206 protein-coding genes, 4 tRNA genes and 1 pseudogene (1 of these 211 only partly in view) are annotated in these 229,532 nt (G+C 64.1%); 113 read left to right on the top strand and 98 right to left on the bottom strand.

Going from position 1 to position 229,532, the window contains the following annotated elements; translation table 11 throughout:
- On the top strand, positions 1–14 hold the final stretch of the coding sequence (locus tag AC3WLX_RS02150; protein ID WP_492334508.1) for a hypothetical protein. 751 nt of this gene lie to the left of the window's left edge; 14 of the gene's 765 nt are visible here — the last part of the coding sequence; the start codon falls outside the window, past its left edge; its stop codon occupies positions 12–14.
- Positions 15–87: 73 nt separating this feature from the next.
- Here AC3WLX_RS02150 and AC3WLX_RS02145 read toward each other — a convergent pair whose 3' ends face one another.
- The gene (locus tag AC3WLX_RS02145) at positions 88–249 is read right to left on the bottom strand and encodes a hypothetical protein (protein WP_291623292.1); all 162 of its coding nucleotides are present in this window, start codon (positions 247–249) and stop codon (positions 88–90) included.
- A gap of 392 nt (positions 250–641) precedes the next feature.
- Between AC3WLX_RS02145 and AC3WLX_RS02140 the strand changes: the two genes are divergently transcribed.
- Entirely contained in the window at positions 642–1,001 is a 360-nt protein-coding gene (locus tag AC3WLX_RS02140) for a hypothetical protein (protein WP_492334507.1), read from the top strand.
- A 125-nt stretch (positions 1,002–1,126) separates the two neighbouring features.
- On the opposite strand, the gene AC3WLX_RS02135 is transcribed toward AC3WLX_RS02140, so the two are convergent.
- Positions 1,127–1,354 carry a DUF2171 domain-containing protein gene (locus AC3WLX_RS02135; protein ID WP_291631769.1) on the bottom strand — a complete coding sequence of 76 codons (228 nt, stop codon included), beginning with the start codon at positions 1,352–1,354 and terminating at the stop codon, positions 1,127–1,129.
- A 113-nt stretch (positions 1,355–1,467) separates the two neighbouring features.
- Here AC3WLX_RS02135 and AC3WLX_RS02130 point away from each other — a divergent pair, with 113 nt between their 5' ends.
- Positions 1,468–2,748 carry a hypothetical protein gene (locus tag AC3WLX_RS02130; RefSeq protein ID WP_492334506.1) on the top strand — a complete coding sequence of 427 codons (1,281 nt, stop codon included), beginning with the start codon at positions 1,468–1,470 and terminating at the stop codon, positions 2,746–2,748.
- Positions 2,749–2,773: 25 nt separating this feature from the next.
- Here the strand turns inward: AC3WLX_RS02130 and AC3WLX_RS02125 are convergent, their stop codons facing one another.
- Positions 2,774–3,013 (bottom strand): hypothetical protein, encoded by a 240-nt coding sequence (locus AC3WLX_RS02125; protein ID WP_492334505.1) that lies wholly within the window; start codon positions 3,011–3,013, stop codon positions 2,774–2,776.
- Between the two features lie 114 nt (positions 3,014–3,127).
- Entirely contained in the window at positions 3,128–3,736 is a 609-nt protein-coding gene (locus tag AC3WLX_RS02120; protein ID WP_492334504.1) for a hypothetical protein, read from the bottom strand.
- Between AC3WLX_RS02120 and AC3WLX_RS02115 the strand changes: the two genes are divergently transcribed.
- Complete coding sequence (locus tag AC3WLX_RS02115) at positions 3,722–3,955, top strand: hypothetical protein (RefSeq protein WP_291621232.1); 234 nt, start codon at positions 3,722–3,724, stop codon at positions 3,953–3,955. The genes AC3WLX_RS02120 and AC3WLX_RS02115 overlap by 15 nt on opposite strands.
- A gap of 471 nt (positions 3,956–4,426) precedes the next feature.
- On the top strand, positions 4,427–4,552 hold the full coding sequence (locus tag AC3WLX_RS02110) for a hypothetical protein (RefSeq protein ID WP_492334503.1): 126 nt from the start codon (positions 4,427–4,429) through the stop codon (positions 4,550–4,552).
- A gap of 40 nt (positions 4,553–4,592) precedes the next feature.
- Here AC3WLX_RS02110 and AC3WLX_RS02105 read toward each other — a convergent pair.
- The 3 genes from AC3WLX_RS02105 to AC3WLX_RS02095 all read right to left on the bottom strand — a co-directional run bounded on the left by AC3WLX_RS02105 (position 4,593) and on the right by AC3WLX_RS02095 (position 7,442).
- Positions 4,593–4,669, bottom strand: a tRNA-Arg gene (locus tag AC3WLX_RS02105).
- Between the two features lie 212 nt (positions 4,670–4,881).
- Complete coding sequence (locus AC3WLX_RS02100) at positions 4,882–6,315, bottom strand: amidase (protein ID WP_492334502.1); 1,434 nt, start codon at positions 6,313–6,315, stop codon at positions 4,882–4,884.
- 125 nt (positions 6,316–6,440) lie between these two features.
- Positions 6,441–7,442, bottom strand: coding sequence for a helix-turn-helix transcriptional regulator (locus AC3WLX_RS02095; RefSeq protein WP_492334501.1), 1,002 nt, complete (start codon positions 7,440–7,442; stop codon positions 6,441–6,443).
- Between the two features lie 547 nt (positions 7,443–7,989).
- Between AC3WLX_RS02095 and AC3WLX_RS02090 the strand changes: the two genes are divergently transcribed.
- The 6 genes from AC3WLX_RS02090 to AC3WLX_RS02065 all read left to right on the top strand — a co-directional run bounded on the left by AC3WLX_RS02090 (position 7,990) and on the right by AC3WLX_RS02065 (position 19,177).
- A complete protein-coding gene (locus AC3WLX_RS02090) occupies positions 7,990–13,191 on the top strand; it encodes an alpha-2-macroglobulin family protein (protein WP_492334500.1) in 5,202 nt (1,733 codons plus the stop codon).
- A gap of 100 nt (positions 13,192–13,291) precedes the next feature.
- Positions 13,292–15,400 (top strand): penicillin-binding protein 1C, encoded by a 2,109-nt coding sequence (gene pbpC / locus AC3WLX_RS02085; RefSeq protein WP_492334499.1) that lies wholly within the window; start codon positions 13,292–13,294, stop codon positions 15,398–15,400.
- Between the two features lie 50 nt (positions 15,401–15,450).
- Entirely contained in the window at positions 15,451–17,193 is a 1,743-nt protein-coding gene (locus AC3WLX_RS02080) for an ArnT family glycosyltransferase (protein ID WP_492334498.1), read from the top strand.
- Position 17,194: 1 nt separating this feature from the next.
- Complete coding sequence (locus AC3WLX_RS02075; protein WP_492334497.1) at positions 17,195–18,040, top strand: phosphatase PAP2 family protein; 846 nt, start codon at positions 17,195–17,197, stop codon at positions 18,038–18,040.
- A gap of 64 nt (positions 18,041–18,104) precedes the next feature.
- On the top strand, positions 18,105–18,842 hold the full coding sequence (locus tag AC3WLX_RS02070; protein WP_492334496.1) for a glycosyltransferase family 2 protein: 738 nt from the start codon (positions 18,105–18,107) through the stop codon (positions 18,840–18,842).
- Entirely contained in the window at positions 18,839–19,177 is a 339-nt protein-coding gene (locus AC3WLX_RS02065) for a lipid-A-disaccharide synthase N-terminal domain-containing protein (protein WP_008559030.1), read from the top strand. Before AC3WLX_RS02070 ends, AC3WLX_RS02065 begins: the two co-directional genes overlap by 4 nt.
- 24 nt (positions 19,178–19,201) lie before the next feature.
- Here the strand turns inward: AC3WLX_RS02065 and metC are convergent, their stop codons facing one another.
- Positions 19,202–20,386, bottom strand: coding sequence for a cystathionine beta-lyase (gene metC / locus AC3WLX_RS02060; RefSeq protein ID WP_492334495.1), 1,185 nt, complete (start codon positions 20,384–20,386; stop codon positions 19,202–19,204).
- 394 nt (positions 20,387–20,780) lie between these two features.
- On the opposite strand from metC, the gene AC3WLX_RS02055 reads away from it, so the two are divergent.
- From AC3WLX_RS02055 to AC3WLX_RS02025, 7 genes are all read left to right on the top strand, one after another.
- Positions 20,781–21,797: an amino acid ABC transporter substrate-binding protein gene (locus AC3WLX_RS02055; protein ID WP_492334494.1), complete on the top strand. Its 1,017-nt coding sequence runs from the start codon at positions 20,781–20,783 to the stop codon at positions 21,795–21,797.
- 25 nt (positions 21,798–21,822) lie between these two features.
- Positions 21,823–23,028, top strand: coding sequence for an amino acid ABC transporter permease (locus AC3WLX_RS02050; RefSeq protein WP_492334493.1), 1,206 nt, complete (start codon positions 21,823–21,825; stop codon positions 23,026–23,028).
- Positions 23,025–24,545 carry an amino acid ABC transporter permease gene (locus AC3WLX_RS02045; RefSeq protein WP_492334492.1) on the top strand — a complete coding sequence of 507 codons (1,521 nt, stop codon included), beginning with the start codon at positions 23,025–23,027 and terminating at the stop codon, positions 24,543–24,545. Before AC3WLX_RS02050 ends, AC3WLX_RS02045 begins: the two co-directional genes overlap by 4 nt.
- An 11-nt stretch (positions 24,546–24,556) precedes the next feature.
- Positions 24,557–25,294 (top strand): amino acid ABC transporter ATP-binding protein, encoded by a 738-nt coding sequence (locus AC3WLX_RS02040; protein WP_492334491.1) that lies wholly within the window; start codon positions 24,557–24,559, stop codon positions 25,292–25,294.
- A gap of 94 nt (positions 25,295–25,388) precedes the next feature.
- A complete protein-coding gene (locus AC3WLX_RS02035; RefSeq protein ID WP_492334490.1) occupies positions 25,389–27,620 on the top strand; it encodes an O-linked N-acetylglucosamine transferase family protein in 2,232 nt (743 codons plus the stop codon).
- Between the two features lie 120 nt (positions 27,621–27,740).
- Entirely contained in the window at positions 27,741–30,011 is a 2,271-nt protein-coding gene (locus AC3WLX_RS02030) for an O-linked N-acetylglucosamine transferase, SPINDLY family protein (protein ID WP_492334489.1), read from the top strand.
- Between the two features lie 117 nt (positions 30,012–30,128).
- Positions 30,129–32,372: an O-linked N-acetylglucosamine transferase family protein gene (locus AC3WLX_RS02025; RefSeq protein WP_492334488.1), complete on the top strand. Its 2,244-nt coding sequence runs from the start codon at positions 30,129–30,131 to the stop codon at positions 32,370–32,372.
- A 13-nt stretch (positions 32,373–32,385) separates the two neighbouring features.
- Here the strand turns inward: AC3WLX_RS02025 and AC3WLX_RS02020 are convergent, their stop codons facing one another.
- Positions 32,386–33,420 carry a cysteine synthase A gene (locus AC3WLX_RS02020; RefSeq protein ID WP_492334487.1) on the bottom strand — a complete coding sequence of 345 codons (1,035 nt, stop codon included), beginning with the start codon at positions 33,418–33,420 and terminating at the stop codon, positions 32,386–32,388.
- Between the two features lie 711 nt (positions 33,421–34,131).
- On the opposite strand from AC3WLX_RS02020, the gene AC3WLX_RS02015 reads away from it, so the two are divergent.
- From AC3WLX_RS02015 to AC3WLX_RS01985, 7 genes are all read left to right on the top strand, one after another.
- On the top strand, positions 34,132–35,616 hold the full coding sequence (locus tag AC3WLX_RS02015; protein WP_492335898.1) for an efflux transporter outer membrane subunit: 1,485 nt from the start codon (positions 34,132–34,134) through the stop codon (positions 35,614–35,616).
- Positions 35,606–37,009, top strand: a complete 1,404-nt coding sequence (locus AC3WLX_RS02010) for an efflux RND transporter periplasmic adaptor subunit (protein ID WP_492334486.1) — start codon at positions 35,606–35,608, stop codon at positions 37,007–37,009. Before AC3WLX_RS02015 ends, AC3WLX_RS02010 begins: the two co-directional genes overlap by 11 nt.
- Positions 37,010–37,046: 37 nt before the next feature.
- Positions 37,047–40,196 (top strand): efflux RND transporter permease subunit, encoded by a 3,150-nt coding sequence (locus tag AC3WLX_RS02005; protein ID WP_492334485.1) that lies wholly within the window; start codon positions 37,047–37,049, stop codon positions 40,194–40,196.
- The gene (locus AC3WLX_RS02000; RefSeq protein ID WP_492334484.1) at positions 40,196–43,300 is read left to right on the top strand and encodes an efflux RND transporter permease subunit; all 3,105 of its coding nucleotides are present in this window, start codon (positions 40,196–40,198) and stop codon (positions 43,298–43,300) included. Before AC3WLX_RS02005 ends, AC3WLX_RS02000 begins: the two co-directional genes overlap by 1 nt.
- A gap of 37 nt (positions 43,301–43,337) precedes the next feature.
- A complete protein-coding gene (locus tag AC3WLX_RS01995; protein WP_492334483.1) occupies positions 43,338–44,078 on the top strand; it encodes a tRNA-uridine aminocarboxypropyltransferase in 741 nt (246 codons plus the stop codon).
- Positions 44,079–44,172: 94 nt separating this feature from the next.
- Positions 44,173–44,246: transfer RNA gene (locus tag AC3WLX_RS01990), tRNA-Cys, on the top strand.
- Positions 44,247–44,900: 654 nt separating this feature from the next.
- Positions 44,901–45,047, top strand: a complete 147-nt coding sequence (locus tag AC3WLX_RS01985; protein ID WP_492334482.1) for a hypothetical protein — start codon at positions 44,901–44,903, stop codon at positions 45,045–45,047.
- 51 nt (positions 45,048–45,098) lie between these two features.
- Here the strand turns inward: AC3WLX_RS01985 and AC3WLX_RS01980 are convergent, their stop codons facing one another.
- Positions 45,099–45,293: a hypothetical protein gene (locus tag AC3WLX_RS01980; protein ID WP_291618827.1), complete on the bottom strand. Its 195-nt coding sequence runs from the start codon at positions 45,291–45,293 to the stop codon at positions 45,099–45,101.
- 252 nt (positions 45,294–45,545) lie between these two features.
- Here AC3WLX_RS01980 and AC3WLX_RS01975 point away from each other — a divergent pair, with 252 nt between their 5' ends.
- The 10 genes from AC3WLX_RS01975 to AC3WLX_RS01930 all read left to right on the top strand — a co-directional run bounded on the left by AC3WLX_RS01975 (position 45,546) and on the right by AC3WLX_RS01930 (position 56,908).
- The gene (locus tag AC3WLX_RS01975; protein ID WP_025036239.1) at positions 45,546–45,806 is read left to right on the top strand and encodes a hypothetical protein; all 261 of its coding nucleotides are present in this window, start codon (positions 45,546–45,548) and stop codon (positions 45,804–45,806) included.
- A gap of 418 nt (positions 45,807–46,224) precedes the next feature.
- On the top strand, positions 46,225–47,388 hold the full coding sequence (locus AC3WLX_RS01970) for a PspA/IM30 family protein (protein WP_492334481.1): 1,164 nt from the start codon (positions 46,225–46,227) through the stop codon (positions 47,386–47,388).
- Positions 47,389–47,399: 11 nt separating this feature from the next.
- Positions 47,400–48,059: an OB-fold-containig protein gene (locus AC3WLX_RS01965; protein ID WP_492334480.1), complete on the top strand. Its 660-nt coding sequence runs from the start codon at positions 47,400–47,402 to the stop codon at positions 48,057–48,059.
- Positions 48,060–48,083: 24 nt separating this feature from the next.
- A complete protein-coding gene (locus AC3WLX_RS01960; RefSeq protein ID WP_291618819.1) occupies positions 48,084–49,778 on the top strand; it encodes a flotillin family protein in 1,695 nt (564 codons plus the stop codon).
- Between the two features lie 206 nt (positions 49,779–49,984).
- Positions 49,985–50,059, top strand: a tRNA-Asn gene (locus AC3WLX_RS01955).
- A 210-nt stretch (positions 50,060–50,269) separates the two neighbouring features.
- The gene (locus AC3WLX_RS01950) at positions 50,270–50,449 is read left to right on the top strand and encodes a hypothetical protein (protein WP_492334479.1); all 180 of its coding nucleotides are present in this window, start codon (positions 50,270–50,272) and stop codon (positions 50,447–50,449) included.
- Positions 50,450–50,580: 131 nt separating this feature from the next.
- A complete protein-coding gene (locus tag AC3WLX_RS01945) occupies positions 50,581–51,243 on the top strand; it encodes a protein-L-isoaspartate O-methyltransferase family protein (RefSeq protein WP_291618815.1) in 663 nt (220 codons plus the stop codon).
- A gap of 205 nt (positions 51,244–51,448) precedes the next feature.
- Positions 51,449–52,834, top strand: a complete 1,386-nt coding sequence (locus AC3WLX_RS01940; RefSeq protein ID WP_291618833.1) for a TolC family outer membrane protein — start codon at positions 51,449–51,451, stop codon at positions 52,832–52,834.
- 305 nt (positions 52,835–53,139) lie between these two features.
- Entirely contained in the window at positions 53,140–53,904 is a 765-nt protein-coding gene (locus AC3WLX_RS01935; RefSeq protein WP_492334478.1) for a PopZ family protein, read from the top strand.
- A gap of 127 nt (positions 53,905–54,031) precedes the next feature.
- On the top strand, positions 54,032–56,908 hold the full coding sequence (locus AC3WLX_RS01930) for a valine--tRNA ligase (RefSeq protein ID WP_492334477.1): 2,877 nt from the start codon (positions 54,032–54,034) through the stop codon (positions 56,906–56,908).
- Between the two features lie 88 nt (positions 56,909–56,996).
- Here AC3WLX_RS01930 and AC3WLX_RS01925 read toward each other — a convergent pair whose 3' ends face one another.
- Positions 56,997–57,599, bottom strand: coding sequence for a DNA-3-methyladenine glycosylase (locus tag AC3WLX_RS01925; protein WP_492334476.1), 603 nt, complete (start codon positions 57,597–57,599; stop codon positions 56,997–56,999).
- 130 nt (positions 57,600–57,729) lie between these two features.
- On the opposite strand from AC3WLX_RS01925, the gene lipA reads away from it, so the two are divergent.
- Together lipA and AC3WLX_RS01915 are read left to right on the top strand one after the other, a co-directional pair.
- Positions 57,730–58,686 carry a lipoyl synthase gene (lipA, locus tag AC3WLX_RS01920; protein ID WP_492334475.1) on the top strand — a complete coding sequence of 319 codons (957 nt, stop codon included), beginning with the start codon at positions 57,730–57,732 and terminating at the stop codon, positions 58,684–58,686.
- A gap of 6 nt (positions 58,687–58,692) precedes the next feature.
- A complete protein-coding gene (locus AC3WLX_RS01915) occupies positions 58,693–59,163 on the top strand; it encodes a type II toxin-antitoxin system RatA family toxin (protein WP_492334474.1) in 471 nt (156 codons plus the stop codon).
- 20 nt (positions 59,164–59,183) lie between these two features.
- Here AC3WLX_RS01915 and AC3WLX_RS01910 read toward each other — a convergent pair whose 3' ends face one another.
- Genes AC3WLX_RS01910 through AC3WLX_RS01885 form a run of 6 tightly spaced genes read right to left on the bottom strand, consistent with a single transcriptional unit; the run spans position 59,184 to position 64,321 of the window.
- Entirely contained in the window at positions 59,184–59,999 is an 816-nt protein-coding gene (locus AC3WLX_RS01910) for a c-type cytochrome (RefSeq protein WP_492334473.1), read from the bottom strand.
- Complete coding sequence (locus tag AC3WLX_RS01905; protein WP_291618802.1) at positions 59,999–61,621, bottom strand: b(o/a)3-type cytochrome-c oxidase subunit 1; 1,623 nt, start codon at positions 61,619–61,621, stop codon at positions 59,999–60,001. Before AC3WLX_RS01905 ends, AC3WLX_RS01910 begins: the two co-directional genes overlap by 1 nt.
- Positions 61,608–62,171, bottom strand: a complete 564-nt coding sequence (locus AC3WLX_RS01900) for a cupredoxin domain-containing protein (protein ID WP_291618800.1) — start codon at positions 62,169–62,171, stop codon at positions 61,608–61,610. Before AC3WLX_RS01900 ends, AC3WLX_RS01905 begins: the two co-directional genes overlap by 14 nt.
- Positions 62,168–62,344, bottom strand: coding sequence for a hypothetical protein (locus tag AC3WLX_RS01895; RefSeq protein ID WP_291618798.1), 177 nt, complete (start codon positions 62,342–62,344; stop codon positions 62,168–62,170). The genes AC3WLX_RS01900 and AC3WLX_RS01895 overlap by 4 nt, the downstream gene beginning before the upstream one ends.
- 7 nt (positions 62,345–62,351) lie before the next feature.
- A complete protein-coding gene (locus AC3WLX_RS01890) occupies positions 62,352–63,605 on the bottom strand; it encodes a cytochrome c (RefSeq protein ID WP_492334472.1) in 1,254 nt (417 codons plus the stop codon).
- Between the two features lie 8 nt (positions 63,606–63,613).
- Positions 63,614–64,321: a c-type cytochrome gene (locus tag AC3WLX_RS01885; RefSeq protein WP_492334471.1), complete on the bottom strand. Its 708-nt coding sequence runs from the start codon at positions 64,319–64,321 to the stop codon at positions 63,614–63,616.
- Positions 64,322–64,848: 527 nt separating this feature from the next.
- Between AC3WLX_RS01885 and AC3WLX_RS01880 the strand changes: the two genes are divergently transcribed.
- Positions 64,849–65,628, top strand: a complete 780-nt coding sequence (locus tag AC3WLX_RS01880) for a mechanosensitive ion channel family protein (RefSeq protein ID WP_291618793.1) — start codon at positions 64,849–64,851, stop codon at positions 65,626–65,628.
- Between the two features lie 21 nt (positions 65,629–65,649).
- On the opposite strand, the gene AC3WLX_RS01875 is transcribed toward AC3WLX_RS01880, so the two are convergent.
- Both AC3WLX_RS01875 and AC3WLX_RS01870 read right to left on the bottom strand, forming a co-directional pair.
- The gene (locus tag AC3WLX_RS01875; RefSeq protein ID WP_157284384.1) at positions 65,650–66,258 is read right to left on the bottom strand and encodes a CinA family protein; all 609 of its coding nucleotides are present in this window, start codon (positions 66,256–66,258) and stop codon (positions 65,650–65,652) included.
- Between the two features lie 3 nt (positions 66,259–66,261).
- Entirely contained in the window at positions 66,262–67,443 is a 1,182-nt protein-coding gene (locus AC3WLX_RS01870) for a bifunctional 2-C-methyl-D-erythritol 4-phosphate cytidylyltransferase/2-C-methyl-D-erythritol 2,4-cyclodiphosphate synthase (RefSeq protein ID WP_291618781.1), read from the bottom strand.
- Positions 67,444–67,723: 280 nt separating this feature from the next.
- On the opposite strand from AC3WLX_RS01870, the gene dusB reads away from it, so the two are divergent.
- Genes dusB through ntrC form a run of 3 tightly spaced genes read left to right on the top strand, consistent with a single transcriptional unit; the run spans position 67,724 to position 71,349 of the window.
- Positions 67,724–68,725, top strand: a complete 1,002-nt coding sequence (gene dusB / locus AC3WLX_RS01865) for a tRNA dihydrouridine synthase DusB (protein ID WP_492335897.1) — start codon at positions 67,724–67,726, stop codon at positions 68,723–68,725.
- Positions 68,722–69,897: a two-component system sensor histidine kinase NtrB gene (locus AC3WLX_RS01860; RefSeq protein WP_291618779.1), complete on the top strand. Its 1,176-nt coding sequence runs from the start codon at positions 68,722–68,724 to the stop codon at positions 69,895–69,897. The genes dusB and AC3WLX_RS01860 overlap by 4 nt, the downstream gene beginning before the upstream one ends.
- 9 nt (positions 69,898–69,906) lie before the next feature.
- Entirely contained in the window at positions 69,907–71,349 is a 1,443-nt protein-coding gene (gene ntrC / locus AC3WLX_RS01855; RefSeq protein WP_131868637.1) for a nitrogen regulation protein NR(I), read from the top strand.
- A gap of 219 nt (positions 71,350–71,568) precedes the next feature.
- On the opposite strand, the gene AC3WLX_RS01850 is transcribed toward ntrC, so the two are convergent.
- Entirely contained in the window at positions 71,569–71,715 is a 147-nt protein-coding gene (locus AC3WLX_RS01850) for a hypothetical protein (RefSeq protein ID WP_291618771.1), read from the bottom strand.
- Between the two features lie 177 nt (positions 71,716–71,892).
- On the opposite strand from AC3WLX_RS01850, the gene AC3WLX_RS01845 reads away from it, so the two are divergent.
- The 4 genes from AC3WLX_RS01845 (at position 71,893) to hflX (ending at position 77,650) form a co-directional block, all read left to right on the top strand.
- Positions 71,893–74,301 carry a sensor histidine kinase NtrY-like gene (locus AC3WLX_RS01845; protein WP_492334470.1) on the top strand — a complete coding sequence of 803 codons (2,409 nt, stop codon included), beginning with the start codon at positions 71,893–71,895 and terminating at the stop codon, positions 74,299–74,301.
- A gap of 17 nt (positions 74,302–74,318) precedes the next feature.
- Positions 74,319–75,689, top strand: a complete 1,371-nt coding sequence (gene ntrX / locus AC3WLX_RS01840; RefSeq protein ID WP_025036297.1) for a nitrogen assimilation response regulator NtrX — start codon at positions 74,319–74,321, stop codon at positions 75,687–75,689.
- A 306-nt stretch (positions 75,690–75,995) separates the two neighbouring features.
- A complete protein-coding gene (gene hfq, locus AC3WLX_RS01835; protein WP_007591126.1) occupies positions 75,996–76,244 on the top strand; it encodes an RNA chaperone Hfq in 249 nt (82 codons plus the stop codon).
- An 11-nt stretch (positions 76,245–76,255) separates the two neighbouring features.
- Positions 76,256–77,650 carry a GTPase HflX gene (gene hflX / locus AC3WLX_RS01830; RefSeq protein ID WP_492334469.1) on the top strand — a complete coding sequence of 465 codons (1,395 nt, stop codon included), beginning with the start codon at positions 76,256–76,258 and terminating at the stop codon, positions 77,648–77,650.
- A gap of 146 nt (positions 77,651–77,796) precedes the next feature.
- Here the strand turns inward: hflX and AC3WLX_RS01825 are convergent, their stop codons facing one another.
- Both AC3WLX_RS01825 and mazG read right to left on the bottom strand, forming a co-directional pair.
- Positions 77,797–78,825, bottom strand: a complete 1,029-nt coding sequence (locus AC3WLX_RS01825; RefSeq protein ID WP_492334468.1) for a DUF2278 family protein — start codon at positions 78,823–78,825, stop codon at positions 77,797–77,799.
- A gap of 188 nt (positions 78,826–79,013) precedes the next feature.
- Positions 79,014–79,832, bottom strand: a complete 819-nt coding sequence (gene mazG, locus AC3WLX_RS01820) for a nucleoside triphosphate pyrophosphohydrolase (protein WP_492334467.1) — start codon at positions 79,830–79,832, stop codon at positions 79,014–79,016.
- 126 nt (positions 79,833–79,958) lie between these two features.
- On the opposite strand from mazG, the gene queC reads away from it, so the two are divergent.
- Positions 79,959–80,672 (top strand): 7-cyano-7-deazaguanine synthase QueC, encoded by a 714-nt coding sequence (gene queC, locus AC3WLX_RS01815; protein ID WP_492334466.1) that lies wholly within the window; start codon positions 79,959–79,961, stop codon positions 80,670–80,672.
- Positions 80,673–80,779: 107 nt separating this feature from the next.
- On the opposite strand, the gene AC3WLX_RS01810 is transcribed toward queC, so the two are convergent.
- Positions 80,780–83,152 (bottom strand): TonB-dependent receptor, encoded by a 2,373-nt coding sequence (locus tag AC3WLX_RS01810; RefSeq protein WP_492334465.1) that lies wholly within the window; start codon positions 83,150–83,152, stop codon positions 80,780–80,782.
- Between the two features lie 90 nt (positions 83,153–83,242).
- A complete protein-coding gene (locus AC3WLX_RS01805) occupies positions 83,243–83,431 on the bottom strand; it encodes a hypothetical protein (protein ID WP_492334464.1) in 189 nt (62 codons plus the stop codon).
- A 63-nt stretch (positions 83,432–83,494) separates the two neighbouring features.
- Between AC3WLX_RS01805 and AC3WLX_RS01800 the strand changes: the two genes are divergently transcribed.
- From AC3WLX_RS01800 to AC3WLX_RS01790, 3 genes are read left to right on the top strand one after another with little or no spacing between them, the layout of a single operon-like run.
- Positions 83,495–84,562, top strand: coding sequence for an ABC transporter substrate-binding protein (locus tag AC3WLX_RS01800; protein ID WP_492334463.1), 1,068 nt, complete (start codon positions 83,495–83,497; stop codon positions 84,560–84,562).
- Positions 84,563–84,582: 20 nt separating this feature from the next.
- The gene (locus AC3WLX_RS01795) at positions 84,583–85,620 is read left to right on the top strand and encodes a FecCD family ABC transporter permease (RefSeq protein WP_492334462.1); all 1,038 of its coding nucleotides are present in this window, start codon (positions 84,583–84,585) and stop codon (positions 85,618–85,620) included.
- Positions 85,617–86,393 (top strand): ABC transporter ATP-binding protein, encoded by a 777-nt coding sequence (locus AC3WLX_RS01790; protein ID WP_492334461.1) that lies wholly within the window; start codon positions 85,617–85,619, stop codon positions 86,391–86,393. Before AC3WLX_RS01795 ends, AC3WLX_RS01790 begins: the two co-directional genes overlap by 4 nt.
- Positions 86,394–86,395: 2 nt before the next feature.
- Here AC3WLX_RS01790 and AC3WLX_RS01785 read toward each other — a convergent pair whose 3' ends face one another.
- The 6 genes from AC3WLX_RS01785 to nthA all read right to left on the bottom strand — a co-directional run bounded on the left by AC3WLX_RS01785 (position 86,396) and on the right by nthA (position 90,027).
- Positions 86,396–87,043, bottom strand: coding sequence for a hypothetical protein (locus tag AC3WLX_RS01785; RefSeq protein ID WP_492334460.1), 648 nt, complete (start codon positions 87,041–87,043; stop codon positions 86,396–86,398).
- On the bottom strand, positions 87,040–87,642 hold the full coding sequence (locus tag AC3WLX_RS01780; RefSeq protein ID WP_492334459.1) for a hypothetical protein: 603 nt from the start codon (positions 87,640–87,642) through the stop codon (positions 87,040–87,042). The genes AC3WLX_RS01785 and AC3WLX_RS01780 overlap by 4 nt, the downstream gene beginning before the upstream one ends.
- Positions 87,643–87,645: 3 nt before the next feature.
- Entirely contained in the window at positions 87,646–88,137 is a 492-nt protein-coding gene (locus tag AC3WLX_RS01775) for a hypothetical protein (RefSeq protein ID WP_492334458.1), read from the bottom strand.
- Positions 88,138–88,367: 230 nt separating this feature from the next.
- Positions 88,368–88,745: a nitrile hydratase accessory protein gene (locus AC3WLX_RS01770; protein WP_291629187.1), complete on the bottom strand. Its 378-nt coding sequence runs from the start codon at positions 88,743–88,745 to the stop codon at positions 88,368–88,370.
- The gene (nthB, locus tag AC3WLX_RS01765; RefSeq protein WP_492334457.1) at positions 88,745–89,404 is read right to left on the bottom strand and encodes a nitrile hydratase subunit beta; all 660 of its coding nucleotides are present in this window, start codon (positions 89,402–89,404) and stop codon (positions 88,745–88,747) included. The genes AC3WLX_RS01770 and nthB overlap by 1 nt, the downstream gene beginning before the upstream one ends.
- Positions 89,401–90,027 (bottom strand): nitrile hydratase subunit alpha, encoded by a 627-nt coding sequence (gene nthA / locus AC3WLX_RS01760; protein ID WP_291625263.1) that lies wholly within the window; start codon positions 90,025–90,027, stop codon positions 89,401–89,403. The genes nthB and nthA overlap by 4 nt, the downstream gene beginning before the upstream one ends.
- Positions 90,028–90,164: 137 nt before the next feature.
- Between nthA and AC3WLX_RS01755 the strand changes: the two genes are divergently transcribed.
- From AC3WLX_RS01755 to AC3WLX_RS01740, 4 genes are all read left to right on the top strand, one after another.
- A complete protein-coding gene (locus tag AC3WLX_RS01755) occupies positions 90,165–90,971 on the top strand; it encodes an enoyl-CoA hydratase/isomerase family protein (protein ID WP_492334456.1) in 807 nt (268 codons plus the stop codon).
- A gap of 258 nt (positions 90,972–91,229) precedes the next feature.
- Positions 91,230–92,354 carry a methionine ABC transporter ATP-binding protein gene (locus AC3WLX_RS01750; protein WP_492334455.1) on the top strand — a complete coding sequence of 375 codons (1,125 nt, stop codon included), beginning with the start codon at positions 91,230–91,232 and terminating at the stop codon, positions 92,352–92,354.
- Positions 92,344–93,009 carry a methionine ABC transporter permease gene (locus AC3WLX_RS01745; RefSeq protein WP_492334454.1) on the top strand — a complete coding sequence of 222 codons (666 nt, stop codon included), beginning with the start codon at positions 92,344–92,346 and terminating at the stop codon, positions 93,007–93,009. The genes AC3WLX_RS01750 and AC3WLX_RS01745 overlap by 11 nt, the downstream gene beginning before the upstream one ends.
- A gap of 28 nt (positions 93,010–93,037) precedes the next feature.
- The gene (locus AC3WLX_RS01740; RefSeq protein ID WP_291625253.1) at positions 93,038–93,811 is read left to right on the top strand and encodes a MetQ/NlpA family ABC transporter substrate-binding protein; all 774 of its coding nucleotides are present in this window, start codon (positions 93,038–93,040) and stop codon (positions 93,809–93,811) included.
- Positions 93,812–93,874: 63 nt separating this feature from the next.
- Here the strand turns inward: AC3WLX_RS01740 and AC3WLX_RS01735 are convergent, their stop codons facing one another.
- Complete coding sequence (locus tag AC3WLX_RS01735) at positions 93,875–94,864, bottom strand: helix-turn-helix domain-containing protein (RefSeq protein WP_492334453.1); 990 nt, start codon at positions 94,862–94,864, stop codon at positions 93,875–93,877.
- Positions 94,865–95,046: 182 nt separating this feature from the next.
- Between AC3WLX_RS01735 and AC3WLX_RS01730 the strand changes: the two genes are divergently transcribed.
- Both AC3WLX_RS01730 and AC3WLX_RS01725 read left to right on the top strand, forming a co-directional pair.
- The gene (locus AC3WLX_RS01730; protein ID WP_492334452.1) at positions 95,047–96,237 is read left to right on the top strand and encodes a serine hydrolase domain-containing protein; all 1,191 of its coding nucleotides are present in this window, start codon (positions 95,047–95,049) and stop codon (positions 96,235–96,237) included.
- A 16-nt stretch (positions 96,238–96,253) separates the two neighbouring features.
- Complete coding sequence (locus AC3WLX_RS01725; RefSeq protein WP_492334451.1) at positions 96,254–98,272, top strand: primary-amine oxidase; 2,019 nt, start codon at positions 96,254–96,256, stop codon at positions 98,270–98,272.
- A gap of 190 nt (positions 98,273–98,462) precedes the next feature.
- Here AC3WLX_RS01725 and AC3WLX_RS01720 read toward each other — a convergent pair whose 3' ends face one another.
- Positions 98,463–98,783 (bottom strand): cupin domain-containing protein, encoded by a 321-nt coding sequence (locus AC3WLX_RS01720; RefSeq protein WP_492335896.1) that lies wholly within the window; start codon positions 98,781–98,783, stop codon positions 98,463–98,465.
- A gap of 422 nt (positions 98,784–99,205) precedes the next feature.
- Here AC3WLX_RS01720 and fsrB point away from each other — a divergent pair, with 422 nt between their 5' ends.
- Both fsrB and AC3WLX_RS01710 read left to right on the top strand, forming a co-directional pair.
- A complete protein-coding gene (gene fsrB, locus AC3WLX_RS01715) occupies positions 99,206–100,498 on the top strand; it encodes a siderophore utilization protein FsrB (RefSeq protein ID WP_492334450.1) in 1,293 nt (430 codons plus the stop codon).
- 88 nt (positions 100,499–100,586) lie between these two features.
- On the top strand, positions 100,587–101,420 hold the full coding sequence (locus tag AC3WLX_RS01710) for a hypothetical protein (protein ID WP_492334449.1): 834 nt from the start codon (positions 100,587–100,589) through the stop codon (positions 101,418–101,420).
- Between the two features lie 106 nt (positions 101,421–101,526).
- Here the strand turns inward: AC3WLX_RS01710 and AC3WLX_RS01705 are convergent, their stop codons facing one another.
- Positions 101,527–102,504 carry a LysR family transcriptional regulator gene (locus tag AC3WLX_RS01705; RefSeq protein ID WP_492334448.1) on the bottom strand — a complete coding sequence of 326 codons (978 nt, stop codon included), beginning with the start codon at positions 102,502–102,504 and terminating at the stop codon, positions 101,527–101,529.
- Positions 102,505–102,730: 226 nt separating this feature from the next.
- On the opposite strand from AC3WLX_RS01705, the gene AC3WLX_RS01700 reads away from it, so the two are divergent.
- The 4 genes from AC3WLX_RS01700 to AC3WLX_RS01685 all read left to right on the top strand — a co-directional run bounded on the left by AC3WLX_RS01700 (position 102,731) and on the right by AC3WLX_RS01685 (position 105,947).
- The gene (locus AC3WLX_RS01700) at positions 102,731–103,939 is read left to right on the top strand and encodes an ABC transporter substrate-binding protein (protein WP_492334447.1); all 1,209 of its coding nucleotides are present in this window, start codon (positions 102,731–102,733) and stop codon (positions 103,937–103,939) included.
- Positions 103,915–104,685, top strand: coding sequence for a nitroreductase (locus tag AC3WLX_RS01695; protein WP_492334446.1), 771 nt, complete (start codon positions 103,915–103,917; stop codon positions 104,683–104,685). Before AC3WLX_RS01700 ends, AC3WLX_RS01695 begins: the two co-directional genes overlap by 25 nt.
- The gene (locus tag AC3WLX_RS01690) at positions 104,664–105,203 is read left to right on the top strand and encodes a 4-hydroxylaminobenzoate lyase (protein WP_291619756.1); all 540 of its coding nucleotides are present in this window, start codon (positions 104,664–104,666) and stop codon (positions 105,201–105,203) included. Before AC3WLX_RS01695 ends, AC3WLX_RS01690 begins: the two co-directional genes overlap by 22 nt.
- 429 nt (positions 105,204–105,632) lie before the next feature.
- On the top strand, positions 105,633–105,947 hold the full coding sequence (locus AC3WLX_RS01685; RefSeq protein WP_151650248.1) for a hypothetical protein: 315 nt from the start codon (positions 105,633–105,635) through the stop codon (positions 105,945–105,947).
- Here AC3WLX_RS01685 and AC3WLX_RS01680 read toward each other — a convergent pair.
- From AC3WLX_RS01680 to AC3WLX_RS01625, 12 genes are all read right to left on the bottom strand, one after another.
- Positions 105,868–106,923: a TniQ family protein gene (locus tag AC3WLX_RS01680; protein WP_028136468.1), complete on the bottom strand. Its 1,056-nt coding sequence runs from the start codon at positions 106,921–106,923 to the stop codon at positions 105,868–105,870. The two genes, AC3WLX_RS01685 and AC3WLX_RS01680, sit on opposite strands and share 80 nt — an antisense overlap.
- Positions 106,924–106,933: 10 nt before the next feature.
- Positions 106,934–107,929 (bottom strand): ATP-binding protein, encoded by a 996-nt coding sequence (locus AC3WLX_RS01675; RefSeq protein WP_028136467.1) that lies wholly within the window; start codon positions 107,927–107,929, stop codon positions 106,934–106,936.
- 6 nt (positions 107,930–107,935) lie between these two features.
- Positions 107,936–110,293 (bottom strand): integrase catalytic domain-containing protein, encoded by a 2,358-nt coding sequence (locus AC3WLX_RS01670; RefSeq protein WP_028136466.1) that lies wholly within the window; start codon positions 110,291–110,293, stop codon positions 107,936–107,938.
- Positions 110,287–111,051 carry a hypothetical protein gene (locus tag AC3WLX_RS01665; RefSeq protein WP_028136465.1) on the bottom strand — a complete coding sequence of 255 codons (765 nt, stop codon included), beginning with the start codon at positions 111,049–111,051 and terminating at the stop codon, positions 110,287–110,289. Before AC3WLX_RS01665 ends, AC3WLX_RS01670 begins: the two co-directional genes overlap by 7 nt.
- On the bottom strand, positions 111,044–111,250 hold the full coding sequence (locus tag AC3WLX_RS01660; protein WP_028136464.1) for a hypothetical protein: 207 nt from the start codon (positions 111,248–111,250) through the stop codon (positions 111,044–111,046). The genes AC3WLX_RS01665 and AC3WLX_RS01660 overlap by 8 nt, the downstream gene beginning before the upstream one ends.
- A 487-nt stretch (positions 111,251–111,737) precedes the next feature.
- Positions 111,738–112,613 (bottom strand): tyrosine-type recombinase/integrase, encoded by an 876-nt coding sequence (locus AC3WLX_RS01655; protein ID WP_028136463.1) that lies wholly within the window; start codon positions 112,611–112,613, stop codon positions 111,738–111,740.
- A complete protein-coding gene (locus AC3WLX_RS01650; protein ID WP_028136462.1) occupies positions 112,614–112,880 on the bottom strand; it encodes a hypothetical protein in 267 nt (88 codons plus the stop codon). It abuts the gene before it with no gap.
- Positions 112,877–114,952, bottom strand: coding sequence for an AAA family ATPase (locus tag AC3WLX_RS01645; RefSeq protein ID WP_162006318.1), 2,076 nt, complete (start codon positions 114,950–114,952; stop codon positions 112,877–112,879). Before AC3WLX_RS01645 ends, AC3WLX_RS01650 begins: the two co-directional genes overlap by 4 nt.
- Positions 114,949–115,536 (bottom strand): hypothetical protein, encoded by a 588-nt coding sequence (locus tag AC3WLX_RS01640; protein WP_028136460.1) that lies wholly within the window; start codon positions 115,534–115,536, stop codon positions 114,949–114,951. Before AC3WLX_RS01640 ends, AC3WLX_RS01645 begins: the two co-directional genes overlap by 4 nt.
- A gap of 83 nt (positions 115,537–115,619) precedes the next feature.
- Positions 115,620–116,408, bottom strand: coding sequence for a metallophosphoesterase (locus tag AC3WLX_RS01635; RefSeq protein WP_291619769.1), 789 nt, complete (start codon positions 116,406–116,408; stop codon positions 115,620–115,622).
- A gap of 19 nt (positions 116,409–116,427) precedes the next feature.
- Positions 116,428–116,922 (bottom strand): hypothetical protein, encoded by a 495-nt coding sequence (locus AC3WLX_RS01630; protein ID WP_151650246.1) that lies wholly within the window; start codon positions 116,920–116,922, stop codon positions 116,428–116,430.
- A 49-nt stretch (positions 116,923–116,971) separates the two neighbouring features.
- Positions 116,972–117,577 (bottom strand): hypothetical protein, encoded by a 606-nt coding sequence (locus tag AC3WLX_RS01625; RefSeq protein WP_028136457.1) that lies wholly within the window; start codon positions 117,575–117,577, stop codon positions 116,972–116,974.
- A 208-nt stretch (positions 117,578–117,785) separates the two neighbouring features.
- Here AC3WLX_RS01625 and AC3WLX_RS01620 point away from each other — a divergent pair, with 208 nt between their 5' ends.
- The 23 genes from AC3WLX_RS01620 (at position 117,786) to AC3WLX_RS01510 (ending at position 142,103) form a co-directional block, all read left to right on the top strand.
- Entirely contained in the window at positions 117,786–118,115 is a 330-nt protein-coding gene (locus AC3WLX_RS01620) for a hypothetical protein (protein ID WP_245269408.1), read from the top strand.
- 213 nt (positions 118,116–118,328) lie between these two features.
- Positions 118,329–118,712, top strand: coding sequence for a hypothetical protein (locus AC3WLX_RS01615; RefSeq protein ID WP_028136456.1), 384 nt, complete (start codon positions 118,329–118,331; stop codon positions 118,710–118,712).
- Positions 118,713–118,906: 194 nt separating this feature from the next.
- Complete coding sequence (locus tag AC3WLX_RS01610) at positions 118,907–119,257, top strand: hypothetical protein (RefSeq protein ID WP_028136455.1); 351 nt, start codon at positions 118,907–118,909, stop codon at positions 119,255–119,257.
- A gap of 235 nt (positions 119,258–119,492) precedes the next feature.
- On the top strand, positions 119,493–120,446 hold the full coding sequence (gene ihpB, locus AC3WLX_RS01605; RefSeq protein WP_028136454.1) for a divalent metal ion exporter adaptor subunit IhpB: 954 nt from the start codon (positions 119,493–119,495) through the stop codon (positions 120,444–120,446).
- Positions 120,436–123,684 (top strand): efflux RND transporter permease subunit, encoded by a 3,249-nt coding sequence (locus AC3WLX_RS01600; RefSeq protein ID WP_049820124.1) that lies wholly within the window; start codon positions 120,436–120,438, stop codon positions 123,682–123,684. Before ihpB (AC3WLX_RS01605) ends, AC3WLX_RS01600 begins: the two co-directional genes overlap by 11 nt.
- Positions 123,681–124,055 carry a hypothetical protein gene (locus AC3WLX_RS01595; RefSeq protein ID WP_028136452.1) on the top strand — a complete coding sequence of 125 codons (375 nt, stop codon included), beginning with the start codon at positions 123,681–123,683 and terminating at the stop codon, positions 124,053–124,055. Before AC3WLX_RS01600 ends, AC3WLX_RS01595 begins: the two co-directional genes overlap by 4 nt.
- Before the next feature lie 191 nt (positions 124,056–124,246).
- Complete coding sequence (gene flgF, locus AC3WLX_RS01590) at positions 124,247–124,981, top strand: flagellar basal-body rod protein FlgF (protein ID WP_028136451.1); 735 nt, start codon at positions 124,247–124,249, stop codon at positions 124,979–124,981.
- 771 nt (positions 124,982–125,752) lie between these two features.
- Entirely contained in the window at positions 125,753–126,283 is a 531-nt protein-coding gene (locus AC3WLX_RS01585) for a MarR family winged helix-turn-helix transcriptional regulator (RefSeq protein ID WP_151650245.1), read from the top strand.
- Positions 126,280–126,927: a class I SAM-dependent methyltransferase gene (locus AC3WLX_RS01580; RefSeq protein ID WP_028136450.1), complete on the top strand. Its 648-nt coding sequence runs from the start codon at positions 126,280–126,282 to the stop codon at positions 126,925–126,927. Before AC3WLX_RS01585 ends, AC3WLX_RS01580 begins: the two co-directional genes overlap by 4 nt.
- Positions 126,928–127,188: 261 nt before the next feature.
- Entirely contained in the window at positions 127,189–127,497 is a 309-nt protein-coding gene (locus tag AC3WLX_RS01575) for a hypothetical protein (RefSeq protein WP_151650244.1), read from the top strand.
- A 54-nt stretch (positions 127,498–127,551) separates the two neighbouring features.
- Positions 127,552–128,823, top strand: coding sequence for a divalent metal ion exporter subunit IhpA (ihpA, locus tag AC3WLX_RS01570; RefSeq protein WP_028136448.1), 1,272 nt, complete (start codon positions 127,552–127,554; stop codon positions 128,821–128,823).
- Entirely contained in the window at positions 128,820–129,809 is a 990-nt protein-coding gene (gene ihpB, locus AC3WLX_RS01565) for a divalent metal ion exporter adaptor subunit IhpB (RefSeq protein ID WP_028136447.1), read from the top strand. The genes ihpA and ihpB (AC3WLX_RS01565) overlap by 4 nt, the downstream gene beginning before the upstream one ends.
- Complete coding sequence (locus tag AC3WLX_RS01560; RefSeq protein WP_049820121.1) at positions 129,802–133,023, top strand: efflux RND transporter permease subunit; 3,222 nt, start codon at positions 129,802–129,804, stop codon at positions 133,021–133,023. The genes ihpB (AC3WLX_RS01565) and AC3WLX_RS01560 overlap by 8 nt, the downstream gene beginning before the upstream one ends.
- Entirely contained in the window at positions 133,020–135,230 is a 2,211-nt protein-coding gene (locus AC3WLX_RS01555; protein WP_028136446.1) for a heavy metal translocating P-type ATPase, read from the top strand. Before AC3WLX_RS01560 ends, AC3WLX_RS01555 begins: the two co-directional genes overlap by 4 nt.
- A complete protein-coding gene (locus AC3WLX_RS01550) occupies positions 135,227–136,402 on the top strand; it encodes an OpgC domain-containing protein (protein ID WP_049820120.1) in 1,176 nt (391 codons plus the stop codon). The genes AC3WLX_RS01555 and AC3WLX_RS01550 overlap by 4 nt, the downstream gene beginning before the upstream one ends.
- A gap of 1 nt (position 136,403) precedes the next feature.
- Positions 136,404–136,718 carry a ferritin family protein gene (locus AC3WLX_RS01545; protein ID WP_028136445.1) on the top strand — a complete coding sequence of 105 codons (315 nt, stop codon included), beginning with the start codon at positions 136,404–136,406 and terminating at the stop codon, positions 136,716–136,718.
- A 25-nt stretch (positions 136,719–136,743) separates the two neighbouring features.
- Positions 136,744–136,983, top strand: a complete 240-nt coding sequence (locus AC3WLX_RS01540) for a PilZ domain-containing protein (RefSeq protein ID WP_028136444.1) — start codon at positions 136,744–136,746, stop codon at positions 136,981–136,983.
- A 25-nt stretch (positions 136,984–137,008) separates the two neighbouring features.
- Positions 137,009–137,503: a hypothetical protein gene (locus AC3WLX_RS01535; protein WP_028136443.1), complete on the top strand. Its 495-nt coding sequence runs from the start codon at positions 137,009–137,011 to the stop codon at positions 137,501–137,503.
- On the top strand, positions 137,500–138,360 hold the full coding sequence (locus AC3WLX_RS01530) for a hypothetical protein (RefSeq protein ID WP_028136442.1): 861 nt from the start codon (positions 137,500–137,502) through the stop codon (positions 138,358–138,360). Before AC3WLX_RS01535 ends, AC3WLX_RS01530 begins: the two co-directional genes overlap by 4 nt.
- 3 nt (positions 138,361–138,363) lie before the next feature.
- Complete coding sequence (locus tag AC3WLX_RS01525) at positions 138,364–139,263, top strand: cation diffusion facilitator family transporter (RefSeq protein WP_028136441.1); 900 nt, start codon at positions 138,364–138,366, stop codon at positions 139,261–139,263.
- Complete coding sequence (locus AC3WLX_RS01520; protein ID WP_028136440.1) at positions 139,256–140,269, top strand: cation diffusion facilitator family transporter; 1,014 nt, start codon at positions 139,256–139,258, stop codon at positions 140,267–140,269. Before AC3WLX_RS01525 ends, AC3WLX_RS01520 begins: the two co-directional genes overlap by 8 nt.
- A 312-nt stretch (positions 140,270–140,581) precedes the next feature.
- Complete coding sequence (locus tag AC3WLX_RS01515; RefSeq protein WP_162006317.1) at positions 140,582–141,820, top strand: tetratricopeptide repeat protein; 1,239 nt, start codon at positions 140,582–140,584, stop codon at positions 141,818–141,820.
- Positions 141,821–141,923: 103 nt separating this feature from the next.
- On the top strand, positions 141,924–142,103 hold the full coding sequence (locus AC3WLX_RS01510; protein WP_028136438.1) for a hypothetical protein: 180 nt from the start codon (positions 141,924–141,926) through the stop codon (positions 142,101–142,103).
- A gap of 100 nt (positions 142,104–142,203) precedes the next feature.
- Here AC3WLX_RS01510 and AC3WLX_RS01505 read toward each other — a convergent pair whose 3' ends face one another.
- Both AC3WLX_RS01505 and flgK read right to left on the bottom strand, forming a co-directional pair.
- On the bottom strand, positions 142,204–142,446 hold the full coding sequence (locus AC3WLX_RS01505; RefSeq protein ID WP_028136437.1) for a DUF2171 domain-containing protein: 243 nt from the start codon (positions 142,444–142,446) through the stop codon (positions 142,204–142,206).
- Between the two features lie 259 nt (positions 142,447–142,705).
- Positions 142,706–144,586 (bottom strand): flagellar hook-associated protein FlgK, encoded by a 1,881-nt coding sequence (gene flgK, locus AC3WLX_RS01500; RefSeq protein ID WP_028136435.1) that lies wholly within the window; start codon positions 144,584–144,586, stop codon positions 142,706–142,708.
- Positions 144,587–145,002: 416 nt separating this feature from the next.
- On the opposite strand from flgK, the gene flgB reads away from it, so the two are divergent.
- Positions 145,003–145,404 carry a flagellar basal body rod protein FlgB gene (flgB, locus tag AC3WLX_RS01495; protein ID WP_151650756.1) on the top strand — a complete coding sequence of 134 codons (402 nt, stop codon included), beginning with the start codon at positions 145,003–145,005 and terminating at the stop codon, positions 145,402–145,404.
- A gap of 159 nt (positions 145,405–145,563) precedes the next feature.
- Here flgB and AC3WLX_RS01490 read toward each other — a convergent pair.
- Positions 145,564–145,801 (bottom strand): annotated as a pseudogene (locus tag AC3WLX_RS01490) (DUF2171 domain-containing protein).
- 182 nt (positions 145,802–145,983) lie between these two features.
- Between AC3WLX_RS01490 and AC3WLX_RS01485 the strand changes: the two are divergent.
- Positions 145,984–146,214, top strand: a complete 231-nt coding sequence (locus AC3WLX_RS01485) for a hypothetical protein (RefSeq protein WP_028136434.1) — start codon at positions 145,984–145,986, stop codon at positions 146,212–146,214.
- 319 nt (positions 146,215–146,533) lie between these two features.
- Here the strand turns inward: AC3WLX_RS01485 and AC3WLX_RS01480 are convergent, their stop codons facing one another.
- The 5 genes from AC3WLX_RS01480 to AC3WLX_RS01460 form a co-directional block, all read right to left on the bottom strand.
- Positions 146,534–148,549, bottom strand: coding sequence for a carbohydrate porin (locus AC3WLX_RS01480; protein WP_151650755.1), 2,016 nt, complete (start codon positions 148,547–148,549; stop codon positions 146,534–146,536).
- An 898-nt stretch (positions 148,550–149,447) separates the two neighbouring features.
- On the bottom strand, positions 149,448–150,236 hold the full coding sequence (qatD, locus tag AC3WLX_RS01475; protein WP_049820119.1) for a Qat anti-phage system TatD family nuclease QatD: 789 nt from the start codon (positions 150,234–150,236) through the stop codon (positions 149,448–149,450).
- A complete protein-coding gene (gene qatC, locus AC3WLX_RS01470) occupies positions 150,233–151,507 on the bottom strand; it encodes a Qat anti-phage system QueC-like protein QatC (RefSeq protein WP_028136432.1) in 1,275 nt (424 codons plus the stop codon). The genes qatD and qatC overlap by 4 nt, the downstream gene beginning before the upstream one ends.
- A complete protein-coding gene (qatB, locus tag AC3WLX_RS01465) occupies positions 151,504–152,136 on the bottom strand; it encodes a Qat anti-phage system associated protein QatB (RefSeq protein WP_244626175.1) in 633 nt (210 codons plus the stop codon). The genes qatC and qatB overlap by 4 nt, the downstream gene beginning before the upstream one ends.
- 217 nt (positions 152,137–152,353) lie before the next feature.
- The gene (locus AC3WLX_RS01460; protein WP_028136430.1) at positions 152,354–154,234 is read right to left on the bottom strand and encodes a KAP family P-loop NTPase fold protein; all 1,881 of its coding nucleotides are present in this window, start codon (positions 154,232–154,234) and stop codon (positions 152,354–152,356) included.
- A gap of 395 nt (positions 154,235–154,629) precedes the next feature.
- On the opposite strand from AC3WLX_RS01460, the gene AC3WLX_RS01455 reads away from it, so the two are divergent.
- Positions 154,630–155,016: a hypothetical protein gene (locus AC3WLX_RS01455; RefSeq protein WP_028136429.1), complete on the top strand. Its 387-nt coding sequence runs from the start codon at positions 154,630–154,632 to the stop codon at positions 155,014–155,016.
- Positions 155,016–155,642, top strand: a complete 627-nt coding sequence (locus AC3WLX_RS01450) for a DUF6036 family nucleotidyltransferase (RefSeq protein WP_049820117.1) — start codon at positions 155,016–155,018, stop codon at positions 155,640–155,642. Before AC3WLX_RS01455 ends, AC3WLX_RS01450 begins: the two co-directional genes overlap by 1 nt.
- Before the next feature lie 622 nt (positions 155,643–156,264).
- Here the strand turns inward: AC3WLX_RS01450 and AC3WLX_RS01445 are convergent.
- Together AC3WLX_RS01445 and AC3WLX_RS01440 are read right to left on the bottom strand one after the other, a co-directional pair.
- Positions 156,265–156,810 (bottom strand): hypothetical protein, encoded by a 546-nt coding sequence (locus AC3WLX_RS01445; RefSeq protein ID WP_028136427.1) that lies wholly within the window; start codon positions 156,808–156,810, stop codon positions 156,265–156,267.
- Positions 156,811–156,828: 18 nt separating this feature from the next.
- Complete coding sequence (locus AC3WLX_RS01440; protein WP_028136426.1) at positions 156,829–158,403, bottom strand: phospholipase effector Tle1 domain-containing protein; 1,575 nt, start codon at positions 158,401–158,403, stop codon at positions 156,829–156,831.
- Positions 158,404–158,687: 284 nt separating this feature from the next.
- Here AC3WLX_RS01440 and mblB point away from each other — a divergent pair, with 284 nt between their 5' ends.
- The 4 genes from mblB to AC3WLX_RS01420 all read left to right on the top strand — a co-directional run bounded on the left by mblB (position 158,688) and on the right by AC3WLX_RS01420 (position 164,823).
- Positions 158,688–159,839 carry an anti-phage 6A-MBL system MBL-fold protein gene (mblB, locus tag AC3WLX_RS01435; RefSeq protein WP_028136425.1) on the top strand — a complete coding sequence of 384 codons (1,152 nt, stop codon included), beginning with the start codon at positions 158,688–158,690 and terminating at the stop codon, positions 159,837–159,839.
- A gap of 6 nt (positions 159,840–159,845) precedes the next feature.
- A complete protein-coding gene (gene cap2-3, locus AC3WLX_RS01430) occupies positions 159,846–162,158 on the top strand; it encodes an anti-phage 6A-MBL system cap2_3 protein (RefSeq protein WP_049820115.1) in 2,313 nt (770 codons plus the stop codon).
- 61 nt (positions 162,159–162,219) lie between these two features.
- Positions 162,220–163,113 (top strand): hypothetical protein, encoded by an 894-nt coding sequence (locus tag AC3WLX_RS01425; protein WP_028136423.1) that lies wholly within the window; start codon positions 162,220–162,222, stop codon positions 163,111–163,113.
- A 75-nt stretch (positions 163,114–163,188) separates the two neighbouring features.
- Positions 163,189–164,823 carry a hypothetical protein gene (locus tag AC3WLX_RS01420; RefSeq protein ID WP_151650242.1) on the top strand — a complete coding sequence of 545 codons (1,635 nt, stop codon included), beginning with the start codon at positions 163,189–163,191 and terminating at the stop codon, positions 164,821–164,823.
- Positions 164,824–164,888: 65 nt separating this feature from the next.
- Here AC3WLX_RS01420 and AC3WLX_RS01415 read toward each other — a convergent pair whose 3' ends face one another.
- The 4 genes from AC3WLX_RS01415 to AC3WLX_RS01400 all read right to left on the bottom strand — a co-directional run bounded on the left by AC3WLX_RS01415 (position 164,889) and on the right by AC3WLX_RS01400 (position 169,396).
- Positions 164,889–166,268 carry a transposase gene (locus tag AC3WLX_RS01415; protein WP_151650241.1) on the bottom strand — a complete coding sequence of 460 codons (1,380 nt, stop codon included), beginning with the start codon at positions 166,266–166,268 and terminating at the stop codon, positions 164,889–164,891.
- Between the two features lie 264 nt (positions 166,269–166,532).
- Positions 166,533–167,624 carry a ComEC/Rec2 family competence protein gene (locus AC3WLX_RS01410; protein ID WP_151650240.1) on the bottom strand — a complete coding sequence of 364 codons (1,092 nt, stop codon included), beginning with the start codon at positions 167,622–167,624 and terminating at the stop codon, positions 166,533–166,535.
- A 52-nt stretch (positions 167,625–167,676) separates the two neighbouring features.
- Positions 167,677–168,960, bottom strand: a complete 1,284-nt coding sequence (locus tag AC3WLX_RS01405) for a type II toxin-antitoxin system HipA family toxin (RefSeq protein WP_049820109.1) — start codon at positions 168,958–168,960, stop codon at positions 167,677–167,679.
- A 133-nt stretch (positions 168,961–169,093) separates the two neighbouring features.
- On the bottom strand, positions 169,094–169,396 hold the full coding sequence (locus AC3WLX_RS01400; protein WP_028136420.1) for a helix-turn-helix domain-containing protein: 303 nt from the start codon (positions 169,394–169,396) through the stop codon (positions 169,094–169,096).
- A 292-nt stretch (positions 169,397–169,688) separates the two neighbouring features.
- On the opposite strand from AC3WLX_RS01400, the gene AC3WLX_RS01395 reads away from it, so the two are divergent.
- The 5 genes from AC3WLX_RS01395 (at position 169,689) to AC3WLX_RS01375 (ending at position 176,423) form a co-directional block, all read left to right on the top strand.
- Positions 169,689–170,192, top strand: coding sequence for a DUF29 domain-containing protein (locus tag AC3WLX_RS01395; protein ID WP_049820108.1), 504 nt, complete (start codon positions 169,689–169,691; stop codon positions 170,190–170,192).
- A gap of 482 nt (positions 170,193–170,674) precedes the next feature.
- Entirely contained in the window at positions 170,675–171,106 is a 432-nt protein-coding gene (locus AC3WLX_RS01390; RefSeq protein WP_028136419.1) for a hypothetical protein, read from the top strand.
- Between the two features lie 695 nt (positions 171,107–171,801).
- Complete coding sequence (locus tag AC3WLX_RS01385) at positions 171,802–172,833, top strand: TRAP transporter substrate-binding protein (protein WP_492334445.1); 1,032 nt, start codon at positions 171,802–171,804, stop codon at positions 172,831–172,833.
- A gap of 30 nt (positions 172,834–172,863) precedes the next feature.
- Positions 172,864–174,753 carry a TRAP transporter large permease gene (locus AC3WLX_RS01380; protein ID WP_492334444.1) on the top strand — a complete coding sequence of 630 codons (1,890 nt, stop codon included), beginning with the start codon at positions 172,864–172,866 and terminating at the stop codon, positions 174,751–174,753.
- Between the two features lie 20 nt (positions 174,754–174,773).
- The gene (locus tag AC3WLX_RS01375; protein WP_492334443.1) at positions 174,774–176,423 is read left to right on the top strand and encodes an acyl-CoA synthetase; all 1,650 of its coding nucleotides are present in this window, start codon (positions 174,774–174,776) and stop codon (positions 176,421–176,423) included.
- Positions 176,424–176,440: 17 nt separating this feature from the next.
- Here the strand turns inward: AC3WLX_RS01375 and AC3WLX_RS01370 are convergent, their stop codons facing one another.
- From AC3WLX_RS01370 to AC3WLX_RS01345, 6 genes are read right to left on the bottom strand one after another with little or no spacing between them, the layout of a single operon-like run.
- Positions 176,441–177,238, bottom strand: coding sequence for an MBL fold metallo-hydrolase (locus tag AC3WLX_RS01370; protein ID WP_291621758.1), 798 nt, complete (start codon positions 177,236–177,238; stop codon positions 176,441–176,443).
- A 13-nt stretch (positions 177,239–177,251) separates the two neighbouring features.
- Positions 177,252–178,028, bottom strand: coding sequence for a TatD family hydrolase (locus AC3WLX_RS01365; RefSeq protein WP_492334442.1), 777 nt, complete (start codon positions 178,026–178,028; stop codon positions 177,252–177,254).
- Positions 178,029–178,038: 10 nt separating this feature from the next.
- Entirely contained in the window at positions 178,039–179,964 is a 1,926-nt protein-coding gene (gene metG, locus AC3WLX_RS01360; protein ID WP_492334441.1) for a methionine--tRNA ligase, read from the bottom strand.
- A 45-nt stretch (positions 179,965–180,009) separates the two neighbouring features.
- Positions 180,010–181,053, bottom strand: a complete 1,044-nt coding sequence (locus AC3WLX_RS01355) for a DNA polymerase III subunit delta' (RefSeq protein WP_492334440.1) — start codon at positions 181,051–181,053, stop codon at positions 180,010–180,012.
- Entirely contained in the window at positions 181,050–181,736 is a 687-nt protein-coding gene (tmk, locus tag AC3WLX_RS01350; protein ID WP_492334439.1) for a dTMP kinase, read from the bottom strand. Before tmk ends, AC3WLX_RS01355 begins: the two co-directional genes overlap by 4 nt.
- 2 nt (positions 181,737–181,738) lie before the next feature.
- Positions 181,739–183,010 (bottom strand): D-alanyl-D-alanine carboxypeptidase family protein, encoded by a 1,272-nt coding sequence (locus AC3WLX_RS01345; protein ID WP_492334438.1) that lies wholly within the window; start codon positions 183,008–183,010, stop codon positions 181,739–181,741.
- 154 nt (positions 183,011–183,164) lie between these two features.
- Between AC3WLX_RS01345 and AC3WLX_RS01340 the strand changes: the two genes are divergently transcribed.
- Positions 183,165–184,121, top strand: a complete 957-nt coding sequence (locus tag AC3WLX_RS01340) for an alpha/beta fold hydrolase (RefSeq protein WP_492334437.1) — start codon at positions 183,165–183,167, stop codon at positions 184,119–184,121.
- Here AC3WLX_RS01340 and AC3WLX_RS01335 read toward each other — a convergent pair.
- The 6 genes from AC3WLX_RS01335 to AC3WLX_RS01310 all read right to left on the bottom strand — a co-directional run bounded on the left by AC3WLX_RS01335 (position 184,115) and on the right by AC3WLX_RS01310 (position 189,774).
- Positions 184,115–185,050: a septal ring lytic transglycosylase RlpA family protein gene (locus AC3WLX_RS01335; RefSeq protein ID WP_492334436.1), complete on the bottom strand. Its 936-nt coding sequence runs from the start codon at positions 185,048–185,050 to the stop codon at positions 184,115–184,117. The genes AC3WLX_RS01340 and AC3WLX_RS01335 overlap by 7 nt on opposite strands.
- 705 nt (positions 185,051–185,755) lie before the next feature.
- Positions 185,756–185,992, bottom strand: coding sequence for a hypothetical protein (locus tag AC3WLX_RS01330; RefSeq protein ID WP_492335895.1), 237 nt, complete (start codon positions 185,990–185,992; stop codon positions 185,756–185,758).
- A gap of 198 nt (positions 185,993–186,190) precedes the next feature.
- Entirely contained in the window at positions 186,191–186,382 is a 192-nt protein-coding gene (locus tag AC3WLX_RS01325; protein ID WP_492335894.1) for a hypothetical protein, read from the bottom strand.
- A gap of 226 nt (positions 186,383–186,608) precedes the next feature.
- The gene (locus AC3WLX_RS01320) at positions 186,609–187,298 is read right to left on the bottom strand and encodes an endonuclease/exonuclease/phosphatase family protein (RefSeq protein ID WP_492334435.1); all 690 of its coding nucleotides are present in this window, start codon (positions 187,296–187,298) and stop codon (positions 186,609–186,611) included.
- A complete protein-coding gene (locus tag AC3WLX_RS01315; RefSeq protein WP_492334434.1) occupies positions 187,298–189,331 on the bottom strand; it encodes a VTT domain-containing protein in 2,034 nt (677 codons plus the stop codon). Before AC3WLX_RS01315 ends, AC3WLX_RS01320 begins: the two co-directional genes overlap by 1 nt.
- 146 nt (positions 189,332–189,477) lie before the next feature.
- Positions 189,478–189,774 carry a hypothetical protein gene (locus AC3WLX_RS01310; RefSeq protein ID WP_291621736.1) on the bottom strand — a complete coding sequence of 99 codons (297 nt, stop codon included), beginning with the start codon at positions 189,772–189,774 and terminating at the stop codon, positions 189,478–189,480.
- A 389-nt stretch (positions 189,775–190,163) separates the two neighbouring features.
- Between AC3WLX_RS01310 and AC3WLX_RS01305 the strand changes: the two genes are divergently transcribed.
- On the top strand, positions 190,164–190,775 hold the full coding sequence (locus AC3WLX_RS01305) for a sll1863 family stress response protein (RefSeq protein ID WP_492334433.1): 612 nt from the start codon (positions 190,164–190,166) through the stop codon (positions 190,773–190,775).
- A gap of 132 nt (positions 190,776–190,907) precedes the next feature.
- On the opposite strand, the gene AC3WLX_RS01300 is transcribed toward AC3WLX_RS01305, so the two are convergent.
- Positions 190,908–191,297, bottom strand: a complete 390-nt coding sequence (locus AC3WLX_RS01300; RefSeq protein ID WP_492334432.1) for a hypothetical protein — start codon at positions 191,295–191,297, stop codon at positions 190,908–190,910.
- A gap of 52 nt (positions 191,298–191,349) precedes the next feature.
- Here AC3WLX_RS01300 and AC3WLX_RS01295 point away from each other — a divergent pair, with 52 nt between their 5' ends.
- Positions 191,350–191,691, top strand: a complete 342-nt coding sequence (locus tag AC3WLX_RS01295; RefSeq protein ID WP_492334431.1) for a hypothetical protein — start codon at positions 191,350–191,352, stop codon at positions 191,689–191,691.
- Positions 191,692–191,738: 47 nt separating this feature from the next.
- On the opposite strand, the gene AC3WLX_RS01290 is transcribed toward AC3WLX_RS01295, so the two are convergent.
- The 16 genes from AC3WLX_RS01290 to pncA form a co-directional block, all read right to left on the bottom strand.
- Positions 191,739–191,828, bottom strand: a tRNA-Ser gene (locus AC3WLX_RS01290).
- A 143-nt stretch (positions 191,829–191,971) separates the two neighbouring features.
- Positions 191,972–192,121 carry a hypothetical protein gene (locus AC3WLX_RS01285; RefSeq protein WP_492334430.1) on the bottom strand — a complete coding sequence of 50 codons (150 nt, stop codon included), beginning with the start codon at positions 192,119–192,121 and terminating at the stop codon, positions 191,972–191,974.
- Between the two features lie 51 nt (positions 192,122–192,172).
- The gene (locus tag AC3WLX_RS01280; RefSeq protein WP_492334429.1) at positions 192,173–192,310 is read right to left on the bottom strand and encodes a hypothetical protein; all 138 of its coding nucleotides are present in this window, start codon (positions 192,308–192,310) and stop codon (positions 192,173–192,175) included.
- A gap of 122 nt (positions 192,311–192,432) precedes the next feature.
- On the bottom strand, positions 192,433–192,756 hold the full coding sequence (locus tag AC3WLX_RS01275; RefSeq protein WP_291621762.1) for a hypothetical protein: 324 nt from the start codon (positions 192,754–192,756) through the stop codon (positions 192,433–192,435).
- Between the two features lie 219 nt (positions 192,757–192,975).
- Positions 192,976–194,826 (bottom strand): dihydroxy-acid dehydratase, encoded by a 1,851-nt coding sequence (gene ilvD, locus AC3WLX_RS01270; RefSeq protein ID WP_492334428.1) that lies wholly within the window; start codon positions 194,824–194,826, stop codon positions 192,976–192,978.
- 284 nt (positions 194,827–195,110) lie between these two features.
- Positions 195,111–195,971 carry an ABC transporter permease gene (locus tag AC3WLX_RS01265; RefSeq protein WP_492334427.1) on the bottom strand — a complete coding sequence of 287 codons (861 nt, stop codon included), beginning with the start codon at positions 195,969–195,971 and terminating at the stop codon, positions 195,111–195,113.
- Positions 195,968–196,897 (bottom strand): ABC transporter permease, encoded by a 930-nt coding sequence (locus AC3WLX_RS01260; RefSeq protein WP_492334426.1) that lies wholly within the window; start codon positions 196,895–196,897, stop codon positions 195,968–195,970. The genes AC3WLX_RS01265 and AC3WLX_RS01260 overlap by 4 nt, the downstream gene beginning before the upstream one ends.
- Positions 196,897–197,883, bottom strand: a complete 987-nt coding sequence (locus AC3WLX_RS01255) for an ABC transporter ATP-binding protein (protein ID WP_492334425.1) — start codon at positions 197,881–197,883, stop codon at positions 196,897–196,899. Before AC3WLX_RS01255 ends, AC3WLX_RS01260 begins: the two co-directional genes overlap by 1 nt.
- The gene (locus AC3WLX_RS01250; RefSeq protein ID WP_492334424.1) at positions 197,880–198,863 is read right to left on the bottom strand and encodes an ABC transporter ATP-binding protein; all 984 of its coding nucleotides are present in this window, start codon (positions 198,861–198,863) and stop codon (positions 197,880–197,882) included. Before AC3WLX_RS01250 ends, AC3WLX_RS01255 begins: the two co-directional genes overlap by 4 nt.
- 2 nt (positions 198,864–198,865) lie before the next feature.
- On the bottom strand, positions 198,866–200,503 hold the full coding sequence (locus tag AC3WLX_RS01245) for an ABC transporter substrate-binding protein (RefSeq protein ID WP_492334423.1): 1,638 nt from the start codon (positions 200,501–200,503) through the stop codon (positions 198,866–198,868).
- 29 nt (positions 200,504–200,532) lie between these two features.
- Positions 200,533–201,348 (bottom strand): sugar phosphate isomerase/epimerase family protein, encoded by an 816-nt coding sequence (locus AC3WLX_RS01240; RefSeq protein ID WP_492334422.1) that lies wholly within the window; start codon positions 201,346–201,348, stop codon positions 200,533–200,535.
- Positions 201,349–201,807: 459 nt separating this feature from the next.
- A complete protein-coding gene (locus AC3WLX_RS01235) occupies positions 201,808–203,058 on the bottom strand; it encodes a DUF1236 domain-containing protein (protein ID WP_492334421.1) in 1,251 nt (416 codons plus the stop codon).
- A 107-nt stretch (positions 203,059–203,165) separates the two neighbouring features.
- Positions 203,166–203,549, bottom strand: coding sequence for a GrlR family regulatory protein (locus AC3WLX_RS01230; RefSeq protein WP_492334420.1), 384 nt, complete (start codon positions 203,547–203,549; stop codon positions 203,166–203,168).
- A 30-nt stretch (positions 203,550–203,579) separates the two neighbouring features.
- Positions 203,580–205,613: an NAD(+) synthase gene (locus tag AC3WLX_RS01225; protein ID WP_492334419.1), complete on the bottom strand. Its 2,034-nt coding sequence runs from the start codon at positions 205,611–205,613 to the stop codon at positions 203,580–203,582.
- A gap of 139 nt (positions 205,614–205,752) precedes the next feature.
- Positions 205,753–206,868 carry an alpha/beta fold hydrolase gene (locus AC3WLX_RS01220; protein WP_492334418.1) on the bottom strand — a complete coding sequence of 372 codons (1,116 nt, stop codon included), beginning with the start codon at positions 206,866–206,868 and terminating at the stop codon, positions 205,753–205,755.
- Between the two features lie 16 nt (positions 206,869–206,884).
- Positions 206,885–207,511, bottom strand: coding sequence for a bifunctional nicotinamidase/pyrazinamidase (pncA, locus tag AC3WLX_RS01215; RefSeq protein ID WP_492335893.1), 627 nt, complete (start codon positions 207,509–207,511; stop codon positions 206,885–206,887).
- 265 nt (positions 207,512–207,776) lie between these two features.
- On the opposite strand from pncA, the gene glk reads away from it, so the two are divergent.
- Together glk and AC3WLX_RS01205 are read left to right on the top strand one after the other, a co-directional pair.
- On the top strand, positions 207,777–208,748 hold the full coding sequence (gene glk / locus AC3WLX_RS01210) for a glucokinase (RefSeq protein ID WP_492335892.1): 972 nt from the start codon (positions 207,777–207,779) through the stop codon (positions 208,746–208,748).
- Between the two features lie 138 nt (positions 208,749–208,886).
- A complete protein-coding gene (locus AC3WLX_RS01205) occupies positions 208,887–209,090 on the top strand; it encodes a hypothetical protein (RefSeq protein ID WP_492334417.1) in 204 nt (67 codons plus the stop codon).
- Between the two features lie 42 nt (positions 209,091–209,132).
- Here AC3WLX_RS01205 and AC3WLX_RS01200 read toward each other — a convergent pair whose 3' ends face one another.
- A complete protein-coding gene (locus AC3WLX_RS01200) occupies positions 209,133–209,510 on the bottom strand; it encodes a response regulator (protein ID WP_291628477.1) in 378 nt (125 codons plus the stop codon).
- Between the two features lie 111 nt (positions 209,511–209,621).
- Positions 209,622–210,428 (bottom strand): Spy/CpxP family protein refolding chaperone, encoded by an 807-nt coding sequence (locus AC3WLX_RS01195; protein ID WP_492334416.1) that lies wholly within the window; start codon positions 210,426–210,428, stop codon positions 209,622–209,624.
- 473 nt (positions 210,429–210,901) lie between these two features.
- Between AC3WLX_RS01195 and AC3WLX_RS01190 the strand changes: the two genes are divergently transcribed.
- The 6 genes from AC3WLX_RS01190 to AC3WLX_RS01165 all read left to right on the top strand — a co-directional run bounded on the left by AC3WLX_RS01190 (position 210,902) and on the right by AC3WLX_RS01165 (position 217,059).
- Complete coding sequence (locus AC3WLX_RS01190; protein WP_492334415.1) at positions 210,902–212,242, top strand: ABC transporter substrate-binding protein; 1,341 nt, start codon at positions 210,902–210,904, stop codon at positions 212,240–212,242.
- 139 nt (positions 212,243–212,381) lie between these two features.
- Positions 212,382–213,320, top strand: a complete 939-nt coding sequence (locus AC3WLX_RS01185) for a carbohydrate ABC transporter permease (RefSeq protein ID WP_492334414.1) — start codon at positions 212,382–212,384, stop codon at positions 213,318–213,320.
- On the top strand, positions 213,320–214,231 hold the full coding sequence (locus AC3WLX_RS01180) for a carbohydrate ABC transporter permease (RefSeq protein WP_025036339.1): 912 nt from the start codon (positions 213,320–213,322) through the stop codon (positions 214,229–214,231). The genes AC3WLX_RS01185 and AC3WLX_RS01180 overlap by 1 nt, the downstream gene beginning before the upstream one ends.
- Before the next feature lie 20 nt (positions 214,232–214,251).
- Positions 214,252–215,352 (top strand): ABC transporter ATP-binding protein, encoded by a 1,101-nt coding sequence (locus AC3WLX_RS01175; protein WP_492334413.1) that lies wholly within the window; start codon positions 214,252–214,254, stop codon positions 215,350–215,352.
- Positions 215,353–215,388: 36 nt separating this feature from the next.
- Complete coding sequence (locus AC3WLX_RS01170) at positions 215,389–216,378, top strand: hydroxyacid dehydrogenase (RefSeq protein ID WP_492334412.1); 990 nt, start codon at positions 215,389–215,391, stop codon at positions 216,376–216,378.
- Positions 216,379–216,546: 168 nt separating this feature from the next.
- The gene (locus AC3WLX_RS01165) at positions 216,547–217,059 is read left to right on the top strand and encodes a hypothetical protein (RefSeq protein WP_492334411.1); all 513 of its coding nucleotides are present in this window, start codon (positions 216,547–216,549) and stop codon (positions 217,057–217,059) included.
- 66 nt (positions 217,060–217,125) lie between these two features.
- Here AC3WLX_RS01165 and AC3WLX_RS01160 read toward each other — a convergent pair whose 3' ends face one another.
- Positions 217,126–217,623, bottom strand: coding sequence for a DUF1993 domain-containing protein (locus tag AC3WLX_RS01160; protein ID WP_492335891.1), 498 nt, complete (start codon positions 217,621–217,623; stop codon positions 217,126–217,128).
- A gap of 379 nt (positions 217,624–218,002) precedes the next feature.
- On the opposite strand from AC3WLX_RS01160, the gene AC3WLX_RS01155 reads away from it, so the two are divergent.
- Both AC3WLX_RS01155 and AC3WLX_RS01150 read left to right on the top strand, forming a co-directional pair.
- The gene (locus AC3WLX_RS01155) at positions 218,003–218,860 is read left to right on the top strand and encodes a DUF2147 domain-containing protein (RefSeq protein ID WP_492334410.1); all 858 of its coding nucleotides are present in this window, start codon (positions 218,003–218,005) and stop codon (positions 218,858–218,860) included.
- Positions 218,861–219,038: 178 nt separating this feature from the next.
- Positions 219,039–219,395, top strand: coding sequence for a hypothetical protein (locus tag AC3WLX_RS01150; RefSeq protein ID WP_492334409.1), 357 nt, complete (start codon positions 219,039–219,041; stop codon positions 219,393–219,395).
- Between the two features lie 140 nt (positions 219,396–219,535).
- On the opposite strand, the gene AC3WLX_RS01145 is transcribed toward AC3WLX_RS01150, so the two are convergent.
- Positions 219,536–219,940 carry a (R)-mandelonitrile lyase gene (locus tag AC3WLX_RS01145; RefSeq protein ID WP_492334408.1) on the bottom strand — a complete coding sequence of 135 codons (405 nt, stop codon included), beginning with the start codon at positions 219,938–219,940 and terminating at the stop codon, positions 219,536–219,538.
- A 16-nt stretch (positions 219,941–219,956) separates the two neighbouring features.
- Positions 219,957–220,655: a ribonuclease activity regulator RraA gene (locus AC3WLX_RS01140; RefSeq protein WP_194475873.1), complete on the bottom strand. Its 699-nt coding sequence runs from the start codon at positions 220,653–220,655 to the stop codon at positions 219,957–219,959.
- Between the two features lie 260 nt (positions 220,656–220,915).
- Here AC3WLX_RS01140 and pxpB point away from each other — a divergent pair, with 260 nt between their 5' ends.
- From pxpB to AC3WLX_RS01125, 3 genes are read left to right on the top strand one after another with little or no spacing between them, the layout of a single operon-like run.
- Entirely contained in the window at positions 220,916–221,647 is a 732-nt protein-coding gene (pxpB, locus tag AC3WLX_RS01135) for a 5-oxoprolinase subunit PxpB (protein ID WP_492334407.1), read from the top strand.
- Entirely contained in the window at positions 221,644–222,681 is a 1,038-nt protein-coding gene (locus tag AC3WLX_RS01130) for a 5-oxoprolinase subunit C family protein (protein ID WP_492334406.1), read from the top strand. The genes pxpB and AC3WLX_RS01130 overlap by 4 nt, the downstream gene beginning before the upstream one ends.
- A 32-nt stretch (positions 222,682–222,713) precedes the next feature.
- Entirely contained in the window at positions 222,714–223,481 is a 768-nt protein-coding gene (locus AC3WLX_RS01125) for a LamB/YcsF family protein (RefSeq protein WP_492334405.1), read from the top strand.
- A gap of 104 nt (positions 223,482–223,585) precedes the next feature.
- Here the strand turns inward: AC3WLX_RS01125 and AC3WLX_RS01120 are convergent, their stop codons facing one another.
- The 5 genes from AC3WLX_RS01120 to AC3WLX_RS01100 form a co-directional block, all read right to left on the bottom strand.
- On the bottom strand, positions 223,586–223,738 hold the full coding sequence (locus AC3WLX_RS01120; RefSeq protein WP_275520394.1) for a hypothetical protein: 153 nt from the start codon (positions 223,736–223,738) through the stop codon (positions 223,586–223,588).
- A 200-nt stretch (positions 223,739–223,938) separates the two neighbouring features.
- Positions 223,939–225,555 carry a sulfite reductase subunit alpha gene (locus tag AC3WLX_RS01115; RefSeq protein WP_492334404.1) on the bottom strand — a complete coding sequence of 539 codons (1,617 nt, stop codon included), beginning with the start codon at positions 225,553–225,555 and terminating at the stop codon, positions 223,939–223,941.
- Positions 225,552–227,333 carry a NirA family protein gene (locus tag AC3WLX_RS01110; protein ID WP_492334403.1) on the bottom strand — a complete coding sequence of 594 codons (1,782 nt, stop codon included), beginning with the start codon at positions 227,331–227,333 and terminating at the stop codon, positions 225,552–225,554. Before AC3WLX_RS01110 ends, AC3WLX_RS01115 begins: the two co-directional genes overlap by 4 nt.
- 333 nt (positions 227,334–227,666) lie before the next feature.
- Positions 227,667–228,830, bottom strand: coding sequence for a CmpA/NrtA family ABC transporter substrate-binding protein (locus AC3WLX_RS01105; protein ID WP_492334402.1), 1,164 nt, complete (start codon positions 228,828–228,830; stop codon positions 227,667–227,669).
- On the bottom strand, positions 228,827–229,417 hold the full coding sequence (locus AC3WLX_RS01100; RefSeq protein WP_492334401.1) for an ANTAR domain-containing response regulator: 591 nt from the start codon (positions 229,415–229,417) through the stop codon (positions 228,827–228,829). The genes AC3WLX_RS01105 and AC3WLX_RS01100 overlap by 4 nt, the downstream gene beginning before the upstream one ends.
- Between the last annotated feature and the right edge of the window lie 115 nt (positions 229,418–229,532).

The raw sequence follows: 229,532 nt of genomic DNA, 5'->3' as shown, positions 1-229,532 counted from the left end.
GCGCATGCTACTGAGTCTTCAGGGGCGGATTGCAGCACCGAGGCGGGCTTAGGCCCGCCTTGTTTTTCGAGCGGGGCGACTCGTGCGTCAGGACACGAGCCAGCTGAAGAACGCGATCGTGCCCCAGACCAGGCCGCTGATCCAGGCCACCATCACGACGCCAATTGTGCCGAGACAGGCGACGCGGAGCATGCTCGTGCGATGTCGTTGCGTCGGGACGATGATTTCGGTTGCTGCTTTGCGCGTCATCACCGGACATCACCCATGAAGGCTCGCCGTGACTTTAGCGGACATGGCCGTGGGCAGGCTATGACATGGTTCACACATCGGCCTGCCGGCCTGACGGAGACCCCGCAATCTTACGGATGAAATTGCCACGCGCTTGTCCAGATGGCCGGCTAAGCTCTGCCTCATGTGCATCAAGTACGATCCACAGCATGAGGCCGAGGCCGCAATGAAGCGCGCCGCGGAGGCTGACGGTGCCGACAGGCAACGGCTGATCCAGCTGGCCTTGGCTTGGTACGAACTCGCCCGCGATCCGCGCGATGAGCCGACCGACCTCTGTGATGCAGCTGGGCAAACGCCTCCGGTCCGATAGCGGCGGCACGAGAAAACCCCGTGCTCGGGGGACGAGCACGGGGTTGTTCAAGGCCGATCGCGGCTGGCGGATCGGCACCACTGAAGCCGGTTACTCAACGCTCTCGCCGCGCCTTCGTTCCGTCTCGATGCGCAGGCGCTGCAAGGACCGGCGGAAGGAACCTACGTTCCGCGGCAAACGTTGTTCGGCTATGACCGACCCCGAATTACGTGCGCAGTCCTTCGAGATCGCCTGGCGATATCTCGACCAGTCCGGCCTGCTCACGGGTGAGCACAAGGATTCCGCCCGCTTCATTCTGAACCGGATCGATCGCATGATGCTGCGCGGCGAGCGACGCAGGCTGCTGTTGTCGAATGCCGCGATCGATGCGTATCGGCTGCGGCCCGTGCTTGTGAGCGCATGATCGATCCGGCAAGCCATTCTTAACAAGTGCTCGGTGCGTCGATCTGAGGTCGCGATTCGTGCCTTGTGAACGAAGCGGAGTCGGATCGTGAACAAACAAAAGGCCCCCGAAGGGGCTCGAGTTTTTCAGGCGGCTTCCGACTTCGGGACCGCGTCGGCATTCACCGACAGCTTGACGACATCGCCTTCGACGGCGCCGACATATTTCGTATCGATGTAGTGGTGATGGTCCTTGTGACCCTCCGGGCTGTCCTTGCGCGTCAGCTTGATCCGGTTGCCCTCGACGCGATCGACGGTGCCGACATGTGCGCCGTCCTTGCCGATGATTTTCATGTGCTCTTTGATGTCAGCCATTCTGTTCTCCTTGCAGGGATTCAACGGCGACGACGCCTGTTCGTTGCAGCAGGCGTTTTGGACCCTCGGCCTTTGCCGGACGTTGACGTCCAACAGGATCTATCAAGACTCCCATGGAGAGCATTCGAACCTATCTGGAGCGCAAGCATGAGGAACTCAGGCTGTTGAACGACTGCCTGAGAAAGCCGCTCGATATGGCGCGACCTCGGTCCGTCGACGACCTCGTCAGGTCCAAGTTCCAGATCACGGCGGCGCTGAGGGCGGAACACGAATTGTTGGGATGGAAGGCGACGGAGACCGCCTGGTCGCAGACGGCCGACACTGCCAGCGGCCCGTTCGCGTTCAGTTACGACTACCAGCGGGCGGATCTGACGGTCCGCGGTCCTCCGTTCTACGAGTTGGACGGCGCAAGCGCGAGCACGGCGATTTACACCGCCTCGGGAATGGCGGCGATCTCGGCTGTGCTGCTCGCGTCTGCGCAAATTCTCGAGAAGGCTGACATCCTGGTGCTTCCCGGCTCCTACGGAGAGACGCTGGAGCTGATCCAGGGCTTCATTCCTCAGCTGCGCATCGAGGCCTTGAAGCTGCCGCTGGGCGAGGCGTTTGCGGCGGCGAACTCGCCGCGGATCCTTCTGTTGGATTCCTGCTCCTTCGCCGGCGCTTTCGAGGCGGCCCTGCGCTGTGACGGCTCGGGCCTCGATCTCCTGGTTTTCGACACGACATGTTTCGCCGGCCGGTCAGGCCGCATCAGGCGTGTCCTGAGATGGGCCCGCCGATGCAACATCCCGCTGGTCCTGGTGCGAAGCCACAACAAGCTCGATTCGCTCGGAGCGGAATACGGCAGGCTCGGCTCGGTCGTCTTCGTGCAAGGGAACGAGCAGCAGCGGGCAGGGGGCGCAGACTGGACACGTCTCGCGTCCGAAACGCGAAATGCGGTTCGGCTGCTCGGCGGCGCGGCGTTGCCGGCCCACTTCCCGCCCTTCGCGGGCAGCGCGGCGTATTGGACTCTAACAAAAAAGCGCGTTGCGGCTATCCTGCGCAACGGCCGAAGCGCGGCCCGATATTTTGCCGCGACGCTGCCGACGCTCTCGGCCGAGCTTCATTTCGCCCACGGTCTGTATGTCACCCTGCGCGGCAAGCGCCCGCTCGACGAGGCGGCGGCGCGGCAGGCTGCCGAAGACATGAGCTGCGAGTTGCGCCGGCAGGGTTTTCCCATCCGTCACGCCGGCAGCTTCGGCTTCGATTTTGCGGCGACGGAGTGGTTTCACGACGCGACCACTGACCAGTACAGCGTCCGGGTTGCCGTCGCTGATCTTCCAACGGAGCTTTGGAACGAGCTGGCCGCCGCAATTGCGCGCTGGTGGCAGGCGCATCAGGGGGCAGATGGCGAGTAAACGGGCTGCCGCGCGCGCGTCCGCATCAGTCCGTCGCGAGGCACTGCTCCACGGCGGGCTTCTCGGCCCCTCGCGTCCACTCCTGAACGGCAAGGGCAAGGTGATTTTGACCCATCGCGGCGCCGACGATCGATGCCTGCGCCACCTGAACCGGCCGTTTGACCGCGTTGATATTCAGGACGCCTGCGTCGATGGCCAAATACGACATCGCGACAATCGCCACCGCAGATGCGATGGCCATTCTCGTCAAATCGGACTGCTGCATTCACGAAACCTATCGGGCACATCCTCGCCCGGCGCATACATAGTGCCGATCGGCGCCGATCAAAGGCCGGACTATGGTTACCCACGCGTTCGTGAAGCCTGGCGGATTTTTGGCTTAAGCAGCCGATGCTGTCTTGCGTCGGCGCCATGCCACGATACCCCCGACTGCCATTAAGAGGCCCGGAATGCCCGCGCCCACGGCTGGACCAGGAACAGGCGCGGCATTAACGGGGATGTTCAGTGACAACAGGTCGCCCGTTTTTCTCGTGTCGGTATCGTTGACGAGAAACGAGACCTTTAAATGTGGATTGCTGAAGTCGAGACCAGCCCCAGCCGGAACAAAATCGATATTAAACACCATGTGGTTGGTGATCGACAGATTTGGACCCCAATTGAAACAGGCCGAAGCTCCGCCGCCGCTGTTACAACCAACGCCCGAACCGTTTGCTTGTTGGCCCAACAGCCCGCTCACAGAGGTTACCCCGTAAGTCGCGGTTGCAGACGAAAACGACCCTACGTCTCGAATGTCGAAAGCGTCGAAGAAATTAACAGGGCCCCAGTTGCCGGTGGCGTTCGGCAGGTTATCAACCGTCAGCCTTAGCGTGTCAGCATCCACCGCTTCGAATGTGAATGTAACGCCCTGACTGATGATTGAGGCGGAGGCGCTGAGGGTGGTCCCAGCAAGCATTAGACTCGCCACGAGCGAGGTATGAAACGCTTTCATGAAAAGGCCTCCCAAACAGTTAAATTAAATATTTGGAACCCTTTTAATCAAAGAGCGCGAACATTGTCAATTGCTGCGGTCAAGAATGGGAAAAATAGGAAAGGTTCGGACCGCCCCCGTGATTGCGCCGATGCCTTCCCGACCATTGAAATGGCCGGCGAAAAGAATGGCGGGAAGGGCGTGATGAGCGGGCCGCGACAAGAAGGCGTTTGCGGATAAAAGTGGCTGCCGACTGCAGGGGCCCCTTGAAATCGACAATTTTAGGGTGCTCAGAAGGACAAGAGAGCTATCGCTGCGAGTGCTTGTTGACGGCGCCAACTGCAATGATGGCGGCCGTGACGATCCGGTCATTGCTCATTGCACTCCCCCGCTACTCAAGCGGGGAATGTCAAAGCATACTTATCTAAACGGGAAAATATGGTAATGCCGACTTACGCCACTCGGCCCGATTAAATGCCGCCTCACGCAAATTAAATCTACGCCTCGCATCATTTGAGATTACCCGAACGAAGCTGATCGCGACCATTCCAGCTGACGGCCGGCCTGAGTCGGCTCGTCGGCGGCCCCGGTGCGTCTCGGCCCAGCCCCGGGGATGCCCGGGGTCGTTCCGCCTTGGTTACGTAGGCATTCCCTGGTGCCCCTTTTACCCGGCGCGCGCTGGCTGAGGCGGGATGCAGCGCGCTGGAGATCATGTCCATCACCGGCCATACCGATATCCGCGAGATCGAGCGTTATTGCCGCGAAGCCGCGCGCAAGAAGGTTACCGTTGCAGCGATGACAAAGCTCGAAGGCATCGCCCGACGAGTTAGGCAATAGTGACGACAACTCTTCAAATTCGTTTGTGGCAGAAACAGTCTGGCGATCCCGGCAGGACTCGAACCTGCAACCCGCGGAGTAGAAATCCGCTACTCTATCCAGTTGAGCTACGGGACCGTCGCCGTGCCGGCCTCGGTTAAGGCCTGCCGGACTTCTATCACGGCAAATATGAAAAATCCGCGGCCACGCCAAGCCCGAACCGAGCCCTATCCGCCGCAAACGTAAGCAACGCGGCGCCTAATCGTCGTTGGGCGTCGGCAGGGGAGGCGTGGTGAGCAGGTTTCCTGCCCACCGGATGGTTGCGCGACGACCTCGGCCCTGTGGGAGGACTATACCCTCCCGACGTGGACGGCTGGATGACGTCCCGCCCATGGCAGGGCTTGCTCGAGCTGGGCCGCCAGCCTCAGCAGAATATCCTCGGCGCCAAAACGGCTGACGAACTGCATGCCGAGGGGCATTCCTTCCGAGTCGGTCGTCAGGGGCAGGCTGATCGCGGGCTGGCCCGTCATGTTGTACAGGGCCGTGTAGGCGGCGTGATTGAACAGGCGATCGTACCAGCCTTGCGCATCCAGCGATGCGTCATTTGCATCGATGTGTCCAAGGGCGACCGTTTGCTCTCCAAGGGTCGGCGTGAGCAGCACGTCGTAGGCGTTGAAGAAGGGCGCCACCGATCGGCAGACGATGTTGGCGAAGGCGTCGGCCATCTCCAGATCGACGAGCTTCAGGCCTAACCCATATTCGTAGCAGGCGAGCGTGGTCGCCTCGAGCGTTTCCAGCGACGGTTTGCGTCCATTGAGCTGGGCGGTGCCGAGAACCCCCGCGGCCAGGAAGCCGCACCAGTAAACGATATTTGCACGGTGGAACATCTCTTCATCATAGTCAGGAGAGGCTTCGCTGACCTCGTGACCGAGACTTTCCAGTTCGCGTGCGACCCGCATCACGGCCTCGCGCACTTCGCCTTTGGCGCGCGCACCCTTCATGCCCGCCAGTGACACGGCGATGCGCAGTCGGCCGGGTGCAGTGGCGGTTTCGCTGGCATAGCTACGCGGTGGCGGAGGAATGATGAAGGGGTCGCCGATTCCCGGGCCCTGCACCGAATCGAGCACCGCCGCGCAATCGCGCACGGTCCGTGTCACGACGTGTTCGATGCCGAGGCCGTGGAGCGGTTGGCCGAACTCGGGACCGGTCGGGGTGCGTCCCCGCGTTGGTTTCAAGCCGACGACGCCGCACATCGCCGCCGGGATCCGGATCGACCCGCCTCCATCATTGGCATGGGCGATCGGGACGATGCCGGCCGCAGCCGCGGCGCAGGAACCTCCGCTGGAGCCACCGGGGGATCGCTCGACATTCCAGGGGTTGCGTGTCGGACCGTAGAGAACCGGTTCGGTCGTGGATGCAAATCCGAATTCCGGGGTATTGGTGCGACCGATCGCGACGAAGCCTGCAGCCTTGAACCGGCGCATCAGCTCCGTGTCGTGCGGCGAGACGAAGCTGTTGTCGACGAGCCTGCTGCCCATGTCGCAGCGGACGCCTTCGGCGTGCATGACGAGGTCCTTGATCAGGAACGGCAGCCCCGCGAACGGACCGGTGGCCGACGCAGGCGGTTGCGCGTCGATCTCGCCGATGACGGCGTTGAGGGTGGGGTTGACCTTTTCGATGCCCAGGCGGGCGGCAGCCGCCAGCTCTGCTGCGCTGACCTCACCCTTGCGGACCAGTGCGGCGAGGCCCAATCCGTCGTAACGGGCATAGTCGTCGAGGTTCATCTCTGTCTCCTGACATGCTGGCTCTCGTTCCAAGAGCCTCGCAGCAGGAAACCGGGATCGCGGGCGAGGTGCCATCGACCAGATGTTCCACCCCTCGCGGTTTTCGTCGGAGGTGACCGGCGGCGTCAGCTCCTCACGGCGGGGCTGATGCCGCTCGTGCGATGCAGGAGGGCAACCTTGTTGCGTACGCCCAGCTTGTCGTAGATGGCGCGAAGATGGTGGCGTACCGTATAGGGCGAGCAGCCAAGATGCACCGCGATCTCCTTGTAGGAACGGCCATCGCGGTACAAGGCGACAATTTCCGTTTCGCGCGGCGACAGGCGGTCGGTCGCATCGCGGGGACGGGCGCGAAGCACGGCCAGATCACGGTGGCGGACGACATCGATGCTTATGGCGCGGCCATCATATCTGTGACCGGCGTTCACCGTATCGCGCAGCAGGCGGGGCAATTCGGGCCCGCGCCAACGCGGCCATTCGAGGCTCAGCAACGTGGCGAATGTCGCTTCACTTGCGTGCATGAGGCCGTGCCGGTCGGCAACGGCAAAGCCCTCCTGCAAGCGATCCAAGCCGGCCCGCAGGCCCTCGACATGATGCAGGCGGTTCGTATGCCAGGCAGCCGCGATATGCGGCATGACGATTTCCTGAAACGTCCGGTCGGCATGGTCGAACTGCGGGGCATCGGCTGGCCGATAGAGCGACAGAAAAGCGAGCAGGCAGGGGACGGGGGTGGCAACCGCCACCGAGATTGCGCTGGCGATGCCGAACCGCTCTCCCATGGCGACGAATTCGGCATGTCCCATGGAATTCGCACTGACACTGGCCGCGATGCCGGGAGCGGCGACCACCTTTGCGGCGAGGACGTCCTTGTGCTTGACGGCCTCCCAGTCGCGCACGAAGTCGTGCGGCAGAACGTCGACGTAAGAGCAGTGTAGCGTGAGCCCGCCGCGCGGCTGCGCCCGCAGCATACCCCAATAGGCAGACCGAAACGGCAATTGGTCGCGCAGCCGGGAAAGCGTGGCTTCCTGAAAGCGATCGAGCGGCAGTGCGCGCGCCATCGCGTAAAGGTCGAGCAAAAGGGCGCCGGCGCGCCGGGCAAGATCAGTGCCGGGCGGGTCACGGACGGTCATGTCAGCCGTGCACCAGGCCGGCCGGTCCGTGCGCCGGGACGCGGATGATGGCTCTTTCCTCGCAGCTGCGCACTTTGCGACACGGCGGTCCCAAGTTGAACTGTCTCAAGCTCGTATCATGTCAGTGTCACACAGAGGCGGCCTGGATTCCAGCGGGATTGCTGATCTCAGACGTCGCGCAGGGCCCGGCCGAAGACCGCCGATCTCGGGGGAGAAATAATGGGACATCGCTCAAGCTTGACCGAACCGATTTGCTCGTCGCCGCGACAAAGCGGGACGGTGGTGTGTCAGGGCGCCCGGTCAAGGTGGCAACGAATTGGACGAGGGATCACGTTGCCGGGAACGCTGCCAAGGGCACGGCCGCTCGATGGATCATGTTAGTGCCATCCGAACGGTGCGCGCTGGTGTTTCGATCGGTTCTGCTTGGGCTTGCCTTGTCATGGCGAATGCGACGATTTTCACCTCTGGTTCCATCGCCTTGAGTCCGTCACCTTTCCGCGCATTTCATCTGCCTTCGCGGTTCGTCCGCGATTTCCGGGAGTCCTCCATGATCGGTCTTGTTCGCGCCGTCACAATCTGCGCCGCCCTGGCGCTCGGCCTTGTTGTTGCGCAGGCCGCCGACAAAGCCTTCAAGCGCGACGACCTCGCCGATTCCGCGATCAAGCTGGAGGCTCAGATCAAGAGCGAGGCGGGGCCGATCGCCAAATCCAACGCGACGCTGAAGACGGACGCCGACGCCGCCTTCCGGCGCAATGATTACCGCACCGGCCTCACGGTGCTCGGCCAGATCGCCGCGACCACGCCCGAGGATGCCGGCAACTGGCTGCGGCTCGCCAGGGTCATCTTCCAGATCTCGCCGAAGAGCTCGAGCGAGCAGACCTTCCTGCTGGAACGCGCCTCGACTGCGGCTTACATCGCCTATCTGCGCGCCGGCAATGCGGGCGAGGAGGCCGACGCGCTCGCCGTGCTCGGCAAGGCGCTGGCGGAACGCAAGCTGTGGCGGCCGGCGCTGGACGCGCTGCGGCTGTCGCTCGACATGCGCGAGGTCGCCGACGTCCGCGGCCAATATGAGAAGATGCGCGACGAGCACGGATTCCGGCTGCTCGACTACACCGTGGACTCGGACTCGGCGAGCCCGCGCGCCTGCTTCCAGTTCTCGGAAGAACTCGCCAAGCGCACCGACTTCGCGCCGTTCCTGGCGCTGGCGGGCCAGGACAAGCCGGCGCTGTCGGCCGAAGGCAAGCAGCTCTGCGTCGACGGGCTGAAGCACGGCGAGCGCTACAACATCAATCTGCGCGCCGGCCTGCCTTCCACGGTGAAGGAGGGCCTGCCGAAATCGGCCGAGTTCAACGTCTATGTCCGCGACCGCAAGCCGTTCGTGCGATTCACCAGCCGTGCCTATGTGCTGCCCAGGACCGGCCAGCGCGGCATTCCCGTGGTCAGCGTCAACACGCCCGCGGTCAACATCAACGTGTTCCGGATCGGCGACCGCAATCTGATCAACACGGTGGTCGACAGCGACTTCCAGAAGACCCTGTCGAAGTACCAGCTGTCGGATCTCGGCGGCGAGCGCGGCGTCAAGGTCTGGTCCGGCGAGCTCGCGACCGCGATGACGCTGAACCAGGACGTCACCACGGCATTCCCGGTGGACCAGGCAGTGGGCGAGCTCCAGCCCGGCGTCTACGTCATGACGGCCGCGGCCAAGGGCCCGGGCTCCGACGACGAGTCCCAGCTTGCCACGCAATGGTTCATCGTCTCAGATCTCGGCATTTCCGCTTACTCCGGCAATGACGGCATCCACGTCTTCGTCAATTCGCTGGCGTCGACCGACCCTATCGTCAAGGCCGAGGTGCGGCTGATCGCCCGCAACAACGAGATCCTGGCGACGCGCCAGACCGACGGTGCCGGCCACGCGGTGTTCGAGGCCGGGCTTGCGCGTGGCGAGGGCGGCCTGTCGCCGGCGATGCTCACGGTCACTGCCGAGAAGGCCGACTACGCGTTCCTGAGCCTTAAGTCCTCCGCCTTCGACCTGTCCGACCGCGGCGTCTCCGGTCGCGCGGTGCCCGCTGGCGCCGACGCCTTCGTCTATGCCGAGCGCGGCGTCTACCGGTCCAGCGAGACGGTCTATCTCACCGCGCTCTTGCGTGACGGGCAGGGCAATGCCGTCACGGGCGGGCCGATGACGCTGCTGATCGAGCGGCCCGACGGCGTCGAATATCGCCGCGCTGTGCTGGCCGACCAGGGTGCCGGCGGTCGCACGCTGGCCGTGCCGCTCAACTCGGCCGTCCCGACCGGCACCTGGCGCGTCCGCGCCTTCACCGATCCGAAGGGCGCCTCGGTCGGCGAGACCACCTTCATGGTCGAAGACTACGTGCCCGATCGGATTGAATTCGACTTATCGGCCAAGGACAAGGTGATCAAAGCTAACGCTCCAGTGGAGCTTAAGGCTGACGGTCATTTTCTCTACGGCGCACCGGCCTCGGGCCTTCAGCTCGAAGGCGACATGCTGATTGCGCCCGCGAGCGAACGTCCGGGCTTTGCCGGCTACAAGTTCGGCGTGGACGACGAGGAGAGCACCTCGAACGAGCGAACGCCGCTCGAGAACCTGCCCGAGGCCGACGCCAATGGCGTTGCCACCTTCCCGGTGACGCTGGACAAGCAGCCGGCTTCGACCCGCCCGCAGGAGGCGCAGATCTTCGTCCGCATGGTCGAGACCGGCGGCCGCGCCGTGGAGCGCAAGATCGTGCTGCCGGTCGCGCCCAGCGCGGCGCAGATCGGCATCAAGCCGCTGTTCGGCGACAAGAACGTCGCCGAGGGCGACAAGGCCGAGTTCGATGTGGTGTTCGTTTCGCCCGAGGGCGAGAGGCTGCGCCGCGACGGCCTGCGCTACGAGCTCCTGAAGATGGAATCGCGCTACCAATGGTATCGCCAGAACAATTATTGGGAGTACGAGCCGGTCAAGTCGACCTCGCGCGTCGCCGACGGTGACGTCGTAATCGCCGCCGACAAGCCGGCGCGGATCTCGCTCAGCCCGCAGCCGGGCCGCTACCGGCTCGACGTGCGGACCAACGATGCCGACGGCCCCGTGACCTCGGTCCAGTTCGACGTCGGCTGGTATTCCGACGGCAGCGCCGACACGCCGGATCTCTTGGAGACCTCGATCGACAAGCCGCAATACGGCTCCGGCGACACCATGACCGTGTCGGTCAATGTCCGCAGCGCCGGCAAGCTCACGATCAACGTGCTCGGCGAGCGGCTGCTGACGACGCAGACCATCGACGTCAAGGAAGGCACCGCCCAGGTGAAGCTCCCGATCGGCAAGGATTGGGGCACCGGCGCCTATGTGGTGGCGACGCTGCGTCGTCCGCTCGATGCGGCGGCCCAGCGCATGCCGGGCCGCGCGATCGGGCTGAAATGGTTCGGCATAGACAAGCAGGCCCGCACCTTGCAGGTGAAGTTGACGCCGCCGGCGCTGATCCGCCCCAATGCGGCGTTGAAGATCCCGGTCAAGCTCGACGGGCTCAACCCGGGCGAGGACGCCAAGGTCGTCGTCGCCGCGGTCGACGTCGGCATCCTCAATCTCACCAATTACAAGCCGCCGGCGCCGGACGACTATTATCTCGGCCAGCGCCGTCTGTCCGCGGAGATCCGCGATCTCTACGGGCAGCTGATCGACGGCATGTCGGGCACGCGCGGCCAGATCAAATCCGGCGGCGACGCCGCTGGCGAGCTCCAGGGTTCGCCGCCCGCGCAAAAGCCGCTGGCGCTGTATTCGGGCATCGTCACGGTCGCCGCCGACGGCACGGCCGAAGTGAGTTTCGACGTTCCGGAGTTCGCGGGCACTGCGCGCGTGATGGCAGTGGCGTGGACCGCGACCAAGCTCGGCCGCGCCAACACCGACGTCGTGATCCGCGACCCCGTGGTGCTGACGACGACGCTGCCCCGCTTCCTGCTCAACGGCGATCGCGGCACCGTCAATCTCGAGATCGACAATGTCGAGGGTCCGGCTGGCGACTACGTCATCAACGTGAAGACCGGCGGCCCGGTGAAAATGACCGGCAATCCCGCCACCACGGTGAAGCTCGCCGCCAAGCAGCGCAATTCGTTCGCCCTGGCGATCGACGCAAATGCGGCGGGGCAGGCGACGCTCGACGTCGACATCAAGGGCCCGAACGGCCTTGCCCTCGCGCGGCACTATGCGCTCGACGTCAAGGCGGCGACGCAGGTGCTGGCACGGCGCTCCATCCGCACCCTGGCGAAGGGCGAGAGCCTCACGCTGACCGCCGACATGTTCTCCGACCTCGTGCCGGGCACCGGCAGCGTCTCGGTTTCGGCGAGCCTGTCGACCGCACTCGATGCGGCGACGATCCTGAAAGCGCTCGATCGCTATCCCTATGGCTGCTCGGAGCAGATCACGAGCCGGGCCATGCCGCTGCTGTATGTCAACGACCTCGCCGCCGGCGCGCATCTGGCCATGGACACCGAGGTCGACCAGCGCATCCGCGACGCCATCGAGCGGCTCCTGGCGCGCCAGGGCTCGAACGGCTCGTTCGGGCTGTGGTCGGCCGGCGGCGACGATGCCTGGCTGGACGCCTATGTCACGGACTTCCTGACCCGCGCCCGCGAGAAGGGGTTTGCGGTCCCGGACGTGCTGTTCAAGAACGCGCTCGACCGCATCCGTAACTCCGTCGTCAATGCCGACGAGCCGGAGAAGGATGGCGGCCGCGAGCTCGCCTACGGCCTCTACGTGCTCGCACGTAACGGCGCGGCCCCGATCGGCGATCTCCGCTATCTCGCCGACACCAAGCTGAACAACCTCGCAACGCCCATTGCGAAGTCGCAGCTTGCGGCGGCGCTGGCGCTGGTCGGCGACCGCAACCGCGCCGAGCGGGTCTATGGCGCGGCGCTCGACAGCCTCGCGCCGAAGCCGGCGCTGGAGTTCGGCCGCACCGACTACGGCTCGCAGCTGCGCGATGCCGCAGCGCTGGTCTCGCTTGCCAGCGAAGGCAATGCGCCGAAGGCGACGCTGACCCAGGCGGTGTCGCGGGTCGAGACCGCGCGCGGGCTCACGCCCTACACCTCCACGCAGGAGAATGCGTGGCTGGTGCTGGCGGCGCGGGCGCTCGCCAAGGAGAACCTCTCGATCGAGGTCGACGGCCAGCCGGTCAAGACCGCGCTTTATCGCAGCTACAAGGCGGATACACTGAGCGGCAAGCCGATGAAGATCACCAATACCGGCGACGCGCCGGTGCAGGCGGTGGTCTCGGTATCCGGCTCGCCGGTGACGCCGGAGCCTGCGGCATCGAACGGCTTCAAGATCGAGCGGAATTACTTCACGCTCGACGGCAAGCCGGCCGACATCAGCAAGATCAAGCAGAACCAGCGCTTTGCGGTGGTGCTGAAGATCACCGAGGCCAAGCCGGAATACGGTCACATCATGGTGGCGGACTATCTGCCGGCCGGCCTTGAGATCGACAATCCGAGGCTGGTCTCCTCCGGAGACAGCGGCACGCTGGACTGGATCGAGGACGGCGAGGAGCCCGAGAATACCGAATTCCGCGACGACCGCTTCACGGCGGCCGTCGACCGGGCCTCGGACTCCAAGTCGGTGTTCACCGTCGCCTATATCGTGCGCGCGGTCTCGCCGGGCAAATACGTGCTGCCGCAGGCTTATGTCGAGGACATGTACAATCCCTCGCGCTATGGCCGGACCGGCACGGGCAGTGTCGAGGTGCGGGCGGCGAAGTGAGCGAGAAGTAAGTGAGATGAGCGATGTCGAGCCACATACACCGTCGTCATGCCCGGGCTTGACCCGGGCATCCACGGCCGCGCCGGCGGTGGGTGTTGGCGTGGATGGCCGGGTTAAGCCCGGCCATGACGGAGCAAGGAGCGGGGGGCTTCGCATCCTCTCCGCCCTCGCACTCACTTTCATCCTCGCCATCATCGGCTTCGTCGGCTGGGTCTACTCCCTCGGCCCGCTCCCGCTCGACGAAGCCCGGCAAGTCTCCACCACCATCGTCGATCGCAACGGCAAGCTGCTGCGCGCATATGCCATGGCCGACGGGCGCTGGCGGCTGCCGGTCGATGCCAAGGTCAACGTGGATCCGACCTACCTGAAGCTGCTGTTCGCCTATGAGGACCAGCGCTTCCACGCCCATAACGGTATCGACCCCTTGGCGCTCGGGCGCGCGGCGTTGCAGCTCGGAACGCGCGGACACATCGTCTCGGGCGGCTCCACCATCAGCATGCAGCTGGCGCGGCTGATGGAGCCGCGGCGGCAGCGTTCGCTCTATGCCAAGCTCCGGCAGATGGTGCGCGCGATCGAGCTGGAGCGGACGCTGAGCAAGGAGCAGATCCTCGATCTCTATCTCGCGCTCGCGCCCTATGGAGGCAATCTCGAGGGCATTCGCGCCGCCTCGCTCGGCTATCTCGGCAAGGAGCCGAAGCGACTGTCGCTGGCGGAAGCGGCGCTCCTGGTCGCACTGCCGCAATCGCCGGAGACGCGCCGCCTCGACCGTCATCCCGAGGTCGCGCGCAAGGCTCGCGACCGCGTGCTCGACCGCATGGTCGAGGAGAAAATCGTCAGCGCAGAAGACGCCAGGCAGGCGAAGGCCGTGCCCGTGCCGAAGCTGCGCAAGCCGATGCCGATCCTTGCCCCACATGCGTCGGACACCGCGCTGTCGGTCGTGAAGGACAAGCCGGTCATCAAGCTGACGCTCGATGCGAACCTGCAGAAGGTGCTGGAGCCGCTGACGCGCGACCGCGCCCTTGCGCTCGGGCCCAACATCTCGGTCGGCATCATCGTTGTCGACAACGAAAGCGGCGACGTGCTCGCCCGCGTGGGCTCGGCCGATTATTTCGACGAGAGCCGGGCGGGGCAGGTCGACATGACGCGCGCGGTGCGCTCGCCGGGCTCGACGCTGAAGCCCTTCATCTACGGGCTCGCCTTCGAGGACGGCTTCGTCCATCCGGACAGCCTGATCGACGACCGGCCGGTTCGCTTCGGCTCCTACGCGCCGGAAAATTTCGACATGACTTTCCAGGGGACGGTGCCCGTGAGGAAGGCGCTGCAATTGTCGCTGAACGTGCCTGCCATCGTGTTGCTCGATCGCGTCGGCTCCAGCCGGCTGACCTCGCGGTTGCGGCAGGCCGGCGGCAATATGGTTTTGCCCAAGGACGAGACGCCGGGCCTTGCCATGGGCCTCGGCGGCGTCGGCGTCACGCTCCAGGACCTCGCCCAGCTCTATGCGGGTTTCGCCCGTCTCGGCACCACCAAGCCGCTGCGTGAGGTCGTGACTGAACAGGACGACCGCGAGCCGCTCCGGCTGCTGGATCAGGTCGCGGCCTGGCAGGTCGGAAACGTGCTGCTGGGGACGCCTCCCCCGGAGAACGCCGCCCATAACCGCATCGCCTTCAAGACCGGCACGTCCTACGGCTATCGCGACGCCTGGTCGGTCGGCTTCGACGGCCGTATGACCATTGCCGTCTGGGTAGGCCGTCCGGACGGCGCGCCGGTTCCCGGCCTGATTGGGCGCGTCGCCGCGGCGCCCATCCTGTTCGACGCCTTCGCGCGGACCGGCAAAACGCTCGCCCCGTTGCCGAAGCCACCAAGGGGAACCCTGGTGGCAAGTAATGCCAAGCTGCCGCTGCCCCTGAAGCGGTTCCGCCCGGTCGGGGAACTGGTACGCACCGGGGGCGAGCAGGCGCTGCACATTCAGTTTCCCCTCAACGGCTCGCGGATCGACGTCGATCGATCGGGTGGCCGGGAGAGCGCAGCCATGCCGGTCAAGGTCGCCGGCGGCGTGCTGCCCATGACCATCATGGTTAACGGCACCGCGCTCGGCGAGATCGACGGACGGCGCCAGCGGCTGATCGATCCGCCGGGTCCGGGCTTTGCCCGGCTCACCGTGATCGACGCCACGGGCGCGGCGGACACAGTCGTCATTCGAATTCAATGACCCTGCCTCAAGCGGTTGTGGCGATGACGGTTTCAGCGTAAGCGGAACCAATGGCCGAGACCTATCCAAGCCCCCGTTTTGGAGCCCCCCGCGAACCGAAATCCCCCGCAAATCCGGGCAGCGGGCTCGTGCGCATGCTCGACATCGTCACGGCCAGCCATGCGCGCGCGGTCGCCTTCCTCGTGCTGTGTGCGCTGCTGCTGTTCCTGCCGGGCTTTTTCACCATCCCGCCGATCGACCGCGACGAAGCACGCTTCGCCCAAGCCACCAAGCAGATGGTGGAGAGCGGCGACTACGTCGATATCCGCTTCCAGGAAGACGTCCGCTACAAGAAGCCGATCGGCATCTACTGGCTGCAATCGGTGGCGGTCGAAGCCGCCACGGCGCTGAAGTTGCCCAAGGCGGAATTGCGCATCTGGGTCTACCGGCTGCCGTCGCTAATGGGCGCGATCGGCGCCGTGCTCATGACCTATTGGGCCGCGCTCGGCTTCGTCACGCGGCGCGCCGCGGTGCTGGCCGCGCTGATGATGTGCGCCTCCGTGCTGCTCGGTGTCGAGGCGCGGCTCGCGAAGACCGATGCAACGTTGCTGCTCTGCGTCGTCGCTGCGATGGGCGCGATGGCGCGGGCCTATCTGTCCTGGCAACGCGCCGAGGACGAGGTCCGTCCGCCATGGAGCTGGCCGGCGATCTTCTGGACCGCGCTGGCTATGGGCATCCTGATCAAAGGTCCGCTGATCCTGATGTTCGCGGGGCTTACCATCGTGGTGCTCGCGATCCAGGACCGCGATGCTTCGTGGCTGTGGAAGCTGCGCCCGGTCTGGGGCCTGATGTGGATGCTGGTGCTGGTGCTGCCCTGGTTCGTTGCGATCTTCTGGCGCGCCGGGGAAACCTTCTTCACCGACTCCGTCGGCGGCGACATGCTCAGCAAGCTCGGTGCCCAGGAATCCCACGGTGCCCCGCCAGGGCTGTATCTGGCGCTGTTCTGGATCACCTTCTGGCCCGGTGCGCCGCTCGCGGCGATGGCGGCGCCCGCGGTGTGGCGGGCGCGGCGCGAGCCGGGCGCGCAGTTCCTGCTGGCCTGGCTGATCCCGTCCTGGATCGTGTTCGAGGCGGTGCTGACCAAGCTGCCGCATTACGTGCTGCCGCTCTATCCGGCGATCGCGATCCTGACCGCAGGCGCGGTCGAGCGACGTGTGCTGTCGCGGTCCTGGCTGATGCGCGGCGCGGCCTGGTGGTTCGCGATTCCGGCGGCGGCCTCGATCATCGCGGTGGTCGGCGCGGTGATACTGACGCGGCAGCCGGCCTTCGTGGCCTGGCCCTTCATCGCGGCATCGCTGATCTTCGGCCTGTTCGCCTGGTGGCTCTACGACAACAATCGCGCCGAGCGCTCGCTGCTCAACGCGCTGGTCGCCGCCTTGATGCTGGCGGTGGTGGTCTACGGCATCGTGCTGCCGTCCCTGACGCCGCTGTTTCCGAGCATCGAGATCGCGCGCGCGCTGCGCAACGTCACCTGCGTCGGACCGAAGGCGGCTGCGGCGGGTTATCACGAGCCGAGCCTCGTCTTCCTGGCGGGGACGAAGACGCTGCTGACCGACGGTTCCGGCGCGGCGGACTTCCTGCGGCAGGGCAGCTGCCGCTTTGCGCTGATCGAGCAGCGCTCGGAGCGCAGCTTCGTGCAGCGCGCCGAGGCGATCGGGCTGCGCTACAAGGTCGGCACGCGCATCGACGGTTATAATTTCTCGCAAGGGCGCGCGATCTCGATTTCGATCTTCCGCTCGGAAGGCACCGAATAGGATGCGGGCGCCGACCGAATCCGAGCCGCCTGGTGGCTATCTTGCGCAATTGCTCGCCGTGTCCCGGCGCGCGCTGGCGCAGCTCGTGCGATCGCCGTCCCATTCGCGCCGCGCAGAGGCCGCACGGAAGCTGGCGCGGCATTCGCTGTGGCTTGCCGTTGGGGGAGCGGTGCTGGTCATCGTCCTGATGATCACGTTCGACCAGACCGGGATCCTGCTGATGCCGCCGCGCGGCACGCCCAGCCTGTGGCCGATCCGCATCCTCACCGATTTCGGCAAGGACGAGTATCTGCTCTCGGTGCTGGGCGCCGCGCTGGTGGTTCTGGCGTTCGTTGCGGCGGGAGTGCATGGACCTCGCCGGGCGTTGCTGCTCGGCCTCGGCACGCGACTGCAATACGTGTTTCTTTCGATAGCTGTGTCGGCGCTCGTCGCCGAAATCCTGAAATACGTCATCGGTCGCGGGCGTCCCTTCGTTGGTGGCAAGGCAAATCCGTTCAACTTCGTCCCGTTCGAGGGGACGGGGGCCTATGCCAGCCTGCCCTCGGGGCATGCGGTGGCGGCGTTCGCGCTCGCGTTTGCCGTATCGGCATTGTGGCCGCGCATTCGCGTGGTCATGTTCACTTACGCGATCGTGATCCTGCTGACGCGCCTGGTGCTGCTGGCGCATCACCCGAGTGACGTGGTCGCCGGCGCCTTGGTCGGAACGGTCGGCGCCATGGCCGTCCGTTACTGGTTCGCGGCCCGAAAGCTCGGCTTTGCCATCCGAGCCGACGGCACCATCGTGCCGCTTGCGGGATCAATCCCGGGCCGGCTCAAAAGGGTTGCCCACGGGGCATCCGCCCCATAAAAGCGGCTGCCTGCCGAGGCCCTCGGTTCCCTCAAGGGCAGGTCATTCAACCACGAGCCTTGATTTGTCGACGTCCCAGCCTTCGGTTTCCATCGTCGTTCCCGTGCGCAACGAAGCCGACAACATCGCCCCGCTGATCGTCGAGATCGGTGCGGCGCTCGATGGCCGCTGGGACTACGAGATCATCTATGTCAACGATGGGTCGACCGATGCGACCGGCGAGAGGCTTGCGGCGATCATGGCACAGCGGAGCAATCTGCGGCAGCTCCGCCACGCCCGATCGGGCGGTCAATCCGCGGCGGTGCGCAGCGGCGTGCGTGCGGCGCGCGGAGCGATCGTGGCGACGCTCGACGGCGACGGCCAGAACAATCCGGCCTTCCTGCCGGACCTGATTGCGGCAGTGGAGAAGGGAGCAGGGCGCGTCGGCCTCGCTGCCGGGCAGCGCGTCGGTCGCAAGGATACCGGGTTCAAGAAATTCCAGTCGCGCGTGGCCAATGGGGTTCGCAACGCGATCCTGAAGGACGGGACGCGCGACACCGGCTGCGGCTTGAAGGCGTTCCGGCGCGACGTCTTCCTGATGCTGCCCTATTTCGACGGGCTGCATCGCTTCCTGCCGGCGCTGGTCCGCCGCGAAGGCTACGACGTCGCCTATGTCGACGTGGTCGACCGGCCGCGCCATTCCGGGGTATCGAACTACGGCTTCTTCGACCGGCTGTGGATCGGCATCATGGATCTCGCCGGCGTGTGGTGGCTGATCCGCCGCAAGAAGCCGACCCCCGAAGTCACCGAGGTGAACGCATGATCATTCAATACGGTCAGGCGCTGAGCAACTATCTCTACGACGTCTTCGTCGCCAAGTTCGACTTCTGGCTCGCGTTCGGCCTCGTCGCGCAATTGTTCTTCACGGCGCGCTTCCTGGTGCAGTGGATCGCGAGCGAGCGCGCCGGCAACAGCGTGGTGCCGATGGCATTCTGGTTCTGCTCGATGGGCGGCGGGCTGATGACGCTGGTCTACGGCGTCGTGAAGCGCGAGCCCGTCATCATCCTCGGGCAGTCGCTCGCGACCGTCATCTATATCAGAAACATCATGCTGATCTGGAAGAACCGCGGCACCGCCTCGAAGACGCTGGACCGCTGAGCTGAGGCACTGGCGGCGGCGGGCTCACATCGCCGCCTTGAGGGCTGCGAAGCCGCGGTCGAGATCGGTCTTGAGGTCGTCGACGCTCTCGAGCCCGATGTGAAGGCGCAACGTCGGTCCGCCCGGCGCCCATTTGGTCGCGGTGCGATAGCCGTCGCAATCGAAGGGGATCGCAAGGCTCTCGAACCCGCCCCAGGAGAAGCCCATGCCGAACAGCTTGAGCGTGTTGAGCATGGTGTCGACGGCCTGCTGCGGCGCCGGCTTCAGCACGATGCTGAACAGGCCGGATGCTCCTGTGAAGTCGCGCTTCCAGATGGCGTGACCGGGATCGGTCTCAAGCCCGGGATGCAGCACCCGCGCAACCTCAGGCCTCTCCGCCAGCCAGCGCGCCATCTCGAGCCCGGAGCGATGATGCTGCGCCAACCGCACCGACAACGTGCGCAGGCCGCGCAGGGCGAGGAAGACGTCATCGGGCCCGGCGCAAACGCCGAGCAGGCGGATGCCTTCGGCAATCATCGGCCAGGCCTTGGCGTTGGCCGAAATGGTCCCGAACATGATGTCGGAATGGCCGCCGATATACTTGGTGGCGGCCTGCATGCTGATGTCGACACCCTGTTCGAGCGAGCGGTGGTAGAGCGGGGTTGCCCAGGTGTTGTCGTCGATGACGAGCGCCCCTTTCGCATGCGCGACCTCGGCGATGGCGCGGATGTCCGGCATCTCGAACGATTGCGAGCCCGGAGCTTCCACCAGCACCGCGCGGGTGTTGGGCTTGAACAGCTTGTCGACGCCCGCGCCGATCAACGGATCGAAATAGGTGGTCTCGACGCCGTAGCGGGCGAGCATGCCGTTGCAGAAATTGCGCGAGGGCCTATAGACGTTGTCGACCACAAGGATATGGTCGCCTGCCTTCAGCACCGAGAGCAGGGTGGTGGAGATCGCCGACAGCCCCGACGGCACGATGCCGACGCCGGCGCATTGCGGCCCCTCCAGCGCCATCAGCGTCTCCTGGAACGCCTTGGTGGTGGGGGAACCGTGGCGGCCATAGGTGAACTCGCCGCGATGGGCGTGCAGGTCCTCGGCGGTTGGATAGAGCACGGTCGAGCCGTGGAAGACAGGTGGATTGACGAACCCCTTCTGCGCCTTGGTGTCGCGGCCGGAGGTGACCAGCCGGGTCTCGGCGTGCTGCTGGGAGGGGTGCGAGGAATCCATGCGTCTGCCTTCAAAACCGCGTTTCCGCGGGACGCAAGCGCGCCCGCGCGACGGCCGAAAGGCCGTCATCGTTAATAACAGAACACAGAAGACTCCCGTCAACCCCTTGACCCGGCAAGCCAGTCGTTCTGTGATGCGCAGGTGCTATTCAGTCGCCGCATGTTGAGGGGCCTGCCGCGATCTTCGTTCCATCGTCCGACCGGACCGCGCGCCGCAGCCGCAACGGCGGGCGCCTTTCGGAGGGATGAAGGTATGGCCTCCCGAGATTGGCGAGTGTTCGGCAAGGTTTCCCAGCATGACTCTTGCAAGGCCAGATCTTAGAAGACCTGGCCTGGCGGAACGATCCTGAGACAACATTCCTGACCTTGAGACGACCTTGAAAGGCCCAAAGCCCATGAAACGCGTAGCCCTGGCTCTCACTCTTGCTCTCGCCGCCGGCCTCACTGCCCAAGCCGCTAATGCGCAAACGCTCAAGACCGTCAAGGACCGTGGCATGCTGTCCTGCGGCGTCAGCCAGGGCCTGCCTGGTTTCTCCTCGCCCGACGACAAGGGCAACTGGACCGGTCTCGACGTCGACGTCTGCCGCGCCATCGCCGGCGCGATCTTCAACGATCCGGCCAAGGTCAAGTTCGTGCCGCTGTCCGCCAAGGATCGTTTCACCGCGCTGCAGTCCGGCGAGATCGACGTGCTCTCGCGCAACACCACCTGGACCATCTCGCGCGACACCTCGCTCGGCGCCAATTTCACCGGCGTGACCTACTACGACGGGCAGGGCTTCATGGTGAAGAAGTCGCTCAAGGTGAATTCGGCGCTCGAGCTCAACAGCGCATCGGTCTGCGTGCAGACCGGCACCACCACCGAGCAGAATCTCGCCGACTACTTCAAGGCCAACAACATGAAGTACGAGGTGATCGCGTTCGCCACCAACGACGAAACGGTCAAGGCCTATGAAGCCGGGCGCTGCGACGTCTTCACCACGGACCAGTCGGGCCTGTACGCCAACCGCCTCAAGCTCGCCAGCCCCAACGACCACATGGTGCTGCCCGAGATTATCTCAAAGGAGCCGCTCGGCCCGATGGTGCGCCACGGCGACGACCAGTGGTTCGACATCGTGAAATGGACGCTGTTCGCGATGATCACCGCCGAAGAGCTCGGGGTGACCTCGAAGAACGTCGACGAGAAGGCGAAGCTGGAGAACCCGGAGATGAAGCGGGTTCTCGGCAGCGACGGCAATTTCGGCGAGCAGCTCGGCCTGACCAAGGATTGGGTGGTGCGGATCGTGAAGACGGTCGGCAATTACGGCGAGGTGTTCGATCGCAACGTCGGCGCGGGCTCGCCGCTCGCCATCAACCGCGGTATCAACAATCTCTGGAACAAGGGTGGTCTTCAGTACGCGCCGCCGATCCGCTGATCACGCCTGATCGGCTGCCGGCGGCATGAGCACCGAGGCCCGAAAACCGCCGCTCCAGATCGCGCTGAAGATTCGGCGCATTCTGGGCGGCAAGGCAGGCTGGAACGGCGTCGCCGTCCAGTTTGCCTTCGCGGCGATCCTGGGCTGGATCGGCTACGAGATCGTCTCAAATGCGCGCGCCAATCTCGAAAACCAGCACATTGCCGCCGGCTTCGGGTTCCTGCGCAACAACGCCGGTTTCGACGTCAACCAAACCCTGATCCCCTATACCGGCTCGGACACGTTCCTGCGCGTGTTCGTGGTCGGGCTATTGAACACGCTCGTGGTCTCGGTCGTCGGCATCGTCTTCGCCACCGTGTTCGGCTTCGTCGTCGCGCTGTGCCGGCTGTCGCCGAACTGGCTGCTGTCGCGCATCGGCGAGATCTATGTCGAGGTCATTCGCAATCTGCCGCTCTTGTTCCAGATCCTGTTCTGGTATCTGGCGGTGCTCGCGGCATTGCCCAATCCGCGGCAGAGCATCTCGTTGTTCGGCATCGCCTTCATCAGCAATCGCGGCCTCGTCGTGCCCAGTCCGATCGGCCAGAGCGGTCTCGAACCGTTCCTTGCGATGCTGGGCCTCGGCATCGTCGCCTCGCTGGCCCTGCGTTTCTACGCAAGGCGAGCGCTGTTTCAGCGTGGCCAAGTGATCCGCATCTGGCCTTACGTGCTTACCCTGCTGGTCGGACTGCCGCTCGCCACCGTGCTGATATTTGGCCTGCCCCTCACCTTCGAGCTGCCGCAGCTGAGGGGATTCAATTTCGCCGGCGGCTCGCGCATCATCCCGGAATTCGTGGCGCTGACGGTGGCGCTGTCGACCTATACCGCGGCCTTCATCGCCGAGATCGTGCGCGCCGGCATCCTGTCCGTCCACAAGGGGCAGATGGAGGCGGGGGCCTCGCTGGGCCTCAGCCGCGGCGCCACGCTCCGCCTGATCGTCGTGCCGCAGGCGATGCGCGTCATCGTGCCGCCGCTGACCAACCAGTATCTCAATCTCACCAAGAACTCCTCGCTGGCGGTCGCGATCGGCTATCCAGACCTCGTCTCGGTGTTTGCCGGCACGTCGCTGAGCCAGACCGGGCAGGCGATCGAGATCATCGCCATGACGATGGGCATGTACCTCCTGATCTCGCTCGTCACCAGTGCCATCATGAGCGTCTATGGCTGGCGCGTCAGCCGGAGCCTGGGCGCATGAGCGATGTCGTCTCGTCCGGCTTCGTCCGCAGTGACCTGATTGCCGAGCGCCCCGCGCCGGTGAAGACCACCGGCTTCATCGGCCTGATGCGCACGCGCCTGTTCAACTCGCCGACCAATATCCTGCTGACGATCCTGGGCGCCTTGCTGCTCTGGTACACGATCGTCCCGTCCGTCAAGTTCCTGATGGTCGATGCGGTGTGGAGCGGCAAGGACCGCACCGCGTGTCTTGCCGAGAACGCGGGTTTTGCGGTCGGCGCCTGCTGGCCCTACATCCAGGCCAAGCTCCCGCAGCTGATCTACGGCTTCTATCCAGAAGCCGAGCGTTGGAGGGTCAATCTCACGTTCCTCCTGGCTGTGGTCCTGCTGGTGCCGATGCTCGTGCCGCGGCTGCCGGCGAAGGGCCTGAACGCCGGCCTGTTCTTCGTCGCGTTTCCGGTGGTCGCCTTCTTCCTGCTGCACGGCGGCGGCATCAAAGGCTTCGGCCTGAGCTGGACGGCCGGTGTCCTGCAGCTGTTCGACGAAAGCATCGTCGGTGCCGGACAGGCGCTGCTCGGTCTCAGCAAGAACTCGGCGATCGGTCCGCTGCTGTGGGGCCTCGGAAACCTTATCGTGCTGTTCGGTACGGCGGTCCATTGGCTGATCTTTCCGCTCACCTGGCTGCGCGATTACATCCAGGGGACGGGCCAGCCGGTTTGGGCCGATTTCGCGGTGACGGCCGCGATCACGTGCCTGATCGCTTTCGTTCTTGGCGGCGGCGTTCGCACCGGTGGACGGGCTCTGGCATCGAGCATCGCCACCTTCATCGGCATCGCCGTCGTCATCAAGCTGATGGATCTCGATCACGGCGGATTGCCGATCGTAACGACGAATCTTTGGGGCGGACTGCTGGTGACGCTGGTGGTCTCCGTCACCGGCATCGTCACCTCGCTGCCGATCGGCATCGCGCTTGCGCTCGGCCGCCGCTCGACTATTCCCTTGATCCGGATCTTCTCGATCGCGTTCATCGAGTTTTGGCGCGGCGTGCCGCTGATCACCGTGCTGTTCTTCGCCACCTACATGCTGCCCTTGTTCCTGCCCGGCAATTTCACCGTCGACGGTCTGGTGCGCGCGCTGATCGGCATTGCGCTGTTCACCGGCGCCTATCAGGCGGAGAACGTCCGCGGCGGGCTTGCCGCGATCCCGCGCGGGCAAACCGAGGCGGCGGCCGCCCTCGGGCTCTCCTGGTGGAAGACGACTTCGCTGATCGTGCTGCCGCAGGGGTTGCGCCACGTCATTCCAAACCTCGTCAACAGCTTCATCTCGCTGTTCAAGGACACCTCGCTGGTCTCGATCGTCGCGCTGTTCGATCTCTTGGGCTCGCTGCGCGCCTCGTTCTCGGATCCGAAATGGTCGACACCGTCGACCGCGTTCACGGGCTTTGCCTTTGCCGGGATCGTCTATTTCATCTTCTGCTTTGGAATGTCGCGCTACTCGCTGTTCGTCGAGCACCGCCTCAATGCCCACCGCCGCAGCTGATCGAGGCCGCCATGTCCGACCCCATCGTCAAGATTTCCGGACTGAACAAATGGTACGGCGAATTCCACGTCCTGCGTGACATCGACCTTTCGGTCCGCAAGGGCGAGCGCATCGTGATTTGCGGTCCCTCCGGCTCGGGCAAGTCGACCCTGATCCGCTGCATCAATGCGCTGGAGGAATTCCAGGAGGGCGAGATCGTCGTCGACGGCATCGAGCTTGGGCCGAACCTCGCGCACGTCGACGCGGTGCGTCGTGAAGTCGGCATGGTGTTCCAGAGCTTCAATCTGTTTCCGCACCTGACCGTGCTCGACAATTGCACGCTGGCGCCGATCTGGGTCCGCAACATCCCCAAGAAAGACGCCGAGGCGACCGCGATGAAGTTCCTGGAGCGGGTCAAGATCCCGCATCAGGCCAACAAGTTTCCTGGCCAGATGTCTGGCGGCCAGCAGCAGCGCGTCGCGATCGCGCGGGCCCTGACCATGAATCCGAAAGTCATGCTGTTCGACGAGCCGACCTCGGCGCTCGACCCCGAGATGGTCAAGGAGGTGCTCGACACCATGGTCGACCTCGCAGAGGAGGGCATGACCATGCTTGTCGTCACCCACGAGATGGGTTTCGCCCGCGAGGTGGCCAACCGCGTCGTGTTCATGGACGCCGGCCAGATCATCGAGGCCAACACCCCGAACGAATTCTTTGCAGCTCCGCGGCACGCCCGCACCAAGCTGTTCCTGAGCCAGATTTTGCGGTGAGACCTATTGCGGGCCGCGCTGGTCCAGCAGACCGCAAGCTTGGCACCATCCGAATCAGCTCGTCTGTTTCCGGGCCATCCTCCGGAGAAAGACCTTGCAGAGCAGTGCCGGCGCGCGCGCCTACCAGACGGGGCGACTGGAAAAGAAGCTGAAGAAGCAGGCGGACGCCGTCATGGCGTTTGCGATCGAGGCGCTCGGGCAGGGCAGGCTTGATGAGGCCGAGCTGCTCTGCCGCGAGATCCTGAGAGAGGTTCCGGACCATTTCCATGCCACGCATTTGCTCGGCCTGCGCGCTTTTGACGGTGGGCGGTTGCAGGAGGCCGAATTCCTGCTCCAGCGTGCGACCGCGCTCGATCCGCGCTCGCCCGATGCACATGGCAATCTCGGGGCCGTCTATTTCGCGCTCGAGAAATTCAGCGATGCCCGCGCATGCCAGGAGAAGGCCATCGCGCTGAAGCCGGATTGTCCGATCACCCTGACCAATCTCGGCAACACGCTGCTGCACCTCGGCCTCGGTCAAGAGGCGGTCGGGCTGCACGAGCGTGCGATCAGGCTGAAGCCGGACTATGCCGATGCGTTCTGCAACCGCGGCATGGCGGAATTGATGACTGGCCAGTTGGGGCGCGCCAAGGACAGCTTCGATCGCGCCATGTCGTTGCAGCCGCATCATGCGGAGGCGATCGCCGGCAAGGGCATGGTGAGCCTGGAGCTCCGGCACTTCGAGGAGGCGGCCGCCGCCTTCGACGCGGCGCTCGCGATCAAGCCGGGCTCTCCGCGGATCCTGCTGCAGCGCGGACGGCTCAATTTGAGCCTGTCCCGGCTGGAGCAGGCTGCCGCGGACCTCGATGCGGCGCTGGCGCAATCGCCGCGGCTCGAGCTCGCACTTTGCTGGCGGGCGCAGATCGACATTCTCGCGGGAAACACGGCGCGGGCGATGGCGGGCGTCAAGACGCTGCTCGAGGTCAACCCGCGATCCGAGATGGGCTTGGCGCTTCTGGCGGCTTGCCACGTGAACCAGGGCGACATCGCCGCCGCGCTCGGGCACCTCGACGCGGCGCTCGAGATCGCGCCGGACTTTCCGGAGGCCATCGGATACAGGATCTTCGTGCTGGACTACCTGCCGGAGGCCGATTTCGCGGCCCAGCAGGCCGCGCGAAAATACTGGTGGGACGCCATTGGCGCGAAGCTCACGCAAAGGACGCTGTTGCCGCGCAAGCTCGATCCGGACCGGCGGATCGTGATCGGTTATGTCGCGTCCGAATTCAGGAACCACTCGGCGGCGTACTCTCTGCTGCCGGTGCTGACCCATCATGACCGTACCAAGTTCAAGATCGTCTGTTATTCCTGCTGGCCGTTGCAGGATGAGATGACCGAGCAGTTCAAGTCTCTCGCCGATGTCTGGGTCGATGCCGCGCAATTGTCAGACGACGAACTGGCCGATAGTATTCAGGCGGATGGGATCGACATTTTGATCGATGTGTCCGGGCACACGACCGGCAGCCGGCTTCACGTCTTCGCCCGCAAGCCGGCGCCCATCCAGGTCACGGGCTTTGGGCACGCGACGGGGACGGGCCTCAAGACCATGGACTACGTGCTCGCGGATCCGATCTTCATTCCGCAATCGGCCCGGCACCTGCTGGCCGAGAAAGTCCACGATCTGCCCTGCCTGATCACGATCGATCCGATCCTGGACGTGCCGCCGTCGGAGCCTCCCATGCTACGCAACGGCTACGTGACGTTCGGCGTGTTCAACCGCATCTTCAAGATATCGGACGAAGCCATCGGCGTGTGGTCGAAGGTAATGGGCGCAGTGAGCGGATCAAAGATCGTCGTCAAGAACGGCATGCTCGACGATCCCCTGTTGCGCGAGCGCCTGGTGGCACGGTTCGCGGCCCAGGGGATCGCCGAAGACAGCGTTATCTGCATGGGTTCGACCTCGCGCCAGGAGCATCTGCGGGCCTTTGAGAACGTCGATATCTCGCTCGACACCTTCCCGCAGAACGGCGGGATCAGCACCTGGGAATCCCTCTATGCCGGCGTTCCGGTCGTGGCCAAGCTCGGTAACGGCGCCTCGTCGCGTGCGGGGGGCTCGATCGTGGCCGCCGTCGGCCTCGGGGACTGGGTCGCCGCCGACGACGAGGGTTACGCCGCGATCGCGTGCAAATATGCGGCGCAGCCCGCCCATCTGGCAAAGTTGCGGGCGGATCTGCCGGCGCGGATCGCAGCCTCGCCCGCCGGCAACGTCGAATTCTACACGCGTGAGGTCGAAGCGGCCTATCGCCGGTTCTGGCACGATCATTGTGCGGCGGCCCTGGAGCCGGCGTAGGAAGGCGGATCTTGCGCCGAGCCCCCGGGGAAACCCGGAGGCGATGGAGCTCCGGCGACCGGCCGGCCCGTGCTGCGAATCAGCTAGACTCTGCATCGGGCACCCTTCCGGAGAGACACCTTGCAGAAGAGCGGCGGCGCGCGCGCATTTCAGAATGCGCGATTGCAGAAGAAGTTGATGAAGCAGGCCGACGCCGTCCTCTCTGCCGCGGCGAGCGCCTATGGCCAGGGCAAATATGCCGAAACCGAGGCGCTTTGCCGCGAAATCCTGAAAGCTCTCCCTGACCATGTCGACGCCATGCATCTGCTCGGCATGTGCGCCCATGACGGCCGCCGTCTCGAGGAGGCGAAGGAGCTGCTGGAGCGCGTGATTGCGCTCGATCCCCGCCTGCACGATGCCCATAACAACCTCGCGACCGTGCATTTCGACCTCGGCAATTACGAGGAGGCGCGGCGGTGCCAGGAGAGGGCGATCGCGCTGAAGCCGAACTTCGTCGTCGCGCTGACCAATCTCGGCAACACGCTGATGCATTTGGGGCAGTACGCGAAGGCGCTCGAGATGCACGAGCGCGCCATCAAGATCAAACCCGATCATGCCGACGCGTTCTGCAATCGCGGCATGATCGAGATCTTGCTGGGACAGCTCACGAAGGCCAAGGAGAGTTTCGACCGCGCCCTGCTGTTTCAGCCGCGTCATGCCGAGGCCATCGTCGGGAGTGGCATGGTCAGCATGGAACTGCGGCACCACGAAGAGGCGGCCGCCAAATTCGCCATGGCGCTCGCGATCAAGCCGGGTGCGCCGAGGATCCTGGCCCAGCGCGGGCGGCTCAGCTACGAGCTGCAGCGTCTGGAGCCGGCGCTTGCGGATTTCGATGCTGCGCTGGCGGTCTCGCCCAAGCTCGAACTGGCGCTTCGGGGCAAGGCGCAGGTCTGCCTCGTCATGGGAAAGACCGCGCCGGCGATCGCGGCGGCCACGGCGTTGATCGAGCAGAATCCGCGCTCCGAGATCGGGCTGGCGATGATGGGCTTCGCGTTTTCAACCCAGGGCGACATGGACGCCGCCATCGAATATCTCGATCGCGCGCTGGCGATACGGCCGGACTATGGGGATGCGATCAGAGGCAAGATCTTCCTGGAGGACTACCGCGCCGAGGCCGATTTCGTCGTCCAGCAGGCGATACGAAAAACCTGGTGGGATCAGATCGGCTCCAAGCTACCGCAACGGACGCTGCCCAGGCGGCCGCTCCATCCGGAGAAGCGGATCGTGGTCGGCTATGTCGCCGCCGAATTCCGGCAGCACTCGGCGGGACTCACCCTGCTGCCGGTGCTGCGCAACCATGATCACGCCAGGTTTGAGATCATCTGCTATTATTCCTGGCCGGGAGAAGACGAGTACACCGCCAAGTTCAAGCAGCTGGCGGATGTCTGGGTCAACGCCTGGGGGCTCTCGGACGACGAGCTTGCCGACCGCATCCAGGCCGACAATGTCGACATCCTGATCGACGTGTCGGGCCACACGACCGGCAACAGGCTGCAGGCTTTCGCGCGGAAGCCGGCTCCGATCCAGGCCACCGGCTTCGGCCACGCGACGGGCACGGGCATGCCGACCATGGACTACGTGCTCGCCGATCCCATCTTCATACCGCCGTCGGTCCGCCACTTGTTTGCCGAGAAGATCCACGACCTGCCGTGCCTGATCACGATGGAGCCGGTCACCAATTTGCAGCCCTCCGAGCTGCCGATGCTGCACAACGGCTACGTCACCTTCGGCGTCTTCAACCGCATCTACAAGATCTCGGATGATGCGATCCGCGTGTGGTCGCGCATCATGCGGGAGGTGCCGGGATCGAAGATCATCCTCAAGCATGGTTTGCTTGATGATGCCCTGCTGCGCGACAGCCTGATCGCACGCTTCATCGCGCAAGGTATCGCCGAGGAGAACATCACCTGTCTCGGCACCACTTCGCGCGACGACCATCTGAGGGCGTTCGACAAAATCGATATCTCCCTCGACACGTTCCCGCAAAACGGCGGCATCAGCACCTGGGAATCCCTCTACAAGGGTGTTCCCGTCGTCGCCAAGCTCGGCATTGGAGCCTCCTCGCGTGCCGGCGCCTCCATCGTGACGGCCGTCGGACTCGGCGACTGGGTCGCCGAGGATGACGATGGCTATGTCGAGATCGCGCGCAAGTTTGCCTCGCAGCCCGAACATCTGGCGAAGTTGCGGGCGGGCCTGCCGGCTCAGATCGCAGCCTCGCCCGCCGGTAATGTCGAGATCTACACGCGGGAGCTCGAAGCCGGTTACCGCAAGTTCTGGCGTGACTATTGTGTCGCGGCCGCTGAAGGCGGCGAGGCTGCGGTCAGTGTGGCGGACGCACGCAGCGATGCCTGAACCCGCTCCTTCACGCGAGCCCCGGGACATCACGGACGCATTTCTGGTCCCGGACCCCGGCCGGGCCGGTGCGCGAATCAGTTAGACTCGCCGCGGGCCATCTTCCGGAGAGACACCTTGCAGAGCAGCGGCGCCGGCGCGCGCGCATTCCAGAATGCGCGGTTGCAGAAAAAATTGAAGAAGCAGGCCGACGCCGTCATTGCCGCCGCCGCGAGCGCCTATGGGCAGGGCCGATATGCCGAGACCGAGGCGCTCTGCCGCCAGATCGTGCTGGCCGTTCCGGATCATTTCGACGCGACGCATTTTCTTGGCCTGAGCGTGCAGCAGGGCGGCCGCCTCGACGAGGCGCAGCAGCTGCTCGAACGTGCGACCGCGCTCGATCCGCGGTCGCACGAGGCCCAGAGTAATCTCGCGGTCGTATATTCTGCGCTTCAGAAATTCGAAGCGGCCCGCGCCTGTCAGGAGAAGGCGATCGCGTTGAAGCCGAACTTTACGCCGGCTCTGGCCGGCCTCGGCAACACCTTGCTCCAGATGAACCGGCCCGACCAGGCCATCGCGTTTTATGACCGCGCCATCGCTCTGAAGCCCGACTATGCCGATGCGCTCTGCAATCGCGGCCTGGCCGAGTTGGCGTTGGGCCGGTTTGACCGCGCCGGGCAGAGTTTCGAGCGAGCGCTGTTGTTTCAGCCCCGTCACGCCGAGGCCCTTGTCGGCAAGGGGGTGGTCGCTACCGAACTCAAGCATTACGACAAGGCGGAAGCAGCGCTCGCAGCGGCGCTCGCGATCAGGCCCGGTTCGCCGAAAGTCCTCGCGCACCGCGGGCGGCTCAATTTTGCGCTGTCGCGGCCGGAGCAGGCGGCGGCGGATTTCGATGCCGCGCTCGCGCAGTCACCGAAGCTCGAAGTGGCGCTGCGGGGGAAGGCCGAGGTCGCGCTGAGCGTGGGGAATACGGCCCAGGCGATCGTGGCCTGCACGGCATTGCTCGAGGAGAATCCGCGCTCGCCGATCGCCTTGGCGCTGCTGAGCGCCTGCTTTGCCAACCAGGGCGAGACCGCAGCCGCGATCGAGCATCTCGATGCGGCGCTTGCAATCGCCCCCGACCAGCCTGACCTGATCGCGCGGAAGATCTACCTGCTGGACTATCTCTCCGAGGCTGATTTCGCGGTCCAGCAGGCGGCGCGCAAATCCTGGTGGGATGCGATCGGCGCCAGATTGCCGCGAAGGACGCTGGCGGCCCGGCCGCTCGATCCCGACAGGCGGATCGTGGTCGGCTATGTCGCTGCCGAGTTCTGGTACCACTCAGCGGCGTTTGGCCTGTTACCGGTGCTGCGCCATCATGACCGCACCAAATTCGAGATCGTCTGCTATTCGTGCTCGCCGCAGCGGGACGAGATGACGGCCAGATTCAATTCGGTGGCCGACGTCTGGGTCGACGCCTGGCAGCTGTCCGACGACGAACTGGCCGATCGCATCGAGGCCGACAAGGTGGACATCCTGATCGACGTATCAGGGCATACGACCGGCAACAGGCTGCCGGTATTCGCCCGCAAGCCGGCGCCGGTCCAGGTCACGGGATTCGGGCACGCCACCGGCACCGGCCTGCAGACCATGGACTACGTCCTGGCGGACCCGATCTTCATTCCGCAATCGGCGCGACATCTGCTGGCCGAAAAGGTCTATGACCTGCCGTGCCTGATCACGACCGATCCCATCCTGGATGTGCCGCCTTCGGAGCTTCCCATGCTCCGCAACGGCCATGTGACGTTCGGCGTGTTCAACCGTATCAACAAGATCTCGGACGAGGCCATCCGCGTCTGGTCGAACGTGATGCGGGAGCTGATCGGATCGAGGATCGTCATCAAGCATACGCTGCTCGACGATCCCATGGTGCGCGATGGTCTTCTTGCGCGATTTGTGGCGCATGGAATTGCCGAAGAGAACATCATCTGCATGGGCTCGTCCGAGCGCGCCGAGCATCTGCGGGCCTTCGCGAAGGTCGATATTTCGCTCGATCCATTCCCGCAGAATGGGGGCGTCAGCACCTGGGAATCCCTCTATGCGGGCGTTCCCGTCGTCGCCAAGCTCGGCCACGGCGCATCCTCGCGCGCCGGCGGGTCGATCGTGGCGGCCGTCGGCCTCAATGACTGGGTCGCCGAGGACGACGAGGGCTACGCTGCGATCGCATGCAAATTTGCGGCGCAGCCCGCCCATCTGGCAAAGTTACGCGCGGAGTTGCCGGCTCGGATCGCAGCTTCGGCCGCCGGCAATGTCGAAATCTACACGCGCAGGGTCGAGGAGGGGTACCGCCAGTTTTGGCGCGATTATTGTGCCGCGGCCGCAGAACGCGGCGAGACCGCGTAGCCGGACGAGGCAATCATACGAAGGGCGGCTTGATGTTGCTGCGCTTCTCCAGCCACTCCGGCACCGGCAGGTTCTTGGCGCGCATGAAGTCGGCGTTGAACAGCTTGGACAGGTAGCGGCTGCCGGAATCGCACAGCACGGTGACGACCGTCTTGCCGGGTCCTAACTGCTTCGCAAGCCGCATCGCGCCGACGACGTTGACGCCGGTCGAGCCACCGAGGCACAGGCCCTCCTGCTGGAGCAGCTCGTAGATCGCGCTGACGGCCTCAGTGTCGGGAATGAGGTAGGCGTCATCGACCTTGGCGGTCTCGACGATCGCAGTGGCGCGGTTGAGGCCGATACCTTCGGTGATCGAGCCGCCGGGCGTGGCCTTGGGATCGCCGGTCCTGAAATACTCGTACATGCCGGCGCCGTGCGGATCGGCGCAGGCGATGCGGATGTCCTTGTTCTTCTCTTTCAGATAACGGCTGACTCCGGCGATCGTGCCGCCGCTGCCGACCGAGCAGACGAAGCCGTCGACCTTGCCGCCGGTCTGCTCCCAGATCTCGGGCCCAGTGGATTCGTAGTGTGCCTTCGCGTTGTCGAGGTTGTTCCACTGATCGGCAAACAACACGCCGTTGGGCTCGGTCTTGCGCAACTCGTCGGCGAGACGGCGACCGACGTGCTGGTAGTTGTTGGGATTGGCGAACGGAAGGGCCGGCACCTCGATCAGCTCGGCGCCGCACAGCTTCAGAAAGTCCTTCTTTTCCTGGCTCTGCGTCTCCGGGATCACGATGAGCGTGCGGTAGCCGCGCGCGCTGGCGACGACCGCGAGTCCGATGCCGGTATTCCCGGCCGTCGCTTCCACCACGAGACCGCCGGGCTTGAGCTCGCCGCGCTTCTCCGCCTCCAGGATCATCCATTTGCCGGCGCGGTCCTTGACCGACTGACCAGGATTCATGAACTCGGCCTTGCCCAGGATGGTGCAGCCGGTCAATTCCGAGGCGCGCTTGAGCTTGATGAGGGGGGTGTTGCCGATGGCTTCGACAACGTCGTTACGAATGGTCATGTCAGGGGAAATCACTACCAAAGGGGTTGATCAGCTTTGGCTTAAACCTAGTGCTTGGCAGGCCAAAGGGGAAGGCTTTTGCGCTGCGGCGAACGCGGCCGAAATGTCAGTCCAAACAGTCATATGCCGAGGACAGAGGGCCGATGAGGCGCTCGGCCGCGAGGCGGGATATCGGTAGGATGAAATGACCAAACCCGGTCAGCTCAGGAAAAGATAACGCTCGTCATGAGTGACCCTGCGAGCAAGTCTTGCCAGGTGCGACATGGATCGGCTTAGAGGGGGCGCGAAGCCGAGGAGATTTGGTCACGATAGGCAGCGGCGCAGACGGCAATTGACGGTCTCGTGAGTTGGCCAGCTGCCGCGATTGAGCTCAAGACGCCCGGATGCGGCCCCTCGAGGGCTCAGCAGCCGGTGTGGCCGCAATATCACATGAAATCTTGGTAAGCTTGATCGTGTTTCCGGATGTTTTTTTGATCAGAGAAGTCACTGCGAGACAGGTAGATCTGAGATTTTCGCCAGTTCGCTGCCAGCGCACCGGCATGGGGATCTCGCAACCGCGGCACTGTCCCGTCATGCCGCGCCCGGCTAGTATGGGTCAGGTTCCGCAGAAAGCATCACGGCCGTGAACGCGTCGTCCAAAGCCTCCCGACCCTCCCGTCGCGAATCGGTTAATCCGGCCGCGCGGCGGCTCCAGGGTCTGCCCGGCAGGGGCTGGATGTGACACAAAAAATTCCTGCGATCGCCACGCGGCGGTCTGTCGGTTCTGCATCGCGGACGCGGCGCTTGGCGCGTTGGCTTGCGGCGCTGTGCCTCTCCGCCGGTTCCGGTGCCTGCGTACTGACCCAGGATCTGCCCGATCCTGCGCTCGACGTTCCCACCCAGTACAAATATGCCGGCAAGGGCGATGCGCCGCCCTCGCTGGATTGGTGGCGCGGCTTCCGCTCAGCTGAGCTGACGCAGTTGATGCAGGAGGCGCAGACCGTCAATCTCGACATCGCCGCGGCCGTTGCGCGCATCGTCCAGGCCGACGCCCAGGCGCGACAGGCGGGCGCGGCGCTGCTGCCGAGCGTGTCGACGGGCGGCTCGGAAACCTATTCACGCACCTCGGGCTCCAGCGCTTCTGGCCTGTCGATCGGCGGACGCGAGGTCGTCAACTATTCGGCTTCGCTCAGCGCGAGCTACCAGCTAGACTTCTGGGGCCAGAATCGTGCCGCGTTGCAGACCGCCGAAGAGACGGCGAACGCCAACCGGTTCGATCGCGACACGGTCGCGCTGACGACGCTGGCGGCCGTCGCCAATGCCTATTTCCAGGTGCTGGCCTCGCAGGACCGCATCAGAACCTCGCAGCGCAATATCGCGAGCGCGCAGCGTATTCTCGACGCGGTCAGGGAACGGCGCAGCGCCGGCACCGGTACCGATCTCGACGTCGCCCAGCAGGAGAGCGTGCTTGCGAACCAGAAGGCCCTGGTTCCGCCACTTCGGCAGACGCTCGACCAGAACGTCAACGCGCTGGCCGTGCTGATCTCGCGGCCGCCGGAGAGCGTGCGCGTGCATGGCGGCTCCCTGGACCGGATCGCGATCCCGCGTGTCGCGCCCGGCTTGCCGTCGGAACTGCTGACGCAGCGGCCCGACATCCGCCGCCAGGAGGCGCAGCTTGCCTCTGCGACCGCCAATATCGGCAATGCGCGCGCGCAGTTCTTTCCGACCATCCAGCTCACCGGCAATGGCGGCTATCAGAGTTCGGCGCTGGTCTCGCTGTTCCAGCCGCATGCGGCGTTCTTCCAGCTCGTCGGCAGCGCGACCCAGCCGATCTTCGACGGCGGCCGGATCCTCGGCAATTTCGAGTTCGCCAAGGCGCGGCAGGACGAACTGCTCCAGACCTACCGCAAGACCATCATCCAGGCTTTTGCCGACGTCGACAACGCACTGTTCTCGATCAAGCAGACCACGATCCGGCTGCAATTGCAGCGTGTCGTCGTCGCCGCCTCGCGCCGCGCCTTCGATCTGTCCGAGCAGCAATTGCGCGCCGGCACCGCCGACATCGTCACGGTGCTCAACACCCAGCTGACGCTGTTCCAGGCGGAAGACGCGCTGTTGCAGGCCCAGCTCGCACGGCTTCTTGCCATCGTCAGCCTGTACCAGGCGCTCGGCGGCGGCTGGGAGCCGCGAATGGAGAAACCGGTCAATGCTCTTTAAGCCCGACACGAAACAAGGGGCGGGAGAGGGGGCGGCGAAGAGATCGCGCGGCCGGGGCTTCGTCATGAGCTTGGTCACGCTCGCGATCCTCGGGGGCCTCGGTTACGTTGCCTGGTTTGCGATGCAGCAGCAGCAGGCGAACAATCGCAATCAGCGCCCCGATCTGCCGGTGCCGGTGCTGGCGGCCACCCCGCGCATCCAGGACGTGCCGGTCTATCTCGACGGCGTCGGCGCAATCCGCGCGCTCAACACCGTAACGGTGCGCTCGCAGGTCGATGGCAAGCTGATCGCGGTCAATTTCACGGAAGGCCAGGACGTCAAGAAGGGCGACGTGCTCGGCGAAATCGATCCGGCGATCTATCAGGCGCAGTACGACCAGGCCGTGGCCAAGAAGGCGCAGGATCAGGCGCAACTCGCCAACCAGCGCATCGACCTTGCGCGTTACGAGCAGCTCGCCGCGTCCAACGCCGGTTCGAAGCAGCAGGCCGACACCCAGCGCGCGCTCGTGGCGCAGACCGAGGCGCTGGTCAAAGCCGACCAGGCAGCGATCGACAACGCGGCGGCGACGCTGAGCTACACCAAGATCGTAGCGCCGATCTCGGGTCGCGCCGGCCTGCGCCAGGTCGACCAGGGCAACATCATTCATGCCTCCGACACAACGGGCCTCGTGGTGATCACGCAATTGCAGCCGATCGCGGTGTGGTTCAGCCTGCCGCAGCAGCAGATCATGCGGGTCAATGCCGCCGCTGCAAAAGGCCCGCTCGCGGTCGACGTGTTCGGCAATGACGGCATCACGGTGATCGACACCGGCAAGCTCACCGGCATCGACAACCAGGTCGACCAGACCACCGGCACGCTCAAGCTCAAGGCCGAATTTCCCAACGCCAATTACCAGCTCTGGCCGGGCCAGTTCGTCAATGTCCGCCTCAAGGTCGAGACATTGAGGCAGGCGCTGGTGGTGCCAACCTCGGCCGTGCAGCGCGGCCCGGTCGGGACCTTCAGCTATGTCATCGGCGAGGACAACATCGTCTCGGCGAAGCCCGTGACGGTGACTCAGCAAAATGAGCACGAGGCGGTGATCGCCAGTGGCCTGTCGGCAAGCGACAAGGTCGTCACGACGGGATTTGCCAATCTGTCCGACGGCTCCAAGGTCATCATTGGCCGCGACGACCAGACCCCGTCGGCGGATATTGCTCCGCGCAAGCGCTCGCGCGGGCCGGACGCCCAGAAGAAGGATGGGGCGAGGGAAGGCCAGAACGACGGCCAGAAGGACGGCCAAGCCAAGGACGGCGAGTTTCGCGCCAAGCGCAAGAGCAGCGAGGGCGACCAGAAGGGACAGACCGGGCCGGCACCGGGGCCGGGGGCATCCGGAAGCGGAGCCAAGCAGCCATGATCCCGACAACAGCCGCATGAAGCGGCAGGCGTAACCCATGGGCGTCTCCGAACCCTTTATCCGCCGGCCCATCGCGACCTCGCTGCTTGGCATCGCGCTGATGATCGGCGGGCTGCTGGGCTATTTCGCGCTGCCGGTCTCGGCGTTGCCGCAGGTCGATTTCCCGACCGTGCAGGTGTCGACGCGGCTGCCCGGCGCCAGCCCCGACGTGATCGCCTCGCTGATCACCGCGCCGCTGGAGCGCCAGCTCGGCCAGATTCCGTCGCTGACGTCGATGAACTCGACGAGTTCGTTCGGCCTCAGCCAGATATCGCTTCAGTTCGACCTCAACCGCGACATCGACGGCGCGACCCAGGACGTGCAGGCCGCCATCAATGCAGCCGCAGGCGTGCTTCCCAAGACGCTGCCCTATCCGCCGACCTACGCCAAGGTCAATCCAGCGGACGCGCCGGTGATGACACTGGCGCTGCGCTCGGACACGATCTCGCTGCGGGCAATGAGCGACATTGCCGACACCATTCTGGCCCAACGCTTGAGCCAGATTTCCGGCGTCGGACGCGTCTCGGTGCTCGGCGGGCTGAAGCCGGCCGTGCGCATCCAGGCTGATCTTGCACGCCTTGCTGCCTACGGCATCGCCATGGAGGATTTGCGCACCGCGATCGCCAATGCCAATGTCTCGGGGCCGAAGGGCTCGCTCGACGGCGCGCAGCAATCCTACATCATCGCGGCCAACGACCAGATCGCCGCGGCCGACGCCTACAAGCCCGTCATCATCGCCTATCGCAACGGTTCGCCGGTCACCATCGGCGATGTCGCGCAGATCGTCGACGGCCTCGAAAACGACCGCACCGCCGGCTGGTACCAGGGCACGCCGGCCGTCATCATCGACATTCAGCGCCAGCCCGGCGCCAACGTCATCGACGTCGTCAGCCAGATTCGCGCGGAAATCCCGAAGGTGCAGCGCGCGATCCCGGCCGGCGTAAACCTCACCATCGTCTCCGATCGCACCGTGACTATCCGCGCCTCGGTGCGCGACGTGCAGTTCACGCTGGTCCTTGCCGTCGTGCTCGTGACGCTGGTCGTGCTGCTGTTCCTGCGCTCGTTGCGCGCCACCGTGATCGCGGGCGTCGCCCTGCCGCTGTCGCTGATCACGAGCTTCGGCATCATGTATTTTGCCGGCTTCAGCCTCGACAATCTGTCGCTGATGGCGCTCACGATCGGCACCGGCTTCGTCGTCGACGACGCCATCGTCATGATCGAGAACATCGTCCGTCACATGGAGAACGGCGACAGCGCGATGGAGGCCTCGCTGAAGGGCGCCAGCGAGATCGGCTTCACCGTGATCTCGCTGACGGTGTCGCTGATCGCGGTTTTCATTCCGCTCTTGTTCATGTCGGGTCTCGTCGGGCGCATGTTCCGCGAATTCGCGTTGACGCTGACGATTGCGGTCGTGACCTCGGCCGTGGTGTCGCTGACGCTGACGCCGATGATGTGCTCGCGCCTGCTCAAGCATGCCCACGAGGAGCTGGCGGTGCCGGGACTGGCCGCGGTCAGCCGCTTCATCGACCGCACGGTCGAGGCCTATCACAGATCGCTTCTGTGGGTTCTGGAACGCCAGCGCGCCACGCTGGTCGTGACCTTCGTGACGCTGATCGCAACGCTTGTACTCTATGTCGTGGCGCCCAAGGGCTTCCTGCCGCTGCAGGACACGGCCTCGATCACGGCCGTGACGGAGGCGGGGCCGGACGTGTCCTTTGCGGAGATGACGAGACGGCAGACGGAGGTGGCGGAGGCGATCAGGGCTGACCCTGATGTGCTCGGCGTGGTCTCGGTGATCGGTGCCGGCTCGGTCAACCCGACCACCAATGTCGGCCGGCTCGTCATGAGCTTGAAGCCGCGCGGCGAGCGGCCTGACGATGTCGCGGGCGTCGTCGCCCGGTTGAAGCAGCGGGTCTCGGACATCCCCGGCATGACCGTCTATTTCCAGCCGGTGCAGGACGTGCAGATCTCGACCCAGTCGAGCCGCTCGCAATACCAGTACACGCTGACCGGCACCGATGCGGCGCTGGTCTCGGAATGGTCGCGCAAGCTGGTTGCGGAGATGCGGCGCGATCCCCTGTTTCGCGACGTCTCCTCCGAGGCGCAGGAGGGCGGCCTGCGCGCGCAGCTCGATGTCGACCGCACTCGCGCCGGCCAGCTCGGCGTCAACCTCCAGGCCATCACCGACACGCTGAACGACGCCTTCGCGCAGCGGCAGATCTCGACCATTTACGGGCAGGCCAACCAGTACCGGGTGGTGCTGGAGGCGCTGCCGATGTACCAGCGCGATCCCTCGATCCTGTCCAAGCTCTATCTGCCGGGCGCTGCCAGCACCACCGCCGGCGCACCCGCCGCTCAGGTGCCACTGTCCGCCGTGGCGACGCTGAAGCGGACCACCGCGCCGCTTGCGATCTCGCACCAGGCGCAATTCCCGTCCGTCTCCCTCAGCTTCAACCTGGCGCCCGGCGCGGCGCTCGGTGACGCCGTCGAGGCGGTCAAGACCATCGAGACGCGGATCGGCATGCCCAACAGCATCGTGGGCATCTATGCCGGCGATGCCGCCGAATTTGCCAAGGCGCTGGCCGGCCAGCCTTGGCTGCTGCTCGCCGCGGTGATCACGATCTACATCGTGCTGGGGGTGCTCTACGAGAGCTACGTCCATCCGATCACGATCCTGTCGACGCTGCCATCGGCCGGCGTCGGCGCGATCCTCGCGCTGATGCTGTGCGGTCAGGATCTCTCGGTGATCGGTCTGATCGGCATCATCCTCTTGATGGGCATCGTCAAGAAGAATGCGATCATGATGATCGACTTCGCGCTCGAGGCCGAGCGCCGGCAGGGCATGTCGCCGAACGAGGCGATTGTGCAGGCGTGTCTGTTGCGCTTTCGTCCCATCATGATGACCACGCTTGCGGCGCTGTTCGGCGCGCTGCCGCTCGCGATCGAGAGCGGCACCGGCGCCGAGCTGCGCTTCCCGCTCGGCGTCTCCATCATCGGCGGCCTGCTGCTGAGCCAATTGCTGACGCTCTACACCACGCCCGTGATCTATCTGGCACTCGACCGCATCAGCCGCCGGCTCGAACAGGCGGTGCCGCCGGCTGAATCCGGCGGCCCGCCGGTCGCCGGCGCCACCGAGGGCATGCAGTAATGCCATCGATCTCGGAGCCCTTCATCCGCCGCCCGGTTGCGACCACGCTGCTGTCGATCGGGTTGTTCCTGCTGGGTGCCGTCGCCTATCATTTCCTGCCCGTCGCCTCGGTTCCGAATGTCGATTTCCCCGCCATCTTCGTCTCGGCCAGCCGGCCCGGCGCCGACCCGTCCGTGATGGCGGCCACGGTCGCCTCGCCATTGGAGCGGCGGCTGGGTGAGATCGCGGGCATCAACCAGATCACCTCGACTTCGACCCTCGGCACCACCAGCATCCAGCTTCAATTCGACATCGGCCGCAACATCGACAAGGCGGCTCGCGACGTGCAGGCGGCGATCAACGCCGCGATGGTCGACCTGCCGAGCGACCTGCCGACGCTGCCGCGCTTCCGCAAGGCGAATACAGCCGGCGCGCCCGTCTTCGTGCTGGCGCTGACCTCGAAGACACTGTCGGCGAGCGCCATCTACGACGTCGCCGACACCGTGCTGGCGCAGCGCATCTCGCAGGTGCCGGGCGTCGGCGACGTCACCGTATCCGGGGCCGACCAGCCGGCCGTGCGGGTCCAGCTCAATCCGGTCGCCCTGTCAAACGCCGGCATCGCCACCGACGACGTACGGACCGCGATCATCAACGCCAACCCGCTTGGACCGGTCGGAATCTTCGAAGGCGAACGCCAGAGCGAGACGCTGGGGCTCAATCGGCAGATGCGCACCGCGAAAGAGTTCCGCGACATCATCGTCAAGAGCTCCAACGGCAATTTCGTGCGGCTCTCGGATGTCGCCGACATCGAGGATTCCGTCCGTAACGCCCGCTCGATCGCCTGGTTCAACAAGCAGCCCGCGGTGCTGATCCAGATCACCAAGCAGGGCGATGCCAACGTCATCGACACCGTCGACAGGGTCAAGGCGCTGATCCCGGCGCTGAAGCAGTGGATCCCGGCCGGTGTCGAGATCTCCACCCTGGTCGATCGCACCGGCACGATCCGCGCCAGCGTACTCGACATGCAATGGACCCTGCTTGCAACGTCGTTGCTGGTGATGGTCGTGGTGTTCGTGTTTCTGCGCCGGCTGACCCCGACGATCGCGGCCGGGATATCGGTGCCGTTGGCGCTGGCCGGCACTTGCGCCGGCATGTGGGTGGCGGGCTTCTCGATCGACAATCTGTCGCTGATGGCGCTGGCGATCTCCGTCGGGTTCGTGGTCGACGATGCCATCGTCATGATCGAGAACATGTATCGCAACCTCGAGCATGGCATGCGGCCGTTGCAGGCCGCGCGGGAAGGCGCCAGGCAGATCGGCTTCACGGTGGTCTCGATCAGCCTGTCGCTGATCGCCGCGTTCACGCCGCTGATCTTCATGGACGGCATCGTCGGCCGTCTCTTGCGCGAGTTCTCGCTGACGCTGACCTTCGCCATCCTGGTCTCGACGCTGGTGTCGCTAACGGTCACGCCGATGATCTGCGCTCATTACATCCGGCAGACCACGTCCAGCACCGCGACGTTGTTCGACCGCATCATCGAGGGCTCGCTGTCGCGCATTGTCGCCTTCTACGCCCGCACCCTGCGCACCGTGCTGGAGTTCCCGCTGCTGACGCTGCTGGTATTCTTCGCCACGATCGGCCTCACCGTGACGCTCTACATCAAGGTGCCCAAGGGCTATTTCCCGACCGACGATTCCGGTTTCGTCATCGGCGCGACGCGCGCCTCGGCCGACATCTCGTTCCAGTCGATGCTCGGACTCCAGCAACGGCTGGCCGACATCGTGATGCAGGATCCGGCCGTGGCCGGCATTGGCTCGACCGTCGGCAGCAGCGGCGGGCCGGGCGGGGCGACCTCGAACCGCGGCACCATGTTCATCAGCCTGAAGCCCCCGGAGGAGCGCGGCCACGTCTCGACGGAGGTCGTGATCGACCGTCTGAGAAGGGCGCTTTATCCCGTGCCGGGCATCCGCCTCTTCATGTTCGCGGCCCAGGACGTCCGTGCTGGCGGCCGGCAAAGCGATTCCAATTACCAATACACACTGACCAGTACCGACCTCGGTCTTCTCCAGAAATGGGCTCCGATCGTGGCCAAACGGCTGGAAAGCGTCGAGGGCATCACCGACATCTCCAGCGATCGCGATCCGGGCGGGCTTCAGCTCACGCTTTCCATCGACCGCCAGAAGGCGTCGGCGCTCGGCGTCAGGGTCCAGGACATCGACAACGCACTCAACAATGCGTTCGCGCAGCGGCAGATATCGATCATCTATACCCAGCGCAACCAGTACATGATCGTGCTGGAGATCGATCCGAAATTCCAGGTCGATCCCTCCAACCTCGACCGCATCTTTGTCGCCGGCGCCGGCGACGTCCAGGTGCCGCTTTCCGCGGTGGTGCATGCGACGCGCGGGGTCGCCCCGCTCGCCGTCTATCACTCGCAGTCGTTCCCCTCGACCACGGTGTCGTTCAACCTGCTGCCGGACACGCCGCTGCAGACGGCGACGCAGAACGTTCAGCGCGCGGTCGAGGAATTGCACATGCCTGAGGGCATCCGAGGCAGTTTCGACGGCAATGCCGGCGACTTCGCCAGGACCAGCGGCCGGCAGCCGCTTCTGATCCTCGGCGCGCTGGTTGCGATGTATATCGTGCTGGGCGTGCTCTACGAGAGCCTTGCCCATCCGCTCACGATCATCTCGACACTGCCCTCGGCCGGATTGGGTGCGCTGCTCGCATTGCAGCTCACCAACACGCCGCTGACGGTGATCGCCTTCGTCGGCATCATCCTGCTCATCGGCATCGTCAAGAAGAACGGCATCATGATGGTGGACTTTGCGCTCGACGCCGAGCGCCGGCGCGGCCTGTCCTCGGCCGAGGCGATCTTCGAGGCCTGCCAGGCGCGCTTTCGCCCCATCCTCATGACGACCATGGCGGCGCTGTTCGCCGGCATTCCGCTGGTGGTCGCGACCGGCCCCGGCACGGAGCTGCGCCGCCCGCTCGGCATCACCATCATCGGCGGCCTGTTCGTCTCGCAGATCCTGACCCTCTACACCACGCCCGTGATCTACCTCCTGATCGACCGCCTGCGCCGCCGTTCCGAGCCGCGTCCGCTGGCCGTACCCGCGGAATAGGTTGGCGAGGCGCTGCTTCAAGCGTATAGCGGCCCCCATGTCCAAGCCGTCCGAGACCGCCGCCGCGCCGGCCGAACCGATCCCCGAATGCCCTCATTGCCAGAAGCCGATGCCTCTCTGCATCTGCGACAGCGTCACGCCCATTGAAAATCGTCTCTCGCTGTTGATCCTCCAGCATCCGCAGGAGCAGGACAGGGCGCTCGGCACGGCGCGGCTGCTTGCCAGGCATTTCGCCGATGCGACGTTGCGGGTCGGCCTGTCCTGGCCGAGTCTGTCCAAGGCGCTCGGGCGCCCGGTCGACAACGCCACCCACTGGGCCGTGCTCTATCTCGGCTCGGCCCGCGCGGCCGATCTCGATGCGGAAGGCGAGATCGTCGCGCTCAACCGCAAGGGCGAAATCGCTGAGAACCAGCGCGCGATCCTCGGCAAGCTCGAAGGCGTCGTGCTGCTCGACGGTACCTGGAGCCAGGCCAAGGCGTTGTGGTGGCGCAATCCCTGGATGCTCAAGTGCCAACGCGTGATCCTCAACCCGAAACACCCCTCGCGCTATGGGCATCTGCGCAAGGAGCCGCGCCGCGACGGCCTGTCGACCATCGAGGCCGCGGCGACGATCCTCGCCGGTCTCGAGCGGCGTCCCGACATCGCCGAGACGTTGCACGCGAGTTTTGAACGGCTGTTGACGCGCTACCGCGAGGTCCAGGCCGAGATGCCGGAATTGGCGCCCAAACCTGTCCGGAAGGGCGGCCGGCGCGACTTCCGGCGTCGTAAACGCGCCTGACGCCGATCCACGCTGGAAAACCCCTGCCGCCGCCAAGGTCGGACGAAGGCGGTTGCCTAAACGCTTCATCCCCTATATTGGTCCGCGCTTACGGGGCCACGTGGCGGAGTGGTTACGCGCCGGTCTGCAAAACCGTTTACTCGGGTTCGAGTCCCGACGTGGCCTCCATCATAAAGTTCTGGAACTGCTAGCTTAAGTTGTTCGTTGGCTGTTCTGGTAATTCCGACTTGCCACGGGATTGCAACCTTCGCTCCCCATTTTTTGAGCGGCTCCTTCAAGGCGGCGTCGACCATCGCCGCAGTGCTCTCCTCTGCCCCCATCGAGGCTGGTCACGCTGACGGCAGCGGTTATCCGCCGCACTTGAACGGTTAAAAGCGAGGCCTCCCGATTAACGTTGGCGTGTATTGCCATGGAACCGGAATAGATCCATCATGGTTCCGTCATGGTTCCGTCATGGTTCCGTCATCGGTTCGAGTTGCGTCAGGTGAAGCAGCGTCGCCCCCTTTTCATCAAGCTTGACAGGATCGCGCTTGCGATCGTCGGGGCCGTGGCCGCGTTAGCGGTGTTCTGGGGAGCGGCAAATTCGGGGCTCGAGCCCGCGAAGGGCGCGCCAATCAAAGTCGCTGCACCCACGTGCTACGCGATCGGTACCTCGGTTGCGTCCGGGTGTACTGAAAGAGCCAAGTGACCCAACGAAGCAGCTGCGGCAGGGCGAGCACACCGGGTTTGTCCGGGTCCACCCAAGTTAGCGATTAAGGCGCGCTGGCATGCAGTTCGCATCGGTCAGGTGAGATGTCCCAACCACCGAGCGCTGGAGAACACGTGGGCGAGATTGTCCGGCTTGTACCGAAATCCGAACAGGAGCGCGCTCGTCTCATTCGCGAGGCGCGCGCGATCTATGACAGCATCTTCCCGCCGGCTGTCCCCGAGCGGGCGCCCCGAGATGGCGACGAACGCGCCAAGAATTGATTATTGTTGCGCCTGGCTCGGCAGCCCGATGATGTCGGGCCGAAGCCGGCCTCAGCAGGCGGCGTACCAGCCGTCGGGAAAGGGCAGGAGAGGCCAGGCGCCCTCGTTGTCGTTGGCTGCTTTGGCCGGCGCGTCGAAACTCCACGAGCGGGGCACAAAGGCCTGCTCCGGCAAGGACGCGAGGTCTTCAAAGTCCATGGCGTCCCGGACAGCATCCAGCAGCAAGTTGAATTCGGCTTCGCTCATCACACCCTCGCAGAACGCGATGGCGCAATCTCGCAAAACCGCTTTGTTTCCCGATTGACCCGATCGTTCGCATTTTAACGATCGGGCGATCGGGACTAGATTGGTTAGCAATTCCTAAACGATCGCCGTGGCGTCCCGCGGGCTGCGGGCCAGCTTGTGTGCGAGAAATCACATCCCCCTCGGTCCACTTCTCCTACCTCTTCCACCACGCCGGCCAATGCAGGCCGGGGCGGGCAGAGCGGGAGACCGGGCATGAAGGCGAGGTTCTTGCGGTTTGCGGGCGTGAAAAGCCGGGCGCGTGGCGCTTCAACGGTCGGGCTGTTCCTGACGCTGTTTGCCTCCGCCGCTCACGCACAGGGAACGGCGGAGCAGCGGCGGGCCTGCACGCCTGACGTCTACCGGCTCTGCGCCGGCGAGATCCCCAACGTCCGCGCCATCACCGCCTGCCTGCGCCGCAACCGCGCCAGCCTCAGCGAGGCCTGCCGGTCCGTGTTCGATCAGGCCGGCGGCTGAGCCACTCTCCTTGTGGGTTTGTGCGCAGCAAGTAGTAGCACTGCCTCGCGAATCCGTCCTCGCCGCTCTGTGGATATGCTGCGGACAGGTTGTGGAGAAACGGTTGATGCGCTGCGGAGACCGGCCCGGCCGCCCGTCATATCCATGTCTAGAACGACCTGGTCTGCCAACAGCCCTTACCGTCGTTGACATGCGGTCGCGGCTCTCCACCGTCACGCCTACAGCTCGGGATGGAAGAGCTTGCATTTCGCGTCAAATTGCAACCCCGACGTGCAAGAAGTCTTGATTGGCCGTAATCTAGGATGATCGGGGCGGCTTGAACGCAGTCCCGGACTGCGGCGACTAACCGATAGAGTGCACAGGGATCAGTTGAACGTGATCGCATCTCCTCTTCCTAAAGCACTAAAATGGTGCTTTAGTGCTTTCCATGAGCTCGTCGCCCAAGAATGCTCCATCCGCGCTGCGATACAGGCTTGCCCCTGATCCGGCCGCCAATGACGCCATCGAGGCGACGTTCAAGGGTTACGACCGCATGATGGAGATCCTCGACGAGGTCGCGCGGACCCACAATGTGGGCTCCAACGTGGTCCTGCTCCACGCCCATGCCTATGAGCCGATCCGCAAGCAGACCGCGCTGCCTTCGCGGCTGGTGACGTTGGGCCTGCGCGACCGGGCCGAATATCGCGCCGCGCAGGGCCGCAGCCTGCCGCTCGACGACAAGCTCGCCAAGATCAAGGGACCCGCCACCATTTCGATCGCGACGGTGCAAGGGCGCTTCAGCGTGCCGTTCGACTACGCCGGCTATGCCGAGGGTTGGGGGCAGAGCGTGCCGGCACGCCTGGTCCGCACGGGCGAGGGTTTCGAAGTTCACTACGGCGTCACGCCGAACAGCCTGCCAGAGGAGGAGAACGCCATGGATAACATCGCTGCCGCTCCCGACAATTTCCTGTCCCGGGTCGGGCGCCTGATTGCGGGGATCGCATACGACGCGATCGAGCAGGCCGAGGGCAAGAACAAGCTGAAAGTGGTCGGACAGGCGATCCGCGAGATCGAGCGTGCCGAGAGCGAAGCGCGCGATGCGCTTGCGGCCGCGCGGGCCGAGGAATACCGCCTCAACGCGCGCCGCAGCGAGATCGAGCGGGCGATGACCGATCTCACCACCAAGATCGAGGGCGCGATCGCGGATGGGCGCGACGATCTCGCCCGCGCCGGCATCGCGCGGCAGATGGACCTGGAGGCGCAGTTCGAGGTGTTGTCGCGGGCCATCGACGAGAACAACGAGAAGATCGAGCAATGCGTGACGTCGCTGCGCGCCGTATTGTCGGCGCTCCAGGATGCCGAGCAGCGCCGCGCCGATCTGGAGAAGAGCGAGGCCATCGCAAGCCAGCAGTCCTCGACTTCATCCAAGAAGCAGGGCGGCAGCTCCGCAGCGGCGAAGGCGCTGCGTGCGGGCAGGGCGGTGGCGCGGGCCACCGGCGTGCCGCCCGGTATCGCTTATTCAAGTGACATCGACGAGCTCAGCACGCTCCATCGCGACAAGGAAATCGCAGCGAGGCTGGCCCGGTTGAAGTCGGGCTCCTGAGTGGCAGCGTCATGAGCGCGCTGCTCGAACACGTCATGGCGCCGGAGGTCAGGCCGTTCGCGATCGCGGCGGCCATGATCGTCATCGTCGGCTCGATCGAGGTGATCTCGATGCTGGTCGGCGCCTCCTTGAGCGAGATGCTCGGCACCAACATCGACTTCGCCCATCCCAGCGACAACGGTGTCGTCAACGCCATCTCCTGGATCAATGTCGGCGGCGTTCCGCTGCTGATCTTCCTCTTGCTGCTGCTCGGCGCCTTCTCCATCACCGGCTTCCTGATCCAGGACGTCGCGCGGATGGTGGCGGGTCCCTTGCCGGCGGCGGTCGCCTCGATCGGGGCAGTCGCCGCATCGGTCCCGCTGGTCCGCGTGACCAGCCGTGCCATCGCGCGGATCATTCCCAAGGACGAAAGCTACGTGGTCGGGCTCGGCGATCTCGTCGGCCGCATCGGCGAGGTCGTCGTCGGCCCGCTCGACCAGGGGCCGCCCGGCCGCGTCAGCGTTGCCGACGTCCACGGCAACCGTCATTTCGTCTCGGCCGTCGCGGCGCCGTCCTCCGGGCCTTTGCCGCAGGGAACCTTGGTGCTCCTTGTCGACCGCGACGGCACGCGCTTCGTCGCGGTGAAGGCGGACGATGAACTGAAGCCGTCCAAGCCCACTCTAAGCCCTTAGCAAGTCCCACCAGCGGAGAAAGCCATGTTCGACATCGCAGTCCCGGCCTTGATCGGCGTCGCGCTGATCGTCGTCCTGGGGGTCGTCTTCACCATTCTCTACAAGCGCGCCACTCGCGACGAGGCCTTCGTGCGCACCGGGCTAGGTGGCAAGAAGGTCGTGCTCGACGGCGGCGCCATGATCCTGCCGATCTTCCACTCCTATGCCAGCGTCAATCTGAAGACGCTGCGGCTCACCGTCGAGCGCAAGGAGCGGGAATCCCTGATCACCAAGGATCGCCTGCGCGTCGACATCGTCGCCGAGTTCTACGTCCGGGTTCGTCCCGATGACGAAAGTATCGCACTGGCGAGCCAGACGCTGGGTGCATTGACCAACGATGCCGAAGCCTTGCGCAACCAGGTCGAGGCCAAGTTCGTCGACGGCCTGCGGTCGGTTGCGGCGACCATGACCATTCTCGAGCTGCAGGAAAAGCGCAGCGACTTCGTCAAGCACGTGCAAGCGACCGTGGAATCCGACGTCAAATCCAACGGTCTCGAGCTGGAATCGGTCTCGCTGACCAAGCTCGACCAGACCGACGTGAAGTTCTTCAACCCCGAGAATTTCTTCGACGCCGAAGGCCTGACCCAGCTCAAGACCATCACCGAGACCCGCCGCCGCGACCGCAACGCGATCGTGCGCGACAACGAGGTGGCAATCGCGCAAAAGGACCTCGAGGCGCGGCAGCAGACCCTGACCATCGAGCGCACCAAGAAAGAAGCCGAGCTCTCGCAGGAGCGCGACATCGCCAACAAGACCGCGAGCACCCGCGCCGAAGTCGCAACCGCGACGCAAACCGCGCGCCTGACCGAAGAGAATGCCCGTATCGACACGGACCGGGCGGTCGCCGAAAAGGAGGCCGGCGCCAAGCAGGTCAAGGAAACCGCGGTGATCGAGTCGGACCTGGCCATCAACAAGCGCAAGACCGACGCCCAGCGCGAGATCCAGATCGCGACGCAGGAGAACGAGATTCAGATCGCGGCGAAAAGCAAGGAGACGTCGGAAGCCGTCGCCGAAGCCAAGACCGCCGAGGCGTTGGCCGTCTCTGCGGAGGAAAAGGTCGTCACCGCGCGTGCGATCGAGGTCGCCGATCGTGCCCGCCTCACCCAGGTGCTGGCCGCGCGTACCGAGGCCGAACGCAAGTCGACCGAGCTGATCGTCGCGGCCGAGGCCGAGAAGAAGGCCTCGCTCGACCGCGCCGAGGCCGTCAAGACGCTGGCCACCGCCGAAGCCGAATCCAACAAGATCAAGGCGGTCGGCGTCCGTAACATCGGCGAGGCCGAAGCTGCCGTCATCACCATGAAGAACGAGGCGCAGAACAAGCTCGGCAGCAACGTGATCGATTTCGAGATCGCCAAGAAGCGGATCGAGACCATGCCGGCCGCGCTGGCCGAGATGGTGAAGCCGATCGCGAACCTCAAGGACGTCCGGATCCTTCACACCGGCGGTGCGTTCGGCGGCAATGGAGCCGGCGGAGGCAATGTCGGCTTCGGCGAGGGACTCGCCGGCGAGCTCCTCAAGGTGCACGCCTTGCGTCCGATGATCGACGAGATCCTGCGCCAGAGCGGCTTTGCGCCCGGTGATGATCCGGTCAAGGCTCTGGTCGGCGCCGTGACGGGCAAGAGCAATGGCGCAGCCGTGCCGGCGCCAGTCCCGGAGAAGGCCAATTCGGCCGATCTGTAGAACGCCGGTCCGAGGCTGCGGAGAAGTCGAAGCGATAGACAGGCTGACGGCTTGGGCGCCAAGCCACCTTGTTCCTCGCCCGCGGATTCGGAGGAGGGAGCCGTCCAGCCTTTCGGGAGCACGTTTCGGATGATGACGAATTCGTCCTTTGCAAGCGCAAGCGGCTTTGTTATACGCAGCCGCGCGCGAACGACTGGTTCGCCTTTTCCTCGGTAGCTCAGCGGTAGAGCATCCGACTGTTAATCGGATGGTCGCTGGTTCGAATCCAGCCCGGGGAGCCAAATATTTCCGATAATTCAACGATTTATGCCAGCGCCCTCATCCTGAGCGCGATCTTCTTGCCGTGATTTCTGAGCTTGCAGGCTCGCCCAGCCAGGGGAATCGCCCTCGCACGTGTCTGTGAGCAGCGCGGTCGTGCCATTGGGCCGGCGCCAAATCGACTCATTTCACACTGAGCATGCGGTTGCCGGATATTCACGGAGCTAATTCCCATGCCAGACATCCAGCTCGACCGTCCTGTTGTGGCCCCCTCGATTCTGCCGGCCGACGTTCCCGAACTCAGTGACGATGAATGTCTCGTTTGTCTCGCCCGTGCGGTCGAGACACCGGATTCGGCACGGCTGGACGAGGTAGCTGCCTTGATCGGCCGCCTCGCGGTGACGATCGAATAAGGCTGGTCTGCGTCGGACTCGCAGCGATGGCCTGATCTCTGACGGCCAGCGGCCATATTGCGTTTTGACCTTGCATGCTCCAAAGATGCCGCGATTTTTTCGCGGCATCGTCCGCAATGCAGGGTCCGCCAATGTCCGGTTTTTCGACCGCGCGCCAAAAAATGGTCGATGGCCAGGTGCGCACCAGTGACGTCACCGACCGTCGTGTTCTCGATGCCATGTTCGCGCTTCCGCGCGAGGCCTTCGTGCCGGCCAGCCGGCAGGCATTGGCATACCTCGACCTCGATCTCGACGTGAGCGAAGGCGCCGCCAAACGGTTCCTGATCAAGCCGGCGTTGACCGGGAAGCTGCTTCAGGCTGCCGAAATCGGCGAGGGCGACAACGTGCTGGTCGTGGGCTGCGCCACCGGCTACCTGGCCGCGCTGACCTCCAAGCTCGCACGGCGGGTGACCGCGACCGAATGCGATTCGGCATTGGCTGCAAAGGCCAAGGATATCCTCGGCAGCCTGGGGCTTGCCAACGTCACCTGCAAGGCCGCTTCTTGCACGGATGGAGAGCCGTCAGCGGCGCCCTATGATGTCATCGTCCTCAATGGCGCCGCCGAGGTGATACCGGAGGCGGTGCTCGGGCAGCTGAAGGAAGGCGGGCGTCTGGTCGGGGTGTCGGCCGAATCCAGGCCGCCTCGCGCCGTGATCGTGACCCGTACCCACGGCGAATTCGGCCATCGGGCGCTGTTCGACGCAGCAGCCCCGGTCCTTCCGGGGCTGGAACGGGCGGCTGCCTTCGTCTTCTGACGGCCCAAAGCCCGTTAAAATCCCGTTCTGAATCAGAAGTGTGGCCGGGATGCTGCACGTCTAGAGTTTCCACCGGGAACCACCTCGGGGTAGTTCCGTCGCGCGTGACCGCGTCCTATGTTGCGGAGGGGCAACGACTCCAGTGGTAGACGGTAACCCGGCTCGCGGGCACGAGCCGGACGTTAGAATGAACGGAATTTCAGGGATGCATGGGGTGAAGCTCTTCACCGGAGCTGCGGTTTCGGTCCTGCTGCTGGCGCTTGCAGGGCCGACGCATGCCTTGGCCGAGACGATCGACGGCGCGCTGGTGCGCGCCTATCAGAACAATCCGCAACTCAACGCGCAACGTGCCCAGGTTCGGTCGACTGACGAGAACGTGCCTCAAGCCTTGTCGGGCTATCGCCCAAGAGTCTCGCTCTCGGCGAGCGGCGGCTACCAGTACTCGGACTTCAAGAGCGCTACCAACAGCGACCCGATCAACGGGCCCGGCATCCCCCGAAGCGTGGGGATAACGGCTTCCCAGACCTTGTACAACGGCAACCAGACGGCCAATCGGACACGCGCCGCCGAGAGCCAGGTGTCGGGCGCCCGCGAGGCTTTGCGCAGCTTGGATCAAAGTGTGCTGCTCCAGGCCGCCACGGTTTACATGGATTACCTGCGCGATGCCGCCACGCTTGAAGTCCAGCGCAGCAACGTGCGCGTGCTCGAGCAAACGCTGAAGCAGACGCGAGACCGTTTCAACGTCGGTGAAGTGACCCGTACCGACGTCGCTCAATCAGAAGCGCAACTGGCGGCCGGCAGGACTCAAGCGCTCACCGCCGAAGCGAATCTCACGACGACACGTGCGAACTTCCGTCGCATCATTGGCAACGAGCCAACGAATCTGGCGCCCGGTTCGCCTGTCGATCGGTTCCTGCCGTCAACACTCGCGTCGGCTATCGAACTCGGTCTGATCGAGCACCCAAACGTAACGGCCGCAATGTTCGGCATCGACGTCAATTTCCTGCAGGTCAAAGTCGCGGAAGGCGCTCTGCTGCCGACCGTCACGTTGCAGGCGAGCGCCACGCAGTCATACGAGCAGTCGCTGATTCAATACAGGGCGTTCAACGCCGCCGCTGTCGCGCAGATCTCGGTGCCGATCTATCAGGGTGGCAGTGAATATTCGCTGATCCGCCAATCCAAGGAAAACCTGGCGCAGCAGCGCCTCAACCTCGAAACGACGCGCGACCAGACTCGTGCGACCGTGGTGCAATGGTGGGGCTCGTTGCAGGCCACCAAGGCGCAGGTGCAGTCCGCCCAGGCGCAAGTCACGGCGTCAGAGATCGCGCTGAACGGCGTGCGCGAAGAAGCCAAGGCGGGGCAGCGCACGACGCTCGACGTCCTCAACGCGCAGCAGGCGCTGGTGAATGCCCGCGTCGCGCTGGTGACCGCACAGCACGACCGTGTCGTCGCCTCGTACAACGTCCTCGCTGCCGTCGGCCGTCTGTCGCCCCAGGTGCTCGGCCTTGCGACCACGACCTACGACGCCAGCGTTCACTACCATCAGGTCCGCGACAGCTGGGTGGGCGTGCGTACGCCCGACGGGCGCTAATTCCCGTAATCATACGGTCGACCTTGCGAACGGCAGAGGTCGACCGGTGCTTTGCTTGCAATCGTCAAAATCCCTGACATAGCCTTGCCAAGATGATGCGGGTCGATTCGCCCCGCAATGATGTCGTGTGCGTAACGCTTGAGTGCCGGGGGCAGGGGCGCACCGCCTGCACATTGAGCCGTGATCTGGGGACAAGTCGGGCTGCCGCGACGAAAATGTCGGGGCGCTCGTTGCGGAACCGGCCAATCCTGTCGTGCTTGGTGTAAAACAACGCATGCGAGGGCGTTGATGATGTGGAGTCGGAGATGACGCAGCCTGCAAAGGTCACAGAACCCTCGATGGAGGAGATTCTGGCCTCGATCCGGCGCATCATTGCCGACGATGAGGCGAAGCCGCCGCCGGCCGAGGCCGCCAAGCCCGAGAAGGCAGCAGCGCCCCCCGCGCCGCCGAAGCCGCAGGCCATGAACGACATTCCGCCATCCAAGGTCGCTCCGCCCAAACCCGCCGCCGAGAAGCCCGCACCGCCCCCGGCCGCCAAGCCGGCGCCGCCACCGCCCGCGCCGGCGGCGGATGCATCCAACAGCCAGGATGATATCGACGCGCTGCTGGCCGGCCTCGACTCGGCCACGCCGGCGCCGGAGATCCGTGCGCCTGAGCCGGAACCAGAGCCGGAGCCCGACGTGCTCGAACTGACGGACGACATGGCGGTGGATCCGACACCGCCTCCGCCGCCACCGAGCTTCCGCAAGGTCGAACCGCGCGACGATCTCGAATTCGCCGAAGCGCCGCCGCGTCCGACGCCGCCACCGTCTTATGCGCCTGTTGACTTCGACGCCCCGCCGCTTCCGCCGCAGCAGCCGATGTTGGCGCAATCGACCGTCTCGGCCGTCGAATCCGCCTTCAACTCCCTGGCCCATACGGTGCTGAGCAGCAACGCACGGACGCTGGAGGATCTGGTCAAGGAGATGCTGCGTCCGATGCTGAAATCCTGGCTGGATGACAATCTGCCGGGCCTCGTTGAACGCATCGTGAAGGCGGAAATCGAGCGGGTTTCGCGCGGCGGCCGGTAGGGCAGGGCCGCGGCCTGCCCCGATAAAGCCCTGCTCCGGCGTCACAATCGGCTTGCGGCCAGGAGCGGGGGCGCCAGCCGTCGAGCTTCCCGTTGACTTGAGCCGCGCACGCGGCTTTCTACACCCCATGATCGAGAAAAATTACCAGCCCGCCGATATCGAAGCCCGCATGTCCGTGGTGTGGGAGGATAGCCTTGCCTTCAAAGCGGGCCGTCCCGACCGCCGTGACGCGGTGCCCTTCACCATCGTGATCCCGCCGCCGAACGTGACGGGCTCGCTGCACATGGGCCACGCCCTCAACAACACGCTCCAGGACGTCCTGTGCCGCTTCGAGCGCATGCGCGGCCGCGACGTGCTGTGGCAGCCCGGCACCGACCATGCCGGCATCGCCACCCAGATGGTGGTCGAGCGGCAGCTGATGGAACGGCAGCAGCCCGGCCGCCGCGAGATGGGCCGCGCGAAGTTTCTCGAGCGGGTCTGGCAGTGGAAGGCCGAGAGCGGCGACACCATCATCAACCAGCTCAAGCGGCTCGGCGCCTCCTGCGACTGGTCGCGCGAGCGCTTCACCATGGACGAGGGGCTGTCGAAAGCCGTCGTCAAGGTGTTCGTCGAGCTGCACCGCGAGGGGCTGATCTACAAGGACAAGCGGCTGGTGAACTGGGACACCAAGCTGCTCACCGCGATCTCCGATCTCGAAGTGCAGCAACTCGAGGTCAAGGGCCACCTCTGGTACCTGCGCTATCCGATCGAGGGCAAGACTTTCAGTCCCGATGACCCATCGAGCTTCATCGTCGTCGCCACCACGCGTCCCGAGACCATGCTCGGCGACACCGGCGTCGCCGTGCATCCCGATGATGAGCGCTATCAGAAGCTGGTCGGCAGGAACGTGATCTTGCCGCTGGTCGGCCGCAAGATCAAAATCGTCGCCGACGATTATTCCGATCCGGAGAAGGGCTCGGGCGCGGTCAAGATCACGCCGGCCCACGACTTCAACGATTTCGAGGTCGGCAATCGCCACGGCCTCGCCCGCATCAGCGTGATCGACCGGGAAGGCTGTCTCGATCTCGTCGACAACGAGGACTATCTGCGCGACCTGCCCGAAGGCGCTTCGCAATTTGCCGAGGAGTTCCACAAGGTCGATCGCTTCGCTGCGCGCAAGCGCATCGTCGAGCGGCTGGAAGCGTTCGGCTTCGTCGAGCGGATCGAGCCGCACACCCACATGGTGCCGCATGGCGACCGCTCGAACAGCGTGATCGAGCCCTACCTGACCGACCAATGGTATGTCGACGCCAAGACGCTGGCGAGACCTGCGATCGCCGCGGTGCGCTCAGGCGAAACCACCTTCGTCCCGAAGAACTGGGAAAAGACCTATTTCGAGTGGATGGAGAACATCCAGCCCTGGTGCATCTCGCGCCAGCTCTGGTGGGGCCATCAGATCCCTGCCTGGTACGGGCCCGACGGCAAGGTGTTCGTGGCCGAGACCGAGGAGGAGGCGATCAGCCACGCCCTCGGCTATTACGTCGAGCAGGAGGTCATCACCCCCGAGCAGGGGCGCGAGATGGCGCTTGACCGCAACAAGCGTGAAGGCTTCATCACCCGCGACGAGGACGTGCTCGACACCTGGTTCTCCTCGGCGCTGTGGCCGTTCTCGACGCTGGGATGGCCCGACGAGACGCCCGAGGTGCAGCGCTATTACCCGACCAACGCTCTGGTGACGGGCTTCGACATCATCTTCTTCTGGGTCGCCCGCATGATGATGATGGGACTGCACTTCATGAAGGAGGTGCCGTTCTCGACTGTCTACATCCACGCCCTCGTCCGTGACGAGAAGGGCGCCAAGATGTCGAAGTCGAAGGGCAACGTCATCGATCCCCTCAACCTGATCGACGAATACGGCGCGGACGCGCTGCGCTTCACGCTGGCGGCGATGGCAGCGCAGGGGCGCGACATCAAGCTCGCCACCAGCCGCGTCGAGGGCTACCGCAATTTCGCGACCAAGCTCTGGAACGCGTGCCGGTTCGCGGAGATGAACCACTGCGCCGTTCCTGATGGTTTCGAGCCGGCGAAGGCGAAGGAAACCCTGAACCGCTGGATCGCGCACGAGACCGCGCACACCACGCGCGAGGTGACCGAGGCGATCGAGGCCTATCGCTTCAATGACGCGGCCGGCAGCATCTACCGCTTCGTCTGGAACGTCTATTGCGACTGGTATGTCGAGCTCGCCAAGCCCGTGCTGCTGGGGCCGGACAGCCCCGCCAAGGACGAGACCCGCGCCATGGTCGCATGGGCGCGCGACGAGATCCTGAAGCTGCTGCATCCCTTCATGCCCTTCATTACCGAAGAGCTGTGGGAGGTGACGGCCAGGCGTGATGGGCTGCTGGCGCTGGCGCCGTGGCCCTTGAAGCCGGCCGAGCCCACGCCGGAGCAGATTGCGATGCTCGCCGCGACGGCAGGGCCGACAGATGCGCTGGTCTCGCCGGTCTGGGTGCTGCCGCTCTTCGATCATGCCGACTTCACCGATCCCGCGGCGGAGGCCGAGATCGGCTGGGTCATCGATTTGATCACGCAGATCCGTTCGGTGCGCGCCGAGATGAACATTCCTCCGGCAACGCTGACGGCGCTGGTGCTCGCTGGCGCTTCGGCCGAGACCAGGGAGCGCGCGCCGCGCTGGGCCGACGTCATCAAGCGCATGGCGCGGCTGTCGGAGATCTCCTTCGCCGACCGCGCGCCTGATGGCGCCGTTCAGCTGCTCGTGCGCGGCGAGGTGGCTGCCCTGCCGCTCAAGGGCGTGATCGACGTGGCTGCGGAGCGCACGCGTCTCGACAAGGAGATCGGCAAGGCCGATGCCGACATCAAACGCGCGGACTCCAAGCTGGCGAACGACAAATTCGTCGCCAACGCCGCCGAGGAGGTCGTCGAGGAGGAGCGCGAAAAGCGCGAGGCGGCGCTGGCCCGCAAGGCCAAGCTGCTCGAGGCGCTGGAGCGTCTGAAGCAGGCGTCGTGAGACTCCCGTCATTCCGGATGCTCCGAAGGACCAGACCCGGAATCTCGAACTTCCGGGTTCGATGCTGCGCATCTCCCCGGAATGACGATCATCTCGGAAACGGCTTGCTCAAAAACTTCGAGCCCTTGACGCCATAGCGCCAAGGCAGCTCGACCGCCTTGGTGATACCGATCCGGATGCCGGTTGCGACCTCCACATCCTCCGTCCGCGCATGCAGCGCGATCGGCGGGCGGTCCAGCGGCAGGGCGTTGTGCGCGATGGTGATGCCGAGCGCTTCGGTCAACTTGCCCGGGCCTGAGCACAGCGAATGGACGTCCTGCAGATGCCTGCGTCGGCGCATCGCAGCGAGGCCATGTGTCGGCTTCAGCGCGCGGATCAGCACGGCGCTGGCCGAGCCTTCCTCCTCACAAACGAAGTTCACGCACCAGTGAATGCCGTAGGAGCGATAGACATAGGCAAAGCCAGGCGGGCCGAACATGACCTGGTTCCGCGGCGTCGGCCCGCGATAGGAGTGCGCAGCCGGGTCGGTATGATGATAGGCCTCGACCTCGACGATGATCCCGCCGACGCCATCGACCAGCAGGGTGGCGCCGATCAGGTCGGGCGCGACCTCATGAACGCTGCGGCCGAAAAAGGCACGCTTCAGCGGCTTGCCGAGCCGTGTGGGTGAAGTCTTCGAGATTGGAGCCATTCGAGGTGAGAATCGCCTGATAACAGAGCAGGATATTGCCCATATCTGCCATGTTCCCTGAAGCGGGGCGAGCCGGGTTGCGATGCCATGCCAGACCGACTAGGTAGGACCTGAACAGACCGGACACCCCATGGTCGTTATTGTCGATACCATCGCGAACCCGCTGCGCCCGCGCCACCCCGAAAAGGTGAATCGGCCCGATTCCGCTTCGCCGCCGAAGCCGGACTGGATCCGCGTGCGCGCGCCCAACACCCGCGGCTATGCCGACACCCGCAACATCGTGCGCGCCAACGGGCTGCACACGGTGTGCGAGGAGGCGGGTTGCCCGAACATCGGCGAGTGCTGGGACAAGAAGCACGCGACCTTCATGATCATGGGTGACACCTGCACCCGGGCTTGCGCCTTCTGCAACGTCAAGACCGGCCTGCCCAATGCACTCGATGCGGCCGAGCCGCAGAACGTTGCCGAGGCGGTCGCCAAGCTGGGCCTCGCCCACGTGGTCATCACCTCCGTCGACCGCGACGACCTCGCCGACGGCGGCGGGCAACATTTCGCAGAGACGATTCGCGCGATCCGGGCCGCGTGCCCCTCGACCACCATCGAGATCCTGACGCCGGACTTCCTACGGAAGGAGGGCGCGCTCGACATCGTCGTTGCCGCGAAGCCCGACGTTTTCAACCACAATCTCGAGACCGTGCCGTCGCGCTATCTCACGGTGCGGCCCGGCGCGCGCTATTTCCACTCGATCCGGCTGCTGCAGCGGGTCAAGGAGCTCGATCCTGCCATCTTCACCAAGTCCGGCATCATGGTCGGCCTCGGCGAAGAGCGCCACGAGGTGCTCCAGGTGATGGACGATCTGCGCTCTGCCGAGGTCGATTTTCTCACCATCGGGCAATATCTGCAGCCGACCCGCAAACACCACGCCGTGATGCGCTACGTGCCGCCGGACGAGTTCAGTTCTTACGAGAAGGTCGCCTATACCAAGGGCTTCCTGATGGTGTCGGCGAGTCCGCTGACCCGTTCCTCACATCATGCCGGCGAGGACTTTGCGAGACTGAAGGCCGCGCGGGCCGCGAACGCCCGCTGAACCGCCATGCCCCGTTTTTCGAGCAAGCGCCGTGTCAATCACAGCGCATCCGAGATGTTCGATCTGGTCGCCGACGTTGAGCGCTACCCGGAATTCGTTCCGCTGTGCAGCGCGCTCAGGGTTCGCCAGCGCATGGCCAAACCCGATGGCACCGAGGTGCTGGTTGCCGACATGACGGTGTCTTTCAAGCTGGTCAGGGAATCCTTCACCAGTCGGGTGACCCTCGACCGCGCCAATCTGAAGATCCTGGTCGAGTATCTGCAGGGTCCCTTCAGCAATCTGGAAAACCGCTGGACATTCGAGCCCAAGGATAAGGACTTTTGTGACGTCGGTTTCTTCCTCTCCTACGAGTTCAGGAGCCGCATGCTGGCCATGCTGATGGGATCGATGTTCGACGCCGCCTTTGCGCGGTTCTCGACCGCGTTCGAGAAGCGCGCGGATGCCATTTACGGCCGCCCGAAGCTGGCATCGACGTAGGTTACTCTCGCGTCCCGGCGTCAATCGACCGCTTTCACCACGTCCGGTGGCTGCGAGGCGTAATACGACGCGGCCTGATCAATCTCCTGTGGCGTCATGGCGCGCGCGATGTTGCGCATCTGCTGGCTGATATCGTTGCGCCGTTCGCCCGAGGCGAAGGCCTGGAGCTGCGCCTTCATGTAGGCCTCGGACTGCCCCTCCAGCCAAGGGCTGCCGATCTTGTTGTCGAGGCTGCCATGGCAGGAGCCGCAGGGCGCGATGCCGCGCATCGGCGCGCCATAGATGACGATGCTGGGCTTCGGCAGCTGCGGCGTCGGATGGTAGGCCGGGAGCCGCGGCAGATAGGCGTAATAGTGAGAGAGATCGGCGATCTCCTGATCCGTCAGATTGACGGCGAACGGAGACATCACGGCATTCGTCCGCGCACCCGAGCGGAAGTCGAGCAATTGCTTGTAGATCACGGCGGCATATTGGCCGGCGAGATTGGGCGAATCCGCCCGGCTGACGCCGGTCGGGCCGTGGCAGATGGCACAGCGCTGCGCCAGCGTGGCACCGCGACCGATCCCCTCCTGGCTCGGGCGCGCTAGCGTGGACGAGGTCAGGACGACCTCCGACAGGCGCGTCCTTTGGTCGGGCACGGTCACCTTTGGCGCGCGCTGCGGCACGCCGGCGGCGCTGCAGATGGCATCCCAGACGTTTGCGAACTGAACCCAGGGCTGCGCGAAGGGCAGCACGAGGAAGCCGGCAATCGCCGTCACGATCAGGATCGCTGCGGTGATACCCACCGCGAGCGAGAAATGTCTGTTGCGGAACGTGAAGAGCTCGGACGTGCTCATCACTGCGCCCCCACATAGACGGCCGGCACCGACGTGCCTTCGCTCAGTGCCAGGGTCAGGATCGGATAGCCGTAATTGGTGAGCGTGAGCGCGATCATCAGCGCCACCCAAAGCCCGTGCGTGTTGAGCGCGACCGGCACGGTTGTGGGTTGATGCACGGCGAGCGCAAACTGGTAGGGACCTGCATCGGCCCGCGGCGCGCGCATGCCTCGCGCCAGGATGACGATGAACAGGATTCCGGAGGCCAGCAGGATGAATCCGCCGATCGCCGAGAACGTGACCGAGAGCGCTTGCGGTGCAATCGCGGGATCGCCGAAATCGAAATAGGCCATGCGTCGTGGCATCCCGAGAATGCCGACCCAGTGCCAGGGAAACGTGGTGACGATCATACCGACGAACCACAGCCAGAGCTGTGTGCGGATCAGACGCAAATCGATCAGCTCTCGGCCGGTCAGATGCGGCCACAAATCATAGGCGATCGCGAAATACATGATGACGATGGCGCCGCCGAAGATCAGGTGGAAATGGCCGGTGATCCACTGCGTGTTGTGAATGGACGCATCGAGCTGATAGCTCATGTTGATCAGGCCGCCGGCGCCGCCGAAGCCGAGCATGACGAAGGAGAACGCCAGCGCCAGCATCATCGGATTGTCCCAGGGCAGGGCCCTGATCCAGCCGAACAGGCCGCGTCCGCCGCGTAGGCGCGCGGCGATCTCGACCGAGGCGCAGATCGTGAACACGGTCAGCAGCGTCGGCAGCGCCACCAGCGCGGTGAAGGCCGAATGGATGAACTTGAATCCGGCGCCGACCTGTGGATCGGCAAAGGTGTGGTGCATGCCGATCGGCATCGCCACCACCAGAAACAGGATGAAGGAGATCCGCGCCATGCTGTCGGAATAGACCCGGCCGCCAATCGCGCGCGGCACGATGGTATAATAAGCGATGTAGGTCGGCATCAGCCAGAAATAGACGATGGCGTGCAGCGTCCAGGAGAACAACACACGGGCAAGGCCGGCATCAATCGTGCTCTTGAGCCCCGCCGCGACGGGAATGATCTGGAGCAATAGCTCGAGCGCAGCGCCGACGGCAGTCCAGGCCCACAAATAGGAGCCGGCGACATTGGCGAACATGGCCAGCGGCACCGGCGCGCCGGGATGCGCCTTGCGCCAGACCCGCAGATTGACGGACATCAGCGCGACCCAGATCCACGAACCGACGACCACCAGTACGACGCCGAGATAGTAAAAGACGTTGCCGATCAGCGGCGGGTAGAACGTGTACAGCACCGAAGCGCGGCCGAGCGCGATCGGGATCACCGCCATGACGCTGCCGGCGACGATCAGCCAGAAACCGGCCCAGGCCCAGCGCACGCCGACCAGGCGCTGCTGCAGGGCAGCCTCGCTGATGGCGTAGCCAAACCCCATCGCGACCAGGGTCGGGAAGACGTAGCCCATCACCGTGCCGTGCGCGGTCAGCGAACGGTAGTAGAGCTCGGGATTGGACAGCCAGGTGCCGATCGGGCTGCGGATGAACATCTGCCAGGCGCCGAGCGTGAGGGCGATGCCGAACACCGCGAAGGCCAGCCAGAAATGGGCGAGGATGAGCTTCCTATTGACCAACACAGCTCAGCCTCCCGCCACCCTTGGCTCGACCTGCGAATTCGGCCTTGTCGATCACCTTGACCTTGCCCCACATGCCCTCGTGGCCGAAGGAGCAAAACTCTTGGCACGGCATCAGATAGTCACCAGTCCTGGCAAACCGCATGGGCTGCTCGGAGATGTAGCCCGGCACCAGCATCGTGTTGACGTTGGTGCCTTGAATGAGGATGCCGTGGACGACGTCGGCGCTGGTGGCGCGGAGCGTGATCGGCGTGTCCGCGGGCACCAGGATGCAAGCCGGCGTGAAGGAATATTGCTGGCCGATCGCACGCACCGTGACGTTGCCGTTGGCCTCCAGCACGCTGCCGAGATTGCTCTCGACGAATTCGCCGGACAGATGCAGGCGCGCTGGATCGATCGTCTCGACGCGCGGCTGCGGCATGGTCGCACGATGGATGCCGGCGAATGCCGCGAGCAGCGCCATCATCACGATGATGATCACGGCAATGGTAGCCCAGCGCCGCTCGACGCGGGCAGCGACTTCGGCGCTGCCATGGGCCTGTTCGGTGCTCATTGCAGTGATCCGCGCGGCAGGAAGACGAACAGGTAGAAGGCGAACCACATCGCGACCACGCAAGCGGTGGCGATGCCGGCGAGCACGATCGCCCCGGATGGCCCCTGCGCGACGACTTCTTCGACCGCTTGGTCGGCGGCTGCCGGGGTGGTCGGCGGATCGGAATTGATCATGGCAGCCTCATTTCAGCGGGGCGGAGCGCAGCTCGTTGGCTTCGCGCGCCGAGACCGGTGCGCCGCGATTGCCCCAGGCAGTGCGGATGTACGAGACGACGGCGGCGACCTCGTTGTCGGAAAGAAGGCCCGCGAAGGGCGGCATGCCGTAGGGCATCGGATTGCCCTTGGTGCCCGGCGGATAGCCGCCATTGAGCACCATGCGGATCGGATTGACCGCGGACTGCATCTCGATCGACTGGTTGTTGGCGAGCGGCGGCCAGTGCGGCGGCTTGCCTTCGCCTTGGGTGCCATGGCAGCTCGCGCAGTGCTTGTCGTAGACTGTCTTGCCGAGGCTGACGAGCAGGCTGCTCTCTGTGGTCGACAGGGTCGTCCGCGCCGGCGGCGGAGGCGAGGGCTGTGAGATGCTCTTGAGGTACACGGCCATCGCCCTGGTGTCCTCGTCGCTGAGGTATTGCAGGCTGTTGTGCACGACCTCAGCCATCGGGCCATAAACGACGCCCCGCATGGAAACGCCGGTCTGGAGCAGGTCGGTGATGTCCTTGATGCTCCAGTCGCCGAGCCCGGCCTCGCGGTCGGATGTCAGCGAAGGCGCATACCAGTTCTGCATCGGGATCAGGCCGCCCTTGAAGGCCTCCGATTGCGAGGTGCCGCCGAGCGCGTTGATGGGCGAATGGCACATGCCGCAATGGCCGAGGCCTTCGACCAAATAGGCGCCACGATTCCATTCCTCCGATTTTTTGGGATCCGGCTTGAACTCGCCTTCGGTAAAGAACAACGTGCGCCAGCCGAGGATGAGCTGGCGGTTGTCATAGGGAAAGCGGAGCTCGTGCGGCTTGTTCTTCTGGTCCACAGCGGGGATCGAGCGCAAATACGCGTAGATGGCATCGCTGTCGGCGCGCGTGACCTTGGTGTAGGACGCGAACGGCATCGCCGGATAGATCAGCCCGCCGTCGGGGAAGCGGCCGCTGTGCATGGTCTTGTAGAAATCGTCCGCGCTCCATTTGCCGATGCCGGTGGTCGGGTCTGGCGTGATGTTAGACGTGTATAGCGTGCCGAACGGGGTCGGCATCGCGCGGCCGCCGGCGAACAGGCGGCCCTCCGGCGCGGTATGGCAGGCGGTGCAATCGCCGGCGCGGGCAAGATATTCGCCGCGCGCGATAACGTCATTGGGATTGTTCTGGGTCTTGTCCTGCGCATGCACGGCCGTCGTCAGCGCAAGTAGGGCAAGAAGTGCAAACGACAGTTTCGAGCCCATCATCCGCCTCGTCAGTTGGGCTGGCTGCCGCAGCCGAAGGGCAGCGCGTAGGTGCCCTTCGGGACGGGGGGCGGATTGGCCGGAGCCGCCTGTGTCGCGAGCCAGGCCGAAACAGCAGTGACGTCGGCCTCGGTTAGATGGCCGGCGACGACCTGCATGCAGTCGGGGGACTTCGCCGTGCGTGTCCCGTAGCGCCATGCGCCGAGTTGGGCGCTGACATAGGCGGCGCGCAGACCCAACAGGCCGGGAATGCCGGGCTGCATGCCTGTCAGTCCCGGACCGTGGCAACTGACGCAGGCCGGAATGTTGCGGCTGGCATCGCCACTGGTAGCGAGCGCCTCTCCCAGCGCCAACACGTCCTTGCTGACGTCGCTCGGAGCCGGCGGCGGCAGCGGTGGATGCTCGCCCGCGAAATATTCCGCCATCGCCGCCAGATAGGGATCAGGCAGAAACTCCAACAGGTAATTCATCGGCGGATACTTACGCCGGCCGCTGCGGAAGGCGAGGAGCTGGTTGTAGAGATAGCCGGCCGGTTTTCCGGCAAGGCGCGGGAAATAGACGTCGCTGGTGCCTTCGCCCCTGTTGCCGTGGCAGGGCGTGCAGGCTTCGACCCGCGCCGCCATCGTGTCCGGCGGTTGGTTGGTCGTTTGCGCGGCCGCATCCTCAATGCCGGCCAGAGCGATGATCACGGCGACAAAGGCCGCAGCGCGAGCGAACAATTTCGTCGCCCTCCACAATGTTGGTCCGGCTGATTTCAGAGCACAACGTACGGGGGCATTATTACGCCAATATGGTTTCGCGCAAGATCGGTCACGCATGATGACGTTTGGTCGCGCCCTCGTATCTGCGATCCCGATCGAATTCGCCAAAACTCGCGTGTTTCTTGCAAACTGCACATAACTCTGCAGTTTCGCGCAGTTCTGCCCGAGCTTTGCTTATGTCACCTTCCTTCTCAGAAAGCGCACGAAAGAGCAGGTGCTGGCCGGGCACCCGCGAGCCACTGCGCGGGACGCCTCGCAGATCTCGGGCGTCAGGACGACGCGGCTTGGCGCACGCTAACAGCGCCCGGGAATGCAACAGTAGGCTTGTAGCCGGATGAGCGCCGTGACATCCGGGCTCATACGAGAGGTGGTCCCGGTCGCTTCGCTCATCCGGCTATCGTCTGGGCTATCCGACCTTGTTCCCCATCGACACCCACCGGGATCATTTCGCATCGCGGCGCGTTCTCAACCTGGTTGGAGCCGCCATGACCGTCAATTTCGACACGCTGCAAGCATCTCTCGTTCTATATGGCTTGAACGCGATCTACGCGGTCCTGCTGCTCGCTGTCGGCTGGTACCTTTCCGGCGCCATGCAGCGCTTGGTCACGCGCCTGCTGAACGTCACGCACCGGGTCGATCCGCTGGTGACGCTTTTCTTGGGCAGTCTGGCAAGCTATGGCGTGCTTGCGGTGGTCGGCATCGCCGTGCTGCAGCTCTTCGGCATCCAGACCGCAAGCCTCGTTGCCGTATTGGGCGCGACATCGCTCGCCATTGGCCTTGCGTTGCAGGGCACGCTGTCTAACCTCGCCGCCGGCGTGATGCTGCTCTTATTCCGGCCCTTCAAGATCGGCGATGATGTCGAGGTCGCCGGCAAGGCGGGCAAAGTGAGGTCGCTCTCGCTGTTCATGACCGAGCTGGTCGCGTCCGACAACACGCAGATCCTGTTGCCCAACGGGCAGGTGTGGGGTGCAGCCATCATCAACCACAGTGCCTATCCCGGAACGGGCGAGATCAAGGTGACGTTTCCGGTGCCGGCGAGCGCCGCTTCGGCCCTGGCCGATCGCATTCTGACGGAGCTGCGCAATGATTCCCGCATGGATGATCAGGCTGCGCCTGCAGTCAACATCTCCAGAGTCGTCGACGTCGCCAACCCGGCGTCGCCGATCCTGGAGCTGACGGTGAGCGCGAAGGCAAAGCCGTCGGAGGCGAACGCGGTCAGGCAGTGCGTGCTTGATCACGCCAGCGCGCTGCTCGCAGCGGCGTAGACGTTTCGAAGGCGCGGTCGTTCACCCCCGCGGCGAGCGCGGCGGCCTCCGCTTCACGACGTGCCGGCGCGGCGAGCGGGTCACGCGGGGGCGCAGGCGGCTTGCGGCGGCACGTTGCGGTTTGGCCGCGACTTGGGGGCCGCGGGCGAGGTCCATCAGCATGCGCAGCGCCTCGACCACGGAGCGGGCGCGCACCGCGCTGCGGCCGATTGCGCCAAAGCGGTGCTCGCGATGGATGATGCGGCCGTCGCGCGCGGCGGCGGCGAAGTGCACGAGACCCACCGGCTTGCCGGGCGTGGCGCCGCCGGGGCCGGCAATGCCTGTGATGGCAACGGCGAGATCGACATCGGCGCGCTCCAGCGCCCCAATCGCCATCGCGGTCGCTGTCTCCTTGCTGACCGCGCCGAAATTGGCGAGCGTGCTCGCCTCGACGCCGAGCATGGCGCGCTTGGCCTCGTTGGAATAGGTGACGAAGCCGCGGTCGATCACGTCGGAGGAGCCGGGAATGTCGGTCAGCGCGCCGGCGACGAGCCCGCCGGTGCAGGATTCGGCGGTCGCGATCGTCAGCTTGCGCATCCGGCACAGGTCGAGCAGCGAGCGGGAGAGGGCGCGTGCGTCGCTGCCGCCCATGGCTTAGACGCTCCAGGGGAGGCGGATGGTGGCGCTCGCGGTGGCTGCGATGCCTTCCTCGCGGCCGGTGAAGCCGAGCCGCTCGCTGGTCGTCGCCTTCACCGCGACGCGCGAGATGTCGACGCCGGAGATCTCGGCGATGCGCGCACGCATGGTGTCGCGCAACGGACCGATCTTGGGTCGCTCGCATATCATGGTCACCTCGAGATTGGCGACGCGACCGCCGCGCGCCGTGACGCGCTCGATGGCATATTTCAGGAACTGATCGGAAGAGGCGCCCTTCCACTTCGCATCGCTCGGCGGAAAGTGCGAGCCGATGTCGCCGTCGGCGAGTGCGCCGAGGATGGCGTCGACCAACGCGTGCAGGCCGACGTCGCCGTCGGAATGGGCCAGGAAACCCCTGGTGTGCGGCACGCGCACGCCGCAGATCATGACATGATCGCCTTCACCGAAGGCGTGCACGTCGTAGCCGGTTCCGGTCCTGATGTCGCCGAGCTGGGCCGCCAGGCGCGCTTCCTCGCGCACGAAATCCTCGGGAGTGGTGAGCTTCATGTTCGCAACATCGCCTTCAAAAGTCGCGACCGTCAATCCCGCCCATTCGGCAATCGCGGCATCGTCGGTGAAATCCGAGCGCCCGTCCTTCGCCGCGCGACGATGCGCCTCCAGGATGACGTCGAAACGAAAGGATTGCGGCGTCTGCGCGATTCGCAAGGACGCGCGGTCCGGCGTGCCCTCGACATTGCCGCCCTCGCCGGTGACCTTGATGGTGTCGGTGACGGGGACGACGGGAATCGCGGCCCCGGTGCGTCCAGCGGCCTTGATCGCACGCGAGATCACGCCGGCCGACACGAAGGGGCGCGCGGCATCGTGGATCAGGACGATGTCGGGCGCGTGTCTGGCGAGTGCCTCGAGGCCGGCGAGCACTGACGCCTGTCGGGTGGCGCCGCCCTTCGCGGGCGGTTCGTGCTTGAGCCCTGCGACCGCGGCGGCAAAGATTGCGCTGTCGTCGGGGTTCACCACCGGCTGCACGGCCGATACCTCCGGGTGGCGGCTGAACGCCTCCATGGCGCGATAGATCACGGGCACACCGCCGATCTCGCGATATTGCTTCGGCCCGCCAGCGCCTGCACGCAGCCCACGACCGGCTGCGACGAGGACGACCGCGGTACGCTGTGATTTCGCCATGGGACTCGAATATTCGCTTGGGGATGCAGACCCGGGACGGGTGATTTGACGGGCAAGCCTCTAGCACGGCAGGCCCGCAAAAAAAGGGGGTTTCCCCGGATTGTGGGAAACGGCATTTTGCTGCACTGCACTTGAAAGCTTTGCAGAATTGTCTAAACTGTAGGCATGACGCTTGACTGCACAAGAATTGTGCGCAAGATAGATCATGGCAGGCGCGATGAGGCCCTGCCCAGTCAACGAGACTCCTGTGACCGGCTCGGCAGTATCTGGCTCTAAGCCGTTGAAAATCGGCGATATTGACGTCGCCACCCCGGTCTTCCTGGCGCCGATGTCGGGTGTGACTGACTCGCCCGTTCGCCGGCTGGCGGCCGAGCTTGGGGCCGGCCTTGTCGTGTCCGAAATGACTGCAAGCGATGAGCTCGCCAATGGCCACCGAATGTCCCGGTTGCGCTGCGAAGCCACGGGCATCGGAGCTCATGTGGTCCAGCTCGCCGGCTGCGAGACGCACTGGATGGCGGAGGGCGCCCGGATCGCCGAGGCCGAAGGCGCCGATATCATCGACATCAACATGGGGTGTCCCGCCCGCCACGTGACCGGCGGCCAGTCCGGCTCGGCGTTGATGCGCGACCTCGACCATGCCGTCAGCCTGATCGAAGCGACGATTGCGGCGGTGAACGTGCCGGTGACGCTGAAGATGCGGCTCGGCTGGGACGACCGCACGCGCAACGCGCCGGAGCTGGCGCGGCGCGCGGCGGCATCGGGCGTCAAGCTCGTCACCGTCCATGGCCGCACCCGCTGCCAGTTCTACAAGGGCGAGGCCGATTGGGATGCGATCCGCGCGGTGCGCGATGCCATCTCCATTCCGCTCGTCGTCAACGGCGACATCACCTCCTACGACAAGGCGGTCGCTGCACTCGCGGCCTCGGGCGCCGACGCCGTGATGATCGGCCGTGGCGCGCAGGGCCAGCCCTGGCTGCCCGGCCAGATCGGCCGCCGGCTCAAGGGCGGGACCGAGGAAGCCGTGCCCTCCCTTGAAACCCAGCTGCATTATGTCCGCACCCTCTATGACGGCATTTGCGCACTCTATGGTCTGCGCATCGGACTGAGGCATGCCCGCAAGCACCTGGGCTGGGCGCTCGACGTCGCAGCGCAGGCGAGCCGTGCGCCGGCCGAGAAGCTGAAATCCTGGCGCCAGAAGATCCTGGTCTCGGAGGATCCGCGCCTCGTTCACAGGTCACTGCAAGACGCTTTCGACGACTTCGCATGGAGCGCTGCTGCATGAGCTCAGCCGCTGACCATCGTCGGCCGCTTCCGTCCGACAGCGACGCAATCCTGGACGCCTTGCCCAACCCCGTCCTGATGATCGGGCCGGACGGCAAGATCGTCGCCGCCAATATCGCGACCGAAGCCTTCTTCGAGATCTCGACGCAGTTCCTGAAGCGGCATTCGCTCAAGGAGCTGGTGCCGTTCGGCAGCCCCTTGCTGGCGCTGATCGACCAGGTGCGCTCGTCGAATGCGCCGGTCAACGAATACAAGGTCGATCTGGGCACGCCGCGCATGGGCGGCGACCGCCAGGTCGATCTCCATGTTGCTCCGCTCACCGAGCGGCCCGGCCACATCGTGGTGATGCTGCAGGAACGCACCATTGCCGACAAGATGGACCGTCAGCTCACCCACCGCAGCGCCGCGCGGTCGGTGATCGCGCTGGCGGCGATGCTGGCGCACGAGATCAAGAACCCGCTCTCCGGCATTCGCGGCGCGGCGCAGCTCCTCGAGCAGCAGGCCTCGTCCGAGGACCGCATGCTGACGCGCCTGATCTGCGACGAGGCGGATCGCATCGTGACGCTGGTCGACCGCATGGAGGTGTTCGGTGACGAGCGTCCCGTGGTGCGCGGCCCCGTCAACATCCATTCCGTGCTCGACCATGTGAAGCGGCTGGCGCAATCCGGTTTTGCCCGCAACATCCGTTTCATCGAGGATTACGATCCCTCGCTGCCGCCGGTGCTGGCGAACCAGGATCAGCTCATCCAGGTGTTCCTCAATCTGGTGAAGAACGCCGCTGAAGCGCTGATCGACGTGCCCGACGGCGAGATCCAGCTCACCACGGCGTTCCGTCCCGGCGTGCGCCTGTCAGTCCCCGGTCAAAAATCCCGGGTATCTCTCCCGCTGGAATTCTGCGTGAAGGACAACGGACCCGGCGTGCCCGACGATCTCTTGCCCAATCTGTTCGACCCGTTCGTGACCACCAAGCAGACCGGCTCGGGTCTCGGCCTTGCGCTGGTCGCCAAGATCGTCGGCGATCACGGGGGCATCATCGAATGCGAATCTCAGCCGCGCAAGACCACCTTCCGCGTGCTGATGCCGATGTATTCCACATCGGTCAAACATGCCGATCAAAGCAGCCGCGACGGCTCTGCCGGGAAATCGTCGCCTGCGTCACAGGGGGCAAAATGAGGATCAACAATGCCCGCAGGTAGCATTCTCGTCGCCGATGACGATACCGCCATCCGCACCGTTCTCAACCAGGCACTGTCGCGCGCCGGCTACGAAGTGCGGCTGACCGGCAATGCCGCGACGCTGTGGCGCTGGGTCAGCCAGGGCGAGGGCGATCTCGTCATCACCGACGTGGTGATGCCGGACGAAAACGCCTTCGACCTGTTGCCGCGGATCAAGAAGATGCGGCCGAATCTGCCCGTCATCGTCATGAGTGCGCAGAACACCTTCATGACAGCGATCCGCGCCTCCGAGCGCGGCGCCTACGAATACCTGCCAAAGCCCTTTGACCTGAAGGAGCTGATCGCCATCGTCGGCCGCGCGCTCGCCGAGCCGAAGGAGCGGACCTCGTCGCCGGACGAGGACGCCGAGATGGAGGCGATCCCGCTGGTCGGCCGCTCGCCGGCGATGCAGGAAATCTACCGCGTGCTGGCGCGCCTGATGCAGACCGACCTCACCGTGATGATCACGGGCGAGTCCGGCACCGGCAAGGAGCTGGTGGCGCGGGCGCTGCACGATTACGGCAAGCGCCGCAACGGACCGTTCGTCGCGGTCAACATGGCCGCGATCCCGCGCGACCTCATCGAGTCCGAATTGTTCGGCCATGAGCGCGGCGCCTTCACCGGCGCCAACACCCGCGCCTCCGGCCGCTTCGAGCAGGCCGAGGGCGGCACGCTGTTCCTCGACGAGATCGGCGACATGCCGATGGAGGCGCAGACCCGCCTGCTGCGCGTGCTGCAGCAGGGCGAGTACACCACCGTCGGCGGCCGCACGCCGATCAAGACCGACGTGCGCATCGTCGCGGCCTCCAACAAGGATTTGCGCGTCCTGATCCAGCAGGGCCTGTTCCGCGAAGACCTGTTCTTCCGCCTCAACGTCGTTCCGTTGCGGCTGCCGCCCTTGCGCGAGCGCATCGAGGATCTGCCGGATCTCGTCCGGCACTTCTTCACGCTGGCCGAGAAGGACGGCCTGCCGCCGAAGAAGCTCGACTCGCTGGCGCTGGAACGGCTGAAGCAGCATCGCTGGCCCGGCAACGTACGCGAGCTGGAAAACCTGGCCCGGCGCCTCGCAGCGCTCTATCCGCAGGACGTGATCACGGCCTCGGTCATCGACGGCGAGCTCGCGCCGCCCTCGGTCAGCCCGGGCGCCGCGGTCCAGCAGGGCGTCGATAATCTCGGCGGCGCGGTGGAGGCGTATCTGTCCTCGCACTTCCAGGGCTTTCCCAATGGCGTGCCGCCGCCCGGCCTGTATCACCGCATCCTCAAGGAGATCGAGGTGCCGCTGCTCACGGCCGCGCTCGCCGCCACCCGCGGCAACCAGATCCGCGCCGCGGACCTGCTCGGTCTCAACCGCAACACGCTGCGGAAGAAAATCCGGGATCTCGACATCCAAGTGTATCGGAGCGGGGGGTAGACTTTCCCGCGCGATGCTGAACGCGGTTGCGCGGACGCGACAAACGCGGAAGCGCGGTTGCGCGGAGGTGGCTCAGCTCCCCCTACCAAGGCAGAGCTGAGCCTGTCCGGATCGCGCTGGCCGTTGTGGCTGACGCGGTGAGCAGAAGTCCTGATCGGACTGGAATGTTCCGCACGCACATTCAAATTGGTCGCTTCGCCGCGGCACGCGGCATCACATCTACCTGACCGGCCGGCCGAATGCCGGCATCATGCCGGCGACACTGATCGGGTCCTGCTGAAGTCCGCGGCCGTTGACCAGGAGGTCGGCGGCCACGATCAGCAGCAGAACCGCCGACACCATCGTTGCGAGGAAGATCCTGTCCATGCCGGATCAAGCCGGAATGGCGGGAATCCGTTCCGGCCAGCGATCATGTTGCTGTGGATGGCGCCGGTCCGCCTGTGCGGTCGCGCCGCGGAATTGTCGCAATTCGGCAACAATGTGGTACGAATACATCAGTATCCGCGCGCCCGCGGATCCGTTTTCAGCACCACCATTGCCGGAATGACCAGCGCAGACACCTCGGCCGCACACTTTGACACGGCCCCAGCGGAAGAGTCCCGGCGTTGGTCGGTGCGCCGCTGGCTGGCACCCGTTGCCGTGGCGCTGGCGCTGCTCTCGGCGTTCCTGACCTTTCTGGTCCTGACCGGCCTCTCCACGATCGAGCCGACGCCGGAGGTGGTCCGCTCGTTCTACCTGATCAACGCGGCGACGATCCTGCTCCTGGTGGGAATCATCGTCCGGGAGCTCTGGCAGCTGATTCTGGCGCGGCGGCGGGGCCGGGCGGCGGCTCGCCTCCATGTCCAGATCGTCAGCCTGTTCTCGATCGTGGCGGTGCTGCCGGCGGTGCTGGTCTCTGTCGTGGCCAACGTCACCATCGAGCGCGGCCTCGACCGGCTGTTCTCCGGCCCGACCAAGGAGGTCATCCAGAATTCGCTGAACATCGCGCGCGCCTACATGCAGGACCACGCGCAGCTGATCCGCGGCGACATCCTCGGCATGGCCAACGACATCGCCCATGCGAGGCCACTCTACGATCAGGACCGCCGCTCGTTCCGCGAGATGCTGACGGCCAGCGCCAGTTCCCGCAATCTGCCCGGCGCGATGATCATCGACAAGAACACCAACATCCTGGAATCCGCCGACACGGGCATGCGGCTGGCCTATTCGCCGCCGGCGCCGGATTTTCTCAGCAACGTCAACGAGAACGAGCCCGAGATCGCGGTGCTCCCGGACACGAGCTATGTCGCCGCGGTGATCCGCCTGCGCGCCTTCAGTGACACCTTCCTCTACGTCGCCCGGCCCCTTGATCCGAACGTCGTCGACCAGCTCAAGCAGACCGAGGTCAGCGTTGCCGAGTATGGCCAGATCGAGTCACGGCGGCTGGGCATCCAGGTCGCCTTCGCCCTGATGTTCGCGGTGATCGCGCTGACCATCCTGATGGCCTCCGTGCTGATCGGCCTCAACTTCGCCAACTCCCTGGTGTCGCCGATCCGGCGGCTGATGAATGCGGCGCAGACGGTCTCGACCGGCGATCTCCACGTCCAGGTGCCGGTACACCAATCGGAAGGCGATCTCGCCCAGCTGGGTGAAACTTTCAACAAGATGACGCAGGAATTGCGCAGTCAGCGCGACGAGCTCGTCAACGCCAGCGACCTCATCGACAGCCGCCGCCGCTTCATCGAGGCCGTGCTGTCCTCGGCGAGCGCCGGCATCATCGGCGTCGATGCCTCCGGCAGCGTCGGCATTCTCAATCGCTCCGCCGAGAAGCTGATCGGGCACGCCGAATCCGAGACGCTGGGTCACCCACTCTCCGAGGTACTGCCCGAGCTCGACGAGATGATGAAGACGGCGCGGGAAGGAACCCAGCGCCTGGTGCAGGGCCAGATCACGATCACCCGAGACGGCTCCGAACGCAATTTGTCGGTCCGCGTCAGCGCCGAGAAGAACCAGCCTCACGACAGCTACATCATCACCCTCGACGACATCACCGAGCTGGTCTCGGCGCAGCGCACCTCGGCCTGGGGCGACGTGGCGCGCCGCATCGCCCACGAGATCAAGAACCCGCTGACGCCGATCCAGCTCTCGGCCGAGCGCATCCGCCGCAAGTTCGGCAAGGACATCACCGAAGCCAAGGACAAGCAGATCTTTGACCAGTGCACCGACACGATCGTGCGCCAGGTCGACGATATCAGGCGCATGGTCGACGAGTTCTCGCGCTTTGCCCGGATGCCGAAGCCCGTGATGGAGGGCGAAGACGTCGCCGACACGGTGCGCCAAGCGGTGTTCCTGATGAAGGTCGCCCATCCCGAGATCGATATCGAGGCCGAGTTCAAGCAGGATCCGCTGCGCGCCCAGTTCGACCGCCGGCTGATCTCGCAGGCGGTCACCAACATCGTCAAGAATGCGACCGAGGCGATCGAGCAGGTCCCGCCCGAGGAACTCGGCAAAGACGGTGGCAAGGGCCGTATCGACGTCGTGGTGTCGCGCGAAGGCGACGACGTGCTGATCGACGTCATCGACAACGGCATCGGACTGCCCAAGGTGGCGCGCTCGCGCTTGCTCGAGCCTTACGTCACCACGCGGGCCAAAGGCACCGGGCTGGGGTTGGCCATCGTTGGCCGCGTGCTGGAAGACCATGGCGGGCGGATCGAACTGAAGGACGCCTCCGACTTTCGTGAAGGCCAGCGCGGCGCCTGGATGCGCTTGCGCTTTGCCGTCTCGGGGCAACCTGCAAAGTCGGCCGAGCAAGTGCCGGCGGACAAGAAGGCGATCGAGACGACATCCAGGCCCGACGGCACGCAAACGGATCCCGTCAAGAACCAGGACACAAAAGAAGCGTCCGGCGGAACCAAAGAGCCGGCTGAAAAGACCAATGATTCACCCAAAATCGAAGCCTCAACAGGCAGCTGACAAGACAGGCGCGATCCATGGCAAATGAAATTCTGATTGTCGATGATGAGGCCGATATTCGGGATCTCGTTGCAGGCATTCTCGAGGACGAGGGATTCGTCACCCGAACGGCACGCGACAGCGACTCGGCTCTGGCGGAGATTGCCAATCGCAGGCCGCATTTGGTGTTCCTCGACATCTGGCTGCAAGGCTCCAAGCTCGACGGCCTGCAGCTCCTGGAGCAGGTCAAGAAGGACAATGCCGATCTGCCCGTGGTGATGATCTCCGGCCACGGCAACATCGAGACCGCGGTCGCCGCGATCAAGCGCGGCGCCTACGACTTCATCGAAAAGCCGTTCAAGGCGGACCGATTGATCCTGGTCGCAACCAGAGCGCTGGAGAACTCGCGGCTCAAGCGCGAGGTCAAGGAGCTGAAGCAGCTCGCGCCGAGCGCAAGCCAGCTCGTCGGCCGCTCACCCAGCATGAACCAGCTGCGCCAGACCATCGAGCGCGCAGCCAAGGCCAACAGCCGCATCCTGATCGTCGGCCCTGCGGGCGCCGGCAAGGAATTGACCGCGCGCACGCTGCATACGGCCTCGGGCCGCGCCGACGGTCCGTTCGTCGTGATCAACGCAGCCGCGATCACGCCCGAGCGGATGGAGCACGAGCTCTTCGGCGTGGAGCAGTCCAATGGCGAGCAGCCGCGCAAGCCCGGCGCGCTCGAAGAGGCGCATGGCGGCACGCTGTTCATCGACGAGATCGCGGACATGCCGCGCGAGACCCAGAACAAGATCCTGCGCGTGCTGGTGGAGCAGTCGTTCCAGCGCGTCGGCGGCACCGCCAAGGTGCAGGTCGACGTGCGCATCATCTCCTCGACCGCGCGCAATCTCGAAGAGGAGATCGCGGCGGGCCGTTTCCGCGAAGACCTCTACCACCGCCTCTCGGTGGTGCCGATCCGCGTGCCCGCACTGTCGGAGCGCCGCGAGGACATTCCGGAATTGATCGACTATTTCATGGAGCAGATCTCGGCCGGCAGCGGCCTACCTAAGCGTCAGATCGGTCAGGACGCGATGGCGGTGCTGCAATCGCACGTCTGGCCCGGCAATGTGCGTCAGCTCCGCAACAACGTCGAAAGGGTCATGATTCTGGCCGCGGGCGGGCCGGAGGTGATCATCACCGCCGACATGCTGCCGCAGGACGTCGGATCCATGGTGCCGGCCATGCCGACCAGCAACAATGGCGAGCACATCATGGGCCTGCCGCTGCGCGAGGCGCGCGAGGTGTTCGAGCGCGACTATTTGATTGCACAGATCAGCCGTTTCTCAGGAAATATTTCTCGAACGGCCGAGTTCGTCGGCATGGAACGGTCCGCGTTGCACCGGAAGTTGAAGGCGCTCGGCGTCGGCTAGGGCGTTTGCGGCCAGCAGGGAGTGGATCGCGCCGAGAAAGCGCGTCAAAACAACAGTCTAGTGCGGGGTCTTGCGGCCTCGCGTCAAGCCAAGCGAGGAAAATCGTCGATTCCCGTAGTTTTCCGGGCATCAGGGCCGTTCCTGCCGCGTGAAGCGGCTTGCCTAATATCCCGACCTGTCTTCTAATCGAACCGCTGTTCCTCCCGAGGGGGATCTCATGAGGGACGGCAACCGGAGGAGGCCCCGAACCCACAAAGAGGGCCGCATCCGGCGCAATAAAAAGAAACTCAAAGCGAGAAAAAAACAATGGCGGCAGACCGCGCGCAAAACCTACAGGACACCTTCCTCAATCACGTTCGCAAAACCAAGACGCCACTGACGATCTTTCTGGTCAACGGAGTGAAGCTCCAGGGCATCGTGACCTGGTTCGACAATTTCTGTTTGCTGCTTCGGCGCGACGGTCATTCGCAGCTTGTCTACAAGCATGCGATCTCGACCATCATGCCGGGCGCGCCGATCCAGCTGTTCGAAGGCGGCGAGGACCAGCCGGCTTGAGAGTGATCTGATTGGAACCCCGGAATATCGACGGGGATGCCGACCGCCCGCGGTCGGCAGGGGCTAAGACGGGGCGGGTGCTTGTCATCGGCCCTTATTTGCGAATGCGCGCAGGCGGTGCCGACGCGCAATCGGAAAGCCATGTCCTTCCAAATCACGTTCAGCGGGACGCCGAGGCCCGGCTCGACGAAGCCGCGGGCCTCGCGCGCGCGATCGATCTCGTCATTGCCGATGCCATCATCGCGCCGATCAACCAGATCAGGCCGGCGACCTATATCGGCAAGGGCAAGGTCGAGGAGATCGCCGCGCTGGCCAAGAGCCTCGATGTCGAGCTCGTGGTGATGGATTGCGCGCTGGCGCCGATCCAGCAGCGCAATCTCGAGAAGGAGCTGCACGCCAAGGTCCTCGATCGCACCGGGCTCATCCTGGAAATCTTCGGCCGCCGCGCCAAGACCAAGGAGGGCGCGCTTCAGGTCGAGCTGGCGCATCTCAACTACCAGCGCTCCCGCCTGGTACGGTCATGGACCCATCTGGAACGCCAGCGCGGCGGTTTCGGCTTCATGGGCGGCCCCGGCGAGACGCAGATCGAAGCCGATCGCCGCCTGATCCAGGAGCGCATCACCAAGCTGGAGAGCGAGCTGAAGAAGGTGCAGGCGACGCGGCGGCTGCATCGCGCGGGACGGCAGCGCGTGCCGTACCGTGTCGTGGCGCTGGTGGGTTACACCAATGCCGGCAAGTCGACGCTGTTCAACCGCCTGACCCGCGCCGACGTGCAGGCGGCGGATATGCTTTTCGCGACACTCGATCCGACTTTGCGCGCCCTCACCCTGCCGCATGGCGGCAAGGCGATGCTGTCGGACACCGTCGGCTTCATCTCCAACCTGCCGACGCAGCTCGTCGCCGCCTTCCGCGCCACGCTGGAGGAGGTGCTGGAGGCCGACGTCATCCTGCACGTTCGCGACATCTCGCATGAAGATGCCGAGGCGCAGCAGAGCGACGTCGACGCGGTGCTGCGCCAGCTCGGCATCAACCCTGATGACTCAGGTCGCATCATCGAGGTCTGGAACAAGATCGACCGTTACGACCCCGACAAGCGCGAAGAGCTTCTGAACATCGCCGCGCGCCGGCCTGAAGACCATCCGGCCATGTTGGTCTCGGCCGTTACAGGCGAGGGCGTCGACGCATTGCTCGCCGCGATCGAGGAGCGCCTCGCCGCCAAGCGCACCACGCTCGACCTCTCCATCGACGCCGCCGACGGCGCCGGCATCAGCTGGCTGCACCGCAATGCCGAGGTGCTGTCAAAGGAGCTGCACGACGGCCGCTTCGACATGACCGTGCGGGTCGACGAGACCAAGCGGGATATCGTGGTGTCGAGGTTCGACGCGGTGCCGCATCACGCCATATAGTCGCGGCGCGCCCTTGGGGCCCGGGATCGGCCGCGTGACCGGCGAGAGGTCAAACTCGGCATCGATCGGCACACCCCCGCGCGCTCCACGCACGGGAGCGAGAATGAGGGCGGTCCTCAAGCTCGTCGGTCGCGGCGATCAGCACATCAGAACGGAATGGTCAGGCCCGGATGTTTGGCCTGCGCCCTGGTGTAGGCGACGCCGTGGACCTTGATCCCACGATCATCCAGCAACGAGATGATTCCGCCCTGGTTCGACAATTCCATCGGTCTCTCCACGACGATTGCGAGCGTGCCTCCGGCCGCGATCTTGCCCGACAGCGCCATTTTCTTCTTCTGCTTGTCGGCCAGCCTCCAGCCGGTGAGATCGATGTCGCGATCGGCCGTGTTGAGCAGTGTGACGATCTCGCGCTCCGGCGTCTTCACGGCGTTGACGAGCGCCCCAACGATGCGCACGAGTCCGTCCGGCATGTCTCCTGTCGGAGGAGCGGTCGGATCCAGCGGCGCTGTCGGCGTGCCGCCGCCGAGGTCAATCGGATGACCGGTCTCGTCGTCGGTATGCCAGGCCTGCGTCTGGAATTTGAGGAAGACCGCCGTCCATAGATTTTGCTCGGGAAATTCGAACACGAGGCCGCCATCCTGCCACGGCCCGTTGTCGCCCGAGAACCTTCCGATGGGATTTCCCTGATTCATATGGATATCGTGGATGCCGCGTCCCGGCCGGAAGCCGAAATAATTGTCGGCCCTGGTCTCGGGGCCCCATGGCTCGCCGAACGCATAGACCATCGCACTTTCATCCGAGAGTGCGCGCTGCACGAACTGGTCGAGCTTCTCGTTGAGGTCGTTGTCTGGCCCAGGCACCGACACCGGCAGCGGCACCATCTCCTGAGGCTGCATCAGATTACCGCGGATGAAGTCCAGCGCGATGCTGCCGGGCTGAGCGGACTGCGGGTGCAGCCCCTCCGGGAGCGCGGCGAGCCGTTCGGTGATCGGATGGACGAAACGAGACCGCACCAGGAATTCTACCTCGCTTCCGTCCGCCGACTGCACGTTGACGGCAATGCGGAAATCTTCGTCGCCGGCGACAATATGAACCTGATAGTGCGGCGACCTGCCGGTGCCGAAACGCATCGCAATTGGGCGTCCCTTGAGAACTGAATAATGTTTCAATGGCATCGCACTTCACCTGCCGTTGGGGTGGCTGCGTCAGAATTATTATACAACTTTAGACTGTCTGCGGCGACAATTTCATGGCGGCGGCTTGACGAATCTCTCTTTGCGAGCTGCCCGGGCCAGCAAATCGGGATGCACTGCTTACCGATGAGTGATGGATGCTGGTCGGATCTGTACGCTGCCGCACCTGGCTAAGTGGCGGTCTTCGCCTCATTCCACAGCGCGTCCATCTCCGCAAGCGAGGCCTGGTCCAGTGTCCGGCCCTGCGCCTCCAGCGCGCGCTCGATATAGGCAAATCGCCGCTCGAATTTCGCGTTGGTCGCGCGCAATGCGGATTCCGGATCGGCGCCGACATGGCGGGCGAGGTTGACGAGGGCGAACATCAGGTCGCCGGTTTCTTCCGCAATCTCCTGCTTGTCGTTGCGGTCGAGCGCGGCCTCGATCTCGTCGGCTTCCTCGCGGATCTTGCGCAACACTGCGCGCGGGTCGTTCCAGTCGAAGCCGACGGTGGAGGCCTTGCGCTGCAGCTCCATGGCCCGGGTGAGCGCGGGTTGGCCGGCCTTCACACCCGACAGCAGGGATTTGTGCGCCGGCATGTCCTCCGGCGGACGGCGCGCGGCGCGCTCGGCCTTTTCCTCGGCCTTGATGCGGTCCCAGACTTCCTTGACGTGATGCGAGGCAAGGTTGCCGTCCTTGTCGGCGAAGACATGCGGATGACGCCGGATCATCTTGCGGGTGATGGCCTCGACCACGTCGCCAAAATCGAATGCGTTCTGCTCCGATGCCATCTGGGCGTGGTAGACGACCTGGAGCAGGAGATCGCCGAGCTCCTCCCGGAGATCGTCGAGATCGCCGCGGGCGATGGCGTCGACCACCTCATAGGCTTCCTCGATCGTGTAGGGCGCAATCGTCGCAAAGTCCTGCTCGAGGTCCCAGGGACAGCCGGTCACGGGCGTGCGCAGCGCCGCCATGATCTCGATCAGGCGGGAAATGTCGCGGGAAGGGGTCATTGCGGGGCGATCTCCTGGGGCCGGAGCCTTATGCCAAAGGCGGGTCGCCGATCCCAGTGCAAGCAGACGGAACAGGCCGATTTCCACCGATTGGCGGGCACCTCACGCAATGCTAAAGCGCGGGGCATGAGTGACGCATTTTCCTCCGAAACCGCCCTGGTGCTGTTCTCCGGCGGCCAGGATTCCACCACCTGCCTCGCCTGGGCGCTGAGCCGCTTCGCCCGTGTGGAGACGCTGGGGTTCGACTACGGCCAGCGCCACGCCGTCGAGCTTGACTGCCGCGATCGCTTGTTCGAGGGCCTCAAGGGGCTGCGCGCGGATTGGGCCGCAAGGCTCGGCGAGAGCCATACGCTGTCGATCCCTACGCTTGCGGCCGTGTCCGAAACGGCCCTGACGCGCGACGTCGCGATCACGATGGGCGCGGACGGTCTGCCCAACACCTTCGTGCCGGGCCGCAACCTAGTGTTCCTGACCTTCGCTGCGGCGCTGGCCTATCGGCGCGGCATCAGCCATATCGTCGGCGGCATGTGCGAGACCGACTATTCCGGCTATCCCGATTGCCGCGACGAGACCATCCGCGCCATGCAGGCCGCTCTCTCGCTCGGCATGGCCAGAAAGTTCGAGCTGCATACCCCATTGATGTGGATCGACAAGGCCGCGACCTGGCAGCTCGCGCATGACCTCGGCGGCGACGGCCTCGTCGATCTCATCCGCGAGCACTCCCACACCTGCTATCTCGGCGAGCGCGGCGCGCAGCACGAGTGGGGCCATGGCTGCGGCGAGTGCCCGGCGTGCAGCCTGCGGGCGAAGGGCTGGCAGGAGTTCGCGGCGGGCAGATAATGCCAGCTAAAGCGCGATGCGATCAGGATGAATCGTCATCGCGCTTTAGGTTACTGTTTGAGCATGATCTTCTCGGAAATCCGCTACGCACTTTTCCGGATCATGCTCTAGAAGGTGTGCTGCACTTTCACCGAGATGTTGCGGCCGGTCTCCACCAGCGGATTTGTGAAGCTCCGCGGATAGGAGCGATTGACGAACGTCGACGCGTCGACATAGGCCGTGTTGAAAATGTTCTCCACGCCGAGGATCAGCTTGGTGTCGCCGAGTTGCGGCGAGACCAGCTTGCCGAGTTGAAGCGTCGCATAAAGCTTGGGAATGGCGTAGCCCGAGGTCGTGTATTCCTGCGCCGGGTCGATCCGGGTCTTGCTCGCGGCCCAATCGATCACGCCGAGGATCGAATAGGCGCCGTCCGGGTCAGCATATTGGATACCCACCCGCCCGCGATAAGGGGCGAGAAAAGGCAGCGGCGTGCCGGTCAGCGTGTTGGTACCGCGCAGCTGCGTGAAATTCGTGAACAGGTTGAAGGACGGCGTCATCTGCCAGCGCGCCTCCAGTTCGACGCCGGTCACCTCGGCCTTGCCGACGTTCCGAGACTGGGTGTAGCCGCCGACACCGTTGAGCGTCGTTGCGACCGTTTGAAGGAAGTTCTCGTAGTGCGTGTCGAACGCCGTGACCTTGAGCTCTGCATTGGCCGTATGAAAACGTGCGCCTCCTTCGTAGGTCACGCCGGTTTCCGGCTTCAGGTCCGGATTGGGAAGCTGAGTGGCCGTCACGGCAAACAGCTCGGAATTCGTCGGCTGACGAAACGAGGTCGCCACGTTGCCGAGCAGGTCGACGTTCGGCAGGACGGCATAGACGAACCCAAGGCTTCCGGTCGGAGCCGTCTGATCCACGTTGGTCTTGCTCGCATACAAGGCCCTGACATTCGCAGGAATGGTGGATGCGAGCGGCGAGGTGTCAGTGGTCGTGTTGAACCAGTCGAAGCGGCCCCCTGCGGACAGCGTCAGCGGCTGGACCGGCTTCCATTCGTGCAGGACGAACGTGCCGATGTTGGATTGCGTCGTGTCAGGGCCTTGCTTGGTGTAGGGCGAGACCACGTCGCTCGTCACGATCCCCGTCGTCCCATTGCGGATGATGGTCTCGGATGTTTGTTCGCTGCCCGGCCGCGCTTCCCGGAAGCCGTCGAGGCCGACCGTGGTCTTCGTTGCACCCCAGGGACTGAGCCAGGGAATTTCGGCCAGTGAGCGGCCGCCGATTACCAGGGGACCGATGACGTGGCTGGTGGACTTGACGGTCCTCGTGGCGATGCCCGCGGCGTTGATCGTGTTGTTGATGGTCGAGAGCTTCGTGTCGAAATAGTTGACGTAGAAAGAGCTCTCGACGTGCTTCACCAGGCCGTCGAGTTCGCCGGTATAGGCGACGCGCGCCGAATGCACCTGGTTGGGATCCTGCCGCACCTGCAGATATGGCGCGCCCGGTGCTCCGCCGACACCGCCGGCGCGCCCATCGACCTCGCTGTAGGAGCGCAGCGAAACCTCGATGCGCTGTCCGATATCGGGCGTGTAGCCGAGCTTGATGTTGCCGCCGACGCTCTGGTAGTCGCTGTTAGGCACCGTTCCGAGCGAAGTCTGGTAATCGCCACCCCAGCGCCCGGCAAAGCCACCGATGAAATCGAAGCCTTGTCCGGCGCCCTTGACCCAGTCATAGGTGCTGAACGAGTTGGCAGCACTGCCGTAGCCGGCTGACCAGCCGCCGCCCGTGAAGCGGAACGGGCCCGACGTATCGCCGCTGTACGATCGGGTCACGATGTTGACCAGTCCGGTCAGCGCCTCGCTGCCGTAGACCACGGAGCCCGGACCGCGGATCACCTCGACGCGCTCGACCTCGTCAGGCGCGAGATAGTTGAGCTGCAGCGTATTGCGGCCGCGGAAGCGATCGCCATCGATGAACATCGGCGAGCGGAAGCTGTTCGACGAGAAGCCGCGCAGATAGATCTGGCCGCCGATGCCGCCGGAGCGGGCGATCGAGATGCCCGGGACAGAGGCGAGAACATCGAGGAGGCCGGTCGGCGACGTCGCCTCGATCTGAGCACGATCGACGACGGAGATGCTCTGCGTCGGAGGATGGGGAATTCCCGCTTGCGGCAGCCTGCCGCCCATCGGCTTCACGGAATCGCTGTTCGTGCCTTCCGGGGCCGTCGCATTGGCCTGCCGGCCTGGCGCCGGCTGGACAACGGGGGAGGGAGCCTGTCGCGTCGCGCGGGCCGCACTCTGTCGTGCCGCGCGGCGCGGCTTCGCCGGTCTTCCTGCCTCCACCGTCACCGCCGGCAGCACGGATTGCTGTGATGAACCACTTGCAGTCTGGGCTTCCGCGATCACGCTCGATGCCGCCGTCACCACACAGGCGAGCCCGAAGCTCAGTTTGCAGGTCGATGAAAAAAACCAACTCCATTTGCATTCAAGCGTGGTCCTCGACAGCATCGACGATATCCCTCAGCATTCAGCCAGCCTCGGGCTCCTTATCTTGTCGTGATCGACGGGACCATGCTTCGCAGGTGAATCTGGAGCTATTCAAATCGTGCCGATGGTTGTGCTCATCGATCGGGCGTTCGATGCGCGCAACACGATCAGCATCGTCGTCATCGATCCGCGCTCTTTTGAACGATTCCAGTTCTGCGAGCCGCACTTGCGGCACGCGCCGAACGATTTGCTTTTGCGTTTTCCTTCCATCGCACTATGTAGCCATGTCTGCGGCGCCACTGATCGTCATTGTCGCCCGAGGTTCTTGGATTCATGCTGCCATCGCCGCGTCGTGGAAGACCATTGCTGGGCTTGGGAGCGATCCTCGTGGTTGCGCTCGGCGAATTCGGCTCGGCTCATGCGATCGATCTAACCGACCAGCGTAACCGCAAGCTTACGTTCAGCCGTCCGCCGGAGCGCCTGGTCATCATCCCGATCCCGGCGCCGTCGACCTTCATGGCAATCGATGGCAGCGAGAAGAAGATCGTCGGCATGAACGAATACGCCGCGCGCGCCATGCAGGAGGGCATTGCCGGAAAGCTGTTTCCGGGCTTCAGGCAGATTCAGACGGGCGTGACGACCGGGGGAGATGCATCGAATTTTGCACCGAATGTGGAGACGATCCTCGCGTTGCGACCGGATGCGATATTCCAATGGGCCAACAACAGTGACGTCATCGGACCATTGGATCGGACCGGAATCCCCGTCGTCGGAATGCGCGTCGGCTCGTTCGAGAACTACGTCGAATACGTGAGGTTGATGGGAAAGATCGCGGGCAGGGAAGACCGTGCCGACGAACTTCTGGGAAAGCAGCAAGAGATCCGTCAGTCCCTTGCCTCGCGGTTTGCCGATCTGCCGCCGGCGCAGAGGCCGCGCGTCCTCTACTTCAATCGTACCACCAACGTGCTGCGCGTCAGCGGCCAGGGAACGGCGCAGGATCTCGCCATTCAACTGGCCGGCGGACAGAACGCGGTCGGCAGCACGAGTTCGATCAGCACTGTGACCATCGAGCAGATCCTGGCTTGGAATCCGCAAGTCGTCCTGCTCGGAAACTTCGATTCGGCGATGCCGTCCGATCTCTATCGCGATCCGCGCTGGCAGGGCGTCGATGCGGTTCGCGCTCGTCGCGTCTACCGCGTTCCGCTCGGCGGCTATCGTTGGGATCCGCCAAGTCATGAGTCGGCGCTCGGGTGGCTCTGGCTGGCGGGCCTGCTGCATCCCGAACGCGCGCAGGTGAACATTCGCAGCTCGGTGAGGGATTGGTTCGGCTTCCTCTACGACTACAAGCCGACGGACGAAGAGATAGACGGCATGCTGTTTCTTCGCGAGAACGCCAGCTCGACCGGCTATGACGCCTATCGGGCTCGTTGATGGGAAGCGCGATCTCACGAGTGGCCGCGAGAGCCCAATCGCCGGGCGAACGATCCTATGCCTTGCTCTACGTCGCGCTTGCCGCGAGCTTGGTTCTCGTCCTGCTGTGGTCGGTTGCGTCGGGGCGGTATCAGGTCCCGTTCAACACGGTGCTGTCGATCATCCTGTCGCACCTGGTCGCCGTCAAAGCAACGTGGACCGCGACCGAAGCGGTGGTGGTCGAAACGGTACGGCTGCCGCGCGTGCTCACCGCCGCCGTCGCCGGTGCAGGCCTGGCACTCTGCGGTGCGGTGCTGCAGGCCATCTTCCGCAATCCGCTGGTCGGACCGCAAACGATCGGCGCATCCTCCGGTGCGGCCCTCGGAGGCGTCACCGTCATCTACCTCGTCGGGTTCGGGCCGCTGGTCCAGATCGGGGCGTTTGGAGGAGCTGCCCTGGCGCTGGTGGCCGTCCTTGCGTTTCATCGCAGCGACAATCTCTCGCCGATCCTTACGCTCGTCCTGGCGGGGGTGGTCGTCAGTGCCTTTTGCAGCGCGCTGGTCGGCCTTGTAACCTATCTGGCCGATCCTGAGACGACGTTGCAGGTGATCGTGTTCTGGTTGTTGGGCAGCTTTGCGTCTTCGACCTGGCCGCAATTCGGACTGGTTGCAGTCTGCACCGCGTTCGCAACCGCCGTTCTCATCGGGATGCGGTGGCGCGTGAACGTTCTTTCGCTTGGCGACGACGAGGCTCGCACCCTCGGCGTCAATCCGGTTCGCGACCGGTTGATTTTGCTCGCCGCGGCGTGTCTTGCGATCTCGTCCCAGGTCGCGGTTAGCGGCACCATCGGCTGGGTGGGACTCATCATTCCCAACCTGGCGCGCATGATGGTCGGCGCGGATAACCGCCGGCTTCTGCCGGTGTCGACGCTGCTCGGCGCCATCTTCCTGGTTGCGGCCGACACGCTCGCGCGGTCGCTCACACCGGCAGAAATCCCGGTCGGCATCATCACGGCGCTGGTCGGCACGCCGATTTTCGCGCTGCTCCTGCGGCGCAGCACGAGGAGTGGCGTCGCATGATCCGCATCGACAATGCAGGCCACAGCTACGGATCCGGACCCTGGCTGTTCCGCGGGCTGTCGGCGACGTTTCCTGCGGGCAAGATCGCGGCCATCCTCGGGCCCAATGGCTGCGGCAAAACCACCCTGCTGAGGGCGATCGGAGGGACGCTGACGCTCAGGGAAGGACACGTCGAGATCGACGGCCATGTGGGCTTCGTTCCGCAGGCCCTGACGGCGGACCAGTCCTACGACGCCCTCGACATGGTCCTGCTGGGCCGCAGCCGCTATCTTGGAAGGTTCAGCTCACCGGGCCGCCACGACCGGGACCGCGCATATGCGTGTCTGGAGGTGGTGGGCCTCGCAGTCCACGCGCAGCAGCGTTACGACCGGCTCAGCGGCGGGCAGCGGCAGCTCGTCCTGCTGGCCCGCGCGCTCGCCAGCGACTGCAAGGTGCTGGTGCTGGATGAGCCGGCTTCGGCACTCGACATCGCCAATCAGGGTGTCGTTCTTCGTCTGCTGCTGCGTCTTGCAGGCTCGCTTGGCCTGACCGTGCTCTTCACGACACATCACCCCGATCATGCAATCGGCATCGCCGACACGACGTTGCTGATGCAGCGGGACGCGACGCACATCGTAGGGGAGACCGAGATGGTGCTGACTGAAAGCAATCTCGCAAGGATGTATGGCGTTCCGGTACGACGCGTGAACGTTCATGCGGACGAGGAGACGGCATCCGCGATCGTGCCGCTGCACGGCTTGCGGGGCAAAGCCACGGATCTGCCGGCGCGTTGAGATCAGATGCCGCCGCGACCCGGTCGGAGGGCCTTCTCCCTTGCCCAGGGCAGGAAGCCGTCGAGAAGCTTCGTCGCTGCCGGCATGAAGTTGCTGCCGTGATGGTAGAACGGGTCAAGCGTCGAAACGAGCATGCGACCGGGCAGGGTGACGCGATCCTCGTAAAGCAGCGCGCCGCCACTGTCGCGGCCTTCAGGATCGGCCGGAACGTCGATCAGCGCCCGAGCCCCGGCAGGCGGGGTCAGCACGCCGTGGAAGTGCCAGATCGTGTTTTCGAACGGCACCGCCTGGAAGAGCTCGTGGTCGGGCGCCAGCAGGCGGTTCGGCGGACGCGCGTCCTTGTCGAGCCACCACCAGAAATTGGTGGGTCGCGCCGCCCATGTCACACCCGGCAACCATGTGTCGGCGCGATTTTCGCCGAATACGACCAGCGTGTGCCCGGCTTTCGCAAAATCGATCAGAACATCGCGCCTGGCGCGCAGGACGTTCGGATTGATGCGATCGGGAACGATCAGGAACGTGACGCCGGCCAGGGCCTCGGTCGTGAGCTCCGGGGCGTAGATGGTCTTGTCGAACAGCTCCCGGTAGCGCCCGCCGTGAATAGCCGCGTGATGGTAGAAGGTGCCGCCGTCGAGGATCGCCAAGCTCATTGAACCTCTCGTCCCTCGGCGACCCATTGCATGATCCGGGGCGCCAGCTGCTTGTCGTCGCCGCCGAAGCTCCAGAGGTCATTTCCCCCGTGGAAGAGAACGCGACCTCGGCGGACCGGGTAGATGAAGTCGAGCGGCAGGTCCGGCTTGCCGAGCGCATGGATGATTTGCGCATCGGCCGGCGCATCATGCCAGACCCGGCCATAGAAACCGGACACGCCGCGGCGGAAGGTCAGATCATGCGGATCGATGCCGTGCCAGATTGGGTGCTCGGCGACGCGCAGCACGGTGATGTCGCTGAGCCTGTAATTGTCGATGGTGTGAAAACCCGCCATGCGCGGAAGGTAGGGATAGGCGTAGTGGCCGTTGGCGACGACGACACCGCCGCCAGCGAGGTATTCCTCGATCTGGCGCGCGCGAGAAGCCAGGAAACGCTGATCGCTATGCATGCTCACGAACAGGACGCTGAAATCGACGAGGTCGATCTCCGGCAGCGAATAGATGTCGCGGAGCAGAACTTCTGCTTCCGTCCTCGCACTGGTCAACGCATGCAGCGACCCGTCGTCATAGCCGAAGCTGAGCGCCAGTCCCGGCTTCATGCGTCAGCTCACACGCGTCGTGAAGAGGGTTTCCGGCTCCCTGGCGAGGACGTCCTGGGCAACGGAGCGCTTCAATGCACTCAGCTCATGCTCTTGCGCCGTGCTGCGATCCTTGGTGAAGACGAGTTCGAAAAATCGGGCAGGCAAAACGTCCGGCCGCAACGCGATCTCGGCGGTGCGCTCACCCAGGGTCACTCGAAAGCTGTAGGAAATGTCGTGGCCAGATACAAATCTCGCGTCGGGCAACGACCGGTCGACGATGTAGGCGCCACGCGTCACGGCGCGGGTGATGACCTCGAAGGCGTCCCGCACACCCGGACCAGGATGTCCGCTGACGATGCTCATGTCGCGCCGCGCCGGCACGGCTTTCGGCGACAGCAGGGCGAACGCAGCCCGCTGCGCCTGGAACACGATCGCGGCCATGGCGAGCGCGGATTGGCCATGATAGGCGGCCACCATCGGAAAGCCGATCTCGATGGGCTCCTCCTCGGCCATGATGGTGATCGTCGGACCTTGTCTGATTGGCTCGCTCACGGATCCCTGCGACGAAACGGTTGTTACGCGCATCGGTTATCCCGCGCGTTCGTCCGGGGTCAACAGCCTCAAATTAGATTCAGTTCAAAGCGCGAGCCGGTGAAATGGCTCTCCCGCGCACAAGGCTCGAGCGGTCATCCCAAGGGACCAATGGGAATCGCGCGCGACCACCATGTCTCCGTGTCGCCCAGCTAGCCGAAATCCTCCGGCCGCAACTCGATCGGCTTGCCGTGCGGCGTGCGATCGGCGGCGTGGTCCCAGGCGTCGCGATAGCGGTGCAAGGTCTCCATCGAGGCGACACCCTTCCGTGAGACGAGGCCTTCCAGCGTGGCGAGCCAGTGCAGATAGTAGGTTTCGCCGGTATCGGGATCGCCGGCAGCCTGCGCTCGCTTGATCTCGTCGGCGAGGGCGGCGGCCCATTCCGGCCAGGTGAACACGCCGCGTTCGTAGAGACTCAAGGCCATCGCAAAAGCGTGCGCCTCCCATGGCGCGCGGAACACCGGGCCGTCGTCGTCGCGTGGAATGCTCGGGATGGCCGCTGCCGCGGCGGCCGCCAGCGCGCTGCTCATTACGCCGGATCCAGATAGGGCTCGAATGCGTCGATCGAAACCTTCAAGGTGGGATCACCGTCCTCGCCCCAGAGATCGCGGCCTTCGAACACCACCGTGTAGAGCCATTGCGGATGCTCGCCGCGCTCCATCGCCGTCGTGTCAGGAAAGACGTGGCAGCCGTGGTTGAGCTCGACCACGCCGACATGACCGCGGACGTAGCGCGGCAGCCGCGTGTGCGTCGCCGGATGGATATTCTTCGCCCTCACGCGGTCGCCGATGCTGAATTTCGCCGGCGCCGGGGCGGGGCGGCCGAACTTGCCGCGCACCATGACGCGCTCGACGTTCGCGAGGTCGAACTTGCCGTGCTTGAGCGCCTTGCCGGGTTGCATCGCATGGCCCGCGGCGACTTCCTCGCGGGTGAGGTAGCCCTTGTCGATCAGCATCTCCTCGAGCCCGAGAAACCATTTCTTGTAATAAGAGCTCGACAGATAGACGTGCGGCGGCAAGGTCTCGCGATAGAAGCGCGAGGTGTCGATGTTGAAGGCGCCGGCCGCACCCATCGCGCGCACCATGGCCAGCACGCGCGACTCCCATTCCTCGTGAAACATCGGCTCGTTGGGCTCGGGCTCGACCTTGCCGAACCCGTCCATGCCGCCCATGTCGTGCACGCCGTTCACGACGGTGCTCCCGGCGCTTTGGGGAAACCGGTGCCGATCATGGAATCGCGGGTGACGAGCTCGGCGAGTTGTTCCTCGCTCCAGCCCTCGGTACCTTCGGGCCGCATCGGCAGCACCAGGAAGCGCGTTTCCGCCGTGGAATCCCAGACCCTGATTTCGATGTCCGTGGGCAGAGTGACGCCGAAATCGGCGAGCACGCCCCGCGGGTCCTTCACGGCGCGGGAGCGATAGGGCGCAGCCTTGTACCAGACCGGCGGCAATCCCAGCATTTCCCAGGGGTAGCAGGAGCACAGCGTGCATACGACCATGTTGTGCCGCCCGGGCGTGTTCTCGACCACGACGAGATGGTCGCCGACGCGGCTGACATGGCCCAGCGTGCCGATCGCCTTGGTGCCGTCTTCCAGCAGCGCCGCCTTGAATGCCGGATCGGTCCAGGCCTTTGCGACCACGCGCGCGCCATTGTGCGGGCCGATCCTGGTCTCATAGGCCTGGATGATGGCATCGAGCGCGGCGGGCTCGACATAGCCTTTTTCGGTCAGGATCGTCTCGAGCGCGCGCACGCGCAGCTCGGTGTCCGACAGTTCGGAATGATCGTGGTGGTGGTGGTCGTGATCGTGGCTCATGGTGGCAAAGAATAGGCGCAATGGCCGGGACCTGTCGAGTATGCCTTGCGGCGCGACCGGGTCCCATATTCGTGAGAGCGGATGTAGGCTAGAATCGCAGCAAGCCAAGTTGGGAAAGCCAGGTTGGGAGGCGTTCGGTGATGGACTATGTGAAGATCGAGAAAGGCCTTGGGCCCGAAGGGCGGATCGCGGTGGTGCGTTTCGATCGAGGCGACGGCATCAACGCCCTCTCGCCCGAAGCGCTGCGCCAGCTGACCGCAGCGGCACGAAGCTTCGAGGACGACGCTGCGACCTCGGTGGTCGTCTTGACCGGCAGCTCGGGCGCCTTCAGCGCCGGCTTCGACCTCAAGGACGCCGAGGGACGCTCGCGCAAGGAGATGGATCTCGGCACCCTGCGGCGGCATCTCAAGCTCGGCCCGCGTCTGACCCATGCCTGGCAGGAGATGGAGCAGATCACGATCGCGGCGATCGAGGGCTTCTGTGTCGGCGGCGGAGTCGCGCTGGCCGTGGCACTCGACTTCCGCATCATGGGGCGCAACGCCCATCTGCGTGTGCCCGAGATCGGGCTGGGCATGAACATGAGCTGGCAGAGCATCCCGCGCATGCTGCACCTGATCGGCCCGGCCCGCACCAAGCAGGCGGTCATTCTGGCGGACGAGCGTATCAGCGCGGACGAGGCCTATGAATGGGGCTTGGTAGAGCAGGTGACCGATCCCGGCCATGCCTTCGAGGCCGCGATGGATCTCGCCCGAAAGGTCGCCGCGCAGCCGCCGCTCTCGGTCGCCATGACGAAACTCACCGTGAACCGCCTTGCGCATGCCTTGGACGATCTCGCCAGCCACATGGACGTCGACCAGTTCGCGCTGGCAAGCCTGAGCGAGGACCACAAGGAGGGCGTCGAGGCATTCCTCGGCCGCCGCAAGCCCCGGTTCAAGGGGCGGTAGCCCGTCCCGCCGACAGACCTTAACGTCAGGCAGATGGATTTTTCTTAGCTCGGCGGCGATCGGGAAAACTTCATCCATCTGCCGGCAAATATCTGAAATTGCAAGCAAGACTGGAAAAGGCGATGGTGCGTGCTGCGATGCAGCGCGGCGGCCCTCGGAAGGCAGTGTGCTGCTGCTTCACCTCCCAGTCGCCGATGCGACCGGCTCTCGTTTGCCCTGTCGGGCCGGCGAGGGAACTATTGTGCATGAAGGCTTTCCATGAACGCTCACCAATCGCTTGCCGTCGGACAGCCGATCGGGCCGCCTGAAGCGGTTTCACTTGCGCAGGTCGAGCCGGACGCGATGGTCCGTTTCGCCGGCATCTCGAAGACTTATCCGGCCTATCGCGGCAAGCCCGGCGTCAACGCGCTGCAAGACATCGACTTCGCGATTCCCCGCGGTTCGATCACCGGCGTGATCGGCCGCTCCGGCGCCGGCAAGTCGAGCCTGGTGCGGCTGATCAACGGCCTGGAAAAGCCGACCACGGGCCGCGTGATCGTCGACGACAAGGATATCTCGGCACTGACCGGCCGCGAGCTTCGGTTGGCACAGCGCTCGATCGGCATGATCTTCCAGCACTTCAACCTGCTGTCCTCGCGAACCGCCGCCGACAACATCGCGCTGCCGCTCGAGATCGCCGGCTGGACCAAAACCGATATCAAGGCTCGTGTCGCCGACCTGCTCGCGCTGGTCGGTATCGCCGACAAGCACGACCGCTATCCTTCGGAACTCTCCGGCGGCCAGAAGCAGCGCGTCGGCATCGCGCGAGCCCTCGCCACGCGGCCGAGCGTGCTGTTGTCGGACGAGGCGACCTCCGCGCTCGATCCGCAGACCACGCGCGCGATCCTCGACCTGCTGGCGAACATCAACCGCGAGCTCGGCGTGACCATCGTGCTGATCACCCACGAAATGTCCGTGGTGCGCCAGCTTGCCAAGGAAGTGGTGGTGCTCGATGCCGGCCGCATCGTCGAGAGCGGCCATGTCGCCGACATCTTCACCCATCCCAAGCATGCGATCACGCAGACCTTCCTGGCCGAGGTGATCGGCGACAGTCTCCCGGTCTCGCTGGCGAGCCGGATCGTCTCGGCGCCGTCCGCCGGCGGGCAGGCCGTGATCCGCGTCCAGGTGCGCGGGGCAGGGGCCGGAGATACGGTGGTGGCCCGGCTCGCCCGCGAGCTCGGGCTCGACGTCGCGCTGCTGTCCGCCCGCATCGACGAGATCGGGGGCCAGCATGTGGGCTCGCTCACGCTCGGAATTCCCGATGGCGAGGGCGCGGTGACGCGAACGCTCGCCTGGCTCTCTCAACATCAATTCTCGGCGGAGCGTCTCGGCTATGTCGCCTGAACTCGTCAACCTGATCGTCCAGGCCACGGGCGAAAGCCTTTACATGGTCGGCATCGCCGCGGCGCTCGGCACCGCCTTCGGTCTGCCGCTCGGCGTCTTCCTTGCCACCAGCCGCAAGGGCGAGCTGTTCGCGGCGCCCATCGCCAATCGCGTGCTCGGCATCGTCGTCAATGCGACTCGGTCCACGCCTTTCATCATTCTGGTCGTCGCCATCATCCCGTTCACGCGCCTCGTTGCCGGCACCTCGATCGGATCGACTGCCGCGATCGTGCCTCTGACCATCGCCTCGACGCCGTTCATCGCGCGGCTGGTCGAAGCCGCGATCCGCGAAGTCGACGGCGGCCTGATCGAGACGGCTTCCTCGTTCGGCGCTTCGCCGCTTCAGATCGTGTTCAAGGTCCTGATCCCCGAGGCGCTGCCCGGCCTGCTGCTGGCGCTGACGCTCGCGGTCGTGAGCTTGCTCGGCTACTCCGCCATGGTCGGCGCGGTCGGCGGCGGGGGGCTCGGCGATCTCGGCATCCGCTACGGCTACCAGCGCTTCATGCCGGAGATGATGCTCGCCGTCGTGGTCGTGCTGATCGCACTGGTGCAGATCGTCCAAAGCGTCGGCGACTATCTCGCTCGCCGGGTCAACCGCCGGCTGCGGCATCGCTGAATTCAACTTGCTGAAACTGGAGACTTCAATGCGCTTTCTCGCAACCCTTGCGGCTGCAGCCTTGCTCGCCACCACGGCCCAGGCCGAAACCATCCGGGTCGGCGTCACCGCCGGTCCTCACGCGGAAATCCTCGATGTCGTGAAGAAGGTCGGCGCCGAGCGCGGCATCGACATCAAGGTGGTCGAATTCACCGACTACGTGATCCCGAACCAGGCGCTGGCGCTGAAGGATCTGGAAGCCAACTCGTTCCAGCACGAGCCGTATCTGAAGAACCAGATATCCAAGACCGGCTGGAAGATCGTCAAGGTCGCCAACACGATCGGCTCGCCGCAGGGCGTCTATTCGCAGAAATACAAGAAGCTCGGTGATCTGCCGGAAGGCGCACGCGTCGCCATCGCCAACGATCCCTCCAACGGCGCGCGCGGCCTGATGATCCTGGCGCTGCACGGCGTGATCAAGCTGAAGGACCCGAACAACGTCGCTTCGACCATCGCCGACATCACCGAGAACCCGAAGAAGCTCCGCTTCGTCGAGCTCGATGCCGCCCAGCTGCCGCGCGCGCTCCAGGACGTCGACCTCGTCTCGATCAACAACAATTACGCCGTCCAGGCCGGCCTCAATCCCGCCACCGACGCGATTGCGCGCGAAAACCCCGATGGACCCTGGGTCAACATCCTCGCCGTGCGCGAGGAGGACAAGGACAAGCCCTGGGTGAAGCAGCTGATCGCCGTCTACCACTCCGATGCCGTGAAGGCGTTCGTGGAGACGCGCTTCAAGGGGACATATCTGCCGACCTGGTAACGGGCTCGGCCTGCATAGACGCCCGCTGGCGATCTGCTTGCCATGTCTTTCGGAAGGTGCGCGTCAGGCCGCCAGCCTGGCGCGCCGCAGCGTCTGTGAAGGCAACTCGGCAAAGTGGCGCTTGTAGTCGAGCGAGAACTGGCTGAAGTGCCAGAAGCCGTGCCGCACCGCCACGTCGTAGACCGAGGTCTCGTTGCCTGCGGCGCGCTTGAGATCGCGCCGCACGCGGTTCAGCCGCATCGCGCGCCAATAATGCATCGGGCTCGTGCCCAAGACCTCCTGGAAGCAATAGCCGAGCTTGCGCGGGCTGGCGCCGACCGCTTTGCAGACCTCCAGCAGCGAGAGCGAGCGATCGCCGCTGCCATGCATCAGCTCGCGGGCACGATCCACGGTCCGCTTGCGAGCCGCAGCGCTGCGGCCGGGAGGGCTCGGGCGTGCGGTCGGCAGCATGTCCATGATCTCGACGAGAAGGGCGTCTTCCAGGGCCTGCCGCGCGGCCGGATCGTTGAGCGCGTCCGGAGCGGTCGTGATCGTCGCCTGAACGGCGGCCAGATGCGCCCGCAGACGCGCGACCGGCGCTTCCGCCATTTCGATCACCTGCAGCCGGTGCCAGGCGGTGCGCGGCAGCTCGATGTCGAGCCGGGCCGCGAGCCCTGCGATCAACATCGTGCTGGCAACGACGCCGCGCAGCTCGAAGGCCTTCGGCGTGCACATGTCGATTTCGGCGTCGATGCTGGCCAGCACACGGGCGCCGCTGGCACCGGTCCCGTTGCAGCTGAGCTCGCCGTCGCCGTGCCAGGGCAGGCCGATGGCGAAACTGTCGGCGCCAAGCTGGCCATATTGGCGGACCTGCTGGCTGGTGATCTCGCGGAACACCTCCAGCCGGGGCAGGGAGAGTTGCGTGAAGCTGCCTCGAAACGTGCCGGCGCTGATCTGATCGTAGCTCAGCCGCCAGCGGCCGAGGCTGGCGCAGTGCTCATCGACATCTGTACTATCTGCCTGCAGCAGGCCGGCAGCCGAGTCCTGGATCGAAAGAGTTGCCCCTAAGGTCATGGCAGTACGTCAAAATCCTTGAAGCCCGCGGCGAGCAAGAGCTGCGCCAGACTGGCACGGCCAAAGGCGCTGTCCAGCAAAATATTGCCGGATCTCGATAACGCCTGACAGCGCCCCGGTGCAGGCTTCCGTCCGGCCGTTCCGACATCGCAGCCGGGGCGGCGCTTCGCGGAGGGATCGAGATGCGACCGACCGATATCATGCGCGGCAGCCCGCCTGCATCCGAAGCTCAGGTCACGCGCGCCAATTGGCGCAGCTTTCCCGCGATCCGCTGGGGTTTTACCCACACCCGCGAAGTGCTGCCGACCGCAGAGATCCGCCGCTCCGCTCACCCGACGCCGATGAGAAGCGCCCCGCACGAACTGGCAAAGCTCGGTTTCACCGGGCCTGATGGCAAATCGACGACGATCGAAGCCGCGTTGCGCGAAACCTTTGCCGATGCGCTCCTCGTCATGCACCGGGGCACGCTGATCCATGAGTGGTACGGTGACGGCATGAGCGCCACCACGCCGCACCTGATCTGCTCGATCAGCAAGGCGATCGCCGGCACGCTCGGCGGCGTGCTTGCCGCGCGCGGCCTGGTCGATCCGGAGGCGAGGGTGCTGCGCTACGTGCCGGAGCTGGAGACATCGGTCTACGCCGGCTGCACCGTCCGCAACTTGCTCGACATGGCCGTCGCCATCGCGTTCGAGGAGGATTACGAGGACCCCGCCGGCGACGTCGCGCGCTATCGGTTCTCCTCGGGCTGGGACCTGCCGCCGCCGGGCATCGACCCCGGCCATCAGCGCGCTTATCTCACGACGCTGCGCGGCACGGGCAAGCCGCACGGCAAGGTGTTCCACTACGTCTCGCCCAATACCGAGGTGCTCGGCTGGGTCTATGAACGCGCCTGCGGGATGCCCTACCATCTCGTTCTCTCCGAATACCTCTGGCAGCCCCTTGGCGCCGAGGAGGACGGCTCCCTCACGCTCGACAGCCACGGCATGGGCCGCATCGCCGGCGGCATCTCGGTCACCGCGCGCGACCTCCTCCGCTTCGGCGAGATGATCCGCTGCCGCGGCGTGGTCGAGGGCCGGCAGGTGGTGCCGGGCTGGTGGATCGACGACATCCGCGAGAACGGCGATCCCAAGGCGTGGGCCGACGGCGACCTCGCCGAGTTCTTCCCCGGCGCGCGCTATCGCAGCAAATGGTTCACGATCGATCCTTCGCGCAACGCGCTCACCGCGATCGGCATTCACGGCCAGCACCTCTATGTCGACCTCGACTCCGACACCGTCTTCGTCAAGCTCGCAACACAGCCCAAGGCAATGGACGTGCCGATCGACCAGCACTGGTTTGCCGCCTTCCGCGCCATCACCACACGTCTCGCCTGACTTATGGACGCCCCCCATGCTTGAAACTACCAAAGCCGATCTGCGAGCGCAGACCGCGACACCGCATCCGCTGGATCCGCTGACCGCAGACGAGATTGCCGCGGCTTGCGCCTTGGTGCGGGCGGCGTCCGCCTCAGCGGCGAACTGCCGCTTCCCGACGGTGCGGCTGGAGGAGCCGACCAAGCAGGAGCTGGCCGCAGGCGAGGTAGGGCGCCGCGCCTTCGCGTTGACGCTCGACGTCGCGACCGGCGAAGCGATCGAGCATATCGTCGACCTCGGCCGCGGCGAGATCGTCGGCCGCAAGGTCGTGCCGAACCGCGAGGCGCCCTACGGACAGCCGCCGGTGATGCTGGAAGAGTTCTTCAAGTGCGAGGCCGTGGTGAAGGCCGATCCCGCCTGGCGGGCGGCGATGGTTCGGCGCGGGCTGACCGACAAGGACATCGAGCTGGTCCAGGTCGACCCGTTCTCATCCGGCTTCTTCGACAATGCGTTCGAGCGCGGCGCGCGTATCGTGCGCGCGGTAAGCTTTTTTCGCGAGCATCTCCAGGACAACGGCTACGCCCACCCGATCGAGGGCGTGGTGGCCGTCGTTGACCTGATCGGCGGCAAGGTCATCGAGCTCACGGACGAAGACCCGATCGTGCCGATTCCGCGCAAGAAACGGAACTACGGCGCGCACGAGATGCAAAACCCGCGCACCGATATCAAGCCGCTGCACATCGAGCAGCCCGAAGGGGCGAGCTTCAAGGTCGAGGGCTGGAAGGTCGACTGGCAGAAGTGGAGCTTTCGCGTCGGCTTCACGCCGCGCGAGGGCCTCGTGCTGCATCAGCTCGCCTACCAGGACGGCGCGCGCAGGCGGTCGCTGATCTACCGCGCCAGCGTCACCGAGATGGTGGTGCCTTATGCCGATCCGACCGCGAACCATTTCTGGAAGTCGGCGTTCGATGCCGGCGAATACGGCCTCGGCATGCTCGCCAACGCGCTCGAGCTCGGCTGCGACTGCCTCGGCAACATCCACTATTTCGACGTGCCTGCCGCAGACAACAAGGGCGAGCCCTTCGTCATGCAGAATGCCATCTGCATGCATGAGGAGGATTACGGAATTGCCTGGAAGCACTACGAATTTCGCAACGGCCTGTTCGAGGTGCGCAGATCCCGGCGGCTCGTGATCTCGTTCTTCGCCACCGTCGGCAATTACGATTACGGCTTCTACTGGTATCTCTACCAGGACGGCACGATTCAGCTGGAGACGAAACTCACCGGCATCATCCAGACCGCCGCGGTTCAGCCGGGCGAAAAATACCGATGGGGCGGCATGGTCGACGACAATCTCGGCGGTCCCACGCACCAGCACTTCTTCAACGTCCGCCTGCACATGGATCTGGACGGCGGCGGCAATACCGTCACCGAGCACGAGTTCGTGCCGCGGCCCTGGGGCGACGACAATCCGCACGGCAACGTGTTCGACACCACCACGCGCGTGCTGTCACGCGAGCGCGACGCTGCGGCCATCGCCAATGGCGAGACCGGCCGGTTCTGGAAGATCAGCAATCCCAACGAGACCAATTCGGTCGGCGGTGCACCGGCCTACAAGCTCGTCGTCAATCCGAGCCCCTTGATGCTGGCGCAGGAGGGCAGCTATGTGCGCAGGCGCGGCGGCTTTGCGACCAAGCACGTCTGGGTCACCGCGTTCGACGCGTCCGAGAAATACGCCAGCGGGGACTATCCGAACGTTCACGCCGGCGGTGACGGCCTGCCGCGCTATGCCGCGCAGAACCGCAATATCGAGAATGCCGACATCGTGGTGTGGCACTCCTTCGGCCACACCCATGTCTGCAAGCCCGAGGACTTTCCGATCATGCCTGTCGAATATGCCGGCTTCGTGCTGAAGCCAACCGGGTTCTTTGCGGCGAATGCGGCGGGCGACATCCCGCCGGACCGCAACAGCCGCAGCGTGCTGGCTGGCGAGGAGAAGGGCGACAGCAGCTCTTGCTGCAACAAGCACCGTCCGAGCGCGGCGGACGGAGCGATCTGATCGGCGGCGTGGTCGTTCGCGGGATATCGGACTTGAGTGAGGGCAAGGGTCCCTCGATGACTCGACCGGAAACACAATCCCATCAGCTAGCGATCGAAAACGCGACCTACGTCTGCGCTGATCATGAGCGGGGACTCTCGACTATCCCGAACTTCAGTTCACTTAATAGGCCTCAATTGTCAAAACAGTGCTAGGCAGGCGGTGGGTAGTACAAGAACTCGATCATCAGGCAGCCGTCGCGGGTGAAGAACGGTCCATGGTCGACATAGGCCGGCCTCACAGCATAGGTACCCGCCTTCAGCAACCGCGTTTCCTGCGAAACGGTACCGATAGATAGCGTGCCCGACACCAGAAACACCTCCTCGCACCATTCGTGCGAGACCGGATGGTTAACGGATGCGCCAGCGGCCCAGCGCGACAGCCGCGTCACCGCGCCGGTTCGGGTCTCGTGATCGAAGCGGCCGGACAGGATCTTCTCCTCGACGCCGACATAGCCGGGACCGCGCGCCAGCCATCCGCGGCCAGCGCGTTGAAAAACTCCCGGTGGTCCTTCATGAACCGACCGAAGCCGGGCTCCGCCATGTTATCCCTCCCAAGCTAGCTCTAGAAAAGCCTATCGTAGGCCGCCCGCGTTGCCCATCGATTCATGACGGATAATGCCGCGGCCCGGTCTGCGCGGTGATCCAGCGCAGCTCGTGAATTCGTCAATGGCCGCCTTGCCGCCGAATGGCGTCTACGGAGGATCGCGCCCGGGCGCTTTGCCGCACGGCGAAGTGCCCAGTCTCGATAGATTCTAATCTTGCGTCGCTCGCACTGGAAAGGACGCTGCGTTAGGCCGGGAGACGGAAAACGAGCGCGACTTGCCGCCGCCGAGTTCCAGCCAAAGCGGTCCGGCACATGAGGGACCGGGCCAGAGTGAATGAGATCTGAGCGATGAGAGCGATATTCGGTAAACTGCATCGCTGGGCGGGACTGCTGACGGCCGGCTTCCTGTTCTTCTCCGGCATCACCGGCGCGATCATCTCCTGGGACCACGAGCTCGACGACGTCCTCAACGGCCACCTGTTCGACGTCTCGACCAAAGGCCCCGCGATCCCCTCGATCGAGCTTGCCAAGACGATCGAGCAGCGCGATCCGCGCGCGCGCGTCGTCTATCTCTTCATGACGCCGGAGCAGGGGCACTCGCTGTGGTTCTTCGTGATGCCGCGAATCGACCCCGCGACCGGCAAGCGCTACCCGCTCGACTACAATCAGGTCTTCCTCGACCCCAACACGGGTGCGGAACTTGGCCGGCGCTATTGGGGCGCGGTCTGGCCCGTCACGCGAGAGAACTTCGTCTCGTTTCTCTACAAGCTGCACTACACGATGCACATCCCGGAATTCTGGGGCAGCGACCGTTGGGGCATGCGCCTGCTCGGCATCATCGCCATCATCTGGACCATCGATTGCTTCGTCGGGTTCTACCTGACGCTGCCCTCGCGCCGCCGCGCCAAGGCCGCGCGGGCGCCTGAAGTCGCACGGCAGCTCGAGCGCGGCTTCTGGGCACGCTGGGCGCCGGCCTGGACCATCAAGACGTCGGGCAGCGCCTACCGGATCAATTTCGACATCCACCGCGCCTTCAGCCTCTGGACCTGGGGCGTGCTGTTCATCATCGCGTTCACGGCGTTCTCGCTAAACCTGTATTTCGAGGTGTTCTCGCCGCTCATGAAGATGGTGTCGAACTACACGCCGACGCCCTACGAGCAGCGGCCCTATCGCGATCTCGATAATCCGATCGAGCCCAAGATGACGTTCGCCGAGATCGCCGCCCGCGCGGCCGCCGACGGCAAGGCGCGAGGCTGGACGATCCCGGTCGGGGCAATCAGTTACGGCCCGGCCCATGGCGTCTATGCCGCCGCCTTCTTCCACCCGGGCGATGACCACGGCGCCGGCGGCGTCGGCCCGGCGCAGCTCTATTACGACAGCGAGGATGGCCGCCCCATCGGCGAGCGGCTGCCCTGGGTCGGCACGGCCGCCGACATCTTCGTCCAGGCGCAGTTCCCGCTGCATTCGGGCCGCATCGTCGGGCTGCCCGGCCGCATCCTGATCTCGATCATGGGCCTCGTGGTGGCCGCGCTGTCGGTGACCGGCGTCGTGATCTGGTGGCGCAAGCGCCGCGCCCGCGTGCGTGTGCGCGAGACTGCCGCGCTGCGGCTGGGCCGGCAGCAGCTCACGCCGGCAGAGTAGGGCACCTGCATTCCGTTAAGGGATGAACCTTGGCACGGGGCGCGGGAACAAAAGACTGAGATCGCTCCCGGCCTGTTTCGGAATTGCAATGAGATCCCTCGCCCTGCTCTGGCTGCTCGTCCTGGCCGCGCCCGCGCAAGCGGCCGCGCCCGAGCCCGAGCAGAACTATCTCGACCTGCGCGACCGCTACATCGCCAAATTCTCGGCAGCCAAGGAGAGCGACGAGGTCTACAAGCAGCATGACGCGGCCCTGAAGGAGCTGGCCGGCGCGCTGCGGGGCCTGGTGGGACCGGTCACGATCAAGGGGCTGCCGGCCGAGGGCAGGTCGAACGTCGACACGCTGTTCAGGGACGACGTCGGTTTCGGCCATCTCGACGGACTGAGCTTCACCTCCGAAGGCCACAAGATGCAGGCCGTGGTGACCACGGCCGGGCTGCTCAAGCATTGGCTAGGCGAGCATCGCGAGGACGGCATGCCGCAGGAGGCCGGCGGCGCGTTGAAATCCGACCGCTTCTACTATTACGCGATCCAGGACGCCGCTTTCGCAATCTACGCTGAGCTGCCGATCACCAAGCCGGCAGGGGCGAGCGTCGCAGCCGCCGTGCTCGGCGTGCGCGGCAATGGCGACCTCAAGGGTCCGCCGGACGAGATCGACGTCGTAGCTATCAAGGGCGAGAAGGTCTATTTCCTCGCGGCAAGGCAGGCCGTGAAGACCGCCCCGATCCAGGCCTGCGAGACGGTCTGGAAGCAGATGATGGCAAAGCCCGTCGACAAGAAGGATCCGCGGGGCGAACTGACCCGCGAGGACAAGGCAATGACCGCCTTCACAGCGTGTTTCGCCAGGGAAGCACCAAGCCAGAGCTGGTACGCGGCGGCCGTGAAGAAGGCGCAGGCGCAGCTGGAGCTGCTGCCGCTGCGCTGAACGTGACAATTGTGACCTACCTGGCTTGAGCGGCTAAAGCGTCGGTCAGGCGAGGGACCTCGCGCCTGACCTATCGATGGCCCGACGGGCGAGCGTCTTCAGCTCGTCAGCGTCCCCGCCGGAGGTCTTCGGTCGCGCGCCTGAGAATGTCATGAAGCCAGTCATGCGCTGGCTCGCCCTCGATACGTTCGTGCCACAACAGCCGGACTTCGACCGGGCTCGTGGTGTAAGGCAGCTCGTAGCTTATGATGGCATGTGCGCGTTCGAACGCCCGCGCCAACGGACGTGGCACGATGGCCGCCAGTTCGGAATCTGCGAGCAGGGCGGGCAGGGCAAGGAAATGCGGCAGCGACACCGCGATGCGCGGTGGCTGGTCGCTTTCGGACAGGGCTCGTTCCAGGGCTGCGCGGTCATACATTTCCGATCGCCTGGCGAGGCCGCGCTCGGAGATGAAGCCGCCGATCGCTCCCTCCTGCTCGCCGCCGAAGGACACGACGACCAGCGGCATACGCGCCAGGCTCGCGTTGGTGATCCGGCCGAGCTTGCGCTTGCCGCCGACGATCAGCACGTCGTCATATTCGAACAGCAGCGAACTGCGGAACCGGCTCGGCGGATCCGAGAAGACACCGATCGCAACATCGATGCGGCCAAGGTCGATCTGCTCGGCGAGGTCGATCCGTGTCACCGGCTTGATGATCAGATCGATCGCCGGCGCTTCAGCCTTGAGTATTTTCAGGAGCGGGGAGGCCAGCACCATCGTGGTGAAGTCGTTGGCGGCGAGGGTGAACTGACGCGTGGAAGCCGCTGGAACGAAGCGCGGCTGCTCGACCGCCGCCTCGAGCGATCGCAGTGCCTCGCGAATCTGCGGCGCCATCGTCAATGCGCGCGCCGTCGGCTGCATGCCGGCTGCTGTGCGCACGAACAGATCATCTTCAAGCATCTCGCGGAGACGAGCGAGCGAATGGCTCACGGCGGATTGACTGAGCGCCACCCTCTGGCTTGCCCGCAGCACGCTGCGCTCCTCCATCACGGCGTCGAAGACCTTGAGCAGGTTCAGGTCCAGGGTCTTGAAGGAAACAGCCACGCGCAGCACCGGTCTCGAGGCGGATCGCGCGCCGTTGCGTTACAGCGATCGCTTGCAGTTAAGGCCAACCACGCAGCCGACGCAACCGAGCAGGGCCCCGGAGCGCCGAAGCCCGGCCGCTCGGACACCAAAATGAAGCCGGCTCAGGATCACTCTGCAAGAGTTTCACTTCCGCAATCGCACGATCCCGTCATGATCCCGGCGCCGGATCTGGAGGAGACGGGCAATGAGATCTTGCGGGAAGTCGATCGGCGTTTTTGCACTTGTACTGGTGTTGTTACCGCTGCCGGTCATTGCGCAGGATGGTCCGGTGAAGCTTGGCGTCCTCACCGACATGTCTTCGCTCTACGCCGACAATGGCGGCCAAGGCTCGGTGGTCGCGGCGCAAATGGCCGTCGACGATTTCGGTGGTCAGATGCTCGGCCGCAGCATCCAGGTCGTTTCAGGCGACCACCAGAACAAGGCCGATGTGGGAGGCACGATCGTCCGCCGCTGGATCGAGAACGAGAACGTCGAGGTCATCCTCGATGTGCCGAATTCTGCCGTCGCGTTGGCCGTGCAGGGCATCACGCGCGACAAGAAGAAGCTGTTCCTCGCCACCGGCGCCGCCACGTCGCGCCTGACCGGCGACGAATGCTCGCCGACGGGAATTCATTGGACTTACGACACCTATGCGTTGTCGCAGGGAACGACGCGGGCAGTGTCGCGCCTCGGAGCGAAGTCATGGTACTTCATCTCGGTCGACTATTCCCTCGGCGCTCAGCTGGAGGCTGACAGCCGCAAGGTCGTTGATGCCATGGGCAGCAAGGTGGCTGGCGCGGTGAAACACCCGATCAACACGCCGGATTTCTCATCCTTTCTGCTCCAGGCGCAGTCGTCGAAGGCGGACGTGATCGCGCTGGCCGACGCCGGTGGCGATTTCATCAACGCGGTCAAGCAGGCCGGCGAATTCGGCATCACGCAACGGCAGAAGCTGGTCGGGCTGCTCGTCTTCATTGCCGACATTCACAGCCTCGGGCTGCAGAGCGCCCAGGGCCTGATGCTGAGCTCGGCGTTCTATTGGGACCTGAACGACGACACGCGGGCCTGGTCGAAGCGCTTCGTCGCCAAGACCCAGAAGGTCCCGACCATGATCCACGCCGGCACCTATGGCGCGGTAATGCACTATCTCAAGGCGGCCCAGGCAGCCGGTACGCTGGACGGGCCGACCGTCGCCGCCAGGATGCGCGACATGCCCGTGAACGACTTCATGACCAAGAATGGGCGAATCCGCGAGGACGGCCGGCTGGTCCGCGACATGTATCTGTTTCGCGTCAAGACGCCCGAGCAGTCGAAACACAAGTTCGACTATTATGAGTTGCTGGCAACGATACCTGGTGACGAGGCTTTCCGGCCAATGGAGCAGGGCGGATGTCCGCTCCTGAAGAAGCCATGACCGGCGCGGGCGCGGCTGCACGAAGCCCGATCGACGAGATCATTGCAGGCCGCTTTGCGTGCCGCGACTTCGCGGACGCGCCGATCGGGCGAGGGACCATCGAGCAGATCCTGCGCGTGGCGCGGTTCGCACCAAGCGGCGCCAACATTCAGCCCTGGCACGTCTACGTGTTGGCGGGCGCAACCAAGGACAAGGTGTCTGGGGCATTGCGCGAGGCGCACGAAACCGCCCGCGACGAGCACGTGTCGGAGTACAGCTACTACGCCAGCGACCTGCCCGAACCTTACCAGCAACGCCGCCAGGAGTTTGGCCGGCTGTTCTATGGCTCGCTCGGCATCGCCCAGACCGATCTCGGGGCAAGAAACGACCAGACCGCCAAGAACTATGCATTCTTCGGCGCGCCCGTCGGGTTGATCGTCACGATCGATCGGCGCCTGCAGGTCGGAAGCTGGCTCGACCTCGGCATGTTCGTCCAAAATGTGCTGTTGGCTGCCGCAGGCCACGGGCTCCAGTCCTGCCCGCAGGAGACATTCTCGAAATACCACCGGATCCTGCGCCAGCTGCTCTCGATCCCAACCGAACAGATGGTCGTTTGCGGCATCTCGATCGGCCGCGCCAGGGACGCCGCCAAGGGCAGGCTGATGCCACGCGCCGACCTCGCCGAGTTCGCCTCTTTCGCGGGCTTCGAAGAACAGAGTGCACGTCAAATGGAAGGAACAAGGCCATGGGAAGCCGAGACGAGCTGATCGAGCGCAGCATTCCGTTTCTGCGCGAGGTCAAGGACATGACGCCGGGCGCGGCGATGGAGCGATGGCTCAATCAAAAATACGGCGAGGGCAGCCAGCTCTACCAGGACCTCGCGCGCCTGATCAGGCTCGGGATCGACGAAGGCTGGGCTGCCAACCAGGAGGTCGAAGGTCCGAACTACCGGCGCAGCCGCATTCTGGAACCGGTGCCCGAGACGTTCCAGTTCAGCATCACGGCCGTCTACATGAACAGCGCCGATCCGCGCCGCTTCAAGGATGAGGACGACCACGATGTGCTGCGCGGGCAGTATCATGGTCATCCATACGGGGAGCTGAACCTGGTCGTACCGCTGGACAAGGGCGCCGAGTTGAAGGGCCTGCAGGGCTGGCAGGGGCCCGGCTGGACCGCGCCCGATCCCGGCAGCCGCCACTATCCCGAGGTCCGCGGCGGCGCCGTCATCGCGCTGTTCTATCTACCCGCCGGACGCATCTCCTATGACTTCGCGGCGCCGTCCTGATGGCCAACCAGAAGCGCTCGGACGCTCCATCCCGAGAGGCTGCTCAGCTGCGATGAGTCGCGACGCAGCCACCGCTGCGACGCGGACCATCGACAGGTGGGAGGGATTTTTGCAACCAGACAGCCATGTAATCCGCGCTAGATTTTGGCACTAGAGCCGATTTATCCACACGCTATGTGCCTAGGTTTGTTCAGTCTTTTTTTTCATGCAGTTAGCAGATTTTGGCACTCAAGACTCAAATTTGGCACTGCCGTCATTTCTGAAACTCCATTTTGGCACTGTTGACACGTCCAAAAGAGGTGGGTTTTCCCGGCTCCCGGATGGCCGTTCCGTTGACTTTCGGGCGCTTTAGGGTCGGGTTAAGAGCGCGGTCTCGCTAGGCCGCAGCGCGCTCGGAAGTCGTGGCGTGCTAACCGACAGAGGTTTGGCATGGTCGACTTTGACGATCCTAACAACCAGCTTTTTCTGACGCGGGTGTTCCAGGCCCTCGCCAATGTCAATACCCGCAAGATCCTTGAAACCTTGGCCCATGGTCCTTGCTCGCGTGGGGATCTGCTGCTGGTCTTGGACACCTCCACCGCTCGCATCGTCGAGGTGATGGAAATCCTGCACACCATCGGGCTGGTTGCGGAGAAAGAGACGCGCGAGGGCAAAGTTTACGTGTTCAATCCGACGGGATTAGACCTCGGTCGGTCTTGGCTCGAGCGGCTTTACTCGATCGTCGACGGTCGAGCCCTGAAATAGCGAGCCCGAGCGGCAGCACCGGTTCCGTTACGTTGAGGAAGGCTTCGGCGAAGCCGTGACCGAGGTGCAGAAGTTCCATCAGGCGTGACTTCAGGATATCGCGGGCATTGAGCGAGGGCAGGCGGTCGATGGAGGCCATGATCCCCGCGGCGGCCTTATAGCGCGAGATCGTATCCCCGACAGCCAGGTCGGCTGCGGTCGAGGCCCCGAGGAGGTCGAGGACAATCTCATCGAACGAGCAAGGCCATCGCTTGAGTTGCGAAAATCCTGCGGCGGCGTTTTTCACGGTGATGCCGAGGAAGAGCTCCTGAGGAATAGCTCTAAAGTAGGCCATCCATCCGCTGAGCTTGAGAATGTCCACCGACGACAGGTCGCCGAGAGGACCCGGCAATCTAAGATCATAGTCAAAGATGTAGTCGGCCAGCTCCTTGGCAGCGGCGACGATTTCATGCGGACAGGCCTTTGGCCTCGCAGTCCGCATGTCGAAGTCACAGATCTGGCAGGACCAAACGTTGGTCATATTTCTCCAGCCCAACAGGTTGATGCACGACGGGCATCTGTCGAGCAGCACCTCGCCGCTCTCGACGTCGCAAGGAAAGGCCGAGACAAGCCAGCGGTTCCTGATGCGAGCATCGTTGCCGTCCGCGGCCAAACGAGCGGGCGCGACCCTACGACGCTCTGGCAAGAACCAACCCACGGGCAGTTCGCGACCAAGGAATTCGATGCGATCTTTGAATATTTTATAAGCGCCGATCGAGAGCCTTTGGAGATCGAACGAACCCAAGGCTGCCAGTTCGGCGACTGCCTCGGGTTTGCCGGCGATCGCCGAGACTGACTCCCAGGGCATGTCGAGATGAAGCCGGAGCAGCTTGTCGGCGTCGATGCGCCCCATCGGAGCCAACCGGACCGCGACGGAAGCGATGGCTTCGTCGTCGAACTGCGATACGGTCTTGAGCCACGGCGTGTTCGGAATCATCGTGTCGGACCTACTCGGTGGTCGCTTCCAGTTCCACGCTGAGCGGGAACGAAGGAAGCCTGCTGTAGTCTTCGCCTCGAAATGGGTTACGGCCCTGCATGATCTCCTGGCTGAGAAAGACGCGATCGAAACCCGCGGCGATGTCTTCTTTCGTCAGTTCCTTCGGCTCGACCCCGCCGGTCCGCATGAAGGCGTGAGGTACCGCCGCCTCCACCAGCAGCGAATGTCGGCCGGGACGTCCGCGCTGTGCGAAGAACGTCGCACGCAGCATGTGGTGGTCGTCTTCGTTCTCCTTAAACCAGTTCGATTCGAAGGGAAGCTCATCCGAGAAGGCGGCCACAAACGCCGCATGTTCCTCCCGTTGGGCGTCGTTCGCGAAGCCGAAGGGCGAAAGGATCTTCATGCCGCCGGACCGCTGCCCCATCGCGTCCGCCTTGACCATCATCTTCGTCAGGACCGGGGGCCCCACGACGAACAAGGGCGCGTTGCAGGAGTTCTCGAACGCCAGAATGAACCTCGCCAGCTTCTTCACACCGTCCTCCGCGAGATTCTGCGCCTCATCTAGGAAGACCGCGTCCACTTCGTTGTCATTGAGATTAGCGATGAGCGCGTCGGTGCCTTCCTCCTCGCCGAGTCGCAGGCTGAGCCGATCGTTGAAGATCTTAAAGTTGATCTTCCGGGCCAATATCCGCGGCGTCGATCCGCCCATGAGGTCGACGTACAGGTAGCGCTTTCCGTTGCCCTGAAGCAGCTGAATTTTTTCCTTCGATACGGGCTTGCCGGTGCGTTCTGTGAGCATTCGCTTGACGATCTCACTCTTTCCGCAACGCGACCAGCCGATGAGATACGTGCTCGAGTTTTCGCGCAAGCGCTTGGCGAACGCGAGCGACAACAAGACCATCTCCCGCGCTTCTTCGGCCTTCGTATGCCTCACGAAGATGCCTCTAATGTCGTCGAGCTTGCTCAAAACAAGCGGAGAATTGAGGATATTTTCCAGATCGGACATTTGCGCTTACTGCGACCTGATGATCGGCGCGTCCACCCCGAACCGGAGCTTCTTGCGCGGTGCGGACGTATCCTTTGCGGATGTCTCTTCTGCGCGAGCAGCATGAACGGGAGGCGGCGGGACAACCTCTTCGGTCGCGGAGGCCGGCCTGAAGATTCCGGTCCTCTCGATCAACTCATCGGTGACGGCGAGCGCATGCTCCTCGGCGCCTCGACCGAGGACACCGGCTATACGGGGATAGTACCCGTTCGAGAGCACGGCTTTCGCCGGAGGCCGCTCGCCGGTCGGGACCGCGCCCATAGCTTTCAGTGCTTCCTCGAGGAGGTGGTTGAATCCGACCCTGTGGGAGGGATGCTCTGTGGGGGCATGCTTCTTTGCGAGGCGCAGTTTGCTCAGCGCCTCCCACTGGAATTTTGTGAGGCCGTGCGCCTCCTCGTCGGTCGACATCACCACGAACTCCTCCGGGAGGTGTTCGTTACCGGGGAAGCGGCTAGTGTGATCGATCACCACGCAGCGGCCTACGTTCGCCAGCGGAATGCGCACGGTGACTGGCGTGTTCGTGCGCTTTCTCTTTCCCATGCTGCCCGATCGGGCTCGCATCGCCTGGATTTGCGGTGACTGATAGACGAGGTTGTTCCAGAGGATGCCGTCCTTGCCCGCGGTAAGCTTCAACTCCAAACTCGGGATCAAGTCCCACTTCTTGGCTTCGTCCGCGGTGAGCGGCTGCGGGCGGCTAGAATCGCTCGACGCACCTCGGAGCCACCGCTCTTCCGGAGTGTCCCAGTCCATTCCTTCCTGCTTGCGCCGGGCGTAGACCTCGATCAGCCAGAGGTGGAACAGCATGATGAAGTCGTCGATCGTGATGCACGCGTCGAGCAGTGGTTTGCGCGCGCCTCGCTTTTGCGGACTGGATCCGGTCGATCCCTTAAGCCACGACACGAAATCCGACTCGAGCGTTCCGAAAAACCGCTCCACATAGGGTTTGGTGTCCGGCTGATGGGGCACCGCCATCTCGAACCCGATCCTGACGCGGGCCAAGGCCAGCGCCATCTGTTCCGAAACGAACTCCTTCCCGTTGTCGTACCGGATCTTTCTTGGCTTGCCGTAGCTCAGGAGAGATCCGCGAATCTGCGGAAATCGCTTATCGACGTAAGTCTTGACCTTGATCCCGTGATCGATCGCGGCCAGTGCTGGGTAAAGCCCGCCTGGTTCGAACGACGGAAAAAATCCGACAGGGTACCCGCTGTAGGTATCCAAACCGAGGCAAATCCAGAACCTGTCGATTCCGGCCTTCGACCAGACACGACCGAACGGGGTCTCGCCCAAGATGCCCGCGAAATCGAATTGGTGGTGATCGTACTCGACAACGTCCAGGATGCGTTTGGGACGCTCGAAACTTCCCTGGCCGCCGAACTGAAGATCTGCAGCCTGTACACCTTGCTCCTTTGCGAGCCTGATCCACGCGTCGAAACGACGGTACTGAACCTGTACCGTCGTCAAACCGACGGTCGGAAGTTCATCGAGCAACTGCCTTTCCGAAAGTTCGCCGTTCTCGATGAGCGTTTTGATCTCTTCGTTGCGGATCCGGATCTCCGCGTTGCGGCCATCGATCCTCTGGTTCGCGAACATTTGAATCTTCGTCGGGCCGAACTCGGCCGAGATTTCGACCAGGTAACGGATGGTCGCGGAGATGATGGAAAACACCTCCTTGGGCAGCTTCTGCTCGCGGGACTTGATCGCATTCTTGTGCACGAAGGTGGCTTCCTGCATGCCGTGCACCAGTTCGGCGGCCACCCAGCGAAGAACCGTTCGCGTCGTCTTCTTGGGCTTCTTGATCTGCTTCCCTTGCGGCCGCTTCCGGTTCTCGAGGTCGATCGTACCGTCGACCCGTTCTATGATCGCTTCAGCGTTTGCATGGTTCTGGTAGAACGGCTTCCCGGGCGGCGCGATGAGCATCTCGTTGATGAACGCGCCGACGTAACGCCAGATGCCGGCCGCGCGTCCGCGCGGCTTGGCGTTGAGGGTGTGGTAAACCTTGCCGATCAACGCGCGTGTTTCGTCGATACTCTTCTTCTCGTCGACCAGAGGCGGCTTCCTCAGAGGGTTGTAGTAGCGCCCCTCCTGGAATAGCTCGATCAGCCGGGTCGTTGTTAAGCGCGCGGTCTCGCCGGTATGGTGGTTGATGAGGAGGTGGGGGCCTTCGCCCTCCATCTTCTTGAAGAACTGGTGAGGTTTGCTGTCGATGAGAACAGTCTGGTTGGGCGTCAAGTTATCGAAGAGAAGGTAGTCGATGGTGGGACGCGGTTCCTCGTCCACGGGCGTGGACAAGGCGGCGGCCTCCCTCGCATCGAGAATTTTCAGCATGAGATCGCTCCCTTGTAGACGATCGTCTCGGGGCGGATCGGGGCGAATAGGTCGATGTAGACGATGCGCTCCGGGATGCGCGACAGCACGACGCCGCGCGGATGCGGCGCCTCCTCGAAGAGGGCTTGGCAGCGCGACAGGGGCAGGGAGCCGCCGGCATCGTTCAGCGCCGTGACGAGCCGGTCGAGCTCCTCCGGTTCGATGTCCCAGCGGTCGTTGGCCGCGATCTCGTCGACGACGTCGCGATCCCCCCAACGCAAGCCGATGCCGCGCTCCGTGATGACGCGGAAAGGAAGGCCAGCCCGCCGGTAGGCCTCGCGGATGCGACGGAGGCGCGCGCGGAGCAGGACCGCGTCATCCCAGCGCCTCTGCGCCTTTTCGTCGCCGACGGCCGGCCGCGGCGGACGAAGTTCGCGCCACTCTTTGATTTCGTAGCGGACGAAGCCGGCGTCGTGCTCGACGAGAAAGTCGGGCGTGTAGATCTCGTTCGCGAACTCAGGAAAGACGTTCATCCGGATCGTCTCCGGCTGGGCCCAGATCCGCTTGACGCCGAGCACGTAGTCGCAGACCCGGACGAAGCGCTCTTCGATGCCGCCTTCGTGGACGATGTGGGCGTTCATCTTCATCGAATAGTGACCGCCGACGACGTGATTGCGGCGGCCAGTGATCACGCGGCGCGTCGCCTCATTGGCTTCGAGGCGGAAGACCTCGACGCCGTCGCAGAGGGCGGTCCAGACGCGCTCGATCTTCTTAGGCATCGGTGTCCTCGTCGGGGCGTTTGCGCAGGTCTGCGCAAACGAGATCGACCTGCTCTTGGACAAAAGAGTCCAGAGTGCTGAGGCTGTAGAATTCGCGCGAGTTGTCGCGATAGACCCGCGTCGGGATTCCGAACGCGTGATCGATGGCACCGAAGATGCGCTCGACGATCGGGGAGAGATGGTTATGGACGGAACGCACCTTGTCGCAGACCTTTCTTGCCGTGTCCGAAGGACTCGCGCAGCGATACCCAGCGAGACTTTTGTTCGGCGGAAAGGATTCAAGAAGGGCTTGCGACTTGGAATCGGACGTGCGATTCTCCTGTCGTCCAAGAGTTCTTCTTGGTCGTTACTGCCGAGCGATGCCGGACTTTCGTCCGGATTTGCGGACTTGGATCTCTCGGAACGGCTTTGCGGGCGTGGTCCGAAGATCCTTCGATACCTGCGCGACTGGAGTCCGCTCCGGTCGCGCATAGTCCGTTGACTAGATCATTCCGCTATCCCCGTGATGTCGCCGCTGCGGCGTATCTCATTGAATACCATCGGCCTTCCGGAATCCTAGCGAAATGAATCCCGTGGATTTCTTCGAGCCGTTTCGGAGCATTTCCTAGAAATTCTCAGGACCGCTCTACGTTTGTCGCCAGATTTTGCGCTCTTGCGTTTTTCCTGCATTCGTGCCGCTGCGCACATCACAGCATCTCCGGCGCGTCGAAGTAGCGCCACGCCGCGGCGACGCCGATGCCCAAGGTCTTTGCCACCACTTCGGGCGCCGCACCGGAGCGGACCAGGTTCGCGGCGAGAGCGTTGCGCAGTGACGTAGGCACGGCGTCCGGACCGACTCCAGTCGCCTGTCGCAGCCGGCGGCAAGCCAGTTGAAGCGATCTCGCGCTGAAGCGGGTCCCCCGCGACGTAACGAACAAAGGTGCGCTCGGCGTAAGCTCGAAGGGCTGTGCTCGCAGGTACCGCTCCAGCCACTCCTTGGCCTCCGGCGAAACGATGCCAGGCCGCCCGTTAAGATGGGAGCCCGTTACCCTGACCGTGGACAGCCGCGGATTGTAGTCGCCTCGATTCAAGCCGACCATCTCGGCGGTCGTGAGTCCGGATGATGCAGCCAAGCGAAGCGCAGCGTGATCGCGCGCGTATGTCCATGACTCGTCGCAATCCCCCGTTGGCGCTGCGAGCATGATCTCGATGACGTCGTCGCTTACGGCCACGCGGCGGACCCTGCCGCAGGGCGGAAAGCGGCAGCTCAGCAGCTTCGAGCAGTCATAGGAACGCTCCAGGCTGAGAAAGCGGGCAAAACTTCGCAATGCGGAGAAGCGTCTAAAGATGGTGGACTGCGCCGTCCCGGTCGCAGCCCAGGTGGCCGCGATGCCATCGACGACCGACTGGTCGATCCGCGCGATCGCGGCTACCCCGTCGGAGCCGAGCGCAGCTGCAAGATCCCGAATGTCCCGCGAATAGCAGTCGATCGTCGACGCCGATGCATCCGCATCTCTCAAGCCGTTCAACCAGGCCGAGCTCTCCGGAGCAAATGGCGACGTCGTGGGCGACCGGATTTTCATTCAGAGCTCCACGAAATCGGCGCTTTCGATGGCGTCCACTACCTTGGCCAGCAACGCCCAGATCGACTGCCGTCGGTAGTGGTCGAACACCTTGGTGCTGGCGAGCCGCGGCGGGGTGCCCGTGAGCGGGTCGGCGGCCTCCAGCACGTCGATGCCGTAGTCGGATCGGTCCGCCAGATCGCTCAGATTGGATATCCGGACGCTCGCGATGGAGCGCCGAAGATGCGTCGAGCCTCCCGGCAGAAGTTCGATATGGATGCGGATCATGGGGTATTCCTCGGCGTATTGTTCGCGACGGCTGCGACTGGTTGGCGGACCGACGCTCGGCCCAGGAAGAGATCCTTCGCTTCGTCGCCGCTTACGTAACGTCTGGCTACCAAAGCGTCCGCGATCCGGACGACGGCGGCCGCGTGCCGCATGACTATCCCGGTCGCTCGCCGCTCGAGCATTTTCAGTCGGTCGTCGACCTGCTTGGCGAGCGCCGCATCTCTACTGACCATGGCCAGCGCTTCGCCATCGGCGCAGCGGTAGACGAGCCTGCCGAGCAGGGGCGTGGACGTAAAGGCGGCCGCGAGCAGCGACGTGCAGATCGCCAGGTCGCTCCTCTGAGTGCCACCGGCCCCCGTGGAAACCGAACCAAGGATCACCTTCTCTGCACAGAGACCCCCGAGCAGAAAGACGATATGGTTCTCCAGACGATCGAGCGTCCACACTTGGTTCTCCTCGAAATTCAGGCGGGCGTCGCCACCGATATGTCCCCGGTTGAGAATCCTGGCGCTGAGAGGTTTGCCCCCGGTCGCGAAGCAGGCGACCATGTGGCCCGCCTCATGTACGGCGATGCGACGCAAGACCGTCTGGGGCAGTGCCGGCCCGCTACCTTCCCTGACGAGGTCGTCGACGTTCAAAGGCCGGCCGGCACGCCTTGCGGCGCGCCGCGCCAATCTTGCGACCTCCATCGCTTCGGCCGGGGAAATACCTTCGAGCAGAAGCGCCGCGGATGACAGATCCGCTCCTTCGAGAGGCGTACCGCGAAGATGATATCGCAGGACGTTGGCCAGGCCTGCCGCGTCGGGGCGAGGAATCTCGATCGTGCGTTCGAAGCGCCCGGGGCGCAGGAGCGCGGGATCGATGGCGTCGAGCCGGTTGGTCATTCCCAACACGCACAGTCCGACGTTGCTCTCATTGTCGGACATGACGGAATCCAAACTCGTCAACATCTCGCCTACGACGACCGAAAAAAAGTCGGCGTTGTGCCGCGACATCCGGTTTCTAGAAGGCAGTTCATCCAGTTCGTCGAATGCCAAAAGACACCCGCGCTGCCCCGACGGCCCAAAGCGGGCCGCTTCCGCTCGAGCCCTGCTGAACACGGCCCTGAGCGACTTGACGACATCCCCCAAGTGTCCTTCGCGTTCGGCGAAAAAATCCGAGATCTTCGCGACGACGAGGCCGGTGCCTGCCGCCAAGGCGAGAGAATTTACGAAAAAATTTTTACCGTGGCCCGGCTCTGAATGCAGAATCGCGCCGTGGTCCGCTTCCGCCCACTGAATGGATCCTTGCCTCCAATCTTGGACATCCTTCACGAAGTTCAGGCCGAAAATTTGGGCGGCACCGCCGAACTCGATCGCGTTAGAGAGGATCGGCGCACCTTCGACATGGGGCGAGCTCTGCCGCCGGCGCATCGCGAGGGTCGCAAGCCGTTCCAACGCGTCGGAAGCCGTCGAGCCGCTCCTGAAGATGGAAACCAGATCGTTCAGGTCGAGACCCGATGTGTCGGCGATGCGGCTGCTCGGTATGCGTCCCATCGGTGGCAGCAACGTTCTGAGAAGGACGCGCACCGACTTGGCGTCGGGCGGAACCAGTTTCACGGTAACGTCGGCCGACAGCAGGAGAGTGGTGGGCAAGAAACGCTGCGGATCCGTCGATATCCCGACGAAGCTGCGTCCGGCAACCAGGCACTTCGCTACCTCTTCGTTTCCGACCTGATTGACGTCGATCGACTTGTTCGAGCCGGCGCGTGCGATAGTCATGACGCGAGCCTCGCTCAGATATTCGTCGACCGCCTCCATCCATGCCGAGGAGGGGGCCTGAACCACGCTCACAACCGGGCGTCCCGCCGCAATGGCTCGCCTCAACGACGGAGGGGCGGCCCGCCGAAAAGCCTCGGCTACGATCGCGCCGCGAACCTTTTTCGCATTCAGCCGCGCGTCAGGTCGATCGGAGCGGCGAACGGGAACTTCATCCGGTGGACCTTCGATCGCTGCCTCTAGGTCGGTGATCTCCGGATCGTCTTCCGGAGCGGGCAACATACCGTGCCGCAGTTTGGAGAACCCTCCGGTCATGAGCGAGACCTCACGGTCGTCGACCGGCTCAGCGGCGTCGAAATGTCGATCTCGACCTCGTTGCGGCATGCGAGCGATAGCACCGACGCAAACGGATCGAGAGGTCCGGGTACCAAAGTGCAGAGATGATGGAGCGACATCGGCCCGTCCTCCGCCAAGGCCGCGAGCAGCCGGTGACGCATGTCCGGCGGGACCGAAAAGCGTCGGTACGTCCAGATCGCGCGAGCCGTGGAGAAGCGGGGCTCCTTGAGAATATCCGCTCCGGTCAATGTGTAGGGCGCCAGGCCGCGTGCCCGAAGTTCCCGATCGAAGGCATCGGCTTCCCCGAGCGACCGCAGCGGCCGGCAGACCTCGATGTCCAGATACCGCCAGCCGGCATTTGTCCGGAAGGTGACGACTTGAAGATCTACCGGCCGCGCTTCGGTCCCCGCCGTCCCGAGGAAGCCGATTTCAAGAATCTCGGGGTCCAACGTTGCCTGTAGCAAGGCGTCCCTGACGATCCCGCCAGCGTGCGGAATCGGTCGTGAAGCCTTTGGCGAAACGAAATCGGCAGATCGGGGGCGGATCCTGTGGTCGAAGCGCATGGCTCATGTCCGGTCGAAGGTTGGATTGAGTAGAAGCCGTTGTCGTGCGGCGCGGGGGTGATCTCGTCGTCCATCGCGTCCTCCTAGATGTCGAACGTGAAGCAGGGATCGAAGTCATCGTTTTCCCAGCGCGAGACAGCGTCCCAGGGACCGTATCCCTTGCAGTTCGCGATGAGCTTCACGCCCTCGACCGCCAGCTCGAAACTGACGTGCGTGTGCCCGCTGATGGCCGCGTCCAGACCGACAGCGAACATCTCGGGGCAGCGCGAAGCGTAGGCCGGGCCCAAGAGATCCTGCTCGTCCGTGGTCGACGCCGGACGGCTCCGACCGCCGAAAGCGTGGAAGGGATGATGGGTAACGAGGAGCCGCTTCGATGTCTTCGGCCCGCCGAACGTGGACGAGATGAACTCGCGGGTCTTGCGATGGCGGGCGAGCGTGTCTCGAGGACGGAGACGCCGGGCATAGCGATCCGTCCGGATCCGACGGTAGTCGTTCATGCTGGCGGCGGCCGCGAGCATGGACTTCTCCGGCGTGCCGTACAGGTCGAAGTCGGTCCACCCGACGGCGCCGGCGATGAGGACGCCGCCTTTGCCGCCGATCAACTTGGCTTCGTCATCAAGTACGACGACGTTGGTGCCGAAGGCGGCCTCGCGGGCCTTCTCGATCTCGCGGTCGATGTCTCGCCCAAAGAATTCGTGATTGCCGGCTACCACCACGACCGGATGGTCGTCGATGCGCTCGGCCAACCACTTCACGCCCCGCGCGAAGCCCGGCATGAGATCGCCGGCGCAAACGAACACGTCATAGGTGGGCCGCTTCGAAGGAGAGGGCAGGTCCCAGCCCCTCGCGGTTTCGATATGGAGATCGCTCATGGTCCAGATGCGCACGCGCTCACTCCTTTGCCGGGAGCGAGCGCGGATCGACCGCGACGAAGACGTCGGTAATCCGGTCATAACGACCAAGAATGATCGGCCCCGGACGTTTGCCGTCGAACGACCGCACGACATGCAGGTTTTCGAAGCCACGCACCTCGCGCACCTTCACCCCGTTCGCATGCGCCACACACGCGGTGACAAGTTCCGAGCCGACTTGGTGAAGACATCCCTCGCGGCCGCACCGCTCGCACGTGCACGCCGAACCGGCCTCCGCCAGCGCGATGGCGTACTGGATCGCGGCCTCGATATCCGGCAGACGCGCGATCGACGAGGAACGGTCGTAATCCAGCCTCAGCACTCCAGATCGCCTGGAGATCGCTGTGATCTTCAGTGGCGAGGTGCCGACCGCCGTCGCGATCCGGGCGATGGCTCGGCACACGATGTGCCGCCAACCATCATCCACCAGCGACAGGCCGGGGACATGCCCGCCGACCCTGGCGCTGTCGAACAATTCGGGAAACCTATCGGTGAGCCGTTGACGCCATTCGCACATCGGAACCTCAGCGCGGTGCGAGGGAGCGGAGTGGCGGGACCCGAGCAAACCGGCCAAGACGCACGCGGGCGTCGACGATCGGGTCGCGGTCGATATCGATCGCGACGGCGCCCTCGCAGGCGAGCGCGAAGACCCAGTCGCGGAGACCAAAGCCCAGACTGGCAACAGTGCAGTCGCCGTCGTCCTCGATGGCCGCGAAGATCCGCTCTCGGCCATCCGCCGGAACTGGTCGATTGCGAGACGCCCAGACCAGCCTGGCGTTCGACGACCGCGGTCGCGCGTACACGTCGTCCAGCGAGAGAGGCACGATCATCGCCCGAAGCTCGTCGGCCGCGAGCAGGAGCGTTCCTTCATCGTCGAGATCGCGAAGCGGAGGTCCGACGTCGAGGATCAATCGTGCTTCACCGCGCGTCGCGAGCAGAAGGTCGACAGGGTAGACGACGCCGCAAAGAGCGACCGAAGCGATGTGCTCGATGGCCGCGATCTCGGGATCTAGGGCCAACTGAATCAAGAGATCTTGCCGGACCGCGTCGCCGACTGGAATCGGGGTCGGGCTCTTGGCAGTCAGGAAGGGGCGGAGGTCGGACGGATAGCCGGGAATGTCGACGCACATGGCTGAGGAACTCCTTGGACGATGAATTGCGCGATCTGCGTCGCCGTCCTGTCGTTCTCTTCGTCGTTGCTCATGTTGATCGCCGCATTTTCACATCGATAATCGCCAAATAGCCGTGCGCCATCGTCGAGTCAATAGATAGCGAGCTATCTAGCGGTACAGAAAAGTGCAACGCCGAGGCTGGAATTGTCCAGCGCGCGAGCTGGTAATGTGTTACGAAGCTGTGAACAAGGGCGCTAAAATCGTCTGTTTCGGCTACTCGGGAGCGCGTCTCGATGGTATGCGTATTTTGATAGTCAGCTATCCACGCCTGGCTGTTTGCGGAGATCGATGGATGAAGCGGCCCAAGGTTGACGTATCGGTGGCCCGAGAAGGGGAAGGGGGCAGGCGGCAGATCTTGCTTTATCTCCCCGAGGATCTCATCAAATCTCTCAAAATGGCGGCGATCGAGGACGGTCAGCCCGCCTACATTCTCGCCGAGAAGGCGCTCCGGGCTTACCTCAAAGGTCGCAAAGTAAAGGCCCGCGCGGCGAGGTGAAGGCGCCTCTCTCGTCGGAGGAAAGGGACCTCCTAGCGGCGTCCCGCGGTTCATCCGGACCTTTGCGCGTTCATCGGGGGCATTGCGCTTCGAGAAGAGAACTCGCCGTCATCCTTTGATCTAGATCAAGGCCCGCGATGTAAGCCCCCATATTCGGAAGACGAAGTCCAATCCGTTATTGGGAGAGTAGGTTTGGCGGACGAAATTCATCCTATGGCTCCCCATAAGCTTCCGTTCTTCCTGCCGGGGGCCGACGGCTCCGACGTCCTGCTGGTGGTAATGGGGTTCTTCCTGGTGGCGGTCATCTTTTCGGTCGGCGTGCTGTACTGGAAGTTACACAGCCTGCCCGAGCGGATGGCGCACAAGTCGCAGAAGCTGCAGTTCGAGTTCGTCGCGGTGCTCGGCCTGATCTCGCTGTTCACGGGGATACACGCGTTCTGGATCGCCGGCCTGCTTTTAGCCTTGATCGATATTCCCGATTTCGGCACGCCGCTGCGGGGCATCGCCGGATCGGTGGAGCGGATAGCCGACGCGAAGTCCGAGGCAGCCGACACCGCCCTCTCGCAACCTTCCGAGAAGACCCGGGGCGTCGGGTAGTGCAGGAGCTTGGCCCTGCAACGGAACTGGGAAGGCAAAGCGACGGAAACAACCTCTTATGACAGCGCGGCAACATTGTCGCACCCCGCGCTTTTGCTGAGGACAACCGACCGAGCGACGTGTAGGAGTGCCGAGTATGCCGAGTCGCCCATAGCGACAGCGCCACTTCTGCCTCTGCGGATTTGCCTCGCGTTATGCCGATCGCCGCCACCAGCAATGCTCTCCTTCGCCGGCTGCGCGATCTGCTGGTTCTGTTGCTTGCGTTCGGCCATTTGAGCGCCGCCGTCCTCCATAGTGCCCACATCGACCATGTGGCAACCTCCGGCTCGACCGAGACCGTCTTTTCGACTGCAGGCCTGGGAAGCACGACCGGTGGCGACAGCGTTCTGACCGAACGGCATTGTCACGGGTGCTTCTCCGTCTCGCCCGTTCGGGCCACGGCAGCCTGGTCGCTCGCTGCGGCCGTGACGAAGCCGGTCGCTATGCCGACGAAGCGGCTGACCGGCACCTCCTCCGCATTGGATACTCCCCCTCCAAAGGCCTGATCTGAACGAACCCGCTCGGCGCATCCGTGCGCCTTCTTGCCTTCGTTTGCAGGTCTATTTCCATGTCTTCTGAGATCGCTGCCGCGCGAGAAGCGCGAGCGCATGTATTCGTCGCTTTGCCCATGGGTTTCGAGACGTGGGAGCGGCGTTCGTCGTCGGCCGGTCGATGCGGCTTGGAAACCCTCGTTTGCCTGGCGCTGCGCGATCGCGCCTCCCGCGCAGCGAGAATCGCGCCATGAAGCGGCTTTTCGCGAACTCGGTCCTGGCAACTATCGCGCTGGCTGCAATCGGCTTCTTCCTATTGAACTTGCCTCAGCAGAGCTCCGGCAAGCAATCGGAGGCGGGGCATGGCCACGAAGAGGGAGGTCACGCCGACGGCGTCGAAATGAGCGACGACAAGCTCAGGTCTTCCGATATCGAGCTCCTCGTCGCGGCGCCCGGCGTCCTTCATGACAGTCTGCTCCTCAACGGCATTTTGCAGCCAAATCAGGAGGCTCTCGTTCAGGTGACTCCTCGATTTCCAGGAGTCGTCCGCGAGATCAAGGCGAGCGTCGGTCATCGCGTCGAAAAGAACGACCTCCTGGCCAAGATCGAGAGCAACCAGAGTCTCACGACTTATGAGATCCGGGCGCCGTTGGCCGGCACGGTCATCGACCGCCAAATTTCTCTCGGCGAATACGCGTCAGAGCAGAAGGCAGCCTTCACGATCGCCGATATTTCCACCGTATGGGTCGACCTATCCGTTTACCGGCGGGACCTGAAGCGGGTGCGCGAAGGCGACAAGGTCGTCATCGATGTCGGCGATGGCGGGAAGCCGATCGACGCCAGGCTGACCTACATTTCGCCCGTCGGCAGCGCGGATACGCAGAGCGCTCTTGCGCGCACCAGCGTGCCGAACGAGGGGACAAGACTGAGGCCAGGCATGTTCGTCACGGCGCGCCTGATGCTCTCGGACAAGTCCGCGCCGATCGTCGTCAAATCGACCGCCGTCCAAAGTTTCGAAAACCGCAACGTCGTCTTCGTCCGCAATGGCCTGAAATTCGAGGTGCGAGAGGTCGAGCTGGGTGCTCGCGATCGCGAGCACGTCGAGGTGCAGTTCGGCCTGGAGGAGGGCGACCTGTACGTGGGACGAAACAGCTTCATCGTGAAGGCTGAAATAGCCAAGGGAACGGCCGCCCATGAGCACTGAGCAGGGCCCGGTCGGCGACCGGAAGCACGGGGTCATCACCGCGATAATCGCATTCTCGATACGCCAGCGATGGCTTGTCCTCTTTGCTGTGCTCGCAGTCGGGGCGGTAGGTGCGTGGAACTTCACGCGCCTTCCGATCGACGCGGTACCGGATATCACCAACGTCCAGGTGCAGATCAACGTGAGCGCGGCGGGCTATTCGCCCCTAGAGGTCGAACAGCGCATCACGTTTCCAGTCGAAACTGGCATGGGCGGGTTACCGAACCTCCAGTACACACGGTCGCTGTCCAGATACGGGCTAAGCCAGGTCACCGTCGTCTTCGCCGACGGCACGAACATCTATTTCGCGCGCCAGTTGGTCAACGAGCGTTTGCAGCAGGTGAAAGACCTCCTGCCGAACGGCATCGAAATGGCGATGGGACCGATTTCGACAGGCCTCGGCGAGATATTCATGTTCGCCGTCGAGGCGAAGAAGGCAGCCAAAAACCCGGACGGGAGCGAGATCAGCCCGATAGACCTCCGCACGATCCAGGATTGGATCATCAAGCCGCAGTTGCGGACGGTGCCCGGCGTAGTCGAGGTCAATACCATCGGTGGGTTCGAGCGGCAGTTCCACGTCCTGCCCGATCCTACCAAGCTGATGGCGTATCGGCTGAATTTTCGCGATGTGATGACCGCGCTTGCGTCGAACAATGCCAACGTCGGCGCGGGCTACATCGAACGAAATGGTGAGCAATACCTAGTTCGCACGCCGGGGCAGGTGGGCGACGCGAGCGACATTCGAAATATCGTGATCGGGGCGCGCGAAGGGATCCCGGTTCGGATCGGCGACATCGCAGAAGTGATCGAAGGGCGAGAGCTCCGTACCGGTTCGGCAACTCTGAATGGGCGCGAGACCGTTGTCGGCACGGCGATGCTGCTCATCGGCGAAAACAGCCGCACGGTGGCCCAGCGTGTATCGGCGAAGCTGGACGAGATCGCGAAATCCCTGCCCGAAGGTGTGGTGGCGAGGGCGCTTTACGACCGTACACGCCTCGTCGAGGCCACGATCGCGACCGTAGAGAAGAATCTGCTTGAGGGCGCGATCCTCGTCATCGTGATCCTGCTGCTGATCCTCGGCAACTTCAAAGCGGCCGTCGCCACCGCGCTCGTCATTCCCTTGTCGATGCTCATTACCGTGACGGGAATGGTCGAGAATAAGGTCAGCGCGAACCTCATGTCGCTCGGCGCCATCGACTTCGGCATCATCATCGACGGTGCGGTCATCATCGTCGAGAACTGCCTGCGGCTGCTTGCGGAGGAGCAGCACCGCAGAGGGCGCATACTGAGCCGCGAGGAGCGTTTCGATACGATTTTGGCGGGAGCAGGGGAGGTCGTCCAGCCCAGCCTATTCGGCACCCTCATCATCGCGGTCGTCTACCTCCCGGTTCTCACGTTGACGGGCGTCGAAGGGAAGATGTTCACGCCCATGGCCCTGACAGTTCTCATGGCGTTGGGCGGCGCCGCGATCCTGTCGATGACCTTTGTTCCGGCCGCTGTTGCCATTCTGGTGACCGGCAAAGTGACCGAGAAGGAGAACTGGTTCATGCGCGGGGCTCGCTTCGCCTATGTGCCGCTTCTCGATGCCTCGATACGCAATCGACACATGGTCGCACTGGCGGCCGGCGCGTTGGTGATCGTCAGCGGAATTGCCGCGTCTCGCATGGGCGGCGAGTTCATACCCTCGCTCGATGAAGGGGATGTCGCCACCCACGCGATGCGCATTCCGGGGACGAGCCTGACACAGGCCGTGGATATGCAGATCAAGCTGGAGGAGGCCATCCGGAAGGTGCCCGAGGTCCGCGAGGTCTTTTCCAAGATCGGCACGGCAGAGGTGGCGACCGATCCAATGCCGCCGAACGTCGCCGACACCTACATCATGCTCAAACCCCATGCGCAGTGGCCCGATCCTTCGATGACCAAGGCGCAACTCGTCTCCAAGATCGAGAAGGTCGTCGCGGAAGTGCCGGGCAACAACTATGAGTTCACCCAGCCAATTCAGATGCGCTTCAACGAGCTGATATCGGGCGTCCGCAGCGATGTCGGGGTCAAGATCTTCGGCGACGACCTGAACACGCTGTTGCAGGTCGCCGGGCAGGTGCAAAACGTGCTCCAGGGCGTGCAGGGGGCTGCAGACGTGAAGACCGAGCAGGTCTCCGGATTGCCCGTGCTTACGGTCAAATTGAACCGGCAGGCCTTGGCACGACAAGGCCTGAGCATCTCCGATGTGCAGGGTGTCGTTGAGATCGCGGTCGGGGGCAAGAGCGCCGGCCTGGTGTTCGAAGGCGATCGTCGTTTCGAAATCATCGTTCGGCTGCCTGAACACCTTCGTTCGGATATGGAAGCGATCCGCAATCTTCCGATCCCTCTTCCCGTGCGCGAAGGTCAGGCTGGGGCCATCAAGGCGGCTTGGGGAAATTCACCGTTGGGGCAGGTCCGTTATGTCCCGCTTTCCTCGGTCGCCGAGATCGACGCGGCTCCGGGTCCCAATCAGATAAGCCGGGAAAACGGCAAGCGGCGCATCGTGGTCACCGCGAACGTGCGCGGCCGAGACCTCGGCTCGTTCGTCGCCGACGCCCAGCGGCGGATCACCGACGGCGTCAAGGTGCCGGCGGGTTACTGGATCACCTATGGAGGACAGTTCGAGCAGTTGGTTTCCGCAACCAAGCGGCTGACCATCGTCGTTCCGATCGCGCTGCTCCTGATCTTCGTGTTGCTCTTCATGAGCCTGGGAACGTTCGCCGATGCCGCATTGGTCTTCAGCGGGGTGCCGCTCGCGCTCACGGGCGGCATTGCCGCCCTGCTTCTGCGCGACATCCCCCTTTCGATCAGCGCCGGTATCGGGTTCATCGCGCTATCGGGCGTCGCCGTCCTGAATGGCTTGGTCATCATCGCGTTCATCCAGAAGCTGCGATCGGAGGGCCGCCCTGTCGTCGAAGCCGTTCGCGAGGGGGCGCTGACCCGGTTGAGGCCGGTTCTGATGACCGCCCTGGTGGCGAGCCTGGGATTCGTGCCCATGGCGATCGCGACCGGCGCCGGCGCCGAGGTGCAGCGGCCACTCGCCACCGTGGTCATCGGCGGGATCGTATCATCGACCATTTTGACGCTGCTGGTCTTGCCGGCGCTCTACACGCTCTTCCGTCGTGAAGCGGTCACGACGAAGTCGACTTCCGCAACCGCACAAGGAGAAACTGCATGAAACCCGCCGCGTTCATACTGGCCGTATTGCTCTCGGTCGTCCCGGCTCACGCTCAACACTCACACGGTTCGAAGGGACCCAATGGCGGCGTTCTTGCGGATGCGGCCGGCGTGCATATCGAGTTCCTGCCGTCGGGAAATGCCGTGACGTTCAACGTCCTTAACGAGGACAACAAGCCCGTGTCGACGAAGGGCTATACGGCCTCTGCTCTAATCGTAAACGGCGACGATCGAGAGACGATTGTCCTTTCTCCGTCGGGAGAGAACGTCCTGAAGGGTGAAACGAAGAAGCCGATTACGGCATCCACCGCGATCACACTCATGATCAAGACGGACACGGGCAAGTCGGGCCAAGCCAAGTACAAGGGCTGAAGGCTCCATCCGACGACATTGTCGACGGCGAGACAAAGCCGCGCGCAATTTTGTCGGCTCCAAGCCGAGAACCGAGCGCGCGGCGGTTCACATGCCTTGTGGATCCCGTCCCCCTGCCATCCTCAAACCAAGCAAGCGCAGCGCAAGGGCGACCACCGGCCTCATTCGGCAGTTTGAAAGGCAGTCTTCCAATGTCCGACAAGACCGTCATCGGGCTATCGCGATTGATCACGCTGCAACAGCAATTGGACAAGGTTGCTCGAAACGTTGCCAACCAGACGACGACCGGATTCAAACGCGAGGGGCTTCAGTTCCGCGAATATCTCACGAAGGCGAAGGAAGCCGACGACATGCCCTCGGCTCCGATGCGATCGCTTGTGGCCGTCACCGGCTACACCGACTTTTCCGGCGGTCCCCTCAAGCCCACCGGGAATGGGACCGACGTCGCTATCGTCGGGGACGGCTTCTTTGTGATCCAGACGGCTGCAGGAGATCGCTACACGCGGAACGGAGCGTTCACGCTCGACAAGGAAGGCCGCGTAGTCACGTTGTCCGGCGATATCGTGTTGACTGCGACCGGCCCCCTGCAGGTTCCGCCACGCGATGGCCCGCTGAGCATCGGAGCCGATGGGACCATCTCGACGGCGAGGGGACCGATAGGACGTCTTCGCCTGGTGAAGTTTGTAGATAATGCCAAGTTGCGCGCCGAGGGAAGCACGCTGTTTTCATCGGAGTCTCCTGCGAACGAGGTGCCTCCGGCGCAGATTCGGCTCGCTACGGGAGCCTTGGAGGGGGCGAACGTAAACGCGGTACATGAGATGAGCAGTCTCGTCGCTGCGACCCGAGCCTACGATCAGGTTGCCAACACGATCCTGCGCGAAGACGACAAGAACGAACTCAGAAAACTGGCTGGTGAGGATTTGTAGGCCACGAAGCGCTCGGCGGCGGCCCCAAGTGGAACCCTGCGACAAGCGACGCACGCGCTCGCAATATTTGCGGATCGACGGAAGGTAGCCATCATGATAGGTAGCCTCGTCGTCTTCACTGAGAGCGTGATCATTGTCCGGTAGTCAGGTCATATCGGGAACTCAGCGCGTTACTGCGTTGCGCAGGATCGTGTCCGTTCTCCTGACCCTGGTGTACGTCCTGTCTGGCGTTCTTCATGGACTCGTTGATGTCGACGCCGCCATTCGCTCCGGATCATCCTTGGCGATCGCGGCCGCGGACGGCAAAACCTCCCAATCGCCCGAACGGGGTTTGGTAGCCGATCACCACTGTCACGGTTGCTTCTCAGTATCGGTCCCGGCGCCTGCGCAACAGGCTGAACTCGCCCTGGGCTTGAAGCCCGCCGAGTTGCCGAAATCGGCGGCTCCCTTGTACGGCAATGTTCGCGGTCTTGATCCGCCCCCGCCGAAATCTCTGACCTAAAGCGAACGACGCGGGACGCATCGCGCGTCCTGTCTCCGTTTCCCGTCAAACTCCCTCGCGCCGCCATTACGCAGCGCGATGCTGTCGTCCCTGTCTTTGGGAAGGCGACGGCGTCGCTCTCAAAGCCTTTGCGAGCTCAGTCAAGTTGCTGGGGCAGCAAGCGTGCAGGCGATCTGGATCGACAACGCATTTTTCAGAGACCGCTCTTTCGGGGCCATTCCGTTTTGCAGGCGCCGTCGGCGGTCACATTGGAATTGAAGGATTACGTTATGGAAACCAAGCAAGTTGAAGACTCGCAGGCTTCGACGCCGGACGACCTCTTGCAGCGATTATCCTGGGAGGTGAAGCAAATTCACGGCTGTTTGAGCGAAGTGCAGAAGTGTTGGGCGGCCGGTCTGGGTGTCACGGTGGCTCAATGGAACATTCTGATGGCGATATCGCATCTTGCGGACGAAGAGGGGGTGCGGGTCAGCGTGGTGTCGGAGAAACTGGCCGTGGACGCATCGTTCGTCACGGCGCAGTCGCAATTGCTCGAGTCCAAAGGACTGATCCGCCGCAAGCCGTGCGCGACCGATCGCCGTGTCGTCCTCCTCGCACTTTCGAGCAACGCTCGGTGGCAGATAGAAAACCTATCTAGTTCCATGAACGCAGCGAACGCGTATGTTGCCAATAACGCGAGCGGCAAGGCGCACCGACTTCTCGCAGAACTCGAGGAGCTGAAGAGCGTCCTCAAGCGCGCGAAGCTTCTGACGGCTTCGGACGCTCTCCGCCATTGGCCTCGCGGTCGCGACACCGCATGAAGTTTCTATCGATTTTGGTCGTGGCGGCGCTCAAACCGCTTTACTATCGCTTCGCCGCTGCAATGCTGCGCGACACGTCGTGGCAGGAGCCCTTGTTCGAGTTGATGTCTCCAAAGCGCGGAGAGCGCCTCTTGGCGTTCGGACGGGGAAGCGCAGCGACGGCGATCTCGCTTGCGGAGCGGTTCACCGAGCTCAGTATCGTTGTAGCGGATCCCGATCCATCGATCGTCCGAAAGTCAAAGCGAGCGATCGACGAACAGCACATCGAGAATATTACGTTCATCGACGCACCTTCCGTTGTGGCCCTTCCGGTTCACACTGGCAGCTTCGACCGCGCGATGTGCGTACTCGCCTTTCATTTGAGAACTCCCGATGAAAAGATCGCCTTGGCGAAGGAAACTTTCCGAATCCTGCGCCGTGGAGGTGTATTTTATGTTGCGGACTATGACCGACCGACCGGCCGCGAAGAGCGCATCGTCCTCAACCTTGCAGCGCAGATTTCAAGCAGGATTGCGGTTCAATCCCACGTCGATGGAACTTGGGGCAAACTCTTCAAAAAGGCGGGCTTTGCCGGGGCCAAACTGCAGTCCTCGCATTCGGTGCGGATCGGACGGGTTGCAATGCTATCGTTTAGGAAGCCGTGAAAGAACGTCGCATAAGACGGGTACGCTGCCTCCGAAGAAAAGCCTGCAGCTACGTCCCAGAACTGGGACAGGGTTACCCGCATGCTCGATTCCTAGAAGTTGCGATTGACACGCAACAAATGTTTGGGATTGTTATAATATTGCGGGTCGACGTGAGCCTTGCGCCCATGCTACCTACCAACTCGCGAACGTAGAGTGTGGTCATTGACGATTGGTCGGATCAGATCTGGATTGAGGCATGTTCCTGCTTTGCGCGGGATCGTGTCCGTATTTCTGATCGTGACCTATCTGATGTCGGGTGCGCTGCATCGGTGTCTCGACCTTGACGTGACAAATCCAACCGGTTCCCCGGTGGCTTGGATGGTCGATACCAAGTCCGATAGCGGCCCTGAGACCGGTGCCATCGTCGACCATCACTGCCATGGCTGCTTCGCGGTTTCCGTTGCAGCGCCTCCGCAGCAAGTCATGACTGTGATGGAACCCAAGCTGGCGGTCCTCATCCGGGCGACGGCCCCTCTGACCGACACCGTGCGCGGTCTCGATCCGCCCCCACCGAAGTTCCTGACCTGAAAATGACCGCTGGGCGCATCGCGCTCTGATTCCGTCTTTCGTCAGGTTTTCATCATGTTTTCAAAGTGCGTCACGCGTTTCGCGTGCGCGACGGCGTTGCTGGTCAGTCCTTGGCTGACGGCGGCGTCGCATTCGCAGACCCTCAATCTCGGGGCGGCGCTGCAGCGCGCGCTCGCGACCAGCCCCCGCTTGACCGCCGCCGAACGCGATATCGGGATCGCGACGGGCCAGCGCATTCAGGCGGGGGCGCTCCTCAATCCGGAACTGAGCTACGAACAGGATAACTCATTCGGTTCGGGCATCTATCGCGGGACGAAGTCGGCCGAGACGACGCTGCAGATCAGCCAGCTTTTCGAGCTGTTCGGCAAGCGCGAGGCCCGCATCGCGGCCGGCCAGGCCGGCGTCAACGGGGCGACGATCGAGCGCCAGGCGGTACGTCTGCAGATTCTGTCGGAAACGGCCATCGCGTTTCTGAACGTGCTCGGGCTGCAGCGGCGGATCCAGATCCTCGACGAGCAGGTCGCCGCCCTTGAGCGGCTGACGCCGTTGCTTCAGCGCCGGGTCGATGCCGGTGCTTCGTCGCCTGCCGAGACCGGTCGCGCCGAAGTCGCAGCGGCGCTGGTGAAGGCCGATCGCGAGCGCACCAAGGCGAACCTGGCCAGCGCGCGCCGCGAACTGGCGGTGCTCATGGGCGACACTTCCCCGAAGTTCGGCAACGTCTCCGGACGCCTCGACGCCACCACCCGCGCGCCGCCGTTTCAGACGGTGATCGCCGCCATCGACGCCAACCCGCAACTGGTGCGCTGGAATGCGGTTTATGCGCAACGCAACGCCGAACTGCTGCTGGCGCGGCTCAGGCCTTATCCTGACGTTCGCCTTTCAGCCGGATGGCGACATTACAACGAGACCAACGACGACGCGGTGCGGCTCAGCCTCACGGTTCCGATCCCAATCTTCGATCAGAACCAGGGCAACATCCTCTCGGCACAGCAGAACCTCGCCAAGACGCGGGCGGAACGCGAGGCGAACCGCAACACGCTGATCGTCGTCGCTGGACGGGCCTACGACAACGTACAGGGCTCGCTGCGGGAACTCGCGATACTTCGCGACTCCGGCATCCCGAAGGCCCAGGCCGCCTCCAACGAGATCGAACAGGGCTACGGCGCCGGGCGCTTCTCGCTGCTCGAAGTGTTGGACGCGCTGGCCAACGTCACCCAGGCTCGTCTGCGGGAGCAGGAGGCGCTGCAGAACTACCACGTCGCCGTTGCCACGATCGAAGGACTCGTCGGCAATCCCTTCGCTCTGGCGCGGGAGAGCGCACGATGAAGACTTCGAGTGCAATCGTCCTCGCCTTGGTCGCGGCTGCCGCCGGCGCCTTCGGCTATCGCATGCTGACACCCAAGGACGCACCCGCTGCGACGCAGCAGGTCGCCAAGCAGGATGCCAAGGAGGAGAAGGCCGGCAACGAGCACGCCGAGAAGGACGAACATGGCGCCGACCGCATCGTGATCAGCGATGTCAAGTTGGCGGCAGCAGGCGCCACCTTCGCCGAAGCGGGCCCGGCGACCCTGACCGAAACCTTGTCGTTCAATGGCGTCCTGCGCGCCAATCAGGAGACGGTGGTCCAGGTCACGCCGCGCTTTCCCGGCATCGCGCGTGCGATCAAGCGCCGGATCGGCGACGTGATCGGCAAGGACGATCTGCTGGCATCCATCGAGAGCAACCAGAGCTTGACGGTCTATGATCTCAAGGCGCCGATCGCCGGCACGGTGATCGACCGTCAGATATCGCTCGGCGAATACGTCTCCGAGCAGAAGCCATCATTTGTCGTGGCGGACCTGTCGACGATCTGGGTCGACCTGTCGATCTACCGCCAGGATCTTAGGCGCGTCCGGATCGGGGACGAGGTCCTGATCGATCCGGATGACGGCGTCGGCGACATCAAGGGCAAGATCTCCTACTTGGCGCCTGTCGGCGCAAGCGAGACCCAGACGGCGATTGCCCGAGTGATCCTGCCGAACCCGGAGGGGAGGCTGCGGCCGGGACTGTTCGTGACCGCTCGTCTGGTGCTGGCCGAGCGGAAGGTGCCGGTCGCCGTCAATGCCGGCGCGATCCAGACCTTCGAAAACAAGACCGTCGTATTCGTTCGCGAAGGCGACGACAAGCTCGAAGCGCGGCCTGTGGAACTCGGGGACGCCGATCAGAAGTTCGTGGAGGTTCGGGCGGGAGTAAAGGCGGGCGAGAAGTACGTGGCCCAAAACTCATTCGTCGTGAAGGCGGAGATGGGCAAAGGAGAGGCCGAGCATGATTGAGCGCCTCATCGAATTCTCCATCCGCCAGCGTTGGCTGGTGATCCTGTTCGTGTTGGGACTGTTGGCCTTCGGCGGCTGGAATTTCACCCGTCTGCCGATCGACGCGGTGCCGGACATCACCAACGTGCAGGTGCAGATCAACACACAGGCACCAGGCTATTCGCCGCTGGAGACCGAACAGCGCATCACGTTTCCGGTGGAAACGGCAATGGGCGGGCTGCCCAAGCTCGAATACACCCGCTCCTTGTCGCGATATGGCCTCAGCCAGGTGACGGCGGTCTTCCAGGACGGCACCGACATCTACTTCGCCCGCCAGCTCGTCAACGAGCGGATCCAGCAGGTCAAGGATCAGCTCCCCGCCGGCGTCGAAGTTGCCATGGGCCCCGTCGCGACGGGCCTCGGGGAAATCTTCCACTACTCGGTCGAAGCCAAGCCGGGTGCGAAGGCGCCGGGCGGCAAGGAGTTCACGCCGAGCGATCTGCGGACGATCCAGGACTGGATCATCAAACCGCAGCTCCGCAACGTGCCGGGCGTCATCGAAGTCAACACGATCGGTGGGTTCGAGCGCCAATTCCACGTGCTGCCCGATCCGGGCAAGCTCATGGCCTACAAGCTCGGTTTCCGCGACGTGATGACGGCGCTCGCCGCCAACAACGCCAACGTCGGCGCCGGCTACATCGAGAGGAACGGCGAACAGTATCTGGTCCGGACCCCGGGCCAGGTCGCCAACATCGCCGAGATCGAGGATATCGTCATTGGCTCGCGAGGCGGCGTCCCGGTCCGGGTGAGGGACGTGGCCCAGGTCGCCGAAGGCAAGGACCTCCGCACGGGCGCAGCGACCCTCAACGGAAAGGAGACGGTTCTCGGTACCGCCATGCTGCTGATCGGCGAGAACAGCCGTGCGGTGGCCCAGCGGGTTCAAGCCAAGCTGAACGACATCGCCAAATCGCTTCCGGACGGCGTCGTCGCCCGCGCGGTCTATGACCGGACCCACCTCGTCGACGCGACGGTCAAGACGGTCGAGAAGAATCTTGTCGAGGGCGCGATCCTCGTCATCGTCGTGCTGTTCCTCATCCTCGGCAACTTCCGGGCAGCCCTGGTCACGGCCTGCGTCATCCCGTTGTCGATGGCGATGACGGTCACCGGCATGGTCGAAACGAAGGTCAGCGCCAACCTGATGAGCCTCGGGGCCATCGACTTCGGCATCATCGTCGACGGTGCAGTCATCATCGTCGAGAACTGTCTCCGATTGCTCGCGGAGGCGCAGCATGAGAAGGGCCGGCTGCTGAGCCTGGAAGAGCGGCTGGAGACGATCCGCAACGGCTCGGCAGAGGTCATCAAACCGAGCCTATTCGGAACGCTGATCATCGCGGTCGTCTACCTGCCGGTGCTGACCCTGACAGGGGTCGAAGGCAAGATGTTCACGCCGATGGCGCTGACCGTGCTGATGGCGCTTGCCGCAGCGGCGCTGTTCTCCGTCACCTTCGTGCCCGCAGCCGTCGCGATCGTGGTCACCGGCAAGGTGTCTGAGAAGGAGAACTTCTTCATGCGCGGCGCCAAGCGCGTCTATCTGCCGCTTCTAGACCGTGCGATCGCCTTCCGGGGCGTCGTGGCGGTCTTGGCGGTTGTGATCGTCGGCGCGAGCTTGTTCGCCGCGAGCCGCATGGGTGGCGAGTTCATCCCGAGCCTCGATGAGGGCGACGTCGCTTTGGCCGCGATCCGGATTCCCGGAACGAGCCTGACGCAGTCGCTAGATCTGCAGATGGCGCTGGAAAAGAGGATCCAGCAACTCCCCGAGGTGAAGGAGTTCTTCACCCGGACAGGCACGGCTGAGGTCGCTACCGATCCGATGGCGCCGTCGATGTCGGACGGGTACGTCATGCTCAAGCCGCGCAGCGAGTGGCCGGACCCGGAGAAGCCGAAGGCGGAATTGGTCGAAGAGATCGAGAAGGCCGCCAACGACATTCCCGGCAGCAACTATGAGGTATCGCAGCCGATCCAGTTGCGCGTGAACGAGCTGATTTCAGGCGTCCGCAGCGACGTCGGCATCAAGATCTTCGGCGACGACCTCGACGTGCTGCAAGGAGCGGCCAGTCAGGTGCAGTCCGTAATTCAGGGCATCCGAGGGGCTACCGACGTGAAGACCGAGCAGGTCGCGGGCCTGCCGATCCTCACCGTCAAGCTCGACCGGCGGGCCCTGTCCCGCTACGGCCTCAGTGTCGGCGATGTCCAGAACATCGTGGAGATCGCCGTCGGCGGAAAGAGCGTCGGCAAGCTGTTCGAGGGAGATCGTCGCTTCGACATCGTCGTACGCCTTCCGGAGCGGTTGCGCGGCAACATCGAAGCGATCCGTGCGATCCCGATTCCGTTGCCTGCCGAGGAGCCTGGATCGGCTCCGATCACCAAGACCGCTTTGTCGGCAGCGCTCGGAGTACAGCCCCGTTACGTGCCGCTATCGTCGGTAGCGACGGTCGATTCCGCGCCAGGTCCGAACCAGATCAGCCGCGAGAACGGCAAGCGGCGCATCGTGGTGACGGCCAACGTACGCGAGAGGGATCTCGGTTCTTTCGTGTCCGAAGCGCAGGGCGCGGTCGCGCAGAAGGTCAAGCTCCCGGCGGGCTACTGGATCGGCTGGGGAGGGCAGTTCGAGCAACTGGTCTCGGCGACCAAGCGGCTGACCATCGTAGTTCCGGTGGCGCTGCTGCTGGTACTGCTGCTGCTCTTCATGAGCTTCGGATCGATTGCCGATGCGCTTCTGGTGTTCAGCGGTGTGCCGCTGGCGCTGACCGGCGGCGTGCTGGCGCTGCTGCTGCGAGGTATCCCGCTGTCGATCAGTGCGGGCGTAGGCTTCATCGCACTCTCCGGCGTCGCGGTGCTCAATGGCTTGGTCATCATCGCTTTCATCGAAAAGTTGAGACACGAAGGAAGGTCCGTACTCGAGGCCGTTCATGAAGGCGCGGTGACCCGCTTGCGCCCCGTGCTGATGACGGCGCTGGTCGCCTCGCTGGGCTTCGTTCCCATGGCGATCGCGACGGGCGCCGGCGCGGAGGTGCAGCGGCCGCTGGCCACCGTCGTCATCGGCGGCATCATCTCCTCGACTATCCTGACGCTGCTGGTGCTGCCGGCCCTTTACGTGCTGTTCCGGAAGGACTCCGCGCCGGCACCTCGACCGGAAAACACCTTGGATGACGCTGCGCAGGGAAGCCACGCATGACCGAGGCTGCTCAGAAGATGAGACTTCGGGTCGGCGGGATGGACTGCGCGGCCTGCGCCACGAAGATCGAGAATGCCGTTTCGCGGATGCCCGGGGTGCGGGGCGTCGAAGTCTCGGTGACTGGCGGAAGCGTTTCGGTCGAACATGAGGGGGCTATCCAGCGGGAGGCGGTCAGCCGCCAGATCGCGGCCTTGGGATACGTCGTCGAGGACGATCGCCCCAAGGGGAAAGGGGAGCCGGCGCACCATTATGATCATGGCGATGACCATGATGGTCATGGCCACGGTCTTCAACAAGCCGCCGACGGCCGGGAACCATGGTGGCGGTCGAGCAAAGTTGACGCGACGATCGCAAGCGGAACGGCGCTGGTGGTCGCCTTCGCCTTGGGAAAGGGCATCCCCAGCATCGAGAGTTGGGCCTTCCTGCTTGCGATGCTGGTCGGGCTGGTCCCCATCGCCAAGCGAGCATTTTCGGCGGCCTTCGCCGGAACGCCGTTCTCGATCGAGATGCTGATGACCATCGCGGCCGTTGGCGCGGTCTTCATCGGCGCGACGGAAGAAGCAGCGACTGTCGTTTTCCTGTTTCTGATCGGTGAACTTCTTGAAGGTTTCGCTGCGGGGCGCGCGAGGGCGAGCATCCGGGATTTGACCAAGCTCGTCCCGAAGATCGCCCGTCTCGAACAATCCGATGGCCAAGTCAGCGAGGTGGAAGCCGAGACGCTGTCCGTCGACGCTCTGATCCAAGTTCGCCCCGGCGATCGCATTCCTGCCGACGGCGTCATCGTCTCCGGAGACAGCGCCGTCGACGAGGCACCCGTCACCGGCGAGAGCACGCCGGTCCGCAAGAAGACGGGGGAGGCAGTATTTGCCGGCACCGTGAACGGAGAGGCTCTACTCCGGATCAAGGTCACCGCCGCCGCCCAGGACAACACCATCGCCCGTGTCGTCAAGTTGGTCGAGGAGGCCCAAGAATCGAAGGCGCCCACGGAGCGCTTTATCGACCGTTTCTCGCGCTACTACACGCCTGGCGTGGTGGTGGTCGCCACGATCGTAGCGGTCCTGCCGCCACTCGTTTGGGCAGGCGCAACCTGGCGCGAATGGATCTACAAGGGATTGGCCATCCTCCTGATCGGTTGTCCGTGTGCGCTGGTGATCTCGACGCCGGCGGCGATCGCCGCGAGCCTCGCATCCGGAGCGCGCCGCGGTCTGCTCCTGAAGGGCGGAGCCGTCCTCGAGCGCTTGCGCGACGTCACCGTCGCCTGCTTCGACAAGACGGGAACGCTCACCGCGGGCAAGCCAAAGGTCACGGACGTCGTCGGATTTAGTCACGAAGAGGTCGAGGTCTTGTCCATTGCCGCGTCGCTCGAGCGCGGCTCCAGCCATCCTCTCGCGCTTGCCATTTTGAAGGCGGCCTCCGCCAAGGATGCTCGGCCGCAGCCGGTTGAGAACTTCGTAAACCTGGCGGGAGAAGGCGTTCGGGCAGTGCTGGGGGGACGAACGGTTTTCCTTGGCTCACCCGCTGCGGCCGAACGGATCGTCGCGCTCTCTGAGGAGCAGAGAGATCTCGTCGAGGCGTTCAACGAACGAGGAAAAACCGTATCCGTCCTCGTCATCGATCAAGAGGCCGCCGGCTGCATCGCCATGCGGGACGAGTTGCGCAGCGATGCGGTCGCGGCTCTGCGTCGCCTGGCCGACGCCGGGGTCCGTTCGGTGATGCTAACGGGCGACAATCCCCGTACCGCCGCCGCCCTTGCGCGCGATCTTGGCATCGACCATCGCGCGCAAATGATGCCGGAGGACAAACAGCGCACCGTCGAGGCCTACAAGAACCAGGGCGAAGTCGTCCTGAAGGTCGGCGACGGCATCAACGATGCGCCGGCTCTCGCCGCCGCGGATGTCGGCGTGGCGATGGGTGGCGGCACCGACGTGGCGCTCGAGACCGCGGACGCCGCAGTCCTTCACGGACGCGTCGCCGACGTGCCAGCCATGATCGAACTGTCCAAGCGGACGATGGGAGTCATACGGCAGAACATCTCGATCGCACTGGGACTGAAGGTGGTCTTTCTGGTCACCACGGTCGCGGGGATCACCGGACTTTGGCCCGCAATCCTTGCCGACACCGGCGCGACCGTATTGGTCACCATGAACGCGCTGCGGCTGCTTTCGATACCGGGCAGCCGTGGGGCGGGCGAGGGGGCGTCTACATGACCGCCAACGGGGTCCAAACCAGCGACCGCGACCTGCGCCTCGACCTGTTTCGGGGACTGGCCAACTGGGCGATCTTCGTCGACCACGTTCCGAACAATGCGGTCGCTTGGATCACGGCCCGAAACTACGGTTTCAGCGATGCTGCCGAACTGTTCGTGTTCGTGTCCGGATATACCGTGGCGTTCGTTTATGCGCGAACAGCAAGGGCGAAGGGCCTCCTTGCCGCCGCCTTGGGCATTCTCGGCAGAGCATGGCAGCTCTACGTCGCCTACATCCTGCTGTTCGTCTTCTACGTCGTCACCATCGGATACGTCGCACAACGGTACGGCCACGCCCACCTGCTCGACGAATTCAACATCCGACTTCTCATTCGAGACCCGGTCGAGTTCCTCAAGCACGGGCTCTTGCTCGAATATAAGCCGCTAAACCTCGACGTCCTGCCGCTCTACATCGCGTTGATGTTCGCGTTTCCGCCGCTGCTGTGGGTCCTCATGAGGTGGCCCAACGTCGCGTTGGCGATCTCGGCGGGTATCTACGTCGCAGCACAGGCATGGGGATGGAATCTACGGGCGTATCCTGCCGGCCACTGGTACTTCAATCCGTTCGCATGGCAGTTCCTGTTCGTCATCGGCGCGTGGGTTGCGGTCGGGGGCGCGACTACGGCGAGGGGGCTCATCTATGCGAGGACGACACTTGCCGCCGCCTGTCTCTTTCTCCTGTTCGCCGCGATCGTCACACTCGCAGCGCGGACCGGCCACGCGGAAATGATCGTCGAGCCCGTCCGGTCGCTGTTCATTCCGAACAACAAGACGCATCTGGCGCCGTACCGCGTCGTCCATTTCCTGGCGCTCGCGATCGTCGTCTCGCGACTGATTCCGAAAGAGGCGCCGTTCTTGTCGGCTCCTTGGCTTCGGCCGCTGCGGCTGTGCGGAGAGCGATCGCTCGAAGTCTTCTGCGTGGGCGTATTCCTCGCCTTCGTCGCCTACTTCGCCATCGACCTCGTCTCCGATTCGCTCGCCTTCCAGATCGTCGTCAGTGTCGCCGGCATCGGCATCATGATCGCCTTCGCCTATTTCAAGACATGGACCAGGGAGTTTCGCGCCACAACCGGCCGAAGGGCCGTCGAGCCCGAAGGGATTCGACAGCCACGACTAGCGCAAAGGGAGCGATGAGATGGGTTTCGACCAATACCACGAACCGCCGCAGGAGCTTTCGCAGGAGGTCCGCACCTTCGCGCGGATGATGGCTTCGCTGATCGAGGAAGCCGAAGCGATCAATTGGTACGAACAACGGATGTCGGTCGAGAAGGATAAGAAGGCTAAAGCCATCATGGCGAACGCCCAGAAGGAGGAATTCAAGCATTTCGGGATGAACCTCGAATTCCTGCTGCGACGGAAGAAGGAGTGGCGCGAGGAGCTCAAGGGAATCCTCTTCACGCAAGGCGACATCGTCAAGCTCGGCGAGAAGGCCGAGAAAGCGGTCGACTGATCGCATGACTGCCGGAGCAGCCGGAATGGAACGACGTGGAGACCAGCGCCGGAGGGTTCTCAAGAAGGGATCGATCGAGTTCGGAAGCTCCGCGATCGATTGCTCCATCCGGAATCTCAGCGATCGCGGCGCGATGTTGGAGGTTGAAAGTCCGCTCGGCATCCCTCGCGAATTCACGCTTGTGGTGCCGGCGGACGGAACGCGGCGCACCTGTCGTGTCGCGTGGGTCAAGGAGAAGCGGTTGGGCGTGGAGTTCGAAGAGTGAGTTCGGCTCAGCAGCGGAGGCGCAAATGAGGAAGTATGGACTCTTTTTGGCGCTGGGAAGCATCTTGAGTCTGATCGCGGCCATAGGCGCCGCCGAGGGTCGCGGCAGTATCGCGAGCGAACGACCGTATGCCGCGGAGCACATCGATCTGCTTCCGGTCGACATCCGTCACGGTCTGGCCCGTCTGGAGCGTCCATGCGGCGGGAAAGCTGCAGCGACGCACTACTTCTCTACGACCATCGACGTCGGCGGCCTGCACTTCAGGTCGTTGCATTTCGAAAACTTCGCCTGCGAACGGCGAGAAGCGATCTGCCGGGCGGAGCGATGCCTTCATGAAGTCTACCTAGAGCGGGGTGGCCGTTCGCGCCGTGTCTTCAACGCCTATGTCGACGACATGAAGCTGATCAACGCCGGCGGGACCGTCGGATTGGAGCTCGAGGGAGGCCGGCGGGCGATATTACGTTGGAACGGGCGCACATTCGCGCCTGTCCATTCATTCGGAAAGGGCCAAGAGCGGTGACGTCATCGATAATCTCGCATCTTCATTTCGGTGGCGCCGATATCTCCCTCTGGAAGAAGTTCCGGCTGTTCTTCACTGTGGGCGTCGTCGTGCTGCTTCTGAGCGCGGCGAAAGTCGCGGTCCACTACTTCGGATTCGAGTTCCTGGATCTCAACGGCCTGTTGACCAGCGGCATAGGCGGCGCCGTGTTCATCGTCGGCTTTCTGTTGTCGAGCATCCTCCAGGACTACAAGGAGGCGGAGAAGATCCCGGCCGATCTCAGGAATTCCATCGAGGCGATTGAGGGTGACCTGGCTTGCTTCGCGCAGACCAACGATGCCTTCGACCTGCGGAAGGCGCGGCTGTTGTTGCTTGCCTTGATCGACAGGCTCCGCGAGGGCCTCGGGCACAAAAACGGCCACAAGAACGTTCCTCCCGCCCTCGATGAGCTGGCCAAACTGACGCCGATCCTGGGCCGGCTCGAGGGCATGGGTATGGCCGCGAACTTCGTCGTCCGCCTCCGGACGAACCAGGACGTGATCCGGAGGGCATTGCTCCGGATCTACACCATTCAGCGCGTCGAGTTCGTGCCGTCCGTGCACGTGCTGGTGCAGACGCTGGTGTTCTCGATCGTACTGCTGCTCCTGCTGCTGAAGACGGAAGGCGACCCGGCGTCAGCGCTGCTGTTCGGCTTCATCACCTTTATGTTCGTCTACGTCCTCTACCTCGTCCGGCTCCTCGAGCAGCCGTTCGCCAAGGGGCACGGCTCGGTGGACGACGTAAGCTTTTTCCTGCTCGACGAGCTCGAGCGAAACCTCCGCCGAGCGCTCGAATATCCGGACGGCGGCGCCCAAAATACGACCACGACGGGAGATTGACACATGCACGGAGGAGGATCCGTCGGAACGGCCGGCGCTAAACACGCGAAGAGGCTCGCCTGGGCCCTCGCGATGACCGCGACCTACATGATCGCGGAGGTCATCGGAGGACTTGTGACCGGCAGCTTGGCGCTGCTCGCGGACGCCGCCCATATGCTGACCGACGTCGGCGGACTCGCGCTGGCGCTGCTCGCGATCCGCTTCGCCGCCCGCGAAGCGACCCCGCAGCGGACCTTCGGCTATCTGCGCATGGAGGTCCTGTCGGCGCTGGCTAATGCGGTCGTGCTGCTGCTGCTGACGGTCTACATCCTGTACGAAGCCTACCAGCGCTTCCAGTCGCCGCCGGAGGTCCTCAGCGGACCGATGCTCATCGTCGCCGCCATCGGCCTGGCCGTAAATCTGGTCAGCATGTGGCTGCTTTCGAGCGGGTCGTCCGAAAGCCTGAACGTCAAGGGCGCGTACTTCGAGGTGCTGAGCGACATGCTCGGATCTATCGGCGTGATCGTCGCCGCGCTGCTCATGATGTGGAAGGGCTGGGTTCTCGCGGACCCGATCATCGGCGCCGGCATCGGACTGTTCATCGTGCCCCGGACGTGGTCGCTCCTTAGTCAGGTCACGCACATCCTGATGGAGGGGACCCCGCCCAACGTCGATACCGCTGCGATCGAGAAGAAGCTTCTTGCCATCCCGGGAACCGTGGCCGTCCACGATCTGCACGTCTGGACCGTCACGTCCGGCTTCGACGCCATGAGCTGCCACCTCGTCGTGGCCGACATGTCGGCCGGGCGGGAGGCGCTGCGGGAGGCCCGGAACCTGATGAAGGCGGAATACGGAATCGAGCACACGACGATCCAGATCGAGGACGAGGCCATGAGAGGCGAGGAAACCGTACTCCATGTCTGAAACGGGTCACCGTAACGCTGGTCCCGTCGGCAGCACCGACCATGATCATCGGCATCATGACCGTCACGATCATGGCGCCGACCGGCACGGACATGACCATGATCATGGCGGGCTCGGTCACGTCCACGCTCCGGCGAGCTTCGGCAAGGCCTTCGCCATCGGCATCGGGCTGAACACCGCCCTGGTCGCGGCCGAAGCCGTCTATGGCTACCTCGGAAACTCGACGGCACTGATGGCGGACGCCGGGCACAATCTGAGTGACGTACTCGGCCTGGTCGTGGCCTGGGCCGCGTCAGTCGCCTCGAAGCGGGCGCCCAGTGGTCGTTTCACCTACGGTCTGAAGGGGGCGTCGATCCTGGCTGCGCTGGCGAACGCCGTGTTTCTTCTCGTCGCGACCGGCGCCATCGGATGGGAATCCATATTGCGGCTGTACGAACCGGAGCCTGTCGCCGGCCTGACCGTGATGGTGGTCGCCGCCATCGGCATCGTCGTCAACGGCGCCACGGCCATGCTGTTCGCGAGCGGCCGCAAGGGCGACATCAACATTCAGGGGGCGTTTCTGCACATGGCAGGCGACGCCGCCGTTTCGGCCGGCGTCGTGGCGTCAGCAGCGCTCATCCTCTGGACCGGTTGGCTTTGGCTGGATCCTGGAATGAGCCTGGTCATCTGCGCCGTCATCCTGTGGAGCACATGGAGCCTTCTGCGCGGCTCGGTCGCGATGTCATTGAGCGCGGCACCGTCCGGAACCGACATGGAAGCCGTCCGGTCATTTCTGCTGCAGCGGCCGGGCGTAGCCAAGATCCACGACCTGCATATCTGGCCGATCTCCACGACGGAAACGGCGATCACGTGTCATTTGGTCATGCCTACCGGACATCCCGGCGACGATTTCCTGATGGAATCGGCCCGGCTGCTCAGGACAGAGCACAAGATCGGACACGCGACCCTGCAGATCGAGACCGACGAGAACAACGCGTGCGCGCTGGCGCCCGACGACGTGGTCTAGCGTGGATGAGGGAGAGGACGACAAGCTCGAGCGCCTTCACCGTCTGAAGTCGGCGCTCGATATCGAGATCGACGTGGGAAACGAAAGAGGGAGGGTAGCATGCCCGAACTGTCCGCACGATGGCGACTGGCGAACGGAGGTCGGCGGCTGGGTGTTTTCCTGCGAGGAATGCGGTGTGCGCGTAGACGGCAGATTTCCTGCCAGACGCGTCGCGAATTGAGGGCGGTCGTGACAAAGGAGGCTCCGAAGGGCAGGGGATGGGCGGAAGGGTTCGACAGCCAAATATTCGGGAAGGGGCTGAGGTTACTTTTCGTGGCCTGCAGCCTGCTGTGCTTGCTGGGTTCACCGTCGTTCGCCCAGAGCGCCCGTGAGTTCGCGCGGGAAGGGTTCGCGGCAAAGGACAGGAAGCAGTTTCCGCTGGCCATCCAATTGTTCAGCGAAGCCATCAAGCAAGGGCAATTCACTCCCGAGCAACGCGGCTTCATCCTGTACGGGCGAGGGGTATCGTATGACGCGCTCGGACTGCGCGGTCTCGCCTTGGGCGATTTCGACGCCGCGATAGCGCTGTTGCCCGACTTTCCGAACTCCTACGTCTACCGCGCGCTGGCGTGGACCGATCGACGGGAATTCGACAAGGCACGCGACGATCTACTACAAGCTCTCCGGCTGAACCCGACCAGCGCGCTCATTCACAACAATCTCGGATCGGTCTACGAACGCAAGGGAGAGGTGGACCGGGCCATCGAAAGCTATGGGGAAGCCATTCGGCTGGATCCAACGGCGGCGCAAGCCTTCTACAACCGCGCCCATGCCTTCATCGCGAAGCAGGATTATCGGGCCGCGATATCGGACTACGACCGGGCGGTCGACCTGCAGCGTGACTTCGCGGACGCCTACAGCAACCGGGGCGGCATGTATCTCCTGCTGGGCGACACCGACAAGGCGATCGGAGATTTCGACGAGGCGATCCGTCTCAAGGGCACCGATCCGATCTTCTGGTCGAACAGGGCGAGCGCCTACATGACGATGGGACGCTACAAGGACGCGTTGGCCGATTTCGACCGCGCCCAAACGATCGATCCCGGCAACGCCGCGACCTATCTCGGACGGGGACGAGCGCGGCTCTATTCGGACGAGATCGCGGGGGCGATCGAAGACTTGCGTGTCGCTGCGAGACTGAGGCCGACGAACGCCTTTCCCGCGATCTGGATGCACATCGCCCGCATCCACCAGGGCAATCCGGACCGCGAGGAACTTGAGCGCAACGCGGCGAGGGTGGATCGCACCCAGTGGCCGGCTCAGGTCCTGGACTTTTACTTGGGCAAACTGGACATGGACCGGGTGCGCCAAGACGCCGGCGGCGGTGTGGGCGCCGAAGGCGAAAGGCGGCTCTGCGAGGCGGATTTCTTCGTCGGTGAGTTCCTGAGTCACGGCCAACAGAAGGCGGACGGCCGCCGGATGCTTCGGAAGGTTGTGGATCGGTGCCGTCCCGTGGACATCATCTTCGCCGCTGCTCAAGCCGAGCTACGCGACGACAAAGAGGCGAGGTAGAGGACGCGCATGTCGTCGTCCGCGGGGTTCCTTTAATTTCGACACGAGAGGACGGTCGGTGGTTCGCCACGATAGTGAAAAGGAGGACGCGAATTCCCGCAGCATGTCCAAGGTTCAGCGCGTCTTCTTCGTTGTTGGACTATTGGTGCTCATAGCGTTGTCGGCCAGTTCGGCCGGCATCCTGCTGCATCGCGCGTTTCCCGACAGCTACTGGGTCACGCTAGTCGGTCCTCTGGGCGCAGCGGTCGCCGTGATCGCTCTACGAAAACTGTTCGTCGGCTGAGTTCGGCGCAAACTCCCGGGTCCTTGAGGAGAGGAGCCGACGCGGCTGTTGTCGCGTCGGCTGCCGAATAGGCGCGAGGTTCCCAGTCGAGAAGCCGTGATTACTTGCGACCTTCGTGCTGCCAGTGGCCGGTGACTTCTTCGCCGGTCTTGGAGAGGTGCACGTGCTGGTCGACATGATCGACCCAGGCGACTGGGATGAAGTGATGATGATCGCCGTCGGGCGAGCTCTGTTTGGTGAGCTTTATCTTATCGCTACCCTCCAGATGGTCGACCTTGCCTACGGTCTTCTTGTCCGACGAAATCACGTCCATGTGCTCTTTGATCTGCGATGTGTCCCGCATGGGGTATCCTCCAGTGAGTGGAAGGATGCAACGCCCCCGTACCGGGAAGGTTGCTCTCGCGCGGCTGAAGGATGGCCCATAGGAAATATGATTACCGGCGTGACGGCTGATTGTTGCGACGACGAATTCACGCCGCCGGGGCTCCGCCGGTATGGAGAGCCGAACGACAGGTTGAAGATGCCTCCCATCGCCCGCGGACGAGCGACCATGTCGAATATCGACAGCGCTATGCAAGGCAGTGACGGCTTTCTCAAGTCGCTCATTGAGCTCTAATGAGCACGTCCATCATTTCCTGAATGACCGACATGATTCGGGCATTTGCCGCATAGGCATTCTGAAGCTGGATCAGGTTCGACATCTCCGAGTCCAGGTTGACGCTGGAGGTCGAATTGAACTTGGCCTGGAGCGTCGAGACGACGACGTTCTGGCCCTGCTGAAGCTGGGTCGCCTGCGTCGCGGCGTTGCCCTGGACGCTCAGGAACTGCTGGAGGTAGCTCGAGATGCTGCCGGTAAATGGCTGGCTCGACGAGCCCAGACCGGTCTGCGACGAGTAGGAGTACACCGCCGTCGTGAGCTGCGAGTAGAGATAGTCCGAGCGAGTGGTGTCGCCTGCGGGCGTCACCGGCGAGGTGTTGTAGACCGACAACTTGCTCGGATCGGTGACCAGTTGCGTGTTGACGGCGATGCGGCCGGCAAGGCCGGTCATCTGCGAGCCCGAGGCCATCATCGCACCTGTATAGAGAGCCTGCCCGCCGTCGGTGAACAGCGGCAGTTGCGGATTGCCCGAGCTCAGCGATGTGATCGTTTTGGTGATCGAGGCCGAGTTGACTTTGGCAAGGCCGGTGTTTTCGTCGGTGACCCGGAGCGTCATCGCCGGCGCCGGCGAGGGGGCCGCGGCGAATGTCAGACGCGTGTTTGGCAGTGCGGTGTTGAGCGCCGCCGCGATCACACTTATGCCGCTGGAGAAGTTCACGCCGATCTGGAACGGGTTGGCATTGGTGGCGTTCGGCAGCGGCAGCGCCGCAGGATCGGTCACGTTGACGAGGGTGACCTGGCGCTGGGTGTTGGTGACCGTGTCCGTGTAGGTGATGTTGACCGTGTTGCCCGGTTGCGCGCCGGAGAGGTCGAGGTCGAACCCGGTGGGCGGGCCGGGGACGGTGCTGCCGGCCGTCGTCTTGTCGGACAGCGCGCTCGACATCGTCGCGGCGAGCTGGTCGATCTGGGTCTGCGCCTGCACCAACGTCTCGTCGCGCAGCTTGAGATCGGCCGCCATCTGACCTGAGGATACCACGTTGTTGGCGACCACGTCGATCATCGAGCCGTTCGGCAGTTTGACGTTGAGTGCGCCGACGCCGGACTTGGTCGGATCGATGTTGTAGAGCGAGGTCGCCGAGAGGGCACCGGCAGATGCAAACGTGAATTGCGAGGCGAGACCCGCACCGACCAGTTGGATACCCGTCGTTGTGTAGATGTTGGCCTGGTTCGAGCCGTCGGTGGTGACGCGGAGGTCGACATATTTCGACAGCGTGTTGATGGCCTGATCGCGCTGATCCATAAGTGTCGCGGCGGACGGATCGTTAGCCGACAGGCCCTGCAGCTTGGTGTTGATGTCGGCGATCTGCTTCATCGCCACGTTCGCCGCCTGCGCCGAATTGCCGAGATCCTGCTCGACATTGGAGCGCAGCGACTGGATACCCTTGGTGGTGACGTTGAGCTGCCGCGCCAGCGCCTGCGCCGCGCCGAGCACGACGTTCTGCGCCGACGACGAGCCGGCGCTGGTCGACAGCGCCTGCAGCGACGTGGTGAAGTTGTTCAGCGCGGTTTCGAGCGTGCCGCTGTTGCCGGGCGTGCCATACACATTCTGAAGCTGCTTTAGGATGCTCGCCATCTGGTCGGCGTAGCCGCTTCCGCCGGTCTCGGTGCGGAGCTGGTTCAGCACATAGGTGTCGAGTTCCCGGCTGACGCCGGTCGTCATCGCGGTCGAGCCGAAGTCGCCGGTGGTGACCTCGATCTGGTTCGGCGTCTGGGCGACGTAGCCTGGCGTCTGCGAGTTCGCGACGTTCGATGAGACGATCGAGAGCGCGGCCTGATTGGCACGCAGACCGCTCATCGCACTGGCAAGGGCAGAATTTAGGCTCATGGTGAAGCTCGTTCTTGATCGAAGCAACGGGCGCGAGGCGTGTTGCGAAGTTCGCAAGAACTATGCCAACGATCAGAACCTCCGAAACGCAGCAAAGTCAGTAGTTTTCTGCAATAACTGCAAGCTCGCTCGCGGAGCGGGGTAACAATTGCCTGAGAGTCTCATGCAAATAATACAGGAGTGAATCGCGCTTTCGCGCGCGCGCGTCGGATTTCGTCGATGCATCGGTGATGCTCCGCTGTGTCCGGATGTCGAAGCGATGATCAAAAGTTCGATTTGACAGAAATCTACATGAGCAACGAGCGCTGATCGCGTCAACTTGTCGCTGCATTCCGCATGTTTACCAAGCGTTAACCAAGGTGGGCAAAATCTGCCTAGTCAGAAAAGTGGAAGCATTCAAGCGGGAAGGAACGTCGGTGGCGATCAATGATATTTCCACTCTCGCTGCGCTTCGTACAAAAATGGATTGGCACCAGCAGCGCCAGCGGGTGCTGGCGCAGAATGTGTCAAACTCCGACACTCCCAACTTCAAGCCGACTGATCTGGTCGAACCGAAAATTGGCGCCAAGGGTCAGGCCACGGGTCAGACGTTTGCGCTGGCTCTGATGCGTACCAACTCGTCCCACCAACTTCCTTCGGGTGGTGGGAGTTCTTCTGAAACAAAGCCGGGTGGCTACCAGACACGTCCCGCGGGAAACGCTGTGAGCCTTGAGGAAGAGATGCAGAAGTCGGCCGCTAACCAAATGGACTACGCGGCCGCAACGGCCCTGTACAGCCGGAGTCTGGGTCTTCTCAAGACCGCGCTGGGCAAGCGCTGACAAGACATCATCTTATATGCGCTCCGATTTTCTCAATCTCTCGCTCCAACCGCACATTGAGACACGAAAAACCCGCGTTTGCTGAACGCAGCAATGTGGCGCGATACGAGACTGGGGGGCCCAGTCTCGGCCTCGGTCCGCTTGCGAGGAAGGGTGCCCTCATTCGCCTCCTTCGTGCTGCCGGTGGCTACCGACTTCGTCGCCGGTCTTGGAGAGGTGCACGTGCTGGTCGACATGATCGACCCAGGACACCGGAATCATGGTGGTCGCCGTCAGGCGAACTGTGCTTCGTCAAGTTGATCTTTGTCGGGCCCTTCCGGGTGATCGACTTTTCCGACGGCTTCTTTGTCGATGGAATGACGTCCATGCGTGCCTTGATCTGCGTGGCGTCCAGCATCGCGCGTCCCCCTTAGTTGAAAACGCGAAACGCGCGAACCGAAGCAAGGTTGCTCGCCGTCCAGGGTCACCAGTCCATCGTTTAGTCGTGCGTAATTTGGTCGCAACCGGGCGCCTCCGTAGGAGGGAACGTCACGATGACGTGTGACTTGGGTAACGACTGATGACAGAGGGACTTGGAACATGAAGAAGCTTGGTCTTTTGGTATTCGGCTTGGCCGTTTCGTTCGCATTGCCTGCCTCGGCGGAGACGGTGATCGTCAAGAAGGGGGGACATCATGGTGGATACGGCGCGCGGGCCGAGATGCGCGGTCCCCATGGGGCCGGCATGCGTTATGGTGGCGATATGCATCGGGGGATGAGAATGCACGGCAACAGGACGGTGGTGATCAAGCGAGGCCACCACCGCTATTGAGGAAGCTCCGCGGAACGTACGGCTGGGGATGTCCTCCTCCAACAATCCGGCTGATGGTCGCTCGAATGCAGCGACGCGAATACGAAGGCCGCCTCCTGGGGCGGCCTTTTGGTTTATACTGTCGAAAGGCCTTCGTTGGCGTCGGGATCTGCGCTCGGAATCCAAAACACGCCTCGTCGGAGAGAACAGTCGTTAGGGCGCTTCCGATGTCATTTCCAGCGCCAGGACTGTGTTGGCTGAAACCGCGCTTGCAAGCCCCGTTTACGCCGACACGATCCAGCGTTGGCAATAGACGGTTCGCGTTGTCCGTGATGGGCCGTCAGAATTGCGAGCGGACGCGCACGCCGAAAATCGACGCCGGACCGCGGTCGCGGTTGTAGGCCGGGTTGACGACGAGCTGGTAGTCCAGCGTTGCGCGCCACGACCACAGTGGGAAGCTGTAGTAGGTTTCGATGATCTTCTCGGGGCCGGCGTTCGGCAGGCGTCCGTCTCCGACGAGAATGCCGAGACCGCCCGCATCGAGGTAAGTGCGGCGCGCTTGCGAGATGCCGTTCAACACGCCGGCGAATCCGAACGTGTCGTTAGGTCTGTTCCAGGAAGATCCCGCCAGCGACAGGCCGGCGGCAACCGTCGTATCGATGTCGGTGAATTCATAGGACTCCTTGGATCCGTCGGCGACGCCGGCCCTAGCGAAGACGCCGAGCTCCTTCGTGACCTCTTGCTCCAGGTTGACGCTGATGCCGGCCCGGCTTTGGTAGCGCCGGACCAGGGCGGTGTCCGCGGCTGTGCCCGTCGCCTGCGCGAGCGCCACGGCCTCGTCGAAGCGCCCCATGCGCCCGCGTGTCAGGAATCCCGTAACCGCGACCTTGCCCGGCTTGCCCCAGATCTCATGGCGATGTTCGATCTCGCCGACCCACTGGAATTGGGAGAACGTCGGATCCAGCTCGGTGCTGTTGGGAACGGTCGACAGATCGAACAAGCCGCCGCGGAATGTCCAGTCGCCCTTGTACCACTCGACGGCGGCGCCGTAGGTGAAGCCCCAAGCATCGGCGGCGTAGTCGAACGTGCCGGTGTCCACGATCGACCAGTTCATGAAATCCTTGCGCGGGTCGTGGGCATATTTGTTGGTGTCGAAGACGTCGGTGACAGCGAATTTTCCCACCGTCAGGACCAAGCGGTCGGCGCTCTGCGTGCCGGCGAACTGGTTGATGTCGGCATCGACCTTCTTGGTATCACCGCCGAGGTCGAACGTCTGACGGAAGAAGGCGCGGGGAATGCGGGCGTAGGGCGCAGCGGATCCGACCTTGTAGGCCTCGCCGCTCGGAAATCCGGCCACACCCAAGGTCGAGCTCAGGCCGAACCCCTGATCGATCTCCGGGTTGACCCAGAATTCTCCGCCGGCCCAAGGCCTGAAGCCGGCGTAGAGCGTCACGTCCCAGGTCTGTCGGGTCTGGTTCGGAATGAGGCTGTTCGTGCCGGTGTAGGGAGAGCGGAACGGTGGCGCGTACTGCTGCAGATAGGTCGTCTGCCCATGGATGCTGAACTGGTCGGTTTCGAAGGGCGTCAAGCCGTCCTCGAGAACCTTCTGCCCATTTTGACCGAAGCGGTAGTTGAGGCCGAGGCGGGCGGTCTGCACCGCGAGATCCGAGGACAGATGCTGCGTGCCGCCGAACGCTTTCTCTTTCGTCCCGAAGTCCGTGTAGAGATATTCGAACCGCGCCGACCAGTTTGCCGACAGGGCGACTTCGGCGCCGGCGCCCCAAGCGGAGCCGAGCCGAGTGAACCCGATCTTGTCTCCCGGGGTGCCGTCGAGCGGGTCGAGCGTCGCCTGGTCGTAGCTCCATGCGAAGCCGCCCGTGGCGTAGAACAACCAGGACCTCGACGCGTATCCCAGGCGGGCCCTCAGCGTTCCCGATGTCAGGACAGTTTCCTTCAGGGCCGCCGGCCCTTGAGCGCCGACGACCGAAGTTGTCCCGGAGATCGTATTGGGAAAGGTGAGGTCGCCTTCGATGCCGAGGAGCACGTGGGACGGCAGCACGTAGTTATAGCCGGCGCCCAGTCCGAGAGCGTAGGAGCCGGTTCCTTTGAACGCGTTGAGGGAGTTCGTCAGGTCGATCGATCCGGACGACGGAGCCAGTCCCGGGGCGCCGAAAGCGTACTGCGAGGACCCGACGCCATAGGCGAAATGGCCGCCGACGAAGGGGCCGCTCCAGTCGACGGCCTGGCCGGGCCGGACTTCGCCGAGTTCGGCTGAAAGTCCCTTGGCGGCCGGAACGGCCGCCAGGATCATGCCGATGATGACCTTCTTCATCGCGTCGAGCGTCCGCCTCTTCATACCGCTTTCGATACGGCGGCGGCCGCTTGGCAACAATTTGAATCTAGCCTGCACGCCGCCAATCCTGTCGCTGAATTGACCAGGCGTGCATTCGCCGCGAAATGTTTCACAGCGACCCTGCAGCACCCGCGGTTGTGCATACCCGTTTAGGACCCCGCCCAGTCGCAAGCGACCTCGAACGCTCGACGCCGCGAGGGCAGGTGATGGAGCGCGATGGTGGACGACACGCATCTGGAGATGACCCAGTGAACCCATCCAGCCTTATTGCGAATAGTTCTTAGTTGCAAGAAGTGCTATTGGACAGGTAATCGTTTAACACTGTCGACGTGATGGAATTGCAACAGTTGTTGGAGGCGCTGCGCCCAGTGCCCGCGGTGAGCGCGATCGAGGTGGATATCGGTGCCGACCTCCGGATCGTGTTTCGGCGCCTGCGTGGGCCTCTAAGTTCTTCTGGAGATCGAATCGCTCTGCCGGGTTACCGGTCTTCTCCGGCGGAGGTCCGGGGCGTGGCGCGGGGGAGTTGCCTCGCGCGCCGTCCGATGCCTCTCTCGTCGGCAGAAACGGGGGTCTCAGCAGGGGTCGACAAGGAGATGGGTGGTGGCTTCACCATCGAGTATTCCAGACCGCCCCGCGGCCGGACATGGTGACCCGTTCTCGGTGGCCGAATTGGAAAGCAAGACGCCTTAGCTTCACATACCTCCGGACACCACCAAACGGGCCCGAATCCCGCCGGGGCGGTCGACGAGACCGTTAGGGGGAATTGTCTGGCACAAGCGCCATCACGACCGCTGAGCGGCGACGGGGATGGCGGTCCTTGACTTTCTGTCGGCTGGGTCGCTTGGCCGCCGTGTCGAAAAGCGGAGAACGATCTCACGCCCGACTCGATGCGAGTGCTGAATTAGCTGGCGCAGCCAACGCCCGAAGAGCCCCGCCCGGGGGCGCTGCCGCGCTCCGGAGCGATCCGCGTCGTGAGTCGCTTGAGGTTCGCAAGCAATTGGCCCCGGACCTCGCCTTCGTCCACGGCCCATAGATCGGCGAGAATCGGCTCGGCCTTGGCGACGTCCCAAGGAAACAGGGAGCGCCCCTCGACCTGTGCGAAGGGACCGTCCGTCTCGGTCAGTATCCTGTCGCGGGGCATTTCGGCAACCAGGCCGCGTCCTCTCTCGCCGGCGAGCATCGCCGGGCCGACGCTGAACCAGCAACCCTGATCGACCGCGCGTTTGAGCTCGCGGCGCGTCCCGGAAAACCAATGCAGAACGGCGACGCCTGCATCGGACCGCGACGCGAGCGCATCGAGAACGGGCCCGGCGGCCCGCCTGCTGTGTATCGTCATGATGCGGCCTCCGACCGCCCCGCACATCCGAAGGATTTCGTCAAAGACGTGGCGCTGCGTTTCCCAGGTCGCCTTCAGTTCTGGGCCGCCATCCAGACCGATCTCGCCGACATACCGTGATCGCGGGAGCAACTCCTCGAAGAGCCCGAGTTCGCCCCGGCGTTCCTGCGCGATCTGAGGATGCAATCCGATCGCGGTACGGATGCGCGCCGCATCCTTCGCCAAGGCGGCTGTTCCCGACCAGGCCGAGGGCGTCGTCGTCACCGACAGGACGAAAAGGTCGCGCTCGATGCACTCCTTCGTTGTCGCGACCGGATCCGGATAAAGATCTAGATGGGCATGAAGGTCGATCACTTGACACCGTATTTCACGTGCAAGGCGCCGAGTTCGGCAAGTCCCCGTCGTAGCATATCCTTCAGCGCGTCGCGCTCCTCGATCCCCTGCCACGAAAGGGCTCCGCCAAGCCAATCGTCGAACCCCGCGCCCTTTGAGGCCGCCAGCGCCATGCCGACCGAGCGGACGTCGTCGAAGCCGGCGTGATCCGGATCGTCCCGACCGAGATGTTCGTAGACGTAGTCGGTCGGATCGTCTTCGCCCCAAGCGAGGAAGGCCGCTCTGCGGACCTGACACGGCACGCACCGCCCGCAATGGCGGTAGTTGTAGCGCTGAAAGCGGCCGCAACTCGTCGAGTTCGCCGCCAGCGTGCGCAGCAAGTCCTGGTCCGCGCACGTCTTCAGCATCTCGCCCTTGGTCGTGTATCCATAAGGAGTGTGGATACTCACGCCCAGGTTCGCGGCGTCGAGAACGTCCTGGAACCTTGAGAGGAAGTAAGGGTGGGCCGTACGGGTGCTCAAACTTCCGATGCGGCTTCCCGTCAGCGGCGGGTTGATGGCGATGAAGCCGTTTTCGCAGACGTAGAGCGGCAAGCAGCCGCCGGGACGATATGGCTTGAGCGCCGTGGCGACGAGAACCCCGAAGGCAAGGAAGATGATCGAGCGCGCCCGCTGGGAGGTATCTTCGGTGCCCGGAACGGCCGCGTTGTCGTTCAACTGGAAGTGGCGCAGACCGCCGCCGATCAACGACGCGAACCTGATCTGTTTTTCTCCATCGCCCCGGACTGTCTTGCTGATGGCGACGGGTCGCTGTCCGGACGCCGCAAGGTCGATGGCGCCGCTCAAGCTGTCTAGCCCACCCGACAGGAGCACGACGCTGCCTTCGGGCGGTCGGAAAACTTCCGCCGGCGGCTGCGGCGCTGCACCGCCGGCGATGAAACGGAATTGCCATCGGTCGGTCGTGAGAAACGTCAACGCGTCGGCGAGGAGGTCCGCGGACTTGTTCCAGAATGCCGGTTCGGCGACCGCGACTTCCATCTCGAACTCGCGTGTCCAGCCGTCCGGACTTAGGCTACGTCGTCCCGCTGCATCAGCCGCCATGACGGACATCGCGATGGACAGCAGATCCCACGCCCTGCGGTTCGGAGCCAGACGCGCTCTGCGAATTTCGTTGCGCACGGCCGCACCGGCGCTGCCGCGATCATCAGCCCCAGGCTGGCCGTAGAGGACGACCCTGAGCGTGCCTTTCTCCTTTAGCCGACGCACCTCGGCCGGCGCGCAAAGCAACTTCACTCTTCGTACCCCTCGAAGACCTCGAACGTCTCGCGCAACGCAGCCTGGACGACGCGCGCGACGCGTCCGGCGGTGAGCCTGCGTCCCTGTTCCTTGAGTTTGCGGAAGGAGGCGGCCACAGTCTCGGCGATATACGACCGCATCTGTTTCAGTCGAGCCAGCGCGACGGTCGCGGTGGGCGCTCTCTCCAGCAACGTCTTGCCGACATCCAGCTCGAAGCGTCGTGCCACGTCGATGGCCGTGAATTTCTCGATGACGAACTCGCGTTCAGGATCGGACAGATCGAGGAGATCGGCGTCCGGGTATTCCGTCAGCAATTCGGACATCGCGTCGTGGATGGACGCACGTTCGGCTTCCGCATCCTGAGTCCCGTCGATCGGTCTGACGGCCTCGATGATCGCGCTCGCGATCTCTTCGGTCGACCGGCCAGCGAGCGCGGCCGCATCGACGGGAGCGTTTGCATCCCCCTGCGCCGTGGAATAGAGGGCATGGCCGAGCGATCCCGCCGTTTGAGCGGTGCCGCCGAACCGCTGCGTCGCGAAATTCGATCCCCCGTAGCCATTGCGGACGTAGTGTCCGAGCCCGCGTCTAAGGTCGCGGCCGTCCCCGGATCGCGCGAAATTGCCCAAGCTCGAGCGAACGCCGCCGAACCGTCGTTCGGGTGCCAACGGCGCCGGCTGCAGGCTTGGCGGTGGCGCAGCGGGAGGCGGGGGCAGGGCGCCATCGGCCGGAGGAGCGTCCGGCGGAACGTCCGGAGATCCGGGCTGGGGTACGGGTGGGACGGGATCCTGTGGGGCGGCCGGCGTCCAGGGAGGGACCAACGGCACGCCTGGGCCGGGACCGTCACTAGATTGCGACGTTCCCATGCTCTCTCGTCTTTCTGATCGCCGTCTTCACCGGGCGCGAAACGTCAGGAGACGAATTCCATGCATCGAGGACACTTCTCGACCATGGACGGTCGCCGACCTTCGGCACGATGTTCGGTTGGATCTGTTGCGAAGGGCGGTCCGCGAGGAATGCAGCGAGACGGGCTCCTTGTGGTGGGTCGGCATCTGCGAGAGCGATGCAGGCGTTGAGGATAGGCGGGACACCCCAGTCCTGCTCCTTTCTGGCGCGCTCGAGCAGGCGATCCATCATCACCGTGACTTCGATACGCGAGACCCGGGTCAGCCTGTCCTTGAGCTGGTGGGCCATGTCGGGGTGCTCGAGCAGGGCCGTGAGCAACTCGGCCGCCTCCGACGACAGGCGGTCTTCGGGCGTGATAAGCGGCGCCTGCTCGCGGCCGACGTAGAGCGCGCCGCGCAGGTCGTGGTCGTGAAGGGGCGGCGAGAGCGCCAACCATTCCTTCACGAAGGGAGCGTTCCACGGCGCCTTCAGATCGAGATCGCGCCCCGCTGTCGCCGCGTCTTCCCATTCTTGGAGGAACGTAGGCTTTCCCTCACCCGAGGCGCTGACGTTCTTGACCAGTTCGGCATACGCTGCGGTGTCGCCGATGCGCTCGAAAAGCAACAGCTTAGCGAGCACCGCTTCGTCGACGCCAACGCCCTGCGCTTTCGAGATCGTCATCCGGATCGAGAGCGCGTTCAGGAAGCGCTTGATCAGCCGCGGATTTCCCAGAATCCCCGACGCCGTCGTCATGAGCGAGGCGAGCCTCTCGGCCGTGTCGAATTGACCGACAAGATGCTCGGGCAACTTCACGCCAAGCGATTGGACGAAGGCCCGGTCGACCTTCTTTCCCTGCCACGTCCGCTTGAGCTGGCCAATCATGCCAGCGCGGATCTTCTCCTTGTCGTCGTCGGACAACTCGCTGTTGTCCACGAACAGGAGCATCATGTAGGCGCGGACCTCCTGGGTCCCGAGCTGCGGCACCCGAATGGGAACTTGGATGAGCTTGTCGAAGTAGTTGGTGACCAGCAGGTCGTCGCTGACCCCGACGAAGTGCTTCCGGACGGCGTGCTTGATCATGTCGTTGTCGGCCGCGATCACGAAGGCGGTGTTCTTGAGGAACAGAAAGAGGCGGATCGCCTCCAGGGTCGAGATCGTGGTCTCCGGCAAGCATCGGTCGAGATCGTCGATCAGGACGACCAAAGTTATCCCGAGCTCCTCGAGCGCTTGTTCGAACGCGTCGCGCAGCGCCTGAATCTCCTTCGGCGGTGACGTTTCCTCCTTCGGGTTCAGCAGTTCGCCACCTTCCTGCGCCGCGTCCGCCGCAGCTTTCTTGGCGGCTTCGCCGGTTTCCTTCCCGACCCCTTCGGACCAGACCTTCTTGGCGAGCTCGAAGATCTCGCCGACCGCGCCGACCGGGGGCACCCCGAAATAGATCGAGGCGGCCGAGGTCGCTGCGAGTTTCGCGGCCCGGAGCCATTTCACGCGCTTGGCAAGGGACGCGACCTTATCGAGTGCCGTCTGTCGGCTCTCCGCTTCCTTCGCGAGCTTGTCAGCGATCACATCCATCAACGCAGCACGCGCGTCGTCATAGCCCTGGTAGAGCCAGGCATTGAACTCGACGAAGACGTACTTGTCGGCGGCCTTCTTCCCGCTCTCGTCCTTCCTGGCGGCGATCGCCGAGCGGGTGAGCTTGATCATCGAGGATTTGCCGATGCCCCAGGCGCCAGACACGCCGATCGAGATCGGGCGTCCCTTGGCCTGCACAATGATCTCGGCCACGGTTTCGGCGACGCCGGAGAAGTTCAGGAAGTCCCGCTCGGTCTCGTTATCGGGCCACATCGGCAATCTCTCGCCTGAAAAAGCTTTTGGAATCGAAATATCTGTTGCGCGAGCAGAGGAAAGGCACCGAGCGCTGCGTTGTTACGTTCCGTTCTCCGAAAGTGCAACCCAGACCTTCTTCTTACGTCCTATGGTTGCTGCTCTGCACACGCGCTTCAAGTCTCCATCGCTTCGGCCATTATCGCGAAAGTGACCTGCAGGACGCTGCAAAGAGGCGGGGATGCGGCCGACGGCCCCGCCGGGACCACTGCGACGAAACTCCTAGGCAATCGCCGCCGAAGTGGTAACCATCTCCGATCCGCTTCGGTTTGCGCCCTTTTTTGTTGCCCACTGCTTGTTTATATTCTGAGGTCCACACGACGGTCGGAAAAGCGGGCGGAGAGGCGCTCCACGCGATGGGCGATGGGCTAAATGAAGGCATAGTTGGCGACACCGCGAAGCTGATGATGCATCGGCTGATCGTGCGGATGCTTCGCCGCGACCCGTCATTGGTCGAGAAGGCGAAGTTGGCTCATGAGCGCCAAGCCAGTCAGTTCGCCGGCTGGCCCTTCGTGCGCGAGTGGCAGGAACTGCTTGCGCTACCGCCCAAGGAACTAGCCTCTAAACTCATCAGCCGCGACCGCGAGATGGTGCGGCTGCGTAATACCTCGCCGTTCTGGCTCGCCGAGGGAGTCGATTTTGGCGACTACCATGCCCGTGTCCGCTTGAGGAAGGCGGCGAGACGGATCGTCAAACGCAGCCTGTCTGCGCAGCCTGACTTCCTTGTTCCGGGAGGTCCTTGATGGCCGAAGATCGCGGCATACGGACTTTGGATGACCTTCTCCGGGTCGTCCGAGCCTTGGCCTTCGAATTCAACACGGACAACGTCTTCGTCGTCGGCAGCCAAGCCATTCTGGCATCGATGCCCGATGCGCCTGAGCCGGCAAGGGCATCGCCGGAGATCGACGCTTTCCCGGAGAACGCTAAGATCTGGGAGCTGGAAGAGAATGCCAAGTCGCCGGGCGGTGATCCGAACGTTGCGTCGGAGCACATCGACGGCTTGTTCGGTGTGAGCAGCCAATTCCACCGTACTCACGGCTTCTACATCGACGGCGTCGACGAGACGACGGCCAAACTGCCGGCGGGCTGGCAGGTTCGCGCGATCAAAGTAAGGACCGAAGTCGCAGGACGAAGCGTGTACGGCATAGCGCCGGCTCCGGAGGATTTGATCGCCTCCAAACTTGCGCGACTGGATGACAGGGACAAGCAATTCGTCGAGGCGATTCATGCGCAACGCCCGCTTGACCTTGACCTCGTCGAACGGCGGATCCATGAGACAAATCTGGATCCGGCACTCCAGCAACGAGCGATTGCCTATATCAGAAGTTTGAGGCCCGAGAAAAAGCCGGAAGCAGCAAAGTTGCCATAGGTCATCGCGGTTCAAGGGGAGGGCGAAGGGATCAAGTGCCCTACATCTTCCCGATCTTTAGCGTCACGGCGGCAGCCGATGGCAATAGCAACGGAGTGCCTGGCTCGATGGCAGGGGCCGTCAATGTATCTTTCGATACCTCCAACGATCTTTTGCGCCGCTCCCCATCGCAATCGAGATGATCTAACTGGGCGAAACGGAAGCAGTCGAGGCAGCCGACACCGGCGTTTTGTCGGAGCGGCCGGACCGGTGGCCCCAAGGAACATCTTCATGCTCGCGATCGTAGTTTGCGTCTGGCATCCGGAGACCGACGAGCTTCTCTTTGAGGGTGCGAGCACGTCCTTGAGCGTCCCGAACGTTCGCGACATCGTCGGGCCGTGCTTTCCGGAAGATCCCGAAATAATGACAGCGCACCCTGTGCCTGTTGTGCATGGGCGCGCGCTTCTTCACTTAATGGGAAAGAGCTTCGACGGTGATGGCGAGTTTCAGGTTTCCTGCGAGCCTCTAAGGTTCGCCGAGGTCTCTCGGTTGTCGAACTAGCGGCCCGAAACAATTTCTCGGCAGGGCCCCGCCATTGCGGCGCTGTCGGGTGTACTGCGCGCGACCACTCGCTCGATCGACGTCAGCTATCCAAAACCTCCCCATCCGCGTGCTTCGCTACCCAAACATCTTGGATGACGGAAGGGCGATTGATGCCTTGCTTCTTCAATTCCGGCTCAGGAACGCTTTGCAGGAAAGTGAGCGAGTAGACTCGATGATTCCCGTCCAGGATACTTAGGCCCGTTTCTATCGGCATGGTGACAGGCACGCGGGGGAACTGTCCTTTCACCGCCAGGTAGCTCACGCAAGATTCAAAGCGCTTCTTGCTGTTGTCGCCGCCATATCCATTCTCGATTCCAAGGACCAACGCCTCGAACATGGAATTCATGATCTTGCGGGAATTAAGCGACAGCTCGTCGAAGCTACAGTCGTGCGACACCTTCGTCCACGTGACCTTCTTCCACCACGATACCGGCTTCACGATGATGTACTGCCACCGATGGCCGTTGAAGGGGACCGGTGGGGGCCAGCCCATGCCCTCCTGGGTCGCTAAGTTCAATAGCCATTGATCCACCACGTCGTCCGGCCAATCCGGCAGGTCAGCTTTGATGTCGGCAAGCGCGACCAAGAGCGTCTCCTCAAGCGTTCAGGCGGGCCCGGTCGATTGTGCTGTCGACTCCACCTGCGGATAGTAGCGTTTGAAGTCGTCATGGCTCGCCAGTGCGCTTGGGCGATATGCGCCGACGCCAGCACATTGCCTGACTTCCGGCAGGTCGAAGCGCGTCCGTACGGTCGGATGTACCGGCGCCTGGTGGTTGATCTCGCGGACTTCGACTTCCCAGTTCCTGGTGCCGACGAGGTTTTGCAGCCATCGCCATTTCGGCAGACTGGCGGCGTAGGCGTCGAGCGTGTCGCGCATGCCCGCGATCTCGCAATGCTGAACGCCGTTCGCGCCGGGGAAGACGTTCAGTGCCGGTCCGTTGTCACCAGTCTTCGGCATCCTGATCCCGTCCACGTAGATCGGCCCGGTCATCAAGCCGTCCGGGATGGACGTAGCCTGCTCGCACATCCAGGCGAGGGCGATATCCGACAAACGCGATTCCGGTTCGGGATAGGATCCGCCGATATCCGAGTGGTTGCCTGCGAACCAGAGCTGGATGAGACGCGGAACACCCGGAGTCGCGGGGTGCACAGACGGCTCGGTGCCGCCCCAGCCGACCCGGGCGAAATCCTTGCGCGTCTCGTCGATTGCGTTCGCCGAGCGCGCAAAACGTACATGTTTGCTGAGAAGGCGATCGAAGTTCTTGCCTGTCCACTCGGCGGTATGAGAGCGCGGCGGATCGCCCTTGTTCGGGAAGTCGTAGATGGTCTTGAGATTGACCGTCCGCTGCCGTTTCCAGAACCAGATGACGGCAATCAGCATCGCCAGATGCGTGACCAGCCACGCCGGCACGATGAAGCCCCATAGCAGGCCGGCCTCCGAGACGATGGCCGTCAGCGCACCGAGGATCGCGGCCGGAACGAGCGAAGCGAAGAAGGCGAGGGCAGCGACGCCGAGAGTTAGGCCGGCCTGGATCATCCGGCGTCGCGGACCGCTGGCGCCGAGGGCTGCGACCGTATCGAACACGCCGACGAAATATGCCGCGGCGTTGGCATCCGAGCCGTCGCCGGAGCCGTACTTGGTCTGAAATCGCCGCGCCAGTTCGAGCCTCTCCGCCTCGAACTGCTCCCGCGGGTGGCCAGCGCCGTGTTCCAGCACGGTATCCACGGCCTCCCAAGCGATGTCCTTCACGGCCTTGCGGTAGCGCATCAATGGGCCGGCCGGCGTCTTTGTGGGGACGCCGCAAAGCATCAGCAGGTTCGCCAGGCTTCGGACGGTGTAGGCGCCCCGGCTGAACCCGAAGAGGAATATCCGGTCACCGTCTTCGTAGTGGTTGACGACGAATTCGTAGCAGTCGGCGATGTTGCGCTTGATGCCGTCGCCCGCGATGGACCCGAGCATCTTCTGGACAAAGCGTACCGGAGCGGTGAGGGCGGTCGCGCCGATATCCGTCCCAAGGCCGGCGTCGTAGAAGACCACTTGCTTGGACGGATCAATGGCCGTGTCCGCATGGTCGCGGCTCACACGGTACATTTTGAAGATATTGCTGATGCGCTGCTCCGGACGCGCCCCGCCGTCTTGGCCGGTTCCGTCGGAGTAGACGACGATATTCTTGCTCATCCTGAACCTGTCCATCCGCTGCGAGGACGATCTCCACCCGGAGCAATCCTAGTTCCCCGATCATGCCGCTTGTCGGCTGAAAAACCAAGAACACCGAGTGAACAAAGCTGGTTCCAGATGATTAAAACTTGAACAATATCATATATATAGCGTGATAAAATTAATCTGGTAGCACATCTTGCGTGGCCAAATTGCCATCATATCTTCTTAAGTGCGCCCGTCCGATCTGCAATCGGTCAAGGAGCCGCGACCGATCTTTCGATCGTTGAATCAGGGGGATGGGAATGGTAGTTAAAGCATCACTTTTCAAAGTCGACAACGGCGACATGGTGTTGTTCGAGACCGAGTCCGGTCGTCGGATCCTGACCGACATCAACATCCGGGAGGCGGCCGACGACGAGGACGACGACACCCCCAACGTCGGGAAACAGATCCGGAACAAGCTCGATCGGGACGATAAGGGGAGGCTGTTCGTCGATGGCTTCCTGAACACCCATCCGGACGCCGATCACATCCGGGGCCTGGTCAAGCACTTCCATCTCGGCGACCCGTCGACCTGGGTGAAGGCCGACGACAAGATCATCATCCGTGAAATGTGGTCCTCGCCGATCGTGTTCCGCCGGGCGAAGGCGAAGGATGAGGATCACGTCCTTTGCGCCGACGCCGAGGCTTGGCGCGACGAGGCCCGCCGCCGCGCCAACAGGTTCAAAAAGGAACGGACCGCCGAGGACGGCAACCGCATCCTGATCCTGGGCGAGGACGTCGACGGCAAGACCGATGACCTGACGGAAATCCTGGTGAAGGTCGACGAGGTGTTCTCGAAGATCTGCGGCGTTCAGGACACTTCCTTCGAGGCGCGGCTGCTGGCGCCGATGCCTGCCGACGACGAAGCGGAGGAGGAGGTTCTGACGAAGAACAACTCCAGCGTCATCATGCGTCTGGACCTGAAGGTGTCCAAGGTCACCCGCGGGCGCTTCCTTCTCGGCGGCGACGCCGAGGTCGCGATCTGGGACCGCATCTGGGAGCGCAACAAGAAGTGGCCCGAGCGTCTGCAGTACGACGTTCTGATCGCTCCGCACCACTGTTCGTGGCACAGCCTTTCCTACGATAGCTGGTCCGAAAAGGGCGAGAAAGCCAAGGTGTCCGAGCCCGCCCGGAGCGCCCTCGGGCAACCGCTGGATGGCGCGCTGATCGTGGCCAGCAGCAAGACCATCAAGGACGACAAGAACGATCCGCCGTGCATCCGTGCGAAGCGCGAATACATCGATATCCTCGATCCCGTGAAGGGCGAATTCAAGTGCGTCGCCGACAGTCCGGGCGACGATCCGCTGGCGATCGAGGTCACTTCGGCCGGACCGCGCGTCAAGCGCGCTGCGGTCGCCGTCAGCGTCGCCGCCGGCACCGGTATCGGAAGCCAGCCGCTCGCCCACGGATGAGCCGATATGGCGGCGATCTCCGCGGCAGACGACATTCCCATACCCGTCCGACGGGCGCTGCGCCTGATCGAGGCTCACCCGTCCGTCGAACGGGTGACCGCCGAACGGATCGAAGGAAACGACGCCATCCGGGCCATCGTGGAGATCCGGACCGAACTCCCGAACGCATGGAGGGCTGCGGGCGAGAGCCCGTCGGGCGTCCGCGCGGTCGAGCCCGTGACGTTCATCTTCACGGCAGGATATCCCTTGAGGGCGCCGCTTATCCGCCTCCGCACGGACTTCAATCGCAGTCATCCGCACATTCAGCCCTCGAGGAATGGCGGTCCACCTGAACCGTGTCTCGTCGCCGGTTCGCCGCGTGAGGTTCTGCGCGTTCGCGGAATAGGTGGCCTTTTCGAGCAACTGGTCGACTGGCTGGACAAGGCTGCGATGGCGCAGCTGATCGATCCGGAGCACGGCTGGGAGCCGGTGCGGCGTGACGGGATCGACGACGTGATCGTCGCGGATCCGACCTGGTTGACGGGTCTGCCCACCAGAGAGGGCGGCTGCTCGGTCTTCCCGGCGTGGTACTACGCTTACCGCGAAGCAACTTTGTCTACCTACCGGATCGGCATCCCGCGCGCCGCTCCGGTACCGCTGGGGCCGCGGTTCGCCGGCGAATGGCGATATGCGCCTGTCGGCGATGACGGGCAAACCGGCAACGCTCACGCACTGATCGCGTGGTCCGGTAAACTCCCGACCGGTCGGCCGTTCGTGGCGGATCGCTATCTTCCGGAAACGGTCACGACGATTGACGAGCTCTTGAAGCGGGCGGCCGAACTAGGCTGCCGCGAATTCCTGGAGCCGAAGCTCGGAATCCTGCAGGAGCGGGTTTCGCAATCGAAATTGAAGGAGAAGCAGCCGATAGCCGTCATTCTGTTGGCGCGACGCCCGTTCGAGGTGATCGGCACGACTTCGCCGATCGAGATATGCCCCTACGTCGTGGAATTGCGCGGCGGCGAGGCGCTCTCGTCAGGCAGCGGCAAGCTGGTCAGGACCGCCACGCACCGAGATGAGATATCACCCGAATTGCTGCGACGCGCTGCGGGCGACGACGGGCAGGCGCTGCGTCCGTGGACGCTCCTCGGCTGCGGAAGCATCGGATCCAAACTCGCAGTTCATCTCGCCAGGTCCGGACGGGGACCCGCGGCCCTCATCGACGACGGCATCCTGCAACCTCACAATTTCGCGCGCTACGCCACGCTTCCCTCCGACACGAAAGTCGAAAGCTTCTGGTCCATTCCAAAGGCGCACTACCTGGCCGAGGCACTCGCGACCCTCAAGCAGCCGACGGTGCCGCACGTAGTGGACGTCGTCGCGCGCGCATTCGATGATCAATCGATCGCCCCTTTGGTCGCCCGAGACAGCTTTGCCGTCGTCAATACGACCGGCTCCGCAAGCGTGCGCGAGGCGCTGGTCTTGCCTGGAGTCACGATCGACCGGCCCCGGGTGGTCGAGGCATGCATGCTGGGCATCGGAAGCGTCGGCCTGATGTCGGTGGAGGGACCGGCGGCCAACCCGTCGGCGACCGATCTGATCTGCGAGGCCTATCGCCTGATCCATTCGGATCCCACCCTCAGGAACGAGGTCTTCAACACGAAGGCCGAAGCGATCGCGATCGGTCAGGGCTGCGCGGCCATCACGATGCCGCTGTCGGACGGTCGCTTGTCCTCGTTCGCGGCGCCGATGTCCGAGCATATTCGCCGGCTCCAACGCGACGGTCTTCCCGAGACCGGCGAGGTGCTGGTCGGCAGTTTGGCGGCCGATGGGCTGAACCAGATATGGCATCGCAAGGATATCCGGCCGCGCATCGTCGTAGGCGACGGCACGGACAGCGTCGTGCGCCTTAGTCCCGAGGTCGACGACACGATCCGGCGAGAGGTCGCTGCGCGCCGTGGCTCGGAGACGGGCGGCATCATCGTCGGCCGATATTCGGACGTCGCCAACGTCTTCCACGTCGTCGGCACGATGCCCGCGCCGCCCGACAGCAAATTCTCGCGCGACGAGTTCGTGCTCGGTACCGAGGGACTGAGGCCCATGCTGGAAGATCTGATCGAAGGATCTGGCGGCGCGCTCTACGCGCTCGGGACCTGGCACAATCATCTCGTCCCCAGTGGCCCGTCCAGGAAGGACGTGAAGACCGCCGCTCTGCTTTCGATACGCCAGTATTTTCCGTTGCTGATGCTGATCCACACGCCGGCTGGATATGTCCATTTCACCGCTGAAGCCTTATCCGGAGCCGGCAGCTCACACAGCGCCGTGGTCAAGGTGGCAAGATGAAGAATCCGAGATCTCCAGACCCGTCGCCGGCCAGCGCCCATGACTGCACAGAGGCGATCCGATGATCGATATTTCGAAGCTCTTCGATCCCTATTCACGACAGGCTCGCCTGTTTCCGGGCTTACTCACGCTGTTTCCGATCATCCTCACTGCGATCGCGTGGTTTCCCCGGCTGGTCACCTCGAGCTGGGGCGCCACGCTGGTGACCATCGCGACGTCCTGCGGGCTCCTGTATGGCTTGAGCGTCCTGAGCAGATCGCGCGGCAAGAAGGTGGAGAAGCGTCTCCTGGCTGAATGGGGAGGTTGGCCATCGACGATCTGGCTGCGCCATAGGGAAGAACATCTTCCGCCGCCGGTGTTGGCCCGATACCACGCGTTCTTCGCGAAGAACGTGCCGTTGTTCGTTACGCCAAGCCCGGAGCAGGAGAGGGCGGATCCGAAGGCCGCGGACGCCATGTACGCATCGGGGGTGAAGTGGCTTCAGGAACGTTGCCGTGGGAAAGCCTATCCGCTCGTCGAGAAGGAGAATGCCGAATATGGCTTTCGCCGGAACCTGCGCGGATTGAAACCGATCGGGGTCGCTGCCTGCTTGGCGGCTCTTCTGATTTCAGTTCTCACCGTCGTCTGGCGCTACGACAACATCATCCCAGCCGTGTCCAGTTTCTCGATGTCGTCACTTCCCACGGCGTTGGCGGCCATTAAGCCCGCAGCGATCGGAGCGATCTGCGTCGATCTGGTCGCATTGACGGCCTGGTTTACCGTCGTACGCGACGATTGGGTTCGGGACGCCGGCGATCAGTTCGCGCGGGCCCTGCTGGCGTGCTGCGACACGCTTGAGGTGCCGGCTGCCGCCCAGCCCGCGGCGGCCTCATCCGCAAAACGTACGCGGCGGGCATCGACCGCGACCGGCGAAACCAGGTCCCGGCGGGCTCGCTCGGAAGGTGAGGAATCATGATCTCCGACGCGAGGAGGAGATGCATCTCCTCGCGTCGATCCATCGGCTCAACGATCAACTATCCGAGGTGGACTCATGCGCTTGCGGAATTTGGAGAAGTACAAGACGGGTGGTTCTGGCAACAACTTGACGCTTGGCATTCCGCTACCGAAGACGCCGGATGGCCGGGTGTACCGGTATTCACCCAACGAAGACGCACATCCGCGCCTCTTTCTTCTGGGCGACCGAGTATCGGATTTCACTCTACCCGAGGCCTTGACGTCTCGCATGACGCACGCGCCCGGTACGCCAGGCACAGTCTGTCCGTATAGCGGCGTTCTGGACGACGACGAGAACTTTACGCATCCGGACGACCTCGCGGCTGCCAAGGAAATCGTCGCTCATGCCTTTCACGCCGACGCCGCGGCGGCAATCCATGGCATGTTCGATGACCTCGCCCGGAAGAACGCTGGCAACAAATTTTTCAAGGTGACGACTGGTACACGGCCGTCGCCCAAACCCGCACCGCGGTTCGCTCGAAACGATCTTCTCCGCGAGTTGGTATGCGACGAGTGCGGCCGGGACTACGGCGTTTACGCCATTTCCTTGTTCTGTCCGGATTGCGGAGCGCCGAACATTCACTTGCACTTTGCGCGGGAAATCGCGCTCGTCCGGGAGCAGGTGGAGCTCGCGGGCCAACTCGGCTCGGGAAGGCATGAACTCGCATACAGGATGATGGGCAATGCGCATGAAGACGTACTGACGGCCTTCGAAGCGACCTTAAAGACGGTATACCTATACAAGGCGACCACTCGACCACCCGACGTCGCGGCGACGAAGCCGATCGCCAACGACTTTCAGAACATCGAGCGCGGCCGCAAGCGCTTCGCCGAGTTCGACATCGATCCGTTCGGAACTCTGACGGCCGACGCTCTTGCCGTCCTGACGCTGAACATCCAGAAGCGGCATGTCATCGGACACAATCTCGGCGTGGCCGACGCGAAGTTCGCCGAACATGCCGCAGAGGCCCGACTGGGCGAAACGGTGCCCCTGGTCGGCGACGACATCCTGCAGTTCGCCGCGATTGGTCAGTTGGTGATCGACGGTCTCGACGGATGGCTCGCTGCAGGCGGAGCTCCGCCGCCGGCTAAAGACAGGCTGAGCATTCCGCTGATCGCGCCGCCAGCAAAGAAGAAGTCCGAGTTGAAGATCGGCGAACTCGGGCCATTGGCGATCCGGATAGGATTGTGGGTATCGGAACAATCCCAAAAGGGCTTCGACTGCTTCATTCCCGAGCAAGACCTCATCGAGGCGTTTCCGGAATCCAACATCGACGATTTGGCGTTTGCCGTGGCCGAGCTCGAAAGCGATGGCTATCTGAGAACGAACTCGATGATTTCCACGCGGCTTCCGCGGATGTTCACCACCGCAGAGCTTTTTATCACGTTCGATCCCCATACCGGGCAAAGCACCCCCGAAACGGACGTGGTTGCGCTCGTCGATCTTGCTCTCGGCAAATCTGGGACCGGGACCGTCGATGCGGAAGAATTGCATGCGGCCTCCGGCTGGCCGCTTCGACGCTTCAATCCACCTTTCGCCCACCTGGTGTCGCAGATCGACGATAGACGGGTCCTTCATGGAGGCACGGAAGACTATCCATCACGCGGCTTTCTGATGACCGATGGCGATCGGGTTGCGCTTCAGCGCTTCGCGGCCCGGCTGCGCAGGTAATGATTGTCCTGATGCTAAGATACTGGCTGGAGGCACGCTGCCTGCACCACCCTGGTCCTTGATTTTCAACGCCAGTGAGGTCCTTCGCGAACGCCCTCGGCCGGAAGGATCAGCATTGTTTCTCCGAGGGGATGAGGACCGGTCGGCGCGATGCCCACCCACTGGAGCGTCTCGTCGAACGCCCACGCCTGGTCAGGCGGGCTTTCGGGTACGAAGTAATGGCAATACACGTACTCCAGAGGTTTTCCCCGTGGATCGAAAGCCTGCGCTCGCTCGATGATCTTCCGATGTCGGGCGCGCTCTACATCGTCTCCTTCAACGGCCTCGAAGCCGATGTGAACGATACCGGGGCGACCCGCAGGAAGTTGGTCGCTGGCTTCCGATAGCTTCGTCGTAATGTCGCGGGCCTTCGCATCGATGGCTTCGGGAGAGGCCGATTCCCAACGGAGCAGCACGGCAAGATCGCACTCGTGCACATATCTCGGGTTTTCCGCGAGCTTTAAGCGGCTCAACTGAATGTAATTGGCGTGCCTCACGTAGCGGCCCGAGAGCAGCTCCAGCATACGCGAACTCGACGCGAGCACATGGTGATCGTCGAGAACCTCGCGCAACGGATCGAGATCGAGCTCGCCCATCGCGCCATACGACATATCGTCGCTCCAAAGCAGCGAAGGCATGTCGGACCGGAGCCACTCGAGCGACTTCTCGGTCAGATAGGCGGGTGGCACCCGATCAATGGGGATGCGGAAATGGACATCGCAAAATGCGCTCTGCTCATTCTGGGAAAACCCTGTCGCGCTGGGGCGCCATAGCTCGCGCATCGCTGCTCGTTCCCGTTCACCGTATTGGCTCGTTTCCAAGCGCTTGCACTCGACTGCGAAGGAGCGCGAGCCGATTTCAACATCCATATCGTATGTCCGGCTCAGCCCGCGTCGCTCGGGTACGAACTTTACCCGCGCGCCCGACGAGCGATAGGCGGATGCGACGAGCAGCTCGAAGAGCCCGCCATTTGGTTGACGCCGTTCACTGCTGACCAGGCGACGTGCCCGTTCTTCGACGCCGTCGACCGAAAGAAGCAGATCGAGACCGCGCCCGATCGCCTTGAACACCGGCACTACCCGCGATCCGAACGTCGGCTCGAAATTCCAGACATGATCGATAAAAGCCTCGGCCAGGAAGAGATACCAGCCGAATACGTCGGACTCGTCGAAATATCTGCCGCGGTCGGTCTCGTCGACACGACCCAGCGACGCCGCGTACAGGCGATTGGCCGCAGCATTGCGCCGCTTCTTCCACTCGTCCTGGCCAATAAAGTCGCGAAAGTAGGTCACAGCCCGCCGGACATCCGGCTCATCCGGCCAGTCATCGCCCCGTTTGTCTGGAGGTCGAAAGAGTGTTGCCGGAAATTCCTTTGGGGCGAAGGCGTCTCGACGCTTGCTTTTCATGAGTTAAAGAACGCGCAGTTGCTCGGGTTTCTGATCGATAACCAAGGGCGCGCCGCGCTCTTTTCACGCCGAAAGAGAGCGGGCAGGCCGATTACACCCAAGTATGCCTCCGATGCCAACGAGGCAACGCAGGTTCAAAGAAGTTGCGAGTTCCCATCGCCAAGCAACTCGAGCAGCACTTAGTCGCAATGTAACCGTCGGGGAATGAAACGACCCCCGCAAGTCACCTGTCGGATCTTGGCCGGGGAATACGTCGACACCGTCTCAGTCATAGGCTTCCACCCTCGTGGCAAACTCCAGGGTGGGTGCGGGACTGAAGCCCGCCCGATCCGGAACGCCGTGATTGAACAAAAGCATGCCCTTCTTCGTGTCCTGGGGTTCAACGCCACGACGCAAGAGCGCGTTCACCACGACTTGGCGCGGATGAGTTTCATCCTCGGGCCCGGCGGAGATGACGCAACCAATCGATCTTCTGGATCCGAACCCCGAGACATTTCCGACGATCCGATTGAGCAGTGCAGGGGAGATGTTGTTGCGGCTGCCGTGATGCGGGACCTGGAATATGTTCAAAGCGGTGCCGAACTGAAGACCGATGGCAATACCGTACGACACGGCAGCGCCAAGAGCTCTCAAGCCGGCGTCCGCCGTCAGGAAGATGTTTCGACCGTCGATCTGACCGTACAAGACCACGCTGGATTCGTTTTCCGCCGCCGTGATGCCGCCTTCACGGAGCGTCTCGGTGAACAGGTCCTCCGCGATGATGCGCCGGATCTCCGTCGCCACGCGTCGCCCGATCCCTGTGAGCCAATGCCCCAAGAGGACGAGGAGTTGTTGCGCGGGCTTTGGGGTGTCGCGGAATTGGGGGAGGAGGCCCTCGTACATGGCCTGCGTCGGCGAAAGCACCGTGAAGGGCCCGATCTTTGCGCCTAGAAACGGAGGGTGAAGCGAAGTGCCCCGCTTCAGGGCCAAGTCTCGGATTTCGCTGACGATCGGGTAGGCGCGCCGCAAGTCCGCGGTGAGGCCCTCCAGCGTCCATCGAGGATCGTGGAAGTAATCCATCATGTTTTTCGCGTGGTATTCGGGAACGTGCATCCAGAGGTTCTGCACATTAAGTTGCGAGATGACTGCGCGAAGACCGCTGATGTGATCGTTGTCCGGATGCGTGCTGACGACGTGCTCAACCGTGTTCGTGCCGTACACCGACCGCACGTGCTCGACGATTGCTTCGCCGGTTTCCTGGAATCCAGCGTCGATGACGATCACGCGCCACTCCGCGCCCGTCCAGTAGCGCATTGTTATCGCGTCGCCGCTGTTGGCTCCCGACCCGACAGGATGAAACTCTATTTCATAGGCCATTTGGGTGGTGTCCAGAATCAATGTTGGCTATGTAGGGAGAAATGTCGCCGCCCTAAGCGGCACCGGATCCACGCTTGTTCAGCAGCCGGTCGATTTCCTGGAGACGTTTCTCCGTCAATCCGGCTTCTTTTGCATATTCAGGCCAGCGATCTATGGCACTCTGAACTTGTTCGAAGAACTGCTCGGCTTCCTCCTGCGGAATCGACGCATTTTGCGCAACCTTTAGAATGTGCTTTTTGGTCGGGTTCTTCCCTTCACCGTCCACAGCTAGATTGTGCTCGCCCCCGGGGCCCTCCGAGAGCGTGAGGTCGTACGCCGGCGTCGGATGCCAAACTCCATCCTTTGCGAGCAGGAAAGCGTGATTTTTAGCGTGATCGTCCCGGTTGTGTGCGAGGACGTTGAAGATCATCCGGACGAACATCTGGCGTACGTGACGCTCGTCGCGCGTCAGAAGTCGCGTGACTTTCAACAGCGTATCGTAGTCGATGGACGGAGCCCGATGATCGGCCTCCAACAGCCCGCTCACCGTCTGTACATGCGCGCTCCCACCCTCGGTTCTGTCGAACCTTTGGACGGCGAAATAGCTGCCCTTCTTGGTTTTGATGAGCTTAGTGGCGGGCATATCGACGCCTGCTGCCTTCGCCATAAGAGAGTAGGCGTACTCTTCTTTTCCTATTTCGGAGTGATCGACGTTCGATTTGAACTTTACCAGCCAAGCTTCGAAGCCTTCCGGAAGATCGGTGCCGGTATCGGCTACGATCTTACCGGTCTTGCCATTCAAGCCGATCATAATCTTGGGGCGGACGCCGGCGGAGCCACCTTGGATTTCGAGCAGACGATCCACGTCGGCTTCGTCGACCTCGCCTTGGACCGCCTCAGCTTGCGCAGCAAGCCAATCGAGGTCGACGGCGTCGCCGGCGGCTTTGCTAAGGGAATTATCGGGAATGTAGCGCAACGCTCCCATGCCGGTCTGGCCGACGTATGCCAGGCGGTCAAGAGGCGTGAGGAGCCTGAAGTCGTATCCGAGGTTCTGCAGATGACGATCAAGAAGCATGCGGCCCCAACCGTCGGGGAGGCTATCGTTGAACATGCCGTGCAGCCCGGCGAACGGCGAATTCGGCGCCGGCTTTGCTCCCTCGCCGACAGGAAGCTTGAACGGAGATACGTTGAGGCGCCTCGCGGCGAAATCGGGGTGGTACTCGAAATACGCCCGGCGTTCCTCTTTGCTCCATGCCAATGTTCCTACCTCGATCTTTTCGCCGTAGAAATCGAGCGACACCCCCAGCTTTTGGATGCCTTGGGGCGGTTTTCCGTCTGGGACCTTCGGCTTCTTCACTTTCTGCGTCCCCGAATTCTGACAGGCTTGGATGCCAATGTTCCTACCTCGATCTTTTCGCCGTAGAAATCGAGCGACACCCCCAGCTTTTGGATGCCTTGGGGCGGTTTTCCGTCTGGGACCTTCGGCTTCTTCACTTTCTGCGTCCCCGAATTCTGACAGGCTTGGAAATCACGTCCTCGATCGACCTGTGCGGCTTCGGAGGAAACAGCCCCTCGAATTCCTTTTCGGCGCCGAGAGCGAACGCGATGGCTATGAGGAACTCTAAGGAAGATTTGCCTGTGCGCTCAAATTGCTTCAGCGTGCCCAAGCTGACCTGAGCGCGGGCGGCAAGCCCCGACTGGGTTAAGTTGGCCTCTAATCGCCGCTGCTTTGCGCGGTTCGCTATATCGGAAGCAATGTCTTGGGGTGAGCTTAAATTAAGGGATATATCCATAGCCTCTGTTCCCATTATCTGGCAATAATAGATATTATAATATCTCGTATAAGTCAAGATCAGGATTGCGCCGTGCCTTTGGCCCTCGGCTAAACCGCAGAACCGTCCGCGTCGGCCTTTACCCAGCAGCGCATGAGAGGCCGTAACAAAAGCGCTAATGCGTCCCGAGCGGCTTTTGCGCCTCCGAGAGGCTTAACCCGGCCGAACAGTGAACGGAGGGGTGGCTTGGTCGCCGGCTTCTCCCTTTGATTATGCTCCGGCCCGCCTTTATCTCTAGGTGCTCGGAGGTTTCATGCTGACGAAACAAGCCAGTAAACACGACACAGATTTCTACGGGTGGACCCAGGAGCAAGCCGGCATCCTTGGGGCAACTTCGCCTGCAGACACGCGCCTTGACATCGACAATCTGGCTGAAGAGATCGAAGGCATGGGACGTGCCGAAGTCCTGGCGATATCTAGTCTACTTCGACAAACCCTAATTCACTTGCTGAAATCAGCCCTCGAACCTGAAAGTCAGACTCTAACGCGTTGGTTTGAGGAAATCGTCACATTCCAAGGCGATGCCGTCCTGGCCTTTTCGCCAGGACTGAAGCGGCGACTCGATCTTGAGAAAATCTGGCGTGTCGCCTGCAACGCAGCTACCCGCACCTTGGAAAATCGTGGGGTAGTCGGACCTCAATTGCCGTCGACCTGTCCGCTCTCGCTCCATGATCTTCTTGACCCCGAGTTCGACCCCGGCGCAGCGACACAAGTGCTATCTGCCGCCATCCAATCAGTGGCCAAGCACGGCATCTGAGCATCAGGCCCACAGGGCAGTACGCGCCATGATCAACGCTGGTGGCGCTGACCACATTTTACCTGTCCGGCCGAACGAGAGCGCAAACTTGGGTTTAGAAAGCCCAACGGTAACCAGGAATTCACAACTCTCCGGCGCAAGCCTTGCCGATCGGGTTGACCTCCGCCGTGCGTCGACCGATGATTCTGCAAAGACGCGCAGATCGGATAAGTAGCGTGAAGGCTGTTGCAATAGACCCGTTCGAGCGACGGATTGTCGTCGAGGAGGTAGACCCCACACCCGCTGAGCTCAGGCGATTGTGCGGGTCTCCCAGGCACGTTCTCGCGACCCTTCCCAATGGGGATGTAATCCTGGCCGCGGAAGGAGAGGGCGCCGATGCCGGGTTTTCGTTAGGAGGGTCGAAGGCTATTCGCAGCTCTGCGATCGTCCTTGGACGACGGAATTCCTTCGGAGACCGTACGGCAGCGCGGTCGAGTCTCGAAATGCTTGAAGGCCTGATCCGCTGGGTCAGCCCAATCTCGGTTCCGGAACCTGCGCAATCGGGAGAGACCGTCTCGGTGATCGTTGTGGATCCCGAAATTGGATTGATTGATCGCGCCGAGATGGGACGGACTGCCGCCGGGATTGATCACGTTCTGGGAGGAGCACCAGTGCCGTTGCTGAATGCTCCCGGCGGCGACATCGTCTACGGGAAGGCCCAAGAGGACGGCTGGCGCTGGAAAAAGGACGGTTGCGTGTTTGGTGGCCGCTGCGTGATTGTCGGGAGCGACGCGACGAACACGCCCGCCGAGCCCGTCGCAAGCGTTAGGGTACTTCGACGAGACGTGCGCTTCGGTCCGCCAGCCAAGACACTCTGGCTCGGATACGACAAGCATCCGATGAGGATGACCGCTCGTCCGAGCGCTTGCCCCTAGGCCGATCCTATCAAGCGCCGCAGCCCGTACAGGCTCAGGGTGCGCCAGCAACAGCCCACACCCGGCCCCGATGACCGGCCGGTAGATCACGTCAACAAGCGCAGCGTGGCTCGGCCTATCGCAGTGTAAGTTACCCTGCGATAGGCCGAGCTATCGCTCAGTGCCAAAATTGAATCTCGAAGCGCCAACACCGCCAGTGACAGAATTGAGTCTTCCAGAACCAGGGGCTGATCGAGCCGCGACAAGCGTGAAGACGCCGCCGGCCAGAAAGACCAATGGCATCAGTAGGCGAGTGACAAAATCAACCAGAGGCCCCAGTGACAAATTCAAACGCGAACGACAAGCCAGCAGGCCGCGATCCCGACACCCATATCTGGAATTCGCATAAGGTATATTATGGAATATATTTATCTGCAATCAGATCAATAATTTAGGCGAACTTGCTGCCATCGCACCTTCGCGCAGGCCAAAGTTTCCGCCTGCGCGTGGCCGTCGGTCTCAGCTCTTGACGCCTACTGTGCATGGGGTTGTTTTTCAGGTTTTGAATCGGGTCGAGGTCTGCGAAAGCCGATATTGCCGTGACCTTGTCCGGCTGCAATAAGCGGGCTTCGCGAGATCGCAGATGACCTTCTGACTGACCGTCCGTATAGGTTTGCATCTCAGAACAACAACAAACCTTTCGAGGAAGCAGACCCATGGTCTTTTCGACGCGCTTTTCCCGACGCACGCTTCTCAAGGCCTCCGCAGCGACCGCGGTCCTGGGCGGCATCGGTGCGCCCCATGTGGCACGCGCCCAGAGCGCCGAGTTCACCTACAAATACGCCAACAACCTGCCCGACACCCATCCGCTGAACGTCCGCGCCAAGGAGATGGCGGCGGCAATCAAGAGCGAGACAGGCGGCAAGTTCGACCTCCAGATCTTCCCGAACAACCAGCTCGGTTCCGACACCGACATGCTGAGCCAGATCCGCTCCGGCGGCGTCGAGTTCTTCACGCTGTCGGGCCTGATCCTGTCGACCCTGGTGCCGGCGGCGTCCATCAACGGCATCGGCTTCGCGTTCCCGGACTACGACACGGTCTGGAAGGCCATGGACGGCGATCTCGGCGCCCATGTCCGCGGCGAGATCAAGAAAGCCGGCCTCGAGGTCATGGACAAGATCTGGGACAACGGCTTCCGCCAGACCACGTCGTCGAGCAGGCCGATCACCGGCCCCGACGACCTCAAGGGCTTCAAGATCCGCGTGCCGGTCTCGCCGCTGTGGACCTCGATGTTCAAGGCGTTCGACGCCGCGCCCGCCTCGATCAACTTCAGCGAGGTTTACTCCGCGCTCCAGACCAGGATTGTCGAAGGCCAGGAGAATCCGCTGGCGATCATCTCGACCGCCAAGCTCTACGAGGTGCAGAAGTTCTGCTCGCTGACCAACCACATGTGGGACGGCTTCTGGTTCCTGGCCAACCGCAGGGCCTGGGAAAAGCTGCCGCAGGACGTGCGCACGATCGTGGCCAAGAACATCAACGCCGCCGCGGTCAACGAGCGCGCCGATACCGCCAAGCTCAATGCCAATCTGCAGCAGGAACTCGCCGGCAAGGGCCTGACCTTCAACCAGCCCGCCGTGGCGCCGTTCCGCGACAAGCTGCGCACCGCGGGCTTCTATGCCGAGTGGAAGGGCAAGTATGGCGACCAGGCCTGGGACCTCCTGGAAAAGGCCGTCGGCAAGCTGTCGTAGCGTGGTGGGGCCGTCGGGGTTCGTATCGGGATGGCTCACGTCGAGGTCGAGGTGACCGCTGTGGTGGGTGAGGCGACGTTGCAGTCCCCTCGCCGACCTTCGTTGCTGGCGTCGGTCGAGCGCGTGCTGGGTCTCGTCGTCGAGATCCCGACGGCGATCCTGGTGGTCGCCGAGATCGTGATCCTGTTTGCCGGCGTGGTCGCGCGCTACGGCCTGCACCGCCCGCTGATCTGGTCGGACGAGTTCGCCTCGATCCTGTTCCTGTGGCTCGCCATGCTGGGCGCGGCGGTCGCCTTCCGCCGCTCCGAGCACATGCGCATGACTGCGGTCGTCGCCAGCGCCAGGCCCGCCATGCGAGCCTATCTCGACCTGGTCGCGACCTCCGCGGCCCTGGCGTTCCTGATCCTGATCGCTTGGCCGGCAAGCGACTACGCCTATGAAGAAAGCTACATCACGACGCCGGCGCTGCAGATCTCCAATATGTGGCGGGCCGCTGCGCTGCCGGCCGGCATCTTCCTGATGGCGACCTTTGCCTTGCTGCGGCTGCTGCGCGCGGCCGACTACCGGATGGTTGCAGCTGCCGTGCTGTCGGTCGCCGTCGTGATCGGCCTGTTCTGGCTGGCTGAGCCGTTGCTGCGCCCGCTCGGCAACCTCAACCTCGTCGTCTTCTTCGTCGGCGTTGCCGGCTTCTGCGTCTTTGCCGGCGTTCCCATTGCGTTCGGCTTCGGTCTTGCAATCTTCGGCTATCTCGCGCTGACCACCCGCACGCCCGTCATGGTGCTGATCGGCCGGATGGACGAGGGCATGAGCCACCTCATCCTGCTCTCGGTGCCCCTGTTCGTGTTCCTGGGATTGCTGATCGAGATGACCGGCATGGCCCGCGCCATGGTGGCGTTCCTGGCGAGCCTGCTCGGCCATGTCAGGGGCGGCCTGCACTACGTGCTGGTCGGCGCCATGTACCTGGTCTCCGGCATATCCGGCGCCAAGGCGGCCGACATGGCGGCGGTCGCACCCGTGCTGTTCCCGGAGATGAAGGAGCGCGGGGCCAAGCCCGGCGATCTCGTCGCGCTGCTGGCGGCAACGGGTGCCCAGACCGAGACCATTCCGCCGAGCCTCGTGCTGATCACGATCGGCTCGGTCACGGGCGTGTCGATCGCCGCCCTTTTCACCGGCGGCCTCCTGCCCGGCGTCGTGCTTGCGATCACGCTTTGCATGCTGGTGTGGTGGCGCTACCGCCACGAGGACCTGAGCCACATCCGCCGTGCCACGACATCGGAGATCGGCAGGAGCTTCGTCATCGCCCTGCCCGCGCTCGCGCTGCCCTTCGTGATCCGCTATGCCGTGGTCGAGGGCATCGCGACGGCCACCGAGGTCTCCACCATCGGCATCGTCTACGGTGCGCTCGTCGGGCTGCTCGTCTACCGCCGGTTCGACTGGCGGCGGCTGTTTCCGATGCTGATCGAGACGGCGGCGCTGTCGGGTGCGATCCTCTTGATCATCGGCACCGCCACGGGTATGGCCTGGGGCCTGACCCAGTCAGGCTTCTCGCGCTCCCTGGCGGCGGCCATGACCGGATTGCCCGGGGGAGCTGCGACCTTCATCGCCGTCTCGATCCTGGCCTTCGTCATCCTCGGCAGCGTGCTGGAAGGTATTCCTGCGATCGTGCTGTTCGGGCCGCTGCTGTTCCCGATCGCCCGCGCCGTCGGCGTGCACGAGGTGCACTATGCCATGGTGATCATTCTCGCCATGGGTATCGGGCTATTCGCCCCGCCGTTCGGCGTCGGCTATTATGCGGCCTGCGCCATCGGACGCGTCGATCCGGCCGAAGGCATCAGGCCGATCTGGGGCTATCTCTTGGCGCTGCTGGTGGGATTGATCATCGTCGCGATCTTCCCCTGGATCTCGATCGGTTTTCTTTGACGCGATAAAGGAGTGAGTCGATGAGTGAACGGCAGAACCCGTACAAGATCGGCCTCGACAAGACTCCCGCCAACTACGTGCCTCTGAGTCCGCTGAGCTTCCTCGCGCGCAGTGCCGCCGTGTATCCCGATCATGTCAGCACGGTCTACGAGGGCCGCAGCTTCACCTGGGCGCAGACGCACGAGCGCTGCAAGCGTTTTGCGTCCTGGCTCGCGCGCAAGGGCATCGGCATCGGCGACACGGTCGCGGCCATGCTGCCGAACATTCCGGCGATGAACGAGGCCCATTTCGCCGTGCCGATGACGGGCGCCGTGCTCAACGCGCTGAACATCCGCCTCGATGCGCCCTCGATCGCGTTCCAGCTCGACCATGGCGGCGCCAAGATCATCCTTGTCGATCCCGAGTTCTCGGGCGTCATCACCGACGCGCTGGCGCAGATGAAGGGCCCGAGGCCGCTCGTGGTCGATGTCGACGACGCATCGTTCAAAGGCGGCAAGCGCATCGGCGAGATCGAATATGAGACCGCGGTCGCCGAAGGCGATCCAGACTTCGCGGCGATCACGCCGAGCGATGAATGGGACGCGATCGCGCTGAGTTACACGTCGGGTACGACGGGCAATCCCAAGGGCGTCGTCACCCATCACCGCGGCGCGTATCTGAACGCCGTCAGCAACATCCTCGCCGGCAATCTCGGCCAGCATCCGGTCTATCTCTGGACGCTGCCAATGTTCCATTGCAACGGCTGGTGCTTTCCCTGGACGACTGCGGCCGCCGCTGGCATCAATGTCTGCCTGCGCAAGGTCGAGCCAACGAAGATTTTCGAGCTGATCAAGACCCACGGCGTCACCCACATGTGCGGCGCGCCGATCGTCTACAACACGCTGATCAACGCACCGGATGCTCCCAAGGGAACTGCCGCCCGCCACGTCGTCGGCCTTATCGCAGGCGCGGCGCCGCCGGTCGCGGTGCTGGAAGGCGCGGAAAGCATCGGTATCAAGCTGACACATGTCTACGGCCTGACCGAGGTCTACGGCCCCGCCTCTGTCTGCGCCGAGCAGCCCGGCTGGGACGAACTTCCGCCCGCCGAACGCGCACGCATGAAGCGGCGGCAGGGCGTGCCCTACCCGCTCCAGGAAAGCGTCACCGTCATCAACCCTCAGACGATGCGGCAAGTGCCGCGCGATGGCGAAACCATCGGCGAGGTCATGTTCCGCGGCAACATCGTGATGAAGGGCTATCTCAGGAACGAGAAGGCGACCAGCGAGGCCTTCGAAGGCGGCTGGTTTCACACCGGCGATCTCGGCGTGCTCGACGAGCACGGCTACGTCATCATCAAGGACCGTTCGAAGGACATCATCATCTCCGGCGGCGAGAACATCTCCTCAGTCGAGGTCGAGGACATCCTTTACAAGCATCCGGCGGTGCTGTTCGCCGCCGTGGTCGCAAAACCCGATCCGAAATGGGGTGAAGTACCTTGCGCCTTCGTCGAGCTGAAGGACGGCGCAAGCGCCAGCGAGGCCGACATCATCGCGTTCTGCCGATCGCACATGAGCGGCTTCAAGACGCCGAAGGCGGTCGTGTTCGGGCCCATCCCGAAGACGTCGACGGGCAAGATCCAGAAATTCCTGCTGCGCAACGAAGTCGGCTCGGCGAAAGCGATCTCGGCCTGAACAGCGTCCGAAGAGGTCTAGGCCGTCTCGAGCCGCAACCCGTCATAGGCCGGCACCACGCCGGCGGGCAGCGACTGCCGGATAACCTCGTAATCGACGTCGGCGGTCATGTTGGTGATCACCGCGCGCTTCGGCTTGAACCGCTCGATCCAGGACAGCGCGTCGTTGATGCTGAAATGGCTGACATGGCTGGTGTAGCGCAGGCCGTCGACGATCCAGAGATCCAGATTTTCCAGAGCGCCCCAGCTCTCGCGCGGGATGTCGTTGAGATCAGGGGTGTAGGCGGCGTCCCCGATGCGATAGCCGAGCGCTGGAATGTTGCCATGCTGCACCAGGAAGGCGGTCATCGTCACCGCGCCGCCCTTGCCAAGGACGGTCTGGCTTTCGCCCGCCTCGATCGAGTGCCGAGTCAGTATCGGCGGGTAGTCGCTGCCCTCAGGCGAGATGAAGCAATAGGAGAACCGCGACAGAATGTCCTTGGCGGTCGACTGATTGAAATAGGTCGGGATGCGCCGGCGCATGTGCATCACGACCGAACGCAGATCGTCCATGCCGTGAGTCTGATCGGCGTGCTCGTGGGTCAGGAACACGGCGTCGATGTGGTCGACGTTGGTGGAAAGCAATTGCTCGCGCAGATCCGGCGAAGTGTCGATCACGATCCGCGTGGTGCCGTGCTCGGAGGTCCGTTCGACCAGCAGTGAGCAACGCCGCCGGCGGTTCTTGGGATTGTTGGGATCGCAGGCACCCCAGCCGAGCGCCGGGCGGGGCACGCCGGCGGAGGAGCCGCAGCCCAGGATCGTCAAGGTCAGCGTCATGCGGCATCCAGTTTCAAGCGTTCACCTTCGAGAACAGGCGGAAGAAGTTTTCGGTGGTCTGGCGCGAGATCTCGTCAAACGACACGCCCCGTGTCTCGGCGAGCACCTTTGCAACCTCGACCACATAGGCCGGCTCGTTGCGCTTGCCTCTAAACTTGCCGGGCGCAAGATAGGGCGAGTCTGTTTCAACCAAAATACGGTCCGCTGGCAGCTCGGCCGCAAGCGCGCGCAAGGCTTCCGATTTCTTGAAGGTCAGGATACCCGTGAAACCGATATAATGCCCGAGCGACACGGCCTTCAATGCCAGATCGCGTCCGCCGGTGTAGCAATGCAGCACCGCGCGGAACGACCCGTTGGCCGCCTCCTCTTCCAGAATGCGTGCGCAGTCCGCGTCGGCTTCGCGGGTGTGGATCACCAGCGGCAGGCCGGTGGTGCGAGCGGCGGCGATGTGAGCGCGAAAGCCCCTCGCCTGCGCCTCCGGCGAGCCATTGTCGTAGAAATAGTCGAGCCCGGCTTCGCCGAGCGCGACGACCTTGGGATGCTGCGTCAGGGCAACAAGCTCGTCCGGCGCGATGCCGTCCTCCTCGTCCGCGTTGTGCGGATGGGTGCCGACCGAGCAATAGACGTCGTCATAGCGCTCGGCGATCGCGAGCAGGTCCTTCAGCCGCCGCACCCGCGTCGAGATCGTGACCATGCGCGCGACGCCGGCCGCCCGCGCCCGCGACAGGATCCCGTCAAGATCTTCCGCAAAGTCCGGAAAATCCAGGTGGCAGTGGCTGTCGACCAACATGCGGACGCCTTCAGGCTGCCGGCTCGATGTAGCGCGGGAACGCCGGTGTCGGTGCCGGCAAGGTCGAGCCGGGTGCGATGCGGCTGGCGCCGCCGAGCATGGTGAAGCTGCGCTCGGCTTCGGGAATGCCGAGGCTTTCGAGCAGCTTGCCGGAGGCAGTCGGCATCACGGGCTGAGCCAGGATCGCGATCTGGCGCACGACTTCCGCGGTGACGTAGAGCACCGTCTTCTGCCTGGCCGGATCCGTCTTGGCGAGCGCCCACGGTGCCTCGCCGGCGAAATAGCGGTTGGCCTCCGCGACCACGGACCAGACGGCGTTGAGCCAATGATGGATCTGCTGCGTCGCCATGGCCTCACGCGAAGCCGCGATCATGCCGTCGGCCATCGCCAGGATCGCCTTGTCGTTGTCGCTGAACGCGCCGGGCTCGGGCAACACGCCGCCCAGTTGCTTGGCGATCATCGAAAGCGAACGCTGCGCGAGGTTGCCGAGATCGTTGGCGAGATCGGCATTGATGCGCGCGACGATGGCCTCGTGATTGTAATTGCCGTCCTGGCCAAACGGCACCTCGCGCAGGAAAAAATAGCGAAGTTGGTCCACGCCGTACTGCTCGGCAAGATTGAAGGGATCGACGACGTTGCCGACCGACTTCGACATCTTCTCGCCCCTGTTGAACAGGAAGCCGTGGGCATAGACCCGCTTCGGCAGGGGGATCCCGGCCGACATCAGGAACGCCGGCCAGTAGACGGCGTGGAAGCGGATGATGTCTTTGCCGATGATGTGCACATCGGCCGGCCAGTAGCGCCAGTTCTTGTCGCTCTCGTCGGGGAAGCCCACGCCGGTGATGTAGTTGGTCAGCGCGTCGACCCAGACATACATCACATGATCTTCGTCGCCGGGCACTTTCACGCCCCAATCGAAGGTCGTGCGCGAGATCGAGAGATCGCGCAGCCCGCCTCTGACGAAGCTCACCACCTCATTCTTGCGAGAATCAGGCCCGATGAAGTCAGGGTGATCCGCATAGAACTCGAGCAGCTTGTCCTGGTACTGCGAGAGGCGGAAGAAATAGCTCTTCTCCTCCACCCATTCCACCGGCGTGCCCTGTGGTCCGAGCCGCACGCCGTCGTCGTTCACGCGCGTCTCGTCCTCGGCGTAATAGGCCTCGTCGCGGACCGAGTACCAGCCCGAATAGGTGTCGGCGTAGATGTCGCCGTTCGCTTCCATGCGCCGCCAGATCTCCTGGCTGGAGCGATGATGCTGCTCCTCGGTGGTGCGGATGAAGCGGTCGAACGACACGTTCAGGCGCTCGTCCATCTCCTTGAAGCGGCCGGCGTTGCGGGCTGCGAGCGCGGAGACGGACATGTTCTCACCCGCCGCGGTCTGAACCATCTTCTGACCGTGCTCGTCGGTGCCGGTCAGGAAAAACACGTCCTTGCCGTCGAGCCGAGCAAAACGCGCCAGCACGTCGGTCGCGATCGCCTCGTAGGCGTGACCGATGTGCGGGCTGCCGTTGGGATAGGCGATCGCGGTTGTGATGTAGAAGACGTTGTCGCGCGCAGGCGCGGCGACTTGCGGAGCTGTGGCAGGCTTGGGTGCACGTGCGGCCTTGGGCTTGGCCACCTTGGGCTTCACAGGCGTGACCATGGGAGCCGGTGCGGCGGTCACGGCAGGCGCAGTCGCCTTTTTCGCGACCTTCTTCGCCGGAGCCTTGGCCGGCTTTTTGGCAGCCTTATTCGCCGCCGTCTTGGTGACGACCTGCTTCTTCGCGGCCTTCTTGCCGGCTTTCTTTGCTGCGCCCTTCTTCACGCTCTTCTTGGCGGCAGCCTTCTTGGTCTTCTTGACCTTCTTGGCGGCCTTGCTCGCGCGCGCCTTCACGGCCTTCTTCGCAGACTTCTTGCCGCTCTTGCGTTTGACGGATTTCTTAGCTCGCGTTGCCACCACGAATTCCTTTACCGGCTTCTCGAATTTGGAAACGGCTCGCGCTTAGCGCGTTGCGTCCGCCAGCCAGCCGAACACCGAGAAAACCAGGGGCTTGCGCTCCAGATTGTAGGTTTCGGTATCACGCGCGGCGCGGACGATCTTTTCCCATACCTCAGCTAGCCGCGCAAGGCGCGGCAGGTTCTGGTTGGCATGGGCATCGTCTGCATGCAGGCGCTCAGCGATCCAGCGGTCGATACCGTCAATGAAAGCCGCCAGCGCGACGCGGTCGCTGGTGCCGAGCGAGTCTCCGAGCGTGTGCAATTCGCGCGGATCGACTTGCGGGAGGCGTGCGAGCATGGCCGCCGTACGCTGCTGGAGCTTGAGCGCATCGCCGCCGAGCAGCGTCAGCGCCCGCGCCACGCTGCCCTCCGAGGCTTCCGCCGCCTCGTGCAAGGCGGGATCGTTCGGATCGAGCTCGGCCGCTGAAGCTGCAGCCCCAATCACGTCATCCGTGGCAAGCGCGCGCAGGCGCAGCTTGCGGCAGCGCGACTGGATCGTGGCGAGCACCCGAGCGGGTGCGTGGCTCACGAGGAGAAACAGCGATTGCTGCGGCGGCTCCTCCAAAATCTTCAACAGCGCGTTGGCGGCATTCGGATTGAGCTCATCGACGGTGTCGACGATACAGACGCGCCAGCCTTCGGCCGCCGCGGTCGAGCCGAAGAAGCCGATTGTCTCGCGTGTCTCGTCCACGGTGATCACGGTGCGCATCACGCCGCGGTCGTTGGCGGTTCGCTCCAGCGTCAACAGGCCGCCATGCGAACCCGCCGCCACCTGGCGGGCCACGGCGTCGTCAGGACCGACCGTAAGGTCTTCCGCCCGCTGCACGGCAGGCGCGAGCGGCTGCGAATGGGCGAGAACGAAGCGCGCCATGCGGTAGGCCAGCGTCGCCTTGCCGATCCCTTGCGGCCCGCCGATCAGCCAGGCATGTGGAATCCGCCCGCTTCGATAGGCCGCAAGTAACGCCGCCTCGGCCTCGCGATGGCCGAACAGGCGGCTCGTCTCGCGCGGATGCGGAACGGTTTCGCGCTCGGCCTGACGTGGGCTCATGCCGAAATTACCGACGCAGGCGTGGGGAGAAGACGCTCGCGCAGCACCGTCCAGATCCGTGCGGCGACCGTGTCGGGGTCGGAATCGGCGTCGATCAACACGCAGCGCGCGGGATCCTCTGCCGCGATCTTGCGATAGGCTTCGCGGAGGCCCTGGTGGAAGCTGAGCTTCTCGGCCTCGAACCTGTCGGGGATGCCGCTGCCGCGGCGCGCGGCGGCGCGTTGCAGGCCGATCTCGACCGACAAATCGAGGATGATGGTGAGGTCCGGCTGGAGGTTGCCGATCGTCACCCGCTGCATTGCGTTGATCAGTCCGGCCGGCACCTGGCCGAGGCTGCCCTGATACGCCCGCGTCGAGTCGGCGAAGCGATCGCACAACACCCAGACGCCCTGGCTCAGCGCCGGCTGGATCACGGTGCGGACATGGTCATCGCGCGCGGCGGCAAACAGCAGCGTCTCGGCCTCGGGGCCGAGCAGCTTGCCCATGCCCGACAGCACCAGATGACGCATGATCTCGGCGCCCGGCGAACCGCCCGGCTCCCGCGTCACCCGGATGCGCAGCTTCGCCGCCTTGAGGCGATCGGCGAGCTTTTTGATCTGGGTCGACTTGCCGGTGCCCTCGCCGCCTTCAAAGGTGATGAAGCGTCCGCGTCCGGACGGCCGCTGTGCCGCGCTCTCACTCATGATCAGAGCTTCTCGGCGCCTGCGCGGAACATGCCGATCACGAGCTCGCTGGCGCCGTCGATTGCGCGGCGCATTGTCGAGCCGGTGCCGATGGCCTCGGCCGCATAGACCGGCGTCTCCACTGCGATGTTGCCGCTGCGCCAGACCCTGACCACGCCGACCCGCTGGCCGGCCTCGATAGGCGCCCGCACCGGGCCGCTATAGACGATGCGCGCAATCAGCTTGTCGTTGCCGTTCTTGTGAACCATCACCTTCACGGGTGTCTTGGCGACGAGCTTGACCGAGCGGCTCTCGCCGCCGAACACCTTGGCATAGCCGACGGGCTGCTCGGCCGCCATCAGCGTACGGGTCTCGAAATTGCGAAAACCCCATTCCAGCATCTTCTTGGCTTCGCTGGCGCGATCATCGGCATCTTCGAGCCCGTTGACGACGACGATCAGGCGCGTGCCGTTCTGCACGGCCGAGCCGACCATGCCGTAGCCGCCTTCCTTGGTGTAGCCGGTCTTGAGGCCGTCGGCGCCTTCCAATGAATTAAGCAGTGGATTGCGGTTGGGCTGGCGGATCTTGTTCCAGGTGAACTCCTTCTCGCCGAACAGTTTGTAGAACTCCGGGAAGTCGAGAATGATGTGGCGGGCGAGGATGCCAAGCTCGCGAACCGTCATCTTGTTGCCGGGGTCCGGCAGGCCGCTGGAATTGGCGAAGGTCGACCTGGTGAGGCCGAGCTCGCGTGCGCGCTTGGTCATGAAGTCGGCCGCGAAGATCCGCTCATTGCCGGCCATGGCTTCGGCGAGCGCGATGCAGGCGTCGTTGCCGCTCTGGATAATCGCGCCGTGCAGAAGGTCGTTGACCGAGACCTTGCTGTTGATGGCGGCGAACATGGTCGAGCCGCCCGAGGGCGCACCGCCCCGGCGCCAGGCGTTCTCGCTGATCCGGTACTCGTCGGTCAGCTTGATGTCGCCCTTCTTGACCGCGTTGAAGACGACCTCCGCGGTCATCAGCTTCATCATGCTCGAGGGGGCGCGCAGCTCGTCGGCGTTCTTCTCGAACAGCACGCTGCCTGAGGAGGCCTCAATCAGGATCGCGGTCGGGGCATCGCCATCGAAGCCGGTGTCGTCCGCCTTCTTGGCGCCCTGGACGCTCTGGTTGGCGGCGTAGAGCGCGCCGCCCCAGCCTGCGACCAGGACCACTGCGATCAGAACCGCCGCGATCAGCCCGCGCGCCAGCGTTCCGGCGGTGAGCCGGTTGAGACGAAGCAAAGACAGACGAAGTGCCATAGCGAAGCCCTGAGGGAGGCGTTCTAACAGCTGGAACAGATGCGAACAACACGCGGCTGGACGCTTGTCCCTGAGATTGCACGATTCTCGCCGCGCCCCTATCGTGGTGTCTTACGTTTCTCGACCAAACCCCTGAAACAAGGCGGAAAAGCGAATGTCCTCAACCCGCATGATCAAGGCCAACGGGATCGAGCTTTTCGTCCGCGAAGCCGGCCAGGGTCCGCTGGTGGTGCTGTGCCATGGCTGGCCGGAACTCTCCTATTCCTGGCGCCATCAGATCCCCGCGCTTGCCGAAGCCGGATTTCACGTCGTCGCCCCCGATATGCGCGGCTACGGCCAGAGCGCTGCACCTCCTGAAGTTGCCGCCTACTCGATCTTCGACACGGTCGGCGATGTGGTCGGCCTCGTCCAGGCGCTGGGTGAGACCAAGGCGATGGTGGTCGGTCATGATTGGGGCGCACCGGTCGCCTGGCACGCGGCGCTGTTTCGGCCCGACATCTTCACGGCAGTCGCAGGCCTGAGCGTGCCGCCGCCGTTCCGCGGCCGCGGCAAGCCGCTCGATCTGTTGCGCCAGGGCGGCGTCACCAACTTCTACTGGCAGTACTTTCAGACACCCGGCGTCGCCGAGGCCGAGCTCGAACGCGACGTCGCTCGCACCATGCGCATCATCCTCGGCGGACGCGGCCTCGCCGATCCCACCGCGGCCATGTTCGTGCAGGAGGGCAAGGGCTTTCTCGGCCATGCGGCTGACGAGGAGCCGCTGCCCGGCTGGCTCAGCGAGCCTGACCTCGCCTATTTCACCGAGAGCTTCCGCAAGTCCGGATTCCGCGGCGGGCTGAACTGGTACCGCAACATCGACCGCAATTGGGAGCTGACGGCGCCTTGGCAAGACGCACAGATCCGTCAGCCATCGCTGTTCATCGCCGGTTCGAAGGACGCGGTCATCACCGGCCTGATCGGGGCCAAGCGCGTCAACGAGCTCGAGCGCGTGCTGCCCAATCTGAAGCGCAAGCTGATCCTCGACGGCGCCGGCCACTGGGTGCAGCAGGAGCGGCCCGACGAGGTGAACGCGGCACTGGTGACGTTCTTGAAGGAGAGCGCGGCTCAGTAGAGGCCGCGGCCGCTCAGTATGCTGCGGGCCTCGGCCGCGCCGTCCGAGGCATAGGCAGCGGACGGAGCGCTCTCGGTCGTGTAGCTGCCATCGGCGTCGTAGGAGACCGCGCGCGCGTTCTGGAGCGCACGGTTCCGGCCACGGCTCGAGGCCGACATTTCCGATGTCGCATTGAGCGAGGCCATATCGGCCGAGCTGTTGCCGAGATTATAGGGCCGCCCCTCGGGCATCGGTACGTCGCCGCGAATGGCGCCGCGGGCTGATGATGATAGCTCTGGCACAAACGGCTTGGCCGAGGCGACCCGGACCATCGACGGAGACGGCGCCGGAACGCCGGTGCGCAGGGTCGCCAGAAGCTGGCGGTCATCGGAGCCTTCGAGCGGCGCCCGGCCGACATATTCGACGCGGACCTTGGCGACACCATTTCCTTTGAATTCAAGGAGTTCGGCGGCCTTGTTCGAGACGTCGATGAGACGGTTGCCGTGATAGGGCCCGCGGTCGTTGACGCGGACGATCAGCGACTTTCCGTTCGAGACGTTGGTCACCCGCGCGTAGGACGGCATCGGCAGGGTCGGATGCGCCGCGGTCAGCGAGGTCATGTCGAACACCTCGCCATTGGCGGTCAGGCGGCCGTGGAAGCTGTCGCCGTACCAGGAGGCCATGCCCTCGGCGCGGTAGTTGACGTCCTCCTCCGGCACGTAAGTCCGGCCCGCCACGACATAGGGCTTGCCGACGCGATAGGTACCGCCGCCCTTCGGGACGGGATCGCCGAACGCCACCACGCGCGGGCTTGATGACACCCCGTATTTCGGATCCACCCGGCTCGCGAACTTGTTCGAGGAGGCGCAATTGGCGAGCGCGAGACACGTCGCGACAACCGCAACACCGCGCACGGCTCGCAAAACCGAATCTGACCGCCCGATCCCCATTGACCCCAAATACCACTTCGCCGGAGGCGTACCCAACCCGCTGAGACTACGGGGAGCGCTGTCCAGTCCTTCTGATTCCGAGGCGGCCCACCACCGCTTCGGACGTGGTAAGGATAACGCAACCCGATCACGGCGGAAATGGGGAGCCGCCAAGGATCACGCCGGGATGGTAAACGCCACGTTGGTTTCTCCCCGTCGATCTACGGAGCCGAGGCGCATTCTCTGTGCCAGTCCTGGACATTCTGTTGCGCCAAATCCTCACCCCACCCCCATTGTCTCGCCTCTCACCGAAATTCTTTTGACTGTGCAAGGCCGCACGCGTTTTCTCGGATGCAAGGGCAGGATTTGGAATTTAACGATGATCGAGACGGTTTCGGCACTGATGGGTCTAGTAAGCGCGGGGATCTTCCTGGCCCATGCGTTCGAAGGTTACCGCACGAGGGCCTGACGGCACCCGCGCGGACGGCAAGCATCACCTCTTTCAAAGCGGCGCGTTCGGACGAGCTTCATCGATCCGCGCGAGCATCGAAGACGAGAGCGGCAGGTGTCCCATGCGTAACCATGACCTCGTATCCGATGGCTTCCTGGCATTGACCGCCGGCGGCTTGGTCCTGCTCTGCTCGAGCCTCGTGGCCCTGGCGTTTGCCTGAGGAAGCGCATCTATCCGGATGAACGCCCACGGGGGTCGCCAGCACCTCTCCCGGCTCAACGCAGGCCCAACAGCGAGCGGCGGTAGAAGCTGCCGCGGGCCTCGTTCAGGCAGACGAAGCTGCCGTCGAAGCCCTGGCCGTAGCGCTTCTGTCGCTTTCGGTAGTAGCGGCCCTTTTTGAAATCGAGCCAGACGACCCTGTCATGCGGGCAATGACGCTGCGCCTGCGCCTCGTAGCGAAACGGCGTCAGCGGCGTAGCCCAGACTTCGGCGCCTCCTGCGCCGACCAGCATGACGCCCGCGCATGCGATTGCGCCCCACCACTTGCCCAAGCCGCTCCAGGACACGCCCACCTCCCGCTCGCGGCCGTCCTGCGACGGCCGATCGGCACGGTAGCACGAGCGGATACCCACGCGGTAATGGCGGCCGACAATCAAATGCAGGCCGCCAGGAGATGCGATTTTGGTAGTGGCGCAGCGAAGCGTGTTCGCTCAGTCCTTTGTGGCTGCGGCTTCCCGCGCCAGTCGCTCGGCCTTCAGCCGTTCCTTGTTGGCGTAAAACGCCTTCTGCGCCGCTTCATGATCGCGGATGGCCTTCTCGGCCTCGACGCGACGCGTGGCATCGCGCGCCTGGCGTTGTTCAGGGGTCAGGGGTTTGCGTCGGAACGAAAGGTCTTCAGTCATGGCAACACAACGCGGCGATGAGGAAATAGTTCCGCATCGTTCCGCTTGCCAGACCGCTGCCCACACAGAGTCTGCGAAAACAACCCCATGCACAGTAGCCAAGTTGTTCTGAATCAATGCCTTTTCCGGAAAGCCCGAGGCTACCGCACCGTGGGCGAAACAGCGGTCCTTTCCGACGCTCGAAGTCGTGGATTCGTCGACCTCCCCGGACAGCGGCCTGCGAAGGTCATCGTTCCGCAGCGGCGATCTCGATGTCCGCAATCACGGGCAGATGGTCTGAATAAACCCTGGCCTCCTCGTCGGTCCAGACTTTCCCGATCCGGCTGTCAGGCGTTGCGTAGATCCGGTCGAGCCGCATCAGGGGCAGGCGTGATGGAAAAGTCCGCAACTGCGTCCGGTTGGGACAGACCTGCGCGAGCACGCGGCGCACCGATCTCACCCAGAACCAATCGTTGAAATCGCCGAGCACGACGGTCCTTGCCGGCTTCACCAGGCTCACCAGAGCACGTGCCTGGGCATAACGTTCGTGAATGCTCAGGCCGAGATGCGTGGCCACTACACGCACATCGCCGGAAGGCGTCAGCAGGTCCGTGGCGATGGCCCGGCGCGGCTCCCGCTCCTGGTATGACACGTCGACGATCTCGGGCATGCTGGAGAACGAGAAGCGGCTCAGCAGCATCTGGCCGTAGTCGCCATCCTCCGTAACGATCGACTTGGCGTGAACGCGGTGATCGCCGACGACACTCGCCAGCTTCGCAAACGGATCATCCGAGCGCGAGCGCGAATCCACCTCCTGGAGCGCGACCACATCGGGGGACCACTTGCGGATGATGGAGCAAACCCCCTCCAGATCGAACCTCGGATTGAGATTGAACGTGCCATGCACGTTCCACGTCATGAAGCGCACCGGCGCCATCAGCGCCTCCCGGCGAGCCACGTCGCGAGGAATTGGGCGCCGGCGCAAACCCCGACCCAGCCGAGGAATGCCAGAATGAGCAGCAATATGTTGCTCCAGGACGCATTTCTGGCGAGCTCTGCGATCTGCGAGCCCAGAACCGCCATCGTGAGGATTCCGGGCGTGCTACCCAGCAGAGTCCCAACCATGAAGTCACGAAGAGGCAGCGTGCTTGCACCTGCCACGACGTTCACCACCGAAAACGGCGCTATGGGAAGCATCCGGATCACGACAACCGCCAGGATCCCCTTCCCGACGATGCGTTCCTGGATGCGCGCGGCACGTCGGCCCAGCAGACGCTGAAGGCGTTCCCGGCCGACGAAGCGACCGATCGCAAACAGTATCAAAGCGCTGAGCAGGACGCCCGCCATGGCGGTCGCGAACCCCAGCCACGGCCCGAGTGCGGCGGCCGTCGCCGCAATGAGAACCAGAACCGGAAAGACGACGAGCCCGCCGAGAACGAAGGCTGCGATCGCCAATGGCGGCCCCCAGATGGACTGCGAATAGGCGGACAGTAGCGCCGAAAGATGACCTGCATCCGCGAGATCGTTCAAGGACGTGTACGACCAGGCCAGCGCCAGCCCGAACAGCGCTACGGCTATCGCCCCGATTCCGATGATGGTTTTCGTCGTCCACATGCGAGATGCCGCGCGCTCCAGATGAAGGGGCAGCTCAGGGTCCGCCACCGGCTGAACCAAGCTGGCCAGCGTGCTGGTTAGAACTGAAGACTCGACTTTCCGCAACGTCTTGGCGCCACGCGCCTTTGACACCTCGTCCAGCAGAGCGAACAGGCGATGCTCGTTTTTCGCGATGGCGTGTTCGTCGAGATCGCAGAAATGGGCGATCAGGCGACGTCGGATCGAAATGATGAAATCCCGATGCTCCTCGGTCGCGGCTTCAAAAATCAGGTCACATTCGCTGTCGGCGCCCATCGACCGGTTGTTGAGGTTGGCCGAACCGATCCTCAAGATCCGGTCGTCGACGACCATGAGCTTGCTGTGCACCATCACCGCGGCTTCCCTGTTCCCGCTGCGCGAGACCGGGTGGACGAAGCGGATGCGATCGGCCACGCCGGCCTCGCTGAAGCAGGCGATGAAGGCACCGCGGCCGTTTTGCATCGCCTGGGATTCAAACCACGACGAATGCAGCTTGGGGGCGACGATCAGAGCGCGGAGCGACGGCACGCGACGCATCTGCTCCGCCAATTCGTGCGCCATCCTGGTCGCGCTGGTGAACTGATTTTCAATGTAGACGAAGCTGTTCGCCGAGCGGATGGCCACAATGAAGGAGCGTTCGACCTCCCTGATGGTCGAACCTGCAGGACTGACCACATCGGTCCTGGCGATACCGACCGGCAAGTGCTCGGCCTCGACCGGCACATTCGCCGGCCAAAAGTTGTCCTCCAATGGGCGCCGTTCGTCCGCGGGTTGACCTGCTGCACGCCAGCGTTGCTCCACGAGGTCGAACAGCTGTGCCGCGGCATCGCCGTCGACCAGGCACTGAACATCATGAAACGGCGGGTATGGCTTGCGCTGGGGGTCGCAACGCATCGCGAAATCGGCACGGTGATCACTCGTGTCCCAGCGCCTGATCGTCAGATCCAGCCCGCCGACGAATGCCAGCGCACCGTCGACACAGACGATCTTCTGGTGCTGGGCCGAACCGAACGGCAGCGTGGCGTCCAGATGAAAGCGGACCCGGCCATCCGTGCCGTCGGTGAATTTCGCCGCCGAATTCCATTCGCGCTCCGAGGCATAAAACGAGACGAAGTCCCAGACGAGAATGTTGATGCGCAAGGCGGGGCGCCGCTGCACCAGTGCGCGCAGGAACGGACCGAACTCCTCGGGCAGGCCGTCGTCCGCGCGTCCGGAAGCACCGACCAAACGGGTCCTGCTGTGGATATCCCACCCGACGATGTAGACGAGATCCTGCGCCGCCAGCAGCGTTTCCCGCAGGGCTGCGAAATAGGCGGCCGCATCGTTCAGAACCGCCACGCGTCGCGCCTCGCACCGCCGCCAGACGGTGTCGCCGGGAATCAGGATCGATGCACTCTGAAGCAGGTGAACCTCGCAATTCGCATGTCGCGTCTAAACGCACCGCATGCTCAGCGAGTTCCACGAACGCTGTTCGGTGCAAACGGCTATGTGGTGCGAACGGCGCGTGCGCCTGCGCTCCTGAGGGCATCCACGATCCGCTCAGGCGCATCTCCGTGGAAATCCACGGAAACCTCGATCAAACCGTCCAACTTCGCCCCACCCTCAGGCGCAGGCGCGGACTTGACGTCGGGACCTGACGGGCGTGTGCCCGCCGTGTTCGCGCCGCCCACCGGCTGAACGAACACGTCGCTTCGCGGCACGCCGCATTCCTGCACGACATGCTCGACCGCAAGCTCTGCGCCGCGGCGCGTGTCGAATTCTCCGACGATGGTGCTTTCCAAGAATGCTCTCCGTGTCTTCGAGAGCGCGACAACGGTCCAGCTGGGCCCAAGTTCCTGAACCGACGAGATCTCAGCCCGAGATCATGGATCGGCACCCGAGCGGTAATGATCAAAACCGAATGATGCCGAGCAGAAAGAGCAGCGCAACCGTGATCAAGCCCGATATCAGCAGCGAGCCAAGACATCCCAGCCGGTTCGAGAAAAAGAAGAACATGCGTTGGCCCACCGTGACGCTTGGCTAATCTCTCCGGTTCGTTAGCGTTCCTGGCGGCTTTCGCCTGTTCCTATCGTCGCTCGCCGGCGCTTCAGGCCCAAGGGCATTGAGACAGGTCAATACAGGCAAGCCCGGCTCTGGAATGATCGCCTCGGCAAGACAACGGAGGCCGGCCATGTCACAGCAGAGCAGCATGCATTACTATCTGAATTGGGCCAAGGAGCGGATCGACGAAATGGACGCCGCTTTGGCTTCCTTCGAGGTCAAGGCGGGCCAGGCCAAGGCCGAGTCCAAGGTCAGGACTGATCAGTTCCTGTCCGACCTGACGCAGCGCCGCGACGAGTTTCAGCAATTGCTCAAGGCCAAGGCGCAGGCCGGCGAAGCCGCATGGGCGGATGCCAAGGCCGACATGGAAAAGCAATGGAACGGATTCGAAGCCCAGGTGAAGGCTTACTTCGAAGGCGCCGGCAAAGAGCTCGAGCAGCAGCAAGCGACGTTCAAGGATATCGCGGCCGCACAGGCCAAGGCCTGGCGGGAGGCCGCCGACAAGATCGGCGAGGCCGCAAGCAAGGTGGCTGCAGCCCGCACCGTGGACATCGACGCCGCGCTCAAGCAGATGAAGTCCGATGCTTCCGAAGCAGAAGCACGCCTGCAGAAGCTGAAACAGGCAGGCAGCGAGTCGTGGTCGGTGATGAGCGCCGCGCTCGCCGATTCCCGCAAGGCGTTCGATCAGGCGAACAAGGCCGCGTGGGACGCGCTGAAGGGCGCGGCTGACACGAAGAGCTGAGAGTTTGGCTCAGTCGCATCCTCAGGAGACGGGCGTGGGAGGGCGTTTGGTTACGGCCGCGAACGCCGTCCCTCGCCTCCTGCGGCCGACACCGGAACGTGGATGTCGGCGCCGAGATGCCGGCTGACGCAGCTAATATCGGTAATGCCGCCGACCTTGCTGAAACTGAGGCGGCACCGTGCCGTTGGGATAGCATTGTCCATCCCTGATATCGAGATCGGCACCGTGGCCGCACGGGACGGGATATCTTCCACCGCGATATTGCCCGCCGCCGCGATAGTACCCTTCGCGGTGGTAGCCGCCGCCGTCATGATACCTGCGCCGATAGGCATCCATATCCTGGGGCGGCAAGACGCCGTTCGGATAGCACATCCCGTCGCGGGCACTGAGGTCCCAGCCGTGGCCGCACGGTGGATAGCGTCGCGGCACGCCATACTGCACCTGCTCGACGGGGGGTCGAACGTCCTGGACCGGCAAAGCCTGACCCGTGAATAGCGCTGCGGCGAGACCGAGAAAAATCATCTGACAACCTCCATAAGACTACCATGCTTCAGCGGGGATGAACCCGCTGTGAATGGCACCGAACTGCGCGAATCCTCGCGACGCGTACCTTGCGGCGATGGTTCAGGTCACGACCATCGCGGAACTGCAGACCGCCGCTCCCGTGAGGATCCTGCGCGGGCATCCCGCTATCGCAACGTGCTCCACCGTCATCCTGTCGATTCCTGGCGTTGGGAGATCGCTGGTGATCTGCCTTCCGTCCCTGGTCCGCAACTCAAGCCTATTCGATTCCGGGATCGCGTTGTTGCGCCTTCGTGACCACCACGGGCTGGCAGGCGTGAACAATCTCACTGACAGGCAAGGCAAGCCCGGAGACATGGCATTGCCGGCCACCGACGATGACATGTTCGTCTGAACGCAGGCTAAGCCATCAGATCCAGGTGTTTGATTTTACTGGTATTTTGGCGGAAGGGGTGGGATTCGAACCCACGGTACCCTTGCGGGCACGCCGGTTTTCAAGACCGGTGCCTTAAACCACTCGGCCACCCTTCCAGAGCCTGGAATGGCTGTCGCTTAACGTAGTCGACCGCGCAAGGCAACGCCAAGTTGGTGCGGGTGTCGCATCGCTGCGACGGTGATCGTAGGGCAGCGCCGCCAGGAAGGCGCGACGTCCCTCCTTACGCGCAAGCTGCCCCCTAGCTCGACGGGCAATCAACCAGCACGGTGCTGCGAATGTATTTGGTTCGCTGGCGGTCGCTGACAAGGCGGCCGAACTGAGGACTGTAATTGAGGTCGTAGCGGCACCCTGCCCGCATCGCCTTGTAGATGGCTTCCCGCTCGATCACGTAGCTTCCTTGCGGAAGCGTCTTGAGGCGGACCTGTGCGATGGTCTGCTCCTAGCCGTGGTCCGGGCCGAGATAGGTGACGCGGTCGGTCGAGCCAACCGACCAGACGATCGCACCCACTGAGATCATCGACACAGCGAGAGCGGCGACCAGCCCGGCTTGCGGTCGCTGAAGGGCTTCGAGAAACAAGCTTATGCCGTTTCGTGTCGTGTCAGGCCCGGCGGTTCAACGAGCTCTCACCTTTCCCTCGCCCAAAACAAAGCGGCGCTCCCGAAGAGAGCGCCGCTTCAATTCTCCAAGCTGGATCTGGCTCAGTAGCCGCAGGATGCGCAGTTCATCTGCACCGGGGCGTAGTAGGAATAACCGGGCGAGACCATCTCGACGCGCTGGCGCGTGGCGTATTGCGGCGGGATTTGCTGGTACTGCACGCTCGGCGGCGCCACCATCACGGTCTGCGGCACCATCACGGTACGATACTGCGCCGGCGTGCGGTGCGCGACCACGGAGCCCGGCGACACCATCACGGTCTCGTCCACCGTGCGATATTGCGGCGGCACGTATTGCTGCTGATAGCAGGTGGTGCACGGCGGCGGCGTGTAGCAATTGTAGCAGCCGGCGGAGGCCGCGCCCGTCATGGAGATCGCGGCGACGGCCGTGGAGAAAACGACAGCGAGAGTACGAGACATTGTGGCGGTGCCCCAGTTGCCCGAAATGGATTTGCGAAGGTCGCCGCAGTATACGCTGCAAAACACAGCCTTGCCGAACTTCGTCGGGGCATCCTTAATGCAAACGGCCGGCTTTCGCCGGCCGTTCAGAACTTGTTGACCATCCGCGCGAGGCGAACGTGCCTGTGCTCACGTCGCGCGCCGCTTCACCTCGCGCACCGCGCCGCGCGCAGCGCTGGTGGTGAGCGCCGCGTAGGCCTGCAGCGCGGTCGAGACCTGGCGCTTGCGGCCCGTCGCCTGCCAGGCGGCATCGCCCTTGGCCTCCTCCGCGGCGCGGCGCTTGGCGAGCTCCTCGTCGGAGACCTCGAGCGTGATGCTGCGGTTCGGGATGTCGATGGCGATGATGTCGCCGGTACGGACCAGGCCGATGTTGCCGCCTTCGGCGGCTTCCGGCGAAAGATGGCCGATCGACAGGCCGGACGAGCCGCCGGAGAAACGGCCGTCGGTGACGAGGGCGCAAGCTTTGCCCAGGCCCATCGATTTCAGATAGCTGGTCGGATACAGCATCTCCTGCATGCCGGGGCCGCCCCGCGGGCCCTCATAGATGATGACCACGACCTCGCCCGCGACGACCTTGCCGCCCAGAATGCCTTCGACCGCCGCGTCCTGGCTCTCGAACACGCGCGCGGGGCCGGAGAACTTCAGGATGGACGCATCAACGCCCGCGGTCTTCACGATGCAGCCGTCCTGCGCGAGGTTGCCGTAGAGCACGGCGAGACCGCCGTCCTTGCTGAAGGCGTGCTCGAGATTGCGCACGACGCCCTTCTCTCGATCGGCATCGAGCTCGTCGTAGCGGCGCTCCTGGCTGAAGGCGACTTGCGTCGGGATGCCGCCGGGCGAGGCGCGGTAGAAGGTCCGCACCGCCTCGCTCTTGGTGCGCTTGATGTCCCAGCGCTCGAGCGCCTCGTGCATGGTCGGCGCATGCACGGTCGTAACAGAGGTGTCGAGCAGGCCGGCACGGTCGAGCTCGCCGAGAATGCCCATGATGCCGCCGGCACGATGCACGTCCTCGACATGCACGTCGGCGACGGAAGGCGCGACCTTGCACAGCACGGGCACGCGGCGCGAGAGCCGGTCGATGTCCTTCATCGTGAAGGGGACCTGGCCCTCATGGGCGGCGGCAAGCAGATGGAGCACCGTGTTGGTCGAGCCGCCCATCGCGATGTCGAGCGTCATCGCGTTCTCGAACGCCTTGAAGTTGGCGATGTTGCGCGGCAGCACGGATGCGTCGTCCTGCTCGTAGTAGCGGCGGACGAGATCGACGATGGTGTGGCCGGCCTCGACGAACAGGCGCTTGCGGTCGGCATGGGTCGCGACGACGGAGCCGTTGCCGGGCAGCGCGAGGCCGAGCGCCTCGGTCAGGCAGTTCATGGAGTTGGCCGTGAACATGCCCGAGCAGGAGCCGCAAGTCGGGCACGCCGAGCGCTCGATCACCTTGACGTCCTCGTCGCTGACCTTGGAATCGGCGGCGGCCACCATGGCGTCGATGAGGTCGACGGCCTTGGTCTTGCCCTGCAGCTTGACCTTGCCCGCCTCCATCGGCCCGCCCGAGACGAACACGGCGGGGATGTTGAGCCTGAGCGCGGCCATCAGCATGCCGGGCGTGATCTTGTCGCAATTGGAAATGCAGACGAGGCCGTCGGCGCAATGCGCGTTGGCCATGTACTCGACGCTGTCGGCGATCAATTCGCGCGACGGCAGGCTGTAGAGCATGCCGTCATGGCCCATCGCGATGCCGTCATCGACCGCGATGGTGTTGAACTCTTTCGCGACGCCGCCGGCCTGCTCGATCTCGCGGGCGACGAGCTGGCCGAGGTCCTTCAGATGCACGTGGCCGGGCACGAACTGGGTGAAGGAATTGACGACCGCGATGATCGGTTTGCCGAAATCGCCGTCCTTCATGCCGGTCGCGCGCCAGAGGCCGCGGGCGCCCGCCATGTTGCGGCCGTGGGTCGTGGTGCGGGAGCGATAGGCTGGCATGGCGGTTTCCGTCCTCGGGGTTGACCGGCCGGGCGGGCGGGAAAAATTGGAGCCGCCTCGGGCCTTTCGGGCCGGATAGCGCACGGGCTGGGCGGGCGCAACGGGAACTTGGGCCGGACAGGGCTCCCCTGCTCCCAGCGCGGGGTTTTCGTCGCTCACTCTCCGTCATTCCGGGGCGATGTGTAGCATCGAACCCTGAATCCATCGGGCCGCAACCCGCGCGGCGAAATGGATTCCGGGCTCGCGCCTGCGGCGCGCCCCGGAATGACAGCCGAGACCGTCCCCTACTGCAAGGTCGGATCGAGCCGGTCGCGGAGCCAGTCGCCGATCACGGACACCGCCAGCGTCGTCACCACGATGGTGGTCGCCGGCGCCAGCATGATCCAGGGCGCCCGGGTCAGGTATTCCCGGCCATAGCCGACCATGTTGCCGAGGCTGGTCATCGGCGGCTGCACGCCAAGGCCGAGGAAGGACAGGCCTGACTCCATCAGGATCACCTCGGGGAATACCAAGGTGGTCGAGACGATCAGGGTCGAGGCGATGTTGGGCAGGATATGCCGGAGATAGATCCGCGACGGCGTCGCCCCGAGCTGGCGGACGGCGGCGGCGTAGCCTTGGGCATTGGCGGAGATGGCAAGGCCGCGCGCGATGCGGGCGTAGCGCTCCCAGCCGAACAGGCCCATCAGCCCGATCAGGAGCGGCAGCGAATTGCCAAAGAAGGCCAGCACGGCCAGCGCCATGATCAGGAACGGCATGCTGGCCTGGAAGTCGGTCAGCATCAGCACGAGCTGCTCGACAGCGCCCCGGAAATGCGCGGCGAGGAAGCCGAGCGTGGTGCCAACGATGGCCGAGATCGCGGTGGCGCCGAAGGCGATCAGCAGCGAGATGCGGATGGAAACGAGCAGGCGTGACAGCACGTCGCGGCCGAGCTCGTCGGTGCCCAGCCAGTGCGCGGCATTGCCGGGCGCCGCCAGGCGATTGCGCAGGTCGAGCTGGGTGAAGCCGTAAGGGGCGATCATCTCGGCGAAGGCCGCAATGACGAGCATGGCGACGATCCAGCCGATCGCGAGCAGGACCGAGACCGGGATCGCCGGCAGGTTGATCCGGCGGCGGAGTGCCGTCTCCTTCAAGGTGACGTCGCTCATGCGTGGGCTCCCTTGCTGCGCAGGCGCGGATCGAGGAAGCCGTAAAGGAAATCGACGATCAGGTTGGACGTCACCATGGTCATGGCGACCAGCAGCAGGATGCATTGCACGACGGCGAGGTCGCGGTTGGCAACGGCGACGACGAGAAGCCGCCCTACCCCCGGCCAGGCAAACACGCTTTCGACCACGACCGCGCCGGCGATCAGCGTGCCCACCATGAAGCCCAGAATGGTGACGGTCGGGATCGCTGCGTTCGGCAGCGCATGCGACGTCACCACCTTGCGCCACGGCACGCCCTTGGCCGAGGCTGTGCGGATATAGGGCTGCCCCAGCACCTCCAGCATCGCGCTGCGGGTGAAGCGCGCCAGCACCGCGGCGCCGCCGAGGCTCAGCGTCGCGATGGGAAGGATGGCGTGGCGCCAGCTGTCCTGCCCGCCCGACGGCAGCCAGCCGAGTTGCACGGCAAAGACGAGGACCAGCACCAGCGCGAGCACGAAGCTCGGGACCGTGAAGCCGGCCACCGCGATCATCATCACGGCGCGGTCGATTGCGGAGCCACGGTGCAGCGCGGCGTAGATGCCGGCGGGAATGCCGAGCGCGACCTTGAAGAAGAAGGCGGGCAAGGTCAGCGCCAGCGTGGCCGGTATCCGCTCCAGCACCAGCTCGATCGCCGGCCGGCCGTCGCGCATGGAGCGGCCGAGCTCACCCTTGGCGATGGCGCCGAAATAGTCGAAATACTGCGCCCAGATGGGATCATCGAGGCCCCAGGCCTTGCGGAACGCCGCGAGCACCTCCGGCGGCGCCTCGGGCCCCAGGATCATCAGCGCGGGATCTCCGGAGAGGCGCAGCACGATGAAGGCGAAGGTGACGACGAGCACGATCGTGAGCGCCGCGCGCCCGATCCGGATGGCGAAATAGCGTCCCATCACGCCGCGTCCCGTGTCGCGGCGCCCGTGACCAGATGGCAGGCGACCTGCCTGTTGCCGCCAACGTCCGACAGCACCGGCACCTCCTGCGCACAGCGCGCGATCGCACGCGGGCAGCGCGGATGGAAGGCGCAGCCATTCGGCCGCGCGGCCGGGTTCGGCGGATCGCCCGCCAGCACGATGCGGCCGGCGCTGCGGCGCCCCGGCGCCGGCGAAGCCGAAACCAGCGCTTGCGTGTAGGGATGCTCGGGCTGCGCGAACAGATCATCCGCGAGGCCGATCTCGACGATACGGCCGAGATACATCACGGCGACGACGTTGCTGATCTGCCTGACGACGCGCAGATCGTGGCTAATGAACAGCAGCGTCAGCGACAGCTGCGCCTGGAGATCGCAAAGCAGGTTCACGACCTGCGCCTGGATCGAGACGTCGAGTGCGCTGACCGGCTCGTCGCAAACGAGGAAATCCGGCTTGGTGGCGAGCGCCCGGGCCAGCACGATGCGCTGACGCTGTCCACCGGACAGCGCGCCGGGATAGCGCGCGCCATGCGCTGGCGTCAGCTCGACGTCGCGCAGCAGCTCGCGCACTCTCTCTTCGCGTTCCCCGGGCGTGCCCAGACCATGAATGTCCAGGGGCTCGCGAATCTGCGTCCCAACCGGCAGACGCCGATCCAGTGCCCCGAGCGGGTCTTGAAAGATCATCTGCATGCGGGCGCGTTGGGCACGCCACGTAGCCGTCCCCGGCGCGGCCATCGGCTTGCCGTCGAACCGCACCTCGCCGTGATCCGGCGGCTCGAGGCCGAGCACGATGCGGCCCGTGGTGGACTTGCCCGAGCCGGATTCGCCGACGAGGCCGAGCGTCTCGCCCCTGGGAATCGTGAGCGAGACGCCGTCGACGGCATGGACGGCCGCAGCCCGGCCGAACATTCCTGACCGCATGCTGTAGCTGCGGGAGATCGCGGAGACCGCGACGAGCGGTGCGTTCATTCCGCGGCAATCCTGAGCAGCGCGCGGCGCGACGCCTCGGCGCGCACGCAGGCAACGCTGCGCTCGTTCGCAATCGGTACCAGGGTCGGAGCTGCGAGACTGCATGGCTCCGCGGCCAAGGCGCAGCGCGGGGCAAAGGCGCAGCCCGCGGGCATATGCGCGGGATCGGGCACCGTGCCGGGAATGGCCGTGAGGCGGCGGCGCGGCCCGCCGAGCGGCGGCAACGCGCCGATCAGGCCTTGTGCATAGGGATGGACGGGATCGGCGAACAGCTGGTGGCTCGGCGCCTGCTCGACGATGCGGCCGGCATACATCACCGCAACGCGGTCGCAGTTTTCCGCGACGACGCCGAGGTCATGGCTGATCAGCACCATCGCCATGCCCATCTCGCGGCGGATGCTGGAGAGCAGCTCCAGAATCTGCGCCTGGATGGTGGCATCGAGCGCCGTGGTCGGCTCGTCCGCGATCAGAAGATCCGGATTTCCTGCCAGCGCCATCGCGATCATGATGCGCTGGACCTGGCCGCCGGAGAATTCGTGCGGATAGGCAGAGAGCCGGCGTGCCGCATCTGGAATACCGACGAGATCGAGCAGCCGGCGCGCTTCGGCTTTGACGGTCTCGCCCGAGAGGTCGCGATGCAGCACCAGCGCTTCAGAGAGCTGCCGGCGGATGGTCAGTACCGGGTTGAGCGCACTCGCCGGATCCTGGAAGATCATGGCGATGCGCCCGCCCCTGACCTGATCGAGCTCGGCGGCGGGCGCGCCGAGGATCTCGCGGCCGTCGAGCAGCACCGAGCCGGCGACCTTCGCCTGCCGCGGCAACAGGCCAAGCGCGGCCAGCCATGTCACCGACTTGCCGGAGCCGGACTCGCCGACGAGGCCGAGGGCCTCGCCCTTCTGCAAGGCGATGTCGACGCCGCGCAGCACCGGCACCCCATTGAAGGCGACGCGCAAGTCCGCGATGCTGACCAGCGGCTGCACCCTCAGGCCTCGAAATTGCCGGTGCGGAAATCCATCGCGAAGGCCGGCGCGGCCTTCCACTTGATCGATTTCGGCTTGGCCGTGAAGGTCGCGTTCTGGTGTAGCACCGTATAGGCGGGATCCTCGCGCTCGGCGATCTCCAGCATGCGGCGGAACGCCTTTTTGCGCGCGGGCCGATCGGTCGAGGTCTCCAGGAACTCGGAGAGCTTGTTCAGCTCGGCGTTGGTCCACTCGCCGATCTGCTGCTGCTGGCCGTTCGGCCCGTGCTGGGCGACCAGCGAGGAGACGGGATCGTTGAACGCCGCCGAGTTCGACCAGTCGCGCACCGCGCGGGCCGGTCCCCGCTCCATGATCTGCGACCAGTTCTCCTTGGTCTCGATCTGGACGTTGAGGCCGACCGACTTCCACATCTCGACCAGGATCTGCGCGGTCGCGACCTGGTTGGTGTAGTAGTTGTTGAGCAGGCGATACGGGATCGGATCGCCCTTGTAATTGGCCTGCTTGAGCAGATCCTGCGCAAGCTTCGGATCATAGGCCGGCACGCTCCAATCGGCGTTGAACATGTCGCCGTAGAAATCCCATTGCAATCCCTTCGGCACACGGGTGCGGCCTGCCCACAGGCTGTCGACGATGGCCTGGCGGTCGATCGCATGGGTGAAGGCGCGCCGCACCAGGGGATTGGCGAGCACGGCGTGGTTCTTGTCGAACACGGTCAGGCGGTGATTGAGGATGGTGCCGCCCTGCACTTCGAACGCGGAATTCTTCTCGATGCCGGCGATCTGGTCCGGTGGGATGTCGCAGGCGAATTGATATTCGCCCGACAACAGCCCGTTGATGCGGCTCGCGACTTCAGGGACTTCGAGGAAGCGGATGCGCTTGAGCGGCGGACGGCCGCCCCAATATTCGTCGTGGGCTTCGAGGGTCAGCGACACGTCGGGCTTGAGTTCGACGACCCTGTAGGGCCCGGTGGTAACAGGCTTGCGCGCCCAGTCGAGATAGCTCGCGGCCTCTTCCCAGGCGCGGCGGTTCATGATGTCGGAGCCGTAGCGCTGCAGCCGGCCCTCGATGGTGACGTCGGGCGTCGCGTTGTAGAAGCGCACGGTGTACTTGTCGACGGCATCGACGCGCGCGAGGTCCGGCCAGATGCGGCGGGCGACCGCGGGGACGTCGGGCGGCAGCTCCTTGCCCGGCCGCGGCGTCGGGATCTTCTCGAACGCCTTGATGGTCGAGCGGTTCTTGGCCTCGGTCTCGCCGAACATGCGCTCGCGGCTGAAGGTGAAGACGACGTCTTCCGCCGTGAGCTCGTCGCCGTTGTGGAACTTGACGCCCTGGCGCAGCTTCACCTCGACGGTCTGGTCGTCGATGCGGCGCCACTCGGTGGCAAGGCCGGGCACCGCTTCGAGATTGCCGCGCCAGTTCTTGGAGATCAGGCCCTCCCAGATCGACGAGAAGAACACGCGCTCGCCGACATTGGACTGCTCGCGCAGCACGTCGAGCACGTTCGAATTGGTCACCTTCTGGACCGCGACCGTCACCGACGGACGATTGTCGCCCTGCGCGATCGCAAAGCGCGGCAACAGCAAGGTGCTTGCGGCGGCGCCGCCGGATTTCAGGATGGTGCGACGGGTGAGCTTGCTCATGATGGTGACCCTGCCCTCGATGATTGCGGTTATTCGGCGAGACCGAGCGCGGCGAGATGCGCTGCGCCCTTGCGGACGTCGTCGTGGTTGCGGAGTTCGAGGATCAACCGCGGATTCGACGTCAGCCGTCCCAGCGCGCGGAACACGGCGACCCACGGGATGTTGCCCTCGCCCGGCGCCCAGTGCCGGTCTGCAAAGCCGTCAGTGTCCTGGAGATGCACATGCGTGAGCATGTCGCCGGCGGTCTCGACGTAATAGTCGACCGGCGGCGCGCCGGTGGAGATATGCGCGTAATTGGCGTGGCCGGTGTCGAGCGAAACGCGGACCTTGCCGCTTTCGAGCGCCCTGGCGAGGCGCACGCGGTCGCGCGGATCCTTGTCCTCGATGTTCTCGATGACGATTTCGCAGCCGATCGTCTCGGCGCGCGCGATCACTTCGGCGAGCGTCGCCTTGACGCGCTCGACGATGTTGGCGCGGTTGTCGGGGTAGAGATCGAGATTGTTGTGGTCCCAGGTCGTGAACGGCGAGTGGATCACCATCTGCGTCGCGCCGAGGAACTCGGCGGCGTCCAGGCCCTGCAGCAGGCGCTTGGTCACGGCCTGGCGGATCATCGGATCGTGGCTGTCGATCTTGAAGCCCCAGAACGGGCCATGGATGCCGAGCCGGCCGGTATGGCCCGACAGCATCTGCTTGATCTCGCCGGCCGTGCTGCGCCAGTCGCTATCGAGCAGATCGGCGCGGAAGAAATCCTGGATCTCCAGATCGCGCTGCCGTTCCAGAAGCCAGTCGCGATGGGCGGGAATCGACTTGATGGACAATGCGGCACCCAGCACCGGCTTCGACATGGCTTGCTCCTTGACCGTCAGCGATGACGGGAGCAGCGCTAGACCAGTTCAATGACAGGCCGGTGAAATGCAGATCGCGAGGAGCTGGGCAGGTGTGGACATCTTGCAGGTCGTAGCTTGCGATGCAGGCAACGAGACGTGCAACCGATGCAGAAGGAACACACCGCAAGCGGTATCGGTGACCGTAGTGACCCGGAATGGAATCCTATCCGACCTTCGCGTACATCGCGGGACATCGATCGGCGGCCACTTCCAAGGGCATCACCCTCTGATCGCGCTACATGGGGTTGGGGGACCACATGGGGCGGGGGATTGAAGGCTGGGGCAAGGTGACGAGGTCCGGACTCCTAGGCACTCCGGACCTCGAAACTTTCTGAGATTGAACGCAGCAACGCGCCGTCCGGATGGGGCATCCGGGCGGCGCGTTGTCATTTCGGAGGCGTCTTGACGACCCTGCGGTTAGCGCGTCTGCGGTTCCAGCGTCACGGTGCAGTCGCCCTGCCCTTGCGTTGCGACCACGATGCTGCCCGCGGGTGCATCGAGAGCGATCGGTGCGGACGAGCCGCCACCGGGCATCTGGACGATCACGCTCATCGAATCCACGCGCGCAGTTGAACCCACGGTCGAAGGTTCTGCCTGCGCCACATTGCCCGAAGCGTCACGCCGCATGATCTGGCAGTTCACAGGGTTGGCCCCGGCCGCCGCCACGCTCGACTGGCCGCTGGCGCTCATCTGGGCCCGGGCCCGCGACGGATCGCGCGGCACTTGGCTGACGATACGATGCGTGCCCGGCTCCACGATCACCACCTCGTCCTCGGTCGCGAAATATTCGTAGTCGCGATAGGCAGGCTCGATCGAGACGATCTCGGGCGGCAGCCTGTGGAGCCGCACGCGCGGAGGAATCGTTTCGCCGACGCGGATCGAGATGTTCAGATTGCGCTCCGGCTGGGCAAGGCGAGCGCGGCTCACGGTTTCGGAGATGCGCACCTGCTTTTCGGTCGTCACCTGGGTCTGTTGATTGACCTGAGTGTTGGTCTGCGTGGTCTGGTTGCTCTGCGCGCTCGGGGTGCCGGGCGCGGTCTGCGCATTGTTGGTCGGAGCCGTCCGGTTCGTATCGGTCGCGGTGGCCGGCCGGTTGCCCTCCTGCTCGGCCGCATTGCGCGGCGGCTGGGCTTGCTTGCGCTCGTTCTGGTTGGCCGCGGTGCCAGACCGCTCGTTCTGCTGGCCCGACTTGGACTTTTCGGACTCGGCCGTTGATTTCTGCGGCGCCGACTTGTCCTGCTTGGTCTCGGCGCTGCTCTTGCCGTCGCGTCCCGGCTTCGTGCTTTCCGCCTCACGGTTGCGATCGCGCGAAGGCTCGCGAGAGTCTTGCGCCTGGTCCCTGGCCTTCGGTTGGTCGCGCTCGGAAGCCTGCGCCGGCTGGCGCTTGTCATCAGCGGCTTCGCGCCTGGCAGCGCCACCCTTGTCCTCGCGGCCCGCGCCCTGCAGCCGCTCGCCTTGTGGCCGTTCGCCTTGCGCTCGCTCCTGGGCGCCCTGCGTGCGCTCTTGAACACGTTCCTGCACGTCACCGCGCGGCGGCGTGGCTCCTTTCGCCGGTTCCTCGACCCGTCGCGGCTCATCCCTGCGCTCACCGGGCGCCTGGGCATAGGCCAAGCCGGAAGCAAGCATCAGTCCAATGGCCGCAGTCGATAACATCAAATGTTGACGCATAGTCCCTCTCCTCGACAGTTCGCAACAACAGACGCGAACGTTCTGTTCGTGCGAATGTTCCCGGACAGGAACGCAGCCATCGGAGATCGGAGCAGATCAGGTCGCGCTTACATGACATCCTTGAGCGTCAGCCGCGCCGTGAACGTCACGCTGGTCTTGCCGACGAGCGCCATGCCTTCGACTTCGGCACCGCCGGGAAAATAGTCGCCGGAAAAGCCGCAAGTCACCTCGCGGCCGCCGAACGCCAATGTCCTGCCGACCGCCTCGGTATGCTGATTGACAATCATGTCGCCACGCCACTTGCCGTTCCGGAACGTGTAGCTGCCGGTGTAGGAGAAGAAGCTGTCGCCACCCAGGATGCGTCCGTCGCAGAGCACGACGACGCCCCTCGCCTGTCCGCGCTTGCCGTCACGCATCTCGATGTCGAAGATGTAGAGGCCGTTGACGACGCTGGCCTCTCCACCCGCTCCCGTCCTATCCCCGGCCGACATCCGCTCATCTCCCCATGTCGATCCGTTCGATCAGTTCGGCACGTTCCGTTCGAGATCCTCGAGCCAGGCGGCCGCGCTCGCATCCGATGGCGCACGCCAGTCGCCGCGCGGTGATAGCGAGCCGCCGGCAGAGACCTTCGGTCCGTTCGGCATGGCCGAGCGCTTGAACTGGCTGAAGGCGAAGAAGCGGCGCAGGAACACTTCGAGCCAGCGCCGGATCTCGGGCAGATCATAAGCCCTGCGCCGGCCACTCGGGAAGGCCGGCGGCCATTCGCCCTTGGCCGCATCCCTCCAGGCATGCTGTGCCATGAAGGCGATCTTGGAGGGACGCATGCCGTAGCGCAGCGTGTAGAACAGGTTGAAATCCTGCAGTTCGTAGGGTCCGACCGCCGCTTCCGTGCTCTGCGGCTTCTCGCCGGCCTCCACCGGCACCAGTTCGGGCGAGATCTCGGCCACAAGGATCGACCCGAGCGTCCGATTGACGTCGTCGCTGAACTGCCTCGATGAAATCACCCAGCGGATCAGATGCTGGATCAGCGTTTTCGGCACGCCGGCATTGACGTTGTAATGCGCCATCTGATCGCCGACGCCATAGGTGCACCAGCCGAGCGCGAGCTCGGAGAGATCGCCGGTTCCGATCACGATGCCGCCGTGATGGTTGGCGAGCCGGAACAAATAATCCGTGCGCAGGCCCGCCTGCACGTTCTCGAAGGTGACGTCGTAGACCTTCTCGCCCCTGCCGAAGGGATGGCCGATGTCCTTCAGCATCTGCGTCGCCGTGGGGCGGATGTCGAGCTCCTGCCAGCTCGTATGCAAGGCCTGCATCAGCGCCAGTGCATGGGTCTTGCTCTCGCTGCCGGTGGCAAAGCCAGGCATGGTGTAAGCCAGGATGTTCTCGCGCGGCAGGCCGAGCAGGTCGACCGCCTTGGCGGCGACGATCAGGGCATGGGTGGAATCGAGGCCGCCGGAGACGCCGATCACGACGCGTTTGGTCCCGGTGGCGCGCATGCGCTGCACGAGCCCGGCGACCTGGATGTTGTAGGCCTCATAGCAATCCTGCTCGAGCAGGCTCTCGTCGCTCGGCACGAACGGAAAGCGCTCGACCTTGCGCAGGAAGCCGATATCGCCCGCCGGCGGCTTCAGGGCAAATGTCACCTTGCGGAAAAATGCTTCGCGCTGCCGCCGGTTGTCGTCGAAAGTCCCCATCAGCGCGCGTTCCTGCCTGAGCAGGTCGAGATCGACATCGGCCAGTGTAATCTGGCCGCCCTGGCGGAACCGCTCCCCCTCGGCGAGCAGCACGCCGTTCTCGTAGATCGACGTCTGGCCGTCCCAGGCGAGATCGGTGGTGGATTCTCCCGCGCCTGCGGCGGAATAGACGTAAGCCGCAAGGCAGCGCGCCGAGGTCGATTGGCACAGCAGCGCGCGCGAGCGCGCCCGGCCGATCGTGATCGGGCTGCCCGAGAGGTTGATCAGCACGCTCGCGCCGGCGAGCGCGAGCTCGGAGGCCGGCGTCACCGGGATCCACATGTCCTCGCAGATCTCGACGCCGATGGTGAGGCCGGGAACGTCCTCGGCCGAAAACAGCAAATCGACGCCGAACGGGGCATGCAGCCCGCCGAGAGACACCGTCTCGCCGGCTATGCCGGCGCCGGAGGCGAAATGTCGTCCCTCGTAGAATTCGCGATAGGTCGGCAGGTAGGATTTCGGCACCACGCCCAGGACGTTGCCGCGATGAACAACGACCGCGCAATTGTAGATGCGGTTGCCAAAGCGCAGCGGCGCCCCGACGATCAGGACCGTCATCAGCGCGGCGGAGGCCTCAACGATGGCCACGAGCCCCCGCTCGACGGCATCGAGCAGCGGATCCTGCTTGACCAGATCCTCGATCGCATATCCGGACAGGCACAGTTCGGGAAACACGGCGACCGCCACCGACTGCTCGTGGCAGGCCTCGGCCGCCGCCAGGACAGCCTTCGCGTTGGCTGTGGGATCGGCGACATGGGACGTGGTGACACAGGCCGCCACGCGCGCAAATCCGTGAGCGTAGATCGAGTGGAAAGTCATCGAGTACCCTTAAGTCTCTTCCCGGCGGACACCGATCGCCAGATCGGATCATATGTAACCCATCGGTCTGGCCCCGTGCAGGCCATCCGCCGTCATGCATAACGGATTTGCGCCCCGGCCGGTCCAGAGCTCGGCGAGTTCAGGCGCTGCGGGCCAGCACGCCCGGCAGATCGCCGCGCAGCCATTCGGCAACCCGCGGCCAGGCCTGGGCGTGGGTGCGCGCCCCCATGAACAGGCCGAGATGGTTGCTGGGTTCGGACGCCGCCGCAATCAGGGCCGGCGGCGTGCCGACGAGATTGGCCGTGGCGAGCGCTTGCGTGGCCGGCACCACATCGTCGTCGAGCCCGGCCAGCAGGAAGATCGGCGCCTTGACGTCCTTCAGATCGATGGGACGGCCGAGCGCGACGAAGCTACCCGAGGCAATCCGGTTCTCCCGGAAAATCCTGTTGACGATCTCGAGATAATAGGCGCCCGGCAGATCAAGCGTTTGGGCGTTCCAGCGGTCGAAACGCGCGAGCAACGCCGTGCCCTGCTCGTCCGAGAGATCCCGCTGCAACGCCGCGGCGATATCGTCGTGATCGGGCTGTTTCGACCACAGGCGCAGCATCTCCTCGCCGCTGACATTGCCGCCGCCCCGCGCGACCAGCTGGTCATAGACCAGTTCGGGCGCGTTGCGGGCGAGCCGGGACAGCGAGGACTCGATCGACAAGTCCACGGGAGCGCCTACCAGAACCAACCGCCGCACCTTGGCTGGAAAGCGTGCCGCATAGAGCAGCGACAGCCATCCGCCCTGGCACAGTCCGACGAGATCGACCGGCGCGCCGATCTCGTCGACGGCGACGTTGAGATCGCTGAGATAGCTGTCGATGGAGAGGTAGCGCATGTCCGGTGTCGCCGACCGCCAGTCGGTGAGGTAGACCAGGTCGATGCCGCCATTCTGCAACGACTGCACTACGCTGTGGCCCGGGGCGAAATCGGCGATCAGGGCTCGGTGCAGCGCGTAGGGCGCACAGACCAGTGCCGGCTGGCCGGAACGGATCTGGGAGCAATCGCGCAGCTGCATCGTTGCGAGCTCCAACGCGACGCTGCTCGGTGTCGTCCATGGCAGACTGCTGTCGGCCTGCTCCGCGGGTGCGCGCTCCAGCCACCAGAAGCAGGCGTCTATGGCAAGCCGCGCTGCCGCGAATGGCCACAGGTGCGGATCATCTGGGGCGCGGCCGGATCCGGGCGGCGGTTTGGCGGTCTTGTCCACCATGGCTAGCTCGATCTCCTCACAAGAACGCCTCGAGGCTCACCACGGGGATGCCGAGCTCCCGGAAACTCCGGTGGGTGGCCGCGACCGAGCCGTCGAGATCGATGCCGCGGCAGGCATCCTCGATGACGGCCACCTCCAAGCCCGCCTTGCGCGCATCTTCCGCCGAGAAACGGACGCAGAAGTCCAGCGCCAGACCGACGACAAAGACGCTTCTCAGCTCGCGTTCGCGCAAATAGCCCAGCAGCCCGGTCGGTGTCCGATGGTCGTTCTCGAACAGCGCCGAATAGGAATCGATCCCGCGGCGAAAGCCTTTGCGCACGACGAGGTTTGCTCGTGTCAGGTCGAGATCGCGATGGAATTCAGCGCCCGCCGTACCCTGCACACAATGCGTCGGCCAGAGCACCTGCCGGCCATAGTCAAGCTCGACGGTCTCGAATGGCTGCTTGCCGGAATGGTTCGGTGCGAACGAGACGTGGTCGCCCGGATGCCAGTCCTGGGTGAGCACCACATTGGCGAATTTTTGGGCGATCCTGTTGATGGCGGGGACGACCTTCTCGCCGCCGGGGACGGCGAGCGCTCCGCCGGTACAGAAGTCGTTCTGGACGTCGATCACCAGCAGCACGTCCCGGTCGGAAATCTTCATCGCAAGGCCCCATTGGATCCGCCCGGCGTCAGGCGCCAGCCGTACTTCCCACTGTCGATCTTCCGGCGCCGCTCCGCAACCACCGAACGCGTGCGGCGGTACCGCACCGGCGACCTCTTCAGGTGACCATGCAACGGTTTGACCTTGTCCGTGTTGACTAGGAACAACCAAGCGAGGATTCTCGGACCGTCCGCGCCCGCGGATCGGATCAGCAACGGAGGCGAAGGTTCCCGATGGCCAGCTAGGCCGCGGAAGCCGCACGGTGATGGACATCGGCAAGACCGGAAAAATTCTTCTCGCCGATATCGGCGGAACCAATGCACGTTTCGCGCTGAGCACGAGCGGCCAGACCGGACCGATCGACTATGTGAAGGTCGCCGACTTCCCAACGGTACATGAAGCCATCGTCGACGTTTTGGCGCGCCGGTCGGACGGCGAGCAACCCCGGCGCGCGGTGCTGGCGGTGGCCGGTCCCGTCACCAACAACCGCTGCGTCATGACCAACAGCCCCTGGGTGATCGACGGAAACGAGCTGCAGCCGTCCCTCGGCCTGGACATCGTCCATGTGCTGAACGATTTCGAGGTGGTGGCCTGGTCCCTGCCCGCGTTGCAGCCTGCGGACCTGGTCCCGCTCGGCGGAGGCGATGGCCTTGCGGGCGAGCCGTTGCTGGTCGTCGGCCCGGGAACGGGCTTTGGCGTGTCCTGTCTGGTCGATCGTCACGGTTCTCGACTGGCCGTCGTCACCGAGGCCGGGCACGCAACCCTGCCGGCGGAGAACGAGCGCGAGGAGCGCCTGATCGCGTGCATGCGCAAGCGTCTTGGCCACGTCTCCATCGAACGCGGTGCGCTCTCAGGCTCCGGGCTCCAGAGCCTCTATGAGGCAATCGCCGAAGTCGACGGAGCGCAGGTTCCGCATCGTGACGCCGCAGCCATTACCAAGGCTGCGCTGGAGGGCAGTTGCCCGGTCAGCCACGCGACACTGGAGATGTTCTGCGCCATCCTCGGCTCGGTGGCCGGCAATCTCGCGGTGACCTTCGGCGCCCGGGGCGGCGTCTATATCGCCGGCGGAATCGTGCCGCGCTTCCGCGAGTTCCTCGCCGCCTCCGCGTTCCGCGCCCGCTTTCAAGCGAAGGGCAGGTTCCAGGACTATCTGCGCGACATCCCGACTAGACTCGTGGTCAAGCCTGATGCGAGCTTCCTCGGCCTGACGATGTTTGCCGAGCACAATCCCGGCTGAGAGGCTAATCCGCACGGCGCGTTGCAGTCATGCACAGCTGATTGCAGCGGAGGGCGGGTTCCACGCACGATCGTGCTTGCCTACGTTTCCTCGATGAGAAACACTTCCGCGCGCGTGGCGTAGTTGCGGGGGCGTGACATGCATAAGCAGGATCCGGGTTTCGACTATCACCGCTATCACCGTCTGCTGCGAGAGGCGGACAGCGAAGACAAGCGGTTGGCCCTGATTGATCTCCTGATCACGGAAAACGCCCGCGACCGGCTGGCTGCTCAGCGCGCGTCGGATCGCGCAACCATGACGGCCCACACCATTGCCAAGGTGCTGAAGAACGGTCGCAACTGAGCCGGCTGGGTCACTCCGGCCGCGCGCCTCGGGCGCGACCGGTCAGCCCGGGATTGTGGCGGATCGCTCTGGAAACATTGAATCGATCATCGCCTTGAGCTGATCCATCGCGATCGGCTTGCGCAGGATCGGCCTGCGCCGCAGCAACGAGGGCAACAGTTCCGGACCGTAGCCCGTCGCGAAAAGAAACGGTTTGCCCCGCCGCTCGATCAGGTCGGCGACAGGATCGACGTAAACGCCCATCAGATTGATGTCGAGGATGGCCAGATCGTATTGCGCGGTCATGGCGAAGGCGCTGGCATCGCGCACATTGTCTGCTTCGGCGACGACGTGGTGACCGAGTTCCGCCACCATGTCGACCATCATCATCCGGATCAACGCTTCGTCTTCGACCAGGAAAACGGAGAGTCCCTCGGCCATGTCAACCCCGCAGTCAGCCTCGCGAAGCTAACCATAACCGAATTGCGGAGTGGATACACGAATTCGTGGCGGCGCCATTAATTCAGATGCGCCCGAACCTGTTCAACTTGATCAATCCAATCCGCGCTCGTGGCTGAGGCGCACCATTTCCTGGATGAACACCTGCTTCTGCTTGTCGTCGAGACTCGAATAGAGCGGCTCGGCGGCGTCGGCGACGTTGCGCTGGTCGGCAGCACGGTCGATCAGGAACTGAGCCTCGTTGCGCATCTGCTCAATGATGTCGTCGGGCGGATCCCGCTTGGCGCGCGCCACGCGCAGATTGAGCCGCTCTGCACCATTATGCCCGAGGTAGTGCATGGCACTGGAGAAGCCGTACCAGTGCTTCTCCTGATCCGGGGTGAGGTTCAGCTCGTTCTTGATCCGCTCGATGTATGCGTCGCTGTTGGCAACGATCTGTTCCGCACTCTGCTGCGGCGCGCCGGGCTGGGTGAGAACCGTGACATTCTTGTTGTCTTTGCCGGCCTTGCTGTCCTGCGGCGCGTTCTTCGCCTCCTTGGTCGCCTTGGCGCCCTTGCCTGCTTTGGCGCCCTTGGCATCCTTGTCTTTATCCTTGGGCGAGCCCTGCTGCTTGGCGTCCTTGGCGGACTCCTTGGCGGCGGGGGGCGGCTGATTGCCGCCGGTGTTGCCGCCAACGCCGAGCACGCCGGTGAAGACACCGACCACGCCGCCGATGGCACCGCCGAGCACGCCACCGACCGGACCTGCCGCCTTGTTTCCGGCGGCAGCGCCCTCCTGAACGCCTTTGACCAATCCTTGAGCATTCGCCCCCGTCGCTGCGCCGAGCAACAGCGCGAGCATGGACCCCAGCGCGAACCATCGTCGCAGGTAAGGCCGCGCTGGCGAGGCCACATTGATCATTCTGGTCTCCATCGTCGATCCAATCGGTCTTGGCGGCGGAAGCGAACCACCTGCTGAACTCTATCGTTTCCGGCGCTTCGCGGTCCAGACACGGAAGAGCGCTGTCCACGCCGGAAAAGTCTGCCGCGCGAAGCGCTTACGCAGGCTCATTTGAAACTGCGGCGTAATTGCGCAACGGCTCGTTTCGGAGGTGCGGCGCGAAGTGTGCGTCGCAATAAAACTACGAACGACGCGCCGTCCCGACTGGCGTCGCGGCGTCTGCGGACACAACGTTAGTTTTAGACGCAGAGCCGTTTGGCTTTCTCGACAGACGCGATCAATCATGATCTGATCGCGCTACCAATTTGCTGCGGCTTGCGCATTCCATGCGTGAGCCGACGGCACCAATAAGAAACGCCAACAACAAGAACTCAATAAATCAACAAAGAAGTCTCTCAGAGGAAACTCCAACAACACCCAGGCGAGGAAACGAGATGTCACGCAAGAAACTGACGCGACGTCAATTTGTGGCTGCCACTGCAATGTCCTCTGCGGCGCTGATCGCGGCGCCCTACGTCCGGGGCGCTTACGCCGCCGGCAAGCTTTCCATCGGATTCTGGGACCATTGGGTGCCAGGCGCCAACAAGGCCTCGACCGAGCTCGTCAACGAATGGGCGGCGAAGGAAAAGGTCGAAGTCACGATCGACTACATCCCGAGTCAGGGTAACAAGAACCTGCTCACCATCGCCGCCGAAGCGCAGGCCAAATCCGGTCATGATATCTTCGCGATGCCAACGTGGTGGGCCCACGCCAACGCGGACCAGTTGGAGAACGTGAGCGACATCATGGGGCCGATCATCGCAGAGAACGGCGAGGTGAACGGCACGGTCAAATACCTGGGCACGGCCGGGAGCAAGTGGCTAGGGGTCCCTGCCTGCGTCGGCAGCCAGATCAAGGGCCCGTGCTCCCGTATCGACCTGTTGAAGAAGCACGCCGGCATCGACGTGCAGGCGATGTATCCGGCCGGCTCCGAACCAAAGGCGAACGACTGGACGCTCGACACGTTCTTGAAGGCCGCCGAAGCCTGTCACAAGGCCGGCGTCCCGTTCGGCATCGGCCTCGGTGAGACCACCGACAACGTCGATACCGCAGGCGCGATCTTCCTTTCGTTCGGCGCCCAGCTCGTCGACGAAAAGGGCAATGTCACCGTCAAGACCGACGCGGTTCGTCAGGCCCTCGAATTCTACAAGAAGCTGATCAGCTTCCTGCCGCCCGACGTTGCAGCCTGGGATGACGCATCCAACAACAAATGGCTGGTCTCCGGCAGGGGCGCGATGATCATGAACCCGCCGAGCGCCTGGGCCGTTGCCAAGCGCGACGCGCCTCAGGTTGCGGAGCAATGCTGGACTCACGGCTTCCCGGCCGGGCCGAAAGGGCGCTTCGCTCCCTACCTGCCGTACTTCTGGAGCATCTGGAATTTCTCCAAGAACAAGGAGGCCGCGAAGAGCCTTCTGGTTCAACTGTCGAAGCCGGCCGCCATCGAAAAAATGGTCAACGCAAGCGGCGGCTACGATTTGCCGGCCTACGAGAAGCTGACGACCTTGAAGGTTTGGCAGGAAGAAGGGCCGCCGAAAGGCACGCTCTATCACTATCCGAACCCCTACAAGCATCAGACGCTGTCGATTGCAGCCTCGCCCGCGCCGCCGAAGATTGCACAGCAGATCTACGCGCAGGCCACGCTGACCAAGATGTGCCTGCGCTATCACCAGGGCGAAGCGATGGAAAAGACGCTCGCCTGGGCCGAAGGCGAGTGCGAAGGCTTCATGCGAGGCTGAGACGGACAGGGTGTCGCCGCAAGCGATCGCTGGTCGTCTTGCGGCGACGCCTCCTCCCGCCTTGGCACGGAGCGAGGACAGCCCTCGCACGTGCCGACATCGAATTCTTTAGAACTGAACTGCGCGAGGAATATGCATCATGGCGGATGTGGCATTGCGGCCGGACGGGATTGGCGCCACGCGACCGGCGCGAAAACGCTCCGGCTTGCAGAAGGCGCTCAAGCGCAGATCGACCGCAGCGTTCCTGATGACGCTACCGCTGATCATCCTCATCGCACTTCTGGTGATCTATCCCGCGTTCTATTCGCTGCATCTGGCGACCCTGAACAAGTCGATGCAGCGATTCATCGGTCTCGGCAACTTCGAGTTCCTGTTCAAGCGCGACACGTTCTGGCTGGTCGTCAAGCAATCCTGCATCTTCGCCATCACCGCCGTGATCTTCAAGGCGCTGATCGGGTTCATCGTCGCGCACTTCGTCCACAACATTCCGGCCAAGGGCCAGCGCAAATGGCGCGGCATGCTGCTGGTGCCGTGGGTGATCCCGCCCGCCATGAGCACGCTGGCCTGGCTCTGGCTGTTCGATCCCTCCTACAGCGCATTCAACTATACGCTGTCTTTCTTCGGAATAGGCCCGATCCCGTGGACCGGCGACGCCGCCTGGGCGCGTTTCTCCGTCATTCTGGTCAACGTCTGGTACGGCGCGCCGTTCTTCATGATCATGTATCTGGCGTCGCTGAAATCGGTGCCCGAGCAGCTCTATGAGGCCGCGGCGATCGACGGCGCCAATTGGTGGCAGCGGATCTGGTACGTGACGCTGCCGATGATGCGCAACATCATCGCAATCACGACGCTGTTCTCGCTGATCGTCACCTTCGCCAATTTCGACATCGTGCGAATTCTGACCGCCGGCGGCCCGCTCGACCACACCCACATCTTCGCCACCTGGGCGTTCAGAATCGGCATCGAAGGAAGCGATATTCCGCTCGGTGCCAGCGTCTCCCTGTTCATGGTGCCAATCCTGGCGGTCGCAGCGATCTTCATCCTGCGGGACGTCAACAAGCGCGGGAATGAAGCCTGATGAGCTCAGTCACGATCGACAAGGCCGCGCCGACACGCACGGTCAAGTACGGCAGCATGAGCCGCGACCGCAAATGGGCGCTGCGATGGTCGTATTTCTTCCTGACGCTGTTTGCGATCTTCTCGCTGCTGCCGCCCATCTACATGCTGATCACCTCGCTCAAGAGCAGCGCGGAGATCTCGGCGGCGACCAATCCCTGGTGGGTGTTTCACCCGACGCTCGAGAACTATGTCGGCCTGCTGACCTCGAACCAGTTCCTGCGGTTCTTCTGGAATTCGGCGCTGGTCTCGATCTTCGTGGTCACCATCACCATGCTGATCAGCGTGCCCGCGGCATTCGCCCTCGCCCGGATGCGGTTCTGGGGCTCGGCCACGCTGGCGACCGGCGTGTTCCTGACCTACCTCATTCCGGACAGCCTGCTGTTCATTCCGTTGTTCAAGGTGTTCGCCCTGTTCGGCGACTGGACCGGCATCCAGCTCATCAACCGCTGGTATGTGCTGCTCTTCATCTATCCAACGCTGACGGTCCCGTTCTGCACCTGGATCATGATCGGCTATTTCGCCTCGATCCCCAAGGAGCTTGACGAAGCCGCCATCATCGACGGCGCGTCCTGGTTCCAGACCCTGACGCGGATCTTCATTCCGGTCGCGCTGCCGGGGCTGATCGCCGCGACCATCTTCGCCTTCACCGTGTCCTGGGCGCAATTCCTCTATCCGCTGGTGTTCACGACCTCCACGGATCAGCTCGTTCTGCCCGTCGGCATCATCACCACGCTGATCAAGGGCGACGTTTTCAACTGGGGACAGATCATGACGGGCGCGTTGCTCGGCGCCGCGCCGCCGCTGATCATCTACGCCTTCCTGATGGACTACTACATTGCCGGCCTCACCGCCGGTGCGACAAAGGGTTGAAAGCGAGGGGTTGAACTGAAATGGCCGACGTTTCCTTGCGTAAGGTGGTCAAGCGTTACGACGATGTCGAAGCCGTGCGCGGCATCGATCTCGACATTGCCGATCACGAGTTCATCGTGCTGGTCGGCCCCTCCGGCTGTGGCAAGTCGACCACGCTGCGGATGATCGCGGGCCTCGAGGACATCAGCGACGGCGACATCATGATCGGCGGCGACGTCGTCAACGACGTGCCGCCGAAGGACCGCGACATCGCCATGGTGTTCCAGAACTACGCGCTCTACCCGCACATGACGGTCGCGGAGAACATGTCGTTCGGGCTGCGCCTGAAGCATTATCCCAAGGCCGAAATCAAGGCGCGGGTGACGGAAGCCGCCCGCCTCCTCGACATCACCGACCTGATCGACCGCAAGCCGAAACAGCTTTCGGGCGGCCAGCGCCAGCGCGTCGCAATGGGACGGGCCATCGTGCGCAACCCGAAAGTCTTCCTGTTCGACGAGCCGCTGTCCAATCTCGACGCCAAGCTCCGCGTGCAGATGCGGATCGAGATCAAGAAGGTGCACCAGAAGGTGCGCACCACCACGGTCTACGTCACGCACGACCAGGTCGAAGCGATGACGCTGGCCGACCGCGTCGTGGTGATGAACAAGGGGCGCATCGAGCAGATCGGCACGCCGAACGAGCTCTACCACAAGCCGGCGACCCGCTTCGTCGCGGGCTTCATCGGCTCGCCGGCGATGAACTTCATCCCGTGCCGTCTCGAGGATGCCGGCGGCACGCTCCAGATCCGTCTCGCCGACCGCCTTGCCTTCCCGCTGCCGCCGGCCCGTGCCGCGCGCTACAACGCGCTGCCGCGCACCGAGAAGCTGCTGCTCGGCCTGCGGCCCGAGCATCTCACCGAGGCGCACGCGCATCTGGAGCCGGGCGTCGAGACCTTCGACACCGTGCTCGACGTCACCGAGCCGATGGGAATGGAGACGCTGGTTTATTTCGGGCTCGAGGGCACCCCGGTCTGCGGCCGCGTCAATCCCAATGCCGGCGCCAAGGATGGGGCACCCATGCGCCTGGCGATGGACCTCAACAACATGCACCTGCTAAATGAAGAGACCGGCGTCGTGTTGTGACGCCATCTCAACAAGCGTAAGGCAGGCAGGGGAGCGATGGCGACCAACAAGAAGAAGATTTTCGTTACACAAACCTTGTCGCAAGGGGCACGCGCCCTCCTCACCCAGCGGGACGATATCGAGCTCGTCGAGTTTGCGAACCTGATCTCGGCGAAGGACTTCGAGGCGTTGTTGAAGAGCCATGCCCCCGTCCACGGCGTGGCCCTCGGCGCCACCGCCTTCGGAGAGACCGAGCTCGAAGCCGCCGGGGACATGAAGGTGGTCACCCGCATCGGCGTCGGCTACGACGCCGTCGACGTGCCCGCCCTCTCCCGCCGCAAGGTGCCGTTGATGGTCGCCGGCAGCGCCAATTCGCCCTCGGTCGCGGAAGCTGCGCTGTTCATGATGCTGACGCTGGCCAAGCGTGCGCAGGAATTGCACTCCTGCGTCAAGGACGGCAAATGGGCCGACCGCCTCGGCATGCTGCCGTTCGACCTCTACGGCAAGACCGTGCTGATCGTCGGCTTCGGCCGCATCGGCAGCCGCACCGCCAAGCGCTGTTTGGCGTTCGAGATGAAGGTGCAGGTCTACGACCCCTACAAGGACGCCGCCGACATCAAGGCCGCCGGCTGCGAGCCCGTCACCGACCTCGACGCCGCGCTCGTGGGCGCCGACTTCGTCACCATCCATTGCCCGAAGACGCCGGAGACCATCGGCATGTTCGACGCTGACAGGATCGGCCGGATGAAGCCTGCATCCTATCTCATCAACACCGCGCGCGGCGGCATCGTGAAGGAGGCTGCGCTGTACGACGCCCTGGTCTCCGGCAAGCTCGCCGGAGCCGGCATCGACGTGTTCGAGGTCGAGCCGCCGCCGGTCAGCAACGCGCTGTTCGCGCTGCCCAACGTCATCATCGCCCCGCACGTTGCCGGCGTCACGGTCGAGGCGGTCCAGCGCATGAGCGAGCAGACCGCGCGCAACATCCTCAGTGTGCTCGACGGCGATCCGATCCGGCAGAACGTCATCAACCAGGACGTGCTCAGCTGAAGGGGCGGTGGGCGGGCGGCCCATCCCGCCCGCCTCCAGGGCGCCAGAAAGCGTCCCATTTTGGTGCAGATCGGGCCCCAACTCAGCCTTAATCAAACGCGCGTAATGGGCTTGAAGCGCGCAGGCAGTGGGACAGACTGGCCCGCGCGCCGAGCTGGAGGATGGCCCTTGGCAGAGATCGACCCGACCGACCACGCGCTGGCGACCATCGCCAGCATTTTGGAGCACCCAGAGCCCCTTCTCGTGGTTCGCCAGACCGAGACGGAAATCGTGGTCGTGGGAGAGCGTGAGCATTTCGCTGCCGACGAGCAAACAACCGTCGACGAGCAGCCCGTTCTCGACGAGCATCCAGCGCTCGAAGACGAACATCCTGTGGTCGAAGAGCAGCCGCTGGTGCCGGAGCACACAGATGCCGACGGCTACAGCAAGGTCGGGCCCGGTCCCATGGTGGCGATCCGTCTCAAATGGACGGTCCATCGCGGCGATGACGGCCAGTACTACGTGCACGAGACCATCGGCGAGCAATCCGTCCCCGTGGTCAGCGGCCCGATGACGAGCGAGGCTGCCGTGCGGTTCGTCGACGCGCAAGAGGACGAATCCCACCGTCGTTTCGAAGAGCTACGCAGCGAGATCGCCGGCCGCAGCTCTCTCGCCGATTACGAGCGCAGGGGCGAAGCATAAGGCTACTGCCTGAGGCCCTTCCACACCTCTCCCCGTCGGGGGCTGGTGGACACCGAGCCCAGCCAACTACGTCCTTCCCAGGAAATCCTTCTTCACGAGCTCGACCCCGGCGTGCCGCAAGAGGTCGTAGGCCGTGGTGACGTGGAAGAAGAATTGCGGGACGCTGAACGCCAGCAGCAGCGTCCGCCCGGTGAAGGGCAGCTCGGTCCCGTTCTTCAACCTGAAGAAGACACTCCGTTCCGCCGCCGCGTCGATCTCGGCGCGCGGCAGGCTTTCGATGAACGCGATCGAGGTTGCGATGCGCGCCTGAAGCCCGGCCATGTCGTGCTCGAGCGCGGGCATCGTGACCGGCTCCCGATCGGCCAGCAAGGCCGAAGCGACCGTGCCGTGGCGGCAGGCTTCGCCGACCTGCTGCGCCAGATCGTACATGTTGGGCGCAAGGCGCGTGCCGAGCAGAACGGTCGGATTGAACTTGCGCGCCTCGGCATAGGCGACGCCCTTGTCGAGCAGGATCGAGAGATTGCGCAAGTACGGCACGAACACGCCGACCGAAGCCTCGTAGATCGAGATCGTCATGCCAGGATTTCCCCATCGTCCGGCGTGTGGTCAAAACCGCCGTCGAACAGCTGCACAATGACAAGCTCGGAATTTCGATCGAAGACGGCCGCTCCAAGAAGATCTATACGGCTCGGTTCGACCAGAGCGATATTTGTTGGCGCCACGCGACATCAGCAGTTGAAATCCCCATTCCAGGTTCGCCTGAACCCGAATTGAGCCGCCTCCTGCTGTCCCCTGCCTCCGCCCAACTTTGGACCGTCTCCGGGCCTATTGAACCCGGAACAGCAGGACGACGACTCATACCCAGACAGTGATCTGGATCACTTTCTGCGATCGAGCCGGCGCGTAAGCGTCGGTCCGGGGACCATCTGTTCAGGAGACGGACATGAGGAAGCTGTTGGCCACGGCCGCATTCCTGTTGGCGAGCACGGCTGCTCAGGCACAGTACACCTTCGAATATGGCGGGCGCACCATCCGCATCGATCCCGACCGGGGCACGGTGCAGATCCCCGGCGTTTACGACAACACCGGCCAGAGCAAGCCGAAGAAGGCCAAGAAGAACGAGCAGGCGCCGCAGCAGGCCACGGTCGACCCGCAGGCGCCGGCTGCTCCGGCGCCAGTAGCTCCCGCTGCCGCGCCGCCCGCAGCCGTGCAGGCACCTGCGGCGGCTGCCGTCGCGCCGCCTCCTGCGCCGCCGCCTCCGGCTCCCCCGGCGGCCGCGACCGCGACCAATACGCCCGCCCAAACCGCCGTGGCTCCGCCGCCTGCACCGCCTCCGGCCCCTACTCCGGTCGAGCAGCAAGCTGCGCCTGCCGCGGCCCCGCCGCCCGCGCCTGCCGCCGCTGCGGCTCCGCCGGCGCCACCCGCTCCGCCTCCTGCCCCCGCTCCCATGAAGGCCGCGGCAGCCTCGCCCGCACCGCCGCCCGCCGCCACGCGCGATCTCAATTCACCGCTCGGCGTCTGGCTTACCGAGGAGAAGGAAGGCAAGGTCCGCATCGAGCAATGCGGCACCAACCTCTGCGGCTATTCGGTCGATTCCAAATCGAACCAGAACGGCGAGCAGGTTCTGATCAACATGAAGCCCGGCAAGGACCAGAAATGGTCCGGCCGGATCCTCGATCCCAACTCCGGCTCGACTTACGATTCGACCATCGCGATGAAGGGCACCGACCGCTTGCGCGTGCAGGGCTGCGCCTTCGGCGGCATGTTCTGCGGCGGCCAAACCTGGACGCGGGTGAACTAGGATCCGGTTTCGACCTTCCGATTGAAGAAGGGCCCGCGACGCGGGCCCTTTGCTTTTGCCACGCTGCCGTTGCGACGTGCGCGACCTCACAGTGCGCAGTCCGCACGTGAGGCCCCTCACATCGCCGGTTCCGAAGCGCGTGCCATGATCCCCGCATGGTCACTCACAGGGGCGTGTCATGAACGGCTTTCCCAAAGGTCTCTTCGCCATCCTCGTCGCCATCGCCTTCCCGCTCGCGCAGGCTGATGCTGCGACGAGCACTTTCGACGGCACATGGAATGTCCGCATCGCCTCGTCGAGCGGAACCTGCGGCCACGGCGCCACGGTGGCGATCGGCATCAACAACGGCCAGATCGCCTCGAGCAACGCGGCCGTGACGGCATCCGGCCGCGTCGCCGACGCCGGCAGCATCAACGTCACCTTGAGCACCGGTATCAAGCGCGCCGTCGGCTTCGGCCGGCTCAGCGGCAGTTCAGGTTCGGGCACCTGGCGCGGGGCCATGTGCACGGGCACCTGGACGGCGGAGAAAATGTAGGTGCCGTGTCCCGGACGCGGTGCAGCGTGTAACGCTGCGCCGCAGAGCCGGGATCCAGTGCTCTCACTGGTACGAAGACTTTGGGCCCCGGCTCGGCGACGCATCGCCAAAAGCGATGCGTCTTGTCCGGGGCACGTCAGTCAGCCGATAGCCGCCCCATACTCCGCGTCCGTGACCGGCTCCAGCCAGGTCGAATAGACGCCGTCGAGTGCTTCCTGCATGGCGATGTGGCACATGCCGTTGGTCGGCGATGCCCCGTGCCAGTGCAGTTCGCCCGGGGGAATCCAGACGGTGTCGCCGGGACGGATCTCTCTGACAGGCCCGCCCTTCGACTGCACGCGCCCGACGCCGGAGATGACGTAGAGCGTCTGCCCGAGGGGATGATGATGCCAGTTGGTGCGGGCGCCCGGCTCGAACGCGACGCGCGAGCAGTTCAGCCGCGCCGGCGCGGGCGCCATGATGACGGGGTCCTGCCACACGGCGCCGGTGAAGTTTTCCTTGGGCGCGCGGCGGGTAGGCCGCGTGCCTGCAACTGTGATCTCCATGGGGTCCTCGCTCCTGTTACTTCTTGCTCGCGGCGTAGCGCGCCTTGGTCTCGGCGTTCATGGGATAGAGGCCCGGCAACGCCGCGCCGTTGTTCACCTCGTTGACGATCCAGGCTTCCATCCGCTCCTGCTCGACGCCCTCGTTGAGCACGTGCTCGAGCATCGCCTGCGGGATCAGCACGCAGCCGTCCTGGTCCGCGACCACGATGTCGTTCGGGAATACGGCGACGCCGCCGCAGCCGATCGGCTCGCCCCAGCCGACGAAGGTCAGGCCCGCAACGGAAGGCGGCGCGGCATAGCCGTCGCACCACACCGGCAGATTGGTGCCGAGCACGCCCTCGACGTCACGCACCACGCCGTCGGTGACGAGCGCGGTGACGCCACGCTTGACCATGCGCGCGCAGAGGATATCGCCGAAGATGCCGGCATCGGTGATGCCCATGGCGTCGACCACGGCGATGCATCCTTCCGGCATCGCCTCGATCGCGGTGCGGGTCGAGATCGGCGACGACCAGGATTCCGGCGTTGCCAGATCCTCGCGCGCCGGCACGAAGCGCAGCGTGAAGGCCGGTCCCACCAGGCGCGGCAATCCCGGGCGCAGCGGCCGCGCGCCCCGCATCCACACATTGCGCAGGCCCTTCTTCAGCAGGACCGTGGTGATGGTGGCGGTAGTGATGCCGGCGAGGGTCTTGCGGGCTTCGGGGGACAGCGACATGGACGAGAACGAGCTCCGAGGTGCGAGACAGAACGCGCGCATCTTGCGAGCCGCAAGCCTTGCGTCAAGGGCCAAGAGGCTCGCAATAACGCAGGGCCGCCAGCCTATTATGCCACGCGATAACAAGGCTTTATCACATGCCCCTGGATTAATTTATTGGACTTGCGGGCGCATTTACGCGAAGCAGGACAAAGCGGAACTCGAACACCCGGGGGCCGCACTCCTCTGAAGCCCGAATTCGACAGCGCTCTGACAGCTCAATGGCCGCGACGCTTTCCCCGCCCCGCCTTCTGCCCAGTGGCGACAGCGCCGTCACGGTCGAATTCAGCCGCACCATCGATGACATCGCCAACCAGCGCGTGCTGGCGCTGGACAAAGCGCTTGCGGCGAGCCCGATCAAGGGTATCGCCGAGACCGTGCCGACCTATCGCTCGCTGCTGGTCCACTACGATCCCGGCCTGATCGGGTTCGACGCGCTCGGCGACGAGTTGCTCGCGCTCGCCAGCCGGCCGCTGCCCCCGGCGACGAAGGCGCGCCGCTGGCGTGTTCCCGTCGCCTATGGCGGCGAGCACGGCATCGACCTCGAGGACGTCGCCAAGACGCTGGGCACCACGCCGGACGACATCGTCATCAGGCATTCGGGCGGCGATTACAGGGTCGCCATGATCGGCTTCACGCCGGGCTGGTCCTATCTCAGCGGCCTCGACAAATTCCTGCACATGTCGCGACGGCAGTCGCCGCGGCTGCTGACGCCGGCAGGCACCATCTCGATCGGCGGCGTCCAGGCCGGGATCCAGTGTCTCGCCGCGCCGAGCGGCTGGCACCTGCTCGGCCGCACGCCGGTCAGGACCTATCAGCTCCACCGCAATCCGACTTTCCTCACCGAACCCGGTGATCGCGTGACGTTCTTCGCCATCGACCACAAGACGTTCGAGGAGATGGACCGCGCCGCGGAAGCCGGCGAGATCGTCGCCGAGCAGGTGGACGCATGAGCCGGCTCGTCGTCGCCAGCATCGGCCCTGCCAGCTCGGTTCAGGACGGCGGCCGCCTTGGCGCGCAGCGCTACGGTCTCACAGTGAGCGGCGCGATGGACCGGCTGTCGCTGGCCGCGGCGAACACGCTGGTCGGGAACGAGCCGTTCGCGGCCGCAATCGAGATCGGCCCGTTCGGCGCCTCCTTCACCGCGCGCGAGGGCGCCGTGCGCCTGGGAATCGCAGGTGCGCCGCGCAATGCAGACGTCGCCGGCCATCCCGTCGCGATGGACACGTCAGTTACGCTGAAGGACGGCGAGACGCTGACGCTGGGCTTTGCCCGCGGCGGCGCCTTCACCTATCTCGCAATCGAAGGCGCCATCAAGGGCGAGCCTGTGTTCGGCAGCCTCGCCGTGAATGCGCGCGCCGGTCTCGGCAGCCCCTACCCGCGCCCGCTTCAGGCGGGCGATGCATTCACGGTCGATGCTGCAAGCGGTGCGAGCGAGCTGCGCATCGAGTTGCCCAAGCCTGCGGCCGGCCCGATCCGCGTGCTGCTGGGCCCCCAGGACGACGAGTTCGACGAGGCCAACAAGGCCCTGTTCCTGGATAGCGAATGGAAGATCTCGGCGACCTCCGATCGCATGGGCTACCGGCTCGAAGGTCCCGCGATCAAGCATCTGCACGGCCACAACATCGTCTCCGACGGCACCGTGAACGGCAGCATCCAGGTGCCCGGCAACGGCGCGCCGATCGCGCTGATGATGGACCGCGGCACCTCCGGCGGCTATCCGAAGATCGCAACCGTGATCACGGCCGACATCGGCCGCCTCGCCCAGACTTCGGCGGGCACCGCGTTTCGTTTCAAGGCGGTCAGCATGGCCGAAGCGCAGGACGAGGCGAGGAAGTTTGCGCAAGCGATCCGCAGCCTGCCCGATCGCCTGCGCTCCTCCGACACCGTCGCACTCAACATCGCGGCGCTCAGCGATGCTAACGTGGCGGGCTATGCGGTCAGCGCGGTCGATGCCGGGACGTGGCAGGTCACGGCGAAGCCGTAAGCGACAACAAGACCAGAGGCGGAGAGCAACCCATGAAGACAGTCGATCTGAATTGCGATCTCGGCGAGGGTTTTGGCGCGTGGGAGATGGGCAACGATGCCGCCATGATCGAGCTCGCAAGCTCGGTCAACGTCGCCTGTGGCTTCCATGCCGGCGACCCCGACATCATGCGCCGGACGGTGGAGCTGGCGAAAGCGCGCGGCGTCTCGGTCGGCGCCCATCCCGGCTATCGCGACCTGCACGGCTTCGGGCGGCATCCGATCGCAGGGCTCAAGGCCTCCGAGATCGAGAACCTCGTCGCCTACCAGATTGGCGCCTTGCAGGCGATCGCGACCGCGGCCGGCCACAAGGTGACGCATGTGAAGGCGCATGGCGCGCTCTCCAACGTCGCCTGCGAGGACGACATGACCGCGAAGGCGATCGCCGCCGGCATCAAGGCGGTGGATCCCAGCCTGATTTTCGTCGTGCTCGCCAATTCGAAGCTGGTGAAGGCCGGCGAAGACGCCAATTTGCCGATGGTGCACGAGGTGTTCGCCGACCGCGCCTATGAGGACGACGGCAATCTCGTCTCGCGCAAGAAGCCGGGCGCGGTGCTGCACGACGCCAAGGCGATCGCCGAGCGCGTGGTGCGCATGGTGCAGGACGGCGCGGTGGTGTCGGTGACGGGCAAGGTCATCAAGATGCGCACGGATACGGTGTGCATCCATGGCGACACGCCCGGCGCGGTCGAGATCGCGCGCGGGGTACGGCAGGCGTTGAAGGATGCGGGGATCGCGGTCGCGCCGTTCAAGCACGGGTGACGCGTCGTAGGGTGGATTAGCGGAGCGTAATCCGCCACGCCTCAGCGAATGCGGTGTGAAGTTGGTGGGTTACGCCTTCGGCTAACCCACCCTACGCAGCCACATCAGAACGGATGCACCGAGAGTGTCCCGAACACGATCGCCGCGATCACCGCAAAGGCGCTGTACATCGCGACGTGATGCAGGCTCGCCCCGGTCCGCCGCGAGAGCGAACGGGCGTAGAAGTGCAGCCTGGCTTCCGCCGATAGTTCGCGCATGGTCGATCTCCAACGCCCCATTTGCGGGAGTATGAAGGATCAACCAGGGCGGGAGGCAAGATGCCCGGAGAAATAGCGATGAGCTTCTTCAAAGAAGCGCCGTCGCAGATGCATTTTCTCCCCACCGGCAGATTCCGGAGAACTTCATTCGCTAAAATCCGAGCCAACCGGAACCGTCTCGAATGACGACGGTGTGGCGGTCAGTACACGTCGGCCTGGAATCGGCCGGACTTCTTGAGTTCGGCGATGAAGCTGACGGCCTCGTCTGTCGAACGCGCGCCGAACTGGGCGACGATGTCGACCAGCGCGCGCTCGACGTCCTTGGCCATGCGCTTGGCGTCGCCGCAGATGTAGAGATGCGCGCCTTCGGCGAGCCAGGTCCACAATTCGCGGCCGACTTCGCGCATGCGGTCCTGCACGTAGAACTTCTTCTCGCCGTCGCGCGACCAGGCCAGCGACAGGCGCGTGAGCACGCCCGATGTCTTCATGGCGTTGAGCTCGTCCTGGTAGAAGAAATCGCAATCGCTGCGCTGATGGCCGAAAAACAGCCAGTTCTTGCCCGGTGCGCCCGTCGCCTTGCGGTCGAGCAGGAAGGCGCGGAACGGCGCGATACCGGTGCCGGGGCCGATCATGATGATCGGCGTCTTCGGGTCCTGCGGCAGGCCGAAATTGTGCGCCTTCTGCACATAGACCTTGAGCTTCTCGCCCTCCTTGATGCGCTCGCCGAGGAAGGTCGAGGCAACCCCGAGGCGCCTGCGCTTGCCGATGACGTAACGCACGGAGTCCACCGTCAGCGACAGCTTACCGGGCGTGGCATTGTGCGACGACGAGATCGAGTAGAGCCGCGGTTGCAGCGGCTCCAGCGCCTCGACGAAGGCCTCCGGATGGGGCCGCGTGCCGGAGAATTTCTGCAGTGCCGCCATGACGTCCATCGTCGCGGCATCGCCATCGGGATCTTCGCCCTGCGCCAGCGCCCGCGCCTTCTCACGCGCCGCGCCGCCTGTGATGAAGGAGATCAGCTCGAACAGCGTGTCGGGCGCCGGTGACAGCGAGACGTCGTCGATCAGCACCTCGCGTAGCGTCTTGCCGTTGACCTCAGTGGTGTGGGAGGCGCCGAGCAGCGCGATGACCTGGTCGACGAGGCCGAGCTCGTTGCGCGCGAACACGCCGAAGGAATCGCCGACCACGTAGTCGAGCTCGCTCGCGGAGAGATCGAACTCGACGTGATATGTTTCCTTCTCCGACTTGCCCTTGTTGAGCAGGCGGCGCGACAGGAAGGTCGCCTCGGTCGGATTGTCGCGCGAGCGGCCGGGCTCTGCGATCGTTACGGTCACGGCCGGCGCCGGAGCGCCAGTCTTCTCGGCGATCTTGTCCGCCGTCTTGGCCGCGGGCGTCTTATCCAGTTCCTCGTACAGCGACTTGAGCATCCGCGCGGTTTCCTTGCCGCCGGGGACGCAGAGGTTGAGCCGCGCTTCGCTGCGGCTCGCGATCGCTTCCGAATAATCGTGGCAATTGTAGCCGCACTGGCCGCAATCCTGCTGCGCCATCGCCGCCATCATCTTGCGGCGGACGGGGCGGCCCTCGGCCAGCTTCATCCGCTCGGCGATCGGCATGGTCTGGTCGTGCCAGGGGGCCTCGCCGTCGTCACCGTCACCGGCCTGCATGACGGCAGCACCCTGCTCCGCCGACAATGGTGTTGCGACGTCGGGCGACAGCAGTCCGGCGAAGAAGCCGTTCAGCCAGGAACGCTGCGCATCGGAGAACGGTGCGCTGGGTGGGATGATGTCGAGCTTTGGCGGAGGGGTGATCTGGTTCATGCGGACACCTGTGCATCGGCAAGCTTGCGCAGCGTTTCGCCGTCATGGCGGCGCGCAAAGGAGAGGAAGGTTTCATCGGGCGAGGCGCGATGGGCGAGATAGGCCTTGAGCAGTCGTTCGACCGTCTTCGGCGCGTCCTCGGCCTTGAGGTCGTGATAGACCTCCTGCCCGACATCGGCGTCGGGGCCGAACCCGCCGCCGGTGAAGAGGTGGTAGCCCTCGACGGTATCCTCCTCATTGATCGGCACACGCGCGCCGATCATGCCGATGTCGCTGATGTAATGCTGCGCGCAGGAATGATGGCAGCCGGTGACGTGGATGTTCACCGGCTTGTCCATCGCGACGCGCGGCTCGCACCAGTCCCCGATCTCGGCGGCGTCGCGCTTCGTGTTGGCCGCGGCGAAGCGGCAGCCGGCATTGCCGGTGCAGGCGATCAGGCCGGCGCGGATATGCGAGGCCTCGACCGCGAGCCCGATCTGCTTGATAGCCGCGATCGCAAGCTCGACATTCTCGTCGTGCACGCCCGATATCAGCAGGTTCTGCCAGACGGTCAGGCGGATCTCGCCGTCACCGAGGTCGCGCGCGACCTTGGCGAGGCCTCGCATCTGGTCGGAGCTGAGCTTGCCGAGCGTCAGCGACACGCCGATCCAGTTGAGGCCCTCCTGCTTCTGCTTGTGCACGCCGACATGTGCCATGCGATCCGCGGCTGGCCGCGGCGCGAACGCCTCTTCCGGCACGCGCGTGAATGGCGTCTTCAAGCGCTCCTCGACGAGCTTGAGGAAGCCGTCATGGCCCATGGCGTCGAGCACATATTTCAGCCGCGCCTTGTTGCGGTTGGTGCGGTCGCCATGATCGATGAACACACGCACGATCGCGTCGGCGACGGCCGTGGCCTGCTCCGGCCTGACGATGATGCCGGAGTATTTGGCAAAATCCTTGTGGCCGGTGATGCCACCGAGGCCGAGGCGGAACCAGATGCCGGGCTCGACGCCGAACCCGTCCTTCACCTCGTAGGCGGTGAAGGCGATGTCGTTGGTCTCTTCCAGCACCGCGATCTTGCCGGCGCCGTCGAAGGCGACGTTGAACTTGCGCGGCAGGCCGTAGAGCGAGCGGTCGTTGAGGATGTGGAAGTGCCACTCGCGCGCAAAGGGGCGCGTGTCGATCAACTCCTGCGGATCGATTCCGGCCGTCGGCGTTCCCGTCACGTTGCGGATGTTGTCGGCGCCGGAGCCGCGCGAGCACAGCCCGAGGTCCTGGATGCCCTCGATCAGCTTCACGGCATGCTTCGGCGGAATTTCGCGGAGCTGGAGATTGGCGCGCGTCGTGGCGTGGCTGTAGGGGCCGCAGAGCTCGTCGGCGAGATCGGCCAGGCCCGACAGCTGCCAGTGCTTCATGATGCCGTTCGGGATGCGCAGACGGCACATGTAGGAATCCTGCGTCGGCGCGACATAGAAGATTCCGTAGTAGCGCCAGCGGAAATTGTCCGCTGGGTTCGGCGGCGCGTTATCGAGCGCCTGCTGACGCAGCCGCGGATAGGCATCGAAGGGGTGCTCGTCGCGCTTCAGCTTCTCCTGGTCGGCGAGCTTCTTGCCCGACACGATGACCCTGTCCTGCGCCTTGATGTGCACGGCATCGGGACCGACAGGTTCGGAATTCGCCTTGCCGGCACCCGGGCCGAGACCGCGGCCGACGCGGCTGATCTGCAGGCCGGTCGTGAAGCCTTCGAGATAGCGCTTCTGCTCGTCGGTAAAGTCGATTGAGAGCGTTTCGATTTTCATGGTCGGTAACGAAGCTCCTGCGGCCACCAAAGTGGCTTCGACGGGAATTGTGCGATCCGCGGGGAACTCGCCGGCTCAAGAGCCCGCTTCGTCACCCGACGGTCCGTTCAGCTTCGTTGCTGTGGGACTCGGCTCAGCAGGCACCTATGACAAGCTGGCCGCAGCGCAACATTCAAGTTGCGTGCCAGCTCGACGGAAACGTAAACTGTTGCGATTTCAGGTGATTACGACAGGCCTGAGGAACTGTCGGGCCTGGCGCGCTAACGAAATTCGAGCAGCCAGCTCAAACATTAGACAGCGAATCGACCTGCCTAGAAGCGAAGCAGGACCAAATTACGCCTTCCAGCGCCCGACCGCGAAGGCCTTGAGATGCCCACTGATGTCGTCAGGATCAAAGGCGGGCCCGGCGAAGGCGCCGAACGCCGCGGGAGCTTCCGTCGGCGCCCTGTTGCCGAGCGCTGCGTCGTAGAGATCGGGCCTGAACACCGCCATCGCCGTCTTCACGCCATCCGGGGTCAGCGCCGTCTGGCCCCAGCGCACCATCTGCGCATAGAGCCAGGCCGCCTGGATCGGATCGGGCCGCCCTGCTCCCTCGCGCCCAACGAGGAGGTAGCGGCCGCTCTCGCGGAAGGTGCCGTCGGGCGAGATCTTCAGCCGTCCTGTAAGGGTGCGCTGGATGACCTCGGCATCAACGCCGATCCGCTCCGGCTGCGCCAGGATCTGCGCCGCCTCGGTCCGGTTCTCGGGATGCTCGATGAACTCGGCCGCTTTCACGGCTGCCCGCACCAGGGCCGCGACCACATCAGGGTTCTTGTCCGCCCAGGTCTGGCGGACTGCCAGCACCTTCTCCGCCGCACGGACCAGGATGTCGGAGACGAAGTGCAGGATGTGGCCGATGCCGAGATCGACCGCGACCGAGTTCCAGGGCGCGCCAACGCAGAACGCATCGACATGGCCGTTCTTGAGACTGTCGACCATGTAGGGCGGCGGCAGCACCACCAGGCGCACGTCCTCGTCGGGATCGACGCCGGCCGCGGCCATCCAGAACCGCAATTGGTAATTGTGGGTCGAGAACGGGAAGGTCATGCCGAATGTGAGCGGCTCCGCCCCTGCCGTGCGCCGCTTGGCAACCACCTTCGCCAGCGCCTTCGCCGTCGCCATCGGGTCGAAGCGGTCACCGTCGATCTCCTCCATCAGCGCGGCATGAAGCGCCGGCGACACCGTGATGGCATTGCCGTTGATGCCGAGATTGAAGGCGGCGGCGATCGGCACCTTGACGTGGCCGAGCCCGAGCGAGGACGCAATCGCCACGGGCGCCAAAAGATGCGCAGCGTCGAACAGGCCGATGTTCAGCTTGTCGCGGACATTCGACCAGGAGACCTCGCGCACCAGCTCGACGTCGAGCCCTTCGGCTGCGGCAAATCCCTTGTCGACCGCGACGATCAGCGCGGCGGCGTCGACCAGCGGAATGAACCCGATGCGGAGGGGAACGGTCATTTCAGCATCTCCGACGCGGTGATGATCGATTGCGCGATCTCGCCGATTTTCTTCTTCTCGCGCATCGCGGTCGAGCGCATCAGCACATAGGCCTCGTCCTCGGTCAGGCCCTTCACCTTCATCAGAATGCCCTTGGCGCGCTCGATGACCTTGCGGTCCTCGAGTTGCGACTTGGTGCGATCGAGCTCCTCCTGGAGCTTGGCGAAGGCGTTGAAGCGGGACACGCAGAGGTCGAGGATCGGCTTCATGCGCTCCTTCTTCAGCCCGTCGACGATGTAGGCCGACACCCCCGCCTCCACCGAGGCCTGGATCGAGGCGGAATCGCTCTGGTCGACGAACATGGCGACCGGCCGCTTCACCGCGCGGCTGACCTGGAACATCGCCTCCAGCACGTCGCGGCTGGGGTTCTCCAGGTCGATCACGATGATGTCGGGGTCCACCGCATAGATGCGGGCGAGCAGGCTCTGCATCTCGCTGATATGGACGACCTGGGTGAACCCGGCGTCCCGCAACCCCTCCTCGAGGATCGCGGCCCGGACGGGGCTTTCATCGACGATCACGATTTTGGGCGACTGTTCGGCGCTCATGGCTCACTCGCGGCAGCTGATTCATCCATAGCACGCCGGAACGCCCTGCAAAGGGTTGTAATTATGGGCAATTGGGACTAGCTCAGCCGAGCTTTCGGCTGCGAAGCGGAACTCA

This window comes from Bradyrhizobium sp. FW305-F6, from assembly GCF_058782905.1.
Note: the sequence above shows the minus strand (reverse complement) of the source record. Positions and strands in the feature narration are given on the sequence as shown.

Excerpts from the sequence above, each read along its gene's own strand:
- hfq (WP_007591126.1), top strand. The coding sequence starts at position 75,996 with ATGGCGGCAGACCGCGCGCAAAACCTACAGGACACCTTCCTCAATCAC.
- AC3WLX_RS01185 (WP_492334414.1), top strand. The coding sequence starts at position 212,382 with ATGGCGGATGTGGCATTGCGGCCGGACGGGATTGGCGCCACGCGACCG.
- glk (WP_492335892.1), top strand. The coding sequence starts at position 207,777 with ATGGACATCGGCAAGACCGGAAAAATTCTTCTCGCCGATATCGGCGGA.
- AC3WLX_RS02005 (WP_492334485.1), top strand. The coding sequence starts at position 37,047 with ATGGGCGTCTCCGAACCCTTTATCCGCCGGCCCATCGCGACCTCGCTG.
- AC3WLX_RS01610 (WP_028136455.1), top strand. The coding sequence starts at position 118,907 with ATGCCGATCGCCGCCACCAGCAATGCTCTCCTTCGCCGGCTGCGCGAT.
- AC3WLX_RS01825 (WP_492334468.1), bottom strand. The coding sequence starts at position 78,825 with ATGCCATTGAAACATTATTCAGTTCTCAAGGGACGCCCAATTGCGATG.
- AC3WLX_RS02100 (WP_492334502.1), bottom strand. The coding sequence starts at position 6,315 with ATGAACCTCGACGACTATGCCCGTTACGACGGATTGGGCCTCGCCGCA.
- AC3WLX_RS01340 (WP_492334437.1), top strand. The coding sequence starts at position 183,165 with ATGTCCTCAACCCGCATGATCAAGGCCAACGGGATCGAGCTTTTCGTC.
- AC3WLX_RS01890 (WP_492334472.1), bottom strand. The coding sequence starts at position 63,605 with ATGATGGGCTCGAAACTGTCGTTTGCACTTCTTGCCCTACTTGCGCTG.
- AC3WLX_RS01850 (WP_291618771.1), bottom strand. The coding sequence starts at position 71,715 with ATGGACAGGATCTTCCTCGCAACGATGGTGTCGGCGGTTCTGCTGCTG.
- AC3WLX_RS01110 (WP_492334403.1), bottom strand. The coding sequence starts at position 227,333 with ATGAAAATCGAAACGCTCTCAATCGACTTTACCGACGAGCAGAAGCGC.
- AC3WLX_RS01235 (WP_492334421.1), bottom strand. The coding sequence starts at position 203,058 with ATGCGTCAACATTTGATGTTATCGACTGCGGCCATTGGACTGATGCTT.
- AC3WLX_RS01540 (WP_028136444.1), top strand. The coding sequence starts at position 136,744 with ATGGAACGACGTGGAGACCAGCGCCGGAGGGTTCTCAAGAAGGGATCG.
- AC3WLX_RS01395 (WP_049820108.1), top strand. The coding sequence starts at position 169,689 with ATGCTGACGAAACAAGCCAGTAAACACGACACAGATTTCTACGGGTGG.
- queC (WP_492334466.1), top strand. The coding sequence starts at position 79,959 with ATGAGTGACGCATTTTCCTCCGAAACCGCCCTGGTGCTGTTCTCCGGC.
- AC3WLX_RS01125 (WP_492334405.1), top strand. The coding sequence starts at position 222,714 with ATGAAGACAGTCGATCTGAATTGCGATCTCGGCGAGGGTTTTGGCGCG.
- nthA (WP_291625263.1), bottom strand. The coding sequence starts at position 90,027 with ATGAGCCACGATCACGACCACCACCACCACGATCATTCCGAACTGTCG.
- AC3WLX_RS01580 (WP_028136450.1), top strand. The coding sequence starts at position 126,280 with ATGAAGTTTCTATCGATTTTGGTCGTGGCGGCGCTCAAACCGCTTTAC.
- metC (WP_492334495.1), bottom strand. The coding sequence starts at position 20,386 with ATGGATTCCTCGCACCCCTCCCAGCAGCACGCCGAGACCCGGCTGGTC.
- pncA (WP_492335893.1), bottom strand. The coding sequence starts at position 207,511 with ATGAAGATTTCCGACCGGGACGTGCTGCTGGTGATCGACGTCCAGAAC.
- AC3WLX_RS01730 (WP_492334452.1), top strand. The coding sequence starts at position 95,047 with ATGCGACCGACCGATATCATGCGCGGCAGCCCGCCTGCATCCGAAGCT.
- AC3WLX_RS01170 (WP_492334412.1), top strand. The coding sequence starts at position 215,389 with ATGGCGACCAACAAGAAGAAGATTTTCGTTACACAAACCTTGTCGCAA.
- AC3WLX_RS01980 (WP_291618827.1), bottom strand. The coding sequence starts at position 45,293 with ATGAGCGAAGCCGAATTCAACTTGCTGCTGGATGCTGTCCGGGACGCC.
- AC3WLX_RS01335 (WP_492334436.1), bottom strand. The coding sequence starts at position 185,050 with ATGGGGATCGGGCGGTCAGATTCGGTTTTGCGAGCCGTGCGCGGTGTT.
- ilvD (WP_492334428.1), bottom strand. The coding sequence starts at position 194,826 with ATGCCAGCCTATCGCTCCCGCACCACGACCCACGGCCGCAACATGGCG.
- AC3WLX_RS01195 (WP_492334416.1), bottom strand. The coding sequence starts at position 210,428 with ATGATCAATGTGGCCTCGCCAGCGCGGCCTTACCTGCGACGATGGTTC.
- AC3WLX_RS01345 (WP_492334438.1), bottom strand. The coding sequence starts at position 183,010 with ATGGCACTTCGTCTGTCTTTGCTTCGTCTCAACCGGCTCACCGCCGGA.
- AC3WLX_RS01140 (WP_194475873.1), bottom strand. The coding sequence starts at position 220,655 with ATGTCGCTGTCCCCCGAAGCCCGCAAGACCCTCGCCGGCATCACTACC.
- AC3WLX_RS01635 (WP_291619769.1), bottom strand. The coding sequence starts at position 116,408 with ATGAGCGATCTCCATATCGAAACCGCGAGGGGCTGGGACCTGCCCTCT.
- AC3WLX_RS01535 (WP_028136443.1), top strand. The coding sequence starts at position 137,009 with ATGAGGAAGTATGGACTCTTTTTGGCGCTGGGAAGCATCTTGAGTCTG.
- AC3WLX_RS01700 (WP_492334447.1), top strand. The coding sequence starts at position 102,731 with ATGAGATCTTGCGGGAAGTCGATCGGCGTTTTTGCACTTGTACTGGTG.
- AC3WLX_RS01325 (WP_492335894.1), bottom strand. The coding sequence starts at position 186,382 with ATGACTGAAGACCTTTCGTTCCGACGCAAACCCCTGACCCCTGAACAA.
- AC3WLX_RS01305 (WP_492334433.1), top strand. The coding sequence starts at position 190,164 with ATGTCACAGCAGAGCAGCATGCATTACTATCTGAATTGGGCCAAGGAG.
- AC3WLX_RS01205 (WP_492334417.1), top strand. The coding sequence starts at position 208,887 with ATGCATAAGCAGGATCCGGGTTTCGACTATCACCGCTATCACCGTCTG.
- AC3WLX_RS01365 (WP_492334442.1), bottom strand. The coding sequence starts at position 178,028 with ATGTTGGTCGACAGCCACTGCCACCTGGATTTTCCGGACTTTGCGGAA.
- AC3WLX_RS01255 (WP_492334425.1), bottom strand. The coding sequence starts at position 197,883 with ATGAACGCACCGCTCGTCGCGGTCTCCGCGATCTCCCGCAGCTACAGC.
- AC3WLX_RS01260 (WP_492334426.1), bottom strand. The coding sequence starts at position 196,897 with ATGGGACGCTATTTCGCCATCCGGATCGGGCGCGCGGCGCTCACGATC.
- AC3WLX_RS01480 (WP_151650755.1), bottom strand. The coding sequence starts at position 148,549 with ATGAAGAGGCGGACGCTCGACGCGATGAAGAAGGTCATCATCGGCATG.
- ntrX (WP_025036297.1), top strand. The coding sequence starts at position 74,319 with ATGGCAAATGAAATTCTGATTGTCGATGATGAGGCCGATATTCGGGAT.
- AC3WLX_RS01880 (WP_291618793.1), top strand. The coding sequence starts at position 64,849 with ATGACCGTCAATTTCGACACGCTGCAAGCATCTCTCGTTCTATATGGC.
- ihpB (WP_028136454.1), top strand. The coding sequence starts at position 119,493 with ATGAAGCGGCTTTTCGCGAACTCGGTCCTGGCAACTATCGCGCTGGCT.
- AC3WLX_RS01245 (WP_492334423.1), bottom strand. The coding sequence starts at position 200,503 with ATGAGCAAGCTCACCCGTCGCACCATCCTGAAATCCGGCGGCGCCGCC.
- AC3WLX_RS01550 (WP_049820120.1), top strand. The coding sequence starts at position 135,227 with ATGACCGCCAACGGGGTCCAAACCAGCGACCGCGACCTGCGCCTCGAC.
- AC3WLX_RS02095 (WP_492334501.1), bottom strand. The coding sequence starts at position 7,442 with ATGACCGTCCGTGACCCGCCCGGCACTGATCTTGCCCGGCGCGCCGGC.
- AC3WLX_RS01945 (WP_291618815.1), top strand. The coding sequence starts at position 50,581 with ATGTCCGGTTTTTCGACCGCGCGCCAAAAAATGGTCGATGGCCAGGTG.
- AC3WLX_RS01965 (WP_492334480.1), top strand. The coding sequence starts at position 47,400 with ATGAGCGCGCTGCTCGAACACGTCATGGCGCCGGAGGTCAGGCCGTTC.
- AC3WLX_RS01595 (WP_028136452.1), top strand. The coding sequence starts at position 123,681 with ATGAAACCCGCCGCGTTCATACTGGCCGTATTGCTCTCGGTCGTCCCG.
- AC3WLX_RS01240 (WP_492334422.1), bottom strand. The coding sequence starts at position 201,348 with ATGTCGAAGCCGGTGCTGGGTGCCGCATTGTCCATCAAGTCGATTCCC.
- AC3WLX_RS01930 (WP_492334477.1), top strand. The coding sequence starts at position 54,032 with ATGATCGAGAAAAATTACCAGCCCGCCGATATCGAAGCCCGCATGTCC.
- flgF (WP_028136451.1), top strand. The coding sequence starts at position 124,247 with ATGTCCGACAAGACCGTCATCGGGCTATCGCGATTGATCACGCTGCAA.
- AC3WLX_RS01585 (WP_151650245.1), top strand. The coding sequence starts at position 125,753 with ATGGAAACCAAGCAAGTTGAAGACTCGCAGGCTTCGACGCCGGACGAC.
- pxpB (WP_492334407.1), top strand. The coding sequence starts at position 220,916 with ATGGCCGCGACGCTTTCCCCGCCCCGCCTTCTGCCCAGTGGCGACAGC.
- AC3WLX_RS01330 (WP_492335895.1), bottom strand. The coding sequence starts at position 185,992 with ATGCTGGTCGGCGCAGGAGGCGCCGAAGTCTGGGCTACGCCGCTGACG.
- AC3WLX_RS01175 (WP_492334413.1), top strand. The coding sequence starts at position 214,252 with ATGGCCGACGTTTCCTTGCGTAAGGTGGTCAAGCGTTACGACGATGTC.
- AC3WLX_RS01115 (WP_492334404.1), bottom strand. The coding sequence starts at position 225,555 with ATGAACCAGATCACCCCTCCGCCAAAGCTCGACATCATCCCACCCAGC.
- AC3WLX_RS01265 (WP_492334427.1), bottom strand. The coding sequence starts at position 195,971 with ATGAGCGACGTCACCTTGAAGGAGACGGCACTCCGCCGCCGGATCAAC.
- fsrB (WP_492334450.1), top strand. The coding sequence starts at position 99,206 with ATGAGAGCGATATTCGGTAAACTGCATCGCTGGGCGGGACTGCTGACG.
- AC3WLX_RS01615 (WP_028136456.1), top strand. The coding sequence starts at position 118,329 with ATGGCTCCCCATAAGCTTCCGTTCTTCCTGCCGGGGGCCGACGGCTCC.
- AC3WLX_RS02130 (WP_492334506.1), top strand. The coding sequence starts at position 1,468 with ATGGAGAGCATTCGAACCTATCTGGAGCGCAAGCATGAGGAACTCAGG.
- AC3WLX_RS01915 (WP_492334474.1), top strand. The coding sequence starts at position 58,693 with ATGCCCCGTTTTTCGAGCAAGCGCCGTGTCAATCACAGCGCATCCGAG.
- AC3WLX_RS01725 (WP_492334451.1), top strand. The coding sequence starts at position 96,254 with ATGCTTGAAACTACCAAAGCCGATCTGCGAGCGCAGACCGCGACACCG.
- AC3WLX_RS01995 (WP_492334483.1), top strand. The coding sequence starts at position 43,338 with ATGTCCAAGCCGTCCGAGACCGCCGCCGCGCCGGCCGAACCGATCCCC.
- AC3WLX_RS01670 (WP_028136466.1), bottom strand. The coding sequence starts at position 110,293 with ATGCTGAAAATTCTCGATGCGAGGGAGGCCGCCGCCTTGTCCACGCCC.
- flgK (WP_028136435.1), bottom strand. The coding sequence starts at position 144,586 with ATGAGCCTAAATTCTGCCCTTGCCAGTGCGATGAGCGGTCTGCGTGCC.
- AC3WLX_RS01650 (WP_028136462.1), bottom strand. The coding sequence starts at position 112,880 with ATGATCCGCATCCATATCGAACTTCTGCCGGGAGGCTCGACGCATCTT.
- AC3WLX_RS01410 (WP_151650240.1), bottom strand. The coding sequence starts at position 167,624 with ATGGCCTATGAAATAGAGTTTCATCCTGTCGGGTCGGGAGCCAACAGC.
- AC3WLX_RS01655 (WP_028136463.1), bottom strand. The coding sequence starts at position 112,613 with ATGAAAATCCGGTCGCCCACGACGTCGCCATTTGCTCCGGAGAGCTCG.
- AC3WLX_RS02065 (WP_008559030.1), top strand. The coding sequence starts at position 18,839 with ATGATCATTCAATACGGTCAGGCGCTGAGCAACTATCTCTACGACGTC.
- AC3WLX_RS01645 (WP_162006318.1), bottom strand. The coding sequence starts at position 114,952 with ATGACCGGAGGGTTCTCCAAACTGCGGCACGGTATGTTGCCCGCTCCG.
- AC3WLX_RS01145 (WP_492334408.1), bottom strand. The coding sequence starts at position 219,940 with ATGGAGATCACAGTTGCAGGCACGCGGCCTACCCGCCGCGCGCCCAAG.
- AC3WLX_RS01620 (WP_245269408.1), top strand. The coding sequence starts at position 117,786 with ATGTGTTACGAAGCTGTGAACAAGGGCGCTAAAATCGTCTGTTTCGGC.
- AC3WLX_RS02040 (WP_492334491.1), top strand. The coding sequence starts at position 24,557 with ATGTCCGACCCCATCGTCAAGATTTCCGGACTGAACAAATGGTACGGC.
- AC3WLX_RS01400 (WP_028136420.1), bottom strand. The coding sequence starts at position 169,396 with ATGGATATATCCCTTAATTTAAGCTCACCCCAAGACATTGCTTCCGAT.
- AC3WLX_RS01150 (WP_492334409.1), top strand. The coding sequence starts at position 219,039 with ATGAACGGCTTTCCCAAAGGTCTCTTCGCCATCCTCGTCGCCATCGCC.
- AC3WLX_RS01440 (WP_028136426.1), bottom strand. The coding sequence starts at position 158,403 with ATGAGCAAGAATATCGTCGTCTACTCCGACGGAACCGGCCAAGACGGC.
- AC3WLX_RS02075 (WP_492334497.1), top strand. The coding sequence starts at position 17,195 with ATGCGGGCGCCGACCGAATCCGAGCCGCCTGGTGGCTATCTTGCGCAA.
- AC3WLX_RS02050 (WP_492334493.1), top strand. The coding sequence starts at position 21,823 with ATGAGCACCGAGGCCCGAAAACCGCCGCTCCAGATCGCGCTGAAGATT.
- AC3WLX_RS01640 (WP_028136460.1), bottom strand. The coding sequence starts at position 115,536 with ATGCGCTTCGACCACAGGATCCGCCCCCGATCTGCCGATTTCGTTTCG.
- AC3WLX_RS01525 (WP_028136441.1), top strand. The coding sequence starts at position 138,364 with ATGCACGGAGGAGGATCCGTCGGAACGGCCGGCGCTAAACACGCGAAG.
- AC3WLX_RS01685 (WP_151650248.1), top strand. The coding sequence starts at position 105,633 with ATGGTCGACTTTGACGATCCTAACAACCAGCTTTTTCTGACGCGGGTG.
- AC3WLX_RS01300 (WP_492334432.1), bottom strand. The coding sequence starts at position 191,297 with ATGATTTTTCTCGGTCTCGCCGCAGCGCTATTCACGGGTCAGGCTTTG.
- AC3WLX_RS01690 (WP_291619756.1), top strand. The coding sequence starts at position 104,664 with ATGGGAAGCCGAGACGAGCTGATCGAGCGCAGCATTCCGTTTCTGCGC.
- AC3WLX_RS01695 (WP_492334446.1), top strand. The coding sequence starts at position 103,915 with ATGTCCGCTCCTGAAGAAGCCATGACCGGCGCGGGCGCGGCTGCACGA.
- AC3WLX_RS01600 (WP_049820124.1), top strand. The coding sequence starts at position 120,436 with ATGAGCACTGAGCAGGGCCCGGTCGGCGACCGGAAGCACGGGGTCATC.
- AC3WLX_RS02045 (WP_492334492.1), top strand. The coding sequence starts at position 23,025 with ATGAGCGATGTCGTCTCGTCCGGCTTCGTCCGCAGTGACCTGATTGCC.
- AC3WLX_RS02125 (WP_492334505.1), bottom strand. The coding sequence starts at position 3,013 with ATGCAGCAGTCCGATTTGACGAGAATGGCCATCGCATCTGCGGTGGCG.
- AC3WLX_RS01680 (WP_028136468.1), bottom strand. The coding sequence starts at position 106,923 with ATGATTCCGAACACGCCGTGGCTCAAGACCGTATCGCAGTTCGACGAC.
- AC3WLX_RS01775 (WP_492334458.1), bottom strand. The coding sequence starts at position 88,137 with ATGGCCGAGGAGGAGCCCATCGAGATCGGCTTTCCGATGGTGGCCGCC.
- mblB (WP_028136425.1), top strand. The coding sequence starts at position 158,688 with ATGGTAGTTAAAGCATCACTTTTCAAAGTCGACAACGGCGACATGGTG.
- AC3WLX_RS01295 (WP_492334431.1), top strand. The coding sequence starts at position 191,350 with ATGGCACCGAACTGCGCGAATCCTCGCGACGCGTACCTTGCGGCGATG.
- AC3WLX_RS02120 (WP_492334504.1), bottom strand. The coding sequence starts at position 3,736 with ATGAAAGCGTTTCATACCTCGCTCGTGGCGAGTCTAATGCTTGCTGGG.
- AC3WLX_RS01870 (WP_291618781.1), bottom strand. The coding sequence starts at position 67,443 with ATGGCGAAATCACAGCGTACCGCGGTCGTCCTCGTCGCAGCCGGTCGT.
- AC3WLX_RS01545 (WP_028136445.1), top strand. The coding sequence starts at position 136,404 with ATGGGTTTCGACCAATACCACGAACCGCCGCAGGAGCTTTCGCAGGAG.
- AC3WLX_RS01925 (WP_492334476.1), bottom strand. The coding sequence starts at position 57,599 with ATGGCTCCAATCTCGAAGACTTCACCCACACGGCTCGGCAAGCCGCTG.
- AC3WLX_RS01420 (WP_151650242.1), top strand. The coding sequence starts at position 163,189 with ATGCGCTTGCGGAATTTGGAGAAGTACAAGACGGGTGGTTCTGGCAAC.
- AC3WLX_RS01275 (WP_291621762.1), bottom strand. The coding sequence starts at position 192,756 with ATGACGGGCGCGGCCTCCGCCGGCTGCTACAATTGCTACACGCCGCCG.
- AC3WLX_RS01390 (WP_028136419.1), top strand. The coding sequence starts at position 170,675 with ATGCTTGAAGGCCTGATCCGCTGGGTCAGCCCAATCTCGGTTCCGGAA.
- AC3WLX_RS01675 (WP_028136467.1), bottom strand. The coding sequence starts at position 107,929 with ATGTCCGATCTGGAAAATATCCTCAATTCTCCGCTTGTTTTGAGCAAG.
- AC3WLX_RS01740 (WP_291625253.1), top strand. The coding sequence starts at position 93,038 with ATGCGCTTTCTCGCAACCCTTGCGGCTGCAGCCTTGCTCGCCACCACG.
- AC3WLX_RS01100 (WP_492334401.1), bottom strand. The coding sequence starts at position 229,417 with ATGAGCGCCGAACAGTCGCCCAAAATCGTGATCGTCGATGAAAGCCCC.
- AC3WLX_RS01750 (WP_492334455.1), top strand. The coding sequence starts at position 91,230 with ATGAACGCTCACCAATCGCTTGCCGTCGGACAGCCGATCGGGCCGCCT.
- ntrC (WP_131868637.1), top strand. The coding sequence starts at position 69,907 with ATGCCCGCAGGTAGCATTCTCGTCGCCGATGACGATACCGCCATCCGC.
- AC3WLX_RS01665 (WP_028136465.1), bottom strand. The coding sequence starts at position 111,051 with ATGCCTAAGAAGATCGAGCGCGTCTGGACCGCCCTCTGCGACGGCGTC.
- AC3WLX_RS01790 (WP_492334461.1), top strand. The coding sequence starts at position 85,617 with ATGATCCGCATCGACAATGCAGGCCACAGCTACGGATCCGGACCCTGG.
- tmk (WP_492334439.1), bottom strand. The coding sequence starts at position 181,736 with ATGAGTGAGAGCGCGGCACAGCGGCCGTCCGGACGCGGACGCTTCATC.
- AC3WLX_RS01940 (WP_291618833.1), top strand. The coding sequence starts at position 51,449 with ATGCATGGGGTGAAGCTCTTCACCGGAGCTGCGGTTTCGGTCCTGCTG.
- AC3WLX_RS01220 (WP_492334418.1), bottom strand. The coding sequence starts at position 206,868 with ATGGTGGACAAGACCGCCAAACCGCCGCCCGGATCCGGCCGCGCCCCA.
- AC3WLX_RS01385 (WP_492334445.1), top strand. The coding sequence starts at position 171,802 with ATGGTCTTTTCGACGCGCTTTTCCCGACGCACGCTTCTCAAGGCCTCC.
- AC3WLX_RS01320 (WP_492334435.1), bottom strand. The coding sequence starts at position 187,298 with ATGGCGCCGGTGCGCTTCATGACGTGGAACGTGCATGGCACGTTCAAT.
- AC3WLX_RS01230 (WP_492334420.1), bottom strand. The coding sequence starts at position 203,549 with ATGTCGGCCGGGGATAGGACGGGAGCGGGTGGAGAGGCCAGCGTCGTC.
- AC3WLX_RS02055 (WP_492334494.1), top strand. The coding sequence starts at position 20,781 with ATGAAACGCGTAGCCCTGGCTCTCACTCTTGCTCTCGCCGCCGGCCTC.
- AC3WLX_RS01375 (WP_492334443.1), top strand. The coding sequence starts at position 174,774 with ATGAGTGAACGGCAGAACCCGTACAAGATCGGCCTCGACAAGACTCCC.
- AC3WLX_RS02090 (WP_492334500.1), top strand. The coding sequence starts at position 7,990 with ATGATCGGTCTTGTTCGCGCCGTCACAATCTGCGCCGCCCTGGCGCTC.
- AC3WLX_RS01155 (WP_492334410.1), top strand. The coding sequence starts at position 218,003 with ATGAGGAAGCTGTTGGCCACGGCCGCATTCCTGTTGGCGAGCACGGCT.
- AC3WLX_RS01895 (WP_291618798.1), bottom strand. The coding sequence starts at position 62,344 with ATGATCAATTCCGATCCGCCGACCACCCCGGCAGCCGCCGACCAAGCG.
- AC3WLX_RS01180 (WP_025036339.1), top strand. The coding sequence starts at position 213,320 with ATGAGCTCAGTCACGATCGACAAGGCCGCGCCGACACGCACGGTCAAG.
- AC3WLX_RS01875 (WP_157284384.1), bottom strand. The coding sequence starts at position 66,258 with ATGGGCGGCAGCGACGCACGCGCCCTCTCCCGCTCGCTGCTCGACCTG.
- AC3WLX_RS01960 (WP_291618819.1), top strand. The coding sequence starts at position 48,084 with ATGTTCGACATCGCAGTCCCGGCCTTGATCGGCGTCGCGCTGATCGTC.
- ihpA (WP_028136448.1), top strand. The coding sequence starts at position 127,552 with ATGTTTTCAAAGTGCGTCACGCGTTTCGCGTGCGCGACGGCGTTGCTG.
- AC3WLX_RS01355 (WP_492334440.1), bottom strand. The coding sequence starts at position 181,053 with ATGAGCCCACGTCAGGCCGAGCGCGAAACCGTTCCGCATCCGCGCGAG.
- AC3WLX_RS01485 (WP_028136434.1), top strand. The coding sequence starts at position 145,984 with ATGAAGAAGCTTGGTCTTTTGGTATTCGGCTTGGCCGTTTCGTTCGCA.
- AC3WLX_RS02080 (WP_492334498.1), top strand. The coding sequence starts at position 15,451 with ATGGCCGAGACCTATCCAAGCCCCCGTTTTGGAGCCCCCCGCGAACCG.
- cap2-3 (WP_049820115.1), top strand. The coding sequence starts at position 159,846 with ATGGCGGCGATCTCCGCGGCAGACGACATTCCCATACCCGTCCGACGG.
- AC3WLX_RS01810 (WP_492334465.1), bottom strand. The coding sequence starts at position 83,152 with ATGCTGTCGAGGACCACGCTTGAATGCAAATGGAGTTGGTTTTTTTCA.
- AC3WLX_RS01950 (WP_492334479.1), top strand. The coding sequence starts at position 50,270 with ATGCCAGACATCCAGCTCGACCGTCCTGTTGTGGCCCCCTCGATTCTG.
- AC3WLX_RS01975 (WP_025036239.1), top strand. The coding sequence starts at position 45,546 with ATGAAGGCGAGGTTCTTGCGGTTTGCGGGCGTGAAAAGCCGGGCGCGT.
- AC3WLX_RS01455 (WP_028136429.1), top strand. The coding sequence starts at position 154,630 with ATGGGCGATGGGCTAAATGAAGGCATAGTTGGCGACACCGCGAAGCTG.
- AC3WLX_RS01555 (WP_028136446.1), top strand. The coding sequence starts at position 133,020 with ATGACCGAGGCTGCTCAGAAGATGAGACTTCGGGTCGGCGGGATGGAC.
- AC3WLX_RS01370 (WP_291621758.1), bottom strand. The coding sequence starts at position 177,238 with ATGACGCTGACCTTGACGATCCTGGGCTGCGGCTCCTCCGCCGGCGTG.
- AC3WLX_RS01505 (WP_028136437.1), bottom strand. The coding sequence starts at position 142,446 with ATGCGGGACACATCGCAGATCAAAGAGCACATGGACGTGATTTCGTCG.
- AC3WLX_RS01190 (WP_492334415.1), top strand. The coding sequence starts at position 210,902 with ATGTCACGCAAGAAACTGACGCGACGTCAATTTGTGGCTGCCACTGCA.
- AC3WLX_RS02010 (WP_492334486.1), top strand. The coding sequence starts at position 35,606 with ATGCTCTTTAAGCCCGACACGAAACAAGGGGCGGGAGAGGGGGCGGCG.
- AC3WLX_RS01780 (WP_492334459.1), bottom strand. The coding sequence starts at position 87,642 with ATGAAGCCGGGACTGGCGCTCAGCTTCGGCTATGACGACGGGTCGCTG.
- AC3WLX_RS01735 (WP_492334453.1), bottom strand. The coding sequence starts at position 94,864 with ATGACCTTAGGGGCAACTCTTTCGATCCAGGACTCGGCTGCCGGCCTG.
- AC3WLX_RS02110 (WP_492334503.1), top strand. The coding sequence starts at position 4,427 with ATGTCCATCACCGGCCATACCGATATCCGCGAGATCGAGCGTTATTGC.
- AC3WLX_RS02020 (WP_492334487.1), bottom strand. The coding sequence starts at position 33,420 with ATGACCATTCGTAACGACGTTGTCGAAGCCATCGGCAACACCCCCCTC.
- AC3WLX_RS01710 (WP_492334449.1), top strand. The coding sequence starts at position 100,587 with ATGAGATCCCTCGCCCTGCTCTGGCTGCTCGTCCTGGCCGCGCCCGCG.
- AC3WLX_RS01900 (WP_291618800.1), bottom strand. The coding sequence starts at position 62,171 with ATGAGCACCGAACAGGCCCATGGCAGCGCCGAAGTCGCTGCCCGCGTC.
- AC3WLX_RS01520 (WP_028136440.1), top strand. The coding sequence starts at position 139,256 with ATGTCTGAAACGGGTCACCGTAACGCTGGTCCCGTCGGCAGCACCGAC.
- AC3WLX_RS01425 (WP_028136423.1), top strand. The coding sequence starts at position 162,220 with ATGATCGATATTTCGAAGCTCTTCGATCCCTATTCACGACAGGCTCGC.
- AC3WLX_RS02145 (WP_291623292.1), bottom strand. The coding sequence starts at position 249 with ATGACGCGCAAAGCAGCAACCGAAATCATCGTCCCGACGCAACGACAT.
- AC3WLX_RS01120 (WP_275520394.1), bottom strand. The coding sequence starts at position 223,738 with ATGCGCGAACTATCGGCGGAAGCCAGGCTGCACTTCTACGCCCGTTCG.
- AC3WLX_RS01770 (WP_291629187.1), bottom strand. The coding sequence starts at position 88,745 with ATGAGCAGCGCGCTGGCGGCCGCCGCGGCAGCGGCCATCCCGAGCATT.
- AC3WLX_RS01560 (WP_049820121.1), top strand. The coding sequence starts at position 129,802 with ATGATTGAGCGCCTCATCGAATTCTCCATCCGCCAGCGTTGGCTGGTG.
- AC3WLX_RS01625 (WP_028136457.1), bottom strand. The coding sequence starts at position 117,577 with ATGTGCGTCGACATTCCCGGCTATCCGTCCGACCTCCGCCCCTTCCTG.
- AC3WLX_RS01860 (WP_291618779.1), top strand. The coding sequence starts at position 68,722 with ATGAGCTCAGCCGCTGACCATCGTCGGCCGCTTCCGTCCGACAGCGAC.
- AC3WLX_RS01510 (WP_028136438.1), top strand. The coding sequence starts at position 141,924 with ATGTCCAAGGTTCAGCGCGTCTTCTTCGTTGTTGGACTATTGGTGCTC.
- AC3WLX_RS01745 (WP_492334454.1), top strand. The coding sequence starts at position 92,344 with ATGTCGCCTGAACTCGTCAACCTGATCGTCCAGGCCACGGGCGAAAGC.
- AC3WLX_RS01460 (WP_028136430.1), bottom strand. The coding sequence starts at position 154,234 with ATGTGGCCCGATAACGAGACCGAGCGGGACTTCCTGAACTTCTCCGGC.
- ihpB (WP_028136447.1), top strand. The coding sequence starts at position 128,820 with ATGAAGACTTCGAGTGCAATCGTCCTCGCCTTGGTCGCGGCTGCCGCC.
- mazG (WP_492334467.1), bottom strand. The coding sequence starts at position 79,832 with ATGACCCCTTCCCGCGACATTTCCCGCCTGATCGAGATCATGGCGGCG.
- AC3WLX_RS01380 (WP_492334444.1), top strand. The coding sequence starts at position 172,864 with ATGGCTCACGTCGAGGTCGAGGTGACCGCTGTGGTGGGTGAGGCGACG.
- AC3WLX_RS01450 (WP_049820117.1), top strand. The coding sequence starts at position 155,016 with ATGGCCGAAGATCGCGGCATACGGACTTTGGATGACCTTCTCCGGGTC.
- AC3WLX_RS02115 (WP_291621232.1), top strand. The coding sequence starts at position 3,722 with ATGAAACGCTTTCATGAAAAGGCCTCCCAAACAGTTAAATTAAATATT.
- AC3WLX_RS01785 (WP_492334460.1), bottom strand. The coding sequence starts at position 87,043 with ATGAGCTTGGCGATCCTCGACGGCGGCACCTTCTACCATCACGCGGCT.
- AC3WLX_RS01225 (WP_492334419.1), bottom strand. The coding sequence starts at position 205,613 with ATGACTTTCCACTCGATCTACGCTCACGGATTTGCGCGCGTGGCGGCC.
- AC3WLX_RS01910 (WP_492334473.1), bottom strand. The coding sequence starts at position 59,999 with ATGAGCACGTCCGAGCTCTTCACGTTCCGCAACAGACATTTCTCGCTC.
- AC3WLX_RS01415 (WP_151650241.1), bottom strand. The coding sequence starts at position 166,268 with ATGAAAAGCAAGCGTCGAGACGCCTTCGCCCCAAAGGAATTTCCGGCA.
- AC3WLX_RS01845 (WP_492334470.1), top strand. The coding sequence starts at position 71,893 with ATGACCAGCGCAGACACCTCGGCCGCACACTTTGACACGGCCCCAGCG.
- AC3WLX_RS01105 (WP_492334402.1), bottom strand. The coding sequence starts at position 228,830 with ATGACCGTTCCCCTCCGCATCGGGTTCATTCCGCTGGTCGACGCCGCC.
- AC3WLX_RS02000 (WP_492334484.1), top strand. The coding sequence starts at position 40,196 with ATGCCATCGATCTCGGAGCCCTTCATCCGCCGCCCGGTTGCGACCACG.
- lipA (WP_492334475.1), top strand. The coding sequence starts at position 57,730 with ATGGTCGTTATTGTCGATACCATCGCGAACCCGCTGCGCCCGCGCCAC.
- AC3WLX_RS01130 (WP_492334406.1), top strand. The coding sequence starts at position 221,644 with ATGAGCCGGCTCGTCGTCGCCAGCATCGGCCCTGCCAGCTCGGTTCAG.
- AC3WLX_RS02135 (WP_291631769.1), bottom strand. The coding sequence starts at position 1,354 with ATGGCTGACATCAAAGAGCACATGAAAATCATCGGCAAGGACGGCGCA.
- AC3WLX_RS01935 (WP_492334478.1), top strand. The coding sequence starts at position 53,140 with ATGACGCAGCCTGCAAAGGTCACAGAACCCTCGATGGAGGAGATTCTG.
- AC3WLX_RS01200 (WP_291628477.1), bottom strand. The coding sequence starts at position 209,510 with ATGGCCGAGGGACTCTCCGTTTTCCTGGTCGAAGACGAAGCGTTGATC.